The organism is Kutzneria sp. CA-103260 (genome assembly GCF_018263855.1).
Classification (GTDB): domain Bacteria; phylum Actinomycetota; class Actinomycetes; order Mycobacteriales; family Pseudonocardiaceae; genus Kutzneria.
The window spans coordinates 9,392,005-9,620,506 of record NZ_CP073318.1 but is presented as its reverse complement, the minus strand read 5'-3'; the positions used below and the strand labels follow the sequence as shown (position 1 = coordinate 9,620,506).

Annotated in this window: 228 protein-coding genes, 3 tRNA genes, 1 pseudogene and 2 riboswitches (2 of these 234 running past the window's edge); of the genes and pseudogenes, 79 read left to right on the top strand and 153 right to left on the bottom strand. The window is 70.4% G+C overall.

The features are described from left to right. The 6 genes from JJ691_RS42965 to JJ691_RS42940 all read left to right on the top strand — a co-directional run. Positions 1-119: the end of a pentapeptide repeat-containing protein gene (locus tag JJ691_RS42965; protein WP_211765163.1), read on the top strand. It extends 1,252 nt beyond the left edge of the window; the window shows 119 of its 1,371 coding nt (coding positions 1,253-1,371); its start codon lies beyond the left edge, outside the window; its stop codon occupies positions 117-119. Beyond that, positions 116-781, top strand: coding sequence for an endonuclease V (locus JJ691_RS42960; RefSeq protein WP_211765162.1), 666 nt, complete (start codon positions 116-118; stop codon positions 779-781). The genes JJ691_RS42965 and JJ691_RS42960 overlap by 4 nt, the downstream gene beginning before the upstream one ends. Before the next feature lie 168 nt (positions 782-949). Next, positions 950-1,393, top strand: a complete 444-nt coding sequence (gene sdhC / locus JJ691_RS42955) for a succinate dehydrogenase, cytochrome b556 subunit (protein WP_211772078.1) — start codon at positions 950-952, stop codon at positions 1,391-1,393. 1 nt (position 1,394) lies between these two features. Next, entirely contained in the window at positions 1,395-1,805 is a 411-nt protein-coding gene (locus JJ691_RS42950) for a succinate dehydrogenase hydrophobic membrane anchor subunit (RefSeq protein ID WP_211765161.1), read from the top strand. A gap of 18 nt (positions 1,806-1,823) precedes the next feature. Continuing rightward, positions 1,824-3,578, top strand: coding sequence for a succinate dehydrogenase flavoprotein subunit (sdhA, locus tag JJ691_RS42945; RefSeq protein WP_211765160.1), 1,755 nt, complete (start codon positions 1,824-1,826; stop codon positions 3,576-3,578). After that, complete coding sequence (locus JJ691_RS42940) at positions 3,578-4,378, top strand: succinate dehydrogenase iron-sulfur subunit (RefSeq protein WP_211765159.1); 801 nt, start codon at positions 3,578-3,580, stop codon at positions 4,376-4,378. The genes sdhA and JJ691_RS42940 overlap by 1 nt, the downstream gene beginning before the upstream one ends. 56 nt (positions 4,379-4,434) lie before the next feature. Here JJ691_RS42940 and JJ691_RS42935 read toward each other — a convergent pair whose 3' ends face one another. Then, a complete protein-coding gene (locus tag JJ691_RS42935) occupies positions 4,435-5,670 on the bottom strand; it encodes a glycosyltransferase (protein ID WP_211765158.1) in 1,236 nt (411 codons plus the stop codon). Positions 5,671-5,787: 117 nt separating this feature from the next. On the opposite strand from JJ691_RS42935, the gene JJ691_RS42930 reads away from it, so the two are divergent. Next, positions 5,788-6,255, top strand: coding sequence for a MarR family winged helix-turn-helix transcriptional regulator (locus JJ691_RS42930; RefSeq protein ID WP_211765157.1), 468 nt, complete (start codon positions 5,788-5,790; stop codon positions 6,253-6,255). On the opposite strand, the gene JJ691_RS42925 is transcribed toward JJ691_RS42930, so the two are convergent. Further along, on the bottom strand, positions 6,243-6,659 hold the full coding sequence (locus JJ691_RS42925) for a pyridoxamine 5'-phosphate oxidase family protein (protein WP_211765156.1): 417 nt from the start codon (positions 6,657-6,659) through the stop codon (positions 6,243-6,245). The two genes, JJ691_RS42930 and JJ691_RS42925, sit on opposite strands and share 13 nt — an antisense overlap. Further along, positions 6,656-8,092: a M1 family metallopeptidase gene (locus JJ691_RS42920; RefSeq protein ID WP_211765155.1), complete on the bottom strand. Its 1,437-nt coding sequence runs from the start codon at positions 8,090-8,092 to the stop codon at positions 6,656-6,658. The genes JJ691_RS42925 and JJ691_RS42920 overlap by 4 nt, the downstream gene beginning before the upstream one ends. Before the next feature lie 144 nt (positions 8,093-8,236). On the opposite strand from JJ691_RS42920, the gene JJ691_RS42915 reads away from it, so the two are divergent. Beyond that, on the top strand, positions 8,237-9,514 hold the full coding sequence (locus tag JJ691_RS42915; protein ID WP_249227386.1) for an MFS transporter: 1,278 nt from the start codon (positions 8,237-8,239) through the stop codon (positions 9,512-9,514). On the opposite strand, the gene JJ691_RS42910 is transcribed toward JJ691_RS42915, so the two are convergent. Then, positions 9,498-9,977, bottom strand: a complete 480-nt coding sequence (locus tag JJ691_RS42910) for an Lrp/AsnC family transcriptional regulator (protein ID WP_211765154.1) — start codon at positions 9,975-9,977, stop codon at positions 9,498-9,500. The two genes, JJ691_RS42915 and JJ691_RS42910, sit on opposite strands and share 17 nt — an antisense overlap. Positions 9,978-10,028: 51 nt before the next feature. Here JJ691_RS42910 and JJ691_RS42905 point away from each other — a divergent pair, with 51 nt between their 5' ends. After that, positions 10,029-11,141 (top strand): trans-sulfuration enzyme family protein, encoded by a 1,113-nt coding sequence (locus JJ691_RS42905; protein WP_211772076.1) that lies wholly within the window; start codon positions 10,029-10,031, stop codon positions 11,139-11,141. Between the two features lies 1 nt (position 11,142). On the opposite strand, the gene JJ691_RS42900 is transcribed toward JJ691_RS42905, so the two are convergent. After that, entirely contained in the window at positions 11,143-12,183 is a 1,041-nt protein-coding gene (locus tag JJ691_RS42900) for a hypothetical protein (protein ID WP_211765153.1), read from the bottom strand. Between the two features lie 182 nt (positions 12,184-12,365). Here JJ691_RS42900 and JJ691_RS42895 point away from each other — a divergent pair, with 182 nt between their 5' ends. After that, a complete protein-coding gene (locus JJ691_RS42895; RefSeq protein ID WP_211765152.1) occupies positions 12,366-13,232 on the top strand; it encodes a helix-turn-helix domain-containing protein in 867 nt (288 codons plus the stop codon). Positions 13,233-13,247: 15 nt separating this feature from the next. Continuing rightward, complete coding sequence (locus tag JJ691_RS42890) at positions 13,248-13,433, top strand: DUF397 domain-containing protein (RefSeq protein ID WP_211765151.1); 186 nt, start codon at positions 13,248-13,250, stop codon at positions 13,431-13,433. A 49-nt stretch (positions 13,434-13,482) separates the two neighbouring features. On the opposite strand, the gene JJ691_RS42885 is transcribed toward JJ691_RS42890, so the two are convergent. Beyond that, the gene (locus JJ691_RS42885; RefSeq protein ID WP_211765150.1) at positions 13,483-14,844 is read right to left on the bottom strand and encodes a S8 family peptidase; all 1,362 of its coding nucleotides are present in this window, start codon (positions 14,842-14,844) and stop codon (positions 13,483-13,485) included. Positions 14,845-14,929: 85 nt separating this feature from the next. Continuing rightward, positions 14,930-15,181, bottom strand: a complete 252-nt coding sequence (locus JJ691_RS42880) for an SCO4848 family membrane protein (RefSeq protein WP_211765149.1) — start codon at positions 15,179-15,181, stop codon at positions 14,930-14,932. Positions 15,182-15,262: 81 nt separating this feature from the next. Between JJ691_RS42880 and JJ691_RS42875 the strand changes: the two genes are divergently transcribed. Beyond that, positions 15,263-16,600, top strand: a complete 1,338-nt coding sequence (locus tag JJ691_RS42875; protein ID WP_211765148.1) for a serine hydrolase — start codon at positions 15,263-15,265, stop codon at positions 16,598-16,600. Positions 16,601-16,731: 131 nt separating this feature from the next. Here the strand turns inward: JJ691_RS42875 and yhjD are convergent, their stop codons facing one another. From yhjD to JJ691_RS42860, 3 genes are all read right to left on the bottom strand, one after another. Next, complete coding sequence (gene yhjD, locus JJ691_RS42870; RefSeq protein ID WP_211765147.1) at positions 16,732-17,751, bottom strand: inner membrane protein YhjD; 1,020 nt, start codon at positions 17,749-17,751, stop codon at positions 16,732-16,734. Between the two features lie 142 nt (positions 17,752-17,893). Next, positions 17,894-18,223, bottom strand: a complete 330-nt coding sequence (locus JJ691_RS42865; RefSeq protein ID WP_211765146.1) for a hypothetical protein — start codon at positions 18,221-18,223, stop codon at positions 17,894-17,896. Between the two features lie 292 nt (positions 18,224-18,515). Further along, complete coding sequence (locus tag JJ691_RS42860; RefSeq protein ID WP_211765145.1) at positions 18,516-18,671, bottom strand: LPXTG cell wall anchor domain-containing protein; 156 nt, start codon at positions 18,669-18,671, stop codon at positions 18,516-18,518. On the opposite strand from JJ691_RS42860, the gene JJ691_RS42855 reads away from it, so the two are divergent. Next, positions 18,661-19,263, top strand: a complete 603-nt coding sequence (locus JJ691_RS42855; RefSeq protein WP_211765144.1) for a hypothetical protein — start codon at positions 18,661-18,663, stop codon at positions 19,261-19,263. The two genes, JJ691_RS42860 and JJ691_RS42855, sit on opposite strands and share 11 nt — an antisense overlap. 41 nt (positions 19,264-19,304) lie before the next feature. Here JJ691_RS42855 and JJ691_RS42850 read toward each other — a convergent pair whose 3' ends face one another. Then, positions 19,305-21,851 (bottom strand): bifunctional FO biosynthesis protein CofGH, encoded by a 2,547-nt coding sequence (locus JJ691_RS42850; protein ID WP_211765143.1) that lies wholly within the window; start codon positions 21,849-21,851, stop codon positions 19,305-19,307. Positions 21,852-21,931: 80 nt separating this feature from the next. After that, positions 21,932-22,726: an exodeoxyribonuclease III gene (locus tag JJ691_RS42845; protein WP_211765142.1), complete on the bottom strand. Its 795-nt coding sequence runs from the start codon at positions 22,724-22,726 to the stop codon at positions 21,932-21,934. Between the two features lie 129 nt (positions 22,727-22,855). Between JJ691_RS42845 and JJ691_RS42840 the strand changes: the two genes are divergently transcribed. After that, positions 22,856-24,775 (top strand): APC family permease, encoded by a 1,920-nt coding sequence (locus tag JJ691_RS42840; protein ID WP_249227385.1) that lies wholly within the window; start codon positions 22,856-22,858, stop codon positions 24,773-24,775. On the opposite strand, the gene JJ691_RS42835 is transcribed toward JJ691_RS42840, so the two are convergent. From JJ691_RS42835 to JJ691_RS42825, 3 genes are all read right to left on the bottom strand, one after another. Beyond that, the gene (locus JJ691_RS42835; RefSeq protein ID WP_211765141.1) at positions 24,742-25,044 is read right to left on the bottom strand and encodes an SH3 domain-containing protein; all 303 of its coding nucleotides are present in this window, start codon (positions 25,042-25,044) and stop codon (positions 24,742-24,744) included. The two genes, JJ691_RS42840 and JJ691_RS42835, sit on opposite strands and share 34 nt — an antisense overlap. Before the next feature lie 132 nt (positions 25,045-25,176). Continuing rightward, positions 25,177-25,947 (bottom strand): SGNH/GDSL hydrolase family protein, encoded by a 771-nt coding sequence (locus JJ691_RS42830; RefSeq protein WP_211765140.1) that lies wholly within the window; start codon positions 25,945-25,947, stop codon positions 25,177-25,179. A 78-nt stretch (positions 25,948-26,025) separates the two neighbouring features. Further along, complete coding sequence (locus JJ691_RS42825) at positions 26,026-27,249, bottom strand: NADP-dependent isocitrate dehydrogenase (RefSeq protein WP_211765139.1); 1,224 nt, start codon at positions 27,247-27,249, stop codon at positions 26,026-26,028. A gap of 192 nt (positions 27,250-27,441) precedes the next feature. On the opposite strand from JJ691_RS42825, the gene JJ691_RS42820 reads away from it, so the two are divergent. Genes JJ691_RS42820 through JJ691_RS42810 form a run of 3 tightly spaced genes read left to right on the top strand, consistent with a single transcriptional unit; the run spans position 27,442 to position 28,880 of the window. Then, entirely contained in the window at positions 27,442-28,275 is an 834-nt protein-coding gene (locus JJ691_RS42820; protein WP_211765138.1) for a metal-dependent hydrolase, read from the top strand. A 29-nt stretch (positions 28,276-28,304) separates the two neighbouring features. Further along, a complete protein-coding gene (locus JJ691_RS42815) occupies positions 28,305-28,625 on the top strand; it encodes an ArsR/SmtB family transcription factor (RefSeq protein ID WP_211765137.1) in 321 nt (106 codons plus the stop codon). Between the two features lie 54 nt (positions 28,626-28,679). Next, complete coding sequence (locus JJ691_RS42810; protein WP_211765136.1) at positions 28,680-28,880, top strand: hypothetical protein; 201 nt, start codon at positions 28,680-28,682, stop codon at positions 28,878-28,880. Here the strand turns inward: JJ691_RS42810 and JJ691_RS42805 are convergent. Continuing rightward, positions 28,870-29,478, bottom strand: a complete 609-nt coding sequence (locus tag JJ691_RS42805) for a DUF1707 SHOCT-like domain-containing protein (protein ID WP_211765135.1) — start codon at positions 29,476-29,478, stop codon at positions 28,870-28,872. The genes JJ691_RS42810 and JJ691_RS42805 overlap by 11 nt on opposite strands. Positions 29,479-29,566: 88 nt before the next feature. Between JJ691_RS42805 and JJ691_RS42800 the strand changes: the two genes are divergently transcribed. The 4 genes from JJ691_RS42800 to JJ691_RS42785 are packed head-to-tail and all read left to right on the top strand — an operon-like array spanning position 29,567 to position 32,485. Next, the gene (locus JJ691_RS42800; RefSeq protein ID WP_249227384.1) at positions 29,567-30,367 is read left to right on the top strand and encodes an ABC transporter permease; all 801 of its coding nucleotides are present in this window, start codon (positions 29,567-29,569) and stop codon (positions 30,365-30,367) included. Beyond that, entirely contained in the window at positions 30,360-31,160 is an 801-nt protein-coding gene (locus JJ691_RS42795) for an ABC transporter permease (RefSeq protein ID WP_249227383.1), read from the top strand. The genes JJ691_RS42800 and JJ691_RS42795 overlap by 8 nt, the downstream gene beginning before the upstream one ends. Continuing rightward, positions 31,157-32,110: an ABC transporter ATP-binding protein gene (locus JJ691_RS42790; protein WP_211765133.1), complete on the top strand. Its 954-nt coding sequence runs from the start codon at positions 31,157-31,159 to the stop codon at positions 32,108-32,110. The genes JJ691_RS42795 and JJ691_RS42790 overlap by 4 nt, the downstream gene beginning before the upstream one ends. Before the next feature lie 9 nt (positions 32,111-32,119). Beyond that, positions 32,120-32,485, top strand: coding sequence for a hypothetical protein (locus JJ691_RS42785; RefSeq protein ID WP_211765132.1), 366 nt, complete (start codon positions 32,120-32,122; stop codon positions 32,483-32,485). Positions 32,486-32,602: 117 nt separating this feature from the next. Here JJ691_RS42785 and JJ691_RS42780 read toward each other — a convergent pair whose 3' ends face one another. Beyond that, on the bottom strand, positions 32,603-33,139 hold the full coding sequence (locus JJ691_RS42780; RefSeq protein WP_211765131.1) for a DUF3455 domain-containing protein: 537 nt from the start codon (positions 33,137-33,139) through the stop codon (positions 32,603-32,605). A gap of 89 nt (positions 33,140-33,228) precedes the next feature. On the opposite strand from JJ691_RS42780, the gene JJ691_RS42775 reads away from it, so the two are divergent. From JJ691_RS42775 to JJ691_RS42765, 3 genes are read left to right on the top strand one after another with little or no spacing between them, the layout of a single operon-like run. Next, positions 33,229-33,960: a response regulator transcription factor gene (locus JJ691_RS42775; RefSeq protein ID WP_211765130.1), complete on the top strand. Its 732-nt coding sequence runs from the start codon at positions 33,229-33,231 to the stop codon at positions 33,958-33,960. An 11-nt stretch (positions 33,961-33,971) separates the two neighbouring features. Further along, complete coding sequence (locus JJ691_RS42770; protein ID WP_211765129.1) at positions 33,972-35,438, top strand: sensor histidine kinase; 1,467 nt, start codon at positions 33,972-33,974, stop codon at positions 35,436-35,438. Next, positions 35,435-36,625: a cytochrome P450 gene (locus tag JJ691_RS42765; protein ID WP_249227382.1), complete on the top strand. Its 1,191-nt coding sequence runs from the start codon at positions 35,435-35,437 to the stop codon at positions 36,623-36,625. The genes JJ691_RS42770 and JJ691_RS42765 overlap by 4 nt, the downstream gene beginning before the upstream one ends. Positions 36,626-36,680: 55 nt before the next feature. Here the strand turns inward: JJ691_RS42765 and JJ691_RS42760 are convergent, their stop codons facing one another. From JJ691_RS42760 to JJ691_RS42750, 3 genes are all read right to left on the bottom strand, one after another. Beyond that, complete coding sequence (locus tag JJ691_RS42760; protein ID WP_211765128.1) at positions 36,681-37,667, bottom strand: malate dehydrogenase; 987 nt, start codon at positions 37,665-37,667, stop codon at positions 36,681-36,683. A 285-nt stretch (positions 37,668-37,952) separates the two neighbouring features. Next, the gene (locus tag JJ691_RS42755; RefSeq protein WP_249227381.1) at positions 37,953-38,258 is read right to left on the bottom strand and encodes a DUF3017 domain-containing protein; all 306 of its coding nucleotides are present in this window, start codon (positions 38,256-38,258) and stop codon (positions 37,953-37,955) included. Continuing rightward, a complete protein-coding gene (locus JJ691_RS42750; RefSeq protein ID WP_211765127.1) occupies positions 38,255-39,115 on the bottom strand; it encodes a bifunctional methylenetetrahydrofolate dehydrogenase/methenyltetrahydrofolate cyclohydrolase in 861 nt (286 codons plus the stop codon). The genes JJ691_RS42755 and JJ691_RS42750 overlap by 4 nt, the downstream gene beginning before the upstream one ends. Before the next feature lie 261 nt (positions 39,116-39,376). On the opposite strand from JJ691_RS42750, the gene JJ691_RS42745 reads away from it, so the two are divergent. Beyond that, a complete protein-coding gene (locus JJ691_RS42745; RefSeq protein WP_249227380.1) occupies positions 39,377-41,776 on the top strand; it encodes a glycohydrolase toxin TNT-related protein in 2,400 nt (799 codons plus the stop codon). Positions 41,777-41,830: 54 nt separating this feature from the next. Here JJ691_RS42745 and JJ691_RS42740 read toward each other — a convergent pair whose 3' ends face one another. The 4 genes from JJ691_RS42740 to JJ691_RS42725 all read right to left on the bottom strand — a co-directional run bounded on the left by JJ691_RS42740 (position 41,831) and on the right by JJ691_RS42725 (position 44,112). Continuing rightward, positions 41,831-42,424 carry a pentapeptide repeat-containing protein gene (locus JJ691_RS42740; protein ID WP_211765125.1) on the bottom strand — a complete coding sequence of 198 codons (594 nt, stop codon included), beginning with the start codon at positions 42,422-42,424 and terminating at the stop codon, positions 41,831-41,833. 229 nt (positions 42,425-42,653) lie between these two features. Further along, positions 42,654-43,109: a universal stress protein gene (locus tag JJ691_RS42735; protein ID WP_249227379.1), complete on the bottom strand. Its 456-nt coding sequence runs from the start codon at positions 43,107-43,109 to the stop codon at positions 42,654-42,656. Positions 43,110-43,123: 14 nt separating this feature from the next. Further along, positions 43,124-43,483 carry an effector-associated constant component EACC1 gene (locus JJ691_RS42730; RefSeq protein ID WP_211765124.1) on the bottom strand — a complete coding sequence of 120 codons (360 nt, stop codon included), beginning with the start codon at positions 43,481-43,483 and terminating at the stop codon, positions 43,124-43,126. Next, entirely contained in the window at positions 43,480-44,112 is a 633-nt protein-coding gene (locus tag JJ691_RS42725; protein ID WP_211765123.1) for a TetR/AcrR family transcriptional regulator, read from the bottom strand. Before JJ691_RS42725 ends, JJ691_RS42730 begins: the two co-directional genes overlap by 4 nt. A 108-nt stretch (positions 44,113-44,220) precedes the next feature. On the opposite strand from JJ691_RS42725, the gene JJ691_RS42720 reads away from it, so the two are divergent. Together JJ691_RS42720 and JJ691_RS42715 are read left to right on the top strand one after the other, a co-directional pair. Next, positions 44,221-45,054 carry a serine aminopeptidase domain-containing protein gene (locus tag JJ691_RS42720; RefSeq protein ID WP_249227378.1) on the top strand — a complete coding sequence of 278 codons (834 nt, stop codon included), beginning with the start codon at positions 44,221-44,223 and terminating at the stop codon, positions 45,052-45,054. Positions 45,055-45,169: 115 nt separating this feature from the next. Beyond that, positions 45,170-47,464: a chitobiase/beta-hexosaminidase C-terminal domain-containing protein gene (locus JJ691_RS42715; RefSeq protein WP_211765121.1), complete on the top strand. Its 2,295-nt coding sequence runs from the start codon at positions 45,170-45,172 to the stop codon at positions 47,462-47,464. A 134-nt stretch (positions 47,465-47,598) separates the two neighbouring features. On the opposite strand, the gene JJ691_RS42710 is transcribed toward JJ691_RS42715, so the two are convergent. Then, positions 47,599-50,931 carry an error-prone DNA polymerase gene (locus tag JJ691_RS42710; protein ID WP_211765120.1) on the bottom strand — a complete coding sequence of 1,111 codons (3,333 nt, stop codon included), beginning with the start codon at positions 50,929-50,931 and terminating at the stop codon, positions 47,599-47,601. A 287-nt stretch (positions 50,932-51,218) separates the two neighbouring features. On the opposite strand from JJ691_RS42710, the gene JJ691_RS42705 reads away from it, so the two are divergent. After that, positions 51,219-51,560, top strand: coding sequence for a hypothetical protein (locus tag JJ691_RS42705; RefSeq protein ID WP_211765119.1), 342 nt, complete (start codon positions 51,219-51,221; stop codon positions 51,558-51,560). A 203-nt stretch (positions 51,561-51,763) separates the two neighbouring features. Here the strand turns inward: JJ691_RS42705 and JJ691_RS42700 are convergent, their stop codons facing one another. Then, entirely contained in the window at positions 51,764-52,297 is a 534-nt protein-coding gene (locus tag JJ691_RS42700; RefSeq protein ID WP_211765118.1) for an EF-hand domain-containing protein, read from the bottom strand. Between the two features lie 76 nt (positions 52,298-52,373). On the opposite strand from JJ691_RS42700, the gene JJ691_RS42695 reads away from it, so the two are divergent. Continuing rightward, a complete protein-coding gene (locus JJ691_RS42695; RefSeq protein WP_249227377.1) occupies positions 52,374-52,919 on the top strand; it encodes an HD domain-containing protein in 546 nt (181 codons plus the stop codon). Positions 52,920-53,068: 149 nt separating this feature from the next. After that, positions 53,069-53,542, top strand: coding sequence for a hypothetical protein (locus JJ691_RS42690; RefSeq protein WP_211765116.1), 474 nt, complete (start codon positions 53,069-53,071; stop codon positions 53,540-53,542). Positions 53,543-53,631: 89 nt separating this feature from the next. Here JJ691_RS42690 and JJ691_RS42685 read toward each other — a convergent pair whose 3' ends face one another. From JJ691_RS42685 to JJ691_RS42675, 3 genes are read right to left on the bottom strand one after another with little or no spacing between them, the layout of a single operon-like run. Beyond that, positions 53,632-53,793: a hypothetical protein gene (locus JJ691_RS42685; RefSeq protein WP_211765115.1), complete on the bottom strand. Its 162-nt coding sequence runs from the start codon at positions 53,791-53,793 to the stop codon at positions 53,632-53,634. Then, a complete protein-coding gene (locus JJ691_RS42680; RefSeq protein WP_211765114.1) occupies positions 53,794-55,368 on the bottom strand; it encodes a DNA polymerase Y family protein in 1,575 nt (524 codons plus the stop codon). Next, on the bottom strand, positions 55,365-56,081 hold the full coding sequence (locus tag JJ691_RS42675; protein WP_249227376.1) for a hypothetical protein: 717 nt from the start codon (positions 56,079-56,081) through the stop codon (positions 55,365-55,367). Before JJ691_RS42675 ends, JJ691_RS42680 begins: the two co-directional genes overlap by 4 nt. A gap of 292 nt (positions 56,082-56,373) precedes the next feature. Between JJ691_RS42675 and JJ691_RS42670 the strand changes: the two genes are divergently transcribed. Then, positions 56,374-56,541, top strand: coding sequence for a hypothetical protein (locus JJ691_RS42670; RefSeq protein ID WP_211765113.1), 168 nt, complete (start codon positions 56,374-56,376; stop codon positions 56,539-56,541). A 51-nt stretch (positions 56,542-56,592) separates the two neighbouring features. Here the strand turns inward: JJ691_RS42670 and purH are convergent, their stop codons facing one another. The 7 genes from purH to JJ691_RS42635 form a co-directional block, all read right to left on the bottom strand. Then, positions 56,593-58,167 (bottom strand): bifunctional phosphoribosylaminoimidazolecarboxamide formyltransferase/IMP cyclohydrolase, encoded by a 1,575-nt coding sequence (gene purH / locus JJ691_RS42665; RefSeq protein ID WP_211765112.1) that lies wholly within the window; start codon positions 58,165-58,167, stop codon positions 56,593-56,595. Further along, positions 58,164-58,787: a phosphoribosylglycinamide formyltransferase gene (gene purN, locus JJ691_RS42660; RefSeq protein WP_249227375.1), complete on the bottom strand. Its 624-nt coding sequence runs from the start codon at positions 58,785-58,787 to the stop codon at positions 58,164-58,166. Before purN ends, purH begins: the two co-directional genes overlap by 4 nt. Positions 58,788-58,858: 71 nt before the next feature. After that, a complete protein-coding gene (locus JJ691_RS42655) occupies positions 58,859-60,475 on the bottom strand; it encodes a cell division protein PerM (protein ID WP_211765111.1) in 1,617 nt (538 codons plus the stop codon). A 192-nt stretch (positions 60,476-60,667) separates the two neighbouring features. Continuing rightward, on the bottom strand, positions 60,668-61,483 hold the full coding sequence (locus JJ691_RS42650) for a DUF5336 domain-containing protein (RefSeq protein ID WP_211765110.1): 816 nt from the start codon (positions 61,481-61,483) through the stop codon (positions 60,668-60,670). Between the two features lie 158 nt (positions 61,484-61,641). After that, the gene (sucD, locus tag JJ691_RS42645; protein ID WP_211765109.1) at positions 61,642-62,529 is read right to left on the bottom strand and encodes a succinate--CoA ligase subunit alpha; all 888 of its coding nucleotides are present in this window, start codon (positions 62,527-62,529) and stop codon (positions 61,642-61,644) included. Positions 62,530-62,532: 3 nt separating this feature from the next. Next, entirely contained in the window at positions 62,533-63,702 is a 1,170-nt protein-coding gene (sucC, locus tag JJ691_RS42640; protein ID WP_211765108.1) for an ADP-forming succinate--CoA ligase subunit beta, read from the bottom strand. Positions 63,703-63,887: 185 nt separating this feature from the next. After that, positions 63,888-65,630: a hypothetical protein gene (locus JJ691_RS42635; RefSeq protein ID WP_211765107.1), complete on the bottom strand. Its 1,743-nt coding sequence runs from the start codon at positions 65,628-65,630 to the stop codon at positions 63,888-63,890. A gap of 109 nt (positions 65,631-65,739) precedes the next feature. Between JJ691_RS42635 and JJ691_RS42630 the strand changes: the two genes are divergently transcribed. Together JJ691_RS42630 and JJ691_RS42625 are read left to right on the top strand one after the other, a co-directional pair. Next, positions 65,740-66,639, top strand: a complete 900-nt coding sequence (locus JJ691_RS42630) for an esterase/lipase family protein (RefSeq protein ID WP_211765106.1) — start codon at positions 65,740-65,742, stop codon at positions 66,637-66,639. 153 nt (positions 66,640-66,792) lie between these two features. Then, complete coding sequence (locus JJ691_RS42625) at positions 66,793-67,644, top strand: M23 family metallopeptidase (RefSeq protein ID WP_249227374.1); 852 nt, start codon at positions 66,793-66,795, stop codon at positions 67,642-67,644. Between the two features lie 42 nt (positions 67,645-67,686). On the opposite strand, the gene JJ691_RS42620 is transcribed toward JJ691_RS42625, so the two are convergent. Continuing rightward, positions 67,687-68,289, bottom strand: coding sequence for a LysE family transporter (locus JJ691_RS42620; RefSeq protein ID WP_211772069.1), 603 nt, complete (start codon positions 68,287-68,289; stop codon positions 67,687-67,689). 167 nt (positions 68,290-68,456) lie between these two features. Here JJ691_RS42620 and JJ691_RS42615 point away from each other — a divergent pair, with 167 nt between their 5' ends. Further along, positions 68,457-69,305 (top strand): MerR family transcriptional regulator, encoded by an 849-nt coding sequence (locus tag JJ691_RS42615; RefSeq protein WP_211765104.1) that lies wholly within the window; start codon positions 68,457-68,459, stop codon positions 69,303-69,305. Positions 69,306-69,359: 54 nt separating this feature from the next. On the opposite strand, the gene JJ691_RS42610 is transcribed toward JJ691_RS42615, so the two are convergent. Together JJ691_RS42610 and JJ691_RS42605 are read right to left on the bottom strand one after the other, a co-directional pair. Then, a complete protein-coding gene (locus JJ691_RS42610; protein WP_211765103.1) occupies positions 69,360-72,092 on the bottom strand; it encodes an AfsR/SARP family transcriptional regulator in 2,733 nt (910 codons plus the stop codon). Between the two features lie 103 nt (positions 72,093-72,195). Continuing rightward, positions 72,196-72,864: a hypothetical protein gene (locus JJ691_RS42605; protein WP_211765102.1), complete on the bottom strand. Its 669-nt coding sequence runs from the start codon at positions 72,862-72,864 to the stop codon at positions 72,196-72,198. Positions 72,865-73,133: 269 nt separating this feature from the next. On the opposite strand from JJ691_RS42605, the gene JJ691_RS42600 reads away from it, so the two are divergent. The 6 genes from JJ691_RS42600 (at position 73,134) to JJ691_RS42575 (ending at position 80,562) form a co-directional block, all read left to right on the top strand. Beyond that, positions 73,134-73,757 (top strand): helix-turn-helix transcriptional regulator, encoded by a 624-nt coding sequence (locus JJ691_RS42600; protein ID WP_211765101.1) that lies wholly within the window; start codon positions 73,134-73,136, stop codon positions 73,755-73,757. Between the two features lie 76 nt (positions 73,758-73,833). Further along, positions 73,834-73,928, top strand: a riboswitch (glycine riboswitch). 1 nt (position 73,929) lies between these two features. Then, positions 73,930-74,020, top strand: a riboswitch (glycine riboswitch). A 30-nt stretch (positions 74,021-74,050) separates the two neighbouring features. After that, positions 74,051-75,151: a glycine cleavage system aminomethyltransferase GcvT gene (gcvT, locus tag JJ691_RS42595; RefSeq protein WP_211765100.1), complete on the top strand. Its 1,101-nt coding sequence runs from the start codon at positions 74,051-74,053 to the stop codon at positions 75,149-75,151. A gap of 13 nt (positions 75,152-75,164) precedes the next feature. Then, positions 75,165-75,548 (top strand): glycine cleavage system protein GcvH, encoded by a 384-nt coding sequence (gene gcvH, locus JJ691_RS42590; RefSeq protein WP_211765099.1) that lies wholly within the window; start codon positions 75,165-75,167, stop codon positions 75,546-75,548. Continuing rightward, positions 75,545-76,813: a serine hydroxymethyltransferase gene (gene glyA / locus JJ691_RS42585; protein WP_305874429.1), complete on the top strand. Its 1,269-nt coding sequence runs from the start codon at positions 75,545-75,547 to the stop codon at positions 76,811-76,813. The genes gcvH and glyA overlap by 4 nt, the downstream gene beginning before the upstream one ends. A gap of 302 nt (positions 76,814-77,115) precedes the next feature. Further along, positions 77,116-79,938, top strand: coding sequence for an AfsR/SARP family transcriptional regulator (locus JJ691_RS42580; protein WP_211765098.1), 2,823 nt, complete (start codon positions 77,116-77,118; stop codon positions 79,936-79,938). A 234-nt stretch (positions 79,939-80,172) separates the two neighbouring features. Next, positions 80,173-80,562, top strand: a complete 390-nt coding sequence (locus JJ691_RS42575; protein ID WP_211765097.1) for a hypothetical protein — start codon at positions 80,173-80,175, stop codon at positions 80,560-80,562. Here the strand turns inward: JJ691_RS42575 and JJ691_RS42570 are convergent. Further along, positions 80,543-81,094, bottom strand: coding sequence for a TetR family transcriptional regulator (locus tag JJ691_RS42570; RefSeq protein ID WP_211765096.1), 552 nt, complete (start codon positions 81,092-81,094; stop codon positions 80,543-80,545). The genes JJ691_RS42575 and JJ691_RS42570 overlap by 20 nt on opposite strands. A 79-nt stretch (positions 81,095-81,173) precedes the next feature. Between JJ691_RS42570 and JJ691_RS42565 the strand changes: the two genes are divergently transcribed. Further along, positions 81,174-82,292, top strand: coding sequence for an FAD-dependent oxidoreductase (locus tag JJ691_RS42565; protein WP_249227373.1), 1,119 nt, complete (start codon positions 81,174-81,176; stop codon positions 82,290-82,292). Here the strand turns inward: JJ691_RS42565 and JJ691_RS42560 are convergent. The 3 genes from JJ691_RS42560 to JJ691_RS42550 form a co-directional block, all read right to left on the bottom strand. Continuing rightward, the gene (locus JJ691_RS42560) at positions 82,275-84,632 is read right to left on the bottom strand and encodes a hypothetical protein (RefSeq protein ID WP_211765095.1); all 2,358 of its coding nucleotides are present in this window, start codon (positions 84,630-84,632) and stop codon (positions 82,275-82,277) included. The genes JJ691_RS42565 and JJ691_RS42560 overlap by 18 nt on opposite strands. A 40-nt stretch (positions 84,633-84,672) precedes the next feature. Further along, the gene (locus JJ691_RS42555) at positions 84,673-87,666 is read right to left on the bottom strand and encodes an AfsR/SARP family transcriptional regulator (protein WP_211765094.1); all 2,994 of its coding nucleotides are present in this window, start codon (positions 87,664-87,666) and stop codon (positions 84,673-84,675) included. 77 nt (positions 87,667-87,743) lie between these two features. Beyond that, positions 87,744-88,367: a helix-turn-helix transcriptional regulator gene (locus JJ691_RS42550; protein WP_249227372.1), complete on the bottom strand. Its 624-nt coding sequence runs from the start codon at positions 88,365-88,367 to the stop codon at positions 87,744-87,746. Positions 88,368-88,682: 315 nt separating this feature from the next. Between JJ691_RS42550 and JJ691_RS42545 the strand changes: the two genes are divergently transcribed. The 6 genes from JJ691_RS42545 to JJ691_RS42520 are packed head-to-tail and all read left to right on the top strand — an operon-like array spanning position 88,683 to position 95,061. Further along, the gene (locus tag JJ691_RS42545) at positions 88,683-89,408 is read left to right on the top strand and encodes a GntR family transcriptional regulator (RefSeq protein WP_211765092.1); all 726 of its coding nucleotides are present in this window, start codon (positions 88,683-88,685) and stop codon (positions 89,406-89,408) included. A 14-nt stretch (positions 89,409-89,422) separates the two neighbouring features. After that, complete coding sequence (locus tag JJ691_RS42540; protein ID WP_211765091.1) at positions 89,423-89,650, top strand: 4Fe-4S dicluster domain-containing protein; 228 nt, start codon at positions 89,423-89,425, stop codon at positions 89,648-89,650. Continuing rightward, positions 89,647-90,960 carry an ABC transporter substrate-binding protein gene (locus JJ691_RS42535; RefSeq protein WP_211765090.1) on the top strand — a complete coding sequence of 438 codons (1,314 nt, stop codon included), beginning with the start codon at positions 89,647-89,649 and terminating at the stop codon, positions 90,958-90,960. Before JJ691_RS42540 ends, JJ691_RS42535 begins: the two co-directional genes overlap by 4 nt. Then, positions 90,957-91,730 (top strand): ABC transporter permease, encoded by a 774-nt coding sequence (locus JJ691_RS42530; protein ID WP_211765089.1) that lies wholly within the window; start codon positions 90,957-90,959, stop codon positions 91,728-91,730. The genes JJ691_RS42535 and JJ691_RS42530 overlap by 4 nt, the downstream gene beginning before the upstream one ends. After that, positions 91,727-92,446 (top strand): ABC transporter ATP-binding protein, encoded by a 720-nt coding sequence (locus tag JJ691_RS42525; RefSeq protein WP_211765088.1) that lies wholly within the window; start codon positions 91,727-91,729, stop codon positions 92,444-92,446. The genes JJ691_RS42530 and JJ691_RS42525 overlap by 4 nt, the downstream gene beginning before the upstream one ends. Further along, on the top strand, positions 92,443-95,061 hold the full coding sequence (locus tag JJ691_RS42520; RefSeq protein ID WP_211765087.1) for a fumarate reductase/succinate dehydrogenase flavoprotein subunit: 2,619 nt from the start codon (positions 92,443-92,445) through the stop codon (positions 95,059-95,061). The genes JJ691_RS42525 and JJ691_RS42520 overlap by 4 nt, the downstream gene beginning before the upstream one ends. On the opposite strand, the gene JJ691_RS42515 is transcribed toward JJ691_RS42520, so the two are convergent. After that, positions 95,058-96,206 carry a Fic family protein gene (locus JJ691_RS42515; protein WP_211765086.1) on the bottom strand — a complete coding sequence of 383 codons (1,149 nt, stop codon included), beginning with the start codon at positions 96,204-96,206 and terminating at the stop codon, positions 95,058-95,060. The genes JJ691_RS42520 and JJ691_RS42515 overlap by 4 nt on opposite strands. A gap of 162 nt (positions 96,207-96,368) precedes the next feature. Next, positions 96,369-98,693, bottom strand: a complete 2,325-nt coding sequence (gene pcrA / locus JJ691_RS42510) for a DNA helicase PcrA (protein ID WP_211765085.1) — start codon at positions 98,691-98,693, stop codon at positions 96,369-96,371. 240 nt (positions 98,694-98,933) lie between these two features. Between pcrA and JJ691_RS42505 the strand changes: the two genes are divergently transcribed. The 6 genes from JJ691_RS42505 (at position 98,934) to JJ691_RS42480 (ending at position 104,959) form a co-directional block, all read left to right on the top strand. Next, positions 98,934-99,221: a chorismate mutase gene (locus tag JJ691_RS42505; RefSeq protein ID WP_211765084.1), complete on the top strand. Its 288-nt coding sequence runs from the start codon at positions 98,934-98,936 to the stop codon at positions 99,219-99,221. Between the two features lie 204 nt (positions 99,222-99,425). Further along, positions 99,426-99,734: a hypothetical protein gene (locus JJ691_RS42500; protein WP_211765083.1), complete on the top strand. Its 309-nt coding sequence runs from the start codon at positions 99,426-99,428 to the stop codon at positions 99,732-99,734. 166 nt (positions 99,735-99,900) lie between these two features. After that, on the top strand, positions 99,901-100,806 hold the full coding sequence (locus JJ691_RS42495; RefSeq protein WP_211765082.1) for a hypothetical protein: 906 nt from the start codon (positions 99,901-99,903) through the stop codon (positions 100,804-100,806). A 165-nt stretch (positions 100,807-100,971) separates the two neighbouring features. Then, entirely contained in the window at positions 100,972-101,757 is a 786-nt protein-coding gene (locus JJ691_RS42490; protein ID WP_211765081.1) for a hypothetical protein, read from the top strand. A gap of 232 nt (positions 101,758-101,989) precedes the next feature. Continuing rightward, the gene (locus JJ691_RS42485; RefSeq protein ID WP_211765080.1) at positions 101,990-103,093 is read left to right on the top strand and encodes a hypothetical protein; all 1,104 of its coding nucleotides are present in this window, start codon (positions 101,990-101,992) and stop codon (positions 103,091-103,093) included. A 201-nt stretch (positions 103,094-103,294) separates the two neighbouring features. Then, a complete protein-coding gene (locus JJ691_RS42480; RefSeq protein ID WP_211765079.1) occupies positions 103,295-104,959 on the top strand; it encodes a serine/threonine-protein kinase in 1,665 nt (554 codons plus the stop codon). A 52-nt stretch (positions 104,960-105,011) separates the two neighbouring features. Here JJ691_RS42480 and JJ691_RS42475 read toward each other — a convergent pair whose 3' ends face one another. After that, positions 105,012-105,926: a LysR family transcriptional regulator gene (locus JJ691_RS42475; RefSeq protein ID WP_211765078.1), complete on the bottom strand. Its 915-nt coding sequence runs from the start codon at positions 105,924-105,926 to the stop codon at positions 105,012-105,014. An 81-nt stretch (positions 105,927-106,007) separates the two neighbouring features. Here JJ691_RS42475 and JJ691_RS42470 point away from each other — a divergent pair, with 81 nt between their 5' ends. Then, complete coding sequence (locus JJ691_RS42470; RefSeq protein ID WP_249227371.1) at positions 106,008-106,925, top strand: DMT family transporter; 918 nt, start codon at positions 106,008-106,010, stop codon at positions 106,923-106,925. 57 nt (positions 106,926-106,982) lie between these two features. Next, positions 106,983-107,198, top strand: a complete 216-nt coding sequence (locus JJ691_RS42465) for a hypothetical protein (protein WP_211765077.1) — start codon at positions 106,983-106,985, stop codon at positions 107,196-107,198. On the opposite strand, the gene JJ691_RS42460 is transcribed toward JJ691_RS42465, so the two are convergent. Together JJ691_RS42460 and JJ691_RS42455 are read right to left on the bottom strand one after the other, a co-directional pair. Continuing rightward, a complete protein-coding gene (locus JJ691_RS42460; RefSeq protein ID WP_211765076.1) occupies positions 107,141-107,818 on the bottom strand; it encodes a response regulator in 678 nt (225 codons plus the stop codon). The two genes, JJ691_RS42465 and JJ691_RS42460, sit on opposite strands and share 58 nt — an antisense overlap. Beyond that, complete coding sequence (locus JJ691_RS42455) at positions 107,815-109,116, bottom strand: ATP-binding protein (RefSeq protein WP_249227370.1); 1,302 nt, start codon at positions 109,114-109,116, stop codon at positions 107,815-107,817. The genes JJ691_RS42460 and JJ691_RS42455 overlap by 4 nt, the downstream gene beginning before the upstream one ends. A 111-nt stretch (positions 109,117-109,227) precedes the next feature. On the opposite strand from JJ691_RS42455, the gene JJ691_RS42450 reads away from it, so the two are divergent. After that, positions 109,228-110,457, top strand: coding sequence for a PspC domain-containing protein (locus JJ691_RS42450; protein ID WP_211765074.1), 1,230 nt, complete (start codon positions 109,228-109,230; stop codon positions 110,455-110,457). Then, the gene (locus JJ691_RS42445; RefSeq protein ID WP_211765073.1) at positions 110,450-110,653 is read left to right on the top strand and encodes a hypothetical protein; all 204 of its coding nucleotides are present in this window, start codon (positions 110,450-110,452) and stop codon (positions 110,651-110,653) included. Before JJ691_RS42450 ends, JJ691_RS42445 begins: the two co-directional genes overlap by 8 nt. Before the next feature lie 49 nt (positions 110,654-110,702). On the opposite strand, the gene guaA is transcribed toward JJ691_RS42445, so the two are convergent. Next, complete coding sequence (gene guaA, locus JJ691_RS42440; protein WP_211772065.1) at positions 110,703-112,247, bottom strand: glutamine-hydrolyzing GMP synthase; 1,545 nt, start codon at positions 112,245-112,247, stop codon at positions 110,703-110,705. A gap of 68 nt (positions 112,248-112,315) precedes the next feature. Here guaA and JJ691_RS42435 point away from each other — a divergent pair, with 68 nt between their 5' ends. Next, positions 112,316-113,020: a phosphotransferase gene (locus JJ691_RS42435; protein WP_211765072.1), complete on the top strand. Its 705-nt coding sequence runs from the start codon at positions 112,316-112,318 to the stop codon at positions 113,018-113,020. Positions 113,021-113,082: 62 nt separating this feature from the next. After that, the gene (locus JJ691_RS42430; RefSeq protein ID WP_211765071.1) at positions 113,083-114,540 is read left to right on the top strand and encodes an aldehyde dehydrogenase family protein; all 1,458 of its coding nucleotides are present in this window, start codon (positions 113,083-113,085) and stop codon (positions 114,538-114,540) included. A gap of 62 nt (positions 114,541-114,602) precedes the next feature. Here the strand turns inward: JJ691_RS42430 and JJ691_RS42425 are convergent, their stop codons facing one another. The 5 genes from JJ691_RS42425 to guaB form a co-directional block, all read right to left on the bottom strand. Continuing rightward, positions 114,603-116,126 carry an FAD-binding oxidoreductase gene (locus tag JJ691_RS42425; RefSeq protein ID WP_211765070.1) on the bottom strand — a complete coding sequence of 508 codons (1,524 nt, stop codon included), beginning with the start codon at positions 116,124-116,126 and terminating at the stop codon, positions 114,603-114,605. 78 nt (positions 116,127-116,204) lie between these two features. Then, entirely contained in the window at positions 116,205-117,899 is a 1,695-nt protein-coding gene (locus tag JJ691_RS42420; RefSeq protein ID WP_211765069.1) for a GMC family oxidoreductase, read from the bottom strand. A 9-nt stretch (positions 117,900-117,908) separates the two neighbouring features. Next, positions 117,909-118,427 carry a GNAT family N-acetyltransferase gene (locus JJ691_RS42415; RefSeq protein WP_211765068.1) on the bottom strand — a complete coding sequence of 173 codons (519 nt, stop codon included), beginning with the start codon at positions 118,425-118,427 and terminating at the stop codon, positions 117,909-117,911. Beyond that, positions 118,424-119,554, bottom strand: coding sequence for a GuaB3 family IMP dehydrogenase-related protein (locus JJ691_RS42410; RefSeq protein WP_211765067.1), 1,131 nt, complete (start codon positions 119,552-119,554; stop codon positions 118,424-118,426). The genes JJ691_RS42415 and JJ691_RS42410 overlap by 4 nt, the downstream gene beginning before the upstream one ends. Positions 119,555-119,729: 175 nt before the next feature. Then, entirely contained in the window at positions 119,730-121,238 is a 1,509-nt protein-coding gene (gene guaB / locus JJ691_RS42405; protein WP_211765066.1) for an IMP dehydrogenase, read from the bottom strand. A gap of 116 nt (positions 121,239-121,354) precedes the next feature. Between guaB and JJ691_RS42400 the strand changes: the two genes are divergently transcribed. Then, positions 121,355-121,744: a DUF5319 domain-containing protein gene (locus JJ691_RS42400; protein ID WP_211765065.1), complete on the top strand. Its 390-nt coding sequence runs from the start codon at positions 121,355-121,357 to the stop codon at positions 121,742-121,744. A 99-nt stretch (positions 121,745-121,843) separates the two neighbouring features. On the opposite strand, the gene JJ691_RS42395 is transcribed toward JJ691_RS42400, so the two are convergent. From JJ691_RS42395 to JJ691_RS42375, 5 genes are all read right to left on the bottom strand, one after another. After that, positions 121,844-122,848 carry an anti-sigma-D factor RsdA gene (locus JJ691_RS42395; protein ID WP_211765064.1) on the bottom strand — a complete coding sequence of 335 codons (1,005 nt, stop codon included), beginning with the start codon at positions 122,846-122,848 and terminating at the stop codon, positions 121,844-121,846. Next, positions 122,849-123,421, bottom strand: a complete 573-nt coding sequence (locus JJ691_RS42390; RefSeq protein WP_184864544.1) for a sigma-70 family RNA polymerase sigma factor — start codon at positions 123,419-123,421, stop codon at positions 122,849-122,851. A 316-nt stretch (positions 123,422-123,737) separates the two neighbouring features. After that, complete coding sequence (locus tag JJ691_RS42385; RefSeq protein WP_015805222.1) at positions 123,738-124,334, bottom strand: response regulator transcription factor; 597 nt, start codon at positions 124,332-124,334, stop codon at positions 123,738-123,740. Positions 124,335-124,480: 146 nt separating this feature from the next. After that, complete coding sequence (locus JJ691_RS42380; RefSeq protein WP_211765063.1) at positions 124,481-125,341, bottom strand: hypothetical protein; 861 nt, start codon at positions 125,339-125,341, stop codon at positions 124,481-124,483. Continuing rightward, positions 125,334-126,353: a MerR family transcriptional regulator gene (locus tag JJ691_RS42375; RefSeq protein WP_249227369.1), complete on the bottom strand. Its 1,020-nt coding sequence runs from the start codon at positions 126,351-126,353 to the stop codon at positions 125,334-125,336. Before JJ691_RS42375 ends, JJ691_RS42380 begins: the two co-directional genes overlap by 8 nt. Before the next feature lie 210 nt (positions 126,354-126,563). Between JJ691_RS42375 and JJ691_RS42370 the strand changes: the two genes are divergently transcribed. Next, entirely contained in the window at positions 126,564-126,863 is a 300-nt protein-coding gene (locus JJ691_RS42370; RefSeq protein WP_211765062.1) for a WhiB family transcriptional regulator, read from the top strand. Positions 126,864-126,951: 88 nt separating this feature from the next. Then, complete coding sequence (locus JJ691_RS42365) at positions 126,952-127,212, top strand: PLD nuclease N-terminal domain-containing protein (RefSeq protein WP_211765061.1); 261 nt, start codon at positions 126,952-126,954, stop codon at positions 127,210-127,212. A gap of 214 nt (positions 127,213-127,426) precedes the next feature. Here the strand turns inward: JJ691_RS42365 and groL are convergent, their stop codons facing one another. The 5 genes from groL to tsaB all read right to left on the bottom strand — a co-directional run bounded on the left by groL (position 127,427) and on the right by tsaB (position 131,795). Further along, a complete protein-coding gene (gene groL / locus JJ691_RS42360) occupies positions 127,427-129,049 on the bottom strand; it encodes a chaperonin GroEL (RefSeq protein WP_211765060.1) in 1,623 nt (540 codons plus the stop codon). Between the two features lie 86 nt (positions 129,050-129,135). Then, positions 129,136-129,429, bottom strand: a complete 294-nt coding sequence (groES, locus tag JJ691_RS42355) for a co-chaperone GroES (protein ID WP_211765059.1) — start codon at positions 129,427-129,429, stop codon at positions 129,136-129,138. Positions 129,430-129,583: 154 nt separating this feature from the next. Next, positions 129,584-130,639, bottom strand: coding sequence for a tRNA (adenosine(37)-N6)-threonylcarbamoyltransferase complex transferase subunit TsaD (tsaD, locus tag JJ691_RS42350; protein WP_211765058.1), 1,056 nt, complete (start codon positions 130,637-130,639; stop codon positions 129,584-129,586). Further along, positions 130,636-131,118, bottom strand: coding sequence for a ribosomal protein S18-alanine N-acetyltransferase (rimI, locus tag JJ691_RS42345; RefSeq protein ID WP_211765057.1), 483 nt, complete (start codon positions 131,116-131,118; stop codon positions 130,636-130,638). Before rimI ends, tsaD begins: the two co-directional genes overlap by 4 nt. Next, complete coding sequence (gene tsaB, locus JJ691_RS42340; protein ID WP_211765056.1) at positions 131,115-131,795, bottom strand: tRNA (adenosine(37)-N6)-threonylcarbamoyltransferase complex dimerization subunit type 1 TsaB; 681 nt, start codon at positions 131,793-131,795, stop codon at positions 131,115-131,117. Before tsaB ends, rimI begins: the two co-directional genes overlap by 4 nt. 56 nt (positions 131,796-131,851) lie before the next feature. Here tsaB and JJ691_RS42335 point away from each other — a divergent pair, with 56 nt between their 5' ends. After that, on the top strand, positions 131,852-133,270 hold the full coding sequence (locus tag JJ691_RS42335; protein WP_211765055.1) for an acyl-CoA synthetase: 1,419 nt from the start codon (positions 131,852-131,854) through the stop codon (positions 133,268-133,270). A 103-nt stretch (positions 133,271-133,373) separates the two neighbouring features. Here the strand turns inward: JJ691_RS42335 and tsaE are convergent, their stop codons facing one another. The 7 genes from tsaE to glmS all read right to left on the bottom strand — a co-directional run bounded on the left by tsaE (position 133,374) and on the right by glmS (position 140,095). Beyond that, complete coding sequence (tsaE, locus tag JJ691_RS42330; RefSeq protein ID WP_211765054.1) at positions 133,374-133,841, bottom strand: tRNA (adenosine(37)-N6)-threonylcarbamoyltransferase complex ATPase subunit type 1 TsaE; 468 nt, start codon at positions 133,839-133,841, stop codon at positions 133,374-133,376. Next, positions 133,823-134,914: an alpha/beta fold hydrolase gene (locus JJ691_RS42325; RefSeq protein WP_211765053.1), complete on the bottom strand. Its 1,092-nt coding sequence runs from the start codon at positions 134,912-134,914 to the stop codon at positions 133,823-133,825. Before JJ691_RS42325 ends, tsaE begins: the two co-directional genes overlap by 19 nt. Positions 134,915-134,922: 8 nt before the next feature. After that, positions 134,923-136,065, bottom strand: a complete 1,143-nt coding sequence (gene alr / locus JJ691_RS42320; protein ID WP_211765052.1) for an alanine racemase — start codon at positions 136,063-136,065, stop codon at positions 134,923-134,925. A 68-nt stretch (positions 136,066-136,133) separates the two neighbouring features. Further along, positions 136,134-136,556, bottom strand: a complete 423-nt coding sequence (locus JJ691_RS42315; RefSeq protein WP_211765051.1) for a PIN domain nuclease — start codon at positions 136,554-136,556, stop codon at positions 136,134-136,136. Further along, complete coding sequence (locus JJ691_RS42310) at positions 136,547-136,753, bottom strand: type II toxin-antitoxin system VapB family antitoxin (protein WP_211765050.1); 207 nt, start codon at positions 136,751-136,753, stop codon at positions 136,547-136,549. Before JJ691_RS42310 ends, JJ691_RS42315 begins: the two co-directional genes overlap by 10 nt. A gap of 56 nt (positions 136,754-136,809) precedes the next feature. Then, positions 136,810-138,234, bottom strand: coding sequence for an NAD(P)H-hydrate dehydratase (locus JJ691_RS42305; protein ID WP_211765049.1), 1,425 nt, complete (start codon positions 138,232-138,234; stop codon positions 136,810-136,812). 13 nt (positions 138,235-138,247) lie between these two features. After that, positions 138,248-140,095, bottom strand: a complete 1,848-nt coding sequence (gene glmS, locus JJ691_RS42300) for a glutamine--fructose-6-phosphate transaminase (isomerizing) (RefSeq protein ID WP_211765048.1) — start codon at positions 140,093-140,095, stop codon at positions 138,248-138,250. A 269-nt stretch (positions 140,096-140,364) separates the two neighbouring features. Between glmS and JJ691_RS42295 the strand changes: the two genes are divergently transcribed. After that, entirely contained in the window at positions 140,365-141,219 is an 855-nt protein-coding gene (locus tag JJ691_RS42295; RefSeq protein ID WP_211765047.1) for a poly(ethylene terephthalate) hydrolase family protein, read from the top strand. 18 nt (positions 141,220-141,237) lie between these two features. Here the strand turns inward: JJ691_RS42295 and JJ691_RS42290 are convergent, their stop codons facing one another. From JJ691_RS42290 to eccCa, 11 genes are all read right to left on the bottom strand, one after another. Continuing rightward, positions 141,238-141,627 (bottom strand): hypothetical protein, encoded by a 390-nt coding sequence (locus JJ691_RS42290; protein WP_211765046.1) that lies wholly within the window; start codon positions 141,625-141,627, stop codon positions 141,238-141,240. Continuing rightward, on the bottom strand, positions 141,624-144,491 hold the full coding sequence (locus JJ691_RS42285; protein WP_211765045.1) for a WXG100 family type VII secretion target: 2,868 nt from the start codon (positions 144,489-144,491) through the stop codon (positions 141,624-141,626). Before JJ691_RS42285 ends, JJ691_RS42290 begins: the two co-directional genes overlap by 4 nt. Next, the gene (locus tag JJ691_RS42280; RefSeq protein WP_211765044.1) at positions 144,491-144,808 is read right to left on the bottom strand and encodes a type VII secretion target; all 318 of its coding nucleotides are present in this window, start codon (positions 144,806-144,808) and stop codon (positions 144,491-144,493) included. The genes JJ691_RS42285 and JJ691_RS42280 overlap by 1 nt, the downstream gene beginning before the upstream one ends. Positions 144,809-144,961: 153 nt before the next feature. Then, the gene (gene glmM / locus JJ691_RS42275; RefSeq protein WP_211765043.1) at positions 144,962-146,296 is read right to left on the bottom strand and encodes a phosphoglucosamine mutase; all 1,335 of its coding nucleotides are present in this window, start codon (positions 146,294-146,296) and stop codon (positions 144,962-144,964) included. 153 nt (positions 146,297-146,449) lie between these two features. Next, the gene (gene rpsI, locus JJ691_RS42270) at positions 146,450-147,040 is read right to left on the bottom strand and encodes a 30S ribosomal protein S9 (RefSeq protein ID WP_249227367.1); all 591 of its coding nucleotides are present in this window, start codon (positions 147,038-147,040) and stop codon (positions 146,450-146,452) included. A gap of 14 nt (positions 147,041-147,054) precedes the next feature. After that, positions 147,055-147,498: a 50S ribosomal protein L13 gene (gene rplM, locus JJ691_RS42265; RefSeq protein WP_211765042.1), complete on the bottom strand. Its 444-nt coding sequence runs from the start codon at positions 147,496-147,498 to the stop codon at positions 147,055-147,057. Between the two features lie 275 nt (positions 147,499-147,773). Beyond that, complete coding sequence (locus JJ691_RS42260; RefSeq protein WP_211765041.1) at positions 147,774-148,064, bottom strand: WXG100 family type VII secretion target; 291 nt, start codon at positions 148,062-148,064, stop codon at positions 147,774-147,776. A gap of 83 nt (positions 148,065-148,147) precedes the next feature. After that, positions 148,148-148,462 (bottom strand): WXG100 family type VII secretion target, encoded by a 315-nt coding sequence (locus JJ691_RS42255; protein ID WP_211765040.1) that lies wholly within the window; start codon positions 148,460-148,462, stop codon positions 148,148-148,150. A gap of 141 nt (positions 148,463-148,603) precedes the next feature. Continuing rightward, on the bottom strand, positions 148,604-148,987 hold the full coding sequence (locus JJ691_RS42250; protein WP_211765039.1) for a hypothetical protein: 384 nt from the start codon (positions 148,985-148,987) through the stop codon (positions 148,604-148,606). A 13-nt stretch (positions 148,988-149,000) separates the two neighbouring features. Further along, entirely contained in the window at positions 149,001-150,803 is a 1,803-nt protein-coding gene (locus JJ691_RS42245) for a type VII secretion-associated protein (protein ID WP_211765038.1), read from the bottom strand. 1 nt (position 150,804) lies between these two features. Continuing rightward, a complete protein-coding gene (gene eccCa, locus JJ691_RS42240; RefSeq protein ID WP_211765037.1) occupies positions 150,805-154,797 on the bottom strand; it encodes a type VII secretion protein EccCa in 3,993 nt (1,330 codons plus the stop codon). A gap of 199 nt (positions 154,798-154,996) precedes the next feature. Here eccCa and eccD point away from each other — a divergent pair, with 199 nt between their 5' ends. From eccD to JJ691_RS42225, 3 genes are all read left to right on the top strand, one after another. Then, positions 154,997-156,394, top strand: a complete 1,398-nt coding sequence (eccD, locus tag JJ691_RS42235) for a type VII secretion integral membrane protein EccD (RefSeq protein WP_211765036.1) — start codon at positions 154,997-154,999, stop codon at positions 156,392-156,394. A 6-nt stretch (positions 156,395-156,400) separates the two neighbouring features. Next, a complete protein-coding gene (gene mycP, locus JJ691_RS42230; protein WP_211765035.1) occupies positions 156,401-157,864 on the top strand; it encodes a type VII secretion-associated serine protease mycosin in 1,464 nt (487 codons plus the stop codon). A gap of 64 nt (positions 157,865-157,928) precedes the next feature. Further along, positions 157,929-158,339, top strand: a complete 411-nt coding sequence (locus JJ691_RS42225) for a hypothetical protein (protein ID WP_211765034.1) — start codon at positions 157,929-157,931, stop codon at positions 158,337-158,339. Between the two features lie 3 nt (positions 158,340-158,342). On the opposite strand, the gene JJ691_RS42220 is transcribed toward JJ691_RS42225, so the two are convergent. From JJ691_RS42220 to eccB, 3 genes are all read right to left on the bottom strand, one after another. Next, positions 158,343-159,410 (bottom strand): WXG100 family type VII secretion target, encoded by a 1,068-nt coding sequence (locus JJ691_RS42220; protein WP_211765033.1) that lies wholly within the window; start codon positions 159,408-159,410, stop codon positions 158,343-158,345. Beyond that, on the bottom strand, positions 159,407-159,712 hold the full coding sequence (locus JJ691_RS42215) for a hypothetical protein (RefSeq protein WP_211765032.1): 306 nt from the start codon (positions 159,710-159,712) through the stop codon (positions 159,407-159,409). Before JJ691_RS42215 ends, JJ691_RS42220 begins: the two co-directional genes overlap by 4 nt. A gap of 61 nt (positions 159,713-159,773) precedes the next feature. Beyond that, on the bottom strand, positions 159,774-161,402 hold the full coding sequence (gene eccB, locus JJ691_RS42210; RefSeq protein WP_211765031.1) for a type VII secretion protein EccB: 1,629 nt from the start codon (positions 161,400-161,402) through the stop codon (positions 159,774-159,776). 134 nt (positions 161,403-161,536) lie between these two features. Here eccB and eccE point away from each other — a divergent pair, with 134 nt between their 5' ends. The 3 genes from eccE (at position 161,537) to JJ691_RS42195 (ending at position 164,765) form a co-directional block, all read left to right on the top strand. Next, positions 161,537-162,853, top strand: coding sequence for a type VII secretion protein EccE (eccE, locus tag JJ691_RS42205; protein WP_211765030.1), 1,317 nt, complete (start codon positions 161,537-161,539; stop codon positions 162,851-162,853). After that, positions 162,850-163,584: a hypothetical protein gene (locus tag JJ691_RS42200; RefSeq protein ID WP_211765029.1), complete on the top strand. Its 735-nt coding sequence runs from the start codon at positions 162,850-162,852 to the stop codon at positions 163,582-163,584. Before eccE ends, JJ691_RS42200 begins: the two co-directional genes overlap by 4 nt. A 74-nt stretch (positions 163,585-163,658) precedes the next feature. After that, complete coding sequence (locus JJ691_RS42195; protein ID WP_211765028.1) at positions 163,659-164,765, top strand: WD40/YVTN/BNR-like repeat-containing protein; 1,107 nt, start codon at positions 163,659-163,661, stop codon at positions 164,763-164,765. A 1-nt stretch (position 164,766) separates the two neighbouring features. Here the strand turns inward: JJ691_RS42195 and truA are convergent, their stop codons facing one another. The 9 genes from truA to JJ691_RS53505 all read right to left on the bottom strand — a co-directional run bounded on the left by truA (position 164,767) and on the right by JJ691_RS53505 (position 170,310). Next, complete coding sequence (gene truA, locus JJ691_RS42190) at positions 164,767-165,615, bottom strand: tRNA pseudouridine(38-40) synthase TruA (protein WP_211765027.1); 849 nt, start codon at positions 165,613-165,615, stop codon at positions 164,767-164,769. Beyond that, positions 165,612-166,154 (bottom strand): 50S ribosomal protein L17, encoded by a 543-nt coding sequence (rplQ, locus tag JJ691_RS42185; RefSeq protein ID WP_211765026.1) that lies wholly within the window; start codon positions 166,152-166,154, stop codon positions 165,612-165,614. The genes truA and rplQ overlap by 4 nt, the downstream gene beginning before the upstream one ends. A 32-nt stretch (positions 166,155-166,186) precedes the next feature. Continuing rightward, positions 166,187-167,242 carry a DNA-directed RNA polymerase subunit alpha gene (locus tag JJ691_RS42180; protein ID WP_184864473.1) on the bottom strand — a complete coding sequence of 352 codons (1,056 nt, stop codon included), beginning with the start codon at positions 167,240-167,242 and terminating at the stop codon, positions 166,187-166,189. An 86-nt stretch (positions 167,243-167,328) separates the two neighbouring features. After that, positions 167,329-167,934 carry a 30S ribosomal protein S4 gene (gene rpsD, locus JJ691_RS42175; RefSeq protein ID WP_211765025.1) on the bottom strand — a complete coding sequence of 202 codons (606 nt, stop codon included), beginning with the start codon at positions 167,932-167,934 and terminating at the stop codon, positions 167,329-167,331. Between the two features lie 23 nt (positions 167,935-167,957). Further along, positions 167,958-168,365 (bottom strand): 30S ribosomal protein S11, encoded by a 408-nt coding sequence (rpsK, locus tag JJ691_RS42170; protein ID WP_025361358.1) that lies wholly within the window; start codon positions 168,363-168,365, stop codon positions 167,958-167,960. 29 nt (positions 168,366-168,394) lie between these two features. Then, positions 168,395-168,775 (bottom strand): 30S ribosomal protein S13, encoded by a 381-nt coding sequence (rpsM, locus tag JJ691_RS42165; protein WP_184864470.1) that lies wholly within the window; start codon positions 168,773-168,775, stop codon positions 168,395-168,397. A 224-nt stretch (positions 168,776-168,999) separates the two neighbouring features. Then, a complete protein-coding gene (gene rpmJ, locus JJ691_RS42160) occupies positions 169,000-169,113 on the bottom strand; it encodes a 50S ribosomal protein L36 (RefSeq protein ID WP_022925314.1) in 114 nt (37 codons plus the stop codon). Positions 169,114-169,273: 160 nt separating this feature from the next. Then, positions 169,274-169,495 (bottom strand): translation initiation factor IF-1, encoded by a 222-nt coding sequence (gene infA / locus JJ691_RS42155; RefSeq protein ID WP_005166804.1) that lies wholly within the window; start codon positions 169,493-169,495, stop codon positions 169,274-169,276. 254 nt (positions 169,496-169,749) lie between these two features. After that, positions 169,750-170,310 carry a DUF1707 domain-containing protein gene (locus tag JJ691_RS53505; RefSeq protein WP_211765024.1) on the bottom strand — a complete coding sequence of 187 codons (561 nt, stop codon included), beginning with the start codon at positions 170,308-170,310 and terminating at the stop codon, positions 169,750-169,752. Between JJ691_RS53505 and JJ691_RS53500 the strand changes: the two are divergent. Next, positions 170,299-170,481: pseudogene (locus JJ691_RS53500) on the top strand (AfsR/SARP family transcriptional regulator); the annotation flags it as partial. The gene JJ691_RS53505 and the pseudogene JJ691_RS53500 sit on opposite strands and share 12 nt — an antisense overlap. Before the next feature lie 286 nt (positions 170,482-170,767). Beyond that, positions 170,768-170,956 (top strand): hypothetical protein, encoded by a 189-nt coding sequence (locus JJ691_RS42145; protein WP_211772280.1) that lies wholly within the window; start codon positions 170,768-170,770, stop codon positions 170,954-170,956. Here JJ691_RS42145 and map read toward each other — a convergent pair. From map to rpsL, 28 genes are all read right to left on the bottom strand, one after another. After that, the gene (map, locus tag JJ691_RS42140; protein WP_249228340.1) at positions 170,937-171,674 is read right to left on the bottom strand and encodes a type I methionyl aminopeptidase; all 738 of its coding nucleotides are present in this window, start codon (positions 171,672-171,674) and stop codon (positions 170,937-170,939) included. The two genes, JJ691_RS42145 and map, sit on opposite strands and share 20 nt — an antisense overlap. 55 nt (positions 171,675-171,729) lie before the next feature. Beyond that, entirely contained in the window at positions 171,730-172,281 is a 552-nt protein-coding gene (locus JJ691_RS42135; RefSeq protein WP_211765022.1) for an adenylate kinase, read from the bottom strand. Next, entirely contained in the window at positions 172,281-173,597 is a 1,317-nt protein-coding gene (gene secY / locus JJ691_RS42130) for a preprotein translocase subunit SecY (RefSeq protein WP_211765021.1), read from the bottom strand. Before secY ends, JJ691_RS42135 begins: the two co-directional genes overlap by 1 nt. 511 nt (positions 173,598-174,108) lie before the next feature. Then, a complete protein-coding gene (gene rplO / locus JJ691_RS42125) occupies positions 174,109-174,552 on the bottom strand; it encodes a 50S ribosomal protein L15 (protein WP_211765020.1) in 444 nt (147 codons plus the stop codon). Then, entirely contained in the window at positions 174,549-174,734 is a 186-nt protein-coding gene (rpmD, locus tag JJ691_RS42120) for a 50S ribosomal protein L30 (protein WP_211765019.1), read from the bottom strand. The genes rplO and rpmD overlap by 4 nt, the downstream gene beginning before the upstream one ends. 1 nt (position 174,735) lies before the next feature. Then, positions 174,736-175,341: a 30S ribosomal protein S5 gene (gene rpsE / locus JJ691_RS42115; RefSeq protein WP_116172416.1), complete on the bottom strand. Its 606-nt coding sequence runs from the start codon at positions 175,339-175,341 to the stop codon at positions 174,736-174,738. Positions 175,342-175,375: 34 nt separating this feature from the next. After that, complete coding sequence (gene rplR, locus JJ691_RS42110; RefSeq protein ID WP_211765018.1) at positions 175,376-175,777, bottom strand: 50S ribosomal protein L18; 402 nt, start codon at positions 175,775-175,777, stop codon at positions 175,376-175,378. A gap of 2 nt (positions 175,778-175,779) precedes the next feature. Beyond that, positions 175,780-176,319 (bottom strand): 50S ribosomal protein L6, encoded by a 540-nt coding sequence (rplF, locus tag JJ691_RS42105; RefSeq protein ID WP_116172414.1) that lies wholly within the window; start codon positions 176,317-176,319, stop codon positions 175,780-175,782. Positions 176,320-176,335: 16 nt separating this feature from the next. After that, positions 176,336-176,734: a 30S ribosomal protein S8 gene (gene rpsH / locus JJ691_RS42100; protein ID WP_211765017.1), complete on the bottom strand. Its 399-nt coding sequence runs from the start codon at positions 176,732-176,734 to the stop codon at positions 176,336-176,338. Positions 176,735-176,810: 76 nt separating this feature from the next. Then, positions 176,811-176,996, bottom strand: coding sequence for a type Z 30S ribosomal protein S14 (locus JJ691_RS42095; RefSeq protein WP_043721535.1), 186 nt, complete (start codon positions 176,994-176,996; stop codon positions 176,811-176,813). A gap of 4 nt (positions 176,997-177,000) precedes the next feature. Beyond that, positions 177,001-177,564 carry a 50S ribosomal protein L5 gene (gene rplE, locus JJ691_RS42090; RefSeq protein WP_116172412.1) on the bottom strand — a complete coding sequence of 188 codons (564 nt, stop codon included), beginning with the start codon at positions 177,562-177,564 and terminating at the stop codon, positions 177,001-177,003. A 2-nt stretch (positions 177,565-177,566) separates the two neighbouring features. Next, positions 177,567-177,881, bottom strand: coding sequence for a 50S ribosomal protein L24 (gene rplX / locus JJ691_RS42085; RefSeq protein WP_184864452.1), 315 nt, complete (start codon positions 177,879-177,881; stop codon positions 177,567-177,569). After that, positions 177,881-178,249 carry a 50S ribosomal protein L14 gene (rplN, locus tag JJ691_RS42080; RefSeq protein ID WP_116172410.1) on the bottom strand — a complete coding sequence of 123 codons (369 nt, stop codon included), beginning with the start codon at positions 178,247-178,249 and terminating at the stop codon, positions 177,881-177,883. Before rplN ends, rplX begins: the two co-directional genes overlap by 1 nt. 62 nt (positions 178,250-178,311) lie before the next feature. Then, positions 178,312-178,590: a 30S ribosomal protein S17 gene (gene rpsQ / locus JJ691_RS42075; protein ID WP_211765016.1), complete on the bottom strand. Its 279-nt coding sequence runs from the start codon at positions 178,588-178,590 to the stop codon at positions 178,312-178,314. Next, positions 178,587-178,835 carry a 50S ribosomal protein L29 gene (rpmC, locus tag JJ691_RS42070; protein ID WP_116172408.1) on the bottom strand — a complete coding sequence of 83 codons (249 nt, stop codon included), beginning with the start codon at positions 178,833-178,835 and terminating at the stop codon, positions 178,587-178,589. The genes rpsQ and rpmC overlap by 4 nt, the downstream gene beginning before the upstream one ends. Next, positions 178,835-179,254 (bottom strand): 50S ribosomal protein L16, encoded by a 420-nt coding sequence (gene rplP / locus JJ691_RS42065; RefSeq protein WP_043721520.1) that lies wholly within the window; start codon positions 179,252-179,254, stop codon positions 178,835-178,837. Before rplP ends, rpmC begins: the two co-directional genes overlap by 1 nt. A gap of 3 nt (positions 179,255-179,257) precedes the next feature. Then, a complete protein-coding gene (rpsC, locus tag JJ691_RS42060) occupies positions 179,258-180,100 on the bottom strand; it encodes a 30S ribosomal protein S3 (RefSeq protein ID WP_211765015.1) in 843 nt (280 codons plus the stop codon). Continuing rightward, on the bottom strand, positions 180,100-180,513 hold the full coding sequence (gene rplV, locus JJ691_RS42055) for a 50S ribosomal protein L22 (protein ID WP_211765014.1): 414 nt from the start codon (positions 180,511-180,513) through the stop codon (positions 180,100-180,102). Before rplV ends, rpsC begins: the two co-directional genes overlap by 1 nt. 32 nt (positions 180,514-180,545) lie before the next feature. Then, positions 180,546-180,827 carry a 30S ribosomal protein S19 gene (gene rpsS, locus JJ691_RS42050; RefSeq protein ID WP_033384221.1) on the bottom strand — a complete coding sequence of 94 codons (282 nt, stop codon included), beginning with the start codon at positions 180,825-180,827 and terminating at the stop codon, positions 180,546-180,548. A gap of 19 nt (positions 180,828-180,846) precedes the next feature. Further along, positions 180,847-181,680 (bottom strand): 50S ribosomal protein L2, encoded by an 834-nt coding sequence (gene rplB / locus JJ691_RS42045; RefSeq protein ID WP_043721517.1) that lies wholly within the window; start codon positions 181,678-181,680, stop codon positions 180,847-180,849. Positions 181,681-181,703: 23 nt separating this feature from the next. Then, a complete protein-coding gene (gene rplW / locus JJ691_RS42040) occupies positions 181,704-182,003 on the bottom strand; it encodes a 50S ribosomal protein L23 (RefSeq protein WP_043721514.1) in 300 nt (99 codons plus the stop codon). 3 nt (positions 182,004-182,006) lie between these two features. After that, entirely contained in the window at positions 182,007-182,687 is a 681-nt protein-coding gene (gene rplD, locus JJ691_RS42035) for a 50S ribosomal protein L4 (RefSeq protein ID WP_211765013.1), read from the bottom strand. Position 182,688: 1 nt separating this feature from the next. After that, positions 182,689-183,339 carry a 50S ribosomal protein L3 gene (gene rplC, locus JJ691_RS42030; RefSeq protein WP_211765012.1) on the bottom strand — a complete coding sequence of 217 codons (651 nt, stop codon included), beginning with the start codon at positions 183,337-183,339 and terminating at the stop codon, positions 182,689-182,691. Positions 183,340-183,367: 28 nt separating this feature from the next. Beyond that, on the bottom strand, positions 183,368-183,673 hold the full coding sequence (rpsJ, locus tag JJ691_RS42025; protein WP_003938093.1) for a 30S ribosomal protein S10: 306 nt from the start codon (positions 183,671-183,673) through the stop codon (positions 183,368-183,370). A 406-nt stretch (positions 183,674-184,079) separates the two neighbouring features. Further along, positions 184,080-185,273: an elongation factor Tu gene (gene tuf, locus JJ691_RS42020; protein ID WP_211765011.1), complete on the bottom strand. Its 1,194-nt coding sequence runs from the start codon at positions 185,271-185,273 to the stop codon at positions 184,080-184,082. Between the two features lie 135 nt (positions 185,274-185,408). After that, positions 185,409-187,508 (bottom strand): elongation factor G, encoded by a 2,100-nt coding sequence (gene fusA, locus JJ691_RS42015; RefSeq protein ID WP_211765010.1) that lies wholly within the window; start codon positions 187,506-187,508, stop codon positions 185,409-185,411. A gap of 87 nt (positions 187,509-187,595) precedes the next feature. Further along, a complete protein-coding gene (rpsG, locus tag JJ691_RS42010; protein ID WP_211765009.1) occupies positions 187,596-188,066 on the bottom strand; it encodes a 30S ribosomal protein S7 in 471 nt (156 codons plus the stop codon). Further along, on the bottom strand, positions 188,066-188,440 hold the full coding sequence (rpsL, locus tag JJ691_RS42005; protein WP_025361387.1) for a 30S ribosomal protein S12: 375 nt from the start codon (positions 188,438-188,440) through the stop codon (positions 188,066-188,068). The genes rpsG and rpsL overlap by 1 nt, the downstream gene beginning before the upstream one ends. Before the next feature lie 482 nt (positions 188,441-188,922). Here rpsL and JJ691_RS42000 point away from each other — a divergent pair, with 482 nt between their 5' ends. Genes JJ691_RS42000 through JJ691_RS41990 form a run of 3 tightly spaced genes read left to right on the top strand, consistent with a single transcriptional unit; the run spans position 188,923 to position 191,536 of the window. After that, positions 188,923-189,459 carry a YbaB/EbfC family nucleoid-associated protein gene (locus JJ691_RS42000; protein WP_211765008.1) on the top strand — a complete coding sequence of 179 codons (537 nt, stop codon included), beginning with the start codon at positions 188,923-188,925 and terminating at the stop codon, positions 189,457-189,459. Then, complete coding sequence (locus tag JJ691_RS41995; RefSeq protein WP_211765007.1) at positions 189,459-190,292, top strand: WXG100 family type VII secretion target; 834 nt, start codon at positions 189,459-189,461, stop codon at positions 190,290-190,292. The genes JJ691_RS42000 and JJ691_RS41995 overlap by 1 nt, the downstream gene beginning before the upstream one ends. Then, complete coding sequence (locus tag JJ691_RS41990) at positions 190,289-191,536, top strand: WXG100 family type VII secretion target (RefSeq protein ID WP_211765006.1); 1,248 nt, start codon at positions 190,289-190,291, stop codon at positions 191,534-191,536. Before JJ691_RS41995 ends, JJ691_RS41990 begins: the two co-directional genes overlap by 4 nt. A 107-nt stretch (positions 191,537-191,643) precedes the next feature. Here the strand turns inward: JJ691_RS41990 and JJ691_RS41985 are convergent, their stop codons facing one another. From JJ691_RS41985 to rplJ, 17 genes are all read right to left on the bottom strand, one after another. Further along, complete coding sequence (locus JJ691_RS41985) at positions 191,644-195,543, bottom strand: DNA-directed RNA polymerase subunit beta' (RefSeq protein WP_211765005.1); 3,900 nt, start codon at positions 195,541-195,543, stop codon at positions 191,644-191,646. 96 nt (positions 195,544-195,639) lie between these two features. Then, positions 195,640-199,119 (bottom strand): DNA-directed RNA polymerase subunit beta, encoded by a 3,480-nt coding sequence (gene rpoB, locus JJ691_RS41980; protein ID WP_211765004.1) that lies wholly within the window; start codon positions 199,117-199,119, stop codon positions 195,640-195,642. Positions 199,120-199,345: 226 nt separating this feature from the next. Then, positions 199,346-200,065, bottom strand: coding sequence for a hypothetical protein (locus JJ691_RS41975; protein ID WP_211765003.1), 720 nt, complete (start codon positions 200,063-200,065; stop codon positions 199,346-199,348). A 637-nt stretch (positions 200,066-200,702) separates the two neighbouring features. After that, entirely contained in the window at positions 200,703-201,254 is a 552-nt protein-coding gene (locus tag JJ691_RS41970) for a DUF2017 family protein (protein ID WP_184864429.1), read from the bottom strand. Between the two features lie 134 nt (positions 201,255-201,388). Beyond that, positions 201,389-202,264, bottom strand: coding sequence for a hypothetical protein (locus tag JJ691_RS41965; RefSeq protein ID WP_211765002.1), 876 nt, complete (start codon positions 202,262-202,264; stop codon positions 201,389-201,391). Positions 202,265-202,286: 22 nt separating this feature from the next. After that, positions 202,287-202,823: a hypothetical protein gene (locus tag JJ691_RS41960; protein WP_211765001.1), complete on the bottom strand. Its 537-nt coding sequence runs from the start codon at positions 202,821-202,823 to the stop codon at positions 202,287-202,289. A gap of 48 nt (positions 202,824-202,871) precedes the next feature. Further along, positions 202,872-204,134 (bottom strand): MCE family protein, encoded by a 1,263-nt coding sequence (locus JJ691_RS41955; RefSeq protein ID WP_211765000.1) that lies wholly within the window; start codon positions 204,132-204,134, stop codon positions 202,872-202,874. Next, positions 204,134-205,309 (bottom strand): MCE family protein, encoded by a 1,176-nt coding sequence (locus tag JJ691_RS41950; protein ID WP_211764999.1) that lies wholly within the window; start codon positions 205,307-205,309, stop codon positions 204,134-204,136. The genes JJ691_RS41955 and JJ691_RS41950 overlap by 1 nt, the downstream gene beginning before the upstream one ends. Next, positions 205,306-206,493, bottom strand: coding sequence for an MCE family protein (locus JJ691_RS41945; protein WP_442912532.1), 1,188 nt, complete (start codon positions 206,491-206,493; stop codon positions 205,306-205,308). Before JJ691_RS41945 ends, JJ691_RS41950 begins: the two co-directional genes overlap by 4 nt. Beyond that, positions 206,490-207,473 carry an MCE family protein gene (locus JJ691_RS41940; RefSeq protein WP_211764998.1) on the bottom strand — a complete coding sequence of 328 codons (984 nt, stop codon included), beginning with the start codon at positions 207,471-207,473 and terminating at the stop codon, positions 206,490-206,492. Before JJ691_RS41940 ends, JJ691_RS41945 begins: the two co-directional genes overlap by 4 nt. After that, on the bottom strand, positions 207,470-208,495 hold the full coding sequence (locus tag JJ691_RS41935; RefSeq protein ID WP_211764997.1) for an MCE family protein: 1,026 nt from the start codon (positions 208,493-208,495) through the stop codon (positions 207,470-207,472). The genes JJ691_RS41940 and JJ691_RS41935 overlap by 4 nt, the downstream gene beginning before the upstream one ends. Then, positions 208,492-209,814 carry an MCE family protein gene (locus tag JJ691_RS41930; protein WP_211764996.1) on the bottom strand — a complete coding sequence of 441 codons (1,323 nt, stop codon included), beginning with the start codon at positions 209,812-209,814 and terminating at the stop codon, positions 208,492-208,494. The genes JJ691_RS41935 and JJ691_RS41930 overlap by 4 nt, the downstream gene beginning before the upstream one ends. Further along, a complete protein-coding gene (locus JJ691_RS41925; RefSeq protein ID WP_211764995.1) occupies positions 209,811-210,629 on the bottom strand; it encodes an ABC transporter permease in 819 nt (272 codons plus the stop codon). Before JJ691_RS41925 ends, JJ691_RS41930 begins: the two co-directional genes overlap by 4 nt. Before the next feature lie 10 nt (positions 210,630-210,639). Beyond that, complete coding sequence (locus tag JJ691_RS41920; RefSeq protein WP_211764994.1) at positions 210,640-211,428, bottom strand: MlaE family ABC transporter permease; 789 nt, start codon at positions 211,426-211,428, stop codon at positions 210,640-210,642. Further along, positions 211,425-212,651, bottom strand: a complete 1,227-nt coding sequence (locus tag JJ691_RS41915; RefSeq protein WP_211764993.1) for an ABC transporter ATP-binding protein — start codon at positions 212,649-212,651, stop codon at positions 211,425-211,427. The genes JJ691_RS41920 and JJ691_RS41915 overlap by 4 nt, the downstream gene beginning before the upstream one ends. Before the next feature lie 230 nt (positions 212,652-212,881). Next, complete coding sequence (gene rplL, locus JJ691_RS41910; RefSeq protein WP_211764992.1) at positions 212,882-213,271, bottom strand: 50S ribosomal protein L7/L12; 390 nt, start codon at positions 213,269-213,271, stop codon at positions 212,882-212,884. A 60-nt stretch (positions 213,272-213,331) separates the two neighbouring features. Beyond that, a complete protein-coding gene (gene rplJ, locus JJ691_RS41905) occupies positions 213,332-213,865 on the bottom strand; it encodes a 50S ribosomal protein L10 (protein ID WP_211764991.1) in 534 nt (177 codons plus the stop codon). A gap of 280 nt (positions 213,866-214,145) precedes the next feature. Between rplJ and JJ691_RS41900 the strand changes: the two genes are divergently transcribed. Continuing rightward, a complete protein-coding gene (locus tag JJ691_RS41900) occupies positions 214,146-214,700 on the top strand; it encodes a hypothetical protein (RefSeq protein ID WP_211764990.1) in 555 nt (184 codons plus the stop codon). A 193-nt stretch (positions 214,701-214,893) separates the two neighbouring features. Here the strand turns inward: JJ691_RS41900 and rplA are convergent, their stop codons facing one another. The 5 genes from rplA to JJ691_RS41875 form a co-directional block, all read right to left on the bottom strand. After that, positions 214,894-215,613: a 50S ribosomal protein L1 gene (rplA, locus tag JJ691_RS41895; protein ID WP_211772061.1), complete on the bottom strand. Its 720-nt coding sequence runs from the start codon at positions 215,611-215,613 to the stop codon at positions 214,894-214,896. Positions 215,614-215,682: 69 nt separating this feature from the next. After that, positions 215,683-216,117, bottom strand: coding sequence for a 50S ribosomal protein L11 (gene rplK, locus JJ691_RS41890; protein ID WP_211764989.1), 435 nt, complete (start codon positions 216,115-216,117; stop codon positions 215,683-215,685). An 82-nt stretch (positions 216,118-216,199) separates the two neighbouring features. Beyond that, entirely contained in the window at positions 216,200-217,012 is an 813-nt protein-coding gene (gene nusG / locus JJ691_RS41885) for a transcription termination/antitermination protein NusG (RefSeq protein WP_211764988.1), read from the bottom strand. A 79-nt stretch (positions 217,013-217,091) separates the two neighbouring features. Next, entirely contained in the window at positions 217,092-217,529 is a 438-nt protein-coding gene (secE, locus tag JJ691_RS41880) for a preprotein translocase subunit SecE (RefSeq protein WP_211764987.1), read from the bottom strand. Positions 217,530-217,558: 29 nt separating this feature from the next. Beyond that, a tRNA-Trp gene (locus tag JJ691_RS41875) sits at positions 217,559-217,631 on the bottom strand. Between the two features lie 172 nt (positions 217,632-217,803). On the opposite strand from JJ691_RS41875, the gene JJ691_RS41870 reads away from it, so the two are divergent. Further along, positions 217,804-219,045, top strand: a complete 1,242-nt coding sequence (locus JJ691_RS41870; protein ID WP_211764986.1) for a pyridoxal phosphate-dependent aminotransferase — start codon at positions 217,804-217,806, stop codon at positions 219,043-219,045. A 73-nt stretch (positions 219,046-219,118) separates the two neighbouring features. On the opposite strand, the gene JJ691_RS41865 is transcribed toward JJ691_RS41870, so the two are convergent. The 7 genes from JJ691_RS41865 to JJ691_RS41835 all read right to left on the bottom strand — a co-directional run bounded on the left by JJ691_RS41865 (position 219,119) and on the right by JJ691_RS41835 (position 224,576). Further along, positions 219,119-220,273, bottom strand: a complete 1,155-nt coding sequence (locus JJ691_RS41865; protein WP_442912793.1) for an IS30 family transposase — start codon at positions 220,271-220,273, stop codon at positions 219,119-219,121. 165 nt (positions 220,274-220,438) lie between these two features. Next, a complete protein-coding gene (locus JJ691_RS41860; protein WP_211764985.1) occupies positions 220,439-220,864 on the bottom strand; it encodes a MaoC family dehydratase in 426 nt (141 codons plus the stop codon). Continuing rightward, on the bottom strand, positions 220,864-221,313 hold the full coding sequence (locus JJ691_RS41855; protein WP_211764984.1) for a MaoC family dehydratase N-terminal domain-containing protein: 450 nt from the start codon (positions 221,311-221,313) through the stop codon (positions 220,864-220,866). The genes JJ691_RS41860 and JJ691_RS41855 overlap by 1 nt, the downstream gene beginning before the upstream one ends. Before the next feature lie 72 nt (positions 221,314-221,385). Next, a complete protein-coding gene (gene rpmG, locus JJ691_RS41850) occupies positions 221,386-221,550 on the bottom strand; it encodes a 50S ribosomal protein L33 (protein ID WP_015105301.1) in 165 nt (54 codons plus the stop codon). 141 nt (positions 221,551-221,691) lie between these two features. Beyond that, positions 221,692-221,764 (bottom strand) — tRNA-Met (locus JJ691_RS41845). Positions 221,765-221,815: 51 nt separating this feature from the next. Further along, positions 221,816-221,891, bottom strand: a tRNA-Thr gene (locus JJ691_RS41840). 78 nt (positions 221,892-221,969) lie between these two features. Next, positions 221,970-224,576: a putative bifunctional diguanylate cyclase/phosphodiesterase gene (locus JJ691_RS41835; protein ID WP_211764983.1), complete on the bottom strand. Its 2,607-nt coding sequence runs from the start codon at positions 224,574-224,576 to the stop codon at positions 221,970-221,972. Positions 224,577-224,923: 347 nt separating this feature from the next. On the opposite strand from JJ691_RS41835, the gene JJ691_RS41830 reads away from it, so the two are divergent. Then, the gene (locus JJ691_RS41830; protein ID WP_211764982.1) at positions 224,924-225,838 is read left to right on the top strand and encodes a GNAT family N-acetyltransferase; all 915 of its coding nucleotides are present in this window, start codon (positions 224,924-224,926) and stop codon (positions 225,836-225,838) included. A 9-nt stretch (positions 225,839-225,847) separates the two neighbouring features. Here the strand turns inward: JJ691_RS41830 and JJ691_RS41825 are convergent, their stop codons facing one another. Further along, positions 225,848-226,780 carry a TIGR03621 family F420-dependent LLM class oxidoreductase gene (locus JJ691_RS41825; protein ID WP_211764981.1) on the bottom strand — a complete coding sequence of 311 codons (933 nt, stop codon included), beginning with the start codon at positions 226,778-226,780 and terminating at the stop codon, positions 225,848-225,850. A gap of 172 nt (positions 226,781-226,952) precedes the next feature. On the opposite strand from JJ691_RS41825, the gene JJ691_RS41820 reads away from it, so the two are divergent. Continuing rightward, the gene (locus JJ691_RS41820; protein WP_211764980.1) at positions 226,953-227,408 is read left to right on the top strand and encodes a hypothetical protein; all 456 of its coding nucleotides are present in this window, start codon (positions 226,953-226,955) and stop codon (positions 227,406-227,408) included. A 911-nt stretch (positions 227,409-228,319) separates the two neighbouring features. Here the strand turns inward: JJ691_RS41820 and JJ691_RS41815 are convergent. Then, positions 228,320-228,502, bottom strand: partial view of a GntR family transcriptional regulator gene (locus JJ691_RS41815; protein ID WP_249227363.1) — the final stretch only. It continues 582 nt past the right edge of the window; 183 of the gene's 765 nt are visible here — the last part of the coding sequence; its start codon lies off the right edge, out of view; the stop codon is at positions 228,320-228,322.

Genomic DNA, 228,502 nt, shown 5'->3' with positions numbered 1-228,502 from the left:
CGGTCCGCCGTGGCGTGATCACCGGTCCGGCCCGGGACTGGCATCCGGACGGCCGGCTGGCCCGCGAGCGGATCTTCGACGAGCGCGGCAACCTGGCCGCGGAGAGGCACTTCCCGTGATCGAGGACTGGCCGTCGACGCCGGAGCAGGCGGTCGAGCTGCAGATCAGGCTGGCGCCGCTGGTGGATCCGCACCCGCCGGCCGGCTTCCGGCCGCGCACCGCCGCCGGCCTGGACGTGGCCTACGACGAGCGGTCCGACCGGCTGTTCGCGGCGGTGGTGGTGCTGGACCTCGCGTCACTCGAAACGGTGGATCAGGCGGTTGTGCCGGGGGTCACAGATTTCCCTTACGTGCCAGGCTTGTTCGCATTCCGTGAACTGCCGGCGCTGCTGGCCGCGCTCGAACGGCTGACGGTGTCCCCCGATCTGTTGGTCTGTGACGGCCAGGGCGTGGCTCATCCGCGCCGGTTCGGCCTGGCCAGCCACCTCGGCGTGGTCACCGGGCTGCCGTCGATCGGCGTGGCCAAGACTCCGATGGGGCACTACGAAGCGCCCGGCCCCGACCGTGGCGACTGGACGCCGATGACGGACGGAACCGACGTGGTGGGGCGGGCTTTGCGTACCCAGCGGGAGATCAAGCCGCTGTTCGTCTCGATCGGACACCGGACCGACCTGGACAGGGCCTGCGCCCAGGTGCTCAAGCTCGCCCCGCACTACCGCCAGCCGGAGACCACCCGTCGCGCCGACCACCTGTGCCGGGAGGCGCTGAAAAGTGGTTCTTGATCGTTAAAGCGGCCTGGACCACACCACTGCGTGTCTCATCGATCACAGACGGCCCGTCGCCGTTGGGCCGGGAACAGACCGCCGGTCTAGCATCCGGAGGGTCAAGGCCCCGTGCTGCCGCACGCCTTGGGGCCGTGCCCACCACTGACGCTGGAGGCCACCCGCACCATGGCCAGTACCACCGCCCCGCCGACGGGCGCAGCAGAGGGAACAGGGGGCAGCAGCCGGCGCGGTAGCACCGTCTACCGCGGCGATCTGGGCATGTGGTCCTGGGTGGCCCACCGGATCACCGGGGTGCTGACCTTCTTCTTCCTGTTCGCGCACGTGTTGGACACCGCGGTCGTTCGGGTCTCGCCGAACGCCTACGACAAGGTGATCGAGCTCTACAAGAACCCGCTCGTCAACCTGTTGGAGCTCGGCCTGGTCGCGGCGGTGCTCTACCACGCGCTCAACGGCATCCGCATCATGCTGGTCGACTTCTGGGCCAAGGGCCCGCGCTTCCAGCGCCCGATGCTGTGGGCGATCATCGTGATCTGGGTGGTCGTGATGATCCCCGGCGCGTACTTCATGCTCCAGCGCAGCTTCATCACGGTCTTCGGCGGTGGCAACTGACATGAGCACCCTCGACCTCGCCGCGCCGCGCAGCCCGCGCCGCCGCTCGGCCCGCCGCAGCAACTTCGAGCTCTACAGCTGGCTGTTCATGCGGCTGTCCGGCCTCGCGCTGATCGTGCTGGTGCTCGGGCACCTGTTCATCATGAACATCCTCGACGGCGGCGTGCACCGGATCAACTTCGCCTTCGTGGCCGGCCGCTGGTCCTCGCCGTTCTGGCAGTTCTGGGACCTGTCCATGCTGTGGCTGGCCGAGCTGCACGGCGGCAACGGCCTGCGCACCGTGATCAACGACTACGCGCGCAAGGACGCCACCCGGTTCTGGCTGAAGATCCTGCTGTACGTGTCCATGGCGCTGATCCTGGCGCTGGGCAGCTTCGTGATCTTCACCTTCGACCCGAACATCAGCGGCTGACCGCGGGAGACGCCGGACATGCAGGTACACAAGTACGACGTGGTCATCGTCGGCGCCGGCGGCGCCGGGATGCGCGCGGCCATCGAGGCCGGACAGCGCGTGCGGACCGCGGTGCTCACCAAGCTCTACCCCACCCGCTCCCACACCGGCGCGGCCCAGGGCGGCATGTGCGCTGCGCTGGCCAACGTCGAGGAGGACAACTGGGAGTGGCACACCTTCGACACGATCAAGGGCGGTGACTACCTCACCGACCAGGACGCCGCCGAGATCATGTGCAAGGAGGCGATCGACGCCGTCCTCGACCTGGAGAAGATGGGCCTGCCGTTCAACCGGACCCCCGAGGGCCGGATCGACCAGCGGCGCTTCGGCGGGCACACCCGCGACCACGGCAAGGCCGCCGTGCGGCGCGCGTGCTACGCGGCCGACCGCACCGGGCACATGATTCTCCAGACGCTGTACCAGAACTGCGTCAAGCACGGCATCGAGTTCTTCAACGAGTTCTACGTGCTCGACGTCTGCATGACCGAGACGGCCAACGGCCCGGTGTGCACCGGCGCGGTCGCGCTGGAGCTGGCCACCGGCGAGATCCACGTGTTCCAGGCCAAGGCGGTCGTGTTCGCCACCGGCGGCTTCGGCAAGGTCTTCAAGACCACCTCCAACGCGCACACCCTGACCGGCGACGGCATGGGCATCATCTTCCGCAAGGGCCTGCCGCTGGAGGACATGGAGTTCTACCAGTTCCACCCGACCGGCCTGGCCGGCCTGGGCATCCTGCTCACCGAGGGAGCCCGCGGCGAGGGCGCGATCCTGCGCAACGCCGACGGCGAGCGGTTCATGGAGCGCTACGCCCCCACCATCAAGGACCTGGCGCCGCGCGACATCGTGGCCCGCTCCATGGTGCTGGAGGTGCTGGAGGGCCGCGGCGCCGGTCCGCACAAGGACTACGTGCTGCTGGACTGCACGCACCTCGGGGCCGAGGTGCTGGAGACAAAGCTGCCCGACATCACCGAGTTCGCCCGCACCTACCTGGGTGTGGACCCGGTGACCGAGCCGGTGCCGGTGTACCCGACCGCGCACTACGCGATGGGCGGCATTCCGACCAACGTGCACGCCGAGGTGTTGCGGGACAACGAGAACGTCGTCCCCGGCCTGTACGCCGCCGGCGAGTGCGCCTGCGTCTCGGTGCACGGCGCGAACCGGCTGGGCACCAACTCGCTGCTGGACATCAACGTGTTCGGCCGCCGGGCCGGCATCGCCGCCGCCGAGTACGCCGCCACCGTGCACGACCACGTGGACCTGCCGGAGACCCCGGCCACCCTGGTCGAGAACATGGTCGAGGGGCTGCGTTCCTCCAGCGGCTCCGAGCGGGTGGCCGACCTGCGGATCGCGCTGCAGAACACGATGGACGCCAACGCCGCCGTGTACCGCACCGAGGACACCCTCAAGCAGGCGCTGCACGACGTGCAGCAGCTCAAGGAGCGGTACGGCAACGTTTCCGTGCAGGACAAGGGCAAGCGGTTCAACACCGACCTGCTGGAGGCCGTCGAGCTCGGCTTCCTGCTGGAGCTGGCCGAGATCCTGGTGGTCGGCGCGATCGCCCGCAAGGAGTCCCGCGGCGGGCACGCCCGGGAGGACTACCCGACGCGTGACGACACGAACTTCATGCGCCACACCATGGCGTACAAGCAGGGCGACAGCCTGTCCGCCGACATCCGCCTTGACTACAAGCCGGTGACCTTCACCCGGTACAAGCCGATGGAGCGCAAGTACTGATGACCGCGACCACCGAAACCGCGCCCTCGGGTTCCCGCGGCTCGCAGCCGCCGGTGCCGCCCGGCGCGGTCACCATCACCGTGCAGATCCGCCGGTTCAACCCGGAGTTCGACACGGAGTCCGATCCTGCTGGGCCGCGCTGGCAGTCGTTCGAGGTGCCGGCGCTGCCCAGCGACCGGGTCCTCAACGTGCTGCACTACATCAAGTGGTACGTCGACGGGTCGCTGACCTTCCGCCGCTCCTGCGCCCACGGCGTCTGCGGCTCCGACGCCATGCGCATCAACGGCGTCAACCGGCTGGCCTGCAAGGTGCTGGTGAAGGATCTGTTGGCCGGCAACGGAAAGCCGACCACCATCACCATGGAGCCGATCAAGGGCCTGCCGGTGCACAAGGACCTGCTGGTCGACATGGAGCCCTTCTTCGAGGCGTTCCGCGCCGTCAAGCCGTACCTGATGACGACGGGCCACGAGCCGACCCGCGAGCGCATCCAGTCGGCCGCCGACCGGGCCCGGTTCGACGACACCACCAAGTGCATCCTGTGCGCCTGCTGCACCACGTCGTGCCCGGTGTACTGGACCGAGGGCTCCTACTTCGGCCCGGCGGCGATCGTCAACGCGCACCGCTTCATCTTCGACAGCCGGGACGACGGCGCCGAGGAGCGCCTGGACATCCTCAACGACGTCGACGGCGTGTGGCGCTGCCGCACCACCTTCAACTGCACCGACGCCTGCCCCCGTGGCATCCAGGTCACCAAGGCCATCCAGGAGGTCAAGCGCGCCCTGCTGTTCAAGCGCGTCTGACCGGCACGACACCGTCGAGGCCCCGCCGCCCCCTGGTCGGCGGGGCTTCGTCACGTTCAGGCCGGGACGAGGCGGTCGATGGCGGCTAGAACCGGGGCGACGCCGTCCTCCTCGGCGATGCGCCCGGCGATCGCCGTCGCGGCCCGCGCGAAGCGGGATTCGGTGGCAGCGCTGGTGATCGCGGCGGCCAGGCGGTGCGCGGACAGCCGCTCGGCCGGGATCGCGTCGGGCGCCGTGCCGAGGTCGACCAGCCGGCGGGCCCAGAACCGCTGGTCGTACAGGAACGGCACCGGCACCGACGGGATGCCGGCCCGCAGCGCGGCGGCCGTGGTGCCCGCGCCGGCATGGTGGACCGCGGCGGCAACCCGCTCGAACAGCCAGTCGTGCGGGACGTCGTCGATGGTGAAGACGTTGTCGCCGTTGACATCCAGGCCCATCCATCCGCGCTGCACCACCACCCGAAGGCCGGTACGGTCGATGGCCTCGCGCACCGTGCGGCCAATCGCTTCGGCCTTGCCGACGTCGACGCTGCCGAAGCCTAGGTACACCGGCGGCGGCCCGGCGGCGAGGAACCGCTCCAGGTCCGCGGCCGGCCGCCAGCCGCTCGGCCGGGGCAGCCACCAGTAGCCGGCCACGCGGATGTTGTCGGGCCAGTCCGCCGGCTGACGCACCACCGTGGGCGAGACCCCGTACAGGAGGGGCAGCGTGCCCGGGCGGTAGCCGGGGGCCGCCTCGGGCGGCAGTCCGAGTTCGGCGCGCAGCTCACGGGTGAACCCGGCGAAGAGTCGATACCCCAGCCGGCCGGCCAGCTTCGGGACCGCCCGGTTCAGCCAGGGGCCGAGATCGCGGCCGCCAAGAAAGGCCGGCCCGAACTCCCGGGTCGGGTCGGCAATCTGGAGCGGAACCACCAGGCAGGGCACCGCGTTGGCCTCGGCGATGGGGATCGCCATGGGCACGGTCCCGAACGTGCACAGCACGATGTCGGCATCGCGGGCGGCGGCGCGCATCGCCGGCACCTGCCGCCCCATCTCCTGGGCGGCCAGCCGGAACAACGACGCGGTCCCCCGCGCGCCCGGCCGCTGGGCCGCCCGGGCCCGCTCGGTGCCCTGGAGGTCGGTCGGATCGGTGTCGAGCCGGTGGAAATCCAGGCCGGCGTCCGCCGCTAGGCCGGCGAGGCGTTCGGTGACGGTCACCCGGACCTGGTGCCCGGCGGCCTGGAGCGCCGCGCCCAGCCCGATCAGGGGCGCCACGTCACCACGAGTGCCGACCGTCAGGATCACTATCCGCGCCATCGTCTTCCCCCTTGCCGTCCGCGTGGTTCGCGGCCTCCTCCACCGTGACACGTTGACACTCAGAGTGTCAAGATGACACTAGAAGTGTCATCTTGCCGTCATGGCACCATGACTGCCATGTCCGGGGCCGACCACCTCCACGCAGTGCTGTTCACGCTGCGCCCGCTGCAGACGTCCACCGCGAAGGTGCTGGGCGAGGTGACGGCGGAGATCGGCCTGTCGCTGCCGGAACGCGCGATCATGGAGGTGTTGAACGCCACCGGCGAGAGCACGGTGCCGCAGATCGGCCGGTCGCTGCTGCTGCCCCGCCAGGTCGTGCAACGGCTCGCCGACGCGGTGCACGAGCGAGGACTGATCGAGTTCGTGCCCAACCCGGCGCACCGCCGATCACGCCTGCTCCGGCTCAGCGCGGCCGGCCGGGAGCTGTTCGACCGAATCCTGGCCGAGGAGACGAAGTTGCTGGCGCCGGTTGCCGAAACGCTCGACCCACGGGACATCGAGGCCTGCGCGCGTGTGATGGCGGCGCTCAACGCCGCCATGCACACGATGGCGCAACAACTCGGCGACGCGGATCAGACCGAGTAGCTCAAATCGTTGGCCTGCAATGACTCCGGCACCAGGCGGAGCCAGACCGTGCCGACGTCGTCGTGCAGGTAACGGCGGAAACGGTTGTCCCACAAGGACTCGTCGGGGCCGAGGTAGCGGGTGAGCTTGCGGCGGCCCCGAGCGACGTCGAACGGTTCCACGGTGGCCTTGCCGCGGGCGATGACCTGGCGGGTGAGGCCGGTGGTCACGTCACAGACGTCGATGACCAGCGCGACCCGAGGATCCTCGCGCACCCGGGACAACAGCTTGGCCCAAGGACCGCTGAGCAGCCAGAAAACTCCGTCTTCCCAGAGGTACCAAACCGGACGCACAGTCGGCCCGTTGGTGGCGATGCGAGCGGTGAGCGGCTGCGCGAGGAACTCGTCGACGTCGAGGTCGGTCATGCCTTCCAGTCTGGATGACCGGGCATGGCCGGCGTGGCCGTTCCGTACAGCCAGGCCGTCAGGAACGACGTGAGGTCGCGGCCGGCGACCCGGTTGGCGACGTCGATGTAGTCCTGGGTGTGCGCGGAGCGGCCGTGGAACTGGGTGTAGAAGGTCTGCTCGATGCGCTGGAAGGTCTGCTCGCCGACCAGCTCGTGCAGGGCGAACAGGGTGAGGGCGCCGGCGGCGTCGGAGCCGACGAGGGTGGCGCCGGCGTTGCGCATGTGGGCCGGCGGGCCCCAGGTGGAGCGCTGGTCGGCGTCCTCGGCGTAGAGGCTCTTCATGTTGTCGGCGAAGGTGATGTTCCGTTGCTGGGCGGAGAAGAGCATCTGGTAGTAGGTGGCATGCCCCTCGCTGAGCCACATGTCGTCCCAGCTGCCCACGGAGACGGAGTCGCCGAAGTACTGGTGGGTCAGCTCATGCACCATCACCGGCGTGACCTGGTCGGCCGGCTGGACGAAGGTGGCGGCGGCGAAGGTCGACATGGTGGCGGTCTCCAGCGCCACGCCGTCGTAGTCGCTGTCCAGGCCGAGCACCCCGTAGCGCTGGAACGGGAACGGCAGGCCGAGGGTCTTCTCCAACCAGGCGATCTGGGCCGGCGTCTGCCGCACGAGATCGTCGCCGCCGGTCAGCGACGCGGGCAGGAAGCTCTGCACGGGCAGCCCGTGCGGGCCGGTCTGGTCGATCTCGCGGAACTTGCCCACGGCGACCTGGGTGATGTCGGTCGGGATGTCGGAGGCGGTGCGCCACACGTAGGTGGTCCGGTCGCCGGATAGGTCCTTCGACACCAGCGAGCCGTTGGCGACCGCGGTCAGGTCGCTGGGAGTGGTGACACGGAAGGTGAATCGGGCCTTGTCGCCGGGATAGTCGTTGGCGGGGAAGAACAAGTGGGCCCGGTCCGGCTGGCCCATGAAGCCGAAGCCGTCGGGGGTGTTGATCCACGCCTTGATCGGCCAGTCCATGCCCGGTGGCACGCGCACTGTGGGCGAGGGCGGGTCGAGCTTGCGGTCCGAGGTGTACTCGATCCGCACGTCGAACAGGGCGTGGTCGCGAACCGGGGCAGCCGGCGTGACGAAGAGCTTCTCGCCCGCGGTGCGGAAGGCCGCCGGCCGGCCGTCGACGGTGACGGAGCCGATCTTCGCCACCAGCGCGTCGAGGCTGAACGAGGACAGCGCCTGGGTGGCCCGCGCCCGCATCACGACCGAGGAGTCCATGGTCGTCACGCCAGGCCGGTAGTCGTAGCTGACGTCGTAGGACTGGGCGTCGTAGCCGCCGTTGCCGAGGTCCGGGAACAGCCGGTCCCCCAGGTTCGGGGCGCCGGTGGTCGGCGGGGCGGCCGCCGCGGTGCCGGCCACACCCAACATCACTGCCGCTGCGATGAGCAAAACCCTCATGTGGCCCGAAGTTAGGGCCGGCGATGATCAGCGTGCGTCACTCTCAGGTCCGACCGGCGGGTCAACCGGAAGTGGTAGGCGGCGGCCCGCCTTCCCACCGTCCGACTGGACCTCCAGCCCGCTGGAGGTTCGACAATGGCCGCCATGGCGAACGAGAGCCAGCCCTGGTCGTACTGGCGGGTGCTGCGGGACTTCAAGGTCAGCGCGCTGCTCACCGGTGACGTCGTGTCCAACGTGGGCGACGGAATGATCATTACGGCGCTGCCGTTGCTGACCCTGCGCATCCATGGCGGAGTGCCCGCGCCGCTGGCCATCTCGGCGGTCGAGGCCTCGCCGTACGTGCTGGCGACCGCGCTGGCCTTCGCCATCGGCCTGACCAGGCTGCGCATCCCGCCACGCGCGCTGATCATCGCGGACTGCCTGCTGCGCGGCGGCATGCTGGCCGCACTGGGGCTGCTCGCCATGGCGGACGCGCTCACACTGCCGGTGCTGATCTGCGGGCTGCTGATCGGCTCGGTGTTCCGGATGGTCGGCATGAGCGCCCGCCGGCTGATGGTGACCGCGATCGTGCCGGCGGAGGGCCGACTGGCCGCCAACGGCCTGCTCGGCACCAGCGCCAGCCTGGCGATCTACGCGATCGGCCCGTTGGTCGGCGGGGTGCTCGCCGCCGTGCGCAATCCCGGGATCGCGCTGCTCGTGGACGGGGCCAGCCTGGTGCTCCTGCTGGCCGCGGCGGTGTTCGTCACGCCGTCCACGACCGACTCGGTGAGCGGCGAGAGCCTGCCCGCATCCGGCTTGCGTGTCCTGCGCCGCGTCCCGGTCGCCGCACGGCTGCTGGTGGTGGTGTTCGGCTTCAACCTGTTCTACATGCCGGTGGAGATCGCGTTGCCGCTGCTGGTCCGCGGGCCGCTGCAGGGCGACGGCGTGTCGCTCGGCCTGATCTGGACCGCGTTCGGTGTCGGTGCGTTGATCGGCGCGGCGCTGACGACCACGCTGCGGCGGCTGCCCGAGCATAGGCTGCTGATTTCGATCATCGCCGCCTGGTCGGCCGTCGTGGTGCTGCTGACCTTCGCGCTTTCGGTGCCGTACGCGGCGGTCGTGTTCTTCGTCGGCGGTCTGGTCTACGCGCCGTTCACCCCGGTGGTCTACACGTTCGTACAGAGGATGCTCGCACCGGACGAGCAGCAACCGGTGATCACGTTGTGGACCGCGGGCTCCGTGCTGGCCGCGCCGGTCGGCCTCGCCCTGTCCGGCCCGCTCGTGCAGGGCGTCGGGCCGCGAGGGGGCTTGGTGGTCTCGGCCGTGCTGACCATCGCACTCGTGCCGCTGGCAGCCGCCGGACTGCGTGCTCGTCGCCGGGACGGCGAGCGATCGACGCGCATTGCTCCCCGGTCCGACCGGCGAGTCAGCCGGAAGTCATAGGCGGCAGCAGCGGCCCGCCCTCCCACTGCTGGAAGATCAGCGTGGTGTGCACCAGCGCGACCTCGGGCCGGGCGGTGAACTCGTCGAGCACCAGCCGTTGCAGGTCGGCGGCGCCGGCCGCGGCGACGTGCACCATGAAGTCGTCAGCCCCGGTGATATGGAAGACAGCCCGGGTCTCGGGCTGGGCCAGGGCGTGGTTGACGAACGGCTCCAGCACGCGGCGGTGGGGCTGCACGCGGATGAACAGCAGCGCCTGCAACGGCCGGCCGAGCGCGGTGGCGTCGACCCGCAGCATGGTGCCGGTGATGACGCCGGTCGAGCGCAGCCGGGCCACCCGGTCCAGGCAGGTGGACGGCGCGACGCCGACGGCGGCGGCGAGCTCCTTGTTGGTGATCCGGGCGTCGTTCTGCAACTCTCGCAGAATGGCAAGATCAACCGGATCGAGACGCACGGAATCGGCCATGTGCCGAATCTAGTACGGGATTTCCACCAATACTCCGTGCCTGACCCAAGGATGACGGCCATGGAGCTGACCACCAGGGCCGTGCACGCCGGCCGCGAGGACCTGACCGACCTGGGCCTGCACGCGGCCCCGATCGACCTCTCCACCACCTACCCGTCCCGCGACAGCCACGCCGAGGCGGTCCGCCTCGACCTCGCCGGCACCGGCGTGGACCTGGGCGAGAGCCCGATCTACGGCCGGGTCGGCAATCCGACGGTCGGCCGGTTCGAGACGGCCCTGGCCAATCTGGAAGGCGCCGAGTCGGCGGTGGCCTTCGCGACCGGCATGGCCGCTCTGTCGGCCTGCCTGCTCACCGTGGCCGCGCAAGGGAAACGGCACGTCGTCGCGGTACGGCCGCTGTACGGCACCACCGACCACGTGCTGGCCACCGGCCTGCTCGGCACCGAGGTCACCTGGTCCAGCGTGGACTCGCTCAAACGGGACATCCGCGAGGACACCGGCCTGGTCCTGGTCGAGAGCCCGGCCAACCCGACACTGTCCGAAGTGGACATTCGGGCCATCGACGTGGACGTGCCGGTCCTGGTGGACAACACGTTCGCCACGCCGGTCCTGCAACGCCCGATCGAGCAGGGCGCGGACATCGTGCTGCACAGCGCGACCAAGTTCCTCGGCGGGCACGGCGACGTGCTCGGCGGCGTGGTGGCCTGCGGCGAGGACTTCGCCCGCCAGCTCCGGCAGGTCCGCATGGCCACCGGCGGCCTGCTGCACCCGTTGGCCGGCTATCTGTTGCTGCGCGGCCTGTCCACGCTCCCGGTCCGCGTCGCGCACGCCGCGGCGACGGCCGGTGAGCTGGCCCGCCGGCTGGCCGGCCACCCCGGCGTCACCAAGGTCTACCGGCCCTCGATCGGCGGCCCGATGGTGTCCTTCGACGTGGCCGGCGATCCGCACGCGGTGATCGGCGCGGTCCGACTGGTCACGCCGGCGGTGAGCCTCGGCAGCGTCGACACGCTGATCCAGCACCCCGGCACGCTGAGCCACCACATCGTGCCGGAGCAGGACCGCGAAAGCGGCGGCATCGGCGACCGGCTGCTGCGCCTGTCGGTCGGCCTGGAGGACGTCGAGGACCTGTGGGCCGACCTCGACCAAGCCTTGAGCAAGAGCTAGCTCAGTTCCGCGTGGCGGCCGCGGGACCACGGCGCTGCTCCGGCACGTCCGGCATGAACGGAGCCAGCGTCCTGGTCCCGTGCGCCTCCTCGCGGCACACGGACGCCTCGTGCGTGACGAGTTCCAGCCGGGCCATGGCCAGCGCCATGAACGTGAGGTCGGGCAGCGCGCGCGTCACCGGCATGCGGTCGGCGTACTCGTCGCCGGCCAGCGACCGCGCCAGCAGAATGTCCTGCTGCGGACGCAGGTAACTCCGCTCGATCAGATACTGGAGCCGTTCACTGGCGCGCTCAAGCCGCGCCGTGAGCCGCCCGAGTGCGGCGATCTTTCGGTCCACGGCGCGCAGCAGCCGGCGTCGTTCGCGGTCCGCGGCGAGCACCACCCGGCTGAGTTCGGCGGCGCGGCGGCCGGCGACGGACCGCGCGAAGGCCTCCTGCTGCACCACGATCCATGGCGCGGCCAACACCATCGCACCGAGCAGCGGCGTCGTCGAGACCGCCATCAGCGAACTGACCACGAGCAGCGTGGACACCAACAGCACCAGCACCGGCGACTGCCATCCGGCCCGTTCCCCGGACTGGCGCAGCAGCCACAACTGCCGGCCGAGTCCCAGCGCGAGTCCGGCCTGCACACCGACACCGAGCACGAACAGCGCCGCCGCCGACCACGGGAAGACGGTGAGCAGCACCGCGGCCTCGGCCACCAGCAACAGATAGGCGAGCCGACTGCCGACGGGCGGGACGACCGCCGGCGTCCGGTCGTGCTGGCGCCGAGCCTGGGCCGCGGTCAGCACCTGCGAGCCGACCCGGCGCGGCCGAGAGTCGGCTTCCATGGCCCGCCGGCACTGCCGCTCGACGGCATAGCCGAGGCGCATGCCGCGATCGACCCGCCGGGCGGTGCGGCGGTGCCACCGCCCGGTGATCCGGGTGGCCGCGCGCAGGCCGCGGAACTCCTGCGCCATCTCACTCTCGATGGTGATTCTGGCGGCGCGCGCGGGGTGCAGCAGGCGGAAGATAAGAGGTAGCCGCTCGAAGGTGCTCATCTCAGCTCATCCTCTCGGAAGTTGGCCGGGACTCAGGGGTAGGATGCGGCAGGAAAGTCCACAACGCAATGCCACCGTGCAATTGCATCCGTGGATTGCTTGCCACGGTCGCCCCGATGGCCTAACGTGGCGCCACGCGCCTCCAACGGCTTCACGGGCAGGGTGGTTCAGGAGGTGTGAGGATGCCCCCTTCGCAGGGACCGTTGATTCCGCGCCGCCGCCTCGGCCATGAGCTGCGCAAGCTCCGTGAGTCCGCCGGACTGCAGCTGGTCGACGCCGCGAAGCGGCTGGAGTGCTCCCCGTCCAAGGTCAGCCGGCTGGAGAACGGCCAGGGCCTGCCCAAGCTGCGCGACGTGCGCGATCTGCTGGACCTCTACGACGTCCGCGACCATCGGCTGCGCACCCGGCTGCAGAACCTGGCCACCGCGAGCCAGGACGAGGGCTGGTGGTCGGACCACCCCGAGGCCTGGCCGCCCAACCTGGGCAGCTACATCTCACTGGAATCGGCGGCCAGCGAGATGCTCTCCTTCAGCGGATTCGGGATCTACGGCCCGGCCCAGATACCGGAATACTGCTGGGAAGTTTTCAGGAACAATTTCCCGGAGGCCCCCGACAGTGAAATCGACCAACTGGTCGAAATTCGGGGCCGCAGGCAGCGTTACGTCATCGACCGACTGGGCGAGCTACAGATCACCGCGGTGATCGATGAATGCGCTCTGCATCGAGTGATTCACTCCCCGAACACGATGCGCAAGCAGCTGGACAACCTGATCGACTTCGCTGAACACGATGGGGTGGATCTAAGGATTTTCCCATACACCAGCGGCTACAGTCTCGGTATCCAGTGCAACTATGTGATCTTCACCTTTGACAACGACACCGATCAGGACACCGTCTACCAGGAACTGAGCGGTGGCGACCGGTTCTCGGCCCAGGAGACCGAGGTGAAGAAGTACCAGAACATCTTCACAACTCTGTTGTCGCGGTGTCCGGACCAAAAGTCCTCACTCGACCTGATTGGGAAGGTGAAAAGAACCAACTATGAGTGAAAGATAACACCATCCATGGAAATCACTTTCAAGAAGAGCAGCTTCTGCCAGGACGGTAGTTGCGTCGAGGTCGCTGCTCTACCGTCGGGCGAGATCGCGTTGCGTGACGCCAAGGACCCGAGCCTGCCGGCTCACATTTTCACCCGGGCCGAGTGGACGGCCTTCGTGGCCGGCGTCCGCAACGGTGAGTTCGACTACTAAAAAGCTTGCGTGAGGCACGGGAAGACGGGGACTTCCCGTGCCTCACGATTTATCGGGTGACCGCGGCCAGGGCGTTGACCAGGCCGTGCCCGTAGTAGCTGTTGTCCCCGGCCAGCCCGGTGCAGGTCGGCGTGGCGGCCGGGCAGGCGATCGGCGTCGCCTCGGACCGGAGCAGACCCCGCAGCTGCGCGGGCGAGGCCCACGGATGCGTGCTGGCCAGCAGCGCGACCACGCCGACCACGTGCGGCGTCGCCATCGAAGTGCCGCACATGCTGCCGTAGCCGCCGGCCGGCAGCGTGGACAGCGGGCACGCCGGGCCGGAGCCGGCCGGCGGGATCTGGGCCCGGTCGCCGCCGGGGGCGGTCACGTCGACCTTGCCCCAGTCGCTGTAGCTCGACTTCGTGCCGGCGTAGCCGACGGCCGACACCGAGACCACGTCCGGCAGCCCGGCCGGCAGCGTCGCGCAGTTCCGGTCCACCGGATGCGTCCGCACGGTGTCCTTGGTGGGGTTGGCGATGTCCATCGCCTCGTTGCCGGCGGCGGCCACGTTGAGCACGCCCCGCCCGGTCGAGTACGCCACCGCGCGCCGGACCGCCTCGTAGGCCGCCGAGTCGCCCGGCTGGTTTCGGCAGAAGTAGAAGCCCGGGTCCACGAAGTAGCTGCTGTTGGTGACCGCGAAGTGGTGCTTGGCCGCCCACATGAAGCCGCAGACCGCGGCCTCCGGGAAGATGAAGCCGTCGTCGCTGACCACCTTCACCGCGGCCAGCCGGACGTTCGGCGCGATGCCGGTGATCCCGCTGCCGTCGTCGGCGGCGGCGATCGTGCCGGCCACGTGCGTGCCGTGCGGGCTGGTCGTCGGCTTCCAGGCGTCGGCCGACGGATCGGCCTTGCCGGTCAGGCAGCCGGCCGAGTCGGCCGGGTCCATGGCCTTGGCGAACTCGGGGTGGGTCGCGTCCACACCGGAGTCGAGCACCCCGACCACCACGCGGTGGCTGCCCTCGTTGACCTTGTTGGCCTGCTTGGCCTTGATCAGGTCCATGTCCCACTGCTCGGCGCCGCGGTCGTCTGCGGGGGCCACCGATTCCTGCGAGCGGGAGCGTGACGTTGCCCCGGGCACGTCTTTGCGGCCGCTGTAGGCCCGGTTCGGGCCGAGCCGGTCGGCGAAGTCAGGCGCGGCCGAGGTCGCCACCGCGACCCCGATCTCGGGGTAGTACTCGACCAGGGAGCCGCAGTCGAACTTGAGCTCGGTGTCGGCGACGAACCGGGGCAGGCCCGGCGCGTAGAGCACCACGTACGTGTAGGACGTGCCGGTGGTGTCGCAGGAGTACTGGTCCGGGGCGGCAGACGCGACCGGCGCCAGCCCAACGAGGGCGGCGCCGGCGGCGGTCAGCAGCGTCAGCAGACGTCTCATCGGCGGAACGTAGCAATCCGGACATCCCCGGGCCAGACGTGCGAACGTTCACAATTGCCAGCGCGCGGGCAACCCTTCGGCCGGTTCACCCAGGGTGAGCGACCTCCGTCGGCCGCCGCGCGCCGAGCAGGCCACGCAGCCCGAACCAGCCGATCACGGTGCCGAAAGCGACGGAGATGATCGCCAGCGTGAGGTGCACGTAGAAGAAAGCCGTGGCCGACCCGGCGGTGAACGCCCTCGGGTCCTGTGCCACGTTGATCACCAGCGTCACCCAGATGAACCAGCTCCACACCCCGAACAGGAGCAGAAACACGGACTTGCCACGGGTCAGCGTCACACTCGCAGTATCCGCCCGGGCCACCGGTGGTGAAGACGTGGGGCCAACCGGTCACACCGCGTAAGGCACTAGCCTGCGAGGGTGCCCTTCCCAGCTCGACGGCCCGCAGCCGCCCTGCTCACGGCCGTGGCCTGCGTGGTCACCGCCGTGTTCGTCACGACGGGCAGCGCCGCTGCGGTGATCACGACCACCACCAGCACGTCCGCCACCTCCCAGGGTGCCTCTGGGACGTCGACCAGCGGCGCGCCGAACGAGTGCCCGAACAAGCAGTCGCCGCCGGCCGCCGAGGACGACGCCGAGCAGCCCGCGGCCGGCTCGGCCGCGCCGAAGCCACTGCCGGTGCCGGCCGACCCGGTGGGCGGCGACCAGCTCGGCAAGTGCGGCTTCGTGCTGCCGCCGGACGCGGCCACCGCACCGCCGTCCGAGGTGAACGCCTCCTCGTGGGTGCTGGCCGACCTGGACACCGGCGCGGTGCTCGCGGCCAAGGATCCGCACGCCCGCCAGCGCCCGGCCGCGCTGATCAAGGTGCTGCTGGCCGTGGTGGCGCTCAACGACCTCAAGCCGAACACGCCCGTGCTGATCACGCAGGAGGACGTGGACGCGGCCAAGGGCTACTCCGCGGTCGGCGTGCCGGCCGGCGGCAAGTACACCGTCACCCAGCTGGTCGAGGCCATGCTGCTCAAGCCCGGCAACGACGTGCCCAACGCACTGGCCCGGGCGCTCGGCGGCGTGCCCAAGACGCTGGACCTGATGAACGCCGCGGCCCAGCAGATGGGCGCGCTGGACACCCGGGTGGCCACGCCCGGCGGCCTGGACGGGCCGGGCATGAGCACCTCCGCGTACGACCTCGCGGTCATCTACCGGCACGCCATGCAGCTGCCGGCGTTCGCCGACGCGGCCGCGGTCAAATCGGTGACGCTGGGCGGCGTCTACGTGCACAACACCGACTCGCTGCTGACCAGCTACACCGGCGCGATCACCGGCATCAGCAGCAACACCACCGACGCGCACTCGACCAACCTGTCCTCGGCCGGCAAGAACGGGCACCGGTTGGTGACCGTGCTGCTGCGCGGCGAGACGACCAAGTACCCGATGTACCTGCAGAGCTCCAAGCTGCTGGACTACGGCTTCGCGCTGACCGCGGCCGGCGCGCACCAGGTCGGCACGCTGGTGGACCAGGCCCCGCCGGTGAAGCCGTCGGTGTCGGCGACCTCGTCCGCGTCGACCTCGACCGACGCCGCCAACGTGACCAACGCCGCCGACAACAGCCCGATGTACCAGGCGTTCGGCAACGTCGGCATGCCGCTGACCATCGTGGCCGGGCTAGGCGTGCTGGTGGTGCTGGCGATGTACGTGCGCAAGCGCCGCGCCCGGGCCGCCCGCGCCCGCCGCCTGGCCGCCCAGGCCAACAACGTCTGAGTGTCTCCAAGACCTACGAACCAGGCCTGAGCACACCTCTGACTGCCACAAACCCCACCTCGCACAAGGTGGGGTTTGTGGCAGTTGGAGACCTCTTCCGGTGACGTTTGCGGGTCTTGGAGACGCACGAACTAGCGGCGGCGGAGTAGGCGGGTCAGGGTCACGCCGACCAGGGCACCGGCGCTGAGCAGGCCCGCCGTCACGGTGGCGTCGGGCCGGCCGGCCAGGTGCACCGTCGGCCGGATCACCACCGGCTCCGGCAGCACCACCGGGTCGGCCGAGCGGTGCATGTTCTCCCGGGCAGTCGCGGTCCAGGCGGTGATGAACACCAGGAACCGCGACACCAGGTTGACGAACACCAGCAGGCCCAGCAGCGTGCCGAAGACCGAGCCAGACGGCGAGTTCTTGATCAGCTGTAGGTAGATGTTGCCGACCTGCTTGAGCACCTCGAAGCCGACGGCGCCGGTGATCGCGCCGCGCACGGCGCTGCGCCACCCCACGTGGAAGCGCGGCAGGCTGGCCAGCACCCAGAGGAACACCAGCCAGTTGGCCAGCAGGCCCAGCACGATGGTTCCCGCCGACAGCAGGAACTCGGCCCAGCCGGTCTGCCGCAGCCCCAGCAGCTCCAGCAGCAGGCCGCCGAGGCCGGTGCCGGCCGCGGTGATGCCGAACGAGACCACCAGCGCCAGGCCGAGCCCGATCAGCGTGAGCAGGTCCTTGACCGCGGTCAGCAGGAACGGCAGTTGCGGGCGCTCACGCGTCCACTGGGCCGTCAAGGCGTCGCGCAGGCTGGTCATCCAGCCGAGGCCGGAGTAGAGCGCCGCCAGCAGACCGAAGATCCCCACCGAGCCGCGGGACTCGATCAGCTTGCCGACGATGGCGTTGACCTGATCGCCGAGCGCGCCGGGCACCGCGGTCGCGATGCTGGTGCGGATCTGGTCCAGCAGCTGCTCGTTGCCGGCCAGCACGAAGCCGGCGACCGAGAAGCCCAGCATGAGCATCGGTATCAGCGACAGCACGCTGTAGTAGGTGATCGCGGCGGCGTAGTGGTCGCCGTACCGGTCGACATAGCGCTCCCCGGCGCGCAGCAGGTGGTCGAGCCACGAGTGACGCTTGCGCAGCCGGGTGAGCAGGGATTCCTTGTCCGCCACCCGTCAACGGTAACGGTGCGTGCCCACGGTCGCAGAGCGTCGAACTACTCACGCCACATGTGGCGCACATTCGACTCTCAACGCCACATGTGGACCACATGTGGCGAAAATCAGCGGGGCTGGGGCGCGGGGGTGGGGCGGGTCAGAGCTGGCTGGGGGTGGGGAGCGGGGCCGGCTTGGTGGCGGCCGCGGCGGCGGCGCTCTCCTCGACGACCGCCTTGGCGGCCTGGGCGGCGGCCTTGGCCTCGCGGGCCAGGCGGTGGCGGTGGCGCAGCAGGCCGGCGATCAACCCGCCGAAGCCCACCAGGATGGCCAGCAGGGCGAAACCGTCCAGGGTGACCGGGACCCGGCTCTCGACGTTGGGGTCGGTGTCAGCGGCGGCGGCGACGCCAGCCGTGAGCAGCGCTGTGACCGGCAGCAGGCAGGCAGCGGTCAGGGTGAAACGCGTCAGGTGCCGAACTTGGTTACGCAAAGCAGCGTCTCCCGGCAGTGAGGTCGCCCCAGAAGAGTGAATTGAGTGGCGGCTGTCGTTCGGAAAACTACCGAACGTGTCAACCCCACCCGTTCCGGGGACTGTGCGGTCCATCACGAGGAGCGAGAATAACGGCGGTCGTTATCGACCCCCGCGCCGGGTCCCACAAGATCAGGACCAGCGCCGATGCACCCGTGGGACCCGCTCCCAGGCGGTCATCGTGTCCGTTCGGGCAGATGTGACGTGCCGTACTTCGCGGGGCGCCCCGGGCGGGCGGGGCGCCCCGCACGGCTCACTTGCGCGGCGACGGGGTCCGGCGGACCAGCAGCATCAGGCCGCCGCCCACTACCAGCAGCAGGCCGAAGCCGATGAGCATGCCGGTGTCGGCGGTGGTGCCGGTGTAGGCCAGCGTCTGCGTGCCCGACGGGGTGGTCGCGGTGGTCGACACCGGCGGGGCAGTCGTCGTCGTGGTCGTCGACGACGGCGGCGTGGTGGACGACTGCGACGGGCTCGTGGTCGTGGTCGAGCCGGTGGTCGTCGACCCGGTGGTGGTCGACTCAGTCGTGGTGGTCGTCGACCCGGTCGTCGTCGACTCCGTGGTGGTCGTCGTCGACTCGGTCGTCGTGGTGGTCGACCCGGTGGTCGTCGATGGAGTCGTGGTCGACTCGGTCGTCGTGGTCGTGCTGGTCGGCGGCGTAGTTGTCGTCGTGCACGGGGTGGTCGTGGTGGTGCGGCCGGTTGTGGTCGTCGGCGGCGTGGTCGACGTGCACGGCGGCAGGCCGCGGCCATGGCCCGCGGGCTCGCAGGTGGGCGGCGGCGTGGTCGACTCGCAGGTCGGCGGGTTGCCCCGGCCGGTCCGCTCGCACGGCGGGTTGCCCCGCTGCTGGGCGGCCGCCGAGTGGGCGGCCGGGGCGGTGCTGTCCGCTGTCGCGGCCATGGCCGCCCCGGCACCGGCAATGATCGTCCCGGCCACCATGACGGCCAGGGGGAACGCGAGCGCTCTTCTGTTGCGCACGGGAGTGTCCTTCCGAGGCGGTTAACTGCATGACGCAACCTCGGAAGGTACCCATTAGACGTAACGTTAATGACCCGAAAGGCTCACTCGAACGGGTTCTTTTGGCGCAACCACACCGTAAGTCGTGGTTCGCTGGCGTGCCGGACGACCGGCCAGCGCCGCCATCGACTCCAGCTGCTCGATGGTGCGGGCCGAGCCGTGCTCGGAACCGGCCATCCGGCTGATCGTCTCCTCCATCAGCGTGCCGCCGAAGTCGTTGGCGCCGCCGCGAAGCACCTCGGCCGTGCCCTCGTCGCCGAGCTTCACCCAGGAGCACTGGATGTTGTGGATCCGGCCGTGCAGCGCCAGCCGGGCCATCGCGTGCACCGCGCGATTGTCCCTTCGGGACGGTCCCGGGCGGGCCACGCCGGCCAGGTAGATCGGCGCGTTGCGGTGCACGAAGGGCAGCAGCACGAACTCGGTGAAGCCGCCAGTGTCGTCCTGCAGACGGGCCAGCGTGCGCAGGTGGCCCAGCCAGTGACCGGGGTGGTCGACGTGGCCGTACATCATGGTGGACGAGGAGCGGATGCCCAGCCGGTGCGCGGTGCCCACGACCTCCAGCCAGGTCTTGGTCGGCAGCTTGCCCTTGGTCAGCACCCAGCGCACGTCGTCGTCGAGGATCTCCGCCGCCGTGCCGGGAATCGTGTCCAGGCCGGCGTCGCGCAGCTCGGTCAGCCACTCCTGCACGCTCACGCCGGCCTTGGTGGCGCCGCTGACGATCTCCATGGGGCTGAAGGCGTGCACGTGCATGCCGGGCACCCGGGTCTTGATCGCCCGCACCATGTCGGCGTAGAAGCTGGTCGGCAGCTTGGGGTCGATGCCGCCCTGGATGCAGACCTCGGTCGCGCCCACGTCCCACGCCTCCTGGGCGCGGTCGGCGACGTCGTCCACGGTCAGCCGATAGGCGTCGGCGTCGCGTTCCCGTTGCGCGAAGGCACAGAACCGGCAGCCGACGTAGCAGACGTTGGAGAAGTTGATGTTCCGGTTCACCACGTAGGTGACGTCGTCGCCGTTGACCTCGGCCCGCAGCTGGTCGGCCAGCCGGGTCATGGTCTCCAGCGCCTCGCCGTCGGCGGTGAGCAGCGCCAGCGCCGCGTCCGCGTTCTTCTCCTCCAGCAACGCGCCCGGGTTCTCGGCGGCGATCTTCAGTCCATTGCGGACATCGCTGGGCAGTTTGCTGAAGGTGGGGCTGGTGTCCAGCTGGCGGCGCAGCGACTCCCAGTCGCCGTAGACGCTGTCGAAGTCGCCACGGCGGTCGCCGGTCCGGCCGGTGGTGTCGATGGTCTCGTGCAGATCGGTGCGGCCCTGCGACTCCAGGGCGTAGTCCGGCTCCTGCCACGTCCGTCCACTCAGGACGGCGTCCGGGTTGGCCAGGCCGGTTTCCTTGTCCGCCAGGGCATCCACGTGCGCGCCGATGCGGGTGTCGATCCACGGCTGGCCCGCCTTGACGAAACGCGGGTAGGCCGTGAGCCGCTCACGCAGCTGGAAGCCCGACTTGGCCGTGACGTCGGTCAGCTCGTCGATGGCCGGCCACGGGCGCTCGGGGTTGACATGGTCCGGGGTCACCGGCGAGACGCCGCCCCAGTCGTCGATGCCGGCCCGCAGCATCAGTTCGAACTCGTCGCCGACCAGGTTCGGCGGGGCCTGCACGCTCACGGTGGACGGCAGCAGCAGCCGGGCCACCGCGATGGTCGCCGCCAGCTCGTGCAGGTCGGCGTCCGGCATGCCACGCATGGCGGTGTCCGGCTTGGCCCGGAAGTTCTGGACGATGATCTCCTGGATGTTGCCGTACTGGCGGGCCACGCCCCGGATGGCCAGCAGCGAGTCGGCCCGCTCGTCCAGGTTCTCGCCGATGCCGATCAGGATGCCGGTGGTGAACGGCACGCCCACCCGGCCGGCGTCGGTCAGCACCCGCATCCGGACCGCCGGCTCCTTGTCCGGGCTGCCGAAGTGCGGGCCGCCCGGCTCGCTCCACAGGCGGGTCGCGGTGGTCTCCAGCATCATGCCCATGCTGGCCGCCACCGGCTTGAGCCGCTGGAACTCCTCCCAGCTCAGCACGCCCGGGTTGAGGTGGGGCAGCATGCCCGTCTCCTCCAGGACCGCGATGGCCACCGAGCGCAGGTAGTCCAGGGTCGAGCCGTAGCCGCGGGCCTCCAGCCACTCCCGGGCCGCCGGCCACCGCTCCTCCGGCCGGTCGCCCAACGTGAACAGGGCCTCCTTGCAGCCCTGGGCCGCCGCCTGGCGGGCGATGTCCAGCACCTCGTCGCGCTCCAGGTACGCCGCCGGCAGGCGGTGCGGCACCGTCGCGAACGTGCAGTAGTGGCAGCGGTCCCGGCACAGCCGGGTCAGCGGGATGAAGGCGTTCTTGCTGTAGGTGATGACACCCTCGCGGCCCTCGGCCCTCAGGTGCGCGTTGCGGACCCGGCCCGCGATCGCCAACAGCTCGTCCAGGTGATCGCCTCGGGCGTGCAGCAGCACCGCCGCCTCGGTGGCGTCCAGCGTCGAACCGTCTGCTGCGCGGCGAAGTGCCCGGCGGAGGGCCGATTCGCTCGGGCGCGGGGTGTCGTTGACCACCGGCCGAGCGTAAGTCGGTTTTCTCGCCGCACCGTCGCTGAGCGTAGGGAGACCACTCTCACAGGAGGAGCGGGAATATTTCAGACGTCGTAGCGGACGGTCACGGGGGCGTGGTCGGACCACCGCTCGGCGTAGGTGGCGGCCCGCTCGGTCACCGCGGAGACGGCCTTGCCGGCCAGGCCTTCGGTGGCGACGTGCAGGTCGATCCGCCAGCCGGAGTCGTTGTCGAAGGCCTTGCCCCGGTAGGACCACCAGCTGTACGGGCCGGCGGTGTCGGGGTGCAGGGAGCGCACGACGTCGGTGTAGCCGGCGGCGTAGAGCTGGTCCAGCCAGGCCCGCTCCTCGGGCAGGAAGCCGGCCGACTTCTGGTTGGTCTTCCAGCTCTTGAGGTCCTCGGGGCGGTGCGCGATGTTCCAGTCGCCGCAGACCAGGACCTCGCGGCCGTCGGCCTCGGCCTTGGCCCGCAGCTCGACGAGATGGGCGAAGAAGGCGTCGAGGAAGCGGTACTTCTCGTCCTGCTTGGGGGTGCCGGCGTCACCGCTGGGCAGGTAGAGGCTGGCCACGACCACGTCGGCCAGCTCGTACTCGACGTAGCGGCCGCTGCGGTCGAACTCGGCCGAGCCGAAACCGACGCGGACGGCCTCGGGGGCGGTGCGGGACAGCAGGGCGACGCCGGCCCGGCCCTTGAGCTCGGACTCGGCCAGCGTGGTGTGCCAGCCGGCCGGCTCCAGCAGCTCGGCCGGCAGCTGATCGGGCTCGGCCCGCGTCTCCTGCAGGCACACGACATCCGCCTCGGTGGCGGCCAGCCACTCGACGAAGCCCTTCTTGGCGGCGGCACGGAGCCCGTTGACGTTGACGGTGGAGACGGTCAGCACACCCCGAGCCTAGCGGCATCAGGAACGCGTAAACGCGGGGCTCGCCGCCGTTAAGAACGCATCAGGGCCGGCGATGCGGGCGTAAAGGCCCCGGACGCTTCAGACGAGAGATCCGGGGAGAGGGAGAGCGTGTTCGACGTCGTGAAACGGCTGCTGGTCGGCCGCCCGCTGCGCAGTGAGCGGTTGGGCGACACGCTGTTGCCGAAATGGTTGGCGTTGCCCGTTTTCTGCAGCGACCCGATCTCGTCGGTGGCCTACGCGACCGAGCAGATCCTGCTCACGCTGGCGGTCGGCGGCGCGGGCGCGCTGTCACTGTCCGCGCCGGTCGCGGCGGCGGTGGCGATCGTGCTGATCGTGGTGGTCGCCTCCTACCGCCAGACCTGCTACGCCTACCCGAGTGGCGGCGGCGCGTTTGTCGTCTCCAAGCAGAACCTGGGCGAGTCGGCGGCGTTGACCGCGGCGGCGGCGCTGCTGGTGGACTACGTGATGACGGTGGCGGTGTCGGTGGTCTCCGGCGTCGTGGCCATCACGTCGGCGTTCCCGGAGCTGGCCCCGCACGCGGTGGGCATCTCGGTCGGCTTCGTGGCGCTCATCGCGGTGGTGAACCTGCGCGGCGTCAAGGAATCCGGCAAGTCGTTCGCCATCCCGACCTACGCGTTCATCGTGCTGACCTTCCTGATGTTCGCGGTGGCGGCGATCCGCGGCCTGGCCGGCGACCTGCCGCAGGCGTCCACCGCGAGCCTGCCGTTCCACCAGACCGAGAGCACGGCCGGCTTCGGCGCGGTTTTCCTGTCACTGCGGGCTTTCGCGTCCGGCTGCACGGCGCTGACCGGCGTGGAGGCGATCAGCAACGGTGTGCCGGCCTTCCGCAAACCCAAGTCCCACAACGCCGCCCTGACGCTAGTGATGATGGGCGTCATCGCGGTGACGATGTTCGGCGGCATCACCGCGTTGGCCGTGCACCTCAACGCGCACGCCGAGCCGGACGGCAACCCGTCGGTGATCTCCCAGGTGGCGGCCAGCGTGTTCGGCGGCAGCTCCCCGCTGTTCTACCTGTTCCAGGCGGCCACCGCGGGCATCCTGATCCTGGCCGCCAACACGGCGTTCAACGGATTCCCGGGCCTGGCCTCGATCCTGGCCCGCGAGCGCTACCTGCCCCGCCAGCTGCACAACCGCGGCGACCGGCTGGTGTTCAGCAACGGCATCCTGCTGCTGGCGGCGGCCGCGATCGTGCTGATCATCGGCTTCGACGCCAACATCGACGCCCTGATCCAGCTGTACATCATCGGCGTGTTCACCAGCTTCACGCTCAGCCAGGCCGGCATGGTCGTACACTGGAAACGGGAACTGGCCAAGGAAACCGACCCCGGCAAGCGAGCCAGGATGCGCGGCTCGCAGGCGATCAACGCCTTCGGCGCCGGGCTGACCGCGGTGGTGCTGGTCGTCGTGTTCGCCACCAAGGTGGTGCACGGCGCGTGGCTGGCGGTGCTGGCCATGGTGGTGCTGTTCTTCCTGATGCGGGCGATCAACCGCTACTACCGACGGTTCGAGCGCGAGGTCGAGACCACCAAGCCGACCACCACGCTGCCGCCGCGGGTGCACGCCCTGGTGCTGGTCTCCCGGCTGCACCAGCCGGCGTTGCAGGCGCTGGCCTTCGCCAAGGCGACCCGGCCGGATCGGCTGGAGGCGGTCACGGTCGCCACCGACGACGAGGAAACCCGTGGCCTGCAACGGGAATGGGAGCGTCGCGGGATCAAGGTGCCGCTGGTGGTGCTGTCCTCGCCGTACCGGGACGTGAGCAAGCCGATCGTGGAGCACGTGGCCCGCATCCACGGCCGGGACAAGCGGGGCGTGGTCAGCGTGTTCATCCCCGAGTACGTGGTGCGGCGCTGGTGGCAGCACCTGCTGCACAACCAGAGCGCCTTGCGTCTCAAGGCAAGGCTGCTGTTCACGCCGGGAGTGGTGGTGGTCAACGTGCCGTACCACGTCGGCCTGGCCGACCAGGGCTGGATGACTCAGCAGGTGTTGCCGGAGGCGGCCACCAGGTAGTCGACCGACGCCCACCGCGTGCCGTCCAGCTGGCGGAAACCGTTCTGCACCAACGGCTGCGCGGTCACGGGCTGGCTCTGCACCAGCCGTCCGACGATCCGGTCGGCGGTGCTGGGCCCGGTCCGCACGTTGAGCACGTCGGCGTTGACCGTGAAGGCGCACTGCGGATTGCCCTGCGACGCGCCGGCGTTCTGGTGCGCCAGCAGGGCGAACGCCGCGAAGCCGACCCCGCCGATCACGGCCAGTTTCATCACCGGAATGCCGAACACCCCGTCCTCCCCTCGCCGGAGACGTCATGAACCAGACATCTCAGCAATACCGGAGGACGGGGCGCCGCAGAACCACCCGACCCGGAATCCACCCGGCCGGGGCTCCCTACCGGGCTAGCCCATCACCAACCGTCACAGCAGGGGCTGAAGGAGATTCGCGAATCCCACGTGGCCGTCGCGGTTGGGGTGATAGGACTCGGACACCGGGTTGGACAGGCCGTTGAGCCATTCCACCTTGTCGCACACCGCGTGCCCGGTGAACGCCGTCCGCGGGTCGGCGAAGGTGAAGCCGTGCGCGGTGGCCCGGCCCTTGATGGCGTTGTCCAGCGTGTCGGCGGCCGCGTTGAGCTGGCCCTCCTCGGTCGGGCTGATCCGGGCCAGCGCGTTGCAGGCCACACCGTTGAACAGCCGCGGATAGCCGACGACCACGACCTTGGCGCTCGGGGCCCGGGTGTGGATCTGGGTGTACACGGTGTCCAGCGCGCCGGTCAGGGTGCTGGCGATCAGCCCCACCGCCTTGTTGATGTCGCCGGTGCAGTCGTACAGCGGCAGCGCGCACTTCTCGATCACGCTGGAGAAGCCGATGTCGTTGCCGCCGACCGAGACCGTCACGTACTTGGTCGACGTGGACAGCGCGCCGACCTGCTTGGCGAGCACGTCCGCGGTCTTGGCGCCGCTACAGGCCTGAAGGTTGAGGGCCAGGCCGAGCCGGCTGGCCAGCAGTTCGGAGTAGGCGTACACGGAGCGGTCGCACGTCGTGTCGAAGTACGTCCTGGTGCCCACGCCGGAGGCGTAGGAGTCGCCGAGGGCGACGTAGCCGGGTTGCGCGGCCGCGGAAGCCGTGCCGGCGAGCGTGAGACCGAGCATCGCGGTCAAGGCCGCGAGCAGGAGCTTCTTCCCCATGGGCCGGACGGTAAGCCGTGACCGGCACACAAAAGGGCCCCGTCGCGAGACGGGGCCCTTTTGGTCACGCTTTCAAGCTCAGGCGGACGCCATGCGCTTCTGCAGGTTCTCGTCGAGGGTGTTCAGGAACTCCTCGGTGGTCTGCCACGCCTGGTCCTTGCTGATCAGCAGGGCCAGGTCCTTGGTCATGGCGCCGGCCTCGACCGAGGAGATGACGACCTCCTCCAGGGCCGTGGCGAACTGGGTGACGGCCGGGGTGCCGTCCAGCTTGCCGCGGTGCTGCAGGCCACGGGTCCACGCGAAGATCGAGGCGATCGGGTTGGTGGAGGTGGGCTTGCCCTGCTGGTGCTGGCGGTAGTGCCGGGTCACGGTGCCGTGCGCGGCCTCGGCCTCGACGGTGCGGCCGTCCGGCGTCATCAGCACGGAGGTCATCAGGCCGAGCGAGCCGAAGCCCTGGGCCACGGTGTCGGACTGGACGTCACCGTCGTAGTTCTTGCAGGCCCAGACGTAGCCGCCCTCCCACTTCATGGCGGCGGCGACCATGTCGTCGATCAGGCGGTGCTCGTAGGTCAGGCCCTTGGCGTCGAAGTCCGCCTTGAACTCGGCCTCGAAGATCTCCTGGAACACGTCCTTGAACATGCCGTCGTAGGCCTTGAGGATCGTGTTCTTGGTCGACATGTACACCGGGTACTCGCGCTGCAGGCCGTAGGACAGCGAGGCCCGCGCGAAGTCCTCGATGGACTTGCGGAAGTTGAACATGCCCATGGCGACGCCGCCGCCCTCGGGGTAGTTCGCCACCACGTGCTGGATCGGCTCGGAGCCGTCGGCCGGGGTGAAGGTGATGGTCAGCTCGCCCGGGCCGGCCACCTTGAAGTTGGTGGCCTTGTACTGGTCGCCGTGGGCGTGACGGCCGATGATGATCGGCTTGGTCCAGCCCGGCACCAGGCGCGGGATGTTGGAGATGACGATCGGCTCGCGGAAGATGACGCCGCCGAGGATGTTGCGGATGGTGCCGTTGGGCGACAGCCACATCTTCTTCAGACCGAACTCCTCGACCCGGGCCTCGTCCGGCGTGATGGTGGCGCACTTCACACCGACGCCGTGCTTCTTGATGGCGTTGGCGGAGTCGATGGTGACCTGGTCGTCGGTCGCGTCCCGGTGCTCGATGCCCAGGTCGTAGTAGTCCAGGTTGACGTCCAGGTACGGGTGGATCAGCTTGTCCTTGATGAACTGCCAGATGATGCGGGTCATCTCGTCGCCGTCGAGCTCGACGACGGTGCCTTCGACCTTGATCTTGCCCACGCCGGGCTCTCCTCTCGCGACAATGCAAGCAGTACGAGTGTACTGCTAACCCTTCGTGATCGCTTCAGGGGCGTGGCCAACGACACTTGCCCAAAGACACTGCACAGTCGACCCGTCGTGTCGCCGCCCCGTCGACGCCACCGATGGGTAGCCTGCCTCGCCGGGGAAACTGATCTTGAAGCAGGGGGCGTTGTGTCGACCGGACCTACCCATGCGATGAGCGGGCTGATGATGTGGGGCGGGGTGTCCATCGTGGCCATCGCCAACCACCTGCCGATGACTCCGCAGACCTGGGTCGTCGGGGCTGCCCTGTGCAGCGGCGCGGCCCTGCTGCCCGACCTGGACCACCCCGAAGCCACCGTCGCGCACACGTTCGGCAAGGTCACGTGGGTGCTGTCCAAGGGCGTGCACTGGCTCAGCCACGTCGTCTACCGCGGCACCCGGCTGCGCAGCGACGCCAACCGGCACGGCGGCCACCGCGGCGTGACCCACACGCTGCTGTTCGCCTTACTGGCCGGAGCCGGCACGTACGCCGCGGTGGAGTGGGCCCACAAGATCGCCTTGCTGCCGCTGCTGTTCCTGTTCTGTGCCCTGGCCGTGCGCGGACTGCTGCACGAGTGGACACCGAAGGGCCATGTGCTCGGCGTGACGGTGCTGTCGCTCGGCCTGACGGTCCTGTGCTGGCACTGGATCGACGTCGGCCCGGCGGAGCAGGCGATGTGGTGCGCGGTGGCGGTGGCCGCCGGCTGCCTGGCCCACTGCCTCGGCGACGCGATCACCGAGCAGGGCTGCCCGATCTTCTGGCCGATCCCGTTCAACGGCAAGACCTGGTACCCGGTGGCGCTGCCCAAGCCGATGCGGATGCGCACCGGCGGCCGGGTCGAGCTGGGCATGGTGCTGCCGGTGCTGACCGTGCTCGGGGTGTGGCTGTCGCTGGCCTCGCTGCAACGCACCGGCGTCGCCACCTGGGTCCCGTTCGACCTGCTGACCCTGCACCAGATGCCGGCCGTGGTCGCGGGCCACTAGCCGGTCGACGAAGTTCGTACACTGGGGGCATGGGCACCACGCTTGAGCACCCGCTCCGGGAGAGCATCCGGATCGAGGCCGTGCTCCAGGCCCTGGCCGATCCGGTGCGACTGCGCATCGTGCAGGCCATCGCCGAGCGCGGCGAGATGGCCTGCGGTGTGCTGGAGCTGCCGGTCAGCAAGTCCACCCTGACCCACCACTGGCGGGTGCTGCGCGACGCCGGCGTCATCCACCAGCAGCCGGTCGGCACGTCCAAGGTCAACACCCTGCGCCGGGACGACCTGGACGCGCTGTTCCCCGGCCTGCTCGACGGCGTGCTGGCCGGTCTGCTGTCCGCCGCGCGTGTCTGAGGGTTTTCACCGGTTGTAACCGGCTCGTCAAAACCGGTCGCGACCATTGGCCACATGCCCGCCGCTACCTGGTGGCCCTCGGTCGTGCAGGGTCACGTCATGCATCTGCCGGAGACGGTCGCCGGTCGGCCGCGCACGATCCGCCACGCCGGCGGCGAGGCCGTCGTCGCCGTGTGTCGGTCCTGGGTGCGGCCGCCGAGCGGCGACGCCGCCGGGGAGCACTGCCCCGACTGCGTCGAGGTGGCTACCGCTTAGGGCCCTTGATGGTCAGGGCGGCCATGTTCAGGTAGCCGCTGATCACGATGTGCGGCGTGCCCTGGTGGCCCTGATAGCCGACGCGGTCGTTGACCGAGCTCATCTTGGTGTTCAGGTCGGCCACGCTCACCGCTCCGCCGGCCGGCACCCGCAGCGTCACGGCGCCGCCGACGACCTCCAGCCGCAGGTCCAGCCGCTCGTGCTCGAACACGGCCTCGCCGAAGTCCAGGTTGACGCCGGCGCCCCACTTGGACCGGATCACCATCGACCGCGGCACCGGCCACTGGCCGCTGCGGTTGATGCTGGAGCCGACGCCGCTGGTCAGCACCATCGGCTCGCCGGGCAGCGGCGGCCGGTCGGCGGCCGGCCGGCCCCAGCCGCCGCGGACCCGCATCTCCGGGTGCGTCATGCCGGGCAGGTCGGCCAGCACCACGTTCAGCTCGGCGCGGGTCCGCGAGGACAGCGCCACGTCGGTGCGGTCGGTGAACTCCTCCAGCGTGAGCAGTCCCATGCCGATCGCCTTCTGCAGCAACCCGATCACGTGTTCCCGCTCCGCGTCCGAGACGCGGAGTTCCCTGCTGCTCACCCCGTTCACCATGGTCTCGATGCTAGGCGCGGCCCACCCCGGCCGGGATCGGGGAATTACCCGGATAAATGAGTTGCCCCGGCCCCTAGCGTGGACAGACGTGTCCGCTGTGATCGGCTGTTATCTCCGCATCACGCTCGCCGGATTCCACAGGTACTCCACCTACCGCCAAGCCGTGCTCGCCGGGACCGCGACCAATGTCGTCTTCGGACTGATCAAGGTCGGGATCCTGACAGCGGTGTACCTGGCGCGCGATGGGGCCTCGATCGGCGGCTATGACCTGACCACCTCCATCACCTACGTCTGGCTCGGCCAAGGGCTGCTCGGCGTCGTCGACTTCTGGAGTTTCGACGACCTGTCCGACCGGATCCGGACGGGCGACGTCGTCGTCGACCTGTCCCGGCCGTGGGACCTACAGGCCGCCCTGCTGGCCACCGACCTGGGCCGCGCCGGTTTCAGCGCGATCGCCCGCTTCGTCCCGCAGGTCCTGCTGGGGGCGCTGCTGTTCCCGTTCCGCTGGCCGACCGACCCGCTGGTCGCACCGGCCTTCCTGGTCAGCACCGTGCTCGCGGTGCTGGTCAGCTTCCACATCCGGTTCCTGTTGAGCATGACCACGTTCTGGCTGCTGGACTCGCGCGGCGTGCGCGCCCTGTACGGGGTCCTCTCCGGCACCCTGGCCGGGCTGGAGATCCCGCTGTCCTACTTCCCGGACTGGGCCCAGCACGCGCTCGCGCTCACCCCGTTCCCGTCCATGCTGCAGTATCCGATCAACGTGTTCGTGCAGGACGGTTCGGCGCCGGCCACACTGGGCCAGCAGCTGCTGTGGTTGCTCCTGCTGGCCGCCGCCGGCCGGCTGGTGCTGGCCCGGGCCATGCACAAGGTGGTGGTGCAGGGTGGCTGACCTGGCCGTGTTCGCCCGGCTGGCGCGGGCCCAGGTCCGCAGCCAGCTCAGCTACCGCAGCTCCTTCGTGATGAACTGCTTCGGGCAGGCCCTGGCCCAGGCCAACGACCTGGTCGTGATCCTGATCGTGTTCGGCCGGGTGGCCAGCCTCGGCGGCTTCGACATCAGCGCCGTGCTGCTGTTCTACGCGTTGTCCGGGATGTCGTTCGGGCTGGCCGACATGGCCGTGGGCAGCATCGAGCGGCTACCGACCTACATCCGCGCCGGCACCTTCGACGTGGTGCTGATGCGTCCACTCGGGACACTGCTCCAGCTGTTCGCCAGCGACTTCCAGCTGCGCCGGATCGGCCGTGTGCTCACGGCTTTCGGCGTGCTGGTCTACGTTCTGTCCACTTCGGACATCCACTGGTCGCCGGCCAAGGTCCTGCTGCTGGTGCTGACACCGGTGGCCGGGGCTGCCATCTTCGGCGCGATCTTCGTGGCCGCCAACTCGGTGTCGTTCTGGTTCATCGACGCCCGCGAGCTGGCCAACACCGTCACCTACGGCGGCAGCTACCTGACCTCGTACCCGATCTCCATCTACACCGGCTGGATGCGTGTCCTGCTGGCCTATCTGGTGCCCGGGGCGTTCGTCGCCTACTACCCCGCGCTCACCCTGCTCGACCACGCCGACCCGCTGGGCGCGCCGAGCTGGCTCGGCTGGCTCGGCGCTCCGGTCGCCGTGCTCGCCGCCGTGGTCGCCGGCCTGATCTGGCGCTCCGCCGTCCGCCACTACCGAGGAACAGGATCATGATCGAGGTCAGCGAGCTGGGCCGGACGTTCACCGTCACCCGCAAGGCCGGCCGGTTCCGGCGGACCCGCGAAGAGGTGGTGGCCGTCGGCGGCGTGTCGTTCACCGTCGAGGCCGGCGAGACCGTCGGCTACATCGGGCCGAACGGGGCCGGCAAGTCCACCACCATCAAGATGCTCACCGGCATTCTCGTGCCGACCACCGGACGGGTCCGGGTGTGCGGGCTCGATCCGTCCCGACAGCGTGCGGAGCTGGCCCGGCGCATCGGCGTGGTGTTCGGGCAGCGCAGCCAGCTGTGGTGGGACCTGCCGCTGCTGGAGAGCTTCGAGCTGCTGCGGCACATCTACCGGGTGCCGGCCGGCGAGCACGCCAAGCGGTTGCAGGAGTGCACCGAACTGCTTGGGCTACAGGCGTTTCTGGACACGCCGGTACGGCAGTTGTCGCTGGGCCAACGGATGCGGGGCGAGGTTACGGCCGCGCTGCTGCACGGACCGGAGCTGCTGGTGCTCGACGAGCCGACGATCGGGCTGGACCTGGATTCCAAGGAGCGGCTGCGGGAGTTCCTGGCCGACCTGAACGCCAACCGTGGCACGACACTGCTGCTGACCACGCACGATCTGGACGACATCGAGCGGCTGTGCCGGCGGATGATGGTGATCGACCGCGGCCGGGTGCTGGCCGACGGCCCGCTCGCCGAGCTGCGGGACGAGGTGACGCCCGAACGCGTGCTGGTGGTGGACTTCGAGCGGCCGTGCGAGGAGCTGACCGGGCTGCCGGGGGTGCGGGAGGTCAAGGTCGAGGCCAACGGACTGCGGCAGCAGCTGTCGTTCCGCCGGGACGCGACCACCGCGGCGGCGCTGATCACCATGATCGCCGAGCGCTCGCCGGTGCACGACGTGGCCGTGATCGAACCGGACATCGACGACGTCGTCCGGTCCCTGTATCACCGGTAATGTGGTGTGATGAGGGCGAAATTGGTCGTAACGGTGGCGGTGTCGTCGATGTTCGCGTTGACGGCCTGCGGGGCTTCGGCGTCGGGCACGCCGAGCACGAAGTCGGAGATCTGCGCCCAGGCGCTGGGTTCGACGATGCTGGGCCAGCTCAGCGACGCCGCGCGGAGCAGCGCCGACCACGCCAAGCAGTTGGCCGACCAGTTACAGCAGCTGTCGACTCAGGCCCAGGACCAGAAGCTGGCCCAGGCCCTGGCCGACGCCGCCCAGACCGCCGGTGAAGCCACGCTGAAGCACCTCACCGACGGTGACCTGGCCAAGTGGGCCCAGAACGAGGCGGCCAAGTTCGACGCCGTCCGCCAGGCCTGCTCCAGCTGATCAGACCAATCCCCGCCTCATCAACGTTTGGAAAGGACCATTCCTCCACTCCAACGAGAGGAATGGTCCTTTCCCAGCATCAAAACGGGGGTGCCGACTGGACCAATGTCGGTCTGGTCAGCGGGCGGCGGCCCAGAAGACGTAGGTGGCGGAGTACGGCGTCGACACCTGGGCCCCGTCGGTGCACGGGCCGGCGGGTGCGAGGCCGCCTCGGGTGGCCAGCCGCTGCACGTAGGTGACGTCGGAGAACTGCCCCTTGCCGTGGTTCTCCGTCGCCTTCAACAACAGCTCCGGCACGGCGCCGGGGCGCGGCGCGGACGCGCCGGGCACGGCGGCGGCGCCGACCTCGCTGCCGTCGACGGTCGACACCCAGATCGGGCCCTTGAAGTGCAGTGCGACCGGTTTGCCGTGGTCGGACAGGGTGGCGGCCGGTTCGAGCAGGGTCCACGCCGCGTTGGCGCACGTGTAGATCTGGACACCCCGGCCGTCGAACGTGGCGATCATTCGGTTGCCAGCCGGCACTTTCACCGCGACCGGCGCTGGAACCTCTTGCTGGGCAACGGGCTTCACCTCGGGTTGGGGCGCGGAGTTGGCGGCGACGCCGACAGTGGCGAGCGCGGACACGAGGGCGAGTGCCGTCGTCACGCGGTTCATGGTGTTGTCTCCCAGGGCCGGTAGCCGATCCGATCGACCACAAAACGGGGGATCCTCAGCACGGGTTCGACAATGTGACCCAGGTCACCATGGAACGCGGACTCGGCCCGGTTCGTTCAGCCGAGGTGGAACCGCCGCTGGTGTACGGGCAGGGCCAGCAGCTGCTGGTCGTCGACGACGAGCCGGGCATCACCGAGATGCTGGCCACCACCCTGGGCCTGGCCGGCTACCAGGTCCGCACCGCGGGGACCGGCCGGGAGGCGCTCAAGCGGGTCGCCGCCGACCCGCCGGACCTGGTCATCCTGGACGTGATGCTGCCGGACGTGGACGGCTTCGAGGTGTGCCGCCGGGTCTCCGAACTGCCAGACTCGCCGCCGGTGCTGCTGCTGACCGCCCGGGACTCGGTGCTGGACAAGGTGACCGGCCTGACCACCGGCGCCGACGACTACCTGACCAAGCCGTTCAGCATCCCGGAGGTGCTGGCCCGGGTGCAGGTGCTGCTGCGCCGGGCCCGCCGCGACGCTCCCGACCCGGTGCTGAGCGTGGGCGGCGTGGTGATGGACGAGGGCTCGCGCCGGGTGACGCGGGACGGCCGGCTGGTCGAACTGTCCCCGACCGAGTACCGGCTGCTGCGCTATCTGATGGTCAACGCCGGCCGGGTGGTGTCCAAGGCCCAGGTGCTGGAACAGGTGTGGCGGCACGACTTCGGCGACGGCGTGGTGGAGAAGGTGGTGTCCCGGCTGCGGCAGAAGCTGGACGCCACCGGCGCGCCGCTGATCCACACCGTCCGCGGCTTCGGCTACAGCCTTCGGGAGGGCTGACGGTGCGGCGCGTGACGTCGCTGCGCGGCCGGCTGGTCTGCGCGGTGATCGCGCTGGCCGCGCTGGGCATGGTGATCGTCGACGCCGCCTCCATCGTCGCGCTCCAGGTGTACTTCCAGGACCGCGCGGACGCCTGGCTCTCCGATGCCACCGCCCGGGTGACCAGGGCGATCGAGACCGCACCGGTAGTGGTCACCAAGGACAGCCTGGCCGTGCTGCTGCAACCGGGCTACGTCGTCGTATTGGTCGGCGACGACGGCCGGATCCTGGACCAGACGCCGGCGCTGGAGTCGTCGGGCCGGCCGACCTCGCCGCCGACGCTGCCCGCGACGCTGGGCCAGGACTTCGCGGCCAAGCCGGTGACGCTGTCCTCCGACGGCGGCCCGCAGTACCGGGCGCAGATGTTCAGCGTGGGCCACAACATCCGCTTCACGTACCCGGACGGCCGGCAGGAACCGATCGCGAGCGCGCTGCTGGCCGAGAGCCTCGATCCGACGCAGCAGGCGCTGGACCGGCTGGTGCTGTTCGAGCTGATCGCGACGGCGGCAGCGTTGGCCGGCATCGGGCTGCTCAGTTTCGCGGTGCTCAAGGTCGGCCTGCATCCGTTGCGGGACATGGCGCGCACCGCGCGCCGGATCGCCGCCGGCGAACTGCACCAGCGGATCGAGGCGCCGAACGAGGGCACCGAGATCGGTCAGGTTGTCGTGGCGCTGAACGAGGCGTTCGACGCGCGCCAGCGGTCGGAGGAGCGGCTGCGCCGGTTCGTCGCCGATGCCTCGCACGAGCTGCGCACGCCGCTGACCACCATCCGCGGCTGGGCCGAGATGCACCAACACGGCCTGGCCGGCGAGGAGCTGACCGCGCTGTCGCTGTCGCGGATCCAGCAGGAGTCGGCTCGTATGCAGGACCTCGTGGGCGACCTCCTGCTGCTGGCTCAACTGGACCAGCAACACGAGCCGGTCGCCGAGACGGTTGATCTGGGCGCCTTGGCGGCCGACGCCGTGGCCGACGCCCAGGTCACCGCCCCGCAGCGGCGGATCCGACTGCTGGTGCGCGGCCGGACCGTGGTGTCCGGCGACGAGAACCGGCTACGCGAGGTGCTCCAGAACCTGATCAGCAATGCCCTGGTGCACACCCCTTCGGGCACGGAAGTCGAGGTTCGCGTGACCGGCGACTGTGCCAGGGTGGAATTGGTTGTGGCCGATGACGGACCGGGTATGGACGAGGCGACCGCCGGCCGGGTGTTCGAGCGGTTCTTCCGCGCCGACCAGGCCCGGAGCCCGGGCACCGGCGGCACGGGGCTCGGGCTGAGCATCGTGCGCTCGATCGTGCTGGCCCACGGCGGCGCCGTCGACCTCGTGACCCGACCGGGTGAAGGCAGTGTCTTCACTGTCAGCCTTTCGTCAGGTTCATGGGAGTCGGCGGTCAGCCCGACCGGGTTGGCTGGGGACAGCGAACATGAGGGGAGAGTGCAGTGACCATCGAGGCAGCGCCGTTGCCCATCGAGCGGCCGACGCCGTTCGACCCGCCGGAGGAGTACCGCAAGCTGCGGGAGGACCAGCCGATCAGCCGGCTGGCCATGCCCGACGGCTCGCTGGGCTGGCTCGTGACCAGCTACGAGCACGTCCGCTTCGTGATGGCGGACCCGCGGTTCAGCTCGCGGCCGGAGAACATCACCGATCCGATGCGGGTGATCCCCCCGGACCAGAAGTTCGAGGTCCCCAAGGGCATGTTCATCTCGATGGACCCGCCGGACCACGGCCGCTACCGCAAGCTGCTGACCGGGCAGTTCACCGTGCGGCGGATGCGGGCGCTGGAGCCGCGCATCCACCAGATGGTGGTCGACCACCTGGACGCCATGCAGGAGGCCGGCGACTCCGGCGACCTGGTGGCCGAGTTCGCGCTGCCGATCCCGTCGCTGGTGATCTGCGAGCTGCTGGGCGTGCCCTACGAGGACCGCGAGGAGTTCCAGCACCGCTCGCACCGGCTGCTGCGGGTGGACCTGCCGATCGACGAGATCCGCAAGGCCGCCGACGGTATCCGCGAGTTCATGGGCCGGCTGGTCGCGGGCAAGCGGGCCGAGCCCGGCGACGACATGCTCAGCGGCCTGTTCGAGTCGGACCCGACGCTGACCGACGACGAGGTCGCGGAGATGGGCCTGCTGTTGCTCATCGCCGGCCACGAGACCACCGCCAACATGCTCGGCCTCGGCACGTTCCTGCTGCTGCAGAACCCGGACCAGCTGGCCAAGCTGCGCGAGGACCCGAGCCTGCTCAACGGAGCCGTCGAGGAGTTGCTGCGCTACCTGTCGGTGGTTCAGTTCGGCACCCGGCGCGGCGTGCTCGAGGACGTCGAGGTCGGCGGGCACCAGTTCCGCAAGGGCGAGACCGTGATCTGCTCGCTGGCCGCGGCCAACCGGGACCCGGCGCGCTTCGACAACCCCGAGATCCTGGACATCACCCGCACGCACAGCACGCACGTGGCGTTCGGGCACGGCGTGCACCAGTGCCTCGGCCAGCAGCTGTCCCGGGTGGAGATGCAGATCGCGTTCCGGGAGCTGTTCGACCGGTTCCCGAACCTGCGGCTGGCGGTGGAGCCGGACCAGGTGAAGCTGCGCAAGATGTCCGTGGTGTACGGCGCGGACTCGCTGCCCGTCGCCTGGTGACGTGGTCCACGAAGAAGGCCCCCGCCGCGGCGGGGGCCTTCTTGTCACTCATGCCTCAGATCAGGCCCAGCTTGCGGACCGCGTCGCGCTCCTCTTCCAGCTCCGCCACGGTGTGCGCGATCTTGGCCCGGGAGAAGGCGTCGATCTGCAGGCCCTGCACGATCTCGTACTTGCCGTCCTTGCAGACGACCGGGAACGAGGAGATCAGGCCCTCCGGCACGCCGTAGGAGCCGTCCGACGGCACGCCCATGGACACCCAGTCGCCCTCGGCGGTGCCGTTCACCCAGTCGTAGACGTGGTCGATGGCGGCGTTCGCGGCCGAGGCGGCCGAGGAGGCGCCGCGCGCCTCGATGATCGCCGCGCCGCGCTTGGCCACGGTCGGGATGAAGGTGTTCTCGATCCACTCCTGGTCGTCCACCGTCTCGGCCGCGTTGCGGCCGCCGACCTCGGCGTGGAACAGGTCGGGGTACTGGGTGGCGGAGTGGTTGCCCCAGATGGCCAGCCGCTTGATCTCGGTGACCGGCACCTGCAGCTTGTTGGCCAGCTGCGAGATGGCGCGGTTCTGGTCGAGGCGGGTCATCGCCGTGAAGCGCTCGGCCGGCACGTCCGGCGCGTGCTGCTGGGCGATCAGCGCGTTGGTGTTGGCCGGGTTGCCGACCACCAGGACGCGCACGTCGTCGGCCGCGCCGGCGTTGATGGCCTCACCCTGCGGCTTGAAGATGCCGCCGTTGGCCTCCAGCAGGTCGCCGCGCTCCATGCCCTTGGTGCGGGGGCGGGCGCCGACCAGCAGGGCCACGTTCACGCCGTCGAACGCCGTCTTCGCGTCGTCGGTGATGTCGATGCCGTCCAGCAGCGGGAACGCGCAGTCCTCCAGCTCCATGGCGGTGCCCTCGGCCGCCTTGACCGCCTGGGGGATCTCCAGCAGGCGCAGCCGGACCTTGGTGTCCTGGCCGAGCAGTTGACCCGAGGCGATCCGGAACAGCAGTGCGTAGCCGATCTGGCCAGCCGCACCGGTGACGGTCACGTTGACGGAGCGTGCCACAGGGAAGATCCTCCCGATCCGCAGTCTGCATCACGTCCACGGGTGCGACCACCATGGCAGGAGTCCTGTCCGGCGGCCTCAGCACCGGGACCGCGCACCGGGCGCGTCGCCCGGTTGCCGCAGATTACCAAGGTGCGGAGATCCCCGACTGTCGGCCGTGAGCAGGGTCGCAAGGTGGCCACGGACACCCCCGCGAGTCCCGCTCTCAGGCAGCCGTGTGTCGACTTCGGGGCACGTCCCAAACCTGTGTCTCAGTTGCCCGAGCGCGGGACTCGCGCATACGGGTCAGTGGTCGAAGGGGCCGCCGGTGATGGTGGCGGCGACCAGGACGATCAGGACGCCGAAGCCGCCGTACAGGAGCACGTCGGTGAACCGGCGGCGCAGGGCGATCAGGCCCAGCTGCTTGTCCGGCAGCAGGGCCCGCAGCCCGGCCGCCACCAGCAGGGAGCCGCCGATCAGGCCGGAACCGATCCGCCAGTGGTACAGGAAGATCAGCAGCACGCCGGCCGCCGCGATGGCCAACACCAGCACGAACGGCGTGTACCGGCTGATCTCCTCGGTCCACCGGCGGCGGCCGGTCACCGTGATCACGACCGAGCCGCGAGCTCGCGCTCCGCGGCCTCCACCACGTTGGCCAGCAGCATCGCCCGGGTCATCGGGCCGACGCCGCCCGGCATCGGCGCGAGGTAGCCGGCCACCTCGCGGACGCCCGCGTGCACGTCGCCGCGCAGCCCTTCGTCCGTACGGGTGATGCCGACGTCCAGCACGGCCGCGCCGGGCTTGACCATGTCGGCGGTGATCAGGCCGGCCACGCCGGCCGCGGCGACCACGATGTCGGCCCTGCGCACCTCGGCGGCCAGGTCCTTGGTGCCGGTGTGGCAAAGAGTCACAGTGGCGTTCTCGCTGCGCCGGGTCAGCAGCAGGCCCAGCGGCCGGCCGACCGTCACGCCGCGGCCGACCACGCACACCTGCGCGCCGGCGATCGGCACGTCGTAGCGGCGCAGCAGCGCCACGATGCCGCTCGGCGTGCACGGCAGCGGGCCGGGCTCGCCCAGCACCAGCTTGCCCAGGCTGACCGGGTGCAGGCCGTCCGCGTCCTTGGCCGGCGCGATCCGCTCCAGCAGCGCGCCGGTGTCCAGCTGCTTGGGCACCGGCAGCTGCACGATGTAGCCGGTGCAGGCCGGGTCGGCGTTCAGGTCGTCCAGCACGGCCTCGACGTCGGCCTGGGAGATGTCGGCCGGCAGGTCGCGGCGGATCGAGGTGATGCCCACCTTGGCGCAGTCCGCGTGCTTGCCGCGCACGTAGGCGTGCGAGCCGGGGTCGTCACCGACGAGCACGGTGGCCAGGCCCGGAGTCACCCCCCGCTCGCTGAGCGCGGCGACCCGGACCCGCAGGTCGTCGAAGATCGCGTCGCGGGTGGCCTTGCCGTCGAGGATCGTGGCGGTCACGTCGCCCATTCTGCCCTGGCGGCCACGCGGCGTCCGCGCGGGGCGAGGCCGGGAACACTCGAAACCACCCCATCGGCCAGGTAACGGACGCGACGTCTACCGATCTCATAACTCACGGTCGCCCGATTGCGGCATTCGCCCCCCGTTGGCCAAGCCGGGGGTCAATCATCAATGCTGGTCGTGACGAGGAGCAGGGAGGTCTGGGCCACACCCGGTGTGAGGCGGGTGTCAGATCGCAACGGAACGCGAGAGGATGGGCGTGTGTCACAGCCGACCCCGCTGAACCCAGTCGAACAGGACGCGTTGGTCAAGCAGATCGGGTTGGCCCTGATGAAGGCGGCTCCCCAGGACTGGGAGCAGGTCAGGGCCTACTACCGGGCTGCCGGGCGCTACTTCGAGCTGTCTGCCGAGGTGACCGACCAGGACGGGCAGAGCCGGGCCTGGACCGCGCCAGCGGACACCGCGTCCCTGTTCGCGCGCCTACGGGCCGGCATGTACCGCGAGGGCCGCGGCACCTGGTTCAACGCCCGCTACCAGCTCGACCGCCCGTCCAGCTACAACCTGGACTTCGACCGGGACGAGCCGCAGTGGCAGAACCCGCCGCCGCCGATGGCCTACACCGACGAGATGCGCTTCTTCCCGCGCACCGACGAGAACGTGCCCGAGTGGCTGGCCGGCCGGCTGCAGGCGCCGGCCCCGGCCCGGCCGCCGATGCCCCCGCAGAACCAGGGCCCCGGCCGGCTGCGCACGGCGCGGATCTTCGACGGCCCCGGGCCCGACGGACGGCCGACGGTGAACCGGCCGCCGCTGGACCCGGCCGAGGTCGGCAAGGTGCTGGACTACCTGGAGACGGCTCCGGTCGTCATGACCGCCCAGGGCATGGACAGCGACCGGCTGGCCCACGAGAACCCGGAGTCCATCCCGTTCGCCTTCCACACCGACGGCACCTGGATCTGGCCGGCCGCGGTGATCTTCTACCTGGCCCGCTACGGCGTGCCGCCCGAGCCCGACTTGGTGCAGCACATCCGCTCGGTCAACTTCCACGCGCCCGAGGTGGACGAGCCGACCCGGGGCCAGGCCGTGGCGCTGCTCAGCACCATGGTCCCCAACGGCCGGCCGGTGCCCGCCCAGCAGCCCCCGGGCCAGCAGCCGCCGGCCACGCAGATGATGCCGGTGCCCGAGCCGCCGCAGGTCGCGCCCGAGCCCGAGCCGGAACCCCAGCCGGAGCCCGAGCCCGAGCCGCTGGTCGTGGACCAGTTCACGGAGCCGGAACCCGAGCCGGTGGCCGAGCCGGAACCGCCGGCCGGCTCACCCGAGCCAGTGGGCGGGGTCAGCATCGAGCTGCTGCGTGAGCTGCTCGACGAGCTGAACGTGCCGTCGTCGGTGTACCGGATCGGCGAGCCGTCGCCCAACACCTGGTACCTGGAGCGGGTCGAGGACGGCTGGCAGGTCGGCTGGTACGAGCACGGCTTCAGCACACCGATGCTGTTCGACGACGACAACGACGCCGCCGCGTTCCTGCTGGGCAAGCTGCTGCTCAACCGGCCCGTGCCGGCCGACGAGCCGGCCGCGGACCAACAGTCCGCCAACCAGCACGCCGAGCCCCAGCACAGCGAGAACCAGCACTTCGACCGGCACGCCGAGAACCAGCACTTCGAGCCGGAACCCGAGCCCGAGCCGGTGGACATCGCGCCGACGCCGGTGCCGCTCCCGCCGCTCGCGCAGCCGGACCTGCCGCCGCTCGACCTGCCTTCACGGGCGGCCCACCAGGACCAGCCCCTGGATCTGCCGTCCCGGGCCGCGCACCAAGAGCAGCCCCTGGACCTGCCGTCTCGCGCAGCCCACCAGGACCAGCCGCTGGACCTGCCCTCGCGGGCCGGCCACCAGGAGCAGCAGCCGTTCGACCTGGCGTCCCGCGCGCACCAGGAGCAGCAGCCGTTCGACCTGGCGTCACGGGCCGCCCAGCCGGACCTGCCGCCGATGGACCTTCCCTCGCGGGCCACGCACCAAGAGCAGCAGCCGGACCTGCCGCCGCTCGACCTGCCGCAGCGGGGCGAACCGGCGACCCGGATGGAGCCGCGGCCCGAGCCCGGCCTGCCGCCGCTGACCCCGCCCCGGCCCATGCCGGCCCAACCGCCCGTGGGCCAGCCGGCCATGGGCGGCGGGCCGGCCCCGATGGGCGACCGCCCGCCGATGGGCCAGCCGATGGCCGGACAGGGTCAGCCGCCCCTGGGTCAACAGCAGAACGGCCAGCCGCAGGGTGGTCAACAGCAGCAGGGCGGCCAGCCGCCCCGCGCCGACGAGTGGCCCATCCAGCCGCTGCGGGGCGAGCCGCCGTTGACGCTGTTCCGCGGCAAGCGGGTCATCGAGCTGCCCCAGGGCGTCGAGATCGACCGCTTCGGCCAGCCCGACGGCAACCTCACCTACGCCGGCGGCACGCCCTTCCCGCTGCGCTCGCTCGTGCCCGAGTGGATCACCCGGCCGTACCACGTGTACCGCCTGCAGCAGCCGGTCCAGGCGCTGGCCGGTGTGGCCGTGCCGTGGTTCGGCCAGCCCGGCGGCGGCACCGCGTACCTGCTGCCGAAGTCCATCGACGAGCTGGTGTCCGACGGCACGCTGGTGGAGGTCCGTCAGGGCACTCCCCCGCCGACCGGACAGTGACAACGGAAACGGGCCATGCACTCCAGGTGCATGGCCCGTTTCCGTTGTCAGCCCTCAGCCCTCGACCACCAGCCCGTGTGCCGCGGCGAACCGCACCGCCTGGTCCAGGTCGATCTTCGCCCCGGTCAGCTGGGCCTGCCGCAGGCCGTCCGGGTCGAGGCGGGCGCCGCGCAGGTCGGTGTCCTCCAGGCGGGTCCGCAGCAGCCGCGCCCCGGTGAAGTCGGCGTCCCGCAGATCGGCTTCCCGCAAGTCGGCCTCGACGAGGTTGGCCTCCCGCAGCCGCAGCCCGGACAGGTCCATCTTGCGCAGGTCGACGCGGCCGAGGCCGGCCAGGCTCAGGTCGGTGTCGCGAATGACGCAACCTCGCAGCCGGCAGTCGGTGAAGGTGGAGCCGAGCAGCGTGCAGCCCTCGAACCGGGACGAGGCGAACACGGTCCGGTTGAAGGTGCAGCCCCGGAACGCGGTGCCGGTGTGCCTGGTGTCGCCGAGGTCGGCCCGGGTGAAGTCGCAGTTGGTGAAGGTGCACGCCTTGGTCACCAGGTCGCGCAGATCGGCGTCGGTGAAGTCGCAGCGTTCGAACGAGCGGCGCTCCCAGCTCTGCCCGGTGAGCACGGCGTCGGCGTAGTCCTCGCCGGTCTCGACGCTCACTGCGGCACCTCGCTAGCGCTCGGTGTCCGCGTTCGCGGACGCTCTGTGCTGGATGACTCGCTCGCAAGCTCGCTCATGCGCGGCACCTCGCCAGCGCTCGGTGTCCGCGTTCGCGGACGCTCTGTGCTGGATGACTCGCTCGCAAGCTCGCTCATGCGCGGCACCTCGCCAGCGCTCGGTGTCCGCGTTCGCGGACGCTCTGCGTTGAATGGTTCGCTCGCAAGCTCGCTCACGGGACCACCACCACGGGCCGCTTCGCCCGCGTGACCAGGGTCTTGGGCACGGAGCCGAGCAGGTGGCCGCTGTGCCGGGACCGGCCGACGACGATGCAGTCGGCCCGCAGCTCCTCGGCGATCTGCTCCAGGGCGGTGGCTGGATCGCCACGATGGTGCAGCAGGTCCCACTCGATGCCGTACTGGTCGAGGAACTTGGCGGCCTCGCGCCGCACCTCGGCCACGTAGTCGTTGGCCGTCTCGGCGGCGTTGATCATGCCGATGGACGTCCAGTAGGCGGCGCTGGCCAGTGGCTCGACGTACACCAGCACCAGCCGGGCCCGCTCGCGGCGGGCCAGCCCGGCGGCCCAGGCGGCTGCGTTCACGGCCGGCGGCGAGCCGTCGACGCCGACGACGATGCTGCCGACCCCGTCCTTGCCGATCTCGAACCCCGGTACGGCGTCTTCGTGCACGCCACGGATCGTAGTCAGTCCCTCGGCTCGTGCCGGAAGAACGCCTCGATGGCCGCCTGGTTGTCGGCGCTGGTGGTGTTGGTGAGCACGATGGAGCGCTCGCCGTCGCGCACCTCGATCTTGCGGTGCTGGCCGCGGGTGACCCAGTCGCGCAGCACCCGGCCGAGCTGGATGAGCACCGGCGAGGTGCTCAGCGCGACGATGATGGTGCTGACGGTGTCGGCGTCGGCCCCTTTGCTGGCCGCCGGCGGCGGTCCGCCGGGCGCGAAGTCCACCCGGTCCACGTCCAGGTCGAGCAGCTCCGTGCGCAGCTGCCGGGCCTGACTGTCGACGTCCTCGGGATCACCGTGCAGGGTCAGCGACACTGTTGTCACCGGTCGGACGATACACCGTCCACAGTGGACTCAAGGCCCGCTCGGACGATCCGGTTGTACGCCGTCAGCCGGGCGATCAGCACATCGGATTCCTCGGCTCCGTCGAACAGCCAGTCGGCGATCAGCTCGAACAGCCCGCCGATGGTGGCGATGGCGATCGGCCGCACATCCTGGTCGGGTCCGATCACGCCGTACTGCCGCCACACACCCTCGACAAACCCGGCGGCCCAGCGCCGGTTCTCCCGGCGACGCCGCTCGACCGCCGGTGACACCCCCGCCGACTGGCCAAACAGCACCTGCGGCACCCGGAGGTCAGCGACCAGCACCTGGGCCAGCGTCTCCAGCAGGCCGTCGATGCTGTCGACCTCGCCCAGCGCCGCCTGCATCCGTGCCGACAGGTCGGCCGTGAGCTGCTCGAACAGGGCCAGGTAGCAGGCTTCCTTGCTGTCGAACAGCTCGTAGAAGCTCTTGGTGCCGACGTAGGCCGTCTGGCAGATCTCCTCGATCGGCACCGCGCCGAAACCCTTGCGGCCGAACAGGGTCAGCGCTGCCGCCAACAGGTCCGCCCGCCGTTGCGCCCGACGCTGCTCGGCGTCGAGTCCACGGACGGTGCGGCCGCTGCGGGTCATGCCGAAATGCTACGGAACCGATTCTGGAAAATCTGTCTTGTTCGAAACAAGGCAGCGTGTTGTACTCGACGTGAGCCAGGTCATAGCCGCCCTGCTTCGGAGGTCTCCTTGCGCAAGCTCCTCGTCCCCCTGCTGGCCACACTCGGCCTGCTGGCCGGCACAGTCACCGCGAACGCCGCGCCGTCATCGGGCGTCAACGACTTCTCCTGTGCCCCCAGCACACAGCACCCGGAACCCGTCGTGCTGGTGCACGGTCTCGGCGCGAACGGCCCGGTCAACTTCGCAACCCTCGCCCCGACACTGGCCGCCAACGGCTACTGCGTCTTCTTCCTGACCTATGGCACCGGCATCCTGGGCCCGACCGTGGGCGGCCTGCGCCCGATGGAGGACAGCGCCGCGCAGCTGGACGCCTTCGTGGACGAGGTCCAGGCGGCCACGCACGCCGCCAAGGTCGACATCGTCGGCCACTCCGAGGGCAGCACCGTGCCGGCCTACTACCTGAAGTTCCTCGGTGGCGCGGCCAAGGTGACCCACTTCGTGGGCTTCGGCGCCAACTACGCCGGCACGTCGCTGGACGGTCTGGCCACGCTGGCCAATCTGCTGCACCTCGGCCCGGCGCTGACCGGCGTCGGCTGCGCGGCCTGCGCCGAGTACCTGCCCGGCTCAGCCTTCCTGACCAAGCTCGGCGCCGGCGGCGTGGCCGTGCCCGGGCCGACGTACACCAACATCGTCTCCAAGTACGACACCGTGGTGACCCCGTACACCAGCGGCGTGTTCACCGCGCCCAACGCCACCCACATCGTGATCCAGGACGGCTGCCCGGTGGACTTCACCGGCCACCTCGGCCAGGCCGTCGACCCGAACGTTGCGTCACTCGTGCTCAACGCCCTTGACCCGAGCAGCCCCGTCCACTGCCAGCCGTTTTTTGACGCAGGGGCCTGAATTTCGCCGTTCGCTCTTCCGTAGCACGGGGCCGGCGGTCTATCGTCACGACGCTTGAGAGCGCTCTCACAGTGTCGTGTTCCGGCAGACCCTGCCCCTGCTCGGAGGTGCTCAGATGAGGATCCCGCTGCTACGCGCCTTAATCGGTGCAGTAGCCCTGACCACGGCGATTACCCTGCCCGCCGCCGCGGCCACCGACTACACCCAGTCCGTCACCCAGGTCAGCGCCAGCTCGGCGCGGATCGACTTCACGCCGACCACGGCCTCGCTCTATGTGGACGTGCACTACACCGGCGTGCCCGGCATCGGCCAGCAGAACGTCCGGATGACCAACAACGCCGGCACCTGGCAGTGGACCGTCAACGGCCTGTCCAACGGCACCGCCCTGGACTACTGGTTCACCTACGAGAAGAGCGGGCCCCAGTACGACACCCCGCACTTCAGCTACACCCAGGGCGGCAGCAGCACGCCGGCCGCCGCCGCCCCGACCTTCAGCCCGCCCGGCGGCAGCTACACCACCGCCCAGACGGTGACCATCGCCACGGCCACCGCCGGCGCCACCATTCGGTACACAGTGGACGGTTCGACGCCGACGGCGAGCTCGCCGCAGTACACGAGCCCGATCACCGTGTCGTCCAGCCAGACCGTGAACGCCATCGCCGTCGGCTCCGGCCTGGCCAACTCGCCGGTGGCCAGCGCGGCGTACAGCATCGGCGCCACGTCGGCGACCTGCCCGACCCAGTCCGACACGCCGAACTTCGGGCCGAACGTGCACATCTTCGACCCGAGCATGTCGGCCGCGACCATCCAGTCGCAGCTCGACGCCGACTTCAACGCGCAGAAGGACACCCAGACCGCGCAGTTCGCCGAGCGGCGGGTGGCCGAGCTGTTCAAGCCCGGCACCTACGGCGTGAACGACAACGTCGGCTTCTACACCTCGGTCGCCGGCCTCGGCCAGAACCCCGACGACGTCACCATCAACGGGCACGTCACGGTCGACGCCTTCAACGCCTCCGACGCCGGCAACGCCACCCAGAACTTCTGGCGCTCGGCCGAGAACATGGCCGTCAACGCCACCGGCGGCGACCGCTGGGCCGTCGCGCAGGCGGCGCCGTTCCGGCGCATGGACGTCCGCGGCGACCTCCAGCTCTACCCGGCCAGCTACGGCTGGGCCAGCGGCGGCTACGTCGCCGACACCAAGGTGTCCGGCCAGACCGCGTCGATCTCCCAGCAACAGTGGTACACCCGCGACTCCAGCTTCGGCAGTTGGTCCGGCGGCGTGTGGAACATGGTGTTCTCCGGCGTGAACGGCGCGCCCGCCAACACCTTCCCGACCCCGCCGGAGACGACCCTGGGCACCACCCCGGTGTCGCGGGACGTGCCGTACCTGTACCTCGACGGCACCGGCAAGTACCGGGTGTTCCTGCCTTCCCTGCGCACCAACGCCTCCGGCCCGAGCTGGGCCAGCGGCAGCACGCCCGGCAGCTCGCTGCCGATGAGCCAGTTCTACGTGGTCAAGGCCGGTGACACGGCGTCGACCATCAACGCGGCGCTGAACTCCGGCTGCAACCTGTTCTTCACGCCCGGCGTCTACCACCTCAACCAGACGCTGAACGTCACCAAGGCCAACACCGTGGTGCTGGGCATCGGCTACCCGACCCTCGTGCCGGACAACGGGGTCAACGCCATGCAGGTGTCCGATGTGGACGGCGTGCGGCTCAAGGGCCTGCTGTTCGACGCCGGCACCACCAACTCGGCCGCGCTGCTCACCGTCGGCCAGTCCGGCTCCTCGGCCGGTCACGCGTCCAACCCGACCTCGATCCAGGACGTGTTCTTCCGGGTCGGCGGCGAGGTCGCCGGCAAGGCCACCGCGAGCCTGATCGTCAACAGCGCCAACACGCTGATCGACCACATCTGGGCGTGGCGGGCCGACCACGGCAACGGCGGCACCGTCGGCTGGACCACCAACACCGCCGACAACGGCGTGATCGTCAACGGCGACAACGTGCTGGCGACCGGGCTTTTCGTGGAGCACTACCAGAAGTACGAGGTGACCTGGAACGGCCAGGGCGGCCGGACCATCTTCTTCCAGAACGAGATGCCCTACGACGTGCCCAACCAGGCCGCCTGGATGGCACCGAGCGGGGTGAACGGCTACGCCGCCTACAAGGTCGGCGCGAACGTCACCTCGCATGAGGCCTGGGGTCTGGGCAGCTACAACTACTTCAACGTCAACCCGGCCGTGAACGCCTACCACGCCTTCGAAGTCCCCAACAACGCCGGCGTGAAGTTCCATGACCTGCTCACGGTTTCCCTGAACTACCAGGGCACCATCACCCACATCATCAACGACACCGGCGCGGTGACCCCCTCCGGCACCACGCCAAGCAACCTGGTCAGCTACCCCTGACAGAGCTTGTGGGTCTCCAAGACCCACAAACCCCCTCCGCAGTGGTCGCTAACCGCCACAAACCCCGCGAGGTTTGTGGCGGTTAGCGGTGTCGATCGCCCAGGTTTGCAGGTCTTGGAGACACTCAAACCTGGTCAGCGGAAGTCGCGGGAGGTGGAGGGCACGCGGATGTCCAGGTGCCGCAACTGGTCAGCCTGCAGGCTGAGCACGCCCTCCACCTTCTCCAGCACACCCCGCACCACCACGGCCGAGCTGGTGCGGGCGATCCGGCGGTAGCGCCGCCACAGTCCCTCGGTGCACACCACGTTCACCATGCCGGTCTCGTCCTCCACGTTGAGGAACGTGACGCCGCCGGCGGTCGCCGGCCGCTGCCGGTGGGTGATCGCCCCGCCGACCAGCACCCGGGTCTTGTCGTCCACTTTGGACAGATCCGCTACCGGGATCGCCCCCATCCGGCGCAGGTGCTCGCGGACGAACTGGATCGGGAAGCTGTCCGGCGAGACTCCGGTGGCCCACACGTCGGCGGCGGCGATCTCGATCTCGTCCATGCCGGGCAGCATCGGGGCGTCGGTGCCGACCACGGTTCCGGGCAGCCGGCCTGCTCGTTCCCGTGCCGCCGCGCCGGCGGCCCACAGCGCCGCACGGCGTTCCAACCCCAGGCTCTTGAACGCGCCCGCGGTGGCCAGCGCCTCCAGTTGCGGCGTGGTCAGCCCGGTCCGACCGGCCAGGTCGACCATGCCGCGATACAGCCCGTTGTTCTCCCGCTCCTCGACGATCCGTTCGGCCAGCTTGTCGCCGATAGTGCGGATCGTGCCGAGGCCGAGCCGCACAGCCGGCCCGGGATGCTCCAGGTTGGCGTGCGGCAGGCTGACGTTGATGTCCGGCCCGTGCACGGTGACGCCGTGCCGGCGAGCGTCCGCGACCAGCGACTGCGGCGAGTAGAAGCCCATCGGCTGGGCCCGCAGCAGCGCCGCGCAGAACGCCGCCGGGTGGTTCAGCTTCAGGTACGCCGAGGCGAACACCAGGTGCGCGAAGCTGAGCGCGTGACTCTCCGGGAAGCCGAAGTTGGCGAACGCCAACAGCTTCCGGAAGATGTCGTCGGCCAGCTCGCCGGTGATGCCGTTGACCGCCGCACCGGCGTAGAAGCGCTCCCGCAGCCGTTCCATCCGCTGTGTGGACCGCTTGGCCCCCATCGCCCGGCGCAGCTCGTCGGCCTCGGCCGGGGTGAAGTCGGCGACGTCCACCGCCATCTGCATCAGCTGCTCCTGGAACAGCGGCACGCCAAGGGTCCGCTCCAGCGCGGGTTCCAGCAGCTTGTGGTCGATCTTGACCGGTTCCAGCCCATTGCGCCGCCGGATATAGGGATGCACGGAGCCGCCCTGGATCGGGCCGGGCCGGATCAGCGCCACCTCCACCACCAGGTCGTAGAACTTGCGCGGCTTCAACCGGGGCAGGGTCGCCATCTGCGCGCGGCTCTCCACCTGGAACACGCCCACGGTGTCGGCCTTGCACAGCATGTCGTAGACCTTCTGGTCCTTCAGGTCCAGTGTGGACAGATCGACCTTCTTGTTCTCGAACTCCCACACCAGGTCCACGGCGTAGTGCAGCGCGGACAGCATTCCGAGTCCGAGCAGGTCGAACTTGACCAGACCGGCCAGCGCGCAGTCGTCCTTGTCCCACTGCAGCACCGACCGGTTCTCCATGCGGGCCCACTCCACCGGGCAGACCTCGCTCACCGGCCGGTCGCAGATCACCATGCCGCCGGAGTGGATGCCCAGGTGCCGCGGGAAACCCTCCAGCTGGTTGGCCAGCTCCACCACCAGGTCCGGGATGTCGTGCTCCCGATCCGCTTCGGCCTCCTTCTGGTCCGCCGATTTCCGCAGGGGACCCCAGCGGTCGATCTGCTTGGTCCACGCGTCCTGCTGCCCCGAGGAGTAGCCGAGCGCGCGGGCCATGTCGCGGACGGCGAACTTGGCCCGGTAGGAGATCACGTTGGCCACCTGCGCGGCGCAGGTCCGGCCGTACTCGCCGTAGACGTACTGGATGACCTCCTCGCGGCGGTCGGACTCGATGTCCAGGTCGATGTCCGGCGGCCCGTCCCGGGCCGGCGCGAGGAACCGTTCGAACAGCAGGTTGTTCTCGACGGCGTCGACATTGGTGATGCCCAGCGCGTAGCAGACCGCCGAGTTGGCCGCCGATCCCCGGCCCTGGCAGAGGATGTCGCTGCGGCGGCAGAACTCCACGATGTTCCAGACGATCAGGAAGTACCCCGGGAACCCCAGGTCGCTGATCACCTTCAGCTCGTGCTCGATCTGTTCGTACGCCTTCGGTTTGGCGCTGCGCGGACCGTACTTCCCACGTGCGCCACGCATCGCGAGCAGGCGCAGGTAGCTGTTCTCGCTGTGGCCCGGCGGCACCGGGAACGGCGGCAGCTTCGGGGCCCTCGGCTTGAGCTCCAGGTCGAAGGCACACTGCACGCCCAGGATGGCCGCGTTGTGCACGGCCTCGGGGTAGCGGTGGAAGCGGGCCATCATCTCCTCGCCGGTGCGCAGGTGCGCGGCGCTGGAGGCCGGCAGCCAGCCGGCCATCTCGTCCAGGCTGCGCCGCGCCCGCACCGCCGCCAGCGCGTTGGCCAGCCGCCGTCGGTCCGTGGTGGCGAAGTGCACGTTGTTCGTCGCCACGTACTTCACGCCGCACTTGCGGGCCAGCTCCACCAGTGTGTCGTTGCGGTCGGTGTCCTCCGGCATCCCGTGGTCGGTCAGCTCCACGAACACGTTTCGCTGGCCGAACAGGGAAATCAGCCTGCGCAGCTCGCGTTCCGCTCCCTCCGGGCCCTCACGGTCGAGCGCCGTGCGCACGGTTCCCTTGCGGCAGCCCGTGAGCACCGCCCAGTTGTCTTTCGCCTCGGCCGCCAGCATGTCCAGGTCGTAGTCCGGGCGACCCTTCTCGCCTCCCTTGAGCTGGGCGTGCGTGATGCACCGGCACAACGCCGCGTAGCCGTCGGGGTTTCGGGCCAGCACCAGCAGGTGGTTGCCCTCCGGATCGGGAACCCCGTTCTGCGGCACGGAAAGGCCGAGGCTCAGCTCCGAGCCGAAGATGGTCCGGATGCCCACTTCCTTGGCCGCCTCGGCGAACCTGATCACCCCGTACATGCCGTCGTGGTCGGTGAGCGCGATCGCGTCCAGCCGCATCCGGCCCGCCGCCTCGATCAGCTCGTCGGGATGACTGGCCCCGTCCAGGAAGCTGAAGTTGGAGTGGCAGTGCAGCTCCGCGTACGGCACCCGCTTGCGCTCGCCGTACACCGTCGTCTCCGGCGACACCTGCGCCGGCATGTCCCCCGGCTTCTCATAGCCGTCCCGCTTGCGGCTGTACCCCGGCGCGTCACCCCCGTCCGGAATCTCCCCCGGCCGCCCCGACAGGGTCCGCTCAAGGTCGCGCCAGCGGATCGGCGGATTGTTCCAGCCCACGCGACACACCTCCCGAACTCACGTTCGACTATGCGTCCCTGAGCTTGAGGTGTCAAGCCGGCCGACAGCAGAAACCGCAGGTAGCGACGCTGCGACAGCAGGTCACCGCCCCGCCCGGCCGCCCACTCGCGTCCCCTGGTTCCCTGTCCTGCTCCCCACTCCCACGCCGTTGCGGCCCCCTGTTCACCGTCTCTCGTTCCCTCCCCCTGCCCCCATGATCACCGCAGGTCAGCGCCTTTTTGCCGGGATCCTGCCGATTTCCCCAGCGCGGCTGGGAAAATGAACCGGTGGAACTCGTGAACGACCCCCTGCCGATCACCGTGGCCACCGAGGACGGAGCCCTGCTGTCCGGCCCGACCGAGCCGACCCTGCGTGCCCTGCTGGACCGGCTCGGCGGCGTCGGCGACCGGTTCGCGGTGGCCGAGCGTGAAAACGGCGCATATCTGCAAACCTGGCGCGAGGCCGACAGCCCGTTCCTGGTCGAGCGGCGCGACGGCGAGGAGCTGTGGACCGAACTGGACGAGCCGGCCGAGGTAGCAGAACTGTTTGTGGCCTGGGCCCGCGGCGAGGCCTGGCCGCGGGACTACAGCTGGCAGTCGGCCACGCTGCCCGAAGGGGCAGATTCGTAGCAAACCGTTGTGTCCCAGCACATATTCGTTGAATGGGGCACACCAGAGTGTGGGTGGTCGCCGGCGTGCTGGCCTTGCTGGCCGCCGGCCCCCCGAAATCGGCCTGGTCATTGGCGGTTTCCTTTTCGCCCCAACGAGTTGTAATCCGGCCATCACGGTCGGTCTGGCCGAGACCTCGGTGCGGCTGCCGGCGGCCCGCTGACTCACACCCTCCCGAACACCAGACTCCCGGGCGCATCCGGGTTGTCGCCGGCCCAGAACTCCGTCCACAGCTCGGCGAACTCCTCCCGGGACAGGTGGCCGTCGCCGTTCAGGTCCAGGATCGGGAAGATGCCGTCGATATCCGTGGCCCTGCCGGTCCACGCCTCGATCGCCTGGCGGTACTCCGCCGCCGATATCTGACCGTCGGCGTTCTCGTCGACGGCGTCGAACATCGCGTCCGCGGTGCCGATGACGGCCGCGGGCTGCGCGCTCAGGCCGTCCACCACCAGCAGCACCTCGTCCAGACTGACTTTGTGGTCACGATTGCGGTCAGACACGGCCAACAGCGTCTGCCACCAGCCCATCATGACCGCGCTCAACTGCTCGTGTCCCGCGGTTCCCGAGGCCCAGCCCCGGATCCCGGTCCACCGGTCGGTGAGCGCGCGGAAGTCCTGTTCGGTCAGAAAGCCGTCCCCGTCGACGTCCATCGCGGTGAAGACGCCGGCGACCTTTCGGCGTTGGAAGTCGCTCGACATGGCGTCCAGGCTGACATTCGGCCCAGTTGCCGACAATCAGCCGAAAGCCTGGTGCAAACGGGTTACCTTCGAGGGTGTGCTGAGTCGAGCCCTGACCGAGTCCGACCTCCGACCGCTGCCGTCCCGGGCTGTGGATCTGCTGGTCAGCCTGGACGCCCCACCTCGGCTCGCCGCCCACCTGCGCGCCGTGCACGACGTCGCCTGGCAGCTCGCCGACTGGTTCGCCGATCGGCTACCCCTCGACCGCGCCGCTGTCCTGTTCGGCGCGGCCACCCACGACATCGGCAAAGTCGTTCACGTCGAGGAGCTGTCCGGCCCCGGGCGCCGGCACGAAGCCGCTGGCAGGGATCTGCTGCTCGCCCACGGCGTCGAGCCGGAGCTGGCCCGCTTCGCCGCCAGCCATGCCTCGTGGACCGCGCCGGGCATCAGCGCCGAGGAGCTCGTGGTGAGCCTGGCCGACAAGATCTGGAAAGCCAAACGAGTTCCGGATCTTGAGCAGCTGGTCGTCGCACGGCTTGGTGGTGAGCCCTGGGAAGCGTTCATGGCCCTGGACGACGAGCTCGACCGTATCGCCGGCGGCGCGGACCAACGTCTGGCCTTCCAGTCCTCATACCCGATCTGAGGGATGCACAGTTCCCGATCGATCGTCGGGTTTCCCGGTTTGCCCGGGAAAAACGCCCGGACGACGTGGGGGCTCGCTCCGATGATTCCCGCCGTTCCCCGCGGATAGCTTGATGCCGCTCGGTCTTACTGGGGAAAGGGAAGAGAGAAATGACTGCTCGTAACAAGATTGCCGCCGCGGTTGCCGCCCTCGGCCTGATCACGTGCGCGACGCTCACCTCCGCCGGCACGGCCGGCGCGGCTCCGGCGGGGCCGGGCGCGGTGCTGACGAAGGCGACCGTCTTCTTCCACACCAACAACGAGGACAAGGACGACGACACTCACGTCACGCTGTGGGTGCGGGACAAGAACAACACCACCGCGGCCTTCATCTCCAACGACTTCGCCCACTTCGACGACAACTCGGACAACGGGCCGTACTCGCTGCAGATCACCAACCAGAGCAGCTGGGACCTGCTGAACCAGGGCACGTCCACGATCCGCATCGACCCCAACGGCCATGACACGTGGCGCTTCGACATCCACGTCGACCTGATGTTCTCGGACGGCTCGCACCTGAGCACGGACGGCTTCGGCGCCTCCCTCAGCCAGGACCGCCGCCAGCAGACCTGGGGCATCGCGTAGTCGCGAAGTGAACGAGGGCGGGGAAGGAAACGCCTTCCCCGCCCTCGTTTCCGTCCGGCCACAAAGGACACCTGCCCGGCCGGCCTTCGTCACTCCATGGACGCGCGGGGCGCCGGGATCAGGATCTGCTGCCCGAACTCGCGGGCCGACCACGCCGGCAGGGCGGGCTGCCGGGTCGGCCAGGCCGGCTCGGTGAACCACGGGTCCGGCCTGGTCTCCCAGGACGCCGTCTCCCACTGGTCGTCGCTCATCTAGTCGTACACCCCTTCCACCGCCCATCCCCGGCCCTCGCGGACCAGTAGCAGCGCGGTCTGTTCGACTCCGTCCAGCAGCACCTGGAGCCGGGCCCGGCGACGCCCGCCGGACGGCTCCCACCACGACTCCTCGGCCGCCCACGGCCCGGCCCACGCCACCACCGGCCGTGCGGGCCCTCCGGCCACGGACACCGCCGACGGCCGGGCGGTGAGCCGCTGCCGGGCGCTGACGCCGACCGGGGCCGCCGAGGCGTCGAGCACCTCGGCGGCCACCGGTGCGGCCGGCACGGTCGCCGGGGACGGCGCGGGCAGCCGGCCCGGCCACGGTGCATCCGGATCGGCGCCGGGCAGGCGTTCCTCGCCCCACGGCACCAGCCGGACCCGGTCCGATGGCCCGCGTCCGCCACCGAGCACGCCGGTGACCACGCCATCGGGACCGAGCAGCCCCTGCACCCTGACCAGGGCCCGACTGGCGCGTTCCGCCCCGGTTCCCGGATCCTCCCGACCCCCGTGCCACAGCCCCAGCTGCAGCGCGGTGGCGTCGACCACCTCGACGGGGTCCAGCCACAGCTTGGTGATGCCGGAACTGGGCCGGGCCGAGGGCGCGGCCCGCAGCCACCCGTCCAGCTGCCAGCGCACCCGGTCCGCGATGCCGGTCGGGGTGAGCGGCTCGGCGCAACGCCACACCCTGCCCAGCTCCTCACCGTTTCCCGTGCTCGCGTGGACGCCGAGCCGGGTGCAGGCCAGCCCCCGGGCCGCGAGCTTCTCGTGCAGCAGCTCCGCCAGCGCACGCGCCGCGAACGCGGCCGCGTCCACGCGGTCTAGCGGTGGATCGGGCGAATGCGTTACCGAAAGCTCGGGTGGTGTTCGTCTCCTGGCCGGCGGCCGTTCCTCCAGGCCACGGGCCAGCCGGTGGGTCGCCACCGCGTCCGCGCCGAACCTGGAGGCCACGTCCCGCTCGCCCAGCGCCGCGTACGCCCCGAGCGTGCGCAGCCCGAGCCGCTTGAGCAGGTCCACGAAGTCGGCGCGGTCCGGGCCGCCGGGCGGGCTCAGCTCCAGGGTGCTCAGCGGGGCCAGGAACGCCGCGCTGCCCCCGGCCGGCACCAGCATTCCGCGCCGGGCCGCCAGCGTCGCCGCGAACAGGCCGTCAGCCACGCCGATCTGGCACTCCAGGTCGCACTCCGCCGCCACCTGGTCGATCAGCCGCTCCGCGACCGCCTCCTCCGAGCCGTAGTAGCGGACCGGTCCGCGCACCGGCAGCGCCACGATGCCCGGGCGCACCACCTCGATGCCCGTCGCCAGCTTCTCCACCGCCGCCGCCACCGGCTCGAACACCCGGGCGTCGCGCGCCGGATCCTCCTCGAACACCGCCAGCTCCGGGCAGCGCCCCTGGGCGCTGCGCTTGCGGTCCCCGCGCCGGATGCCCTCCGCCCGGGCCACCGCCGAGCAGGCGATGACCCGGTTGTTGGCCAGCACCGCCGCCGGCACGTCCGACGCCAGGCCGGCTGCCTTGGTCGCGGCCAGCACCGGCCAGTCCGGGCACCACACCACCAGCGTGCGCACCGCCGTCACGAGACCACCTGCCGCAGCCGGGGCTGGTCGGTGGGCCGGGGCTCGGGCTTGTTCGAAGCCACCGTCAGGTCGGGTCGATCCGTGGGCAGGTCGACCATGTCGCCGCCGGGCAGGGTGAGCCGGACCTGGTTGCCCCGGGCCGCGGAGCCACGGCCACGGGACCTCACGGTCAGCTCCCGCGCGCGAAGACGGCCGTGGCCATCGGACAGGCCGTGCCAACGGCCGCTGCCTTCGAGTTCGAGGTCGGCGCCGGGCCAGTCGCCGACGGGGAGGAGCACGGAGCCGCGGTGACGGGCCCGGGCGGAGAGCCTGCGGGCGTCGGCGGCGCGGGGCTGCTCGGCCACGGCCACCAGGTCGAGGCCGTCGAGCAGGGCGGCGGTGACGGAGACCAGCTCGGGACCGGGAGCGGGCACGAGGGCCAGCCGGTGCACGACCACGCCGAGTTCGGCCGCGGCCACCAGGCCGAGATCGGGCAGGCCCACCACGGCCGCCCAGGAACCTTCGGCCGTGGCAGCGGCCAGCAGCGCGAGCAACAGCGTGGTGGACCCGCGCACCACCACGGTGCTCCCGCGCCGCAGGCCGCCCCACGGCAACAGGCCGGCCAGTCCTTCCAGGACCGGCAAAGCCTTCCCCATCGTTGGCGCCTGGGCCAGCTCGCTGGCTGCGCTCACCCCGTTGAGCGCGGTCAACGACGCCGTTGCCGACCCGGACACCAAGCCACCTCCTCACCCACTGCCGAGACCGCGTGCGCACCCCTGCACCAGCGGCCCGCCGTGGGGAAGACGGCGGTTGTCGAGTTGACCGGACCCCGATCCGACCACCTCCCGGTTCGAACTGACGTTCGAACCGATGGGCTAAGTACACACCACCGCGACAGTGGCCGTCAAGCGCTGGAGACACGCCTATGGAGTGATCATCCAGACACCCGTGAGTGATCGGGAGCACACTGGCTACAGCTCACCCGAGTGGGAGGTCGTGATGGCGATGGAGCCCACACCGAACGCGATGACAAACGCCTGGAACGACTCGCTGGCGCGCTATCGGCGCCACGCGGCCGAGGTGCTCACGACGCACCAGTGCATGGACACCAGCTGCGCCGTCTGCGGCCAGCAGTGGCCGTGCAAGGCGGCGTGCGCGGCGGAGTTCGTGCTGGAGCTGAGAGACATGCAGTGAAGGGGTCCTTCCTGGCGTTGAACGCCAGGAAGGACCCCTTCACGACACCGACTAATGGGCGAAGTGCCTCGTGCCCGTGAGGTAGAGGGCGACGCCGGCCGCTTCGGCGGCGGCGATGACCTCGGCGTCACGGACCGAGCCGCCGGGCTGGACGACGGCCTTCACGCCGGCGTCCAGCAGCACCTGCAGGCCGTCCGGGAACGGGAAGAAGGCGTCCGAGGCGGCGACCGAGCCCTGGGCGCGGTCGCCGGCCCGGGCGACGGCCAGGCGGGCGGCGTCGACCCGGTTGACCTGTCCCATGCCGGCGCCGACGGTGGCCCCGGCGTGCGCGAGCAGGATGGCGTTGGACTTCACGGCCCGGCAGGCCCGCCAGGCGAAGTGCAGGTCGGCGAGGGTCTCGTCGTCCACGGCGGCGCCGGTGGCCAGGGTCCACTTGGCCGGGTCGTCGCCGTCGGCCTCGATGGTGTCCACGGTCTGCATCAGCAGCCCGCCGGACACGGCCCGGAACTCGGCCCCGCCGCGCACCGGCGGCTGGGCGACCAGGATCCGCACGTTCTTCTTGCGCGCCAGCACGTCCACCGCACCGTCCGCATAGGACGGAGCGACCACGACCTCGGTGAAGATCTCCGCGACCTGCTCGGCCATCTCCACGGTGACCTCGCGGTTGGCCGCGATCACGCCGCCGAAGGCGCTGACCGGGTCGCAGGCGTGGGCCTTGCGGTGGGCGTCGGCGATGTCCTCAGCGACGGCGATGCCGCACGGGTTGGCGTGCTTGATGATGGCCACGCACGCGGCGGTGTGGTCGTGGGCGGCACGCCACGCGGCGTCGGCGTCCACGTAGTTGTTGTACGACATCTCCTTGCCGTGCAGCTGCTGCGCGGTGGCCAGCCCGCCACGGCCGTCGCCGGAGACGTACAGCGCGGCCTTCTGGTGCGGGTTCTCGCCGTAGCGCAGCACGGCGGACCGCTCCCAGGTGGCGCCGGCCCAGCCGGGGAAGCCCGAGCCATCGTCGTCGGGGGCGAGCACACTGCCCATCCACGACGCCACGGCCACGTCGTACGACGCGGTGTGCCGGTACGCGGCGGCGGCGAGCCGCTGCCGGTCGGCGAGCGTGAAGCCGCCGGCCCGCACGCTGTCCAGCACCCACTCGTAGCGGGCGGGGTCGACCACCACGGCGACACTGGGGTGGTTCTTGGCGGCGGCCCGCACCATCGCCGGCCCGCCGATGTCGATCTGCTCGACGCACTCGTCCGGGGCCGCGCCGGAGGCGACGGTCTGGGTGAACGGGTACAGGTTCACCACGAGCAGGTCGAACGGGGCGATGCCGAGCTCGTCGAGCTGCCGGAGGTGGTCGGGCTTGCGGGTGTCGGCCAGCAGGCCGGCGTGCACGCTCGGGTGCAGCGTCTTGACCCGGCCCTCCAGCGACTCCGGGAAGCCGGTCACCTGCTCGACCGGCACCACCGGCACGCCCGCGTCGGCGATCGCCTTGGCGGTGCCGCCGGTGGAGACGATCTCCACGCCGGCCTCGTGCAACCCGGTGGCCAGCTCCAGCAGTCCGGCCTTGTCCGAAACGCCGATCAGCGCGCGGCGCACGGGACGGCGCTGCGCGGTTCCTGCCTCGGTCACGGGATGCTCACCTTTCGTCCGTGAAGGGTCCAGCCCTCGCGGGCCAGCCGGGCGACCACGTCGACCAGCAGTCGCCGCTCCACCCTTTTGATGCGTTCGTGCAGCACGGCCTCGTCGTCGCCGACGTCGACCGGCACGGCTTCCTGAACCAGGATCGGCCCGGTGTCCACGCCCCGGTCCACCAGGAACACCGTGCAGCCGGTGACCCGCACGCCGTAGGCCAGCGCGTCCCGCACCGCGTGCGCGCCGGGGAAGGCGGGCGACAGCGCGGGATGCGAGTTGATGACGCGGTCGCCGAAGCGGTCCATGAACGGATCGCCGAGCAGCTTCATGAAGCCGGCGAGCACGATCAGGTCCGGGCGCAGCGTGTCAACCAGGTCGGCGAGCGCCCGGTCCCAGACGGCCCGGTCGGCGTGGTCGCGCAGCTTCACGACATGCGTGGCCACGCCGGCGCGCTCGGCGCGGGCCAGCCCCTCGATGCCGTCCCGGTCGGCGACGACGGCGACGATGTCCGCCGGGTAGTCGTCGGTCGCGGCGGCGTCCAGCAGGGCCTGCAACAGGGTGCCGGAACCGGAGACGAACACGACGACGCGGGCGCGGTGCAGAGTGCTCAGGGTCAACTCCTGGCGAGCCGGGTCACGGTCAGGGCCAGCGTAAGTGGTCGGGTTCGGGGGCTCACGCCCAGGTCCGGCTACTTGTCGCCGGGCCGGGCCGGCGAGTGATCCTCATCGCCGTCGGCCTCGGCGGCGGCGTCCTCGGCGGCCAGTTCGGCGTCCGCCTCGGCCTCCAGCTCGGCGATGATGTCGTCCTCGGCGGCGGCGTCGGCTTCGCTGTCGTTCTCGGGAACGGCGTGGCGGTCGGGCTCCCCAGCGTCGAGGTCGGTGTCGGGTTCGAGGTCGTCCTCAGGCTCAGAATCGGACTCGGCCTCAGGGGCGGCCTCGGTGTCGACATCGGGCTCGGGCTCGTCGACGTCTTCCTGGTCGGTGTCGGGTTCTTCCGCGAGGGCTTCCGTCGCGGCCTCGGGCTCGGTCGGGGACTCGGCTTCGGCACTGGCGTCGAGCTCGGGTTCCGGCTCCGGTTCGGCGACTGGCTTGGGTGAGGCAGCGACGGGAACCGGGCGCACGTTCCGTGCCGGCTTCGGGCCCGCGAGACACGCCACCAGCGCGGCCGGCACCAGCACCCAGCCCAGGGCCACCGCGCCGACCAGGCCGGCCGGCACCGTGACGGGGCTGAAGGCACCGCCGCCGAGCCGTCCACCGGTCAGGGCGGCCAGCAGGAACACGGTCGCGCCGACTATCGCCGCCGCGACGGCGACGGCGCGCAGCCGGCCCAGCGGCCGCGGTGCGATCCGCCGGGACGCCCAGCCCAGGAACACGCCGACCGCGAGCGGGACGATCATCAGGCCGAGCAGCGCCCGGCTCTGGTGCTCGGGCAGCGCGGCGAACAGCGGCACCGCCGGCGCCTTGGCGATGGTCAGGTGCAGCGGGGCGACCGAGAACGTGCCCATGGTGAAGCCGGGACCCATGGCGAAGGCCAGCGCGGCGACGATGGCGTTGGGCAGGTACGCGATGGTCAGCAGCAGCATGCCGAACTCGCTGCCCAGCTCGGACCCGCTCTGCTCGAAGATCGCGGTCGCCGTCGTCCAGTGCGCGACCAGGCCGAAGGCCAGCACCAGCGCGCCGGCCGCGGACATCGCCGCCACGCCGATCACGCCGGCCCGCAGGCCGCGGACCACCACCGGGTCCACCCGCGACAGCGCCGCGTCCAGCAGGCAGCACCGCCGCGCCACGCCGACCGTCGCGGCCAGCGCGGACAGCGCCCCGCAGCCGAAGAACGCCGCCGGCGGACTGGCCGTCACCGGCCCGGTCCGCAGCACCAGAGCGATGGTCACGCCGACGATCGCGTGCGCCGCGGCGATCGGGAGCACCACCAGCCGGGCCTGCGTCGGCTCGTGCAGGTGCAGCCGGGCCGCCGCCCGGTTCGCCGAGCGGGCGACCATGAGCATCAGCAGCGCCGTCGGCAGCAGCGGCAGCACCGCGAACGAATGCGTGCCCAGTCCCAGCGGCACGTGGTGGGCCGCCAGCCAGCCCGGGACGGCGGCCAGCAGCACGCCGGACACCGACAGCTGGATGTTGGAGGCCGAGGCGATGACCACCGCGAGCACCGTGGCGACCGCCGCGTAGCCGCCGACGATCGGCGCGACGGCGGCGTAGGCCAGCACCCGCACCCGGCTGTGGTTCTGACGGGACCGGGCCGGACGCCGCTCGGGCGCGGCGGGCCGGGCCTGGCTGGACTGGATGACCGGCACGGTCCCACTCTCGCATCCACGTTGCGACGTCAAGTGAGCGCCACGCCGAACACAGCCGGAACACCCCGGCTTCACGCGGAGTGACTGCCTCGGATGCAGTGAAGGGACCATTCCTGACGTTGAACGAGAGGAATGGTCCCTTCCAAACACATCAGCCTTGCCCATGGAGCGGGGTGGGCCGATGCTCGTTGGTTAGCCCTGGGGCGGGGTGGTGAAGCCGCTGGGCGGGGTGCCGGGCTGCTGACCTGGTTGCTGGCCGGGCTGCTGGCCGGGCTGCTGACCGGGCTGACCGCCGGGCGGGGTGCCCGGGGTGGACGGCGGCATCGGCGCGCTGAACTGGCCCGGGTGGGACATGAACTGCGTGGGCTGCGGCGCGGGGGCCTGCTGCTGCGGCGCCCCGAACTGGCCGGGCTGCACGACCTGGGTCGGCTGACCGGGCTGGCCCTGCTGGCCCGGCTGGGGCACGGCCTGGGTGGGCTGGCCGAAGCCAGCGAACGGGCCGCCGGGCTGCTGGCCGGGCTGGGGCTGCGGGAAGCCGCCGGTCTGCGGGCTCCACTGGCCGGGCTGCTGCGGCGGCTGGTACGGCTTGGGCGCGGGCGGCGAGACCAGGCCGGCCTCGACCAGGTAGCCGCCGACGGCCGCGACGGCGGTCAGCACGCCGAGGATCAGCAGCACGTAGGCGCCCCACGCGGTGGCGCCGGCGGTGAACACCGTGAACAGCAGCGGCAGCGTCACCGCGACGGCGACGAGGCCGGGCAGGATGCCGGGCTTGACCGGCTTGGGCAGCAGCACCTGGGCCGACAGGCCGCCGGCCAGCAGGTAGAGCGCCGGGATCCAGCCGAGGCCGGCGGCGTAGCTGGACACCGAGGGCGCGAAGGCGAAGAAGCCGGCCACGAGGACGAGCACGGACAGTCCCGCGGCGGCCATGTGTAGCAGCTTGTCGAGTTCCTGGGTCGCCGCCGCCGGCTTGGCCGGGGTCGGGGCCGGACCACCGGGTGGGAAGGTCATGGGTGTGCTCTCCCTAGGTCTGGACGGCGCGTTGTGAAAACGCTATCGGATTCACCCCGTAGGACGTATGCCGACCACGGAGGGTTCTCCCGATCGCCTGAGAAACAGCTGTGGGGCGGCCCGCACTCGCGGACCGCCCCAGCAGACGTGAAGAAAACTCAGAGCGCGGCGATGATCTCCCGCATGAGCTGGGCGGTCTCGCTCGGCGTCTTGCCGACCTTGACGCCGGCGGCCTCGAGGGCCTCCTTCTTGGCGGCCGCGGTGCCGGCCGAGCCGGACACGATCGCGCCCGCGTGGCCCATGGTCTTGCCCTCGGGCGCGGTGAAGCCGGCCACGTAGCCGACGACCGGCTTGGTGACGTGCTCCTTGATGTAGGCCGCGGCCCGCTCCTCAGCGTCGCCGCCGATCTCGCCGATCATCACGATCGCCGCGGTCTCGGGGTCGTTCTGGAACGCCTCGAGCGCGTCGATGTGGGTGGTGCCGATGATCGGGTCGCCGCCGATGCCGACCGCGCTGGAGAAGCCGATCTCCCGCAGCTCGTACATCATCTGGTAGGTCAGCGTGCCCGACTTGGACACCAGGCCGATCTTGCCCGGGCCGGCGATGTTGGCCGGGATGATGCCCGCGTTGGACTTGCCGGGGCTGATCACGCCGGGGCAGTTCGGGCCGATGATGCGGGTCTTGTTGCCGGTGGCCACGGCGTGCGCCCAGAAGGCGGCGCTGTCGTGCACCGGGATGCCCTCGGTGATCACCACGGCCAGGCCGATGCCGGCGTCGATGGCCTCGATCACGGCGGCCTTGCTGAAGGCCGGCGGCACGAACACGACGGTGACGTCGGCGCCGGTGGCCTCGATGGCCTCCGCGACGGTGCCGAACACCGGCACCACCTGGCCGTCGAAGTCGACCTTCTCGCCGGCCTTGCGCGGGTTCACGCCGCCGACGATGTTGGTGCCCGAGGCGAGCATGCGCTTGGTGTGCTTCATGCCCTCGGAGCCGGTCATGCCCTGGACGATGACCTTGCTGTCCGCGGTGAGGAAGATAGCCACCGGTCACACCCCCGCAGCTGCGAGCTCGGCGGCCTTGTCGGCCGCGTTGTCCATCGTGTCCACCAGGGTCACCAGCGGGTGGTTCGCCTCGGCGAGGATGCGACGACCCTCGTCCACGTTGTTGCCGTCCAGGCGGACGACCAGCGGCTTGGTGGCCTCGTCGCCGAGGATCTCCAGCGCCTTCACGATGCCGTTGGCCACCGCGTCGCACGCGGTGATGCCGCCGAAGACGTTCACGAAGACCGACCGCACGTCCGGGTCGCCGAGGATGATCTCCAGGCCGTTGGCCATGACCTCGGCCGACGCGCCGCCGCCGATGTCCAGGAAGTTGGCCGGCTTGACGCCCTTGTGCTTCTCGCCGGCGTAGGCGACGACGTCCAGGGTGGACATGACCAGACCGGCGCCGTTGCCGATGATGCCGACCTGGCCGTCCAGCTTCACGTAGTTGAGGTGCTTGGCCTTGGCCTTGGCCTCCAGCGGGTCCTCGGCCTCGTGGTCGACCAGCTCGGCGTGGGTGCCGTGGCGGAACCCGGCGTTCTCGTCGAGGGTGACCTTGCCGTCGAGGGCGACGATCTTGCCCTCGGGGTCGCGCACCAGCGGGTTGACCTCGACCAGCGTGGCGTCCTCACCGACGAAGGTCGCCCACAGCTGCACCAGCACGTCGGCCACCTGGTCGGCGACCTCGGCCGGGAACTTGCCGGCGGCGACGATCTCCTCGGCCTTGGCCTTGTCGACACCCTTGATGGCGTCCACCGGGATCTTGGCCAGCGCCTCGGGGCGCTCCACGGCCAGCTGCTCGATCTCCATGCCGCCCTCGGCGGAGGCCATCGCCAGGAAGGTGCGGTTGGCCCGGTCGAGCAGGAAGGAGACGTAGTACTCCTCGGCGATGTCCGAGGCGGGGGTCACCAGCACCTTGCGGGTGATGTGGCCCTTGATGTCCAGCCCGAGGATGGCCTCGGCCTTGGCCTGCGCGTCGTCGGGGTTGTCGGCCAGCTTGACGCCGCCGGCCTTGCCCCGGCCGCCGGTCTTGACCTGCGCCTTGACGACGACGGTCTGGCCGAGCTGCTCGGCGATGGCGCGGGCTTCCGCGGGGGTGGCGGCCACGGAGCCCGGCAGCACCGGTACTCCGTGGGCGGCGAAGAGGTCCTTCGCCTGGTACTCGTACAGGTCCACTCGGGTCTCCTGCGACGTCGGTGTCGGACACGGCCGCGCGCGAGGTCAATGGGGCGATCATCACCCGAGGAAACCACTGGACAACGGCCGTGTCCGACCCTATCGGCCTGCGGAACGACCCGCGCACGGGGGAGCGGTGAGGTGCCTTACAACCGCCGTGAGGTCGATCACGACTGGCGTAATCACTAAACCTGCGAATCCCGCTCGCCGGCCGACGATTCACTCTTTCCGGACACCGCCAGCACGCCGCCGACGAGAAGCACGACGGCGCAGCCGACGGCCAGCCAGGTGCCGAGGGCCGGCCCGGCGCCGGTGACGCGGCCGCCGGTGAACACGAACTCCAGCGCCCGCACGACGGCCAGCCCGGCCGCGCCGAACAGCAGGGCCGCCCCACGGGACGGCCGGGAGCGTGCGGCGAGCGCGGCGGCGACGATCACCGCGAGCAGCGCGACGACGGAGCCGGTGGAACCGATCCGGAACGTCCACAGGCCGGTGGACTCGTAGCCCGGGCCGGCGACCGCCGGGAAGCCGAACGCGCCGACGGCCAGCAGCCCGGCCAGGCCGGCGACCCAGCCGAGGACCGGCCGGACCGCCAGCTCGGACAGGTCGACGTCCTCGCGCTCCAGGGCGCCGGCCAGAGTCGCGATGATGACGGCGACCAGCGCCAACAGCACGGCCAGCGCACCGAACCAGACGCCGGCGCCGGGCGTCGCCTTGCTCGTGATCACGCCGGTCGCGGACAGCACGGTGTCGAAGCCGCTGGCCACGGTGAGCGCGATGCCGGCGCAGGCGACCACGAACGCGGGCCGCACCCGCGCCGCCCAGGCCGGCACCAGCAGACCGACGGCGAGCAGGCCGACCAGCACGCTGGCCGGCGTCAGCAGGCGGATGGCGTAGTTCTCGGGCACGGCCGCGCCGTCCGGCACGGACAGCAGCGGCAGCGCCACCGCGACGAGCCCGGCCACGGCCGCGAGCAGGCCGACGATGCCGGCCCCCAGATGCAGGTTGCCCCGCCCCGGCAGGTCGACGTCCTGGTCCAGGTTCCGCTCCTGCCGGCCGAGCGAGACGAACGCGAACGGCACCAGCAGCGCGACGCCGACCAGGGTGATCCACGGCCCGGCCGACGGGTGCAACTCCGGGAGGACGAGGCCGGCGACGGCCGGCGGCAACTCGACCACCAGCGCCGCCAGCCCAACGCCGACGATGCCGCCGCGGACCGTGTCGGAGTCGCCGGCGCTGGCCGCGACGGCCGCGCCGACCGGCATCACCAGGGCCACCAGCAGGCCGCCGATCAGGGCCAGGGCCGGCGCGTCGAACACGCCGTCGGCCGGCAGCAGCGGGTTGCTGGACGAGAACGGGGCCATCACCAGGCCGATCGCCACCAGCAGGCCAAGCCCGGCAGCGCCGACGACCAGGCCGCGGCGCGGCTCCTCGTCGGCGGCCTGGCCGCGGTCGCGGGCCAGCACGCCGGCCACCACCGTGACGACAAAACCCAGGATGAGCAGCCACAACCCAACGGTCGGGCTCGGCGGCACGGTGCCGGACACGGCGACGAGGTCGGGCCGGGAAACCCGGCCGGCGTCCACGGCCAGCTGCACGGCGTCGATGACGCGGCCCACGGAGACGGCGGCGAACACCATCAGCAGCGCGCCGGCGGCAGCCGGCCGGCGGCTGCCGACAAAAATCGCGGCGGCGATCGGCGGCAGCACCGCGAGCACGGCCGCCAGCGGCCAGGAGGTGTAGCCGGCGGGGGCGTCCACCACGCCGAGAATCAGGCCGACGACCTGGAGAACAGCGCCGACCGCGGCGACAGCGATCGCTGGCCGCAGGCCCGTGTCCAGCGGCTCCAGCTCCGGTTCCGGCTCATAACCACGCGCGGCCCGCCGATCGGCGAGACGTGGGTGTGGGGACCTCGGCCGCTCACTCACGGGGGCGACCGTACAACACCGCACGGACGGGCAGTGTGCAGCGAGGAGATGACTAATCGTGAACTGGTATGTATCGCGAAAGTTGCACAGTTAATTTACCGTCACACTTATGGGTCACGGTGTGCTCGGTCGACTGGCCAGCACCCTACGGGGTGTTGCCGTCGAATCGGCATGGCTGGCCGCGCACGCCGCACTCTACCCCTGGGGCGCGACCGCGGAACGCCTCCACCCGGACGGGCCCTACGTCCACTACCGGACCGACGCCATGTCCCCGCGGGCCCGTGGACTGCTGGTTTCGGCGATGGACGCGGCGGGTACTCCGATCCTGCTGCTGCACGGAATAGGTGACAACCGGTCCGTGTTCACGGTTTTGGGAGCCGCGCTGCGCCGACGGGGATTCGGGGTGGTGCACGCGGTGAATTACAGCGTGCTGACCGCCGTGACCGGGGATGTGCGGACGGCCGCGTCGATGTTCGGGGAGCAGGTCGAGCAGGTCTGCGAGCTGACCGGGTCGGACCGGGTGCACGTGGTGGGGCACTCGCTCGGCGGCCTGATCGCCCGCTACTACGTGCAGCGGCGCGGCGGCGACGAGCGGATCCACACGCTGGTCACGCTGGGCACGCCGCATCGGGGCACGGTGGCGGCGTACCTGCTGCCGACCGGGCTGGCGCGCCAGCTGCGACCGGGGTCGCAACTGCTGGCCGAGCTGGACGAGCCGGCCCCGGGCTGCCGGACCCGGTTCGTGTCGGTGTGGACGCCGGCCGACCAGATCGTGCTGCCCCAGTCCAACGCCCGGCTCAGCCACCCGGACCTGGACATCGAGGAGCACTGCCTGCGTGATGTCGGTCACTGGGCCCTGCCCGTGGACTCGCGCGCGTCACGCCTGGTCGCCGACTGCCTCGTTCGTGTGCACGACCGTCCGTCCGAACGGGCTACCAGCGGGTACAAGCCTCTCCGCACATTGCCGTACACGCACAGTGATAGCGCCTCGTCCGAGCTTTCCAGTTGAGACCCGTTCGAGCGAGGGCCCGCGCCAGGGCTTGCCCCTAGGGGATCGACTTCGTTACCTTCTCGCGGTCCGTTGTCACGGTCTGATCACGTACGCGACACGCGGCCGCCACCCCGAATGCGGCCGTCCGGGAACCCCCGCCCGGCTCGCCGCGTGACCGGGCTCCCCGAGGCGGAAGGGCAGGCTTTGACGCAGTACCGCTCCCCCGGCGGCTCGAAACGCTCCACCACGCCGACCCCGAGGCGTGTCGAGCACAACGAGGTCCCCCGGGTGCCGACCCCGCGCACCCGCGGCTCCCACCGGCTCCCCGCTCCCCCCGCCGCGCTCCGCGGCCGAGTCGCTGTCGCCGCCGTCGCGCTCGGCGCGTTCACGGCGGCCGCCTATGGCGGCACCCTCACCCCCTCGCACACCACCGACGGTGTCCGGCCGCTGGCCGACACCCGCGACGCCAGCGCCGCGTTCGGCATCGGCGGCGACGCCGTCGGCGCGCCCGAGGTGCTGCCCATCGAGCGGGGCGGCACCGACGCCGCCAGCGAGGCCCAGAAGCTCACCGCCAGCGAGAAGGTCACCTCGGACCTGGCCGCCGCCGCGGCCGCCAAGTACGCCGAGGAGCACCGCCCGCTGTTCGTGAAGCCCGCCGAGGGCACCTTCACCTCCGGCTTCGGCGGCCGCTGGGGCGCGTTCCACTACGGCATCGACATCGCCAACGTGATGGACACCGCCATCGTCGCCGCCGCCGACGGCGTGGTCATCGACGCCGGCCCGGCCAGCGGCTTCGGCCTGTGGGTGCGGGTCCGGCTGGCCGACGGCACCATCAACGTGTACGGCCACATGGACACCTTCTCCGTGCACGTCGGCCAGCACGTGCAGGCCGGCGAGCAGATCGCCAGGATGGGCGACCGCGGCGAGTCCACCGGCGTGCACCTGCACTTCGAGGTCTGGGACCCGAGCGGCAAGAAGATCAACCCCGTCCCGTGGCTGAACGCCCGCGGTATCACGCTGTGACATGCCGCGCGGGGCGAGGTCGCGGCTCTCCTTCGTTCGCGGTCAGGAGATGACCAGACCAACGGCGAGCCCCACGATCACCGCGCTGGAGGCCAGGGCGGTGACCAGGCGGCCCCGCGGACCGGTCAGCAGCCGGCCCAGCAGCGCGCCGCCGGCGGCCAGCAGGAGTTGCCAGCTGGCCGAGGCGGCGAAGGCGGCCAGCACGAACACGGCGCCGTCGCCGGTGGTCGGGCCGCCGAGCACGAGCGCGGTGAAGTAGATCAGCGTCATCGGGTTGAGCATCGTGATGCCCAGCAGGACGGCGTAGGCCCGGAACGGGTCAGCCAGGTCTCGGTCCACGGTGGCCGGTCGGCGGTAGCTGCTGAACGCCTTCAGAGCTCCACGGACGGCCAGCGTGACCAGGACCGCGGCGGAGACCCAGCGCAGCGGGCCGGTGACGGGCTGGATCAGCGGAGCCAGCACGGAGCCGCCCAGCGTGGAGATCAGGGCGTAGAGGCCGTCGGCGGTGGCGACGCCCAAGGCGGCCGCGACGCCGATGCGCAGCGAGGTTCGGGCGGTGAGGGCCAGCAGATAAGCGCCGACCGCGCCAACCGGGATGGCGATGCCATAGCCGGCGACGAGCCCGGCGACCAGCGCCGCGCTCACGTGCGGGGCGGAGTCGATCCTCCCGGACAGCAGCGCTGCTGCTGGCCCCGCCCCGCGGTGGCGGAGGGGCACATCGACAGCGTGGCGAGAGTGGTCATGGCCCTATTGTCAGCGGACATGGCAAACGGATTTGACCCTCACGCGACGTGAGGCCGCACAGTGGTGCCATGAGCGAGCACACAGTCAGCGCGGCGGCCGAACTGGCCGGGGTGTCGGTGCGGACCCTGCACCACTACGACCAGATCGGCCTGGTCCGCCCGAACAGCCGCAGCCCGGCCGGCTATCGGCTCTACTCCGACGAGGACCTGCGCCTGTTGCACCGGGTGGTGTTCTACCGGGAGTTGGGCCTGGATCTCGCGGAAATCGGTGACATAGTGGCGGATCCGGACCACACGGACGCCGATCACCTGCACCGGCAACGAGAACTGCTCACCGAGCGGATCGCCCGGTTCACCGCGATGCTGGCGGTGATCGACGAGGAGTTGGCGGCCCGCAAGGCCGGCATCGGACTCACTCCGCAGCAGCGGCGAGAAGTGTTCGGGGACAACAACTTCGTCGCCCACGCCGAGGACGCACGCCAGACTTGGGGCGACACCAAGGAATTCACCCAACGCCAGGAACGCACCGCCCGATACACCCAACAGGACTGGGAAAAGCTCCGCGCCGAGCTGGCGGAGATCAACCGGGGGCTGGCCGAGGCGATGCTCGCCGGCGTCCCGGCGACCGACCCGGTGGCGATGGATCTGGCCGAGCAGCACCGAAAGCACACCGACCGCTGGTTCCACGACTGCGACCACGCCACCCACCGCGGCCTCGCCGAGCACTACCGCGTCAACGACCGCCGTGGCAAGAACTACGACGACATGATGCCTGGCCTGTCCCAGTACGTGCACGACGCCATCGTGGCCAACGCCGATCGATCCACAGTGGACACTACCCGGAGTTTGAGCGTCTCCAAGAACCACAAACCCACCCTTGGAGGGTCTTCAACCACCCCAAACCCGGCGGAGGTTTGAGTCGGTTGAAGACCTCCACAGCGGGGTTTGTAGGTCTTGGAGACACACAAACTGTTAGCTGGCCTCGGCCTTGGCGGCGGCCAAGCCTTGCAGGCCTTGGTCGACGGCGTGCCGGTGCCCGATACGACGGGCGATCGCCACCGCGTCGGCGAAGGAGCCGACGGACTCGTCGTGCCGGCCCAACGCCAACAGCGTGCCGCCGAGGTTCTGCAGCACGCTGTTCTGCGCGTACAGGTCCCCGAGCTGGCGGAAGATCGTCAGCGCCGAGCGGCAGCAGTCCAGGGCGTGCTGGAGCTCGCCCAGTTCCAGGTAGGTCTCGCCCAGCCCGCGCAGCAGATCGCCCTCGTGCCAACGACTTCCGGCGATGCGGGCCAGCCCCAGGGCCTTGCGGTAGTGGGCCAGCGCGTCGCCTACCAGGCCGCTGGCCCGGTGGGCCTCGGCCAGGTTGGACAGGGTGCTCATCTCCCGGTGCGTGTCCTGCGCCCCGTACTCGACGGCTGGCATCCGCTTGACCGCGGCCAGCGCGTCGGCGTGCCGGCCGAGGTGCGCGCTGGAGGCGGCGATGCAGCTCTGGGCCAGGGCCTCGCCGATGGGGTCCCGCAGGGCCCGCGCGGCGGCGGCCGACAGCCGGGAATAGGTGATGAGCTGCTCGAAGTCCCGACGCAGCCGGTGGTACTCCCACACCACCACGCCCAGCCGCCACGCGGCCAGGTGCCGGCCGGTGTCGCCGGCCAGCCGGTCCAGCGCCGCGAGGTTCTCGTTCTCGGCGTCGAACCACTGCAACGCCTGGAGATAGCCGCCGAACGGCAGCGGCGCGCACTCGCGGGGCGGGTCGCCGATGGGCATGTCGTTGGCCTGCCCGCGCAGCCCGTTGTCGGCGTTGCTGGCGGTGTAGAGGTACCAGTCGACCATGCGCTGCACGGCCAGCGTCCGGTCCCGCTCGTCCTCGCCCGCCTCGACCTCCTCGGCGGCGTACACCCGCAGCAGGTCGTGCAGCCGGTACCGGTCGCGGTCCACCTCGCCGAGCAGGTGCCGGTCGGTCAGGTCGGTGAGCAGCCGCCGGGTCATCGGCACCGGCAGGCCGGTCAGCGCGGCGGCGGCGGTCGTGCTGAACTCCGCGCCGGGATGCAGCCCCAGCAGCCGGAACGCGCGGGCGGAATCGGGCTTGAGCGCGTGGTAGGACCACGAGAACACGGCCCGGACCGCGGTCGACTCGTCGTCGTCGGGGGCGAGCACGTCCAGCCGGTCCCGCTCGTTGGACAGGTCGCCGGCCAGGTCGGACATCATCAGGTGCGGGTGGGTGGCCGCCCGGTCGCCGGCGATGCGCAGCGCCAGCGGCAGGTGCCCGCACAGCCGGACCAGCTCGGTGACGGCCTGCGGCTCGGCCTCGACCCGCTTGTCGCCGAGCATGCCGGCCATCAGCCGCACCGAGTCGTCGGTGCTGAGCACGTCCAGGGTGATCCGGCGGGCCCCGTCCCGGGCCACCAGCCCGCTCAGCCGGTTGCGGCTGGTCACGATCACCGCGCAGGACGGTGAGCCGGGCAGCAGCGGCCGCACCTGGTCGGTGCTGGCCGCGTTGTCCAATACGACCAGAATGCGCTTTCCGGCCACCATGCTGCGGTACATGCCGGCCTGGTCGTCGAGGTCGGCCGGCACCTGGCGGGCCGGCACGCCCAGCCCACGCAACAGCGAGCCCAGCGCGTCCACCGGCATCAGCGGCGGCAGCTTGGGGTCGAAGCCACGCAGGTTGACGTAGAGCTGCCCGTCCGGGAAGCGGTCGGTGATGCGGTGCGCGTAGTGCACGGCCAGCGCGGTCTTGCCGATGCCGCCGGCACCGTCGATGGCCGAGATCAGCACCGAGTTGGACGTCTCGTCCAGGAACCGGTCCAGCTCGGCGATCTCGGCCGCACGGCCGGTGAAGCCGGGCACGTCGTGCGGCAGCTGCGCGGGCACCGGGCCGCCGGCCGGCTCGGCGGCCGGGCGGGCCGGCTGCGGCGCGGCCAGCTCCGGGTCGTTGCGCAGGATCTTGCCGTGCAGCCGGCGCAGCTCCGGGGATGGCTCGATGGCCAACTCCTCGGCCAGCACCCGGCGGGCCTCCTGGTAGGCCTCCAGCGCGTCGGCCTGCCGGCCGCAGCGGTAGAGGGTGACCATCAGCAGCCCGCGCAGCCGCTCCCACAGCGGGTGCTCGCGGACCAGCGCGGGCAGCTCGGCGGCCAGGTCGTGGTGCCGGCCCAGCTCCAGCATCAGGCTGGCCCGCTCCTCGATCACCAGCAGCCGCAACTCGGCCAGGCGCGGCCGCTCCTGCTCGACGTACGGGCAGGACAGGCCGTCGAAGGGGGTGCCGCGGAACAGGGCCAGCGCCGCGTCCAGCTCGGCGGCGGCCTGCTCGCGCCGACCCTCGCCGCGCAGCAGCCGGGACCGCTCGCGATGGGTGTTGAGCCGGTTGACGTCCAGGTCCTCGGGCTCCATCCGGAGCAGGTAGCCCGGGCCGGCGTTGACCAGCATCGTGGACGGCGCCCGATGCGTCCGGTTCGGCTCCAGGGCGCGGCGCAGACCCGCCACATAGGTGTGCACGCTGCCCTCGGCGCTGGCCGGGGCCGCCTCACCCCACAGCGCCGTGATCAGCTCCGACCGGGCGACCATCCGGTTGGGGCTGAGAGCGAGCAGGCCGAACAGCGCCCGCTGCATCGGCGCGCCCAGCTCCAACTCGCGGTCCCCCGCCCAGCCCCGCACCGGGCCCAGCAGGGCGACCCGGAGAACAGCGCCGCGGACACCGTCGTCGGACATCCAGCTTCCTCCCCAGCCCGGCCGGACTCGTGGTCTGGCCGGGGTCGTACCCCCGCCCGCCATTCTTCCTGGTACATGCACAAGAGGGAACAAGGGCGGCACGTCAAGATGTGATTTGGTCCACATTTGTCGTCTGACAGGTCCACAGCAGCAGGCCGTTGCGGCGGACGGTCAACTGGTAGGCGGCCAGCCGCGAGCCGACCGCGTACGCCTCGACCTGCGGGGCGGGCTCGCCCGCGGCGGCCAGCGACTGCTGGGTCCGGGCGGTCACCGCGACCACGTCCACCTGCTCGCCGGCCTGCACCAGATAGACCCGCTTGGGGGCCGGCCAGGGCGAGCCGTCCAGCGGCATCCGCCAGGCCCGCCAGATGCCGTGCACGCCGGGATAGCCGGCCACGGCGGCGACCGCGGCCTCGTCCGTCCGGTCGTCGCCGGACCAGCCGCCGTCCACGAAGGTGAACGGCAGCGCCGGCGGCCAGCGCGCCGGCTCCACGCCACGGACTGCGACAGGATCGTGACCGCCCGTCACCAGTGCGTCGACCAACGTGCGGTGGTGCTGCGCAGTCACCGGAACGTGTAGATGGACAACGGCGAAGGAGACGGCCCGGGCCACGTCCAGGAAGCGGCCCTCGGCCAGCCAGAACCGGGCGGCGGTGAGCAGCTCGTCGGACAGATGGCCGGCACAGGCGGCGAGAACATCGGCCAGTTCGGGCAGTCGTGCCCGTTCGGCGGTGGTCCGGGAGACACTGGCGGCGGCATCCTCGACGACCAACAGGCTCCTCCTGCTCGCGCGGGGGACTGCCGGCAGCCTACTTGAGACGGTCCCCCGTCAACCAGGAACGTCAAGGGCCAACAGACCGAGAATGTGCCCGATCGTGGCGTCTGGATGCCCTTTTCTCCCTTGAGCCAGTAGTCCGTTCGAGTGGACTTCGACAAAACCGCTGGTCAGGACTTTCTCTACGACATGGAGGCGTCGTGAAGATCCTCTGAAGAAGGTCGTTGCAGAGTGTGTTCCTGGGGGTACACAGCGAGGAGGACACCATGGACAGAGTGTGGGTAGCCGTCCACGCGGGCGATCCGATCACCCTGGCCGGCGCGATCAGCTGCCTGCGGGCGCGGGCTGAGCTCCAGGTGGTGCCGGAACGCAGACTGTCCGAGGCCCAGGTGTTCGTGGTGTGCGCGGACGCGGTCAACGCTGATGTGATGGGGTTGCTGCGGCGCACCGCCGAGGCGACGCCGGTGAAGATCGTGCTGGTCACCGACCGGTTCCACGACGCGGATCTGCTCGCGGCGGTGGAGTGCGGCGTGGTCGCGGTGCTGCCCAAGGCGGCGGCCAGCGGCGAGCGCCTGGTGCACGCGGTGCTGGCGGCGAAGCGGGGTATGGGGGACATGCCGCCCACGCTGCTGGGTTCGCTGCTCGCGCAGGTGGAGCGGCTGCACAAGGAGGTGCTGCGGCCCAACGGCCTCACCGCCTCCGGCCTGGCGCCGCGGGAGATCGACGTGCTGCGGCTGATGGCCGAGGGCTGGGACACCGCCCAGATCGCCACCAAGCTCTCCTACTCGGAGCGCACCGTGAAGAACGTGGTCTACGCGGTGATGAACCGGCTGGGCCTGCGCAACCGCCCGCACGCGGTCGCGTACGCCATGCGGTCGGGTGTGATCTGAAGGGGTAAGACTCTGGAATCTTGACCGTGGCGGCCACTAGCTCATACCGTGGCCGCCACAAGTACATTCTCGCTGTTCAGACCGAGCGGGAGAGACCTGTCGATGTCGGGCAGGCGCCGAAGGAGCAAATCCTCCCCGGAATCTCTCAGGCCCCCCTACCGCTCGGGACAGGCGACTCTGAAAAGCAGGCGTGCCCATCGCGCCTCGCCCAAGGGGAAAGCCGGCTCGCCCGGTGAAACTCTCAGGCCCATGACAGAGGGGGAGGCTCACTCCACCACACGAGGGGTCTCCTGATGGGCACCGACACACGCCGTACGCCGCTGCACGACGTGCACGAGCGACTCGGCGCCAAGTTCACCGACTTCGCCGGCTGGCAGATGCCGCTGCGCTACACCGGTGACGTGGCCGAGCACACCGCCGTGCGCACCGGCGCGGGCCTGTTCGACCTGACGCACATGGGCGAGATCCTGCTGTCCGGGCCGCAGGCCGGCCAGGCCCTGGACTACGCCCTGGTCGGGCACGCCTCGGCGATCGGCGTGGGCCGCGCCCGCTACACCATGATCTGCGCCGACGACGGCGGCATCCTGGACGACCTGATCGTCTACCGCACCGGCGAGCAGGACTACCTGGTGGTGGCCAACGCCAGCAACGCCGCCCTGGTGGCGGGCGAGCTAGTCGACCGGGCCGAGGACTTCGACACCGAGGTGCGCGACGCGTCCACCGAGTACGCGCTGATCGCGGTGCAGGGCCCGCGCGCGGTGTCGCTGCTGGCCCCGCTGACGCCGACCGACCTGGCGACGGTCAAGTACTACGCCTCCTACCCGACCACGGTCGCCGGCCGGCCCGCGCTGCTGGCCCGCACCGGCTACACCGGCGAGGACGGCTTCGAGCTGTTCGTGGCCCCGGACGACGCCGAGGCGGTGTGGACGGCGGTGGCGCAGGCCGGCGAGGTCCTCCCGTGTGGACTGTCGTGCCGCGACACGCTGCGCCTGGAGGCCGGCATGCCGCTGTACGGCAACGAGCTGAGCACTGCCCTGACGCCGTACGCGGCGGGCCTGGGCCGGGTGGTCAAGCTGGACAAGCCCAACGACTTCGTCGGCCGCGCGGCGCTGGCCAAGGCCTCGGCCGAGACGCCCGCGCGCAAGCTGGTCGGCCTGGTCACCGAGAGCCGCCGCGCGCCGCGGCACGGGTACCCGGTGGTGGATCCGGCCGACGGTGCGAGGATCGGCGAGATCACCAGCGGCGCGCCGTCGCCGACGCTGGGCCATCCGGTGGCGATGGCCTACGTCGACGCCGACCGCGCCGTGCCCGGTTCCGCGCTCGCCGTCGACATCCGGGGCACGATCACCCCCGTCGACGTCGTCGAGCTGCCATTCTACCGTCGTTCTTCCTGAGAGGCCTGCGCGCATGAGCACCGTCCCTGACCACCTGAGCTACACGGCCGAGCACGAGTGGGTGTCGGTCTCCGACGGCATCGCCCGTGTCGGCATCACCGAGTACGCCGCCGAGCAGCTCGGCGACATCGTCTACGTCCAGCTGCCGGAGGCCGGCGCCTCGATCACCGGCGGCGAGCCGTGCGGCGAGCTGGAGTCCACCAAGTCGGTCAGTGACCTGTTCGCGCCGGTCACCGGCGAGGTCGTGGACGTCAACCAGGCCGTGGCCGACGACCCGGCCGTGGTCAACAACGACCCGTTCGGCGAGGGCTGGCTGTTCACCGTGCGGCTGGACGGCCCGGCCGACGAGCTGCTGGACTCCGACGAGTACACCGCGCTGATCCAGGAGGGCGAGTGACGCCGGTCGAGCTGACCGCCCCGCTGGCCGAGCTGGACCCGGAGGTCGCCGCGGCGGTCGACGCCGAGCTGGCCCGCCAGCGCGGCACCCTGGAGATGATCGCCAGTGAGAACTTCGCGCCGCTGGCGGTGCTGCAGGCCCAGGGGTCGGTGCTGACCAACAAGTACGCCGAGGGCTATCCGGGCCGGCGCTACTACGGCGGCTGCGAGCACGTGGACGTGATCGAGCAGCTGGCCATCGACCGGGTCAAGGCGCTGTTCGGCGCGGACCACGCCAACGTGCAGCCGCACTCGGGGGCGCAGGCCAACGCGGCGGCCATGATGGCGCTGCTGAACCCGGGCGACACCATCCTGGGGCTGGACCTGGCCCACGGCGGGCACCTGACGCACGGCATGCGGATCAACTTCTCCGGCAAGCTGTACAACGTCGTGGCCTACCACGTCAGTGAGTCCGACTACCACGTGGACATGGCCGAGGTGGCGCGGCTGGCGCAGGAGCACCGGCCGAAGCTGATCATCGCCGGCTGGTCGGCGTACCCGCGGCAGCTGGACTTCGCCGAGTTCCGGCGGATCGCCGACTCGGTGGGCGCGTACCTGATGGTGGACATGGCCCACTTCGCCGGGCTGGTGGCGGCCGGGCTGCACCCGAGTCCGGTGCCGCACGCCCACGTGGTCACCACCACCACGCACAAGACACTGGGCGGCCCGCGCGGCGGCGTGATCCTGTGCGAGCAGGACCTGGCCAAGAAGATCAACTCGGCGGTGTTCCCCGGCCAGCAGGGCGGTCCGCTGGAGCACGTGATCGCAGCCAAGGCGGTGGCGTTCAAGGTGGCGGCCGGCGAGTCGTTCCGGGAGCGGCAGCTGCGCACCCTGACCGGCGCGCGGATCCTGGCCGAGCGGCTGCTGGGCGACGACGTGGTGGCCGCGGGCGCGACCGTGCTCACCGGCGGCACCCAGGTCCACCTGGTGCTGGTCGACCTGCGCAAGTCCGAACTGGACGGGCAACAGGCCGAGGACCGCTTGCACGACATCGGGATCACGGTCAACCGCAACGCGGTGCCGTTCGACCCGCGGCCGCCGATGGTGACCTCGGGCCTGCGCATCGGCACGCCGGCGCTGGCCGCGCGGGGCTTCGACGACGAGGCCTTCCGCGAGGTCGCCGACATCATCGCCAACGCGCTCACGCCGGATTTCGACGCGGCCGCGCTGCGGGCCCGCGTCGTCGCGCTGACCGAGCGTTTCCCGTTGTACCCCAGCATTGCCTGAGCGCCGCCTCAGAGTTTGATGGGAAGGGGGCTTTCCTGGCGTTCAACGCCAGGAAAGCCCCCTTCCTCGCGTTCGGCGGTGCGAATCTTCTTCATCTTTCCTTGTGTGGCAGCGCTTTCAGTTGTGTGGATCGCGTGGTCACTACGATCGAACCGTTCCCCCGGACGGCCCGGTGTGATACGACGAGCGGGTTGACGCCTCGACGAGCGGGAACAACCTGCCACGTTCGACGCGTTGTGCGCTCCGGGACCGGCCGCCCGGGGCGGCCGACCGCAACACTGGTGGCGCGAACTGGAGGCGAGATGCCCGTCCCCCCGACCGACCCCGGCTCGGCCATCAGGGTCGAAGTGCTCGGGCCGGTGCGCGCGTGGCGCGGGGACGTGGAGATCGACCTGGGCGCGCCCCGCCAGCGGGCCGTGCTGGCCGTGCTGGCCAGCAACGCGGGCCGAGCCGTGTCGCGCACCGAGCTGATCGACTCGCTGTGGGGCGAGCACGCGCCGGCCAGCGCCGAGGGCAGCGTGCACACCTACATCGCCGGCCTGCGGCGGGCGCTGGAGCCCGACCGCACCCACCGCGCGCCGTCCCAGGTGCTGGCCAGCGCCGGCTCCGGCTACCTGCTGCGGCTGCCCGAGGACCAGGTCGACCTGACGGCGTTCGAGTCGCACCTGGCCGCTATGCGCCAGACCGGCACCGATCCGCAGTCCGCCCTTGAGCACGTGGACAGCGCCATCGCGTTGTGGCGTGGGGCCCCGCTTTCCGGGATTCCCGGGCCGTTCTCCGAACTGGAGCGCACCCGGCTGGCCGAGCTGTACCTGAGCGCCGTCGAGCACCGAGCCACTCTCATGTTGCAGACCGGCCGAGCCACCGACGTGGTCGCCGAGCTGTCCCGCGTGGTGCACGAGCATCCGCTGCGGGAGAAGCTGCGCGGGCTGCTGATGAGCGGCCTGTACCAGTGTGGGCGGCAGGCCGAGGCCCTAGAGGTGTACGCGGAGACGCGGCGGCTGCTGGCCGCCGAACTCGGCGTCGAGCCCGGGCCGGAGCTGCGCCAGCTGCACGAGCAGATCCTGGCCAACGATCCCGTGCTGGCCGGCCGAGCGCCCGGTCGGGCTCCCGCGCCGACGCCGGCCGGCCGCGTCGTGCCGGCCCAACTTCCCCACGACATCAACACTTTCACCGGCCGCGAGACGGAACTGGCGCTGCTGCGCCAACATCTGGACAACACCGAGCGCGGCGTGCTGATCGCCGCCATCGACGGCATAGCGGGCATCGGCAAGACGGCGCTGGCGGTGCACTTCGCGCACCACATCGCCGAGCGCTTCCCGGACGGCCAGCTGTACGTGAACCTGCGGGGCTTCCATCCCAACCAGTCGCCGCTGTCCTCGGTCGACGCGCTCGGCCAACTGCTGCGCGGGCTCGGTGTGGAGCCGCACCAGGTGCCGTCGGCGGCCGAGGAGCAGGCCAGCATGTACCGCAGCCTGCTCTCCGGAAAGCGCATTCTCGTGGTGCTGGACAACGCCGCGAGCACCGACCAGCTGCGTTCGCTGCTGCCCGGCTCGCACACCTGCATGGTGCTGGTGACCAGTCGCAACCGGCTCGGCGGGCTGGTCGCCCGGGACGGGGCGTACCGGATCACGCTGGGTGTGCTGTCCGCCGGCGAGTCCCGCGAGCTGCTGGTGCGCAGCGTCGGGGCGGAGCGGCTGACCGGCTGCCCGGACGCGCTGGCCACGCTGACCAACCGCTGCGGGCACCTGCCGCTGGCGCTGCGGATCATCGCCGCCAACCTGGCCGCCCGGCCGCACATGACCGTGAACGACCTGGCCGACGCCCTGTGCCACGAGCAGGACCGGCTGGACGTGCTGGCCTCCCCCGACGACGAGACCACCGCCGTGCGGGCGGTGTTCTCGTGGTCGTATCACGCGCTCAAGCCCGAGGCGGCCCGGATTTTCCGGCTGCTGGGCCTGCATCCCGGGCCGGAGATCGGCACCGCGGCCGCCGCCGCGCTGGCCGACGCGCCGCTGGTGGCCACCCGGCGGCTGCTGGACGGCCTGAGCAGCTGTCACCTCGTGGAGGCGATCGGCCGCGACCGGTACCGGCTGCACGACCTGCTCCGGGTGTACGCAGCCGAGCGGGCGCTGGCCGAAGAACCGCCGTCAGAGCAGGCCGCCGCGAACGGCCGGCTGATGTCCTGGTGCCTGCACACCGCGGCCGCCGCCGACCGGGTGCTGATGCCGCAGAACCGGCCCGTGCCGCTGGAGCCGGTGCTCGAACACTGCGAGCCGCTCACCTTCGGCACGTACCACCAGGCCCTGGCCTGGCTGGAGCAGGAGCGGGTCAACCTGGTCGCCGCCTGTCTGGAGGCCGGCCGGCTCGGCGATCACGAGACCGGCTGGAAGCTGCCGACCGCGCTGGTGTACTTCCTGGAGCTGCGGTCGTACTGGGAGGACTGGATCGCCACCCAGCAGGTCGCCGTGAACACCGCGCGGGCGCTGGGCGTGCCCGAGATCGAGGCGCTCGCGCTGCGCAGCCTGGGCAACGCCTACTGGCGGCGCAATCGATACGACGAGGCGCTGGACTGCTTCCAGGAAGGGCTGCGCATCACCCAGCGGCTCGGCGACCAGCAAGGCACCGCCACGCTGCTGTACGACATCGGCGCGGCCAGCCGGCTCGGCGACGAGTCGCTGCGCCACCTGCGGCAGGCCCTGGAGATCTTCAGCGAACTCGGCGACCGGCGGTACGAGGGCATGACCCTGTGCAAGTTGGCCCGGACCCATCGCAACCGGGGCGAGGTCGAGCAGGCCGTCGAGCACCTGCACAAGTCCATGGACATCGTGCACGAGCTCGGTGACCGCCGCTGCGAGGCGTTCGGCCGCCTGGAGCTCGCCAAGATCCACTTCGATCTGGGCAACCACACCGGGGCGCTGGACAACGCCGGCTGGGCCTGCGAGGTGTTCCGCGAACTCGGCGACCGCCACGGCGAGGCCTCCGCCCTGCACGCCTCCGGCACCGTCCTGCGAGCCATCGGCGACCTCTCCCAAGCCCGCGAGACCTTCCTCGCCGCCGCCACCATCTTCACCCAGCTGGGCGATCCGCGAGCGGACGAGATAGCAGCATTGCTGGCGGCCTGACCCCGCGAGTCCCGCTCTCAGACAACCATGTGTCGAGTTCCGGCACTCGACATTCAGTTGCCCCAGAGCGGGACTCGCCGAGAAGTGGGTCTGAACCTGTTGGGGCCCATGAGCGTCGTGGTTGTCGGGCGGTGGCAATCCACCGCCGGTACGACGGCCGGGTGGTGCGACTCCTCCACGCCCCCCACCGTGCTGCCCGGCCCTCGTACCGCCTCGGCGGAAGGACACATCCCCATGACAGTGCTCGACTGGTCGGCGCCGGTGTTGACCGTGGGAGATCCGATCGAGGCGATCGGGATGCGGGCCGGGTTGGGCGCCGAGGTCAACTCGATGCTGTCGATGGCGATGCTGGCCGGGCCGGTGTTGGCCTATCGGGGCACGCCGGAGCGCTGGATCTTCCTGACCGGGCCGGCCACCTCGACCTCGAACGCGGTGCTCGCGGACCTGGTCCGGCTGGGGGTCGGACTGTTTCCGATGGGATCGCTGATCGCCTTGCCCTGCGCGGAAAATCTCGAAACCGCACGGTGGATCAACCGGCCGATGCCGGGGCGGCCGCTGCCGCCGTGGCAGGCGGTGGTGGCGGCGGTGCGCCGTACGTCCTCGGTCAGTTCCGGCTGGCTGTGACGCCGGCGATGATCAGGTCGAGGCCGGCCTGGAAAGTCTTGTCCCGCCAGGCTCTCTGCGCCGGCGCGGCCGGGAAGCCGTCGCGCGCCTGCTCTTCGATGGCGAATCCGTTGACGTAGGCGAAAACCGTGTCCACGGCGACCATCGCGTCGGACTCCGGGATGCCGCCGGCGACGAGACTGTCGATCAGGCGGCGCCAGAGCAGCTGCGCGGTCTCGTCGGCCGGCACCAGGTAGGTGGCCATCAGACGGGCCCCGTCGCGCCGGGTCAGCATGGTGGCCCGGGCGCCCACAGCGGCGTAGCGGAGCAGATCGGCCCAGTTCTCGGGCAGCTCGCCGACGGTGTCGCCGTCGAGGGTCAGCCGGGCGACCATGGCGTTGAGCAGCGAGCGCTTGCTGTCGAAGTGCCGGTAGAGCGCGCCGGGCTGCACGCCGAGCTTCTCGGCCAGCTTGCGCGTGGTCAGCGCGTCCAGGCCCACCTCGTCCAGCAGGTCCAGCGCGGCCGCCAGCACCTCGTCCCGTCGCGATGTCACGGGGCACAGCTTGCCACCCCGAGCGATGTGAACTAAGTTCACGTGAACTTAGTTCACACTGGTTCGAGGGGGACCTGTCATGAAGATTGTGGTCATCGGCGCCGGACTCGGAGGCCTGGCGCTGGCCCAGCGCCTGGTCAAGGCCGACATCGACGTCGACGTGTACGAGCGGGACAGCGCCGTCGAGGCGCGGTTCCAGGGCTACCGCATCGGCTTCGGCGGACCCGGCCTGAAGGCGCTGGAGGGCGCGGTACCGGCTCGCCTGCACCCGCTGCTGGACGCGGTCAGCGGCCTGATCGAACAGCCCGGGCGGCTGGTCGACGCCCAGCTCAGCGTGCTCGGCGAGCAGGGGCAGATCGACAACGAGGGCCGCATGTTCGACCGGAACGTGCTGCGCCATCTACTGATCACCGGCCTCGGCGAGCGGCTGCGCTTCGACCTGAAGCTGGACCGCTACGAGGAACTGGCCGATGGCGCCGTCCGCGCGCACTTCGCCGACGGCAGCACCGTGGACGCCGACGTGCTGGTCGGGGCGGACGGCATGGGTTCCACCGTCCGCCGGCAGCTGCTGCCGCAGATCGGCGTGCACGATCTCCCGGTCTACGGCGCGATCGGCCGCACCGAGCTGGCCGGCTTCGAGCACATCATTCCGGGCTGGAGCACGATGGTCAGCACCAAGAACGTGCAGCTGATGCTGGGTCGGATGAAGTTCCAGCGCCCGCCGGTGGAGGCGGCCGCCGAGCTCGCCCCGGACGTCACACTGCCGGACACCCCGAGCTACATCCGCTGGGTGCTGATGCTGCCGGGCGCACCGAAAACCCTTGACCTGCAGCCGGTTCTGGACCTCATGCACGACTGGCACCCGGACCTCAGGGCGCTGATCGCCCAGGCCGACGTCAACAACAGCGGCGTCTCACCGATCAAGGAGGGCGACCCGATCGAGCCCTGGCCGACCCGCGCCGTCACGCTGCTCGGCGACTCCGGACACCCGGCGCCGCCCGGCGGCCTCGGCGCCAACCTGGCCATGGTCGACGCGGAGCTGTTGGCGGACAAGCTGATCGCCGTCCGCGACGGCCGACGCGAGAAGATCCCGGCGCTGGCCGACTACGAGCGGCAGATGTGCGAGAACGCCAAGATCGGCCGGGAGAGCGCCGCCCAGGCGTTCAAGAACTTCGCCAAGCTACGCGCCGAAGCCTAGCGGCCACTCCAGCGACTGGACGCCGGGATACTCCACTGTGGACATACTCTCCCGGTCCGCGACCGCGCGCTCCAGCCGGCCAAGCGACTGCTCGGCGACGTCGTCCTCGACCAGCAGCAGCCGGGTCTTGCTGGCGTACACGACCCGGAATCTGGTGTCCGGCAGGAAAACCACGCGGTCGACGGCGTCGCCGATGCCGTCCACCTTGCGGCCGTTCACCGACCACACCACGTACTCCACCGGGCCGGGCAGCTCAGTGTCCAATTGGGACGCTGTGTTGAGGAAAGCCTTCTCCGTGAAGACATCCCCGATGTCCAGGGTCTCCTTGCCGTAGCAGAGCACCGCGCCCTCGAACGGGGGCATCCGCCGCAGCCCGGAGACCACGCAGCGGACGAACGGCATGAGCTGCCCCAGTTCGCCGGCGCGCAGGGCCGAGTTGACCATCTGCTCGCTGGCCATCAGGTACATCTGCGCCGCGACGAGATCGGTGACCACCGCCTCCAGCGTGGCGTCCTCGGGGGTGCGCAGGCCGGGGTGCTTGGCGATCAGCCGGAGCACCGCGGCCGCGTGCCCCTCGTAGTTCTCGCCCAGCGTGTGCCGCACCCAGTCCCGCTCGGCCTGGGTGCTGCGCTGGTGCCAGATCGGCTCCGGTTCCGGCTCGGGCTCGGGTTCCGGCTCGGGCACCGGCTCCGGCGCACCCAGATCGACGTCCGGGTCGACCTCCTCGAAGCGCTCCTCATCGACGAAGTGCTCCTCGATGACCGCGGTCGTCTCCTCCGCCGGCGGCTCCTCTTCGCGCGGCACGGCCGACTGCACGAGATGCTGCGGCACGATGGCGGTCGGCCCGTCGTCGGAGTGCTTGCCGTGCGCGAAGTCGTCGTCCTCGGGCTCGACCTCGGGTTCGGGCTCGGGCTCGTCGACCAAGGGCTCCAGCTCGACATCGGTCACCGGCTCCAGCTCGACGTCGGTGTCCTCGATGGTCGGCGGCGGCACGGTCTTGGCCGAGGCCACCACGGCCAGCGGCCGCGGCGACGGGGCCGGCTCGGCCGGCTTGTCCTCCACCAGCTGCGAGGCGTCGCTGAACACGAACCGGACGGCCCGCTGGGTGTCCGGGTCCAGGCGGGAGTACAGCTCCGTGGCCGCCGCGAACAGCTCCGGCGAGGTCGGCAGACCCGGCACGCCGACCGTGATGCGGGCCCACAGCGGGTCCATCGGCAGCGTGCGCACGTTGGTGTCCAGCGGCGGGTCCGCCGGGTCGCGGATCCACAGGCCGCTGTTGACCAGCTCCACCACCGCGCCCTCGCCGAGCTGGTAGACGCCCGGCCGCAGCGCCACCAGGCCGCCGACCGGGGGCCGGTGCTCGATGATGCTGGGCGGCATGGCGTTGGGCGTGGTCCGAGGCCAGTAGCCCAGCTCGGTGGTGAACGGCCGCCAGGACGGCTGTCCCTGCGCGTCGTAGGCGACGACGTCGACACCGTCGGCGCCGAGCACCGGCAGCCCGGAGTAGACGGCGATCCGTTCACCGACCAGGTCGGCGATGATCTGTCCGATCGGCTCGCTGGCGTAGGCCGTGCCCAGCGGCGTGACGCCGTACGGGGCGATCCGCACCTTGGTCCGCGCCGGCATCGGCAGCGCGGTCAGCAGCGCCCGGATCTCCTCCGGCGGCACCGGCCGCTCGTCCGGCCCGCCGAGCACGATGGTCAGCACCTCGGGCCGACACGGCAGTGCGAACACCGGCCGGGCGTGCTCCCGGCTCGGGCCGTCGGTGACCGACGGCATGGCGTGCATCCACAGCCCGGCCGGGATCGGCTCCGCGACACCGACCCGGCCGGAAGCCCACGGCTTGCCCGGGGTCATCGGCTCCCACTCCGGGGCCGGGAACCGGCTGCCCATCGGGTCCGGCGGATGTCCCGGCCGGAAGCGGTACCAGCAGCCGGCGCCGTGCGAGTCGATCACGAAGGCGGAGCCGCCGGGCACCGGCAGCAGCACCCCGTCCGGCGCCACGACCTCGACCTTGAGTTGATCGGCCAGCCACTGTGCGGGGGAGCCCAGGTCGCCGCTGCCGGCCCGGGACACCGCCAGCCGGATCGGTCCGCGCTTGCGCAGCGCGGCCACCAGCGCGGTCCACACCTCGGGGCCGGAGTCAGGCGGGAAGTCGGCGACGACAACGGTGTGGTCGGGGTCGGCCGGCAGGGCGTTGGCCAGCACCCGCGCCGCTTTGCTGGCCCCGTTCGGGGAGCACACGACCAGCGCGTGGCCTACCTGACGGCAGTCGAACTCGATGACCTCGTCCCCCGCATCGGGCCCGTCGCTGATCGGCACACCGTCACACTGCCGCATCCGAAGGAATCTGGCACCCCATTGGGTGGCTTGCGGTACGTCACTTCTTGTTCAGGAGGGCAGAAACCGCCGCGGCCTGTGGCGAGTTCAACTCCGTCAGCAGGGTCTGCGCGCTGTGCAGGTGCTCGTCGCCGAGCTCGTGCTTGCCCAGCGCGTGCAGGGCTTTGCCCAGTTCGGCCACGGCCATCGCGTGCATGTGGGCGTCGCCGATGGCCTCGCCGAGCTCGCGGGCCCGGGACGCGGCGGCCGCGGCCTGCTCGGCCCGCCCGTCAGCCAGATAGCCCCTGGACAGCATGACCAGGTTGTGGCCCTCGCCGAAGTTCTGGCCAATGCCCAGGCAGACCGCCAGCGACTCCTCCAGCGGGTCGATCGACTCCACCAGCCGGCGGAACCGCTGGTAGACCAGGCCCATCATGAACAGCGTGCGGGCCAGGCCGGTCTCGTTGCCCAGCTGCTCGTGCAGCCCACGGCTCTGCTCGCAGGCAGCCACGGCCAGCTCGAACTCGCCGCGTTCGGACTGGGTGCGGCCGATCGTGCCCAGCACGTATGCCTCGCGCACCACGTCGCCGGCGTCGTGAGCCACCGCAAGGGCCTGCTCCAGATGGGCCAAGGACTGCTCGGGGTTGCCCATCCGGAACTCCACGCTGCCCAACAGATCCATCGCCGTGGCCAGCGCGCCGGTGTCGCCGGCCTTTTCGGCCGCGGCGATCGACCTGGTCAGCTGGTCCTGCGCGGCCGGGTACTCGAACCGCCGCAGGTGCGCCTCGCCGACTTTACGTCGACCCCAGGCCTCCACCCGCGCGTCGCCGGTCCGCTCCGCGTCCCGCACGGCCAGCTCGCCGATCTGCCCGATCTCGCCGAAGTGCGTGCCGTTGGCCAGGAACAGCTCCAGGAACGTGATCAGGTCGACGACGTAGTCCGACGGCAGGTCCGGGTCGGTGAGGAACTGCCGGGCCGAGGCCAGCAACGCCGGCTGCTGGTCGTCGAACCAGGCGAAGGCGGACTTCAGGTCGGGCAGGTCGACGCCGCCGAGGTAGGGCCGCTGCCAGAACCGCTCCCGCGACCACGACGGGGCCTGGATCAGCCAGCCCGCGACGGCCGCGGTGCCCAGGTAGTGGTCGCCGAGCCGGACCATGGCGTCGATCCGGTCCTGCTTGCTGTCGCTCTGCGCGGCCCGCTGCCGGGCGAACAGCCGCAGCAGGTCGTGGTACGCGTAGCGCTCGGGGGCGGGGCTGGCCACCATGTTCAGGTCCACCAAGTGCTCCACCACCGGCTCCGCGCTCGGCTCGGGCTCGCCGACCAGTGCGGCGGCCGCCGGCAGCGACAGGCCGGGGCCATCCGGCAGCGACATCAGCCGGAAGGTGCGGGCCGAGGCGGCGTCGAGCTGTCCGTAGCCCAGGTGAAACGTGGCCTCGACCTCGAGGCTGCCCACCCGTAACTCCGACAGCCGTCCCCTCTCCCTGGCGAGCTTGTCGGCCAGCGAGCGGACCGTCCACTGGGGGCGGTCGACCAGCTTGGCCGCGGTGATGCGCAGGGCCAGCGGCAGCCGGCCGCAGGCGTCCACCACCTCGGCCACGGCCTCGGGTTCCTTGCCCGAGCGCTCCGCGCCGATGGTGCGGGTGAACAGGGTCAGGGCCTCTTCACGGGACATGCCCTCCAGCTCGGCCTGCTCGTCCCACTGCATCTCGGGCAGCCGGCGGCGGCTGGTGACCAGCACCGCACAGGTCGCCGAGCCGGGCAGCAGCGGCTGGATCTGGGCCGCGTCGGCGGCGTCGTCCAGCACCACCAGCACACGTCGCGAGGCCAGCACGGAGCGGTACATCGCGGCCCGCTCGTCCAGGTCGGCCGGCGTGGAGTTCGGGGACACGCCGAAGGCGCGCAGGAACGCGCTGAGCACGTTGAGCGGGTCGGCGGCGTCCGGGCCGGCGCCGCGCAGGTCCACGTAGAGCTGGCCGTCGGGGTAGTGCTGGCGCACCTGGTGCGCCGCGTGCACGGCCAGCGCCGTCTTCCCCACGCCGCCGATGCCGGCCACCAACGCCCGTGGCGGCGCGGTGCGGTGCGTACGCGGCGTCAGCATCGCCGTGAGCCTCTTCACGAGCGCGGTGCGGCCCGTGAAGTCGGCGACGTCGGCCGGCAGCTGCGCGGGCGACACGGGGGCCGGCAGCGGCTCGTCCATGAAGGGCACGATCGGCCGCCGGCTCGGCTGCACCGGCGGCGGTGGCGCGGTCGGCTGGGCCTGCGGCGCCGGCGGCGGCTCGTCCACGGCCAGCAGTCGGTGGTGCAGGTCCCGCAGCTCGGAGCCGGGCTCGATGCCCAGCTCGTCCACCATCACCCGGCGGGTGTCGGTGTAGACCTGGAGCGCGTCGGCCCGGCGGCCGGAGCGGGAAAGCGCCTTCATGTGCAGCGCCCGCAAACGTTCGCGGACCGGGTAGGCCGAGGTCAGCGCGGCTAACTCGGTCACGGCGGCGGTGTGCCGGCCCAGCGCCACCATCAGCTCCAGGCGCTCCTCCTGCACCCCCAGCAGGATCTCGCCCAGCCGGGCCCGCTCGATGACCGCGCCCGGGCCCGGGATGGCCGACAGCGGCTCGCCCTGCCACATGGCCAGCGCCTTGGCGTACCACTCGACCGCGTCTCGGGCGTTGCCCTCCTCGCGGTGCTGCCGGGCCTGCTCCAGCGTCTTCTCGAACTCACGCAGGTCGTAGCCGGCGGCGCCGACGGCCAGCGAGTAGCCGTTGCCGACCGAGCGCAGCACGCTGGCCTGGCCGCGGCGGGGCCGCTCCGGTTCCAGCACGCTCCTGAGCATCGACACGTGCGTCTGCACGACCCCATGCACACTCGCCGGGGCCGTGTCGCCCCAGACCGCGTCGACCAGTTCGGACGCCGTGACCACCTGGTCGGCCCGCAACAGCAGGGTCGCCAGGATGGCCTTGCGCTGCGGTGGCCCCAGGGTCAGCTCACGCTCACCACGCCACACCCGGACCGGTCCGAGCAGGGTGAACCGCAGGGGCTCGCTCGTGGTCGAGGTACTCGGCACGGTGCGATTGTGGCCGCCGCACCGGCCGAGGGCCAAACATCGTGATCAGGTGCCCACGATCGGCCCAAGCCGCGCCCCTAGATAACCCCAGCTCGCAGGGCGTAGGCGACCGCGTGCGGACGGTTGCGCAGGCCGAGCCGGCTCATCACCGCATACACGACATTCTTCACGGTGCGCTCCGAGTAGGACAGCTTCTCCGCGATCTCCGCGGTGTCCCAGCCCTCGGCCATCAGCCGCAGCACGTCCACCTCGCGCGGGGCCAGCCCCGACGTGGTCAGGCCGCGCGGGCCGAGCACGTCCCGCTGCAACCGCTCCACCTGCGAGAGCAGCTCGCCCAGCAGGTCCGGCGGGAGGTCGCCGCGGCCCCTCGCCGCGGCGACCACCGCGCTGGCCAGACGGTCGCCCGTGGCGTCCGCCCGCGGCAGCACACTCACCACCCGACACTCCACAGCGGCGAGCAGATCGGCCTGGCGCAGCTCGTTGGTCACCAGCACGCACCGGGCCGCGGAATTCTCGGTGAACCTCCGCAGCGCCGACATCACCTCCGACGTGACGACGTCGGCGCACACCACGAGCACGGCCGCCTCTCCGAACTGGCGCTCCCCCACCAGCTGGAACTCGGGACGTGCGCGCAGGTGACTGGCCACCCCGGCCAGGGTGATCGGGTCGCCCGCATGGACCCCTACCCGAACTCGCTCCACCGTTGCTCCTCCTTGGGATAACCCCCGTGATCCCTCCTGTAGCCGAGTGTGTCCGGCCCCACTTCTCGAACTCTTCACGGTGACTCCATGCCATGAAGAGCTGCCCGATGCCCCCTTGTCAGCGGCCGAATCGGCGTGTACGCGCCATTGCCTCGGACCCCGACAGGAAAATCCCAGCATCTGAACCGGGGTCCGTGGGGCCTCGGTGGCGAAACCGGCCTTCGCGCTGGGCCAGGGGCCCTGACCAGGTGGCGTAACACCGGGGAAACATGGCCGTCATCGCGCGGAAATGGCTCGTCCGGACCGTTCGTCGCCATGGACCCGCAACCGCGACGGCCCCGGGCGGACCGGGCGAGGCAGATCGCCGACGCGCTGCGCCGGCAGGTGCTCGACGGCGACTTCACGGACGGCGTGCTGCCCGACGAGCGACTTCTCGGCCGGGAGTTCGACGCCACCCGCAACGCCGTGCGGGAGGCGCTGGAGCTGCTGCGGGCCGACGGGCTGATCGAGCGGTCGCCGGGCATCGGCACGGTGGTGGTGGCCCGCAAGTACCCGCACGGGCTGAACCGGCTGATGGGGCTGGCCGAGACGCTGCACGAGCACGGCGAGGTCAGCAACGAGGTGCGGACCTCGGGAGTGCTGGCCGCCACCGGCGTGATCGCCGACCGGCTGGGTCTGAAGGCCGGGGCCGCAATCGTTTGCGTCGAGCGGCTGCGCCGGCTCAACGGCCTGCCGCTGTCGCTGGACCTCACCTATCTGCCGGCCGACGTGGGCGAGCCGCTGCTGGCCGAGGACCTCGTCCACAACGACGTCTTCACGCTGCTGGAGCGCATCTGCGGACAGCCGCTGGGCCGGGCCGAGATCGGCATGGAGGCCGTCAACGCCGACCCGCACGTGGCCGCCGTGCTGGACCTGCCGCGCGGCGGGGCGCTGTTGCTCGTGGAGCGGCTGACCCGGCTGGCCGACGGCCGCCCGGTCGATCTGGAGTTCATCCGGTTCCGCGGGGACCGGCTCACCATGCGCGCCGTCCTGGACCGATAGAGGGGCTGTTTCCGATGGCTTTGGTGCCCAACCGGGTGGACGTCCCGGTCGTGATCGATGAGTCACTGTGCGTGAAAGGTTGCCGACTCTGCGTCGACGTGTGCCCGCTGGACTCGCTGGCCATCGACCCGGAGACCGACGTGGCCTACATGCATGTGGACGAGTGCTGGTACTGCGGCCCGTGCGCGGCGCGCTGCCCCACCGGCGCGGTCACCGTCAACATGCCGTACCTGATCCGATGAGACGGGCCTGGCCGGCGCTGCTGCTGGCTCTTCTCACCGGCTGCTCGGCGGCTTCCGGGGCGACGTCGAACGTGGTCACGGTGGTCGTCGGCTACCAGTCCAAGACCATCAACACCGTCACCGCCGGGACGCTGCTGCGGGCCCAGGGCTATCTGGAGCAGCGGCTGGCCGCCCTCGGTCGTCGAACCGGCAAGACGTACCGGGTCGACTGGCAGGACTACTCCACCGGCGCGCCGATCACCGCCCAGATGGTCGCCGGGAAGATCGACATCGGCTCCATGGGCGATTTTCCGCTTTTGATCAACGCCTCCCGGACCCAGGAGTTCGGCGACGGGCGGACCGCGTTGATCTCGGCCACCGGCTACAACCTGCGCGGGGCCCTGAACATGGTCGTCGTCCCGCCGTCGTCGCCGGCCAGGTCGTTGTCCGACCTGCGCGGCAAACGGATCTCGTCCAGCATCGGGTCGGCCGGCAACGGCACGACAGTGCGAGCCCTTTCGGCCTTGGGCATCGATCCCGACAGCGACGTGCAGATGGTCAACCAGGATCCGGCGGTCGGGGCGTCGGCGCTGCGGGCCGGGGCGGTGGACGCGCTGGGGCAGTTCGTGGCGTGGCCGGGGCAGCTGGTGTTCGCCGGCCAGGCGCGGCTGCTGTACGACGGGGCCGCGCTGAATCTGCCGACCTGGCACGGAGTTGTGGTGCGGCAGAAGTTCGCCGCGGCGGATCCCGATGTGGTGCAGGCGTTTCTACAGGCCCAGTTGGACGCCACGGCGTTCTTGAACGCACATCCCATGGAGGCGGCGTGGAAGGTCGCCGCCGCGACCGGGCTCGCACCGGAGGTCGTGTACCTCTACAACGGGCCCAACGGTCTGGTCACCTTCGATCCCACCCTACGGCCGGATCTCCTGTCAGCACTACAGAAGGACATTCCCTACCTGCGTTCGATCGGCGGCATCAAGGGGCTCGATCTGTCCTCCTTCGTGGACACCAAGCCGCTGTCCGCGTTGCCGGTTTCCGAGGTGCACCGGCCGTCCAACGCCGGCGAGGTGTGGTTCGCCGGCGCCTCGGCCACTGTCACCGCGCCGTCGCCGGATGCCTTGCTGCGGTTGGTCCGTGACAGCGGCAAGCAGGTCCGCGCCGCCTACGTGGATGACGCCGACACCGGCACACGCTGGTTCGCCGACAAGTCGTATTGGGTGTATGGCAACGGACTTCATCCGTTCGACGTCGAGTCCGAGGCCCGGTCCTACGTCAGTTCGCATCCCGGCTCCCGAATCGTCGACTACCCCACCGCACTGAGGCTGGCATGAGAAAACACCTGCTGCGCGGCGGTTCCCTGGTCGCCGCCCTGCTGTTATGGCAACTGCTGACCAGTCTGCACGTGGACTTCTGGCTGCACTTCGACCGGCTGCCGACGGTCGTGGACGTGGCCCGGGATCTCGGCTACCAGTTGCAGACCTCCTTGTACTACCAGGATCTGGGCGACAGCCTGGCCCGGATCCTGATCGGCTTCGCGCTCGCGGCGCTGGCCGGCGTGGCCATCGGCGTCGCCGTCGGCCGGTCGGCATTGGCCGGCGACCTGGTGTCGCCGCCGCTGGAGGTGCTGCGTCCGATCCCGGCCATCGCCATGGTGCCGATCGCCATCCTTCTGTTCCCCAGCAACGAACAAGGCATCGTGTTCATCACCTTTCTGGCCGCGTTCTTCCCGATCCTGGTGTCCACCCGGCACGCCGTCACCGCGCTGCCGGTGGTGTGGGAGGAGGCCGTGCGCACCATGGGCGGCAACGGCCGGCGGGTGCTCTGGAACGTGGTCCTGCCGGGGGCGCTGCCCGGTGTCTTCTCCGGGTTGTCGGTCGGCATGGGCGTCGCCTGGATCTGCGTGATATCCGCCGAGATGATCTCCGGCCAGTACGGCGTCGGCTACCGGACCTGGCAGGCCTACACGGTGGTGGACTATCCCGGCGTGATCGTCGGCATGCTGACCATCGGGCTGCTCGGCTTCGGCAGCGCGGCGGCGGTGGAACTGGTCGGCCGGCGGGTCACCCGCTGGCTGCCGCGGGAAGCGGAGGTCGCGCGATGATGCTGATCGATGATCTGTCCGTCGGCTACCGGGAAACCCCGGTGCTGCAAGGAATCGACCTCAAGATCGAAGCCGGCGAGATCCTGGTGCTGGTCGGCGGCTCCGGTTGCGGCAAGTCGACCGTGCTGCGCACCCTGGCCGGCCTGCACCGGCCTGCCGGCGGCACGATCACCCTGGACGGCCGGCCGATCGCCCGAACCTCGGCCGAGCGCGCCCTGGTGTTCCAGGAGGACGGGCTGCTGCCGTGGCGCACCGTTCGGCGCAACGTCGAGCTGCCGCTGGCGATTCGCGGCGTGCCCCGGGATTCCCGCCGCTCACAGGCACTTTCCTGGATCGGCCGGGTCGGCCTGGACGGCTACGCCGATCACCTGCCGCGGGAGCTGTCCGGCGGCATGCGGCAGCGGGTGCAGCTGGCCCGGACTCTGGCCAGCGGGCCACGGGTGATCCTCGCCGACGAACCCTTTGGCGCACTGGACACCCAGACCCGGCGGGCCATGCAACTGCTGCTGGTCGACGTCTGGTCGCAGCAGCCGACCACCATCGTTTTTGTCACCCACGACGTCGACGAGGCCGTGTTCCTCGGCGACCGGGTCGCCGTGCTCGGCGGCCGGCCCACCCGCGTCATGTCCATTGTGGATGTTCCTTGTCCGCGCGGCGACAGCGACAACTCCGCCGCCCGCGCCGAGATCCTGGCCGCCCTGGGGAGCAAGTCGTGACCGAACGCCGTGAGCTGAGCTGTGACGTGCTGGTGATCGGCGGCGGCACCGCCGGCACCATGGCCGCCATCTCCGCCGCCGAGCAGGGCGCTTCCGTGCTGCTGCTGGAAAAGGCCCACGTGCGGCACTCCGGGGCGCTGGCCATGGGCATGGACGGCGTCAACAACGCCGTGATCCCGGGCAAGGCCACTCCCGAGGACTACGTCGCCGAGATCACCCGGGCCAACGACGGGATCGTCAATCAGCGCACCATCATGCAGACCGCCACCCGCGGCTACGACATGGTGCGGCGGCTGGAGGGCTACGGCGTCAAGTTCGAGAAGGACTCCTACGGCGAGTACGCCGTGCGGCGGGTGCACCGGTCCGGCAGCTACGTGTTGCCGATGCCCGAGGGCAAGGACGTCAAGAAGGTCCTGTACCGGGTGCTGCGTGAGCGGCGGATGCGTGCGCTGGTAACGATCACCAACCGCGTCATGCCGGTTCGCGTGCTCACCTCTGACGGCCGGGCCGTCGGGGCCGTCGGCTTCGACACCCGCTCCGGCGACTTCGTCACTGTGTCAGCCAAGGCTGTTGTGCTCGCGACCGGCCCCTGTGGACGGTTGGGCCTACCGGCCAGCGGTTATCTCTATGGCACGTACGAGAATCCCACCAACGCCGGTGACGGCTACTCCATGGCCTACCACGCCGGGGCCGAGCTGTCCGGGATCGAGTGCTTCCAGATCAACCCGTTGATCAAGGACTACAACGGCCCCGCCTGCGCCTACGTCGCCAATCCCTTCGGCGGCTACCAGGCCAACGCCGCCGGTGACCGCTTCGTCGACTGCGACTACTGGTCCGGCCAGATGATGGCCGAGGTGGCGCGGGAGATCCACTCCGAGCGGGGTCCCATCTACCTTCGGCTGTCCCACCTGCCCGAGGAGTCCGTGCGGGCACTGGAAGGCATCCTGCACACCACCGAACGGCCCACCCGCGGCACCTTCCACTCCGGTCGGGGCCACGACTACCGCACGCACGACGTCGAGATGCACATCTCCGAGATCGGCCTGTGCGGCGGCCATTCCGCCTCCGGTGTCTGGGTCGACGAGCACGGTCAGACCACCGTCCCCGGCCTCTACGCCGCCGGCGACCTCGCCTGCGTGCCGCACAACTACATGATCGGCGCCTTCGTCTTCGGCGACCTCGCCGGCACCCGCGCCGCCTCGCGGGAGGTTCCTCTCGTTCCGCTGCCCGAGGACCAGATCTCCGCCGCCCACGAGCTCATCTACCGTCCACTGTCCAATCCGGACGGTCCGCCCCAGCCTCAGGTCGAGTACAAGCTTCGCCGTCTCGTCAACGACTACGTCGCCCCGCCCAAGAGCTCCAACCGTCTTGAGATCGCCATCGAACACTTCTCCCGCATGCGCACCGAGATCGCCGCCATGGGCGCTCGCACCCCTCATGAGCTCATGCGCTGCGCCGAGGTCACCTTCATCCGCGACTGCGCCGAGATGGCCGCCCGGTCCTCCCTCGTCCGCACCGAGTCCCGTTGGGGCCTCTACCACGACCGCCTCGACCACCCCACCCGCGACGACGATTCCTGGTTCGCCCACCTCAATCTGCGTAAGGGTCCCGACGGCGCCATGGAGTTCCTCCGCCGCCCCGTCTCCCCCTACCTCGTCCCCGTCCCCGAGTTCCCTGTCCCTGTCGGCGGTCCCGCCACCCTCATCGCCCGCCACCTCCCCGCGTCCTTGACGCTGAACTCCGCTTCCCCCAAGGCTTCCCGCTCCGCTGCCGCTTCCTCCGACCTCGTAGCGCTGCTAGCCCTGGCCGACGCCTCCCCCTCCCTGGCCGACCTCCGCCCCTACCTCGCCAGCCCCATCGAGGAAGTCCGCGTCACCGCCGTCACCACCCTGACCGAGACCACCCCCTCCGGCTTCGCCCTGGCTTTGGCGGAGGCCTTCGACGACCCCGCCCCCACCGTCCGCCACGCCGCCGCCGCGGGCTTGCGAGAGCTGGTGGAGGTTGTGGAAGCCGCCGAGCAACTGGCCCCGCGCCTGCTCCGCGCCACCCACAACGCCGAACCCGCCGTCCGCGCCACCGCGCTCTACCTCTTGCGCTCTCTTCGCCTGGGCTCCCAGCCCACCTTCGCCGACGCCCTCACCGACACCGAGCCCGAGGTCCGCATCGAGGCCGTCCACGGCCTCGTCTCCCGCTCCGCCTCCACCCCACTAGCTTCCGCCGCCGCCGACTCCTCCCGTGAAGTCCGCATCGCGGTGGCGCAAGGCCTGGGTTCCATCGCCGATGACCCAGCCAAGGCCGCCCTCATGCCACTGGCCACCGACCCCGACCCCTTGGTCCGCGCCGCCGCCCTCGCCTCCGGCTCCGACAGCCTCACCGACCTCGCCACCACCGCCCTACTCGACGAGGCGTGGCAAGTCCGAGAGGCAGCAACGGCCGTCGCCGCCACCAACCAACTGCTGTCCGCCGTCGCCGACCCCCACCCCAACGTCCGCCGCGCCGCCGTCCGCGCCCTGGGCCAACTCCCCGCTTCCGCCGAGGCCCTCACCGTGCTCACCGAAGCCCTCGCCGACCCCGACGCCGACGTCCGCGCGTACGCCCGCCACGCCCTGCGCTAGTCCTCTCTGGACAGCACACGAAGCACGTCCTCAGCGACGAACAGCCGGGCCCGGCCGGTGCTGGGCACCTCGGTCAGCACACCGGCGTCGACCAGCCGCTCTACGTTGAGGGACGCGGCGCGATGGGTCACGTCCAGCACTTTCGCGGCCCGGCCGATGGTCATCGCCGGCGTCTCGAAAAGCGCGTCGACCAGGCGCGGGGCCAGGCTTGACGACCTGATGCCGGTCACGCGGCCACGCAAATCCTCGCGCAGGCTCTGCAACTCCTGCGCGCGGCACAAGGCGTCGCTGGCCTGGTTCGCCACCACATCGAGAAAAAAGGAGATCCATCCGGTCCAGTCACCGTCGATCGTCACGGCCAACAGCCGCGCGTAGTACTCGTCCCGACGCGGCTCCAGATACGCGGAGAGATCGAGCAGTGGAGCGGGCAGCAGCCCCCAATCGACGAGCAGAAGCGCCACCAGCAGCCGGCCGACCCGCCCGTTGCCGTCAATGAAGGGATGGATGGCCTCGAACTGGTAGTGCAGACACGCGATGGTCACCAACGGCGGCAACTCGTGCTCGGCATGCAGGTGCTTCTCGAACGCGTCGAGGCACTCCCACATCCGCTCCGGAGGCGGCGGCACATAGGTCGCCGTGTCCAGCACGCATCCCGCCGACCCGATCCAGTTCTGGGTGCGCCGGAACTCACCGGGCGTGGCGTAGCCGCCCCGCACGCCGGTCAGCAGAATCTCGTGGGCTTCGCGCAGCAGCGACAGGCTCAACGGCAGTCGCCGGTCCGGGTCAAGCACATGTTCGACGGCAGCGACATAGTTGTAGACCTCGGCGACATCACCCGTCTGTGCCGCGGCGGGGGCGACCTCATAGCGGACAAGGTCGGACAACGTCGCCTCAGTGCCCTCGATACGGCTGGACAGCACCGCCTCGCGCCGGACCATGATGTGCGCCAACAGGTGCGGGTTCGGCAGCGTGCGACCGACCCCCGCGAGCTGACCGAGCGCCCGGTCCGCGGCCGAGAGCCGGCGTACGAGCGCGATGTCGAAGTCCACCTCGGGTGGCAGCCTGGGCGGCACGAAGGCCAGGTAACCGCGCTCGCTACGCACCACATGCTCGCGCTGCCGACCGCTGAACGCCTCAGCCAGCACTGCTACTCAAACCCAGTTCCATATCACAATGATACCTAAAGCAAGTTAGGTATCACACCACTCGATGAAGTGATACTTACGGAGCACTCGCCCCAGCCGGTCGATACCAGAAAACCTTTTCCGTATCACTCGGGGCGGCGAGTGCTACACGTGTAGCAGTGGTCAGAGCTTCACCAGGGGGACGCCGCCGATGAGCATGAGGCGGACGGTCCCGGCGGAGCCGAAGTCGATGGTGGCGGTAGCGCGGGGGCCAGAGCCGTCGGTGGCGACGACGGTGCCCAGGCCGTACTTGTCGTGGTTGACGCGGTCGCCGACCTCGAGTTCGAGGGAGGGGGCGTTCTGCCAGCCCTTGGCGAAGGCGGGGGTGCCACGGGAGGAGGAGCTGTCGCCGAAGGAGGAGCGGCGGCCCCAGGTGGTGGTGACGGTGGGGGCAGCGCGCTCGGGCTCGACGCGACGCCACTCGACGAGGTCGGAGGGAATCTCGCCGAGGAAGCGGGACTCGGGGTTGGCGGCGGGCTGACCCCAGGCGGACCGGATGAGGGCCCGGGACAGGTAGAGGCGCTCACGGGCCCGGGTGATGCCGACGTAGGCGAGCCGGCGTTCCTCGGCCAGTTCGGCGGGATCGCCGAGGGCCCGGGAATGCGGGAAGACGCCGTCCTCCCAGCCGGTGGAGAACACGACGGGGAACTCCAGGCCCTTGGCGGTGTGCAAGGTCATCAGCGTGACCACACCGTCGTCGGAGTCGGGCACGGAGTCGGAGTCGGCGACCAGCGACACCCGCTCCAGGAAGGCATCGAGGCTGTTGGCCGGCTCGGGGTCGTCCTCGTCGGTCTCGGGCAGGTTGAACTGGGTGAACTCCCGGGCCACGGTGATGAGCTCGGTGAGGTTGTCCAGGCGGGAGGCGTCCTGGGGGTCGTCGCTGGCCTCGAGCTCGGCCCGGTAGCCGGTGACGTCGAGCACCTGGTCGAGGATGTCGCCGACGTCGTCCCCGCGCTCCACGGCCTGGTGCAGCTCGTCGAGCATCGCGACAAAGCCGGAAATGGCGTTGCGGGAGCGGGGGTTGAGCAGCGAGACCTTGCCGGCGGCGGCCTCCCGCAGCGCGGTGGCGAAGCCGATGCGCTGCTGCTCGGCGTGCGCGGACACGCAGGCCTCGGCCCGATCCCCGATGCCCCGCTTGGGCACGTTGAGAATGCGCCGCAGGCTGACGGCGTCGTCGGGATTGGCCAGCACCCGCAGGTAGGCCAGCGCGTCCCGGACCTCGCGCCGCTCGTAGAAGCGGACGCCGCCGACAACCTTGTAGGGCAGCCCGAGCCGGATGAAGATCTCTTCAAAGACCCGGGACTGATTGTTGGTCCGGTAGAACACGGCGATGTCGCCGTTGGTGTAGTCACCGGCGTCGACCAGCCGGTCGATCTCGCCGGCCACGAAGCCGGCCTCGTCGTGCTCGTTGTCGCCGACGTAGCCGACGATCTTCTCGCCGTCCCCGGAGTCGGTCCACAGCCGCTTGTCCCGGCGGTTGGGGTTGCGCGCGATGACGGCGTTGGCGGCGCTCAGGATGGTCTGCGTGGAGCGGTAGTTCTGCTCCAACAGAATGGTGCGCGCCTGCGGGTAGTCCCGCTCGAACTCGACGATGTTGCGGATGGTCGCGCCGCGGAAGGCGTAGATGGACTGGTCGGCGTCGCCGACCACGCACAGCTCGCCCGGGGCGACGCCACCCTCGCCGGTGCCGACCAGCTCGCGCACCAGGGTGTACTGCGCGTGGTTGGTGTCCTGGTACTCGTCGACCATCACGTGCCGGAACCGCCGCCGGTAGTGCTCGGCCACGTCCGGGAACCGCTGCAGCAGCTCGACCGAGCGCATGATGAGGTCGTCGAAGTCCATGGCGTTGGCCAGCCCCAGCCGCTGCTGGTACGACTCGTACACCTCGGCGACCCGGCGCTCCAGGTCGTTGGCCGCCCGGTCCTTGGCGGTCTCGGCGTCCACCAGCTCGTTCTTGAGGTTGGAGATGTGCACGGCCAGCGTGCGCGCCGGATAACGCTTGGGGTCCAGGTCCAGGTCGCGGGCCACCAGGGTGACCAGCCGGCGGGAGTCGTCGCTGTCGTAGATGGTGAAGTTGGACGACATGCCCAGGGTCTTGGCCTCGCGACGCAGCAGCCGCACGCACATGGAGTGGAAGGTCGACACCCACATCGCGTTGGCACGCCGGCCGACCAGCCCGGAGACCCGCTCCTTCATCTCGGCCGCGGCCTTGTTGGTGAAGGTGATGGCCATGATCTCGCCGGGGTGCACGCCGTGCGCCGCCAACAGATAGGCGATGCGGCTGGTCAGCACCTTGGTCTTGCCGGAGCCGGCGCCGGCCACCACGAGCAGGGGGGAGCCGGCGTGCACGACCGCGTCGCGCTGCTGCGGGTTGAGACCCTCCAGCAACGCGTCCGGACCGGTCGCCCGCGCCGGGGGATTCGTGGGCCGATCGAACAGAGCGCTCATCGCCCCCAACGCTACCCGGCCGCACTGACAGTCCCGCCACGACGGGTCGACGCGGCGCCGCCCGCTGTGTAAGACTCCTTGCATGTGCGCTCGCCAGTACGAGTTTTTCTACGGGAACCGGACTCCGGCTCCCGTGGTCGCGTAGCGCCGAAACGACCACCGCAGAAGCCCCGGAGTCCTCGGACCCGGGGCTTTCGTGTGCCGGGTCCGAGTCTTTCGAACCAGCACGGAGGACACAACGTGAGCACGCCAGTCAGCGACCAGCCCACTCCCGACGCCGCCACCCCGGACATCCCCTCGCTGCGCGACGAGATCGACCACCTGGACGCCGAGATCATCCGGCTGATCAAGCGCCGGGCCGAGGTGTCGGGCATCGTCGGCAAGGTCCGGATGGCCAACGGGGGCACCAAGATCGTGCACAACCGGGAGATCGACATCCTGGCCCGCTACCGGGACGGGCTCGGCCCGGAGGGCAACGAGATCGCGCTCATCCTCCTCCGACTGGGCCGGGGCCCCCTCGGCCGATGACCAAGGTTTGGGTGTCTCCAAGACCCACGTACCCCGACCCCGGTCGTCTTCAACAGCCACGAACGTCGGGAGAACCGCCGAGGGTTTGTGGCGGTCGGCAGTAGCCAGGCGGTGGGTTTGCAGGTCTTGGAGACGGACAGACCCGGGTGGGGGTTCAGGGATGTCACCGATGCCGCGCGGCCGAGAACCGCGCACACTGGGGGCATGGAGTTCATCGCCGTCATCATCGCCCTGGCCAGCCTCGTGGCCGCGGTCGGCTACGACGGATACCTGTTCGTGCTCGGGTCGGCGGCCAGCCGCCGGGCGGGCGGCGCGCCGATCGCCCAGTGGGTGCGGTCGCGCTGGCCGCAGGCCGGCATCACCACGGTGGCGTCGCTGCTGGCGCTGCTGATGGCCACCGGCAACGTGTTCTTCGAGATCATCGCCATCATCGTGGCGGTCGGCGCGGGCGGCACGGCGCTGCGTGGGCTGCAGGACGCCCGCAAGCAGCTGGGCAGCGGAAGCGACCAGTAGTCACCACTCTCACTCGACCGGGTGTAACCCGGCGCGCGAGTGGGACCAGGGCCGCTCGGCCCGCCCGCACGCCCTACCCTGAGGTCTTCTGACGGGTGATGCCCCACTGGAGCGGTCCAGATCGGAATTCCGCGTCAGGTGGGGCACCCGGGAGGGTCTTAGAAGCATGAGCGGCGAGGCGGAGCGGGCGGATCACGGGCGTCACCGGCGGCTGTCGTCCGTGCCGCCGCCCCTGGCGTCCCGTATCGGCCTGCGTTCGGCCCACGCCAAGCCGGTGCTGGTGCGCCCGAGCGACGAGCCGACGATCCCGCTGCCGGCGGTGCCGCCCATCGACATCGACCCGGTGCTGGACACGGATCCGGTCGGGCTGCGCAAGTTCGACATAGGCACGGTGCCGGCCTCGGTCACGCCGCCGCGCACCTGGCGCCGGGCGGCGTGGTTCACGGTGGGTTCCTCGGCCGCGGCGCTGATCGCCCTGGTGGTGGTGGGCACGCTGCTGGTCGGCCCGTCCCGGATGCGCACGCAGATCGAGTCGTTCCCGGGCAATCCGTTCCAGGTGCCGCTGCCGACGACCACGGACGTGCCGACACGGTTGCTGCCGCCGGGGGCGCCGAGCGAGGTCGCGGCCACCGGCACGTCCCCGGCCTTGACGCCGGCGGCCGGCGGCGGCTCGCCGACCGCGACCTCGGGTCCGCACGGCGGCCCGACGCACACCACCCCGCAGCCGACGATCACGACCGTGACCGGCGCGACCAGTCCGGTCGTCGACCCGGGCAAGATCGCCCAGCAGACCCAGCACTTCTTCGCCGCGGTGACCTCCAACGTCGGCGAGGCCTACCAGTTGACCTCGGGCGCGCTCAAGGCGAACGGCGAGGCGGCGCTGCAGCAGCGCTACCAGGACGTGGCCTCGGTGCAGGTGCAGGGCATCACCATCGACCCGGGCAAGGGCATCACCATCAACACGGTGCTGGTCACCCGCAAGGACGGCAGCACCAACTCGGAGCAGCACGTGCTGGCCTTCACCCCGGGCACGTTGCCACTGATCAGCGAGGACACCCCGGTCGGCGGCTGACGGAATGAAAACCGCTACCGCCTCGGTTCATTCCTTCGAGTGAAGGTGTCTAGCCACGACCCTCCCGAAGCGGTGAACTCTGCGCCAGAACTGGCCCGTACCGGGTCGAGGCCGGTACGAGTGCACCTGTCCCATCTCGGCATCGGTTCCTACGAGGAGACGCCTGTGGAGCGCCCTGCTGGCGGCAGGCGGCACAGCCGCGGCGGTTCGGTCAGCGTGGCCGACCTGATCCGGCGGCAGCCGGGCTCGGTGCGCATCATGTCCCCGGACGAGGCCGCCACCGACGGCCTGCTCGGCGATCTGCTCGGCGGCAAGGGTCTGCCCGACGACGGCGAGCCGCGCACCAGCGCCGCGCTGAAGCTGTTGGGCGTGCTGGTCGGGGCGATCACGCTGGCCGGCACCATCACGGCGGCGTCCATGATCACCAATGACACCCGGCCGGCCCGGGCGGCGCTGATGCCCGCGCCGCGGCCGCAGGCGCTGTCCGGGACGGGCGCCCTGCTGCCGGACGTGCTGGCCACCGAGGTGGCCGGCAAGACCGCCCAGGCCGCGCCGATGATCGCCGGCCCGACCTCCGCCTCGGCACCGGCGGCCATCTCGACGAGCGTGGCCGTCAGCCCGCGGGCGCTGGCGCCGACCCCGGCGCCGACCGCGGTGGACGTGGTCCGCGACTTCTACCAGACAGTGGCCGAGAATCCGCGGGACGCGCTGGCCATGGTCGGCGGCTCGCTGGCCGGCCTGGACCCGACCGGCTTCATCCGATCCTGGTCCTCGGTGCGGGCGGTGCGGACCGAGCGGGTCGAGGCCATGCCGGACGGCACGGTGCTCGGCGTGGTCGGCATCCAGCAGGCCGATGGCGACTGGCTGCATGTGGAGCAGCTGTTCCGGGTGGACGGCGGCAGCCAGCCCAAGATCATCGACGCGCAGGTGCTCACGGCCCAGCAGGGCTGAGCCGGCCAGCGGTCGATCTTGGTCCGGAGGCCGCATTCCCGGGCGTTGCGGCCCCCAGGTCACAGGTGGGCATCGAAACGACAACTAGCGGCACACCGCTGGGCCGTTTGGCCGATCAAGGCTGCACTAAGTAGCTCAATTCCACACACCTTCTACCCCAAACTGGTGACGCCCCTCTTCTGATCCGGTATCAAAACCACGGTCAGTGATCCGACGGAGAGGTGACGCGACGGTGTACGAGGACTCGACGAGGGTGGGCACGACCACGGCCACCCGGCAGATCCCCGTGTCCGAGCTGCTCGCTCGCCATCGCGGCGAGCAGGCGCCCTCCCACCCGGAGTGGACGGCCCCGGCCCCCACCGCGTGCGAGACGACGGACGTCATCCCGGTCGTCCAGGACGACTACTACTCGGCCGAACCGTACGCCGCCACCGGTTATTCCGAGGGCTACGGCTACGAGTACGCGCAGGAGGAGCCGGCCGACGCGGTGCGCCCCTTCGTCGGGGTGAGCGCGGACACCGACCAGTTCCCGATGCCGGCGCTGCACGAGGTCGAGGGCGAGCAGACCCTGCTCGCGCCGCTCGACGTCGAGGCCATGGACGCCGAGCGGGCCGCGGCCAAGGCCGCCGCGCGGGCTGAGGAGCCGGAGCGCACCCAGCTGGTCGAGGCCGAGACCATGCAGACGCCGTCCTGTGACGACACGCCCAGCCGTGAGATCTACATCCGCGAGCTGCTGCGCCGCGAGGGCCGGCTGCCCCGCGAGCAGCGCCGCAAGCAGGTCCCGAAGATCGCGGCCGCGGCCGCGGGCGTCGCGGCCCTGTGCGGCGCGGTGGCGGCCAGCATCGTGCACGTCCAGAACGCCGACGACCACCAGAACACGGCCAACGGCAACGGCGTGCCGCTGACCGTCGTCGACGGTGGCGGCCCGCGCGGCCAGGCCCTCGACGCGCCGCTGACGCCCCGCGGCACCGAGCAGGTCACGCCGGACAACAGCACCGCCGGCGGCTCGACGGCGACCGACAAGCACGCGTCCCCGCCGCGGGTGGCCCCGTACGTGACGGCCAGCCAGCAGGCGCAGAACAACGGCGGCGCGGCCGCGACGACGACCACCACCACGCCGCCCCCGTCGACCACTTCGCCGTCGTCGCCCCCGCCGAGCTCCACGAGTCCGTCGTCGACGCCGAACAACGGCGGCAACAACACCACGCCGCCGACGAGCGCGAACAACGCCGGCACCAGCAACTCGGGCAACAGCACGCCGCCGGCGTCCACCACCAAGGACACCGGTCTGCTCGGCGGCCTGCTCAACCCGATCACCGGGGCGCTTGGCCTCTGACCTGCGGTAAGTCCTCCAAACGGGTGACGCTCAGCAAGGCGTGGAATACTGGCTGGCGAGTTGAGTGGCGTGTCACAACGCACGGTCGGATTGACCGGGGACTGACAGGGTGACCCCCTAACCTGGGTACCTGTCCTGCCGGATGGACGGCGGGCCGCGCACGCCAGCCGCCGACCAGCGCACCGAGGAGAGACTGCACCCGTGACTGACGACGGTCGTCTGGTCGCTGGCCGGTACCGGTTGACCAACCGGATCGGCAGCGGCGCGATGGGCGTGGTGTGGACCGCACGTGACGAGCGGCTGCACCGCACGGTCGCGGTCAAGCAGCTGCTGCTCAACAGCAGCATGAGCGCGGCCGAGTCGCACGAGGCCAAGCAGCGCGCGATGCGCGAGGGCCGGATCGCCGCCCGGTTGCAGCACCCGCACGCGATCGCCGTCTACGACGTGGCCGAAGAAGACGGCAATCCCTGGCTGATCATGGAGTACCTGCCGTCCCGGAGCCTGTCGGCGATCCTGGCCGAGCGGGGCACCATGCCGCCGCAGGAGACCGCCCGGGTGCTGGCCCAGGCCGCGATGGCGCTGGACGCCGCGCACGCCGCCGGCATCGTGCACCGGGACATCAAGCCCGGCAACATCCTGATCGGCAACGACGGCACGGTGAAGATCACCGACTTCGGCATCTCCCGGGCCACCGGCGACGTCACCGTGACCGCCACCGGCATGCTCGCCGGCACCCCCGCCTATCTCGCACCCGAGGTGGCCAAGGGCTACGACCCCGGGCCGCCCTCGGACGTCTTCTCGCTCGGCTCCACCGTGTACGCCGCGGTCGAGGGCGAGCCGCCGTTCGGCCTGAACGAGAACACCCTGGCCCTGCTGCACCTGGTGGCCGCCGGCGTGGTCAACCCGCCGCGGCAGGCCGGCCCGCTGCACGCGCTGCTGATGCGCCTGCTGGCCGCCGACCCCAAGGAGCGCCCGACCATGCGGCAGGCCCACGAGGGCCTGTCCGCGGTCGCCGCCGGTCGCCCCGTGCCGCAGGCCCTGCTGGCCTCGCCGTCCGCGCCGACCTGGCGGGTCAACCCGCCGCCGGCCCCGGGCACCACCCGCCAGATCGCGCCGCCCCCGCCGGTCGGCCCCGGGCCGACCCGCCTGGACGCGCGGCCCTTCGACCGGCAGCCGCAGCCGACCAGGGTCGGCGCCGGCCCGATGGGCACCGGGATGATGGGCTCCGGCCCGAACACCCGGCCGCCGGGGCTCAGACCAGGCGAGCAGTCCATCCCGCCCGCGGCCCGCAAGTCGAGCAAGCGCCCGGTCGTGCTGGCCGCGCTGGCTGTCGTCGCCGCCGCGGTCGTCGGCATCCTGGTGGCCAGTGCCCTGTCCAACAACAGCAGTCGGGCCGACGCCGGGCAGAACACCGCCGCGCCGCCCACGCAGACCGTGGACAACACCCAGCCGCAGGCCACCACCGCGCCCACGCAGCCGCAGAAGACCACCAGCAGCACCACCACGACCACGACAACAACCACTACGACGACGACCACCCCGGACGGGCCCACCCCGGCCGATCTGGTGCACGCCGTCCAGGGCTACTTCCAGCTGCTGCCGGACAACTCGGCCGAAGCCTTCCAGCACCTCACGCCCACCATGCAGGCCAGCTCCGGCGGCCCGGACACCTACCGCCAGTTCTGGGCCGGCGTCGACGACGTCAAGGCGACCAAAGTGACCCCGGCCGGCAAGGGCAAGGTCAGCGCCGTGGTGACGTACAAGAACAAGGACGGCTCCACCAGCAGGGAAGCCGACGTCTTCACGCTGGTGCAGCAGGACGACACCCTGCTGATCGACAGCCAGTCCCGCCAACCGCTGCCATGACATGGCGCCGCCTTCGGCGTCGCAGCTCGGCCCCCGGGTAGCCTCGCGAACCCTAAGCAACACCTTCGGCGGCCGCGCGTAGGCAGCGGAGAAGGGTCGCGGTGGCCGGCTGGTCGGCGGTGAACTCGGCCACGGCGGCGTAGATGCGGCGGACCGGCTCGGGGTGGCGGACCGGTCGGATCACGATGCCGGGCACCACCGTGCCGAGTCCGAGCCGGGGGATCATGCTGATACCCAGGCCGGCCGCGACGAAGCCCTGCGCGGTCTGATAGTCGTTGCACTGCACGGAAAAGCTCGGGCTGAAGCCGGCCGACGCGCAGGCGTCCAGCAGGATCTGCCGGCAGGTCCAACTCGACGCCGCGTAGTACTCGTTGTCCACCCACGGTTCGCCGGCCAGGTCGGACAAGTTGAGAATGTCCTTGTCGGCCAACGGATGCCCCTCCGGCAGCACCGCCGAGTACGGGTCGTCCAGCAGGTGCACGAGCTGGATTCCACGCAACGGCGGGGTTTTTCCTTCGGCAGCGACCACAATGGACACATCGGACCGGCCGGCCTCGGCCTCGTGGATGGGATCCAGCGGCTCCACGTTGGCCAGGTCCAACTGCACGTCGGGATGGAGCTTGCGGAAGTCGGCGACCGCGTGCGGCACCAAGGCCGCGCCGGCGGTGTAGAAGTAGCGCACCCGCAGCGTGCCGGTGCGGCCCTCGCGCAGGTCGACCAGCGCCCGCTCGGCCTCGGCCAGGTTGTCGGCGATGACGCCGGCGTGCTCGGTGAGCAGCTTGCCGGCAGCGGTCGGCTGCACGCCGCGGCCGACCTTCGCCAGCAGTGGCAGCCCGGCTTCCTTCTCCAGCACGGAGATCTGCTGGCTGATGGCGGACGGCGTGTAGCCCAGATTGGTCGCCGCCGCCGTGATGGATCCGCTGGTCACCACGGCCCGCAGCACCTGCATCCTGCGCACGTCGAGCATGCCCAGATCGTACAGCCAAGCTTAAGTGTTCTGAAGTTTATTTCACTTGTTCTGATACTTTACCTGCCGCAAGCTGTTCGCGTGACAACTCCGGGAAGCCTCTTACGACTGGTTTCGCTCGCCCTGATCTGGGGCTCGAGCTTCCTGTGGATCAAGCTCGGCCTGGCCGCGCTCTCGCCGTCCCAGATGGTGTTCGCGCGGGTCGCCCTCGGCGCGCTGGTGCTCTGCACCATCGCGTTGGCCCGCCGCACACCGCTGCCGCGCGGCGGCCGAATGTGGGGCCACCTGGTCGTCTACGTGTTCTTCGCCAACGTCCTGCCGTTCACCCTGTTCGCGATCGGGGAGCAGACCGTCGACTCCGGGCTCACCGGCGTCATCAACTCGACCACGCCGCTGTGGGCAGTGCCGTGCACGCTGCTGTTCGGCGGCGTCCGCCGGCTCAGCCTGAACACGGTTCTCGGCGTGGTGGTCGGCTTCGCCGGCGTGCTGCTGATCTTCTCGCCGTGGGAGGCCACCGGCGTCAACCTCGGCGGCGCGGCGGTCTGCCTGGTCGCCGCGGCCAGCTACGGCGTCGGCGTGGTCTACGCCGGCCGCTTCCTGGCCAACAAGGGCGTCGCGCCGGGGGCGCTGGCCGCCGCCCAGATGCTCACCGCCACCGCCATGAGCGCGCTGGTGCTGCCGTTCAACGGCCTGCAGGCGATCAACTTCGACGTGCCGGCGCTGCTCGCGGTGGTTGTGCTGGGCGTGTTCGGCACCGGCTTCGCCTTCCTGCTCCAGCACGCGCAGATCGCCAAGGAGGGCCCGACCGCCGCGTCCATGGTGGCCTACCTGCTGCCGGTGGTCTCGGTGCTGCTCGGGGTGCTCTTCCTGCACGAGGCGCTGACCCTGCGCGAGGTCGCCGGCATGGCGGTCGTGCTGGTCGGTGTGGGCCTGACCAGGCTCAAGACCCGCAAGCCGGCTCCTGCATCGGTTGAGGAACTCCAGCCCGAGACCGTTTGAACCGGGCGCTCCCCGGATCCGTTGGCTGGGTTGGGACCGGAAACGGGGAGCGTGGGCATGTTGTGGGCACTGGTCATCGGGTCATCGGTCGTCGCCGGGCTGGCGGTCTTCTGGCACCCGCGCAAGGGCGTGCACAGCGGTGGCGGACCGGAGGGCACGCACACCGTGGCGCACGTGATCGACACGCTGGAGCTGGAACTGGAGTCCTACGGCCGTCACACCAAACGGCGGTCGGTGGCCCAGCGGGACAGCTCGTACCTGTTGGACAGCTGAGTCTTGCGCAGCACGCTGGACACGTGCGTCTCCACCGTCTTCACGGAGATGAACAGCTCGGAGGCGATCTCCTTGTACGCGTAGCCACGGGCCAGCAAGCGCAGCACCTCGCGCTCGCGTGGGGTCAGCAGGTCCAGCTCGGGGTCGGCGATCGGGGCGGCGCCGGGTCGCTCGGAGAAGGCGTCCAGCACGAAGCCGGCCAGCCGCGGCGAGAACACGGCGTCGCCCTCGGCCACCCGGCGCACCGACTGGGCCAGCTCCTGGCTGGAGATGGTCTTGGTGACGTAGCCGCGGGCCCCGCCGCGGATGACCGCGATGACGTCCTCGGCGGCGTCGGACACCGACAGGGCCAGGAACACCACCGACGGGTTGGCCGGCCGGACCCGGCGCAGCACCTCGGCCCCGCCGCCGTCGGGCATGTGCACGTCCAGCAGCACGACGTCGGGGTGGTGGTGCGCGATGCCGGCGACGGCCTCGCCGACCGATCCGGCCTCGCCGACCACCTCGACGTCCTCGCCGTGCGCGGCCAACTCGGCCCGCACCCCGGCGCGGAACAGCGCGTGGTCGTCGACCAGGAACACCCGCACCGGCTTGCGCTGCTCGTCCTGCGGAGTCGTCACGCCTTGGCCTCCTTCTTGCGGGGCATCTCCAGCTGCACCTCGGCGCCCTCCCCCGGTGACGTGCGGAGGCGGACCTTGCCGCCGTGCCGGTCCATTCTGCCCCGGATCGAGTCGGCGAGCCCGTGCCGGTCGGACGGCACCTGTTCCGGATCGAAGCCCTTGCCGCGGTCCCGCACGAACACGGTCACCGTGTCCGGCTCGATCTCGGCGTACACGCTGACCTCGCCGACCCCGGAGTGCTTGGCCGAGTTGACGATCGCCTCGCGGGCGGCCTGCACCAGCGCGGTCAGCTTCACGTCCATCGGGCAGTCGCCGACCACCACTTGCGACACCTTCACGTCGAAGGTGTCCTCGACCTCGCCGCAGGCCACGGCGATCGCCTCGTGCAGGGTGCCGCCGCTGACCACGGTCTCGGGCTCGCCGGCGGCCTCGGCGGCGGCGCGCCCGCGACCGTAGCCGGTCGGGCCGTACAGCCAGGTCCGCAGCTGGCGCTCCTGGCTGCGGGCCAGTTTCACCACCTCACGCGGGCTCTCCGCCTGCTTCTGGATCAGCGCAAGCGTTTGCAGCACGGAGTCGTGCAGGTGCGCGGCGATCTCCTCGCGCTCCTGGTCACGGATGCGGGCTCGGCGCTCGTCGTCCAGGTCGCGGACCAGGCGCAGCCACCACGGCACCGTGATGACGGCCGCGCCGACCAGCGTGGCCAGCACGGCGATCAGCACGCTGGGCACCAGCGCCGGCGAGATCTGCCCGAACAGGAACAGGGTGACGCCGACGCACACCAGCAGCACGCCGGCGGCCACCCGGATGCGGGCCTGCCGGCCGTCCCCGATGACAAAGCCGGACACACCGGTGCGGGCGTCGTCCCGCCACTTGCGCCGCTGCGCCTCGTCGGCCTCCCGCCAGACCAGCGCCGCCCCGCCGATGCCGACCACGACCGGCACGATGATCCAGCCGGCGAACGAGCCGTTGAGCATGGACAGCACCAGGAACAGGCCGCCGGCGATGGCCAGCATGGCGATGCCCTGCTGGCGTTCCTTGGCGGTCATCTCGTCGGTGCGCTCGTCCGGCGGCGCCTGCGCGGCGAACATCCACAGCAGCACGTAGGAGAGCGGGCCGACGAAGCCGACGATGGTCAGGACGGCGAACGTGCCGCGCACCCAGACCACCGGCACACCCAGGTGGTCGGCCAGGCCGCCGGCCACGCCGGCGACGATCTTGTGCGACCTGCTGCGGCGCAGTCGGCGGTCGGCGTGCACCTCCGGTGCCACGGTCTGTTCCTCGGCCAGCTGCGAACTCACCCTGAAATGGTCACACGCGCGGACAGCGACAGCCATCAGGGAAGGGCCCGGGGATTGTTTCAGGGGGCTCCCGGATGCCGCCGAACCACCCGAGGCCGCATGCTCGTCACCGTGAACACGACCAAGCACTCCGGGATCAACATCGAGTCCATGGTCGCGGACTTCTGGGCCACCCGCCCGAGGCGTCTGCGGCAGGGCCGGATGGTGGCCGGTGTCGCGGCCGGCATCGGGCGGCGTTACGGCATCGACCCGGTGATCGTGCGCGTGGCACTGGTCGCGGCGACCGTCTTCGGCGGCGCCGGCGTTCTGCTCTATCTGCTGGCCTGGCTGCTGCTGGCCGAGGAGAACGACAAGGCGTCGGCCTGGGAGGCGATGATCGGCCACGGCGCGAGCTCCATGTCCCGTGGCTTCACGATCTTCCTGTCCATCGTCTGCGTTCCCGCGTTCTTCACGATGTTCGACGGCACCTTCGGCTTCGTCGGCGGCGTGTTCAGCGCCGCCGCGCTGCTCGGCGGGCTGTTCCTGCTGCACCGCCACCGCGCCGACATGGGGGTGCCGGGCGCGCCGACCACGACCTCAGGGGGATCGATGACCGCACCGAGCTACGCGCCTGGTGCCACCGCCTCAACCGAGTGGGACCCGCTGGGCGCGGCCCCGCTGCAGTGGGAGCTGCACGACCCGAACGAGCCGGTGACGGTGGCCGTCACCGAGCCGGACGAGGACAAGACCGTCGCGGTCCGGCCGCGGCGGCGGCGCTCGCCGGTCGGCGGCATCACCATGGGCGTCGCCGTGCTCACCGCCGCCGCGCTGCTGCTCAGCAGCTCCGCCAACTCGTGGCTGACCCTGCCGCACATCCTCGGCATCGTCGGCGGCGTGCTCGCTGGCGGCCTGGTGGTCGGCGCGTTCCTGCGCGGCGGCCGTGGCCTGATCGTGCCTACGGTGCTGGTCGGGCTGGCCGCGGTGGCGCTGACCAACTCGCCCAACGGCGGCGGCGCCGGCATCGGCGACCTGCGGGCCCATCCGACCGACAACCTCCAGCCCAGCTACACCCGGTCCATCGGCGACGTCCGGCTGGACCTGACCGATCTCAAGCTGGACAAGGAAAAGCCGGCTCACACCACGGTCAGCGTGGACGCCGGCGTGGCCCGGGTGATCGTGCCGGCCGACGCCAACGTGGACGTCACCTGCACCTCCAACGTGGGCCCGGTGCGCTGCCTGACCCGCAGCGCCGACTGGCACGACATCGACCTGCACGTGACCGACAACGTGGACGACGCGGCCGGCACCATCGTCCTGGACGTGCACTCCGGCGCCGGCAACATCGAGGTGACCCGTGGCTGATCTGGAACGCCGGGGCGGACCCCGGCTGGTGAGCCTGCTGTTCGGCATCGGCGGCCTGTTCGCCACCGCCTACGCCCTGTCCGACGGCAAGATGGCCGACCTGCCGTTCGGGGTGACCGGACTGGTCGCCGGCGGGGCCATCCTGATCGGACTGCTGATTCTCATGTGGACGGTCAGACCATCCGCCCGGAAATAGCGAACAGCCCCCGCCGTTGCCGAGGCGGGGGCTGTTTTCTGTCAGGGCGTCATTCCCACTCGATGGTGCCCGGCGGCTTGCTCGTCACGTCGAGCACGACCCGGTTGACCTCCGCCACCTCGTTGGTGATGCGGGTGGAGATCCGCTCCAGCACGTCGTAGGGCAGCCGGGTCCAGTCCGCGGTCATCGCGTCCTCGCTGGACACCGGCCGCAGCACCACCGGGTGGCCGTAGGTGCGGCCGTCGCCCTGCACGCCGACGCTGCGCACGTCGGCCAGCAGCACCACCGGGCACTGCCAGATGTCGCGGTCCAGGCCGGCCGAGGTGAGTTCCTCGCGGGCGATGGCGTCGGCCTGGCGCAGGATCTCCAGCCGCTCGGCCGTCACCTCGCCGATGATGCGGATGCCCAGGCCCGGGCCGGGGAACGGCTGCCGGTGCACGATCGTCTCCGGCAGGCCCAGCTCCAGGCCGACCCGCCGCACCTCGTCCTTGAACAGCGCCCGCAGCGGCTCCACCAGCGTGAACTGGAGGTCCTCGGGCAGGCCGCCGACGTTGTGGTGGCTCTTGATGTTGGCCGTGCCGGCGCCGCCGCCCGACTCCACCACGTCCGGGTAGAGCGTGCCCTGGACCAGGAAGTCGTACTGCTCCTTGTCCTGCAGATCCTGCGCGGCCTGTTCGAAGACGCGGATGAACTCGCGACCGATGATCTTGCGCTTCTGCTCCGGGTCGCTGACGCCGGCCAGCGCGCCCAGGAACCGCTCGCGGGCGTCCACCGTGACCAGGTTGACCCCGGTCGCCGCGACGAAGTCCCGCTCCACCTGCGTGCGCTCGCCCGCGCGCAACAGACCGTGGTCGACGAACACGCAGGTCAGCCGGTCGCCGATGGCCCGCTGCACCAGGGCCGCGGCCACCGCCGAGTCCACGCCGCCGGACAGGCCGCAGATGGCCCGGCCCTCGCCGACCTGCTCCCGGATCCGCGCCACCTGCTCGTCCACGATGGACGCCGTCGTCCACTGCGGACGGATGCCGGCGATGTCGTGCAGGAAGCGGCGCAGCACCTCCTGGCCGTGCGGGGAGTGGCCCACCTCGGGGTGGTACTGCACGCCCGCGAAGCGCTTGGCCACGTCCTCGAAGCCCGCGACCGGCGCGCCCTCGCTGCTCGCCGTCACCGTGAAGCCCTCCGGGGCCTTGGTGACGCTGTCGCCATGGCTCATCCACACCGGGTGGTGGGCCGGCAGGTCCTCGTGCAGCACGCCGCCGTCGGCCGTCAGCTCGGTGCGGCCGTACTCGCGGGCTCCCGTGTGGGCCACGACGCCGCCGAGGGCCTGGGCCATCGCCTGGAAGCCGTAGCAGATGCCGAACACCGGGATGCCCGTGTCGAACAGCGCCGGGTCGATCTGCGGGGCGTTGTCCGCGTAGACGCTGGACGGGCCGCCCGACAGCACGATGGCCGCCGGGTTCTTGGCAACGAGTTCGTCGACGGTCGCGGTGTGCGGGACAACCTCGGAGTACACCTGGGCCTCGCGCACCCGGCGCGCGATCAGCTGGGCGTACTGCGCGCCGAAGTCGACGACGAGCACGGGTCGGCTCACGATCAGCGGACCTCCTGGTCGGGGGGATATTCACTATCTTCCCAGTTCGCCGCCTCGCTAGCGTGCACCGGGTGGAGCTGCGGGGCGGGTTGAACACGGTGTGGTTGATCGACGGCCGCGTGCACCGGCCGGCCGGCCCGTGGTCGTCCCGCGTGCATGCCTTGCTGCGCCACGTTTCCGACGCCGGATTCACCGGCGCACCGGTCCCCTACGGCTTCGACCCGGAGGGCCGCGAAGTCCTCTCTTTCGTCCCTGGTGAAGTTGGTCACCACTTCCCGGTCAGCGAGGAAGCGGTGGTCAGCGCGGCCCGGCTGCTGCGCCGGTATCACGACGCCACGCTCGGCTTCGAGCCCGGCGACGGCTGGCAGTGCCCGGCCATCGAACCGGTCGAAGTGCTCTGCCACGGCGACTTCGCCCAGTACAACCTGGCCTTCGACGGCGACACCGCGGTCGGCCTGATCGACTTCGACTGGGCCCGGCCCGGGCCGCGCTGGTACGACGTCGCTTACGGGGTGTACCGGTTCGCGCCGCTGTACCCCGAGATCGGGCTTGATCAACAGCTTCGGGGCGCTGCCCTGTTCTGCGACGCCTACGGCGCCTCGCCGGCCACTCGGCGCGGCGTCGCGGACAACCTGGCGTCCTATCTGATCTGGATGGCCGAGCTGGTTGAGCGGGATCCTCGGTTCGTGACGCAGCGTGCCGAGGAGCACAACCTGATGTACCGGGAACACGCGGCCCGGCTGCCCGACCTGCACAGGACACTTTGTACCGATTGACCTGGCCGGTTATACCCAATGGCCACCGGCATGACCGGGTGTGGTGGTCCTATCGTGAGGGCATGGACGACGCGATCGAGGCCAAGCCCCGCCCGAGCTGGATCGCCGGTCAGCCCGAGCAGGGCGCGACCGAGCTGTTGGTGCACCACCCGTACGACGGCACCGAGGTCGCCTCCGTCGCCGTGCCCGGCCCGGATCAGGTGGAGCGGGCCGTGCAGGCCGCCGCGGACGTGGCGGGGACATTCCGGTCCTCGCCGGCCCACCTGCGGGCCTCGGCGCTGATGCACGTCTCCGAGCAGCTGGCGGTCCGGCGGGAGGAGATCGCCGAGGTCATCACCGCCGAGAACGGCAAGCCGCTGAAGTGGGCCGACGGCGAGGTGAACCGAGCAATCTCCACGTTCCGGTTCGCGGCCGAGGAGGCCCGCCGGTTCACCGGCGAGATGCAGCGCCTGGACACCGACCCGGCGGCCGAGGGCCGGCTGGCCCTGGTGCGGCGGGTCTCGCGCGGTCCGGTGCTGGGCATCGCGCCGTTCAACTTCCCGCTCAACCTGGTCGCCCACAAGGTCGCACCGGCCATCGCGGTGGGCTCGCCGATCATCGTCAAGCCGGCGCCGCGCACACCGCTGTCGGCGCTGATCCTGGGCGAGATCCTGGCCGAGACCGACCTGCCCGCGGGCGCGTTCTCGGTGCTGCCGGTGGGCAACGAGGAGACCATCGCGCTGGTCAAGGACCCGCGGCTGCCGGTGGTGTCGTTCACCGGCTCCGGTCCGGTCGGCTGGTCGATCATGGACTCGGTGCCGCGCAAGCACGTCGTGCTGGAGCTGGGCGGCAACGCGGCGGCCGTGGTCGCCGGGGACTGGAGCTCCGAGGCCGACCTGGACTTCGCGGCCAAGCGGATCGCGCTGTTCGCCAACTACCAGGCCGGGCAGTCGTGCATCGCGGTGCAGCGGGTGATCGTCGACTCGGCCGTCGCCGACGAGTTCGTGCCGCGGCTGGTGGCCAGCGTCCGTGACCTGATCACCGGCGACCCGCACGACCCGGACGTCGAGGTCGGGCCGCTGGTCGACACCGCCGCCGCCGAGCGCGTCGCCGCCTGGGTCGACGAGGCCGTCAAGGACGGGGCCGAGCTGCTGGCCGGCGGCCACCGCGCCGGCGCCACCATCGAGCCCACCGTGCTGGCCAACGTGCCCCACGACAGCAAGGTCTGGGCCGAGGAGGTCTTCGGCCCGGTGCTCGCGGTGTCCGTTGTGGACGGTGACGACGCCGCCCTCGCGGCCGTCAACGACTCCGCCTACGGCCTGCAGGCCGGCCTGTTCACCCACAACCTCCAACTGGCCTTCCGGGCCGCCGCCGAGCTGGAGGTCGGCGGCCTGATCGTCGGCGACGTGCCGTCCTACCGGGCCGACCAGATGCCCTACGGCGGCGTGAAGGGCTCCGGCGTCGGCCGTGAGGGCCTTCGCTCGGCCATGGCCGACTTCACCGAAGAGCGCGTCCTGGTCCTGACCAACGTCAAGTTCTGACAGTTTGGGTGTCTCCAAGACCCACAAACCCCCTCCGGTGGGGTCTTGGAGACACCCAAACCTCAGGCCTTGGCCACCGACTGGTCGAAGGACAGCACGCCGTCCGGGTCGTACTGCTGGGCGACCTTGCGCAGCTTGGTCACGTTCGAGCCGTAGTAGGCCGTTCCCCAGTCCTTGACGCCGGCGTCGATGTAGTTCACGTACGCGCCGGCGCCGATCAGGTCGCCGAGGTTGTCGCGGACCTCGCCGACTGCGGTGCGGACCGAGGCGGCGGTCGAGCCCTGGTAGATCTGGACGGTGGCAAGGGATCCACGGTGCGGGAAGGCGGTGTCGGTCGCGCCCACACGGGCGGCGGCGCCGCCGATGCTGTCCAGCAGGACGTCCATGCCGTTGCGGCCGGCCATCAGCTCGGCGAACTTTCCGGTGTCCGACAAGGGCTTCGCCAGCACACGGGAGGTCGCGGTGAACGATTCCCGCTTCAGCACGCCGTTTCCGTTCCAGCTGGGCGTGCACTGGGCGTTGCTGAAGCTGGCGCAGCCGCCGAAGTACCTCATGGCGTCCAAATAGGACTTCGACAGCGTGTAGCGGTCGCTCGGCTGCGTGCCGGTGGCGGCGACCAGCTTGTTCAGCAAGGGATTCAGCCCCGATTGGGAGCCGACGAAGCAGCCGTTGATCCGGCACGTCGGCGGATTCCCGCCGGAGACGCCCATCGTCGTCCACAGCTCGTCGGGCGCGTCGGCCACGAACTGCTGCCAGCCGCCGAGCACGTCGCCCACTGAGCCGCTCGGGAACTGGAGCTGGAACACGGTCAGCTGCGGCGCCGGCTCGGTCTGGAAGGTGAACGAGGTGACGATGCCGAAGTTGCCGCCGCCCCCGCCGCGCAGCGCCCAGAACAGGTCCGGCTCCTGCGACGCCGACACCGTGCGCAGCTTGCCGTCGCCGGTCACGATCTGCGCCGACACCAGCTTGTCGCAGGTCAGGCCGTACTTCGTGGTCAGCACCCCGACCCCGCCGCCCAGCGTCAGGCCGCCGATGCCGACCGTCGGGCACGACCCGGCCGGCAGGCACCGCCCCGCGTCGGCCAGCGCCGCGTAGACCTCCATCAGCCGCGCGCCGGCCCCGATCGTCGCCGTGCCGTCGGACGCCACCTGCACGTCCTTCATGCCGCCCAGGTCCACCACCAGTCCACTGTCCGGTGTGGAGTATCCGACGTAGCTGTGGCCGCCGCTGCGGGCCGCGATCGGGATCCTCGACGCGTAGGCCAGGGCCACACAGGCCTGCACGTCGCTCGGGTTCGCCACCTGCGCCACCGCCGCCGGCTGCCGGCTGTCGAACAGCGGGTTGTACGCCAGCTTCGCCGTCGCATACCCCGCGTCGCTGGGCAACACCAGCTTGCCCGCCAACTGACCGCGCAGCTTCTCCCAGTCCGCCGGCACCGCCGGCGGCCGCGTCGTCGTGGTCGGCGTCGGGCTGGCACTGGGCATCGTCTGCCCAGGCGGGGCCATCGTCGGCCCGCACGCCGTCACCGCGACCGCCGTCGCCCCCAACCCGGCCGCCTGCAGAAACGCCCGCCTGCTGATCGCCATCCTGACTACCTCCTCACCGGAGGACGCGTCGGAACAGTCCGCGTTGCCAGCAGTCTCTCAACGATCAGGGGCGACCGCTCACTGAGCCGGGGTCAGCCGCAACGCGCCCGGGGCGTCGGCGGGCACGGTCGGGTTCTTGGGGGCGACCGGGGCCATCCGCCGGTAGCCCTCGGCCGGCCGCTGGTCCGGCTCGCCCTTGTTTGGCCACAGGGCGAAGGCCCGCTCGGCCTGGGCGGTGATGGTCAGCGACGGGTTGACGCCGAGGTTGGCCGAGATCGCCGCACCGTCCACAACGGACAGACCGGGGTGGCCGAAGACCCGGTGGTACGGGTCGATGACGCCGTGCTCGGCGTCGGAACCGATGGCGCAGCCGCCGATGAAGTGCGCGGTCAGGGGGATGTTGGCCAGTTCGCCCCAGGTTCCGCCGGCGAAGCCGCCGATGTGCTTGGCCGCCAACTGGTTGGCCAGGTGCCCGGCGGGGATGAAGGCGGGGTTGGGCTCGCCGTGCCCCTGCTTGGAGGTGAGCTTGCCGCGGCGGGTGTAGGTGGTGATGGAGTTGTCCAGGCTCTGCATCACCAGCAGGATCACGGTCCGCTCGCTCCACCGGTGCACGGACAGCAGCCGAGCGGTGATCAGGGGGTGCCGCACGGCGTAGCGCAGGAACTGGACCCAGCGGGCGGTGGACAGGGAGCCGTCGGTGGCGATGGTCTGCAGCAGACCCATGGCGTTGCTGCCCTTGCCGTACCGGACGGGCTCGATGTGGGTGGTGGCGTCGGGGTGGATGGACGACGTGATGGCCACGCCCCGGCTGAAGTCCTGGGACGGGTCGAAGCTGAGCCGGCCGGCCCCGATGATGGCCTCGGAGTTGGTCCGGGTGAGCTCACCCAGCCGCCGGGACAGCCGCGGCAGGGCGCCGGTGTCCCGCATCTTGTGCAGCAGGTTCTGGGTGCCCCAGGTGCCGGCGGCGAGCACGACCCGGCCGGCGGTGAGGGAGGACCGGCCGCCGAAACGGGCCCCGGTGCGCCGGGTGTCGATCCGCCACGTGCCGTCGGACTGCTCGCGCAGCCCGGTCACGGTGGTCATCGGCAGCACCTTCGCGCCGGCCTGTTCGGCCAGGTACAGGTAGTTCTTGACCAGGGTGTTCTTGGCCCCGACCCGACAGCCGGTCATGCACGAGCCGCACTCGGTGCAGCCGGTGCGCGACGGCCCGGCCCCGCCGAAGAACGGGTCGGCGACGGTCCGCCCCGGCTCGCCGAAGTACACGCCGACCGGCGTCGGGTGGTACGAGTCGGAGATGCCCATGTCCGCGGCGACCTGCTGCATCACCCGGTCCGACGGCGTGGTCGTCGGGTTGGTGACGACGCCGAGCATGCGGCTGGCCTGGTCGTAGAACGGGGAGAGCTCGGCCTCCCAGTCGGTGATGTGGGCCCACTGCGGGTCGGCGAAGAACGGCTTGAGCGGCCGGTACAGGGTGTTGGCGTACACCAGCGACCCGCCGCCGACGCCGGCGCCGGCCAGCACCATGACGTTGCGCAGGGTGTGGATGCGCTGGATGCCGTAGCAGCCGAGCCCCGGGGCCCACAGGAATCGCCGCAGGTCCCACGAGGTCTTGGCGAACTCGTCGTCGCTGAACCGGCGCCCCGCCTCCAGCACGGCGACCCGGTAGCCCTTCTCGGTCAGCCGCAGCGCGGCGACGCTGCCGCCGAAGCCGGAACCAACCACCACGACGTCGTAATCGACGGAAGCACCGTTGCTACTCGTCAGTAGGCCCATGTACCGAGACTAAGCGGAACCGCCCGGTTCCACCAGATCAGTGCGCAGGATGCCGAACAGGACCATGTCCCGGCGCACGCCGCCCCGGGTGTGGGCACCGCGGATCACACCCTCGCGGCGCAGGCCGGCCTTGGCCAGCGCCTTCTGCTCGGCGATGTTCTCGACGTCGGTGTCGGCCTCGATCCGGTCGTACGAGGTCGTGGCGAACAGGTGCTCGACCAGCAGCCGCTGCGCCAGCGAGCCGACGCCCCGCCCGCGCGCGGACGGCAGCAGCCCGATGCCGATGTTCCAGGCCAGGCAGCCGATGGTCGGCCCGTACATCTCCGGATGCCAGCTGACCAGGCCCAACCGCTCGCCGGTGGCGGTGTCCACCACCAGCAGCCGGTGGATCGGCACCTTGATCAGGTCGCCGATCGGGTCGCCGGGGTCGGGCTCGAAATCGCCCCGGCCCTCGGCGGCCTTCACATGGTCGATGTCCTCCTGGGTCGGCTCGACCAGCCCGACCCCGTCCCGCTCGACGACGGTCACCCGCGCACCGTGAGGCCGACCTTCTGGAACTCCTTGAGGTCGGAGTAGCCGGTCTTGGCCATGGCCCGCTTCAGCGCGCCGAACAGGTTGACCGCGCCGTCCGGGTCCGAGGACGGCCCGAACAGCAGCGTGCGCAGGTCCACCTCGGCCTCGGCGCCGACAGTCACCCGCGAGCGCGGCACCGACGGGTGCGCGGCGGCCGAGGTCCAGTACAGGCCCTGGCCGGGCGCCTCGGTGGCGGCCGACAGCGGCTCGCCCAGCATCACCGCGTCGGCGCCGCAGGCGATGGACTTGGCGATGTCCCCGCTGGAGTGCACGCCGCCGTCGGCGATCACGTGCACGTAGCGGCCGCCGGTCTCGTCCAGGTAGTCCCGGCGGGCCGCCGCCGCGTCGGCGATGGCGGTGGCCATCGGCACGCCGATGCCCAGCACCTGGTCGGTGGTGGTGACGCCGCTGGAGTGCCCGTAGCCGACGATCACGCCGGCCGCGCCGGTGCGCATCAGGTGCATGGCCGTCCGGTAGTCGCCGACGCCGCCGGCGATCACCGGCACGTCCAGGTCGGCGATGAACTGCTTGAGGTTGATCGGCTCGCCGTCGCGGGCCACGTGCTCGGCCGACACGATCGTGCCCTGCAGCACCAGGACCTCGACGCCCGCGGCCAGCAGGTCCGGGGTCAGCTCGGCGGCCCGCTGCGGGCTGACCCGCACCGCCACCGTGACGCCCGAGTCCCGCACCTGCTTGATCGCCTCGGCCAGCAGGTCGGCCTGGATCGGCGCGGAGTGCAGCTCCTGCAGCAGCCGGGTGACGGCCAGCGGGTCGTCCTCCTCGGCGGCCCGGGTGAGCCGGAACATGGCGTCCTCGACGTCGCTGTGCCGGGCCCACAGGCCCTCGGCGTTGAGCACGCCCAGCCCGCCCAGCTCGCCGACCGCCACCGCGGTGCGCGGCGAGACCACCGCGTCCGTCGGGTGCGTGATCAGCGGGATGTCGAAGCGGTAGGCGTCGATCTGCCAGGACGTCGACACGTCCTTGGACGACCGCGTCCGCCGCGACGGGATGATCTCGATGTCATCCAGCTCGTATGCCCGCCGCGCGGAGCGACCCATCCCGATTTCGACCAGATCCCGCACGGCCATCCCCTTTTCCACACAGTGCCCATGCCGCCCGTTCCGGGCGGGTCGAGGTCGCTCTAAGCCGGTGCCTTCCCTTGCCTTGTGTCGATCGATGGACAGACTCGATCGACACAAGGCCGCGGTCCAGGCACCGGCGCGACCTCGCACGCAAACCTGACGAGACTAGACCAACTCAGCGAGTGGTGTAGTTGGGTGCCTCCACGGTCATGGTGATGTCGTGCGGGTGGGACTCCTTCAGGCCGGCCGCGGTGATGCGCACCAACTGCTTGTCCTGGAGCTCGGCGATGGTGCTGGAGCCGGTGTAGCCCATGCCGGCCCGCAGGCCGCCGATCAGCTGGTGGGTGACCTGGGACAGCGGGCCGCGGAACGGCACCCGGCCCTCGATGCCCTCCGGCACCAGCTTGTCCTCGTTGAGCACGTCGTCCTGGAAGTAGCGGTCCTTGGAGTAGGACTTGGCCTGACCCCGGGACTGCATCGCGCCCAGCGAGCCCATCCCGCGGTAGATCTTGAACTGCTTGCCGTTGACCAGGATCAGGTCGCCGGGGGCCTCGGCGGTGCCGCCGAGCAGGCCGCCCATCATCACCGCGCTGGCGCCGGCGGCGATGGCCTTGGCGATGTCGCCGGAGTACTGGATGCCGCCGTCGCCGATGACCGGCACGCCGGCCGGGCGGCAGGCCTGGTCGGCCTCGTAGATGGCGCTGATCTGCGGCACGCCGACGCCGGCGACCACCCGGGTGGTGCAGATCGAGCCGGGGCCGACGCCGACCTTCACGCCGTCCGCGCCCGCGTCCACCATGGCCTGCGCGCCGACCCGGGTGGCCACGTTGCCGCCGACGATGTCGACGCTGTCGCCCAGGTCCTTCTTCAGCCGGGCCACCATCTCCAGCACGCTGCGGGAGTGGCCGTGCGCGGTGTCCACCATCAGCACGTCCACACCGGCCTCGGCCAGGCTCATCGCCCGGGCGTAGGCGTCCTCGCCGACGCCGACCGCGGCGCCGCAGATCAGCCGGCCGTCCGGGTCCTTGGTGGCCATCGGGTACTGCTCGGTCTTGACGAAGTCCTTCACGGTGATCAGGCCACGCAGCTTGCCGTCGCCGTCCACGATCGGCAGCTTCTCGATCTTGTGCCGGCGCAGTAGCCCCAGCGCGGCCTCGGCCGACACGCCCACCTGGGCGGTGACCAGCGGGCCCTGGGTCATCACCTCGCGCACCGGGCGGCTGTGGTCGACCTCGAAGCGCATGTCCCGGTTGGTGATGATGCCGATCAGCTTGCCGTCCGGCTCGGTCACTGGCACGCCGGAGATGCGGAACTTCCCGCACAACGCGTCCACCTCGGCCAGGGTGGCGTCCGGCGAGCAGGTCACCGGGTCGGTCACCATGCCGGCCTCGGACCGCTTGACCACCTCGGCCTGCGCGGTCTGCTCCTCGATGGACAGGTTGCGGTGCAGCACGCCGATGCCGCCCTGGCGGGCCATGGCGATGGCCATCCGGGCCTCGGTCACGGTGTCCATCGCGGCGGAGACCAGCGGGATGCGCAGCGTCACGTTGCGGGAAAGCTTGGTCGAGGTGTCGACCTGGCTCGGGATGACGTCGGACTCGGCGGGCAGCAACAACACATCGTCGAAGGTCAGTCCGACCATGGCGAACTTCGACGGCGTGGCGTGAGCGGTGAGCTCGGTCATGATTCGGGCCTCTGGCCTTCCTGCACTGACTACAAAGGGTGGATTTTCGCAGGCGGAGCGCCTGAGTCCATGGTATCCGGAGCCATCTCTGGACTGGCGCGGTACCGTGCGGGGTCGTGCCGCACGACGCGTTGCCTCCAGACCCCTTCGCGGGCGACCCCGACGACCCCGCTCGGGCGCTGCGCGATGCCGACGACGACCACGAGCACGGCCCGATCGGCGAGGAGGAGCGGGCCGAGCTGATCAACGACCTCAGCGATCTCGCCGTCTACCAGGCGCTGCTGGAGCCGCGCGGGGTACGCGGCGTGGTGGTGGACTGCGGCGACTGCGACGAGCCGCACTACCACGACTGGGCCCTGCTGCGGGCCAGCCTGGAGCAGCTGCTGCACGACGGCCACATGCGGCCGCACGAGCCGGCCTTCGACCCGGACCCGGCCGACTACGTGAGCTGGGAGTACTGCCGGGGCTACGCGGACGGCGTCAACGAGCGCGAAAGCGCCCGCTGAACTGCGATCAAGCTCACACTGTGACGCCCCACCCTTAATGCCCGGAAGGGGGCATTCCTGGCGCTCAACGCCAGGAATGCCCCCTTCCCAACATCTGGGTCAGCTCGTGGGCGGTGTGTTGCCGCTGGGCGCGTTGCCGCTGGAGCCACTGCTGCTGGAGCCGCCGGCCGGCGGGGTGCCGCTGCCCGGGTCCGGCACACCGTTCTTGGGGCTGCCGCCGCTCTCCGAGGACGCGCTGGTCGACGGGGGCGGCGAGCTGGACGACGGCGGCGTGGACGACGTGGTCGTGGTGGTGGTCGGCGCGGTCGTGGTGGTGCTCGACGGCGGCGTGCTGGTGGTGCCCGGGTCGGAGGTCAGCGTCGGCGAGGACGGCTTCGACGGCGACGTGGGCTGCGACGTGGTGGTGTTGAGCTCGTTGACCAGGCTCTGGTGGGTCTTGGACAGGTCCGAGCGGCCGTCCTCGGTGGACACCAGCGGCAGCGAGCTCTGGGCGTTGGCCAGGGCCGAGCGGGCGTCGCCGATGCGGCCCTGGTTCAGGGCCGAGCGGGCGGCGTTCAGGTCGGACTCGACGGCCACCGCGGCCTCGATGGAGTGCGCGTGGTCGGTGTAGAGCATCTGGGTAAGCCCCCAGAGGGCGTCACCGGGCCTGGCGTCGCGGGCGGCGAGGCTCACGCCGGTGAAGGCGATGGCCAGCACGGCGGCCGCGGTGGCCAGCGGGACCAGAAGTCGGGGTCGGCGGCGGGCGGCGCGCCGGGCGTCCAGCACGGTCTGGGCCGCCGTCTCGGTGTCGACGAGCTCGCCGAAGGGCTCGCTGTCCACGTCTCGCCGCCAGGACAGCAGCAGCGCGCTCAGCTCGTGGCCGGCGAGCGCGGAGTTCAGATCGGGATTGCCCCCGCCGAGGGCGTCCAGCAGGGCGTCGTCGGCCCGGACCGCCCCCAGGTCCACCGGCATGTCACCGCCGAGGTCGAACCCGTTCACCGCGTCCAGCGGGTCGTCGCCGGTCAACACCGGTCTGCTGACGCCCAGGTCTCCCACCAGACGGCCGCTGAACGGCCAGTCTCTCTTGGCGGCATCCTCATCGCCGGGCCCGTGCTGCTCGGCCACTCAGACCACCTCCTCCGCTGCCAACGTCTTGCGTAGTCGTGCCAGTGCCCGGTGCTGCGCCACGCGGACCGCGCCCGGGGTCGAGCCCACCGCGTCCGCGGTCTCCTCGGCCGACAGCCCGACGACCACGCGGAGCAACAGGATCTCCCGCTGCTTGGCGGGCAGGATGCGCAGCAGCTGCGCCATGCGCTCGGACAGCTCGCCGTGCATGGCGCGCTGTTCCGGCCCGGCGTCGGTCTCCGGGGCGTCCGGCACCTCGGGAACGGGCTCGGCGCGGTTGCGGGCGGCCGCGCGGTGCGCGTCAGCGACCTTGTGCGCGGCGATGCCGTACACGAAGGCGAGAAACGGCCGGCCCTGATCGCGGTAACCGGGCAGCGCCGTGAGCACCGCGAGACACACCTCCTGGGCGACGTCGTCCGCCGAGGCGAAAGACCTCTCCTGCCTGCCGACACGGGCGCGGCAGTACCGCACCACCAGAGGGCGGATCGACGCCAGGACACGCTCGATGGCCTGGCGGTCGCCATCAACGGCCGCGCCCACTGCGGCGTCCAGTCCGTCCCCCGTAGTGCTCATCGCAGACAACAGCCCTGGTGTTACTTCTGGGCACGCCGAGGAGTCGGCGCGCGAGACGTTGGTCGCTCAAACCCGGTCGGACTCACCGTACCGGGCGACCCCGGCAATGTAACGCCGCGGCGGGTAACCCTTCGTCACCGAGTGTGGCATCGGGAGGCAGACCAGGCCAGTCCAGCTCAGGATTCGCTGAGCCGGACCAGTGCGGTTGCGACACCGGTGACAAGGCGGTAGCGGGGAACCGATGTCCCCGCCCTCCGCTCGGGGGACGCCCAGGGAGAATGTGGCGTCCCCGACACTCCTACGAGTGGGACGTGCTTCAGGACACCAGGCCGCGACGGAAGCCGTGCGCGACGGCCTGGGCGCGGTCCCGGACGCCGAGCTTGCGGAACAAGCGGCGGGCGTGCGTCTTGACGGTGTCCTCGGACAGGTACAGCTCGCGGCCGATCTGCCCGTTGCTCTTGCCCTGACTCATGCCCCGCAGCACCTGCAGCTCGCGCTCGGTGAGCTGCACGCCCGGGTCGGACGGCTGGCGGGGCGCCGGCACCGAGGTGCTGGCCAGCGTGTGCGCGAGCGCGGCGACCAACTCCGGCCGGGACGCGTCCCAGCGCAGGTAGCCGCGGGCCCCGCCGGCGATCGCGGCGGCGATACTGCCCGCATCGTCCGGCGCGCCGAACACGATGACGTTGGCCTGAGGGTTGGCCGAGACGAGCCGCCGGGTCGCTTCGACACCGGTCGGCACGGCGCGCTGGGTTCCCACCAGTACGACATCCACGGGCTGCCGGGAGAACCGCGCCAACAACTCGTCACCGTGTGCCACGCAGTCGATGCGACTGACCCCAGGGACTGCCGACATGACACGCGTCAGCCCCTCCCGCACGCTGCGGCGGTCGTCGCAGATCAAGACCGTCGTCACGGGGACTCCTTTCCGACAGCCGAGTGACGTTCCTCTTCCCCTATCGGACGCGGGGCGGGAAACCTTGACACGATCCGGTGCTTAATCCGTCAAGTAGTTCGCCCGGATGCCGTCCCGGCCGGGTTCCCCGGAACGGAGCAGCGTCGTCACGGCACCCAGACGGAGGCCGCCGCGAGCGATCGGGCGGTCGGATCGGCACGAAGCAACACGCAGCTCAGAACCCCTTTAGCCCGTTCGTGCCAGGCATGCGCCCCATCGGGTCGCAGGCCCCCCAACAGCAGTGCGCAGGGCCACACGAGGGGGTGTAGCCCCAGGGCCTCGTTGTGATGCACATCACACTCCAACAGGGCTTCAGCTCGCCCTTTCGAGACCGCGTCGTGCAGGTTCGCGAGGGTGGCGGCGAGCACCATCCGGGACTTGACGCGGTGCCGGACGGCCCCCGCGGCGGTCGCCGTGGCCACCGCCCGCTCGGCCGGCTCCAGAGCCTCTGCCGGCCGGCCGGCAGCCAAGTCGATCTCCGCGCGGACCCAGTCCAGCCGCACCCGCGACCGCCAGCGGTGACGCTCGGTGCCACCCAGCCGCTCGACCGTGTCGGCCGCCACCACCAGCAGGCGACGGGACGGCCCGCCGGCACCGATCGCGTCCGCCGCCAGACCGGTCAGGGCGTCGGCCAGAGCTCCCGCCGCGTCAACGCAGTCGGGGTCGTCGGCCACGGGCGCCACGCCGGCCAGGCGGGCCAGCGCCTCCCCGTCGAGCCGTCGCGCGGCGGCATGGCCCCCCACCTGGCGGCGCTGAGACGCCAAGGTGCTCGCGGCCAGTGACGCCAACACCGGATCGGGTGTGTGCCGCAGCTCGGTCAGCAGCGCCGTGGCGGCGGCGTAGCGGCCCTGCCCGCCGAGCACCACAGCGGCCAGCCAGCGCTGCCTCGGCGTGCCGTACGCCGCCGCCCTGGACACGTCAGCGCCGGGACTCCCGCCGAAGGCGGCGTCCCGCAGGAACTCATCCATCGGCGCCCAGCAGCACGTAGGAGATGCGGTCCAGCGCCGAGGACAGCGAGTCCAGCGGCTCCGCGTGCGGCGGCAGCTTGCTCTGCTGCCAGCCCGGGCCGCCGACGAACAGCCGGATCCGCTGCCGAGTGCGCGGCAGCTCCGTCAACAGGGTGCAGTGGGCGTACCGGGGCAACTGGGCCCAGAGGAACACCGCCGCCGGCGCGATCCGCCGAATAGCCGCTCCCAGTGCATCCGCCGGCAGCGCTGCGCCGAGCAGCATCGTGCCGACGCCCTTCTGGGCCAGCGCGGCGGCCAGCGCCTGCAGCGGCAGGCTGTGCTGCTCCTCCGGCACGCAGGCAAGCAGCACCGGCCGGGGATTCACTGGCACCGGCGCGCCGATCTGCGCTGCCGCCAGCGCGGCCGTCACGCACTGCGTGAACAGGTGCTCGACCTCGACGCCCTCGCCCGAGTGCCGCCAGCGCTGGGCGATACCGGTCAGCACCGGCCGGATCATGGAGTTCCAGGTGTCCAGCACGCCCAACTCGGCCACCGCGTCGCGCAGCAGCTGCTGCACTGCCAGGGCGTCCATGGCCATCGCCGCCCGGCCCAGACCCCGGGCCTGCCGGCTCACGCCCGGCAGCCGCAGCACCCGGCCGCCAGTGCTGACCTGCTCGCCGTCGTCCGCGTCGCCGCCGACGATCAGCTCCGCCGGGTCGGCCGGCGGCGGGGACAGGGTCAGCCGCTGCGCCGGCAGCGAGCTGCGCAGCGCGTAGCTCGCCGCCTCGGCCGGTGACGCTCCGCGCAGCAGCGCCCGCTGCATGAGTTCCAACCGGGCGATGTCCTGGTCCCCGTAGCGACGGTGCCGACCGGTCGTGTGGTCGGTCGGCCCGAGGCCGTAGCGGCGGTCCCAGGTGCGCAGTGTCGCGGGCGCGACACCGAGCCGTCTGGCAACTGCCGCAACGGAGAGCATCGGTTCGCCGGCTGCGCGCTCCGCTGGGGCGGGCTCCGGCTGAGTCGTCACGGAGGACATGGTCCGGGCACCTTCTCACGGCGGCAACTCACGTCACGCCGTGTGATCTGGACCACCAGAGGTGGAGGACCTTGATCACCCGTGAGCAGGAATGAACAACTTCCCACCCGAACACTCTTGAACAAGTTTTGGCGCGGTTCTACCGTGATCACAGTTAAGCCATACGGAGCAACCACGATGGGCACCGACCCGGCGAGGAGGCGGTTCTCGATGGCCGACACCCGGAGGCTTCCCGGCCCGAACGCGGACGTCTGGGACTGGCAACTGGAAGGCAACTGCCGGGGCATGGACAGCGCCTTCTTCTTCCATCCGGACGGTGAGCGCGGCCCCGCGCGGTCCCGGCGCGAGGCCCGGGCCAAGGCCGTCTGCCAGAGCTGCCCGGTGCTGGACATGTGCCGGCGGCACGCCCTCGCGGTGCAGGAGCCGTACGGCATCTGGGGTGGCATGTCCGAGTCGGAGCGGGACACCATCCTGAAGTCGAGGCGTCGTCAGCTCGTCCTCACGTCGTAGGCCTCAGGTATGACGCGATGACCATCTCCGCGGTGGACGCCCGATGACGACCACCGGCCATAACTTCGTCGTATCGACGGGGAAGGGGATGGTTCAGGTGCACGTGGCGGCGATCCAGTTCGCACAGGTCTTCGCCGGGGTGGCGGCGGTCGGGCTGCTCGCCCTGGCCATCGCGCACGTGCTGATCGCCGTGGTCGCGGTGCTCAGCGTGATCGGCTCCCAGCAGACGCTGGGCATGAAGGTGGTGTGGTTCCTGCTGATCTGGGTCATGCCCCTGGTCGGCAGCGTGCTGTGGTTCCTGGTCGGCCGCCGCGAACAGCGCGCCCGCTGGAACCCCGCTGTGTCATAGCCGCGCGTTCCGCGCGGGGCGGGTTCGCCTCTAAGCCGGTGCCTCGCCCTTGCCACATTTTCAAGCGCCGCATCGGGCTCTGTGGTGGGGCGCGCAGGGGGCGCTCGAAAATGTGCCAACCGTGCGAAGCACCGGCGCGAACCCGCATCTCTCTAGGCAACGACGAAGGGGCCCTTCCCCAACCAGGAGGGCCCCTTCTTTGTGCCGTCAGACCTCAGTGGCCGTGGCCATGGCCGTGGCCGTGACCGGCGTCGGCCGGCTCCTCTTCCTTCTTCTCCACGACGGCGCTCTCCGTGGTGAGCACCATGCGGGCGATGGAAGCGGCGTTGGCGACCGCGGAACGGGTGACCTTCACCGGGTCGATGACGCCGGCGCCGACCAGGTCGCCGTACTCCAGGGTGGCGGCGTTGAAGCCCGCGCCCCACTCCAGGTCCGAGACCTTGGACACCACGACGGCGCCCTCGAGGCCGGCGTTGGCGGCGATCCAGAACAGCGGCGCGGACAGGGCGTCACGCACGATGCGCACGCCGGTGGCCTCGTCGCCGGTCAGGCCCAGGTTGTCGGCCAGTTCCTTGGCCGCGTGCACCAGGGCGGAACCGCCGCCGGGCACGATGCCCTCCTCGACCGCGGCCTTGGTGGCGGCGACCGCGTCCTCGATGCGGTGCTTGCGCTCCTTCATCTCGGTCTCGGTGGCCGCGCCGACCTTGATCACCGCGACGCCGCCGGAGAGCTTCGCCAGCCGCTCCTGCAGCTTCTCGCGGTCCCAGTCGGAGTCGGTGGCCTCGATCTCCTTGCGGAGCTGCTCGACGCGGGCGGCGACCTCTTCGGACTTGCCGGCGCCGTCGACGATGGTCGTGTTGTCCTTGGTGACGTGCACGCGGCGGACGCCGCCCAGCACCTCCAGACCCACCTCGGACAACTTCAGGCCGACCTCGGCCGCGACGACCTGCGCGCCGGTGACGGTGGCCAGGTCGTCCAGGAACGCCTTGCGGCGGTCGCCGAAGTACGGGGCCTTCACCGCGACGACCTTGACGGTCTTGCGGATCGAGTTGACCACCAGCGTGGACAGGGCCTCGCCCTCGAGGTCCTCGGCCACGATCAGCAGCGGCTTGCCGGACTGGGCGACCTTCTCCAGCACCGGGAGCAGGTCGGCCAGGGCCGAGATCTTCTCGCGGTGCAGCAGGATGTACGCGTCCTCGTAGACCGCTTCCTGCGTCTCCGGGTCGGTGGCGAAGTAGGCGGAGATGTAGCCCTTGTCGAACTGGACACCCTCGGTGATCTCCAGCTCGGTGGCCAGCGTCGAGGACTCCTCGATGGTGATGACGCCGTCCTCGCCGACCTTCTCGATGGCCTCGCCGAGCAGCGCGCCGATCGAGGAGTCGCGGGAGGAGACCGTGCCGACCTGGGCGACGTTGTCGCGGCCCTTGATCGGGGTGGCCTTGTTCTTCAGGAACTCCACCACGTGGTCGACGGCGGCCTGCATGCCGCGGCCCAGCGAGGTGGGGTTGGCGCCGGCGGCCACGTTGCGCAGGCCGACCCGGACCAGGGCCTGGGCCAGCACCGTCGCGGTGGTGGTGCCGTCACCGGCGATGTCGTTGGTCTTGGTGGCGACGCTCTTGGCCAGCTGGGCGCCGAGGTTCTCGTACGAGTCCTCCAGCTCCACCTCGCGGGCCACCGTCACGCCGTCCAGGGTGACCGTCGGGCCGCCGAACTTCTTGTCCAGCACCACGTGCCGGCCACGCGGGCCGAGGGTCACCTTGACGGCGTCGGCCAGCTTGTTGACGCCGCGCTCCAGGGCCCGACGAGCGTCCTCGTCGAAGCTGATCTGCTTGGGCATTGCGAGCCTTTCTCAGGTTCCTTGAACACACAAGAGCCCCGGCGGCCCGGTGTGGGCCGCCGGGGCGCCTGAGCGGAACAGCGACGTCAGTTGATGACGGCCAGCACGTCGCGCGCGGAGAGGATGAGGTACTCCTCGCCGTTGTGCTTGAGCTCCGTGCCGCCGTACTTCGAGTAGACGACGACGTCGCCGACCGCGACGTCCAGCGGGATCCGGTTGCCCTTGTCGTCGATGCGACCCGGGCCGATGGCCAGGACCTTGCCCTCCTGGGGCTTCTCCTTGGCGGTGTCCGGGATGACAAGACCGGAAGCGGTCGTCGTCTCGGCCTCGTTGGCCTGGACGAGGATCTTGTCCTCGAGCGGCTTGATGTTCACGCTCACCGGGGTGACCTCCACGGTCGTCGAAAGCGTTGGCAGGTACCGACGGCGCCTGCCACCCCGCCGTCGCGGGGGCCGGGGCGGTAGTTGGTGCCGTGCGACTAGCACTCTACCCAGGCGAGTGCCAACGCATCAACCAACCCCACCCAGCCGCCCGTCAGAGGATCTGCACCTGCGACACCGGCAGGCCCGGGTCGGTGGCCAGGTTCAGGCCGGAGGGCTCGGCGTCCGCCGCCACCAGGTGCGCGCCGACGGCGGCGATCATGGCCCCGTTGTCGGTGCACAGCCGGGGTCGGGGCACCCGCAGGGTGATGCCGGCGGCGGCGCAGCGCTCGGCGGCCAGGCCGGACAGCCGGGAGTTGGCGGCCACGCCGCCGGAGATGACCAGGGTGTCCAGGCCGAGGTCCTTGACGGCCCGCACGGCCTTGCCGGTGAGCACGTCGGCGACGGCCTCCTGGAACGAGGCGGCGACGTCGGCCAGCGGCACCTCGAGGCCGTCCCGCTCGCGGTTCTCCACCCAGCGGGCGACGGCGGTCTTGAGGCCCGAGAAGGAGAAGTCGTACTTGGCGTCCCGGGGGCCGGTCAGGCCGCGGGGGAAGGCAATGGCGCAGCCGTTGCCGGTCTTGGCCAGCTTGTCGATCGGCGGCCCACCGGGATAGGGCAGGTCGAGCACCCGGGCGACCTTGTCGTAGGCCTCGCCGGCGGCGTCGTCGATGGTGGAGCCGATCTCGGTGATCTTGCCGGCCAGGTCCTCGACCAGCAGCAGCTGCGAGTGCCCGCCGGAGACCAGCAGCGCGACGCAGGGCGAGGGCAGCGGCCCGTGCTCCAGGGTGTCGGCGGCAACGTGCCCGGCCAGGTGGTTCACGCCGTAGAGCGGCTTGTCCAGCGCGGCGGCGTAGGCCTTGGCGGCGGACACGCCGACCAGCAGCGCGCCCGCCAGCCCGGGGCCGGCGGTGACGGCGATGGAGTCGACGTCGTCCAAGGTCAGGCCGGACTTCTCCAGCGCCCGGGACATGGTCGGGACCATGGCCTCCAGGTGCGCCCGGCTGGCGACCTCGGGCACCACGCCGCCGAAGCGGGCGTGCTGCTCCACGCTGGAGGCCACCTCATCGGCCAGCAGCTCAAGGGTGCCGTCCGCGCCGAGTCGGACGATGCCCACCCCGGTCTCGTCGCACGAGGACTCGATGCCCAGCACGATCCGGTCGCCGGTCACGAATTCTCCTCCTGTCGGACCGCCGCGGGGCGGCCCATGGTGTACGCGTCCGCCCCGGACGGCTGGTAGTACCTGCGGCGCAGCCCCAGCTGCTCGAAGCCTCGCGACTTGTACAGCGTGATGGCGCGCTCGTTGTCGGTGCGGACCTCCAGGAACACCGGCGCCGCGACCTCGTCGGCCCGGGCCAGCAGCGCCTCGAGCAGGGCCTTGCCCACGCCCCGGCCCTGCCAGTCGCTGTCCACGGCGATGGTCTGCACACTGCCCTCGAAGTCGGGCGCACGGCCGTTGAGCGCGAGGCCGGCGTAGCCGACGAGCTGTCCCTCCGCGTCGTACGCCCCGAGGTAGTAGTGCCCGTTGTCCAGTTCGGACCGGAACGCGCGCTCCCGCCAGGGGTCGTCGCCGGAGAACAGCCGGCGCTCCAGCTCCGCGCAGCGTGCGGCGTCGCGGTGGCGCAGCGCGGCCAGGGTGAAGCCGGTCACGGCTGGGTCACCCGCTTGCGGCCGGTGGGCACGACGGCGTCGGGGCGGCGCAGGTAGAGCGGGGTCATCGGGCCGGGCTCGGCCCCGGCCAGCAACTCGGCGGCCGCGACGGCGACCAGGCCGCGCGGCGACGGGAACGGCGCCAGCGCGATCGGCCGGTCCAGCACGTCGGCGTACATCTCGGCGCCCTGGCCGGCGGCACTGGCCACGTCCAGCGACGGCAGCCGCTCGGCCACGTCGGCCGGCTTGTCCACGTGCGGGCCCTCGATCCGGGCGCCGGTCTCGTCGTAGACGGCCCAGTAGACCTCACGCCGGCGGGCGTCGGTGGCGACCAGCAGCCGGTGGCCGCTGCGGGCCTCCACGGCGATGGCGTCGACCGTGGGCACCGGGTACACCGGCTTGCCCAGGGCCTGTCCGAGCGCGGCGGCTGTGACCATGCCGACACGCAGGCCGGTGAACGGTCCGGGGCCGCTGCCGCAGACGACGGCGTCCACGTCGGCCATGGTCCGGCCGGCCTCGGCCAGCGCCTCCCGCACGTGCGGGATCAGCAGCTCACCGTGGGCCTTGGCGTCGATGGTGACGCGCTGCGCCAGCGTTCGCGGCACCGCGTCGGCGTCGAGCTGGACCACTCCGGCGGTGACGGCGGGGGTCGCGGTGTCGATGGCAAGCACTAGCACGGTCGTCAAGGGTACGACCATCATCGGAACGGACTTCGACGCGAGGGGTTGATGGGATGTTGCTGCCGGCGCTGGCCGACCCGACGGACGCGGAAGCGATCGTGTTCGGCGACCGCAGACTGACCTACCGGGAGCTCGCCGGCACGGCCGCCGCGATCGCCAAACGCCTTGGTGGCGGCCGGGTAGCCGTGTGGGCGACGCCGACGATCGAGACCTGCGCGGCGGTGGTCGGGGCGCTGGCGGCCGGGGTCGCCGTGGTGCCGATCAACCCCAAGGTCGGCGAGCGTGAGCTGGAACACATCCTGACCGACAGCGCCCCGGAGGCCGTGCTGACGGCTCCCGGCGTGCAGCTGCCGGGCGGTCTGGCGGCGTTGCCGCGCCTCGATGTCGACCTGTCCGTACGCGACGAGGGCCTGCCGCCCGAGCCGGACGAGGAGGCCCCGGCGTTCATCGTCTACACCTCGGGCACGACCGGCCCGCCCAAGGGCGTGGTCATGCCGCGGCGGGCCATCGCGTCCAACCTGGACGCGCTCGCGGCGGCCTGGGAGTGGACGGCGGACGATGTCGTCACCCACGCGCTGCCGATCTTCCACGTGCACGGCCTCGTGGTCGGCGTGCTCGGACCGCTGCGGCGCGGCGGGGCCGTGCACCACCTCGGCAAGTTCGACTCGGCGGCGGCCGCGGCCGAGCTGGCCGGCCCGGCGACGATGATGTTCGGCGTCCCGACCATGTACCACCGGCTGGCCGCGGACGTGGAGGCCGATCCGGAGCTGGCCAAGCAGGTGGCCCAGGCTCGGCTGCTGGTCTCCGGCTCGGCGGCGCTGCCGGCGACCTGCCACGAGCGCATCTCCAAGGCCACCGGGCAGCGGATCGTGGAGCGCTACGGCATGACCGAGACGCTGATGAACTGCAGCGTCCGGGCCTGGGGCGAGCGGCGGCCGGGCACTGTCGGCACCCCGGTCGACGGCGTTTCGGTGCGTCTCGTCGACGATGCCGGCGAGGTGGTCTCCGTGAGCGACGACGCCACCATCGGCGAGATCGAGGTGCGCGGCCCGAACCTGTTCCTGGAGTACCTGAACCGCCCCGACGCCACGGCCGAGGCCATGCACGACGGCTGGTTCCGCACCGGCGACATGGCCACCCGGTCCGCCGACGGCTACATCCGCATCGTCGGCCGGCGGGCCACCGACATCATCAAGAGCGGCGGCTTCAAGATCGGCGCCGGCGAGATCGAGAACGCCCTGCTGGAGCACCCGGGGGTGGCCGAGGTCGCGGTCGCCGGCCGTCCTGACGACGACCTCGGCGAGCGGATCGTGGCCTGGGTGGTCGCCGCCGACCCGGCGCCGTCCGCCGACGAGCTGGTCGAGCACGTGGCGAAGCTGCTCACCCCGCACAAGCGACCGCGGGTCGTGCACTTCGTGGATTCCCTGCCCCGCAACGAGCTCGGCAAGGTCACCAAGCGCGCCCTGCCCTAACCCCACGCCCCACTCTTTTTGCCACATGTGGTCCACATGTGGCGCTGGAAGTCGAATGTGCGCCACATGTGGCGAAAAGAGGCGGGGTGGGTGGTGGGTGGGGTCAGGGGAGGTCGCGGGTGGACCAGGCGCCGTGCGGGTGTAGCTCCGCCACTCGCACGTCGTCGTCGAGGCGGGTGAGGCGGATCAGCAGGTGGTCGTCGGACAGCCGCTCGGCGGCTCCCTCGCCCCACTCCACCACCACGGCCGCGTCCACCAGCTCGGTGTCCAGGTCCAGGTCGTCCAGCTCGTCGAGACGCCCGCCCAGCCGGTAGGCGTCCACATGCACCAGCGCCACGCCCCGCGGCCCGGCCTTGTGCTCACGGGCGATCACGAACGTGGGCGAGCTGACCCGGCCCCGTACGCCAAGCCCCTCGGCGATGCCCCTGGTCAGCGCCGTCTTGCCGGCCCCCAACGGGCCGGAGAGCAGCACCAGGTCGCCGGCCCGCAGCAGACCGCCCAGCCGCCGGCCGAACTCGACCGTGTCCGCCTCCACCGGCAGCCGGAGTTCCTTCACGCCCGTTTCCACCATCGCCGTCCACTCGTCTCGCCGTCCGCACAGCTGCGCACCAGCTCCACCAGGTGACCGGTGACCAGGTCGGCCTGCTCCAGCATCACCATGTGGCCCGCGCCGTCGGCCCGGACCAGTTCGGCGTCCGGCAGCTCGGCGGCGATCGCCTCGGCGTGCCGGAACGGGGTGAGCCGGTCGGCGTCCCCGCTGAGCACCAGCACCTTGCAGTGCCGCAGCCCGGCCAGCGCGGCGTAGCGGTTGTGCGAGCCCAGGGTACGGACGAAGTCGGTGATGGCCGCCAGCGAGGTGCCGTCGATCATCGTGTCCATCAGGTCGACCAGCTTGGGGCTGACCTTGCGGTCGCCGAAGGCCAGGCCGCGGATGGCGCTCCAGGTGAGCTGCCCGCCGGCCCTGCGGGTCCACTCCACCAGGCCGGGCTGCCAGTTCGCGAGCAGGCCGAGGCCGCGGGTGGCCGGGTTGTGCCGGGACAGCAGCGGCCGGGGCAGGCCGGACGCGCCGACGTCGCCGGCCGAGGTGCCGATCAGCGCCACGCCGCGGACCCGGTCCAGGAACAGCTCGGGCCGCTGCTCGGCCAGGGCCATGATCGTCATGCCGCCCATGGAGTGCCCGGCCAGCATGATCGGGCCGTCCGGGACCAAAGCCCTGAGCACGGCGTCGAGGTCGCGACCCAGCTGCTCGATGGTGCTGGACTCGGCCGTGGCCTTGCCGGAGCGGCCGTGGCTGCGCTGGTCGTACAGCACGAGGCGAACCCTCGGGTCGATCATCTTCGCCAGGTCGCGACGCTGGAAGTGCCAGCAGCGGCGGTCCAGCACGAAGCCGTGCACCAACACCACGGTCAGAGCCGGGGAGCCGCCGTCCTCCGGGTCGACTTCCTCGCACGCGATCGGCACGCCGTCGTCGGCCGCGACCGTGCACTCCCGGCTCGGGCGTAACTGGCCCAGCGGCTCGTCCTCGTGCGGGTCGTCGGCCTCGCGGCGCTGCCGGGCGATGCGGGCGTTCTGCGCCGCCGCGCCCAGCACCAGGCCGGTCGCCGCCGCGCCGACCACGCCGCCGGTCACCCCGGCGGCCTTCATCCACGGCCTCACCGGCTGCCGCCGACGTAGCTGCGCCGCACCCTCGGCCGGTACATGCCGGTGACGATCTCGTAGTCGATCGTGCCGGTCCTGTCGGCCCACTCCCGCGCCGTCGGCTCGCCGTGCCCGCCCGGGCCGAACAGGATCACCTCGTCGCCGTCGGCGATCGGGTCGTCGCCGCAGTCCACCACGACCTGGTCCATGCAGACCCGGCCCACGACCGGTCGCCTGGCGCCGCCCAGCCAGACCTCCATCTGCCCGGACAGCGCCCGCGGCACGCCGTCCGCGTAGCCGACCGGGACCAGCGCCAGCGTCGTCTCCTGGTCCGCGGTCCAGGTGTGGCCGTAGGAGACCGACTCCCCCGCCGGCACCCGGCGGGCCAGCGACACCGAGGAGCGGAAAGTCATCACCGGCCGCAGGTCGGCGCTGCCCGGGACCGGGTTCAGGCCGTACACCGCGATGCCCGGGCGGACCAGGTCGAAGTGCAGGTCCGGGCGGGTCAGCGTGGCCGCCGAGTTGGCCAGGTGGCGCAGCGGGCGCAGGCCCGCGTCCACGACCACCTTGTACGCCTCGTCCAGCCGGGCCGCCTGCAGGTCCATCGACGGATGGCCCGGCTCGTCGGCGTTGGCCAGGTGCGACCACACCGCCGCGATCTCGATCGTGCCCTCTTCGTGCGCACTCGCGGCGGCTTCCACCAGCGCCGGCCAGTCCGCCGGCTGCGCCCCGCTCCGGGTCAGACCCGTGTCGATCTTCAGGTGCACCCGGGCCTCCTGGCCCACCGCCCGGGCCGCCGAGTTCACCGCCCACAGCTGCCGCAGCGAGGACACCGACAGATGGATCCCCGCCGCCACCGCCGGGCCGAAGTTGTCATCCACCGTGTGCAGCCAGCAGAAAATGCGCGCCTGGATACCCGCCGCGCGCAGCGCCAGCGCCTCGTCCACGGAGGCCACGCCCAGCCAGGACGCCCCCGCCGTCAGCGCCGCGTTGCCCACCGCCACCGCGCCGTGCCCGTAGCCGTCGGCCTTGACCACGGCCATCGTCTGCGCACCCGAATGGCCCGCCAGCCGCGTCAGCAGCTCGACGTTGTGCTTCACCGCGTCCAGGTCGATCCGAACCTCGGCCCGCGGGAGGGGATTGTGCTGATCAGCCATAACGCGTTCATGGTGACACAGCCCTCTGACACCCGGCCGGGTCAGAGGTGCCGAACGGGTTAACCCCCTCAGTCAGCCGTACCTGGCGGCACCACCCAACGCGTCGGCTGATCGGTGATCGCCGCGATGTTGTCGTAGTCGATGTCGTAGTGCAGCAACACGACACCGTGCCGTTCAGCGGTCGCCGCGATGAGCAGGTCGGGTAGTTTCACGCCGCGATGCGAGCCCCGCCGCGCGAGCGCCTCCTGCACCTCGACCGCGCGATTCCACACCTCGTCGGGCGAAGGCAGGCGTTCGAAGCCAGCCTCCAGCTGGGCGCGGCGGCTCTCATAGTCGCCCTTGTTCCGCGCCGAATACAGGATCTCCAGTTCGACCATCGAGCAGATCGTGACCAGACCGGCCTCGATCAGCGGTCCCAGGAACTCGTACACCACCGGCTTGTGCAGCCGGGCCAACGCACTGGTGTCCGCCAGGTAGCGGGCTACCGCCACGCCTCACCTCGAACATCCGGATCGGCGAGATCAGCGAAGGCGCCGCCCCTGGCGGCAGCCAGGAAGTTCCGTCGTGCCTGGAGCGCGACCACCTCGGCCAGGGCGGTGTTGACCGTGTCCTTCTTGGTGTCGGTGCCGAGCACCTGCTGAGCCTGGAGCAGTAAGGCGTCGTCGATGTCGATCAGGGTGCGCGTCAAGGCGAGCCTCCTTCGCTGTATATACGAGGACCATCGTAACGTATATACAGCCCAGGTCAGAGGCCCCGGATGTGGCGGATGGCGTCGGGGATGGCGGCCTGGAGGTGGGAGGCGGGGGCGGGGGCGCGGTCGGCGGCGAGGTCGGCGGCGAGCTCGTGGACGTAGGCGGCGCAGCCGGCGGCGAGCCAGGGGTCCTCGCCGGCGGCCAACAACGCGCCGAGGAGGCCGGAGAGGACGTCGCCGGAGCCGGCGGTGGCCGGCCAGGAGGAGCGGGACTGGTTGACCAGGACCCGGCCGTCGGGGGCGGCGACGACGGTGGAGTGGCCCTTGAGCAGGACGACGGCCTGGAACCGGGCGGCGGCCCGGCGGGCGGCGGCGATGCGGTCGGGGCCGACGTCACCGGCGAGACGGGCGAACTCACGGTCGTGGGGGGTGAGCACGACGGGGGTGTCGGGGTCGCGGGCATCCCACAGGGTGGGGTCGCCGGCGAGCAGGGTGATGGCGTCGGCGTCGGCGCAGACGGGCACGCCGGCGGCGAGGACCTCGGCCAGCACGCCCCGGCCGGCCTTGCCGGTGCCGAGCCCGGGCCCGACGACCCACGCCTGCACCCGGCCGGCGTCGCCGACATGGCCGGTGGCGACGACCTCGGGCCACCGGCTCCGCACGATCTCGGCGGCGCTGCCGGCGTAGCGGACCATGCCGGAGGTGGCGAGGATGGCGGCCCCGGTGGCCAGCACGGCGGCCCCGGGATAGGTCTCGGAGCCGGCGGCGACGCCGGTGACGCCCTGGGTGTACTTGTCGTCGGAAGGCCCCGGGATGGGCCAGGCGTCAGCGACGTCCTCGGTGTCGAGCAGCACGGCGTGCGGCTCGTCGAGGTCGTCACCGATGCCGATGTCGACGACGCGGACGGCGCCGGCCGCGATGGCGCCGGGACCGACCACGTGGCAAGGCTTCCGGCCGCCGAAGGTGACGGTGACGGCGGCGGTGACATGCGGTCCGTCGACGGCGCCGGTGTCGGGGTCGACGCCGCTGGGCAGGTCGACGGCGACGACGGGGGCCGTCACGGATTCGACCAGCGCGGCGGCGTCGGGGCGCAGGGATCCCTTGGCGGACAAGCCGATGATGCCGTCCACGACGACATCGGCCCCGGCCACGGAGTCGCCGATGCGGCCGCCGGCCCGGCGGAAGGCAGCCAGCCCGGCGGCGTGCGCCCGCTCCGGCGCGAGCAGCACCGCCGTGACGGAAACCGCACGCCGGCAAAGGAAAGCGCCGGCCCACAGGGCGTCGCCGCCGTTGTTGCCGGCCCCGACGAGCAGGCCGACCCGGCGGCCGGACGTGCCGCCGGTTAGCTCGGCCAGCAGCGCGAGCACCTCGTTGGCCACGGCGAACGCGGCGATCCGCATCAGCCGGCTCTCCGGCACCCTGGTGAAGACCCGCTGCTCAGCCGCCCGAACCTGGTCGGCAGTCCACACGCCCCGCATCAAACAGCCTCGATCACTCGACGGTCACGGACTTCGCGAGGTTACGCGGCTTGTCGACGTCGTACCCGCGACTACGGGCGATCTCGGCCGCCAGCACCTGCAGCGGAACACTGGAGACCAAGGGCTGCAACAGGGTCGGCACGGCCGGTACCTCGATCAGGTGGTCCGCGAACGGCTTGACCGTGTCGTCGCCCTCCTCGGCGATGACGATGGTCCGCGCGCCGCGGGCCTGGATCTCGCTGATGTTGGACAGCAGCTTGCTGTGCAGCACAGCGCGGCCCTTCGGCGAGGGCATCACGACCACGACCGGCAACTGGTCCTCGATCAGCGCGATGGGGCCGTGCTTGAGCTCGCCGGCGGCGAAGCCCTCGGCGTGCATGTAGGCCAGCTCCTTCAGCTTCAGCGCGCCCTCCAGGGCGACGGGGAAGCCGACGTGCCGGCCGAGGAACAGGATCGCCTTGGAGTCGGCCAGTTCCCGGGCCAGCTCCCGGACCTGGCCGACGGTGCCCAGCGCGTGCTGCACGGCGGCGGGCATGGCCTCCAGCTCGTGGAACTCGCGGGCCACCTCGTCCGGGTACTTGGTGCCGCGGGCCTGGGCCAGCGCCAGGCCGACGAGGTAGTTGGCGGCGATCTGGGCCAGGAAGGTCTTGGTCGCGGCGACGCCGATCTCCGGGCCCGCGTGGGTGTAGAGCACGGCGTCGGACTCGCGCGGGATCTGCGCCCCGTTGGTGTTGCAGATGGCCAGCACGCGGGCCTTCTGCTCACGGGCGTGCCGCACCGCCTCCAGGGTGTCGGCGGTCTCGCCGGACTGGGAGATGGCCACCACCAGGGTGTCGCGGTCCAGCACCGGGTCGCGGTAGCGGAACTCGCTGGCCAGCTCGCACTCCACGGGCAGCCGGGTCCAGTGCTCGATGGCGTACTTGGCGACCAGGCCGGAGTGGTAGGCGGTGCCGCAGGCGACCACGAAGACCTTGTCCACGTCCCGCAGGTCCTGGTCGGCCAGCCGCTGCTCGTCGAGCACGATGCGGCCGTCGGCGAAGTGCCCGCGCAGCGTGTTGGCCAGCGCCTCCGGCTGCTCCTCGATCTCCTTGAGCATGAAGTAGTCGTGGCCGCCCTTCTCGGCGGCCGACAGGTCCCAGTTCACCTGGAACGGCTTGGCGACGACCGGCTCCCCGTGGAAGTCGGTGACCTCGTAGCCGTCCTTGGTGATCGTGACGACCTGGTCCTGGCCCAGCTCGACGGCGTCGCGGGTGTGCTCGATGAAGGCGGCCACGTCGGAGGCCAGGAAGGTCTCGCCGACGCCGACGCCGACCACCAGCGGCGAGGAGCGCCGGGCGGCGACCACCTTGTCCGGCTCGTCGGCGTGGGTGACGACCAGCGTGAACGCGCCCTCCAGCCGCCGGCACACGGTGCGCACGGCCGCGGCCAGGTCGCCGTCGTAGATCCGGGCGACCAGGTGGGCCGCGGTCTCGCTGTCGGTGTCGCTGGCCAGCTCGACGCCGTCAGCCTCCAGCTCGGCCCGCAGCTGCGCGAAGTTCTCGATGATCCCGTTGTGCACCACGGCGGTCCGGCCGGTGGTGTCCCGGTGCGGGTGCGAGTTCCGGTCGATCGGCGCGCCGTGCGTCGCCCACCGCGTGTGGCCCATGCCGGTGCCGCCGGTCAGGGTGTCCCGACCGACCTCGTCGAGCCGCGCCTCCAGGTTGGCCAGCCGGCCCGCCTTGCGCTCGACCGCCAGGCCGCCGTCGCCGTCGAGAACGGCGACGCCCGCCGAGTCATAACCCCGGTACTCCAGTCGGCGCAGTCCGTCCAGGACGACGTCGAGCGCTGGCCGATGACCGGTGTAACCCACGATTCCGCACACGACGGTACAGGGTAGCTAGACCACCATCCGGTTGCGTCGAGCCGGGTTGCTTCCGGTCACACCTGGTCAGAGGCATGATCGGAATCGATTTGGTGTAGACCAATGCTGATCATTCAGCGCGAGGCCGCCGCCGGTGTCTGGACCGCGGGCATTTCTCGGTCGAGTCTGTCCATCGATCGAGAAATGCCAAGGGAAGGCACCGGCCTCGTGGGCGGCCGAGCCGTGCGCGGGACGCGCACCATAAACACGCCATCCGGTACGGTCCGGGTATGGCGCGACGCAAGCCGTTGACCGCGAAGCAGGCGCTCACCGAGCTCAGCCGGCCCGGTCCGCACGGCGTGCGGCGCGGCGACCTGGCGCTGGTCGGGCTGCCCGGCACCCTGTTCACCCCGCGCGGCGGCCTCGGCCTGCCGGCGGTGGCGTTCGGGCACGGCTGGCTGCAGCCGCCGCAGCGCTACCTGGGCCTGTACCGGCACCTCGCGTCGTGGGGCGTGGTCGTGGCCGCCCCGGCCACCCACCGCGGGCCGCTGGCCTCGGCCCGGCTGTTCGCCAGCGATCTGCGGACCGCGCTGGACGTGGTCTCCGGAGTACGGCTCGGCCAGGGCGACATCGGCGTGGACGCCGGCAAGCTGGCTGTCGGCGGGCACGGGGCCGGCGGCGGCGCGGCGGTGCTGGCAGCGGCCGAGGACGAGCGGGTCCGCGGCGTGTTCACCGTCGCCGCCTCGGAGACGCACCCGTCCGCGGTCGAGACGGCCCGGCGGTGCCTGATGCCGGCCGTGCACCTGGCGGCCGAGGAGGACCTGATCGCGCCGCCCGTCGGGCACGCCGAGGCGATCGCCCAGAACTGGGGCGGCCCGGTGCAGCTGCGCACCATCGCCGGCGCCAACCACCTCGGCTTCGCCGAGGGCCGGCACTGGAGCGAGCTGCTGCTGAGCGGCCGCGGCGAGGCCAAGACGCAGACCGTCGCCAAGGCCTTGATCACCGCGTTCCTGTTGCGGCAGTTGAACGGCGACCACACCTACGACGCACTGCTGTACGGCGACGTGAAGCGAGCACCCGTCGGTTACCAGCGAGCGGGTCGGACCTTCGCGGCACGCGCCGTGCGGGACGAGGCCGCCCGGTAGGCGGCCCGTCCCCCGACCTCACTCCATCCAGCTCTGGTTCGAGTAGTCGTCGTCATCGTCGTCGTAGACCGGCCGCGAAGCGCGTCGTGGCGTGGGACGCGGCGGCGGCGTGACCTCCGGCATCTGGAACGACGGCGCGGCGGGCGGGTTGTAGTCGTCCTCGGAGTCGAAGAACGTGTACTTCTCCTCCCGCACCTCCTGCACGGGACGAGGGGCGACCCGACCGCTCTCCGCGGCATCCCGCTTGGCCTTGGCCTCGGCCAGCGCCTTCTGCGTGGCTTCCTTGTTCTCCTTGATGGCGGCGGCGAACTTCTTCTCGGTCTCGGTCCGCTGCCGCTGGACGTCGTCCCGCAGCTGACGCATCTCCCGGACCGCGGTGTCCGCGGCGACGATCGCCTGATAGCTCACTGCCGCCTCCCTTCGTCCTCACCGAGCACGCCGTTGATCCGGCTCACGCCGGCCTGCCCGGCGTCGTCGAAGACCGCGCTCGGGGTCCGCCACGCCGCGTTGGTGCTGCGCTCCTGGTCCTCGGCGGCGCCCTGGCCACCACCGCCGCCGCCCATGGCACCCATCATCGGCATGCCGCCGCCGCCCATCGGCGCACCGGCCGGCTCGGCCTGCTGCGTGCCACCGATGTGGGCCAGCCCCGCGTCACCGGGCGCGCCGGCCTGGCTGGTCGAGGTCAGGTCGGCGGTGCCGGCGCTGTGCGCGGTGCCCCAGGCGCTGTGGTGCATGCTGCCCTGGTCGCCGCCGATCATGGAGTGTCCGCCGTCATTCCACGCAGACGTGCCGCCGGTGTCGGCGGTCGCGCCCGAGTTGAAGGACGCGGCAGCGATGGTGGTGGACGCCGGGGCGTCGTCGAACAGGCTGCCCGAGAAGCTGCCCTGGTCGTGCCCGCCCCCGCCGGACGGCGCGAAGTCGTACGTGCCGGTGTCGGCCGCCGGGGCCGTCCAGGCCGCCGCCGCGGGCATCGACACGTCGTCGGGCAGCGCGTGCGCCGGGCCGGTGGCCGCCGGCACGTCGCCCGGCGCCGTCCAGCCGGCGGTTCTGGTGCCGGCCGGGTCGCCGCCCAGCGGACTCTGGTCGTGCGTCAGCGGGCTCTGGTCGTGGGCCAGCGGCTGGTTGATCGAGTGCTGGCCGGTCGCGATCGGCTGCTCCGGCATCGGCTGGCCGGTGCCGGGGTGGCCGGGAGTCGCCTGGCCCGGGATGGGCTGACCGCCGCCGACACCCGGGTCCGCGCCCGCGGCGTGCGTCGGGGCGGCCGTCGGCCCGTCAGTGTTGTTGTAGTCGATGGTGTACGTGTGCGGCGGCTTGCCGGTGCCGTCGTCGATGGCCACCTGGACCTCGCCGGGCACCTTGCCCTGCTGGGCGGTGATGGTGAGGTCGCCGTCGTGGATGACGGCCTTGCCGTCCGTGCCGGCCGGGGTCGGGATGGAGCCGTCCGCGTTGGCGCCCGGCTGCCCCGGAACGCCGCTGCCCGGCTGGCCGGGAATCTGGCCGGCGGCACCGGGCTGCCCCGGCACTCCGCCTTGACCGGGAACGCCGGTCTGGCCGGGAACTCCGCCCTGGCCCGGGTACTGGCCCGCCGTTCCGGTCTCACCCGGCACACCGCCCTGGCCGGGAATCCCGCTCTGCCCGGGGATCCCGGTCTGGCCCGGCACGCCACCCTGGCCAGCCGCCCCGGGCTGGCCGGCGAGGCCGGCGACCGCCGGGTTGTTGGCGACCTTGCTGAAGTCGACGTCGTAGGTCTTGGCCGGTTTGCCGTCGCCGTTGTCCACCTTGATCTTGACGTGGCCCTGGCCGTCCGGGCTGTCGACCTCGATGGTGTTGCCGCCGTCCTGGATCTTCACCGACTCGGCGCTCTGCGGCGCGGTCGGCGTCGGGACGTGCGGGGTGGTCGGCATGGTCGGTGGCGCGGCCGCCGGCTGGGTCGGGGGCATGCCGCCGCCCCCGCCACCGGTGCCGCCACCGCCCGTGCCGCCACCGCCGGAACCACCGCCCCCGGTGCCGCCGCCACCGTTGCCGCCGCCCCGGCCCGGGGACTTGGCCGGGCCGCCCTCGGGCACCTGCGACAGCCCGGAGAACGGGCTCTGGGTGATCGACCCGGCGGCGGTGATCAGGCCCTGGAAGGCCTGCTTGATGCCGGTGTCAGCGGTCTTGGAGCCTTGCTGGAGCAGTTGCAGGTTCTGCTCGAACGGGTCCTTGAAGCCGGCGTCGAGCACCTTCTGCACCAGACCGGCGATGAACTTCAGGAACTGGTCCTCGGCCCAGCCCAGGCACCACAGCACCGCCTCCGCGATGGTGGAGCACACCCACATCGCGGCGTCCATCAGCGAGCCGCCGGGGAAGTCGAAGCCGATCAGGTCGGCCAGGCCGTCCTTGAGCTTGTTGACCAGGTCGTCGAGGCCCTTTTCCATCTTGTAGATGGCGATCAGCTCGATGATCGTGGGGATGTCGAACTGGATCTTGCCGAAGTCGATCTGGTCCAGGGTGTCGCCGTAGGCGTCGACGATCTTCTTGGCCGCCGTGGTGCTGGACGTGATGGCCTGGCCCAGCTTGTCCAGGTCGCTGTCGATGGTCTGCGACTTGCTGCTGAACTGCTGGATGTAGGAGCCGAACGCGTTGGCCGCGTCGCCCTGCCACGAGCTGCCGACAACCCCGGTGACCTTGCTGTTCATCTCGTCACGGGTGTGGACGAAGTCGGCGCCGACCTTCTCCAGCTGCTGCGCGGCCTGCGACAGCTTGCCGTAGTCGATGCCTCGCGGCTGGTCGAACGGCTTCTGGATGTCGTTGTCGAAGTTGAGGTTCTTGCCGGTGTAGAGGTTGTAGAGGTCGAGGTAGGGCTTGAAGCCGTCGCGCTTGTCGGTGTGCGCGTCGCAGACGTCGTCGGAGCGACCGGTCAGGTCGCCGTCGTCGCTGCCTTCGCCGTCGTCTCCGCCGTCACCACCAGCGCCTCCGCCGCCCCCACCTCCTCCACCGCCGCCGCCCCCGCCACCGCCGCCATCCCCACCGTCGCCGCCGTCGCCCCCATCTCCGCCGTCGCCGCCGTCGCCGCCAGAACCGCCGGCGCCCCCAGCACCGCCGGCCCCGCCACGGCCGGGCGCGCCGTCGCGACCGTCCTCGCCGTCTTTGTGCTTGTGCTTGTGGGGATCCTCGTCCTCACCGTCGCCCTTGTGCCGCGTCGGGCCGCTGGGCTCGTTGTCCTTGTGCCGGGGCGGCGGGGTGTCGGAGTGACTGCCGCGGCCGCCGGGCCGGCGCGATTTTCCCGTCATCAGGCGTCGCCCCCGGCCGACGTGATCGAGGACGCATTCGAGGAATCGGTGTCGGAGTAGTTCTTCGCGGTCGCGTTCAATCCGGCACAGATGTCCTCGGCGTGGGAACCGAAGTCCTTCATGTTGGCGCTCAAGGTCTGCACGGCCTTCGTCGCCGCGTCACCGGCCTGCGGGCACGACTTGCCCGTCATGTCACCGGTGACGTGCACCGAATCCAGTGTGCTGCGATATCCGGCGACGGTTGTCTCATCGAGATCTCGGAAGTACGAACCGAGAGTCGTGATCGCCTGGCCGTCGGCCTTGACGCTGCCCGACATGATCTTTGCCCTCCCCTGGCCCCCTGCTGTGGTGACTACTCGGACTCCGCGGGGCGTGTTTCGGTTCCACCCCGCGGCACCATGCCGATGCGTCGCACACTATTACAGAAGCCGGACAGGGCCGGGCGCTATCACCGAAGTGGTGACCGGACCTCAGCCGACGGCGGAGACGACCTCGGCCAGCCGGGTCGCGGCGCCATGGGCCTCGTCCTGGCTGGGGGCCTCGACCATCACGCGGACCAGCTGCTCGGTGCCGGACGGCCGCAGCAGCACCCGGCCGGTCTCGCCCAGCTCGGCCGACACCTCGGCGACGGCCTGACTGACGGTCTCGGCCGCCGCGACCGCCGCCTTGTCGGCGACCCGGACGTTGATCAGCACCTGCGGCAGCCGGCGCATCACGCCGGCCAGCTCGTTGAGCGGCTTGCCGGTGGCGGCGACCCGGGCCATCAGCCGCAGGGCGGTCAGCAGGCCGTCGCCGGTGGTGGCGTGCGAGGGCAGGATCACGTGGCCGGACTGCTCGCCGCCGAGCGAGTAGCCGCCGGCCCGCAGCTCCTCCACCACGTAGCGGTCGCCGACCGCGGTGGTGAGCAGCCGCACACCGTTGTCCTTCATGGCCAGGTGCAGGCCCAGGTTGCTCATCACGGTGGCGACCAGGGTGTCGTCCTTGAGCTCGCCGGCGTCCTTGAGGGCCAGTGCGAGCACCGCCATGATCTGGTCGCCGTCCACCTCAGCGCCCGTGCCGTCCACCGCGAGGCAGCGGTCGGCGTCGCCATCGTGGGCGATGCCCAGGTCGGCGCCGTGTTCGAGGACCGCGGCCTGGAGCACGTTGAGGTGGGTGGAGCCGACGCCGTCGTTGATGTTCAGGCCGGTCGGCTCGGCGTGGATGGCGATCACCTCGGCTCCGGCCCGACGGTAGGCCTGCGGCGCGGTGGTGGAGGCGGCACCGTTGGCGCAGTCCACGACGATCTTGAGTCCGTGCAGGTCGTGCGGGGTGGAGACGAGCAGGTGGTCGATGTACCGGTTGACCGCCTCGGGCACGTCGGTGACCCGGCCCACGCCCTCGCCGGTGGGTCGGCCGCCGGTCTCACCCAGCCGGGCCTCGATCTCGTCCTCCAGCTCGTCGGACAGCTTCAGGCCGCCCTTGGCGAAGAACTTGATGCCGTTGTCGGGCATCGGGTTGTGCGAGGCGGAGATCATCACGCCCAGGTCCGCGTCCAGCTCGGCGACCAGGAAGGCCACCGCCGGGGTCGGCAGCACGCCCAGCCGCAGCACGTCCGCGCCGGCCGCCGTGAGGCCGGCGGTGACCGCCGCCTCCAGCATCTCGCCGCTGGCCCTCGGGTCCCGCCCCACCACCGCGACCGGCCGGTGCGTGGTGTCGTGCTCGGCCAGCACCCGGGCCGCGGCCGCGGCCAGTGAGAGCGCCAGCTCCGGGGTCAGGTCGGCGTTGGCCATACCGCGGACACCGTCGGTGCCGAACAGACGGGACATGGACGCTGCTACCTCCGGGGCGGGGAAGGTCGGGCGGTCAGACTACGGCTAGGGCGCGCGAGGGCCACGAGGGGTTGCTCCGAGAACACCTCAGAACACGCCAAAGGCGGTGCGATCCGCGGAAACCGCAGATCGCACCGCCTTTGCGCAAAATCAGCGCTTCGAGTACTGAGGCGCCTTGCGGGCCTTCTTCAGACCGTACTTCTTGCGCTCCTTGGCCCGCGGGTCACGGGTCAGGAAGCCGGCCTTCTTCAGGGCCGGGCGGTCCTCGGACTCGAACTCGATGAGCGCACGGGCGATCGCCAGCCGCAGCGCGCCGGCCTGGCCGGAGATGCCGCCGCCGACGAGGTTGCCGATGACGTCGAACATCTCGACGCGCTCGACGGTCACCAGCGGCTCCTTGATGAGCTGCTGGTGGACCTTGTTCGGGAAGTACTGCTCCAGGCTCTTGCCGTTCAGCGTGAACTTGCCGGAACCCGGCACCAGTCGCACGCGAACGATGGCCTCCTTGCGGCGGCCGACGGTCTGGATCAGGCGGTTGGGCAGCGCGACCGGAGCGGGCACCGGCTCGGCGTCGCCCTCGTCGTCCGCCTCGACAGCGGCGTCGAACTCGGCGACGGCGTCGGCCTCGCTGGTCTCGGCGACAGCCTCGCTGGTCTCGGCGACAGCCTCGGTGGTCTCGGCAGCCTCAGCAGCGACAGCCTCGTCGGCGAGCTGCTCGGGCTCGTGGTCAGGAGTGGTCACTGAAACTTCCTCGGTCACTGGGCGATCTTGGTGATCTCGAACGGCTGCGGCTGCTGCGCCGCGTGCGGGTGCGCCGGGCCGGCGTACACCTTGAGCTTGCTGGCCATGGCGCGGCCCAGGCGGGTGTGCGGCAGCATGCCCTTGATCGCCCGCTCCACGAGACGCTCGGGCTGCTTCTCCAGCATCTCGCCGAAGGAGCGCTTGCTCAGGCCGCCCGGGTGGCCGCTGTGGCGGTACACGAACGCCTGGTCCCGCTTGTTGCCGGTGAGCGCCACCTTCTCGGCGTTCACGATGACGACGAAGTCACCGGTGTCGACATGCGGGGCGTAGATGGGCTTGTGCTTGCCACGCAGCAGCGTCGCGGCCTGGGTGGCGAGCCGGCCGAGCACCACGTCCTGGGCGTCGATGACGTGCCAGGCGCGGTTCACCTCGCCGGCCTTCGGGCTGTACGTGCGCACGGATCTACCTCGTCGTCACTCACTCTGTGGCGCGACCCTGCGCGGGTCCACGCTCATGTCATGGGGTGTCGTTGCGGCGGGGCGCGCCAGCGTGTTCACGAACTGCTGGAGCACGCGCGGCAGCAAGCCTCGCGCCGCATTACCGCACAACAAAGAAAGAAGATACCCGGCCACACCCGTGAGGGTCAAAACGGGTGGTCGGAAGACATACGTGGACCCCAGGACGGGATGTCCCGGGGTCCACGGGCGCCGCGAACGCGGGCGTGAGGAAGGTCTCAGCCCCAGAGCTTCTTGGCCGAACCCTCAGCGTCCTGGTAGCCGTCGGCGGCCTGACGCACGGCCACGCCGATCGCCTGGAGGGTCGCGTGGAAGTCGGCGGCCGCCTGGTCCCACCGGCGCTGCGCGTCCTGGTACGACTCGGACGCGTCACCGGTCCAGTCGGCGACGATCGGGGCGATCTTGCCCTTGAGGTCGCTGAGGTGCTGCTCGACGGTGTTGGCCGAGTTGGTGATGTCCTGCGACGCCTGCTGGATCTCGGCGAAGGTGACCTTGATTTCACCGCTCACGGTGTTCTCCCCTGAATGAAGTAGACAAGCCCACTGATGAAGAAACTGCTATTTACGACGACTACGGAAACGCGGAGCCAGGGTCAGCCGTTGAGCCGGCTGGCGATGTTGCTGATGCCGTGGTGCGCCGCCTCTTCCTGCTGCGAGTAGGTGTTGGACGCGGTCCGCATCGCGGTGGAGATGTCCGACAGGGCCTGGTTCAGCTTCTTGGCGTCCTCCATCAGACGCTGCTGGAGCTGCTGGAACGCCTGCGAGGCCTGACCCTTCCAGCTGGCCTCGAGCGGAGCCAGGTCGCTGTTGAGCTTGTTGACCGTGGCGTTGATCTCCTGCTCGACGTTCTCGATGTCCTTCGCGCAGCTCGCCATCTCAGCGGTCTTGGTACCGAAACTTCCGGCCATTGGGACGGGCCCCCTTCAATCCGGGTGAGTACTGCTTGCTTGGTTCGTACGTCTACTGCGACGACGACAGTGCCATGGTCGGTTCCACCCCGTCGCGACTTCTTCGCAAACAGTTGCTCTAGTAAACGCGCCCGGGTGGAACTAGCCGCGGTAGAAGATTCCCGTTTGCGAAAAGTCCTCGTCGTCGTCACTCGGACGGGGGCGTCGGGTCGCCGGTGCGGGTGGCTTGGGCGCACTGGGAGTAGTCGACCCGATCGGGGCAAGCAGCTCGGTGCCCTCCGGCAGCCGGTCCACCGGCAGTCCCTCGTCGGAACGGAACGAGGCGGCTGCCCGGCGCAGCCCCGGCGAGGTCAGGTCGGCCGGCTCCGGTCGGGTCTGCCGGGCCCGGACCTTGCCCACCAGCTCCCGGGTCTTTCCCTTGGTGGCCGCGCTGCGGGCCTTGGCCTCGGCGGCGGCCCGGCTGCCCCGGGCCACGGCGGCGTCCGTCTCGGACCGGAACTGGCTCATCGCGTCGCCGATCTGCACGGCGTCTCCCTCCTCAGGCCTGCACCGCCAGCGTGCTCACGACCTGCTCGCACGCGGCCTGCACGGCGTCCTTGCCGCCGGCCGGGTACTGGCAGCCGACGCTGACCTGCGCCTTGCCCTTGAGCACCACGTACCAGTCGACCGACGCGCCGTCCCGCTGCTCGTTGTAGTAGAGGACATCCTTGCCGCCGAAGCTGACGTTGTCCGCGAAACCGGCGTACGCGGAGCCGCCGGCCGCCACCGCCGCCCGCACCTGGCTGACCGCCAGGTCGCGCTGGGCCGTGGCGTCGTAGTTCAGGGCCCGCTCCTGCACGTCGATCAGGTTCTGGCTGGTCGAGCCGTCCGGCTTGAGCTGCACCTCGCGGTGGGACGCGTCGCCGCCGACCTGGCTCCAGCCCGGCGGGGCGGTGAAGCGGTAGTCGTACTGCGCCACCGGCTTGCCGTCCGGGCCGGCGGTGGCCAGCCGGAACACCGCCACGCCGGCGGCGATCACCAGCACCACCGAGCCGACGACGATCCACGGCAGCCACTTGCCCCGGGTCTTCACGGCAACGGGCGGCGGGCTCACCGAAGCTGGAACCGGCGTCGGGGGCAGGCTTGCCGGCACAGGACGGGTGACGTCCGCCGCCCCGGCCGGCATCGGCCCCGCCCCGCCGACCTGCACCGCCGGGTAGCCGGGGCTCGGCGTCTCCAGCGGCTGCTGCATCGGGCTCGGCGGCCGCACCCCCGGGAACGCCCCGGTCCGATGTGGATCAAGCGTGACGACGCGCAGCGCGCCGCGGGCCACGATCGTCTCCGGTTGGTCCAAAGTGGTCGGCAGCACGCCGGTCCGCTCGTGCACCAGCCGTGCCACCAACGGAATCCGGCTGGAACCGCCGACCAGGAACACGGTGCTCAGCTCGCCGGACGTTAGCCGCGCGGCCCGGACGGTGTCGGCGACGAGGTCGGCCGCCCGCCCCAGCTGGGGGCCGACGACCCGTTCCAGATCGGCCCGCGTGACATGGGCGTCCGGGAACGGCGGCGGCATCGGCACATCGGTGTAAGCGTGCCGGGACAACGTTTCCTTGGCCCCGCGCACGTCCTGCCGCAGCACCCGGCGACGTCGGCGGTCGGCCATCTCCCGGCCCTCCACCAACGCCTGCCACGCCTGCGGGTCCTGGCCCGACACCAGCGTGCCGACGTGTTCCAGCAGCGCCTGGTCGATGTCCGCGCCGCCGAAGTTCGGCTCGCCCCGAGTGGCCAGCACCTCGAACGACGCCCCGCGCCGACGCACCACGCTGGCGTCCACAGTGCCGCCGCCCAGGTCCAGCACGGCCAGCGCCGCGCCGTCGGGCATGGCCGTGGACGCCGAGTGGAACACCGCCGCGGCCACCGGTTCCGGCACCAGCGACAGCTCCGCGCCCAGCCCCTGCCCGGCCTGGCGCAGGATCCGGGTGCGGACCGCGCCCCAGTCGGCCGGGTGGGTCAGCACCAGCAGGTCGATACGCGCCCCGCCGACCAGCCGCCGCGCCTCGTTGGTGGCACGGACCAGCACGGCCCGCACCACGTCCAGCACGTTCAGCACGGTGTCGCCGAGCAGCAGCTTCCCCTCGTCGATGCGCCGCTTGGGGTTCGGCTCGTACCGCGACGGGTCGACCGCCGCCTGCCGCTCCGCCTCCTGCCCGACGAACAGCGTGCCGCCGCGGTCGGCGAAGACCGCCGACGGCATCACCGGCGTGCCGCCCTCCAGCACGACCAGCTGCGGCTCGCGGCCGTCGACGGCCACCGCGACGCACGTGCTGGACGTGCCGAAGTCGACCGCTACATGGACTGTCAACTCACTCGCCCGGCAGCCACGCGGTCTGCATGAGCTGCTGGCCCAGCTTGCGGGTCACGATCACGCCCCGGCCCGGCGGCAGGATCTGCGGCTTGTACGTGCCGATCAGCACGCCCTCGTCCTTGCTGCAGCTCATCACCATGCCCGGCGCGGCGATCTCGCGCAGCTTGCCGATCACCGGGTCGAACAGCGCCCGGCTGGCGCCGCCGGAGCGGCGGGCCAGGATCATGTGCAGGCCGACGTCCTTGGCCTGCGGCAGGAACTCGGCCAGCGGCTGCAGCGGGTTGCCGCTCTGGGTGGCGACCAGGTCATAGTCGTCGACCACGACAAACACCTCCGGCCCCTTCCACCAGGACCGGGCCTTGAGCTGCTCCTGCGTGACGTCCGGGCCGGGCAGCCGGCCCTTGAGCGAGTTGCGCACGTCGTTGACGGTGTCGCCCAGCTGGTTGGCCGACACCACGTAGCTGAGCAGGTGGTCGGTGTCGACGAAGCCGAGCATCGTGCGCCGGTAGTCGACCAGCAGGATGACCGCCTCGGCGGTGCTGTATCGGGTCATGATGCCCCGCACCACGGTCCGCAGCAGGTTCGTCTTGCCGGACTCGCCCTCGGCGAACGCGAAGAAGTGCGAGTCGTTGTCGAAGTCGAGGAACACCGGCGCCAAGCCGTCCTCGTTGACGCCGATCGGGATGAGACGCGGGTTGCGCTGCTGCTGGGGCACCGGCAGCTGCTCGTAGGGCAGCAGCTCCGGCAGCAGCCGGACCTGCGGCGCGACCGGGCCGCGCCAGGCCCCGGTGATCTTGCCGATGGCGTCCTGCACACCCGCGGCCACGTCTCCCACGTTGGACGAGGAGTCGATGCGCGGCAGCGCGGTCAGGAAGTGCAGCCGGTCCGGGGTCAGGCCGCGGCCGGGCCGGCCGACCGGCACGTTCACCGCCACCTTGCGGTCGAACTCGGACTCGCTCGGGTCGCCCAGCCGCAGCTCGAACCGGGTGCCCATGAGGTCCTTGAGCGCCGGCCGGATCTCGGCCCACCGGTTGGCCGAGATGATCACGTGGATGCCGAAGGACAGGCCCTGCGCGGCCAGGTTGAGGATGGACTGCTCCAGCGCCTCGAACTCCTGGCGGAAGTTCAGCCAGCCGTCGATGATCACGAAGACGTCGCCGTACGGGTCGTCGGCGATCTCGCCGCGCCGCTTGCGATTGCGGAACTCCACCATGCCGTCGATGCCGGCGGCGCGGAAGCGCTGCTCCCGCTCGGCGATCAGGCCGGTCAGCTCGGCCACCATGCGGCGGGCCTTGTCCGGCTCCAGCCGGCCGGCCACGCCGCCGACATGCGGCAGCGCCTCCAGCGGCGAGAGCGTGCCGCCGCCGAGGTCCAGGCAGTAGAACTGGACCTCCTCGGGGGTGTGCGTGACGGCCGTCGACATGATCAGCGTGCGCAGCAGCATGGACTTGCCGGACTGCGGGCCGCCGACGACCGCGCCGTGGCCGGCCGCGCCGGAGAAGTCGGCCCAGAACGGGTCGCGGCGCTGGTCGAACGGCTTGTCCACCAGGCCCAGCGGGATCTGCAGGTAGCCCTGGTAGCCCTGCGGGTAGATGCCCCGGTCCGGGGTTGCGGTCAGCGGCGGCAGCAGCATGTCCAGCGACTGCGGCTCGTTCAGCGGCGGCAGCCACACCTCGTGGGCCGGCGCGCCCTGGCCGACCAGCCGGCCGACGATGACCTCCAGCACGCTGGGCTCGATCTTGTCGTCGTCCTTGGGCTTCTCCTTGACGACCTCGCGCGGCTTCTCCGGCTCCTTGGGGATCTCCACGAAGTCCGGCACGAAGTACTTGGGCCGGCGGTCGCCGCTGATGCCGGCGGGCGTGGCCGGGCCGGCGATCATGCCGGCCGGCCGGTACGGGCCGGACACGTAGGCGGCCTTGAACCGGGTCATCGGCTCGCCCTGCACGGCCAGGTAGCCCGAGCCGGGGATGGGCGGCAGCTCGTAGGCGTCGGGCACGCCGAGCACCGCCCGGGACTCCGACGCGGAGAAGGTCTTCAGACCGATCCGGTAGGACAGGTAGGTGTCCAGGCCGCGCAGCTTGCCTTCCTCCAGCCGCTGCGAGGCCAGCAGCATGTGCATCTGCAGCGACCGGCCGACCCGGCCGATCTGGAGGAAGATGTCGATGAAGTCCGGCTTGGCCGTCAGCATCTCGGAGAACTCGTCGATGCAGATGAACAGGGCCGGCAGCGGGTCGAGGTCGGCGCCCTTCTCGCGGGCGCTCTCGTAGTCCCAGACGTTCTTGTAGTTGCCCTTGGCCAGCACTTCCTGGCGGCGGGACACCTCGCCGGCGATGGCGTCCTTCATGCGGTCGACCAGGGTGAGGTCGCCGGACAGGTTGGTGATGACCGCGGCCACGTGCGGCGCGTCGTCCAGGCCGAGGAAGGTCGCGCCACCCTTGAAGTCCACCAGGATCATGTTCAGCGCGGTGGACGAGTGGGTGGCCAGCAGGCCCAGCACCAGGGTGCGCAGGAACTCCGACTTGCCGGAGCCGGTGGCGCCGATGCACAGGCCGTGCGGGCCCATGCCGCCCTCGGCCGCCTCCTTGATGTCCAGGTCCACGGACTGGCCGAACTCGCCGACGCCGAACGGGATCTTGTACCGGTCCGACTTCGGCCGCGGCCGCCAGGCCTGCCCGATCTCGAAGGTCATCGGGTCGCCGGGGATGCCCAGCAGCTCCAGGATCGGCGGGTTGGCGTTGAGCAGCGGCTGGTCCTCACCGCCGGTGGCCTCCTGGCCGCCGATGCGGAACGGGGCCAGCCGCCGGGCCAGCGCCTCGGCCTCGGCCACGCTCAGGCCGTCGGGCTGGCCGAACCACTCCACGCCGGCGTTGCTGCGGGCGCCAAGCCGGTCCGGCTCCACCACCAGCCGCAGGCCGCGGCGGGCGGCCAGGTTGCCCAGCGAGTCAGACAGGTCGAGCAGGGTCACGCCGACCAGGCCCTCGTCGAGGATGATCTGCTCCTCGCGGCTGATCTCGCCGTCGTCGACGATGATCAGGATGTGCGGCTGGTCGGTCAGCGGCGGGGCGTTGCGCTGGAACCGCTGGCGGTCCTTGGTCAGGTCCTGCAGCCAGTCCTCGACCTGCTGCAGCGAGCCGGACATCAGCCGCATCTGCCCGATGCCGTCCACCGCGGTCGGGTGTTGGGCGTGCGGCAGCCACTTGCACCATTCCCACTCGTGCTTGGCCCGGCCGGCGCTGACCACGGCGACCAGTAGGTCCTCGGGCGAGTGGAAGGTGACCAGCTGGCCGACCATGGCCCGGGCCAGGGCGCGGGTCTGGTCCCGCTCGCCCAGCATCGAGATGGCCGCGAAGCCACGCATGGTGATCATGGTCGGCAGCTCGGGCACGATCGAGTGGGCGCGCACGAAGCGGCGCAGCGCCAGGGTGGCGATCGGCTCCAGCTCGTCGACCGGACCGGTCTGCGGCGGCACCAGGCGGGTGGCCAGCCGCTGCGAGCCGCGGGCGATGCGCACGTGGCCGAAGTCGGGGTCGGTCTGCCGGCGCTCCCACATCCGCCGGGTGGTGGCCATCGACCACAGCGCCTGCGGGTCTGGGTGGTTCCACTCCAGCGCGGCCCGCTGCTCGTCGGCCGCGTCCCGGGCGCGCTCCCGCATCTGGCCGAGGTAGCGCAGGTAGTCCTTGCGGTCCTCGTTCATCTCGGCCTTGCGCTGCGAACCGCCGCGGCCACCGCCGCCGCCGGCCATCATGCCGACGGTGGAGATCAGGAAGAAGCCACCCATCATGATCGTCTGCGGGTTCTTGGCGCCGGGCGCCGCGAACATGTAGCCCATCATGCCCACCGACGCCACGATCATGACGATCGGCAGCACCTTCATCACCACGTTGCCGGGGATGACCCGGGGCAGCTCGGGCGGCGGCTCCAGGTGCACCTCACCGCCGGGCGGCCGCGGGGCGGCAAGGCGCGCCTGACGCCTGAACTGGAGCGTGCTCACCGGGACACACCTCTTCGGGTCGGGGGTGGATCTAAACCCATTGGAACGTCTTCACCGGAACCGCCGTTCCCGGCCGGGCCGGTGCGGCCATACTAGGGGCGGCCACCGACAGCGCGCGGCCGGTTCGCGGAGTTCGGGTGCGGAACGGGTGCGCACGGTGGCGTGAGTCCACACGAGACCGAAAGATGAGGGGGCCCTGGTGGCAACCGGTACGACGGTGTTCAGCCGGGTGACCGTGGTCGCGCCGCAGACACGCATCGACGTCGCCTTGCCGTCCGACGTCGCGGTTGCCGACCTGATGCCGATGCTGTTGCACATGGCCAAGGAGGTCAAGCCGGACGGCGGCGCGCGGCACGGCGGCTGGTGTCTGGCCAAGCTGGGCGAGACTCCGCTGGACGCGAGCCGCACGCTGGCCTCGCTCGGCGTCGTCGACGGCGACCTGCTGCAGCTGCGGCGCCGTTCGGAGAATCCGCCGCCACCGCTGTACGACGACGTCGTGGACGCCATCGCGGAGTCCACTCCGGACAGCTTCCGGCCGTGGACCCCCGAGACGGCAAGGCGAATCGGCCACGTGGCCGGCACCGCCGCGCTGATCGGGGCGGCCGTCGCGGTGCTGCTGGCCGGTCCGCTGCTGTCCGGCGGCTACGGTCTGGTCGCCGCCATCGCCGCCGGCGTGGCGATGTTCGCCAGCGTCGCGGTCGGGGCCGTGCTGACCCGGGTCTACCAGGCGCCGACCACCGGTGTGATCGTGGCGGCCGCCGGCGGCCTGCCGATGGCCTTCGTGGCCGGCCTCTACATCATTCCCGGCGATCCCACCCGGTGGAGCCTGCTGTTGGCCTGCCTGCTGGTGATGATCGTCTCCTGGGCGTGCATCCTGCTGGTCGGCTCGGGGGTCACGGTGTTCATCGCCGCCGCCACCGCGTCCACCCTCGGCTGGCTGGCCTTCCTGGTCGGCGCGCTGCTGGACACCCAGCCGATCGCCGGCGTGGCGGCCGGCGCGGCCGCCGTGTCGCTGGTGGCGCTGTCCTGGCTGCCGCGGTTCACCATCCGGCTGGCCAAGCTGCCGCTGCCCAACGTGCCGAGCAACGCCGAGGACCTCAAGGACGACGGCGGCTTCCCCGAGTACGCCATGATCGAGAAGCGAGCCGGCCTCGCCCACGAGTACATGACCGGCATGATCATCGGCGCCGGCGTCACCACCGCCGTCGCCGCCGTGCTGGCCGCCACCTCCGGCACCGTGTGGGGCCCGGTCTTCGCCGTCGTGGTCACGCTGGTGATGCTGCTGCGCTCGCGCACCTACGCCAACGGCAGCCAGGCGGTCGCCCTGCTGGCCAGCGGCATCGTCGCCGGCGGCGGCGTGCTGGCCGGCTGGATCTGGCTGTCCGACCCGTTCGGCCGGCTGCTGTGGGTGTTCGGCACGCTGGTCGTGGTCGGCGCGGCCGCCCTGGTGCTCGGCGTCGCCTTCCCCGGCCAGAAGTTCTCGCCGGTGCTGCGCCGCTCGGTCGACGTGTTCGAGGCGATCTGCATCGTCGCGGTGGTGCCGCTGGCGCTGGCCGTGATGGACCTCTACAGCACCCTGCGCCACCTGAACCTCTGAGGGATCATGCTGATCACTAGGACATCCGCGCTCGCGGCGGCCGTCGTGGTCGGCCTGCTCGGCCCCGGCCTGGCCCCCGCGCTGGCGCAGGACGCCGCCCCGGCCGCCAGCGCCAACGCGTGGGCCCCGCCGCCGCTGAACTACACCGGCGAGCCGCATAACCTGCCGGTAGACAAGAACGCGGTGACCCCGGGCGCGACGTACACCGAGAGCCAACGGTGCGTCACGTCGACCGGCGGCGGGCAGATCAAGGAGCCACCCAACGGGCAGACCTGGCTGCGGCTGGACGAGGCGCACAAGTACTCCGAGGGCGCCACCCAGACGGTGGCCGTGATCGACAGCGGCGTGAACCAGCACAAGGAGTTCACCGGCCGGTTGCTGGACCAGCAGGACTACCTCGCCGGCGTCGCGAACGTCGACAAGACGGACTGCGACGGTCACGGCACCGAGGTCGCCGGCATCATCGGCGCGGACACCACCGGCATGGACGTCGGCTTCCAGGGCGTGGCACCGAAGGCGAAGATCCTGCCGATCCGCCAGACCAGCCCGTCGATCAAGATGAAGACGGCGGACTCGCAGAACGAGGTCGGCGCCGGCACGTCGAACACGTTGGCATACGCCATCCTGACCGCGGCCGACCACAACGCCACCGTGATCAACATTTCGCTGTCGGCCTGCCTGGTGCCAGCCCAGGGCCTCTCGCAGACCCTGCTACAGAACGCGATCCACTATGCCGTGCACGACAAGGGCGTGGTGATCGTGGCCGCCGCAGGCAACCTCGAGCAGGGGTCGACCTGCAATACCCAGAACGACCGACCGGATCCCAACAAGCCCAAGTGGATCGAGTCGCCAGCCTGGTTCACCGACGACGTGCTGTCGGTCGCCGCAATCGCCACCGACAATGCCAACCAGCAGACCCCGGGCGCACCGGCCAGCTTCTCCATGTGGGGGCCGTGGGTGAGCGTCGCCGGCCCGGGCACCGGAATCATCACCCTCGATCCGGGCACCAACAGCGGCCTGGCCAACATGGAGACCGGCAGCAACGGCCAGGCGCAGCCGTTGCAGGGCACCAGCTTCGCCGCGCCGTACGTGGCCGGGCTGGCCGCACTGGTGAAGGACAGGTTCCCGAACCTCAACGCGTATGACGTGATGCACCGGATCGAGATGACCGCGCAGCACCCGGGCACGCCGTCCGGCCGCAACAACCAGGTCGGCTACGGCATGATCGACCCGGTGGCCGCGCTGACCGCGGTGATCCCGGGCGAGCCCAACTCGCCCAAGCCCGTCGCCGGCCGGCAGCTGCCCTCCGATGTCGGCGTGGCCGAGGTGAAGAGCGTGTCGCCGATGATGTACGCCATGTACGGCACCCTGATCGGCGTGGCGCTGTTGCTGATCACGCTGTTCGTGGTGCACGCGACCAACCGCTCCCGCCGCAACCACAAGCCGGCGCAGCAACGCCTACGTATGTGAGCATCGCTCGAAAGTGAAGGGGCCTCGCGGTTGCGGGGCCCCTTTCCGTTGCCAGAATCAGTCCATGCGCACCCGATCGCTGTTCTGCGTCAGCACGCTGGCCGCCGCACTGCTGGCGATTCCGGCCACCGCCCTGGCCACGCCCGCGGCCGGATGCTCGAACCGGGACATGGCCTGGATCCACCTCTTCGCCCAGGAGAACCTCGGCAACGAGCTGGACAGCAACGCGCTGTGTCCGGGGTCGTCACATTGGGACCTGAAGAACAGCAAGGCCCACGACCACGTGCGCAGCTGGGAGGTGTCCGGTCCGATCCCACAGAACGGGGGCAAACACATGACCGTGTGCCTGCTGGACTACGTGGGCAGCCAGCGGGTCGTGCTCGGCCGGCTGAGCACCGGCGGCTGGGCCAACGCCGCCCAGCAGGGCAATCTGGGCAACAACAACGACCGGGCCGATGCCGTCGAACTGTGCTGACCGCTACTTCTCGCCGATGACCGTGGGCGCGGTCTTCTCGGGGGTGCCGAGCAGGTCCCGCAGGTCGCCGCTGAGCCGGATCTTGGACTTGTGCTCGGTGTCCTCGCCGCCCTGGCCCTTCTGACCGCCGCCCATGCCACCCATCATGCCCATGCCGCTGCCGGCCCCGCCCTGAGCGGCGCTGACCGGGGCCGCTGAAGCGGCGGCGGGTGGGGGCGTGGGGTGCTCGACTGCGGCCTGCTCGGCCACGCCGGAGACGTTGCCGGCGCTGGGAGCCTGCGTCGGGGCGGCTCCGATCCCGGCAGCGGCGGGCATCGCACCGCCTGCGCCACCGGCATGTCCGCCGGCCAAGGCGGCAGCCGCCGCAGCGGTGTCAGTGGGCGCGCTGTGGCCGGCGGCCGATGCTGTCCCAGCGGCGGTCGGCGTCCCAGCGGCCGTCGATGTTCCAGCGGCGGCCGGAACCGTGGCAGCGGGAGCCTGCGGTGGGGCGTAGTCGTAGGACCAGTTCGAGCTCGGCATCGGGTGCTGCACGGTGATCTTGGAGAAGGCGTCGCCGCCGCAGAGCTTGGTGAACGCCTCCAACACGTCCCGCACCGACTCGAACAGCTGCTTGGTCGGCTCGCGCTGGTCGTCGAGGTGCTCGGTGGCCCGCTTCTCGCCATGCACCGGCACGGACAGCGCGTCCGACACCGTGTCGGCGCTGTCGGCCAGCACGTCGCCCAACTGGTCCACGAGGTGCTCGACGTGGTCGGCGGTCTGCTGCAACGCGTCGGCCATCGCGGTCATGGCGTCGGCGAGGTCGTGCCCGGACAGGCCGTAGGACTGCATGTAGGCCATGAACGAGTCGGCGTCCTTGCCCTGCCACGAGGCGTCCAGGCCGCCCAGCGACTTGGTCAGGGTGTCGGTGACCTCGCCGGCGGCCTTGGCCGCGGTGCGCCAGCGGTCGGCCTCGTCCCGCAGCGCGGACCACTTGCCGACCAGCGGCGCGTAGTACTCCTCGACGGGATCGGTCACGCCCAGCTGGCGGCTGATCTGCGACAGGTAGTCCAGGTGGGCCGGCGACGCGCTCACTGGCCACCCGCCTTCTTCAGCAGGGCCGCGATGTCCTGGTCGTGCGAGCCGTAGTGGCCGGCGGTCTTGGCCAGGCCCTCGGCGGCCGCGGTGAGCGCGTCCACCGCTCGGCTCAGCTGGTCGGACAGGGCCTGTGCGGCCTGTGCGTACGCGGTGTCGGCCCCGGTGTTGCGCCCGAGCTGGCCGAAGGAGCCGGCCGGCAGCGGCGCGCCCTTGAGTGCGTCGCGGGCCGACCCGAGATCGGTGGCCGAGCGGGACACGGTCTTGGCATAGCTCGCGATCCAGTCCGGATCGATCCTCACGCCGCTCACGTTGTCCCCTCCCGTCGGCTGATTCGGTCCCTTCGACGCGCCCGGGCCGCGTTCAGTTCCCGCCGGTCTGCTGTTGCTGGCCCGGCAGCGAGTTCGGGTAGTTGCCGGCGGTGGCCGGCGGCTGCATCGTGTCGTAGGTGCGCAGCGCGGCCGCCGGGTCGAGCGCGGTGCCCTGCGGCAGCAGCCGGATGATCGCGTCCGGGGCCGGCGGATAGCTCGTCGGATCGCCGAGCCCGATGCCGGCCGCCACCTGGTCCGGCGTCATGCCGGTCAGGGACGAGGCGAAGCCGTACTTCACGCCCAGATCGGAGATGATGTAGATCGGCCCGGCGGCCGCGTCGGCGCTGGACGTGCTGTCCCGCACCACGGCGGCCTGGCCGGTCGGCAGGTAGAAGTTGCTGACCAGCTGCCCGGCGGTGCTCGGGTTGCTCAACTTCATCGGGGCCTTGCCGGCCGGCACCACCGGCTGGTGGTTCTGCGTGATCCGCACGGTCAGGGACGGAGCGTTGTTGGGGTAGCTCCACACCGCGCACATCGACGGGTAGTCGGCGCTGGACAGCGGCGTGCCGGAGGCGACCTGCGTGGGGTAGTCGTCCACCGGCAGGTACGAGGTGTCGTCGGGGATGCCCACCACGTCGTTCGATCCGACGTCATGCTTCGGGCTGCCGTGCACGTCCTCCACCGCCTGGGCGGCCTGCGGCGAGACCAGGTGCTTGCCGGTCGCCGTCAGCACGTAGGACTGAGTGCTGCCGTCGAGCTGCTTGGTGCGCAGGATCTCACCGATCTTGGCGCCGGCCGGCACCGAATAGGACGGAGTCTGGCCGTGGCCGATGATGTCGGGCGCCGTCATGTCGATGGTGCCCGGGATCGCGTTGAGCACCGCGCTGCTGATCGGCCGGGCGTCCTGCTTGCGCAGCTGGTAGGTGCCGGCGGCCGAGGAGCTCATGTCGACCTTGGCCTTGACCACGGCGGAGTTCTTCAGCTCTGGATTGTGGCTGTACTGCGACTTCCGGAAGATCAGGTAGTAGTCCTTGCCGGCGTTCGGCGTGACCAGGAACTGGTCGCTCGAATCGATCTCGTTGCCGATGTTGGGCACACCGCCGAGCACCGTCGTGGTGGGCGTGCCGCTGGTCGCGGTGGCGTTGTCCGGGAGCGTGTCGCAGACCGCCCAGTCATTGCTGACCCGTTGCGGGCCAACGGGAAGCAGCTGCGGACCGTCCACAATGCCCTGCTTCTTGTCGCGGGGCAGGCCCTGCAGCGCGTCGTCGTCGACCACCGAGGGCGCGGCCGCCGCGGGCGAGCTGCCGCCCTGGGCCGAGGCGCCACCGCCGCCGCTGCTGTTGGCCAACAGGATCAGCCGAGCCGACGTCACATTGAACGTGGGCACCAGCCGCGGCTTGTTGTTGGCGTCATTGATCAACGCGTACACGGCGCCGGACTGCTTGCCGATCACCACGCCGTTGGACTCCGGCACCGAGCCCGCCGGGCTCAGCACCGCGAACAGCACGAAGCCGATGGCCGCGACCATGGCCAGCAGCACACCGACCACCGCCGAGCGCATGTGCGAGCCCATCGGATCGTGCATCATGACCGAGTCCTTGCGCACCAAGGCGGACTCCATCCGCTTCAGCATGAATCGGTACGCCTGGACCTGGGACTTGCTCGTGGGTGTCGATGGCATTCGCGGCTCGCAGCTCTCCCGTTCGCGGTACGGTTTCGCAGGATAGCGGGAGGCCGTGCCGGCCGGGCGCGCTTCGGCACGAACGATCGGCCACCGTCCGATATCGCAGCGCACACGAGGGGAAGAACGAGCGGATGTCCGTGACCACGCAACGCCCGGGCCCGCCCAGCAAGGGCGCGCCCCCGCCACAGGCGAAGGCCGCCCCGGAGCCGCCACGGCGGGTGCCGCCGGCCCGCCGCCGCAAGGCCGGCGCCAGCATCGGCGGCCTGCCGGTCGCCAACCTGGTCGTGCTGGAGATCGGTGTCGCCGTCGGTCTCGGACTGCTCGCCGTCGACACCTCGCTGCTGCCGGTCGCCGGCGGCATCGTGGGCGTGGCCCTCATCCTGATGTTCATCCGGTGGAGTGGTCGTTGGTTCACCCAGTGGGTGGGCCTGACCCTGCGCTACCTGCTCCGCTCGCACACCCGCGCGACCGCGCCGGCCGAGAGCGCCGCCCCGCTGGACGAGGATGGCGAGACCAAGGTCATCGGCGCCGAGGACGCCCGGGTCGCGCTGCTCCGGCTCGCGGTGCCGGACCTCGTCGTCGCCCACACCGTGGACCACGAGCGCGCGCCGGTCGGCATGGCTTGGCAGGAGGGCGTCTGGACGGCCGTGCTGCGGGTCGAGCTGGAGCCGCAGCTCGTCGCGCCCATCGGCAAGGCGCCGAACCTGCCGATCGGGGCGCTCGCCCCGTGCCTTGAGGACCGCGGCGTGGTGCTGGACTCGATCCGCGTGCTGTGGCACTGCTACCCCGGCAGCACCATGCTGCCGCCGACCACGCCGGCCATGTCCTCCTACATGGAGGTGATCGGCGCACTGCCGACCTCGGCCCGGCGCACCACGCTGGTCGCGGTCCGGCTGGACCCGCGGCGCTGCGGCGCGGCCATCCGCGAGCGCGGCGGCGGCGTCGTCGGCGCGCACCGGGCGCTGATCGGCGCGCTGTCCCGGGTGCGCAGCGCCCTGGAGGGCCGCGGCGTGCCGACCCGCCCGCTGGCCCCCGACGAGCTGCTGTCCACCGGCATCGCCATCGGCGAGCTGACCGGCGCGGTGGGCGCCGAGGGCCGGGTCGGGCTGGTCGAGAAGTGGGGCGGCGTCACCGCCGCCGGCGTCGGCCACTCCAGCTACTCGATCACCGGCTGGCCCAGCGGCGGCGTGGCCGCCGGCTTGAATGCGTTCACCAGCATCCGGGCGCTGTCCTCGACGGTGAGCCTGGCCATCTCCCCCGGCGGCCAGGACGGCCAGGTCGGCCTGCGCGGGCTGGTCCGGATCAGCGCCCGCACCCCGGCCGAGCTGGGCCGGGCCGAGGACCGGCTGGACAAGCTGTCCGATCAGCTCGGGTTCGCCATCACCCCGCTGCGCGGCCTGCAGACGTCCGCGCTGGCCGCGACCCTGCCGTTCGGAGGATGGGCATGAGCACCGGTCAGACCCGGTCCCGCGACACCATGGGCAAGGTCGGCGGCCTGGCCCCCGAGTTCCTGGCCTCGCCCGAGCTGCTGGACGCCGTCAGTCCGTCGGCCGAGCGTGGCGGCATGCTGATCGGCAGCGACCCGCGCAACGAGCCGGCCAGCGTCTCCCTGCTGCGCCCGCTGCCCACCCGGGTGGTCGCGCTCGGCGGCCTGTACCTGGCCCGCCAGCTGGCCCTGCGGGCGCTGGCCGTGGGCGCGCTGGTGATCATCGCGACCGGTCGGCCGCAGGCCTGGCAGGCGCTGTCCCAGGCCACCATGACCGGCCCGAACGAGCGGCCGCTGCCGGTCGTGTCGATCCGCCGGCTCTCGCCGATCGAGCTGCCCGACGGCACCGAGGACAACCCGGTGCTGGTCGTGCACGACGGCGGCGCCACCCCGGTCGAGCTGCTGCCGCCGCGCACGCCGTGGCAGACCACCATGTACGTGCTGCCCTACCTGCACCCGCAGGCCGGCTCGCTGGCCGTGAACGCCGATCTGGTGCTGATCCAGCGGCTGCAGGCGGCCCAGGCCCAGCTGGCCGCCCGGATCTGGCGGCTCAACCCGGCCATGGTCAACGAGCTGGCCCAGCTGCGCGACGACCACGTGCTGGCGTTCGGCCAGGACCTGTGGATGCCGATCCGGCTGATCACCAACGAGGGCGAGAAGAAGATCCTGGGTCCGGTCCGCCGGGGCGACTGACCGCTCGGACCTCCGGACCGGCCAAAACGGCCGGCCCGGCGCAACCCGGCCCGGTGACCAACCGTCACCGGGTCATGACGCTCACTCGAAACGCGACGGTGGCGGCCGTCGCGTTGACCGCCCTGCTCGCCGTGCCCGCGACCGCGTCGGCCGCCGGCACAGTGCCGACCGGCTCGGTGCCCGCCGGCTTCGCCCCGGCGTCGAGCACCTGGCTGACCCCGCAGCACGGCTACGTGCTCGGCTACGCCGGCTCGACCGGCTACCTGCTGGAGACCACCGACGGCGGCGCTCGGTGGTCCCGGCTGACAGCTCCGCCCATCTCGCTGCCCGACAACCACAACCACGTCGCGCTGACCGTGCCCGACGCCAAGCACGCCTTCGTCTCCGACGGCGAGCACATCCAGGCCAGCACCGACGGCGGCCGGCACTGGTCGGCCGTCACCCTGGCCGGCCTGGCCTCGCCCAGCTACCTCTCCAAGATCACCATCGCCAACGGGCAGGTGCTGGCGCTGGCCAGCACGCTGAGCCGACCCGACCACAACACCACGCAGCTCTACAGCGGCAAGGTCGGCGCGCGGACCCTGCAGCCGGTGCCGGGCCTGTCCATCGACGGCGGCAGCACCTACGGCGACCTCGCGGTCGGCGGCGGCGTGCAGGTCTCCGTCGGCGCCGACTACACCACCAGCAAGTACTGGACCTCGACCGACGGCGTGCACTTCACCACGTCGCCGCTGCCCTGCGGCACCGACAAGCAGACCGAGCTCGACGGCGTGCGGCAGGGCAAGGTGCTCGCCCTCTGTCTCGGCGACCCGTCCAACCCGTCCCCCGGCCACATGCACAAGCAGCTCGTCGCCGCGGCCGCGCTGGGCGTGCGGTTCCAGCCCTCCGACGCCGAGGCCCCGCTGCCCGGCATCGACCAGGGCTTCGCCGTCGGCTCCGACCAGAACGCCGCCATCGCCGCCACCGGCGGCGGGGTCGAGTTCCTGTACAACACCACCGACGGCGGCCGGACCTGGCAGACCACCGAGCTCGACGAGGACCGCTTCGGCCTGGCCGACCTGCGGTTCGTCGACCACGCCTTCGGCACTGTGATCACCGGCGCGCCCGACGCGTTCAACGGCTCGGTCCTCTACCGCACCACCGACTCCGGCCACAGCTGGCAGCCGGTGACGTTCAAGTAGTTCAGGAGGCGCTGACCCGGACGTTGCGGGTGATCGCAGCGCGGGCGGCCAGGTCCTGGTCCGCGGGGTAGTCGACCCGGACCAGGGTCAGGCCGTGCGGCGGCGCGACGGTGACGGAGCTGGAACGCTCGGTGGAGCGCAGCAGGGAGGCGGGCCAGTCGGCGGGCTTGCGCCCCTCGCCGACGGCCAGCAGGGCCCCGACCAGGCTGCGGACCATGGAGTGGCAGAAGGCGTCGGCGGACACGGCGGCGGTCAGCACGCCGTCCTCGCCACGGGTCCACTCCAACCGCTGGAGCTCCCGGATGGTGGTGGCGCCTTCGCGTCGTTTGCAGAAGGCGCAGAAGTCGTGCTCGCCGAGCAACAGCCGGGACGCCTCGGCCATGGCCGCCAGCGACAGCGGGCGGGGCCAGGAGATCGTGTCCAGCCGGCGCAGCGGATCCGCGCCGAAGGGGGCGTCGGCCACGCGGTACTCGTAGTGCCGCCGCAGCGCGGAGAAGCGGGCGTCGAACTCCTCGGGCACCCGGGTCGCCCGGAACACCCGGACATCGGCCGGCAGGATGCGGGACAGCCGCTTGGGCAGGCCGTCCACATCGGACTCCACCGGCAGGTCGACGTGCGCCACCTGGCCGCTGGCGTGCACGCCGGCGTCGGTGCGGCCGGCCACGGTCAGCGTCAGCGGGCGGCGGAACACCTGGGACAGCGCGTCCTCCAGCACCCCGCACACCGTGCGCCGGTTCGGCTGCCGGGCCCAGCCGGAGAACTCGGTGCCGTCGTAACCCAGGTCGAGCCGAACACGGACGAGCCCGCCACCCCCGGTGGGGATGGCGGGCTCGTTGTGGACCGAAGTCACTCGGACTTCTTGTCCTCAGCCTCGGGGGTCTCCTCGACCTCGGCGACAGCCTCGGTCTCGGCGGCCTCGTCAGCGACAGCCTCCTCGGCGGCCGGGGTCTCGACGACCTCGGCGACCGGAGCGGCGGCCTCGTCCTTGGCGAACTTGGTGCCACGGGCCTTCTCGGCCTCGGTGCTGACCAGCTGCTCCGCGATCAGCTCGATCACGGCCATGGGGGCGTTGTCGCCCTTGCGGGGCATGGTCTTCACGATGCGGGTGTAGCCACCGTTGCGGTCGGCGAAGTGCGGGCCGATCTCGGCGAACAGCTTGTGCAGCACGTCCTTGTCGCGGATGGTCTTGAGGACCTCACGACGGTTGTGCAGGTCGCCGCGCTTGGCCTTGCTGATCAGCCGCTCGGCGAGCGGACGCAGCTTGCGCGCCTTGGCCTCGGTGGTCTTGATCCGCCCGTGGGTGAACAGCGCGGTGGCCAGGTTGGCCAGCAGCAGCCGCTCGTGGGCCGGAGACCCGCCAAGCCGGGCGCCCTTGGTGGGGGTCGGCATTTCCGTTGCTCCTGTGGTCTAGAACAGCTGGGTCAGAGCTGCTCAGTCTCTGCGTAGTCCTGGCCGTCGTCGTGGTGGCTGTCCACACCCGCGTCCGACCAGCCGGCGTCGGCCGGGAAGTCGGTCGCGGCGACCGACGGGTCGAATCCGGGCGGGCTGTCCTTCAGCGCGAGGCCGAGGCCGACGAGCTTGAGCTTGACCTCGTCGATCGACTTGGCGCCGAAGTTGCGGATGTCGAGCAGGTCGGCCTCGCTGCGCGAGACCAGCTCCCCGACGGTGTGGATGCCCTCACGCTTGAGGCAGTTGTAGGACCGGACGGTGAGGTCCAGGTCCTCGATCGGCATCGCGAACGCGGCGATGGTGTCCGCCTCGGCCGGCGACGGGCCGATCTCGATGCCCTCAGCGTCGACGTTGAGCTCACGGGCCAGCCCGAAGAGCTCCACCAGCGTCTTGCCCGCGGAGGCGACGGCGTCCCGGGGCGTGATCGACGGCTTGGTCTCCACGTCCAGGATCAGCTTGTCGAAGTCGGTGCGCTGCTCGACACGGGTCGCCTCGACCTTGTAGGTCACCTTCAGCACCGGCGAGTAGATCGAGTCGACCGGGATCCGGCCGATCTCGGCGCCGGCCTGCTTGTTCTGCACCGCCGGGACGTAGCCGCGACCGCGCTCGACGACGAGCTCGATCTCCAGCTTGCCCTTGGCGTTGAGAGTGGCGATGTGCAGGTCGGGGTTGTGCACGGTGACACCCGCCGGAGGCACGATGTCGCCCGCGGTCACCGCGCCGGGCCCCTGCTTGCGCAGGTACATGGTCACCGGCTCGTCCTCCTCGGAGGACACGACCAGCTCCTTGAGGTTCAGGATGATGTCGGTGACATCCTCCTTCACCCCGGGAACCGTGGTGAACTCGTGCAGCACGCCGTCGATCCGGATGCTGGTCACGGCCGCGCCCGGGATGGACGACAGCAGCGTGCGCCGGATCGAGTTGCCCAACGTGTAGCCGAACCCGGGCTCCAGCGGCTCGATGACGAACCGGGACCGGGTGTCGTTGATGGGCTCCTCGGCGAGCGTGGGTCGCTGAGAGATGAGCACTGCTTACCTTCTTTCGTACGACGCCCGCTATTTGACGTCGACCGAGTCCCGGCGCGGCCACCCGAAGGCGGCCGCGCCGGAAGGGATCACTTCGAGTACAGCTCGACGATCAGCTGCTCCGACACCGGCGTGTCGATCTGGGCCCGCTCGGGGAGCTGGTGCACCAGAACACGCAGGGAGGACGGAACCACCTGGAGCCAAGCCGGGACCGGGCGGTCGCCGAACGTCGCCTTGGCCACCTCGAAGGGCAGCGTCGGCAGCGACTTCGGCTTCACGTCGATGATGTCCCACTTGGACACCCGGTAGCTGGGGATGTTCACCTTGTGGCCGTTCACGATGAAGTGACCGTGGCTGACCAGCTGGCGGGCCTGGCGGCGGGTGCGGGCCAGACCGGCGCGGTAGATGACGTTGTCCAGCCGCGACTCGAGGATCTGCAGCAGGTTCTCACCGGTCTTGCCGGACTTGCGAACCGCTTCCTCGTAGTAGCGGCGGAACTGACGCTCCAGCACGCCGTAGGTGTAGCGAGCCTTCTGCTTCTCCTGCATCTGCAGGAGGTACTCGGACTCCTTGATGCGGCCGCGGCCGTGCTGGCCGGGCGGGTACGGACGGCGCTCGAAAGCCTGGTCGCCGCCGACGAGGTCAACCTTGAGACGACGCGAGATGCGCGTCGCGGGGCCGGTGTAACGAGCCATCTGTGCTTACTCCTCCCCGTGCCCTAGACCCGGCGCCGCTTGGGCGGGCGGCAGCCGTTGTGGGGCTGCGGGGTCACGTCCTGGATGGTTCCGACCTCGAGGCCCGCCGCCTGCAGCGAACGGATCGCGGTCTCCCGGCCGGAGCCGGGGCCCTTCACGAACACGTCGACCTTGCGCATGCCGTGCTCGGCCGCCTTGCGGGCGGCGTTCTCGGCGGCCATCTGCGCGGCGAACGGCGTGGACTTACGCGAGCCCTTGAAGCCGACGTGGCCGGCCGAGGCCCACGCGATGACCGCGCCGGTCGGGTCCGTGATGGAGACGATCGTGTTGTTGAACGTGCTCTTGATGTGGGCGTGCCCGTGCGAGACGTTCTTCTTCTCCTTGCGCCGGACCTTCTTGACCCCGGCGCCGGAGCGAGTCTTGGGTGGCATTTCTTCGGAGATCTCCTAGCTAGCGGGGGTTACTTCTTACCGGCCTTCTTCTTGCCGGCCACCGTCTTCTTCGGGCCCTTGCGGGTGCGGGCGTTGGTCTTCGTCCGCTGACCGCGCACGGGAAGCCCACGACGGTGCCGAAGCCCCTCGTAGCAGCCGATCTCCATCTTGCGACGGATGTCGGCCTGGACCTCGCGGCGGAGGTCACCCTCGACCTTGTAGTTGGCCTCGATGTGCTCACGCAGCTTGGCGAGGTCGTCGTCGCCCAGGTCCTTGGCCCGCAGGTCCGGGCTGATGCCCGTCGCGGCCAGGAGCTCCTTCGAGCGAGTCCGGCCAATGCCGAAGATGTAGGTCAGCGCGATCTCCATCCGCTTCTCGCGGGGGAGGTCGACGCCAGCGAGTCGTGCCATGCGGCGTACTGCTCCTCACTTGTTCGTCGCTCCAGGTCTGCTCCTCGTCCGTTCCGGGACCGACTCGCTGTGCCGATACGCCCGCTCGCGCGGGCGCTGTCCCAGCCCCGGCCTGGAGTCCGGGGGTGAGCCGAGTGCCGTGGGCACCCAGCAGGGTCGAGGAGGTGTGTGTACTTGTGGTCGCGTCCACTGAGTGGATCAGCGACGAGTACAGGGTTCGGTGATCAGCCCTGGCGCTGCTTGTGGCGCAGGTTGTCGCAGATCACCATGACCCGGCCGTGGCGGCGGATCACCTTGCACTTGTCGCAGATCTTCTTGACGCTCGGCTGGACCTTCACGGTCGTGCACTCCTGCTTTGCGTGGTGTATGGGGCCCGGCGTCCGGTCCCCGGAGTGGGGGTCCGGGGGCTTGCCCCCGGTGTGGGGGTCTGGGGGCCAGGCCCCCAGTGAGCGCCGTTAGGGGTGCTCAGGCGAAGCATGCGCCCCCACATCCCTAACCTCACTTGTAGCGGTAGACGATTCGGCCGCGGGACAGGTCGTAGGGCGACAGCTCCACGACAACCCGGTCCTCCGGCAGGATACGGATGTAGTGCTGCCGCATCTTGCCGCTGATGTGTGCGAGAACCTTGTGGCCGTTCTCCAACTCGACTCGGAACATCGCGTTGGGGAGTGGCTCGACCACGCGGCCCTCGACCTCGATGGCCCCGTCCTTCTTGCCCATGTCCTCCGCGTTTCGTGACGGTGGTATGACTGGTGTGCGGCCCGCGCGACACCCCGACTCCGATCGCCCACCGAGATCACGAACGCGGCGACCTCAAGATCACCGCAGGCACGACGGAATCGACGCGACGAGTGCGCCGTCAATCCAGTGTACGGCGGAGGTCCAACTTCCCCAAATCGAGGCGCAGGTCACGCCCCTGATGGCTGCCAGAGCCGCCGCCCTCCGGCGGCCAGGCCAGCCATCCGCAGCCGGCGTCAGCTCCGGTTGTCGCGGCCGATGCCCAGGATGTAGCCCGCCACCAGCAGCGCTCCCCAGGGGCCGGCGACCCAGATCCACCACGGGTAGACCAGGCCATCGGAGAAGACCACGATCAGCCAGATCACGAAGTTCACCAGGCTGGCCGCGAACCAGGCCCCGGTCGCGACCCGCATCACCGTCGCCCCCGGCCCACGCGGCCGCCGGACTACCTCGCTGGTCGACTCGATGGTCGGCTCGGGCACCAGCTCCGACCGCGACCAGGGCACCGGCTGACGCACGTCCGGCAGGTCCGAGGTCACCGCCGCCAGTTCGCCGAAGGTCCGCGCCTCCCACACCTTGCGGGTCCGCTCGTCGAACTCGTCCAGGTCGAGACGCCCCTCCGCGTGCGCCTTCTTGAGCTGGCCGGCCACCATCCCCCGGTCCGCGTCCGACACTCGCCTCGCGTCCTGCGGCACTGGCTGCTCCACCCCTCCATCCTGCCAGTCGCCCGCGTTCCGTAACACCGTTGCGGACGGCCTGTCGGTCCCGCCCGGCACAATCCCGGTGTGGAGTTCCATGTGCTCGGACCACTCCGTGTCGTTCGGGACGGCGTAGAAGTGCCGGTCAACGCCGCCAAACAGCGCGCCCTGCTGGCGGTCCTTGCTCTGCACACCGGGCAACTTGTCCCTGCCGGCGAGCTCATCGACCGTCTCTGGGGCTCCACCCCGCCCGCCGGCGCCCGCAACACCCTCCGCACCTATGTCATGCGCCTGCGCAAGGCCCTCGACGACCCAGCCATCATCGAAACGCAAACGCTTGCCGAGCACCGTCTCGACGTCCTTGCCCACCGTTGCGCACTGGCCGTCGACCTCGGCCGCCATGACGAGGTCATCACCAGCGCACTCCGTGTGCTGCGACAGACGACATACCGGCTGCGGATTCCCTGGATGGCCCTCACCGAGCTGGCGCTCGCCCAACTCGACCTCGGCGCGCCCTACGAGGCGGGCCGCTCCGCACGCAGGGCCTTGAAACTATGTGCGGACCAAACAGCCGATCGGCGAGGCCACCGCGACGTACGCCACCGGACTCGCGCAGTGGGCGGTGGGCAATCGCGAGGGTGGGCAGGCCGGCATGGACCGGGCCGTGAAGCTGTTCACCGACCTGGGCACGGCAGAACTGCCCGAGGCTCGGCGCCTGCTGGCGATCAGTCCTCGGGGGCGGTGAGGATCCAGGGGCCTTCGTCGGTGATGGCGACGGAGTGCTCCCAATGGGCGGCGCGGGTGCCGTCGGCGGTGATGACGGTCCAGCCGTCGTCGAGTTCCTTGGTCTGGTCACTGCCCAGGGTCAGCATCGGCTCGATGGCGATGGCCATGCCGGCCTTGAGCCGGGGGCCCTTGCCGGGCTTGCCGAAGTTGGGCAGGTAGGGCTCCATGTGCATCTGGGTGCCGATGCCGTGGCCGCCGTAGTCGGTGACGATGCCGTACTCGATGCCGTCGGCCTCGTCGGAGCGCAGCACCGAGCCCTCGATTGCGAAGGAGATGTCGGTGAGGCGGGCGCCAACGACGGCGGCCTCGATACCGGCGAGCATGGAGGCCCGGGTGGCCGCGGAGAGCTTCTGGTCGGCCTCGGAGGCCGAGCCGATCAGCACGGTGACGGCGGCGTCGCCGTGCCAGCCCTCGAGAATGGCGCCGCAGTCGATGGAGATGAGGTCTCCGTCGGCCAGCACCTGGGAGCGGCTGGGGATGCCGTGCACGACCTGCTCGTTGACCGACGCGCAGATGGACGCGGGAAAGCCGTGGTAGCCCTTGAAGGAGGGCACGGCCCCGGCGTCCCGGATGGTCTGCTCGGCCAGTTCGTCCAGCTCGGCGGTGCTGACGCCGGCGGCGGCGCGCTCGGACATCAGGGACAGGCAGCGGGCGACCACGATTCCGGCCGCCCGCATTGCCTCCAGCTCACCGCGCGTCTTGATCTCGATACCGCGACCTCGCTTGAGCAACTCAGGCTCCAGCGCGCAGCGCCTTGAGCGCCCGCTCGGTGATCTCGCTGACCTCGCCGACGGCGTCCACCGTCACCAGGATCTCCTGGTAGTAGTCCAGCAGCGGCCGGGTGGCCGACCGGTAGACCTCCTGGCGGTGCCGCACGACCTCTTCGGTGTCGTCGGCCCGGCCACGGGCCAGCAGCCGCCCGACGACAACGTCCTCGGGCACGTCCAGCTCCAGCACGGCGTCAAGTGACTCGTCGTTCTCGGCCAGGATGCCGGCCAGCACGTCGGCCTGGGCGGTGTTGCGCGGGAAGCCGTCGAGCAGGAAGCCGGCCTTGGCGTCGGAATGGGCCAGCCGGTCCTTGACCATCGCGTTGGTCACCGAGTCCGGCACCAGGGCGCCGGTGTCCAGGTACTTCTTGGCTTCCTGGCCGAGCGGGGTCTCCTCGGCGATGTTGGCCCGGAACAAGTCCCCGGTGGAGATGTGCGGGACCCCGAGCTTCTCGCTGAGCACGGTGGCCTGAGTACCCTTGCCCGCTCCGGGCGGGCCGACGAGGACGAGTCTCACTAGCGCAGGAACCCTTCGTAGTTGCGCTGCATGAGCTGGCTCTCGATCTGCTTGATCGTGTCGAGACCGACGCCAACCATGATCAGCACCGCGGTGCCGCCGAACGGGAAGTTGTTGTTCGAGCCGTTCCCGCCGCTGGTCACGCTGAGGAAGAAGGTCGGCAGCACGGCCACGAGGCCCAGGTACAGCGAGCCGGGCAGCGTGATCCGGTTCAGCACGTACGTCAGGTACTCCGAGGTCGGCCGGCCCGGGCGGATGCCCGGGATGAAGCCGCCGAACTTGCGCATCTCGTCGGCGCGCTCGTCCGGGTTGAACGTGATCGCCACGTAGAAGTACGTGAAGAAGATGATCAGACCGAAGTACAGGCCGATGTGGCCCCAGCTCTTCGGGTCGACGATGTAGCTCTGCAGCCACTGCTGCCAGCCGCCGCTGCTGCCGGTGTTGGTGGTCAGCGAGATGACCAGCTGCGGCAGGTAGAGCAGCGAGGAGGCGAAGATGACCGGGATGACGCCGGCCTGGTTGACCTTCAGCGGCAGGTAGGTCGAGGTGCCGCCGTACATCCGGCGGCCGATCATCCGCTTGGCGTACTGCACCGGGATCCGGCGCTGGGCCTGCTCCAGGAAGATGACGAAGCCGATGATCAGCAGACCGAACACGCAGATCGCGGTGAACACCAGGCCGCCACCCTGGGTCAGGATGGTCTGGCCCTCCTGCGGGATGCGGGCGGCGATCGAGGTGAACATCAGGATCGACATGCCGTTGCCGACGCCGCGCTCGGTGATGAGCTCGCCGAACCACATGATGATCGCGGTGCCCGCGGTCATCGTGACGACGATCACACTCAGCGTGAACAGGCCCTGGTCCGGAATGACCTGCGACTGGCAGTTGGTGAACAGCTGGCCGCGGGTGGCCAGCGCCACGATGCCGGTGGACTGCAGGATCGCCAGCGCGACCGTCAGGTACCGGGTGTACTGGGTCAGCTTGTTCTGGCCGGCCTGGCCTTCCTTCTTCAGCTGCTCGAAGCGGGGGATCACCACCGTCAGCAGCTGGATGATGATGCTCGCCGTGATGTACGGGAGGATGCCCAGCGAGAAGACCGACAGCTGGAGCAGCGCACCGCCGCTGAACAGGCTGATCAGCCCGTAGATGCCGCCGTTCTGGTCCACGGTCGAGATGCACTGCTGGATGTTCGCGAAGCTCACACCCGGGGACGGCATCTGCGAACCTAGCCGGTACAGCGCAATGATCCCCAGCGTGAACAGGATCTTGCGGCGCAGGTCCGGCGTCGCGAGAGCCGAGCGGAAGGCGCCAAGCACGCGTGACCTCCTCGGCGTCACCGGTCTCCGACCGGTGAACGGCTTGTCCGACCGTGGTCGGCTGACGACCTGGCGAGCAAGCCAGGAACGCTTCGTGCCGGCGGGGCCCGAAGCGTGCTCACGACTGTAACAGGCCCGAGCGGCACTACGGACCCCGCCGGGGCATAAAGCCACGGTGATCATCGGAGCCCGCCGAACGGCGGGTCCCGAAGTGGACAATCCGACCCTGCCGACGACCGTCGAGCGGCCGAGCGGGAACGCCGGATCACCACGGCCGCAACGAAGACGCCCGTGGTGTTGGCGCAGACGGACGAGCGGGTTCAGCCGCTGGTGACCCACGTCTGAGAACCACGGTCCAGCAGCAGGCAACGGACGGGGGCCTGACCGGCATCTCGCCGTTGGGCGACCTCTACGCCGGCCGCAGGCATCCGAAGGCGACCCACCAGCAGACAAAAAGAAGCGGCCGGCAGGAGAGGAGTCCCTGCCGGCCGCTTCGCGGTACTGCGTCAGTTCACAGCGTGGTGACGGTGCCACCAGCGGCGGTGATCTTCTCCACCGCGCTGCCGGAGAACTTGTGCGCGGTGATGTCCAGCTTGACGCCGGCGATGTCGCCGTCGCCCAGCACCTTGACCAGCTCGTTCTTGCGAACGAGGCCGGCGGTCACCAGGGCCGCCACGTCGACGGCGCCGCCCTGCGGGAACAGGCGGGCCACGTCGGAGACGTTCACGACCTGGTACTCGGTGCGGAACGGGTTGCGGAAGCCCTTGAGCTTCGGCAGCCGCATGTGCAGCGGCAGGTTGCCACCCTCGAAGCGAGCCGGCACGTTCTTGCGTGCGCCGGTGCCCTTGGTGCCGCGACCCGCGGTCTTGCCCTTGGAACCCTCACCGCGGCCGACCCGGGTCTTCGCCGTCTTGGCGCCGGGGGCCGGGCGGAGGTGGTGGATCTTGATGGTCATGAGTTGACCTCCTCCACGACCACCAGGTGCCGCACGGTGTGGATCAGGCCCCGGTTGACGGGGTTGTCCTCACGCACGACCGACTGGCGGATCTTGCGCAGACCCAGCGTCCGCAACGAGTCGCGGTGGTTCTGCTTGGTACCGATGCTGCTCTTGACCTGCGTCACCTTGAGCTGGGCCATGTCACACCTGCCCCGCGCGAGCGCGCAGCATGCCGGCCGGAGCAACGTCCTCCAGCGGCAGACCACGACGGGCGGCGACCTCTTCGGGGCGCTGCAGGCCCTTCAGGGCGGCCACGGTGGCGTGCACGATGTTGATGGCGTTGTCGCTACCCAGCGACTTGCTCAGCACGTCGTGCACACCCGCGCACTCCAGGACGGCGCGCACCGGGCCACCGGCGATGACACCGGTACCGGCGCTGGCCGGGCGCAGCAGCACCACGCCGGCGGCCTTCTCGCCCTGGATCGGGTGCGGGATGGTGCCGCCGATGCGAGGCACGCGGAAGAAGTTCTTCTTCGCCTCCTCGACACCCTTGGCGATGGCGGCCGGAACTTCCTTGGCCTTGCCGTAGCCCACGCCCACCATGCCGTCGCCGTCGCCGACGATCACCAGCGCGGTGAAGCTGAAGCGACGACCACCCTTGACGACCTTCGCCACCCGGTTGATGGCGACGACGCGCTCGAGGTGCGGGGTCTTCTCCTGGGCCGCCCCGCCGCGGCCACCGTCACGACGGTCGCGGCGCTCTCCGCGCTCGCCACCGCCGCCTTCGCGACGCGTGCGTCCCGGCATCAGACGGCCCTCTCAATTCCAGTGTTGTTCATGATCAGAACTCCAGCCCCGCCTCGCGGGCGGCGTCCGCCAGCGCGGCGATCCGGCCGTGGTAGTCGTAACCACCGCGGTCGAACACGACCTTGGTGATGCCGGCTTCCTTGGCGCGGGCCGCGACCAGCTGGCCCACCTTGGTGGCGCGGGCCTTCTTGTCGCCGTCCATGGCGCGCACGTCCGCCTCCAGGCTGGAGGCCGACGCCACCGTGTGGCCGGCGATGTCGTCGATGACCTGCACGACGATGTGCCGCGCGGAGCGGTTGACGACCATGCGCGGACGCTCGGGCGTGCCGCTGATCTTCTTGCGAAGCCGGAAGTGACGACGGGCCCGCGCGACACGGCGCCGGGTCGACACGTCCTTGCCGACCGGCTTCCTCTTGGTAGCAGTGGACTCAGCCATGATCACTTACCCGTCTTCCCGACCTTGCGGCGGATCTTCTCGCCCGCGTACCGCACGCCCTTGCCCTTGTACGGGTCGGGCTTGCGCAGCTTGCGGATGTTGGCGGCGACCTCGCCGACCAACTGCTTGTCGATGCCCTGGACGGAGAACTTGGTCGGGGTCTCCACCACGAAGGTGATGCCCTGCGGCGCCTTCACCGGGACCGCGTGGCTGTAGCCCAGCGCGAACTCAAGGTCAGAGCCCTTGAGCTGCACGCGGTAGCCGACGCCGGTGATCTCCATCTTCTTCTCGTAGCCCTGCGTCACGCCGATGATCAGGTTGTTGATCAGCGTGCGGGACAGGCCGTGCAGCGAGCGCGAGAGGCGCTCGTCGTCGGGCCGGGTCACCTGCAGCGTGCCGTCCTCGGCCCGCTCCACGGCGATCGGCTCGGCCACGGTGTGCGAAAGGGCGCCCTTCGGGCCCTTCACGTTCACCACCTGGCCGTCGATGTTCACGTCGACCCCGGAGGGGACGGTGATGGGCAGCCTTCCAATGCGCGACATCGTCAGTCCCCCTTCCTCACCACACGTAGGCGAGGACTTCCCCGCCCACACCCTGCTTGCCCGCCTGCCGGTCGGTCACCAGACCGCCGGAGGTGGAGATGATGGCGACACCCAGCCCACCGAGCACCTTGGGCAGGTTGGTCGACTTCGCGTAGACCCGCAGGCCCGGCTTGGAGACACGCCGGACACCGGCGATGCTCCGCTCACGGTTCGGGCCGTACTTCAGCTCGACGACGAGGTTCTTGCAGTTCTCGCCCGGCTGGTCGCGGTAGCCGGCGATGTAGCCCTCGCGCTTGAGGATCTCGGCGATGTTCGCCTTGAGCTTCGAGTGCGGCATCACGACCTCGTCGTGGTATGCCGAGTTTGCGTTTCGCAGACGCGTCAACATGTCTGCGATCGGGTCGGTCATCGTCATGGTGACCTGTCAACCTTTCTCGCCCTGGTTCCCTCGGGCCTGGGGCGAAATGGGGGTGGTGCGGGGTTTCGACGCCTTACCAGCTGGACTTGTGCACGCCGGGCAGCTCGCCGCGGTGCGCCATCTGGCGCAGGCAGATCCGGCACAGGCCGAACTTGCGGAACACGGCGTGCGGACGGCCGCACTTCTGGCAGCGGGTGTAGGCGCGGACGGCGAACTTCTGCTTGCCGGCCGCCTTGTTGATCAGCGCCTTCTTGGCCATCGGCTCAGTTCTCCTTGAACGGGAAGCCGAGGTGCTTGAGCAGCGCCCGACCCTCGTCGTCGTTGGTGGCCGTGGTCACGACGGTGATGTCCATGCCACGGGGACGGTCGATCGAGTCGGGGTCGATCTCGTGGAACATCGACTGCTCGTTCAGCCCGAACGTGTAGTTGCCGTTGCCGTCGAACTGCTTGCCCGACAGGCCGCGGAAGTCACGGATACGGGGCAGCGCGATGGTGAGCAGGCGGTCCAGGAACTCCCACATGCGGTCGCCGCGCAGGGTCACCCGCGCGCCGATCGGCATGCCCTCGCGCAGCTTGAACTGGGCGATGGACTTGCGGGCCTTGCGGACCTCGGGACGCTGGCCGGTGATCGTGGCCAGGTCGCGGACCGCGCCCTCGATCAGCTTGCCGTCACGGGCGGCGTCGCCGACGCCCATGTTCACGACGACCTTCACGACACCCGGGATCTGCATCACGTTGTCGTAGGTGAACTGCTCCTGGAGCGCCGCGACGATCTCGCTGCGGTACCGGGTCTTCAGCCGCGGCAGGACCTTCTCAGTAGTGGTCATGATCAGATGTCCTTACCGTTGCGGCGGGAGACGCGAACGCGCCGACCGTCGTCGTTCGTGCGGTAGCCGACGCGGGCCGGCTTGCCGTCGGAGTCGACGACCATCACGTTGCTCACGTGGATCGGCGCCTCCTGGGTCACGATGCCGCCGGACTGGGCCCCGCGCTGGGTCTGGGTGATCCGGGTGTGCTTCTTGATCCGGTTCACGCCCTCGACCAGCACGCGGTTCTGCTCCGGGTAGGCCTGGATGACCTTGCCCTTGGCGCCCTTGTCCTTGCCCGCGATGACCACGACCGTGTCGCCCTTGCGCACCTTCATCACAACACCTCCGGCGCGAGCGAGATGATCTTCATGAACTTCTTGTCACGCAGCTCGCGGCCGACCGGGCCGAAGATGCGGGTGCCCCGCGGCTCGTTGTCGGGCTTGATGAGCACGGCGGCGTTCTCGTCGAACCGGATGTACGAGCCGTCCGGACGGCGCCGCTCCTTGACGGTGCGCACGACGACGGCCTTGACCACGTCGCCCTTCTTCACACCGGCGCCGGGGATGGCGTCCTTCACCGTGGCGACGATGATGTCGCCGATGCCCGCGTAGCGACGCGAGGAACCGCCGAGCACCCGGATGCAAAGGATCTCCTTCGCACCGGTGTTGTCGGCGACCCGCAGTCGCGACTCCTGCTGAATCACTTACAGCTCCCTGACCATCGATGGCCTGCCAGATTTCCGACCTGACAGGCTCGGTCTTGTTGTTACTTGGCCTTCTCGAGGACCTCGACCAGCCGCCAGCGCTTGGTGGCCGACAGCGGACGGGTCTCCATCAGCAGGACGCGGTCGCCGATGCCGGCCACGTTCTCCTCGTCGTGCGCCTTGACCTTGGTCGTGGTCCGCAGCACCTTGCCGTACAGCGGGTGCTTCTTGCGGTCCTCAAGGGAGACGACGATCGTCTTCTCCATCTTGTTGGACACAACCAGGCCCTCGCGGACCTTGCGGTCGTTGCGCTTCTCGGTCGTCTCGTTGGTCTCGCTCATGCCGCACCCTCACCAGTCGTAACGTCATCGGGCGACACGGAAAGACCGAGCTCCCGCTCCCGCATCACGGTGTAGACGCGGGCGATGTCGTGACGGACCGTGCGCAGCCGGCGGTTGTTGTCCAGCTGACCCGTGGCCATCTGGAACCGGAGGTTGAACAGCTCCTCCTTGGACTCCCGAAGGCGAAGCACGAGCTCCTCGTCCGTGAGCTCACGCAGCTCTGCGGCGTTGGTACCCGCTGCCATCAGAAGTCACCACCCTCACGCGTGACGATCCGGCACTTCAGCGGCAGCTTGTGGATGGCGCGGCGAAGCGCCTCCCGAGCGACCGTCTCGTTCGGGTAGCTCATCTCGAAGAGCACCCGGCCGGGCTTGACGTTGGCCACCCAGTACTCGGGCGAGCCCTTACCGGAACCCATGCGGGTTTCCGCCGGCTTCTTCGTCAGGGGGCGGTCCGGGAAGATGTTGATCCAGACCTTGCCGCCACGACGGATGTGCCGGTTGATGGCGATACGAGCGGACTCGATCTGCCGGTTGGTGACGTAGGCCGGCTCCAGCGCCTGGATGCCGAACTCGCCGAAGGTGACACGGGTGCCACCCTTGGCCGCACCACTCCGCTTCGGGTGGTGCTGCTTGCGGTGCTTGACCCTACGCGGGATGAGCACTACTCAGCCCTCCCCATTGCCAGTGCTGGCGGCCTCGACGGCCGGAGCCTCGGTCGCGGTCGCGGTCGCGGCGTTCGCCTCGGCGGCCGCGCGGCCGGCCTCGGTGCTCGTCGCGGTGGTGCCGGCCGAGCCGGAACGACGGGCTCGGTTCGGACGCTCGCGCCGCTGCTGCGGGCGGTCGTTGCCGGCCGGGGCCGCGGTGTCGCGGGAGCGGAAGCCGCCGACCACGTCACCCTTGTAGATCCACACCTTCACGCCGATGCGGCCGAAGGTGGTGCGGGCCTCGAAGAAGCCGTAGTCGATGTCCGCGCGCAGCGTGTGCAGCGGGACGCGACCCTCGCGGTAGAACTCCGAGCGGGACATCTCGGCGCCGCCGAGACGACCGCCGCACTGGATCCGGATGCCCTTGACCTGCGGCGAGCGCATGGCCGACTGCATGGCCTTGCGCATCGCGCGCCGGAACGACACGCGGTTGGACAGCTGCTCGGCGGTCACCTGGGCCACCAGCTGCGCGTCCGACTCGGGGCTCTTGACCTCGAGGATGTTCAGCTGGACCTGCTTGGCGGTCAGCTTCTCCAGCTCGCCGCGGATGCGGTCGGCCTCGGCGCCGCGGCGGCCGATGACGATGCCCGGACGGGCGGTGTGGATGTCGACGCGGACCCGGTCCCGGGTGCGCTCGATCTCCACCTTGGAGATGCCGGCCCGCTCCATGCCCTTGCTGAGCATCTTGCGGATCTTCACGTCCTCCGCGACGTACTCCGCGTACTGCTTGTCGGCGTACCAGCGGGACTTCCAGTCGGTGGTGATACCAAGGCGGAAGCCGTGCGGGTTGATCTTCTGACCCACTACTGGGCCCCCTTCTTGGCTCGAGACTTGCCGGCCTTCTTCTCGACCGGACGGGACTCGACCTCGATCGTGATGTGGCTCGTCCGCTTGCGGATCCGGTAGGCCCGGCCCTGCGCGCGCGGACGGAACCGCTTCAACGTCGGACCCTCGTCCACGTACGCGCTGGACACCCACAGGGTGTCGCGGTCGAGGCTGAGGTTGTTCTCGGCGTTGGCCATGGCGCTGGCGAGCACCTTGGACACCGGCTCGCTGGCGGCCTGCGGCGCGAACTGAAGGACGGCCAGGGCCTCCGTGGCGTTGCGGCCACGGATGAGGTCGACCACTCGGCGTGCCTTCATGGCGGTCAGGCGGACGTAGCGGGCCCGCGCCACGGCGCGCGGCAGCTCCTCCGCGCCGGTCGCGTTGTCAGCCATTGCTTGTTACCCCTTGCTCCTGTCCAGCCCGCTCAGCGGCGGCGCGACTTCCGGTCGTCCTTGATGTGACCCTTGAAGGTCCGAGTGGGCGCGAACTCGCCCAGCTTGTGACCGACCATGGCCTCGCTGACGAACACCGGAACGTGCTTGCGGCCGTCGTGCACCGCGATGGTGTGCCCCAGCATGTCGGGGATGATCGTCGACCGGCGGGACCAGGTCTTGATCACGGTCTTCTTGCCCGACTCGTTGAGGGCGTCCACCTTCTTGAGCAGGTGGTCGTCAACGAAGGGGCCCTTCTTCAGGCTGCGTGGCATTCCTTCACTCCCTTCCTGCTCAGCGCTTCTTACCGGTGCGACGACGCCGGACGATGAGCTGGTCGCTTGCCTTGCGGCGGCGGGTACGGCCTTCGGGCTTACCAGCCGGGTTCACCGGGTGGCGACCACCGGAGGTCTTGCCCTCACCACCACCGTGCGGGTGGTCGACCGGGTTCATGGCGACACCACGCACCGTGGGCTTGCGGCCCTTCCAGCGCATGCGGCCGGCCTTGCCCCAGTTGATGTTGGCGTGCTCGGAGTTGCCGACCTCGCCGACCGTGGCGCGGCAGCGCACGTCCACGTTGCGGATCTCGCCCGAGGGCATCCGCAGCTGGGCGTACGGGCCGTCCTTGGCCACCAGCTGCACCTTGGCGCCGGCGGAGCGGGCGATCTTCGCGCCGCCACCGGGGCGGAGCTCGATCGCGTGCACCACGGTGCCGACCGGGATGTTGCGCAGCGGGAGGTTGTTGCCCGGCTTGATGTCCGCGCGCGGCCCGTTCTCGATGGTGTCGCCCTGCGACAGGCGGTTCGGCGCGATGATGTAGCGCTTCTCGCCGTCCGCGTAGTGCAGCAGCGCGATGCGCGCGGTGCGGTTGGGGTCGTACTCGATGTGCGCGACCTTGGCCGGCACGCCGTCCTTGTCGGCCCGACGGAAGTCGATCAGGCGGTAAGCCCGCTTGTGACCGCCGCCCTTGTGCCGAGTGGTGATCTTGCCGTGCGCGTTGCGACCGCCACGGCCGTGCAGCGGACGCACGAGCGACTTCTCCGGCGTCGACCGAGTGATCTCGGCGAAGTCGGACACGCTCGCACCGCGACGGCCTGGCGTCGTCGGCTTGTACTTGCGAATGCCCATGTCAGATCAGCAGTCCTCAGTCATCAGGCGGTCGGGCCGCCGAAGATCTCGATCGCCTTGCTCTCCGCGGAGAGGGTGACGATCGCGCGCTTCGTGTCCTTGCGCTTGCCGAAGCCGGACCGGGTCCGCTTCCGCTTGCCCTGGCGGTTGATCGTGTTGACGCTCAGGACCTTGACGCCGAAGACCTTCTCGACCGCGATCTTGATCTGCGTCTTGTTGGCGTCCGGGGCCACCAGGAAGGTGTACTTGTTCTCCTCGAGAAGGCCGTAGCTCTTCTCGGAGATCACCGGCGCGAGCAGGATGTCCCTGTGGTCGGGGATCATTCGTCAGACCTCCTCGGTCAGCTCGGAGGAGCGGGCCGTGGCCTTGACCGAACGACCCTTGGCCGGGCCGGCGATGAACAGCTCGTACGCGTCCTTGGTGAACACGATGTCGTCGTTGACCAGCACGTCGTAGGTGTTCAGCTGGTCCGGCGCGATCGGGTGCACGTTGGCCAGGTTGCGCACGCTCAGCCAGACCTGCTCCTCGAAGCGGCCCATCACGACCAGCGTGCGGCGCGCCTCGGTGATGGCGGCGAGCGCCACCCGAGCCGACTTGGTCGACGGCTTGTCGCCCTCGACCAGGGAGCTGACCACGTGCAACCGGCCGGCGCGAGCCCGGTCGGACAGGGCGCCACGCAGCGCGGCGGCCTTCATCTTCTTGGGCGTCCGCTGCGAGTAGTCCCGCGGCTGCGGGCCGTGCGCGGTGCCACCGCCGGCGAACTGCGGCGACCGGGTCGAACCCTGGCGGGCGCGGCCGGTGCCCTTCTGGCGGTACGGCTTCTTGCCACCGCCGCGGACGTCGCCGCGGGTCTTGGTGGCGTGCGTGCCCTGGCGGGCCGCGGCCAGCTGGGCCACGACGACCTGGTGCATCAGCGGGATGTTCGCCTGCACGTCGAAGATCTCCGCGGGCAGCTCGACGCTGCCGGCGGCCTCACCCGAGGCGTTGCGAATGTCCAGCGAGGTCATCTCAGGCACCGCCCTTCGCGGCCGTCTTGACGAACACCAGGCCGCCCTTGGGGCCGGGGATGGCGCCCTTGATGAGCAGCAGGCCGGACTCGGCCTCCACCTGGTGCACGGTCAGGTTCTGGGTGGTGACGCGGGCGTGGCCCATCCGGCCGGCCATGCGCACACCCTTGAACACACGGCCCGGGGTGGCGCAGCCACCGATGGAGCCGGGCGAGCGGTGCTTGCGCTGCACGCCGTGGCCGGCGCCCAAGCCCTTGAAGCCGTGGCGCTTCATGACACCGGCGTAGCCCTTGCCCTTGCTGGTGCCGACCACGTCGACGACGGAGCCCGCCGGGAACACCTCGGCGGTGATCTCCTGGCCGACCTCGTAGCTGTCGGCGTCGGTGGTGCGCAGCTCGGCGATGTGGCGACGCGGCGTCACACCGGCCTTGGCGAAGTGCCCGGCGCGCGGCTTGTTCACCTTGCGCGGGTCGATGGCGCCGAAGGCCAGCTGGACGGCGGTGTAGCCGTCCTTCTCGTCGGTCCGGATCTGGGTGACGACATTGGGCCCGGCCTTGACGACCGTGACCGGCACAACCCGGTTCTTGTCGTCGAAGACCTGGGTCATGCCGAGCTTGGTGCCCAGGATCCCCTTGATCTGCTTGTCAGACATGAGTTCGTTACTCTCCGCCGCCGCGCGCTTACTGGATGTTGACGTCGACGCTGGCCGGCAGGTCGATGCGCATGAGCGCGTCCACCGTCTTCGGCGTCGGGTCAAGGATGTCGATCAGGCGCTTGTGCGTGCGCATCTCGAAGTGCTCGCGCGAGTCCTTGTACTTGTGCGGCGAGCGGATGACGCAGTAGACGTTCTTCTCGGTCGGCAGCGGCACCGGCCCGACGACCCGAGCGCCGGTGCGCGTCACGGTCTCGACGATCTTGCGCGCGGACGCGTCGATCGCCTCGTGGTCGTAGGCCTTGAGCCGAATGCGGATCTTTTGTCCCGCCATGATGGCTTGCCGTTCCTCTTCTCGTACCGCTGCGGGCTGACTCGTGACGGGCCGGGGCCCAGCAGTGCCGCTCCCCTATTCACGAGTCAAATGTCATCAGGTGCCGGGGCCCTCCGGTCCACGCGGTCGGGCGTGTCGCCTTTTCAGTGACACAGCTCCGACGCGCACACCAGCCCTACTGGAGGTCGTGCTTCCCGTAGGTGGGGTCCGGTCAGACCCTTACACCCAGGCCGTTGCGGCCCGTGGTGCCGGCTTCTCGCAGCAGGGCGGCTGGTACGCGAACGAGCCAGCCGCCTCTGCAACGAGCAACCCGTTAAGGATGCCACACGTGCGTGCGACGACCAAATCGGGGCCGGCAAAGTGAGGGCCAGGTAACAAATGAATGTCACCTGGCCCTCACCGGAAATTACTTGATGATCTTCTCGACGGTGCCGGCGCCGACGGTGCGGCCACCCTCGCGGATGGCGAACCGCAGGCCCTCGTCCATGGCGATCGGCTGGATCAGCTTGACGCTCATGTGCGTGGTGTCGCCCGGCATGACCATCTCGGTGCCCTCGGGGAGGGTCACGACGCCGGTCACGTCGGTGGTGCGGAAGTAGAACTGCGGGCGGTAGTTGTTGAAGAACGGCGTGTGGCGGCCGCCCTCGTCCTTGGACAGGATGTAGACGTTGCCCTCGAACTCCGTGTGCACCGTGGTGGTGCCCGGCTTGATCACAACCATGCCGCGCTCGACGTCCTCGCGCTTGACACCGCGCAGCAGCAGCGCGGCGTTGTCACCGGCGCGACCCTCGTCGAGGAACTTCTTGAACATCTCGATGCTGGTGCAGGTCGTCTTGAAGCCCTTCTCACGAATGCCCACGACCTCCACCTCCTCGTTCACCTTGACCACGCCGCGCTCGATGCGGCCGGTGACGACGGTGCCACGACCGGTGATGGTGAAGACGTCCTCGACCGGCATGAGGAACGGCTTGTCGGTCTCACGGACCGGCTCCGGGACGTTCTCGTCCACGGCGTCCATGAGCTCCAGCACCGACTGGGCCCACTTCTCGTCGCCCTCGAGGGCCTTCAGGCCGGACACGCGCACGACCGGGGCGTCGTCGCCGGGGAACTCCTGGTCCGAGAGCAGCTCGCGGACCTCGAGCTCGACCAGCTCCAGGATCTCCTCGTCGTCCACCATGTCGGCCTTGTTCAGCGCCACCACGATGTAGGGCACGCCGACCTGACGAGCCAGCAGCACGTGCTCGCGGGTCTGCGGCATCGGGCCGTCGGTCGCGGCGACCACCAGGATCGCGCCGTCCATCTGGGCGGCACCGGTGATCATGTTCTTGATGTAGTCCGCGTGGCCGGGGGCGTCGACGTGCGCGTAGTGACGCTTCTCGGTCTGGTACTCGACGTGCGAGATGTTGATCGTGATGCCGCGCTGCTTCTCTTCCGGCGCCTTGTCGATCTGGTCGAACGCGAACGCGGCGTTCAGGTCCGGGTACTTGTCGGCCAGAACCTTGGTGATCGCCGCCGTCAGCGTGGTCTTGCCGTGGTCGACGTGACCGATGGTGCCGATGTTGACGTGCGGCTTGGTCCGCTCGAACTTCGCCTTCGCCACTGGATTGTCCTCCTGGACTTGTGTTGCTTCCGCCGGACCGTTGTGTGGTTGGTCGGGCCGGCGGTTACGTCAGGGTCGGTTGGTCGGTGGCCCGGGATCGACTCCCGGGCAACCGGTGAAGACTCGCGGGGCTGACTACTCCCCGGTCGCCTTCGCGATGATTTCCTTCGCCACGTTGGTCGGAACCTCGGCGTAGGAGTCGAACAGCATCGTGTAGTTCGCCCGACCCTGGGTCTTGGACCGCAGGTCGCCGACATACCCGAACATCTCCGACAGCGGCACCAGCGCCTTCACGACACGGGCCCCACTGCGCTCCTCCATCGCCTGGATCTGACCACGGCGGGAGTTCAAGTCGCCGATGACGTCGCCCATGTAGTCCTCGGGCGTGGTCACCTCGACAGCCATCACCGGTTCCAACAGCACCGGGTCGGCCTTCCGAGCGGCTTCCTTGAGCGCCATCGAGCCGGCGATCTTGAAGGCCATTTCGGAGGAGTCGACCTCGTGGTAGGCACCGTCCAGCAGCGTCACCTTGATGCCGACCAGCGGGTAGCCGGCCAACACGCCGTACTGCATCGCGTCCTGGGCGCCGGCGTCGACCGAGGGGATGTACTCCCGCGGGATGCGGCCACCCGTGACCTTGTTGTCGAACTCGTAGAGCGCGCCGTCGGTGCTCTCCAGCGGCTCGACGTCGATGAGCACCTTCGCGAACTGGCCGGAACCGCCGGTCTGCTTCTTGTGCGTGTAGGAGTACTTCTCCACCTTGCGGCGGATGGTCTCCCGGTAGGCCACCTGGGGCTTACCGATGTTCGCCTCGACCTTGTAGTCGGACTTCATCCGGTTGACGAGCACCTCGAGGTGCAGCTCGCCCATGCCGGCGATGATCGTCTGGCCGGTCTCCTCGTCCAGCTTGACCTGGAAGGTGGGGTCCTCCTCGGCCAGCTTCTGGATCGCGGTGCCCAGCTTCTCCTGGTCGGCCTTCGTCTTCGGCTCGATGGCCACCGAGATGACCGGGTCCGGGAAGGTCATCGACTCCAGGACGATCGGGTTCTGCGGGTCGCACAGGGTGTCACCGGTCGTGGTGTCCTTCAGACCGATGGCCGCGTAGATGTGACCAGCGCTCGCGACCTCGACCGGGTTCTCCTTGTTGGAGTGCATCTGGAAGAGCTTGCCGATGCGCTCCTTGCGGTCCTTGGTCGAGTTGATGACCTGGGAGCCGGCGTTGAGCTTGCCCGAGTAGACCCGGATGTAGGTCAGCTTGCCGAAGAACGGGTGCGCGGCGATCTTGAACGCGAGCGCCGAGAACGGCTCGTCCGCCGACGGCTTGCGGGAGGCCGGCGTCTCGCCGTCCTGCAGCGTGCCCTCGACCGGCGGCACGTCCAGCGGGGACGGCAGGTAGTCGATGACGGCGTCGAGCATGGGCTGCACGCCCTTGTTCTTGAACGCCGAGCCACACAGCACCGGGTAGGCGATGCGGTCGGTCACGATCTTGCGGATGCCCCGCTTGATCTCCTCGACCGTCAGCTCCTCGCCACCGAGGTAGCGCTCCATCAGCTCGTCGTCGGTCTCGGCGACGGCCTCGATCAGCGCCTCGCGGTACTCCGCGGCCTTCTCGGCCAGGTCGGCCGGGATCTCCTCGACGGTGTAGTCGTCGCCCTTCTGGACCTCGCCGTGCCAGGTCAGCGCGCGCATCTGCACCAGGTCGACGACGCCGGTGAAGTCGTTCTCGGCGCCGATCGGCAGCTGGATGGGCAGCGGCTTGGCGCCCAGGCGCTCCTGGATGGTGCGCACGGTGAAGTAGAAGTCGGCGCCCAGCTTGTCCATCTTGTTGACGAAGCAGATGCGCGGGACGTCGTACTTGGTCGCCTGCCGCCAGACCTGCTCGGACTGGGGCTCGACGCCCTCCTTGCCGTCGAAGACGGCCACGGCGCCGTCAAGGACCCGCAGCGAGCGCTCGACCTCGACGGTGAAGTCGACGTGCCCCGGCGTGTCGATGATGTTGATCTGGTGGTCGTTCCAGAAGCAGGTGGTCGCGGCGGACGTGATGGTGATGCCGCGCTTCTGCTCCTCCTCCATCCAGTCCATCGTCGCCGCGCCGTCGTGGACCTCACCGATCTTGTAGTTGATCCCGGTGTAGAACAGGATCCGCTCGGTGGTGGTGGTCTTTCCCGCGTCGATGTGGGCCATGATCCCGATGTTGCGGACCTTGGCCAGGTCAGTGAGCACTTCCTGTGCCACGGGTGTCTTCCTTGCTGTTCGTGCGGCTGTGGTCGGTGCGGGTGGCGCCGATCCGTTGCGGCCGGCTCAAGGCCGGCCGCGCCCGAATCACCAGCGGTAGTGCGCGAAGGCCTTGTTGGACTCGGCCATCTTGTGGGTGTCCTCACGGCGCTTGACGCTGGCGCCCAGGCCGTTGCTGGCGTCCAGCAGCTCGTTCATCAGGCGCTCGACCATGGTCTTCTCACGGCGCTGCCGGGAGAAGGTGATCAGCCAGCGCAGCGCCAGGGTGGTGGAGCGACCGGGCTTGACCTCGATCGGCACCTGGTAGGTGGCGCCACCGACGCGGCGGCTCTTCACCTCGATGGCCGGCTTCACGTTGTCCAGCGCGCGCTTGAGCGTGACGACCGGGTCGGTGCCGGTCTTCTCGCGGGCGCCCTCGAGCGCCTTGTAGACGATCGACTCGGCGACCGAGCGCTTGCCGTCCACCAGCACCTTGTTGATGAGCTGAGTCACCAGCGGGGAGCTGTAGACCGGGTCAGAGATCAGCGGCCGCTTCGGGGCCGGGCCCTTGCGGGGCATCAGCTCTTCTCCTTCTTCGCGCCGTAGCGGCTGCGAGCCTGCTTGCGGTTCTTGACGCCCTGCGTGTCCAGCGAGCCGCGGATGATCTTGTAGCGCACACCCGGCAGGTCCTTAACACGGCCACCGCGGACGAGCACCATCGAGTGCTCCTGCAGGTTGTGGCCCTCACCCGGGATGTAGGCCGTGACCTCGATGCCGCTGGTCAGCTTCACGCGGGCGACCTTGCGCAGCGCCGAGTTCGGCTTCTTGGGCGTAGTGGTGTAGACGCGGGTGCACACGCCGCGCCGCTGCGGGCTCCCCTTGAGAGCCGCGGTCTTGGTCTTCGCGACCTTGTCCTGGCGGCCCTTGCGGACCAGCTGCTGGATCGTGGGCATAGACCGGCTGCTTCTTCCGTTCGCGTCTTGGCGTCCTCGCGGGCGCCGTGGACTCTGTGTACTTGGCCCCTCCGTCCCCCGAGGTCGGGCGTGTCGCCCGCTCACGGGACCCGCGAGAGACCAACTAGCTGTCCCAACGGTTTCCGGAGGACTTCCGTCGCCCTGAGGTCGACGCAGCCAGAGACTGCCATCCACAGGCACGCGGAGCGGCCCGACATGGGTCGGGCACGGATAACAAAGATACCTTCCCCGTGCCCCGAGGGTCAAAACGGGGGTCGGGTACGCACCGGACACGCGTGTCGCGCGTGGCGTGTCGCACTTGCCTCAAGATCGGGATGTCGGCTCGGCGACCCCGCGGGCATTCATCGCGGTCAGCATAGTCGACCGCGTGTTCGACCCCGTTCCGGGGCATTTCGCGCACGGTGACCACGTCGATGCGGTAAGTGTTATCAGAGGGTCGTCGACATGGGGAGAACCGGGGTATGAATCAGGACACCGCCGCGCGCCTGGCGGCGTTTCAGCGCAATGTCGCACAGGCGGAAAACGACGTCGACCGCTTCACGCTGATGCAGCAGGAGATCGTCGCGATCGAAACGACGGAGACGTCGCGGGACGGCGGGGTCACCGTGGTCGCCGGCCCGGCCGGCGCGGTCCGGTCGATCACCATCAGCCCGTCCGCGATGGGCATGTCCGCGCAGGCCCTGTCCCGGCTCGTCACCACCACGTTCCAGCAGGCCGTGGCCAAGGCCGCCCGGCAGCAGGCCGAGATCGTGCAGCGCTACGCCGGTGACCGCACCGACATCGCCGCCCGGGTGAACAAGGTGCAGGAAGAGCTGGCCAACCCGCCGCAGCCGCCGGCCGACGCCTGGCACGACGCCCCGCCACACCCCGAGCCCCAGGTCCAGCCCCCAGTCCAGCCGCAACACGCCGCGCCGGCGCCGCGGCCGGCCGCGCCGGCCCGGCCCCCGCGGTCCGATGACGACGAGGAGTTCCGCTTCGGCTCGGAGGACTCGTTCTGATGGGCGAGGGATTCAGCGTCGTCACCGACGAACTGGCCCAATGCGGCAAGCGCGTGTCGTCGATGTCCGGCCAGGCCGAGTCGCTGCACGGAAGGGCCACCGCCGCGCAGGTTCCGTCCCGCTCTTGGGGACTGCTCGGTGAATTGACGACCCACGGCAAGTACGTGGATTTGCAGAACCAGCTCACCGAGCATCTGTCCACGATGACCACCGGGCTGGACAACGCCGGGCAGCGCATTTCCAACACCGCGGATCTGTACCGGGAGACCGACGAGCGGCACAAGAAGGAGATCGAGGACGCCGGCGGCGACCAGGGCAAGAACGGCACCGGCGAGGTCGACCCGGGCAGCTCCGGCGGCCCGCGCCAGGGCACGCCGGTCGACGGCGGCGGCCCGCGCGGCCGCGCCCCCGAGATCCCCGACCTGCACGGCGGCGACAGCCGGGGCCCGGCCAGTGCCGGCGGGCCCGTGGCCGGCGGCCCGGTCGGCACCGGCCCCAAGACCGGCGGGACTCCGTCGTACCCGCCGGTCGAGCACGGCGGCCTGCCGCCGCGGCAGCCCCTGAAGCCGGTCGACCCGAGCCAGTCCAGCCTGCACGGCCAGATCACCGTCGAGGTCGAGGGCGGCGGACCCGTCACGGTCGAGGTGACCGGCGACGCCCAGGAGGCCGTCGAGGTCAAGGGCGACATCCAGCAGGCCGACGGGCACACCGAGCACGTCGACGTGCACGCCCAGACCGACGCCGCCGGCCACGCCAAGGTGGCTCTGAAAGATCCCTCTTACGAGCACATGAGCGGCACGCTGCTCCCGGACACCGCCGAGGAGCAGGCATGACCACGCTGCCCATCCGCCAGACCGCCGTGCTCGACGAGATCTACGGCACCGGCACCGACGTGCACGCCACCGTCACCGAGATCGAGCAGTACTCCTCGGAGGCCGACGACTCCGGCGGCGGCGACCCGCTGAACACCCTGATCAGCAAGGGCCTCGGCTTTGTCATCGACTACATCGAGCCGGTCAAGGAGGCCCTGGAGCTGGTCACCGGCAGCCCGGACGCGCTCAACGCGGCCGCCGACTCCTATTCGCAGCTCTCGGCCGACATCGACCAGCTCGGCCAGCAGCTGCACGACGAGCTGACCACCGGCCTCGCCAACTGGAAGGGTGACGCGTCCGACACGGCCCACCAGGAAATGGCCCAGTTCCTGGACGGCATCCACGGCACCGCCACCCTGGCCGGCTACATCGTGCAGCTGCTCAAGGCCAGCGCGTCGATGATGCAGGCGGCCAAGGACATCATCATCGGCATCCTGGCCGACTTCGTGGAGCAGATGCTGATCACCTGGGCCGTCGGGCTGGCCGGCACGATCTTCACCTTCGGTCTGTCGGACGCGGCCGCCACCGCGGCCACCGTCACCGAGGCCGGCGTCGCCGTCGGCAAGGCCGGGACCGAGGTCACCAAGGTCGGCAAGCTGATCGAAAAGGTCGGCAAGCTGATCGAGAAGATCATGCAGATGATCCGCAAGATCGCGGAGCTGCTGAAGAAGTTCGCCGCGAAGATCCAGTCGATGGGCGGCAAGCTCACCAAGATCGGCGAGGACATGGCCGAGGGCGCCGGCAAGGTGGGCAAGCTCGTCGGCAAGGGCATCGGCAAGGCCGGCGACAAGGTGACCGAGATCGGCTCGAACGTCGGCAAGGTCGGCTCCCGGGTCAACGAGGCCGGCACCACCGTCGGTCGCATCGGCGAGCACGTCGTCGCCCGCGACGGCAAGGGCCTGGTCGACGACGTCGGTCAGCTCTGCGAGGACTGGGACCACATCACCGGCACCGCCAAGAAGGTCTTCGGCAGCAGCGAGAAGGCCGCCGAGGCCGGGTCGTCGGGTGACTCCGACGACGAGGGATTCGACTGGAAGGGCGAGGTCAAGGACGGGGCCAAGGAGCTGTACGGCAAGGTCAAGGACACCATGGAGAACCTGCCCGAGCCCGAACAGTCCAGTCAGGACATCGACGACAAGCTGACCGTGGGCAGCGGCAAGTCCAACTACGAGCGCGAGGCCGCCGAGCACCGCCCGCTCTACTGAGGCTGCCGGAAACCTACATTCGGTGTGCCGCTGAGCGTGACTCGCGAAAGACGGAAGGGCCGGGATGCTCGCGCATCCCGGCCCTTCCGTTTCAGCTAACTACGCACTCAACGGTAGTCGCGACCGAAGTCGTAGTCGTCCAGCGGAACCGCCGCACCCGTGCCGGTGCCGAAGACGTCCGGCGTGTAGTAGCCGTCGTCGTAGGACGGGATCGCGTAGGCCGCGGCCCGCGCCTCCTCCGTCGGCTGCACCTGGATGTTGCGGTAGCGGTTGATGCCCGTGCCAGCCGGGATCAACTTACCGATGATGACGTTCTCCTTCAGGCCGATGAGCTTGTCGCTCTTGCCGTTGATGGCGGCGTCGGTGAGCACCCGGGTGGTCTCCTGGAAGGAGGCCGCCGAGAGCCACGACTCCGTCGCCAGCGAGGCCTTGGTGATACCCATCAGCACCGGACGACCCGAGGCCGGCTCGCCGCCCTCGGCCACCACGCGGCGGTTCGACTGCTCGAACTCGCTGCGCTCGATCGGCGCGCCCGGCAGGAACTCCGTGGCGCCCGAGTCGATGATGATCACGCGGCGGAGCATCTGCCGCACGATCACCTCGATGTGCTTGTCGTGGATGGACACACCCTGCGACCGGTACACCTTCTGCACCTCGTTGACCAGGTGCAGCTGGGCCTCGCGGGGACCCATCACGCGCAGCACCTCGTGCGGGTCCGGGGTGCCCTCCAGCAGCTGCTGGCCGACGGACACGTGGTCGCCGTCCTGCAGCGGGCCGTCCGGGGTGATCGCCAGGCGCTGACGCTTGGACAGCTTGTCGAAGATGATCTCCTCGCTGCCGTCGTCCGGCACCAGGGTGATCTTCCAGAACCGGTCGCCGTCCTCGATCCGCACGCGGCCGTCGACGTCGGCGATCGGTGCCTTGCCCTTGGGCACGCGGGCCTCGAAGAGCTCCTGGACACGCGGCAGACCCTGGGTGATGTCGTCCGCGCCGGTGGCGCCACCCTGGTGGAAGGTACGCATGGTCAGCTGGGTGCCCGGCTCACCGATCGACTGGGCGGCCACGATGCCCACCGCCTCGCCGACGTCCACCAGCTTGCCGGTGGCCATCGAGCGGCCGTAGCAGCTGGCGCACACACCGACGGCCGACTCACAGGTCAGCACCGAGCGGACCTTGACCCGGATGGTGCCCACCCGGATCAGCGTGTCCAGGGCGGGGTCGCCCAGGTCGGCGCCGCGGTTGAGCACCACGTTGCCGTCCGCGTCGGTGATGTCCTCGGCCAGCGAGCGCGCGTACACGCTGGTGCGCGCGTACTCGTGCATCACGACCTTGTCGCCGACCTTCTCGCCGACGGTCATCGTGACGCCGCGGTTGGTGCCGCAGTCGATCTCACGGATGATCACGTCCTGCGAGACGTCCACCAGACGACGGGTCAGGTAACCCGAGTCGGCGGTCTTCAGCGCGGTGTCGGCCAGACCCTTGCGGGCGCCGTGCGTGGCGATGAAGTACTCCAGAACCGACAGGCCCTCGCGGAACGAGTTCTTGATCGGCCGCGGGATGTACTCACCCTTCGGGTTGGTCACCAGACCACGCATGCCGGCCAGCGACCGGACCTGCGTCATGTTGCCGGCCGCGCCGGACTTGACGATGACCCGGATGGAGTTGTCCTCGGGGAACGCGGTCTCCATCAGCTTGGCGACCTCGTCGGTCGCCGACTGCCACACCTTGACCAGCTCGTTGTTGCGCTCGGCGTGGGAGAGCTGACCACGCTGGTAGCGCTTCTCCACGGCCTCGGCCTTGCCCTCGTACTCGTTGAGGATGGCCTTCTTCTCCTCGGGCACGAGCACGTCGGAGATGGCGACCGTGACACCCGAGCGGGTGGCCCAGTAGAAGCCGGCGTCCTTGAGCTTGTCCAGCGTCCGCGCCACGGTGACCATCGGGTACCGCTCGGCGAGGTCGTTGACGATCTCACCCTGCCGCTTCTTCGGCATCTCCTCGTTCATGAACGGGTAGTCCGCCGGCAGCAGCTCGTTGAACAGCACCCGGCCCAGGGTGGTCTCGGCCAGCCACGGCTGGCCGGGCTCCCACTCCTCGGGCTCCTGGCCCCGCGGCGGCACCTGGTCGTTGAGCCGCACCTTGATCGGCGCCTGCAGCCCGATCACCTTGCGGTCGAACGCCATGATCGCCTCGGCCACCGAGGAGAAGGCGCGGCCCGCGCCCTCGGCCTCCGGCTTGATCCGGGTCAGGTGGAACAGACCCGTGACCATGTCCAGACGCGGCATCGCCAGCGGCCGCCCGGAGGCGGGCGAGAGGATGTTGTTGCTGGACAGCATCAGGATCCGGGCCTCGGCCTGGGCCTCGGCCGACAGCGGCAGGTGCACCGCCATCTGGTCGCCGTCGAAGTCGGCGTTGAAGGCCTCACAGACCAGCGGGTGCAGCTGGATGGCCTTGCCCTCGACCAGCTGCGGCTCGAAGGCCTGGATGCCGAGGCGGTGCAGCGTGGGCGCGCGGTTGAGCATCACCGGGTGCTCGGTGATGACCTCTTCCAGCACGTCCCACACGGCCGGCCGGGCCCGCTCCACCATGCGCTTGGCCGACTTGATGTTCTGCGCGTGGTTGAGGTCGACCAGCCGCTTCATCACGAACGGCTTGAACAGCTCCAGGGCCATCGCCTTGGGCAGACCGCACTGGTGCAGCTTGAGCTGCGGGCCGACCACGATGACCGAACGGCCGGAGTAGTCGACGCGCTTGCCGAGCAGGTTCTGGCGGAACCGGCCCTGCTTGCCCTTGAGCAGGTCGGACAGCGACTTGAGCGGGCGGTTGCCCGGGCCGGTGACCGGCCGGCCGCGGCGGCCGTTGTCGAACAGCGCGTCGACGGCCTCCTGCAGCATCCGCTTCTCGTTGTTGACGATGATCTCGGGCGCGCCGAGGTCGATCAGTCGCTTCAACCGGTTGTTGCGGTTGATCACCCGGCGGTACAGGTCGTTCAGGTCGGAGGTGGCGAACCGGCCACCGTCGAGCTGGACCATCGGCCGCAGGTCCGGCGGGATCACCGGGATGCAGTCGAGCACCATGCCCATGGGCGAGTTGCGGGTCTGCTGGAACGCCGCCACGACCTTGAGCCGCTTGAGCGCGCGCAGCTTCTTCTGGCCCTTGCCGCTGCGGATGGTCTCCCGCAGGATGTCGGCCTCGGCGTCGACGTCGAAGTCCTTGGCCAGCTGCTGGATGGACTCGGCGCCCATCGAGCCGGTGAAGTAGTCGCCGTAGCGGTCGATCAGCTCGCGGTAGAGCAGCTCGTCGGCGATCAGCTGCTTGATGTCGAGCTTGGTGAAGGTGCTCCAGATCTCGTCGAGCCGGTCCAGCTCACGCTGGGCCCGGTCGCGGAGCTGGCGCATCTCCCGCTCGCCGCCCTCCTTGACCTTGCGGCGCACGTCGCTCTTGGCGCCCTCGGCCTCGAGCTCGGCCAGGTCGGCCTCGAGCTTCTGGGCCCGGGCCTCGACGTCGGCGTCGCGGCGGTTCTCCACGCGCTTGCGCTCGACCTGCATCTCGCTCTCGAGCGTGGGCAGGTCGTTGTGGCGCAGCTCGGTGTTCACCGCGGTGATCACGTAGGCGGCGAAGTAGATGATCTTCTCGAGGTCCTTGGGGGCCAGGTCGAGCAGGTAGCCCAACCGGCTGGGGACGCCCTTGAAGTACCAGATGTGGGTGACGGGTGCGGCCAGTTCGATGTGGCCCATCCGCTCGCGGCGCACCTCGGCGCGGGTCACCTCGACGCCGCAGCGCTCACAGATGATGCCCTTGAAGCGGACGCGCTTGTACTTGCCGCAGTAGCACTCCCAGTCCCGGGTCGGACCGAAGATCTTCTCGCAGAAGAGTCCGTCCTTCTCGGGCTTGAGGGTGCGGTAGTTGATGGTCTCGGGCTTCTTGACCTCGCCGTAGGACCACTGGCGGATGTCGTCGGCCGTGGCGAGGCCGATGCGGAGCTCATCGAAGAAGTTGACGTCGAGCACGTCGGCTCTTCTCCCCTTCGGGTTGATTTGCTGCCTGGGGTACGTGCGCTGACTGCGGGCTTTCGGGGAGCTCCGCAGTCAGCGCGGCGAGGTCAGTTAGTTGACGACGTCGTCGACGGACGGCGACTCGTTCCGGGAGAGGTTGATGCCGAGGTTGGCGGCCGCCCTCTCCAGGTCCTCGTCGTCGCCGTCGCGCATCTCGATCGCGGCGCCGTCGCTGGAGAGCACCTCCACGTTGAGGCAGAGGGACTGCAGCTCCTTGAGCAGCACCTTGAACGACTCCGGCACCCCGGGCTCGGGGACGTTCTGGCCCTTGACGATGGCCTCGTACACCTTGACGCGGCCCAACTTGTCGTCGGACTTGATGGTGAGCAGCTCCTGCAGGGTGTAGGCGGCGCCGTAGGCCTGCATGGCCCAGCACTCCATCTCACCGAAGCGCTGGCCACCGAACTGCGCCTTACCACCCAGCGGCTGCTGCGTGATCATCGAGTACGGGCCGGTCGACCGGGCGTGGATCTTGTCGTCGACCAGGTGGAGCAGCTTGAGGATGTACATGTAGCCGACCGCGACCGGGAACGGGTACGGCTCGCCGCTGCGACCGTCGAGCAGCGTGGCCTTGCCGTTCTGGCCGACCATGCGCTCGCCGTCGCGGTTCGGGGTCGTCGACCCGAGCAGGCCGATGATCTCGTCCTCGCGGGCGCCGTCGAACACCGGCGTGGCGGTGTTCGTGTTCGGCGGCACGTGGAACAGCTCCTCGGGCAGCTTGGACGCCCAGTCCGGCTCGCCGTCGATGCTCCAGCCCTGCTTGGCGATCCACCCGAGGTGGGTCTCCAGCACCTGGCCGATGTTCATACGGCGGGGCACACCGTGGGTGTTCAGCACGATGTCGACCGGCGTGCCGTCCGGCATGAACGGCATGTCCTCGACCGGCAGGATCTTGCCGATGACGCCCTTGTTGCCGTGGCGGCCGGCGAGCTTGTCGCCGTCCTGGATCCGGCGCTTCTGGGCAACGTAGACGCGGACCAGCTCGTTCACGCCCGGGGGCAGCTCGTCGTCGTCCTCCCGGCTGAACACCCGGATGCCGATGACCTTGCCGGTCTCGCCGTGCGGCACCTTCAGCGAGGTGTCGCGGACCTCGCGGGCCTTCTCACCGAAGATCGCGCGCAGCAGCCGCTCCTCCGGGGTCAGCTCGGTCTCGCCCTTGGGCGTGACCTTGCCGACCAGGATGTCGCCGTCGCGGACCTCGGCGCCGATCCGGATGATGCCGCGCTCGTCGAGGTCGGCCAGGACCTCCTCGGAGACGTTCGGGATGTCCCGGGTGATCTCCTCGGCGCCGAGCTTGGTGTCGCGGGCGTCGATCTCGTGCTCTTCGATGTGGATCGAGGTGAGCACGTCGTCCTGCACCAGGCGCTGGCTCAGGATGATCGCGTCCTCGTAGTTGTGCCCCTCCCACGGCATGATCGCGACGAGCAGGTTCTTGCCCAGCGCCATCTCGCCGTTCTGGGTGCACGGGCCGTCGGCGATGACCTGGCCGTGCTCAACCCGGTCGCCCTCGTTCACGATGGGCTTCTGGTTGATGCAGGTGCCCTGGTTGGACCGGCGGAACTTGTGCATCGCGTAGGTCTGGCGGCTGCCGTCGTCGGCCATCACCGTGATGAAGTCGGCCGACAGCTCCTCGACCACGCCGGACTTCTTGGCGATCACCACGTCGCCCGCGTCCACCGCGGCGCGCAGCTCCATGCCGGTGCCGACCAGCGGGGACTCGCTGCGCAGCAGCGGCACCGCCTGGCGCTGCATGTTGGCGCCCATCAGCGCGCGGTTGGCGTCGTCGTGCTCCAGGAACGGCACCATCGCGGTCGCGACCGACACCATCTGGCGCGGCGAGACGTCCATGTAGTCGACGTCGGACACGTCGGCGAGGTCGGTCTCACCGCCCTTGCGTCGCACCATCACGCGGGGCTCGAGGAAGTTGCCGTCGTCGTCGATCGGCGTGTTGGCCTGCGCCTTGACGTAGCGGTCCTCCTCGTCCGCGGTCAGGTAGTCGATCTGGTCGGTGACCCGGCCGTCGACGACCTTGCGGTACGGGGACTCGATGAAGCCGAACGGGTTGACCCGCGCGAACGAGGACAGCGAGCCGATCAGGCCGATGTTCGGGCCTTCCGGCGTCTCGATCGGGCACATCCGGCCGTAGTGGGACGGGTGCACGTCGCGCACGTCCATGCTGGCGCGCTCACGGGAGATACCGCCCGGGCCGAGCGCGGACAGCCGGCGCTTGTGGGTCAGACCGGCCAGCGGGTTGGTCTGGTCCATGAACTGCGACAGCTGCGAGGTGCCGAAGAACTCCTTGATCGCGGCCACCACCGGCCGGATGTTGATCAGGGTCTGCGGCGTGATCGCCTCGACGTCCTGGGTGGTCATGCGCTCGCGCACGACCCGCTCCATGCGGGACAGGCCGACCCGGATCTGGTTCTGGATCAGCTCGCCGACGGTGCGCAGGCGGCGGTTGCCGAAGTGGTCGATGTCGTCGACCTCGACCGGCACCGTGGTCTCGTTGACCGTCATCTCGGTCTCGCCCGCGTGCAGGCGCACCAGGTACTCGATCGTGGTGACGATGTCGTCCTCGGTCAGCACGCCGGTGGACACCGGGAAGTCCAGGCCCAGCTTCTTGTTGACCTTGTACCGGCCGACCTTGGCCAGGTCGTAGCGCTTCTCCTTGAAGAACAGGTTCTCCAGCAGCGCCTGCGCGCTCTCCTTGGTCGGCGGCTCGCCCGGGCGCAGCTTGCGGTAGATGTCCAGCAGCGCCTCGTCCGGCCCGGCGGTGTGGTCCTTCTCCAGCGTGGCCAGCAGCGTCTCGCTGAAGTGGAACCGCTCGCGGATCTGCTCCGTGGTCCAGCCGAGGGCCTTGAGCAGCACGGTGACCGGCTGGCGGCGCTTGCGGTCGATGCGCACGCCGACGGTGTCGCGCTTGTCGACGTCGAACTCCAGCCAGGCGCCCCGGCTCGGGATGATCTTGACGTTGAAGACGTCCTTGTCGGTCGTCTTGTCGATCGCGGTGTCGTAGTAGACGCCGGGCGAACGCACGAGCTGGGAGACCACCACCCGCTCGGTGCCGTTGATGATGAACGTGCCCTTGTCCGTCATCATCGGGAAGTCACCCATGAACACCGTCTGGCTCTTGATCTCGCCGGTGGTGTGGTTGGTGAACTCCGCGGTGACGAACAGCGGGGCCGCGTACGTCATGTCCTTGTCCTTGCAGTCCTCGACGGAGGCCTTGACCTCGTCGAAGCGCGGGTCGGAGAAGGACAACGACATGGAGCCCGAGAAGTCCTCGATCGGGGAGATCTCGTTGAGGACCTCTTCGAGACCACCGGTCGGCGCCTCGTCACCGGCGTCCACCCGGCGCTGGAACCACGCCTCATTGCCGGTGAGCCACTCGAACGAGTGAGTCTGAAGTTCGAGGAGGTTGGGAGCGGCCAGCGGCTCGCGGATCTTCGCGAACGAGACACGCCGGGGTGCTCCGGGAATTCCGGTGGAGTTGGTCGCAGCAGTGGCCTTGGTCGCGCGGGAGACTGCCAAGATGCGTCCTTCCAGGGACTGATGTACTGGCGGCAGCCGCGTCAGCAGGGACTAACGCGTCTGTCAAGGGTGCGTGGCTCCCCGAATCCCGTGCTCTCGGCGAAGGGCATACGGACAGAGGGCAGCGCAAAGGGGCAGTCTAGCCCGGAGAATGGCGACTGTCGAGGGGTCCCTGGAAGGCCCACGGCGGTGCTCACCGACAGAGTGACCCCGCCCAGCCTCGCAGTCAAGGTGTCACCGGCCGATCACTCCAGTGGCGGACACCAATTCCACCCGCCTGGACGGCGCTGACCAGCGACGACGATCGAGCCGACGGATGATCACACTCGATAGAGGTTGGCACACCCTGGCGAGTCGCCAGACCCACCACCGCCGAAACAGTGTGGCGAACATCACTCCCAAAGGGGGTGGTGAAGATCCGCTGCGGGGGTACCGCGAGCCGGTCGAGCACCTCCCTCAGCGCCCGGTCGTACAGCCGCTCCCCGTACCCGGCCGGGGCGGCCGGGCGCACGTGCAGCACCGCCGCGTAGCCGGCCGCCGCGCCCGCCGCCGGGCCCTCCAGCCAGCCGCGGATCGACGCGTCGCAGTCCTCGCGGCGCAGCGTCAGGCCGACCCGGTAGCGCGCCAGCGCCCGCAGGGCGGCCCCGCTCACCAGCAGCACGCCCGTCGCCACCCGCGTGCGGGCGTGCCGCTCGCGGTCGCACGCCCCCAGCACGGTGTCGAACGCGGTCACCCAGTCCGCCCGGCGGAGCTGGGCCACGGTCGGGCTCCGGCCCGCCGTCGCGGCGCCGGGGCCCGGGTCGGCAAGCACCGGGTCGTCCGGCACCGGGACCGGGCGCAGTCCCGCGGCTGCGAGCCCGGCCGCCAGGATGCGCAGTGCCGCGGTGCGCTCGGTGGGGCGCACGCCGAGCACCGCGATGGTCTTCGTGGGCGAGATGTCGGTCATGGGACAAGCCTGGCGCTGGAAGCCGCCGCTCGACCCCGTATGGATCCCCAATCTTTTCTTGGCTCGCTCCAACCACCGTGAGCTGCGGATTTGTCCCAAAAACGGGTCAGAAGTTCGGGTCGAACGCCGGGTTTCCTTGGCCGGGAGGGCGAATTGTCGGGGTGCGGGGCTAGCTTCGGATCGGAAAGGGGGTGTGTGCGCGGCGGTCCCGGAGAAGGGGAACGTGGATGGTGAGCAAGGCGGAGCGGGACGAGGTGCGGGCGTGCATGCTCGAACTCGGCTGCCCGGTCGAACGGATCGCCACCGAGATGGCCCAGCGCTTCGGCGCCCGGCCCCGGCTGGCCTGGCGGTACGCGCTCGGCTGGACGCAGGTGCAGCTCGCGCACCGGTACAACCGGGCCAATCCCGGCCGGGCGGTCAGCGCCGAGCGGGTCAGCGAGTGCGAGAACTGGCCCGCCTCCCGCGGCCGGCCCAGCCTGCAGTACCTGCTCGGGCTCGCGCGGGCGTACGGCAACGGGTGCAGCGCGCTCAAGCTCGCCGATCTCGCCGACCTGCGGGCCATGCCCGAGCACGAGCGTGAGCTGCTGCTGGCCGGGCCTGCGGGCGCGACGCCGCGGCGGCCTCCGCTGCCGCTCGGTCAGCCCCTGGACGCGCCCAGTCCGGTGAACTCGCCGAGCGTGTCCACCACCGCGCGCAGCCAGCAGGCCCGGTCGTACCGGCGGCGCTGGTCGGCGGGGGCGTCCTCGGGCAGTGGCGCGGACAGCGCCTCGGGCACCCAGGTGGCCAGGTAGGCGATGCGCAGGCTGAGCAACACCCGGGTCCAGGCCCGCAGCCGCTGCGGGTCGTCGGCCAGCCGCACCACGCCGCCCTCGGTCGGCAGGTTGCGCCAGGCGTCGGCCACCGCGGCGCGCAGCCCGCCGATCAGCTCCGGCTCCCACCACAGGCGGACCTCGGCCGGCTCGCTGTCCGGCACGTGCATGCGCAGCACGGCCTGCAGCGGCGGGTGATCGGTCGGCTCGGTGGGCAGCGCGATGCCGAGCACCTCGCCGAGCGGGTAGTCCGTCGTGTACTGGCTCAGCCGCCAGTCGAGCAGCGCGTGGAACTCCGCCAGCCTGCTGCGCAGCCAAGCCACGCGCTCGGGCTCCAGGGTGCCGACCACGACGCCGTCATCCCGATGCCACTTGATCACGGACCCGACCTCCCCAGCCACCCGAACGGTTGATCAATATTTACCAGCTCACCGAGTGTGCGGGTGTGAAAGGGAGGAGTAATGGCGACCCGCCGGCCGTACTCGTGGCATTTGCGAACACGCCACCCGCCCCGTCACCTTGGCGTGAGCTTGCTGATCAGCCATTTTCCACCCGACCGGGTGGCGTCGACCGTGTAGACCAGGCCGACCGAGTTGGACTGGTTGTTGTCCGCGCGTGTCGTGGTCTGGGTCAGGAACACCAGCAGCTCGGCGTTGTCACCCTGCAGCTGCCGGACGCCGATCTTGGCGACCTGGCCGGTCACCACCGCCTTCTGGGCCGGGGCCTGGGACTTCACCTGCTCGAACAGTTTGTTGTAGTCGCCGAGGAAGCCGCCGGTGCTCACCGCCTGGCCGGCCTTCTGGGCCCCGGCCAGGTCGGTGTACTTGTACGAGGACACCGTCTCCATGTCCCGGGTGACCTGGGTGATCACGTCCGTGGTGGCCCCGGTGTCGGTCAGCGCGGTGTTGGCCGCCGACCCGCCGTCGAGCACCAGGCCGGCCTGGCCGCGGAACAGGAAGCCAGCCGCCGTCAGCACCGCGGCGACCAGGATCATCACGATCGGGCCAAGAATGGTCCGGGGCCGCAGCCGGGCCAGCGCCCGGCCGGCCGGGGCCAGCCGCTCGCCGAGCGGCCGACGCCGCTTGGTCGGCTCCTGCTCCGGTTCGGCCTCGGGCTCGGGATCCGGGAACACCTTCGCGAACTCGCGCCGGGTCGGCTCGGCACCGATCACCTCGGGCGCGACGACCTCGGTCTCGACGCCGTCGTCGGCCGCGGCGGGTTCGGTGCCGAGCGGGCGGCTGTCGACCGGGTCGGCCGTCACCGGCAACTGGCCGGACACCCGCTCCTGCTCGGACGGCGGCGTGGTGGGGGCCGGCGGCCGGCGCAGGCCGGCGACCCGGGGCCGGCGGACCGGCTGCTGGGCGTTGGCGTTACGACGGGGAGGTGGCACCTGCTGGTCCTTCCGCGGCCGGCTACTGCGAGCCCAGGACGATGGAGCCGGCCTGGCTGAGCTTCCAGCCCTGGTCGGTCCTGGACAGCTGGATCTGCATGGGCAGCCGGTTGGCCGGCTTGCCGTTGTCGGGCGTGACGTCGACCTCGACGATGGCCACCACCGTGGCGGTGCCGGCGCGGTCGTCCAGCTCGGTCACCGCGGCGTCCAGGACCTTCGCGGTCGAGCTGGATTTCTGGTCGGTCAGCTGCTTCTTCCAGGTGGCCTCACCCTGCTTGATCGCGGTGGCCAGGTCACCCGTCGAGGACTGCACGAGCCGGTCGAACGACGCGTCCGGGTTCTTGTAGTCCAGGGTGTAGAAGTTGATCAGCTCCTGCTTGCCGACCCGCAGCACGTCGTCCCGGGTGCCGGCGAACTGCACCGACTCGTCGCCCGACGCGCCGAGCCAGCCCACCAGCGACACCCCGCAGAAGATCAGCGCCGCGAGCAGCAGCACCGCCGCCACCGCGGACAGCGCGCCCTGCCATCGGCTCGTTCCGGTTGTCTGCTGGTTCGCCATGCCTCTCCAGGTTCGGCTTCTCGGTCAGGGTAGGCCCACGTCGGTCGGTCAGCTCGGCAGCCCGAGCAGCTGGGCCAAGCCCGCCGGCCCCAGGTTCGCGCTGCCCAGGCCGGGCAGCAGCCCCGCGAGCGGGGCCAGGCCCGGGACCGCCGACTGCTGGCCCTGCCCGCTGCCGCCGGTGCCGGCGGCCGGCGTCGCCGGCTTGCCGCCGTACGGGGCGTTCTGCGCGCCGCGCACGTCGATCGGGCTGCCCGTCGGCTCGGCACAGTACGCCTTCGTGTTCGGCGTGACCGGGGTGGTCACGTCGCCGGCCCGCTTCTGCGTGCCCTCGTAGCCCTTGGTGCACGGCGGCGGGTCGAACAGGTTCACCGCCAGGCCGAAGTGGGCCGTGCCGTCGCCGGGGATCACCGTGTACGAGCCGCCGATCACCGCCGGGTAGGTGACCAGGATCTGCTCCAGGCCGTCCTTGCGGGGCAGCAGGATCTGCGAGGTGGTCAGCAGGTTGGCGGTCAGGTTGCCCAGCGACACGCCGCTGTCGCGGAGCACGCCGTCGATCTGGTCGGCGGCCGGCGGCGCGTTGGCGATCAGCTTGCGCAGGTCGCCGTCCGAGCTCTTCAGCTGGGCCGCGAGCTGGGCCAGGCTGTGGCTGAACGACAGGATGTCCGAGGACTTGTCCAGCTGGGTCTGCAGCACGGTGTTGCCGTCGGCCAGCAGCTTCGTGGTCTGCGGCAGGTTCTGGGCCGCGGCCTGGGTGAAGCTGCTGGTGGTGTCGAGCAACGTCTGCAGGTTCGGGCCCGTGCCCTGGAAGGCCGTGTCCAGCTCGTCGACGACGGTCTGCAGCGACTGCGTCGGCACCGAACCGGCCAGGTCGTCCAGGTTGGTCAGCAGCCCCTGCACCGGCGGCGGGGTGGCGGTGCGGGCCTGCGGGATGGTCGCGCCGGCGGCCAGGTACGGGCCGCTGTCCTTGCTGGGCCGCAGGTCCATGTACTGCTCGCCGACCGCGGACCGGTCGGCCACCACGGCCTGGGAGTCGGCCGGGATCTGGGTGTCGTTGGAGTCGATGTCCAGCTCGACCCGGACACCGTCCTTGGTCAGCGTGAGCGGCCCGACCCGGCCGACCGTCACGCCGCGGTAGGTCACCTCGGCGCCGGTGAAGATGCCGCCGGAGTCGGCCAGGGCCACGTTGATCGCGTAGCCACGGGGGCCGAACATCCGGTCCAGGCCGGCGTAGCGGAAGCCGGCGTAGCTCACGCCGACCAGGGCGATCACCACGAACGCGATGATCTGCAGTCGAACCCTGCGGGTCAGCATCAGTGCCCACCCCCGCCCAGGAGTCCGCCGAGCAGCCCGCCGAGGCCGCCGGAGTTGGTGCCGGAACCGGACGAGGAGCCGCCGGGCAGCGTCGGCAGCGGCAGCGGCACGCCGTTGCCGGACCCGCCGGTCAGGCCGGGAATGGTGGGCAGGATGCTCTGCCGGGACCGGCCCAGGTTGGACACCACGTCGCCGAGGTTGAGGTCCAGGTCGGCGTACAGGTTGGTGTAGTCGCCCTTCACGCCGGCCACCGTCGAGTCCGGGAACGGGAAGGTCAGCAGCAGCTGCAGCGACTTGGGCAGGTTCTGCCCGGTCGCGGCCAGCTGGGTCAGCGTGGGCTGCAGGTCCTTGAGGTCGGCGATCAGGTCGGCCTGGCTCTTGTTCACGGTGTCCACGGCCACGCCGGACAGCGTGCTCAGCGAGTTCAGCATGGTCACCAGCTGGTCGCGCTGCTGGGTCAGCACGGCCAGGCCCGGGCCGAGGTTGTCGATCGCCCCGGCCAGCTCGTCGCGCTGGGTGTTCAGCGTGCCGGACAGGCGGTTGAGACCGTCCAGCGCGGAGGTGATGTCGTTGCGGTGCGCGTCCAGGTTGGACACCAGCGTGTTGACGTTGGTCAGCAGCTGGCGGATCTGCGGCTCGTTGCCGGACAGCGCGCTGTTGAGCTCCTTGGAGATGTCCTGGAGCTGGCCGACGCCACCGCCGTTGAGCAGCAGCGACAGCGCCCCGAACACCTCTTCGACCTCGGGGTTGCGGTTGGTGCGGTCCAGCGGGATGGTCGCCCCGTTGGCCAGCTGCCCGTTGGGGTTGGACGGCGCGACCAGCTCCACGTACTTCTCGCCGAGCAGGCTGGACTGGCGCAGCTGGGCGGAGGCGTTGGCCGGCAGCTTCACGTCGCCGTTGACCTCGACGGTCACGTCGGCGGTCCAGCCGTCCGGGCCCAGGCCGACCTTGGCCACCTTGCCGATGGCCACGTCGTTGACCTTCACGCCGGCCTGCGGCACCAGGTCCAGCACATCCTTGAACTCGACGTGCACCTCGTACGGGTGACTGCCGAGATCGGCGCCGCCGGGCAGCGGCAGGTCGTACACACCGCCGAACTCACCGCCGCTGCACCCACCGAGCACGGTCGCGGCGGTTACGGCGAGCACCGCCAGCGCGGGGACACGACGCCTCATTTCTCACCCCCGACGATGGTCTGGCCCAGCAGCGGCACCGGCAGCGGCGGCAGCTTGCCCTGTTGCAGCGAGGAGATCACCTGCGCCACCGACGGCAGCGGCAGCGTCTGGTTGAGCACGCCGGCCAGCTGCCCGCACGCGGCGGTCAGCGCCGGCGGGATGTTCTTCGGGGCCAGCTGCTTGACCAGGTTGCACACCATGGTCAGCGGCGGCTGGGTCAGCTCGTTGATGTCGGCCCGGGTGTCCAGCGTGCCGGAGGCGGCGTTGTAGCTGTTCTGCAGGTTGCCCAGGGCCAGCGGCGCGACGTCGAGCGACTCGGCCAGGGCGTTGCGCTGGTCGACGAGCACCTTGGTCACGTCCGCGAGTTTGTCCACATTGGACTTGATCTCGTCCCGGTTGTCCTTGATGAAGCCCTGCACCTGGCCGAGCGCGGTGGCCAGCTGGCTGAGCGCGTCGGCCAGGTCGGTCCGCTCACTGGCCAGGTAGCCCGACACCTGGGACAGCTGGTCGTTGAAGGTCCGCACCTGCTGGTCGCTCTGGGCCAGCGTGGTGACGAACTTCTGCAGGTTGTCCACGGTGCCGAACAGGTCGTCCTTGGAGCCGGCCAGGGTCTGGGTGGCCTGCCCGAGCTGCTTGATGGTGTCGTTGATGTTCTGCCCGTTGCCGTCCAGGTTGGCCGCGGCCGTGTTGAGCAGGTCCGACAGCGCCCCGTTCTTGTTGGCCCCGTTGGGTCCCAGCGTCGTGGTCAGCTTGTCCAGGCTCTGGTACAGCTGGTCCAGCTCGACCGGGGTGGCCGTGCGCGCACGGGGAATGCTGGCGTTGTCGGCCATCTTCGCGCCGCCGGTGTAGACCGGGGTCAGCTGCACGTACCGGTCGCTGACCACGCTGGGCGAGACCACGACCGCCTGCGCGTTGGCCGGCACCGACACCGACTTGTCCACGGACATGTCCACCTTCACGGTGGTCCCCTGCGGCGTCACGGCGTCGATGCTGCCGACCCGCACGCCGAGCACCCGCACGTCGGACCCCGGGTAGAGGCCGACCGCGGCGGAGAAGTACGCGGTGATCTTGTTCTGGTTGGTGGCCGACAGCAGCCACCACGCGGCGGTCGCGACGACCAGAGCCAGCACGCACACGATGGCGACCGCCTGCGCCAGGCCGAGTCGAGTCCTGGTGGCCATCATGGCGAGCACCCCTCGGGGTTGACGGGGCCGATGGACGGCGGCAGCAGGCCGCAGATGTAGGTGTCGAACCAGCGGCCGCTGCCCAGGGTGTTGGCGAACACCCGGTAGAACGGAGCCAGGTCGGCGATGCTCTTGGAGAGGTTGGCCTGGTTGCGTTGCAGCACCGTGGTGACCTTGTCCAGCTGCTGCAGCGCCGGCTGCAGCTGCGACTGGTTGTCGTTGACCAGGCCGGACAGCTGGGTGGACAGGCTCTTGGTCCCGGTGAGCAGCTGGCTGATCGCGCTCTCCCGGCTCCTGAGCTCGCCCAGCAGCAGGTTGCCGTCCGAGAGCAGGGTCTGGAACTGCTGGTCGCGGTCGGAGATGGTCTTGCTGATCTGGTTGGTGTTGTTGAGCAGCTGGGCCAGCTGCTGGTCCCGGGACGAGATCGTCTTGGACAGCGAGGACAGGCCGTCCAGCGCGGTCTTCACGTCCTGCGGCGTGTTGGCGAAGGTCTTCGAGAGCACCTCGAAGCTCTGCGCCAGCTGGTTGGTGTCCACCTGGTCGACGGTGGTGGCCAGGCCGTTGAACGCCTCGTTCACGTCGTAGGGGGCCAGCGTGTGGTTGCGCGGGATGGCGGTGCCCGGGTCGAGCGCCTTGGCGCCCTGCGGGTCCAGCGACAGGTACTTCTGGCCCAGCAAGGTCTTGATCTTGATGGCGGCCGTGGTCTGGTCGCCGATCCAGGCGTTGTCCACCCGGAAGTCGACCTTCACGTGGTCGCCGTCCAGGCCGACCGAGGAGACCTTGCCCACCTTCACGCCGGCGATGCGCACCTCGTTGCCCGGCGCCAGCCCGGCGGCCTCGCTGAAGTCGGCCGAGTAGGTGGTGCCGCCGCCGATGATCGGCAGATCGTCGGAGAAGAAGGCGGCCAGCATCAGCAGCGCGATGACGGTCAGGCCGACCGCGCCGATGACGATCGGGTTGCGCTCACGGAACGGCTTCACGCCTTGCACCTCGCCTGGGTCACCGGCTCGACGGGCAGCGTCACCGGGGAGATGATCGGCGGCACCGCGACCGTCCCGCTGGCGCTGCACAGGAAGAAGTTGAACCAGGAGCCGTAGGTGGCGGTCCTGGTGATCGTCTCCACCTTGCCGGGCAGCGTCTGCAGGAACTGGTTGAGCAGGTCGTTGTCGCCCAGGTTCTTCGACAGCGTGCCCAGCTGCGCGATGTCGTCCTTGAGCGGGGCGCGGCCCTGCTGGAGCAGGCCCGCGGTGCTGTCGGCCAGGTCGCCCAGCGCGCTGATCGAGTCGCCGATGGGCTTGCGCTCGGCGGCGAAGCCGCTGACCAGCTGCTGCAGCTGGGTGATCAGCGTGGACAGCTGGTCGCCGTGCGCGTTGACGGTGGTCAGCACCGAGTTCAGGTTGTCGATGACCTGCCCGATCACCTTGTCCTTGTCGGCAATGGTCGAGGTCAGCGAGGCGGTGTGCACGAGCAGGCTGTCGATGGTGCCGCCCTCGCCCTGCAACACCTGGATGATCTCGTAGGACAGCTTGTTCACGTCGTCCGGGGACAGCGCCTGGAACAGCGGCTTGAAGCCGTTGAACAGCACGGTCAGGTCCAGCGCCGGCTTGGTGTGGTCCAGCGGGATGGTGCCGCCCTGGGCCAGCACCGCGTTCGGGTCGCCGGCGCCGGGCTCCAGCGCGATGTAGCGCTGGCCGACCAGGTTGCGGTACTTGATCGTGGCGGTCACCGAGGCCGGCAGCTTGCGCTGCCCGTCCATCGAGAAGGACACCTGGGCCTGCCGGCGGTCGACCACCTGGATGCTCTCCACCGAGCCGACCCGCACACCGGCGATGCGCACGTCGTCGCCCACGTTGAGCGAGGTGACGTCGCTGAACCGGGCCGAGTAGTCGCTGGCCGAGCGCAGGTCGACGTTGGCGATGGTGAGCGCGAGCAGGCTGGTGGCCAGCACGGTGATCACCATGAAGATGATCAGTTTGGTCAGCGGTCCGGCGAGGCCCCTCACTTGAGCGTCACCTCCGCCCCCCGGTAGAGCGGGCCGACCAGCAGGCCGCTGGCGCCGGGCACGTCGTTGGGGGGCAGCCCCATCGACGGTCCGAGCAGCAGGGAGAGCATGTCCAGCTCCTGGGGCGAGTTGGGCAGGCCGAGCGCGGCCGACTGGGTGAGGGTGGACGTCGCCGTGCCGGCCGGCAGGATGCCGTCATTGGTGCTGCGGGCCGCCGTCGGCGGCTTGGAGCCGTCCTTGATCGGACCGTCCGGCGGGTACTGCGGGAACGGGTTGGGCGAGGGCACCAGGTCGTAGCAGCGCGGGCCGCGGGTGTCGGAGTAGCGCGGCTCGTCCTGGTTGGGCACGTACTTGCCGCGGTTGGCGGTGATCTCCAACGTGATGTGCAGGCCCGGGTTGTTGGTGCCCTTGCCGAAGGCCTGGTCGACCCGCGGCACGAAGCCGGCGAGCTGCTTGAACAGGCACTGGTACTCGGGCGCGTACTTGGCCAGCACGTCCAGCGTCGGCTTGGCCGTGGCGGCCAGGTTGATCAGGTTGTTCTTGTTGGCGTACAAGAAGTTCGTCAGGTCGCCGCTGGCCGTGGTCACCGAGGAGTACAGGTTGGCCAGGTTCTGCTTCTGGTCGACCAGGGTCTTGCTGGTGGTGGTCAGATCGGACAGCGCGTTGACCAGGTCCGGCGCGGCCTTGGTGTACGTGTCCGAAAGCGAGGCCAGCTTCTTGATGTCGGCGTCCAAATTGGGCAGTGACGGATTCAGCTGGCCCAGATAGGAATCCAGCTGCACCAGCGTCTGCCCCAGCTGCTGACCCCGCCCGGACAGGGCCTGGTCGATCGCGGTCAGCGTGGTCGCCAGCTTCTCCGGCTGCACCGCCTGCAACACCGGCATCAGGTCGTCGAGCACCCGCTCCAGCTCGATCGCCGAACTGCTGCGGTCCTGCGGGATCACGTCGCCGGCGGCGATCGGCCGCGACGAGGGATCGTTGGGCAGCACCAGATCCACGTAGCGCTCGCCGAACAGCGTCTTGGGCAGCAGCTGTGCCGAGACGTTGGACGGGATCAGGTTCACCTTGTCCGGCTGCAGCGCCAGCGCGAGCTGCGCACCGTCCCCTGTGGACGTGATCGAGGAGACCTCGCCGACGATCAGCCCGCGCACCTTCACATCCGACTGGGTCATCAGCTGGTTGCCGATGTGGTCGGTGCGCAGCAGCACGGTGACCGAACGGGTGAACGCACCGGCGTACGTGGCGATGCAGAACCACACGATCAACGCGATGACCGCGATGAACGCGACGCCCATGAGCCTGCGCCTGGCGACCCTCATCCGGCGATCCTCACCGTCGTCGTGGTGCCCCAGATGGCCAGGCTCAGGAAGAAGTCCAGCAGGCTGGTGGTGACGATCGCGGTCCGCACCGCGCGGCCGACCGCCACCCCGACGCCGGCCGGGCCGCCACTGGCCCGGTAGCCGTAGAAGCAGTGCACCAGAATGATCACCACGCTGAAGACGAGCACCTTGCCGAACGACCACAGCACGTCGACCGGTGGCAGGAACAGGTTGAAGTAGTGGTCGTAGGTGCCGGCGGACTGCCCGTACACCTCGACGGTGATGGTCCGCGCGGCCACGTACGAGGTCAGCAGGCCGATCACGTACAGCGGGATGACCGCGATGAAGCCGGCGATGATCCGAGTGGTGACCAGGAACGGCAGGCTGGGCACGCCCATCACCTCGAGGGCGTCGATCTCCTCGGAGATGCGCATCGCGCCCAGCTGCGCGGTGAAACCGGAGCCGACGGTGGCCGACAGCGCCAGGCCGGCGACCAGCGGCGCGATCTCGCGGGTGTTGAAGTACGCGGAGACGAAGCCGGCGAAGGCCGAGGTGCCGATCTGGTTCAGCGCGGCGTAACCCTGAAGGCCGACAACGGTTCCGGTGAACACCGACAGGCCGACCATGACGCCGATGGTGCCGCCGATGACCGCGAGCGCGCCGCTGCCGAAGCTCACCTCGGCCAGCAGCCGCAGCAGTTCCCGTAGGTAGCGGGTCAGCGTGCGCGGCGTCCAGGCCAAAGCCTTGATGTAGAAGGCCAACTGGTCGCCGAAGTTGTCGAGTATCTCAAGTGGACGGTTGACCGCCCTGCGCATCGAGGCCACGTCACATCCCCTTCGCCGGAACCAGCTGGAGATAGATCGTGGTGAGCACGAAGTTCACGAAGAACAGCAGCAGGAACGTAATGACCACGGACTGGTTCACCGCGTCGCCGACGCCCTTGGGGCCGCTGCCCGGGTTCAGCCCGCGGTAGGCGGCGACGATGCCGGCCAGGAAACCGAAGATGACCGCCTTGATCTCGCTGATCCACAGGTCCGGCAGCTGGGCCAGCGCGGAGAAGCTGGCCAGGTAGGCGCCGGGCGTGCCGCCCTGCAGGATCACGTTGAAGAAGTAGCCGCCGAGCACGCCGACCACGCTGACCATTCCGTTGAGCAGCAAGGAGATCAGCATCGAGGCGAGCACCCGCGGCACCACCAGCCGCTGGATCGGGGAGACGCCGAGCACCTCCATCGCGTCGATCTCGTCGCGGATCTTGCGGGAACCGAGGTCGGCGCAGATGGCCGAGCCGCCGGCCCCGGCGATCAGCAGCGCCGTCACGATCGGGCTGGCCTGCTGGATGATCGCCAGCACGGACGCGGCGCCGGTGAACGACTGCGCGCCGATCTGCCGGGTCAGTGAGCCGAGCTGCAGCGCGATCACCGCGCCGAACGGGATGGACACCAGCGCCGTGGGCAGGATGGTGACGCTGGCGATGAACCAGCACTGCTGGATGAACTCACGCAGCTGGAACGGACGGCGGAACACCATGCGGACGGTGTCCAGCCCGAGCGCGAACAGCTTGCCGGTCTCCCGCAGCGCCCCGGCGCCCGGGAAGTTGGCGGTTGGTGCGGTCACTTCTCACCGCCCCGGCGCAGCCAGCCCCGCTTGCGCCCCGGTTCGGGGGCGGGGGCCGACGCGTCGTCGGAGGTCAGCGCGCCGGACTGGGGCTGCCACTCGGTCTGCGGCAGGTCAGCGGTGCGCGGGTACGGGGTGGGCCGCGGCATGGTGTTCGCCGTGGAGGTCTGCACCGGCGGCTGGACCTGGGTGGCCCCGGCGCCGGCGAACACGCCGTAGTGCTGCTGTTCCTCGCGGGTCAGGCTGTTGACGATCGCGTCCTGCGCCGAAGGCGGCAGCGTGTGCAGGATCTGCATCACGCGGTCCTTGCGGCGCTCCACGGCCCGGCGGATCGGCAGGCCCGGGGTCGGCTCCAGCTGCGGCACGATGCCGGTGCCGCCACCGCCCTTCGGACCGCCGAGCGGGCCGGAGGTGCCGCCGGCCCGCAGCGCGGCCAGCTCGGCCGCGGCCTGGCCGGCGTCCTTCTCCTCGCTCATGCCGATCGGGCCCTCGCGGCGGCCGAGCAGGAACTGCTCGACGGCCGGCTCGGTCGAGGTGAGCAGCACCTCGCGGGGGCCGAACATGACCAGCTCGCGGCGGAACAGCATGCCGATGTTGTCCGGCACGGTGCGGGCGGTGCCGATGTCGTGCGTGACGATCAGGAAGGTCGCGTCGATCTGCGCGTTCAGGTCGACGATGAGCTGGTTGAGGTAGGCCACCCGGACCGGGTCGAGGCCGGAGTCCGGCTCGTCGAACAGGATGATCTCCGGGTCCAGCACCAGCGCCCGGGCCAGGCCCGCCCGCTTGCGCATACCGCCGGAGATCTCGCCGGGCAGCTTCTTCTCGGCCCCGATGAGGCCGACCATCTCCATCTTCTCCAGCACGATGCGCCGGATCTCCGCTTCACCCTTTTTGGTGTGCTCGCGCAGCGGGAAGGCGATGTTGTCGAACAGGTCCATCGAGCCGAACAGCGCGCCGTCCTGGAACAGCACACCGAACAGCTTCCGGATGTCGTAGAGCTTGTGCTCCGAGCAGCGCACGATGTCAGTGCCGGTGATGACGATCCGGCCGTGTTCCGGTTTCAGCAGTCCGACCAGCGACTTCAGGAAGACCGACTTGCCGGTGCCCGACGGACCGAGCAGGACGCTGATCTCGCCGGGAGGCAGGGTCAGCGTGACGTCCCGCCAGATGGTCTGCTTGCCGAAGGACTTCGACAGCCCGTCGACGACCACCTCGACGCCCATCCGCACCTCCTCGTGACCCGGGTTTACTCCGAGTGCGAATTGTGCACCCCACCGTGCTGTGACGCCGTGGGACGCCGTCTCCCTGATGCAACGACCACGGACGGCGAAGGTTACTGGCGAGTTTCCTCCGAACGGGAACCCGTTGCCGAGCCGTTATCCTCCGGATGCAGCAGAGGCGGCCACCCTAACGGGTGACCGCCTCTGCGGGGAACAGCTATGGAGCTACGAGATCACTTGAGGGTGATCTTGGCGCCAGCGGCCTCGAGCTTCTCCTTGGCGGCCTCGGCAGCCTCCTTGGCGACCTTCTCCAGGACCGGCTTCGGAGCGGACTCGACCAGCTCCTTGGCCTCCTTCAGGCCCAGGCCCGAGACGACCTCGCGGACGACCTTGATGACCTGGATCTTCTTGTCGCCGGCCGACTCCAGCACGACGTCGAACTCGTCCTGCTCCTCGGCGGCCTCGGCCGGGGCAGCGCCCGGGCCGGCGACGGCGACAGCGGCGACCGGAGCGGCCGCGGTGACCTCGAAGGTCTCCTCGAACTGCTTCACGAACGCGGACAGCTCCAGGAGGGTCATCTCCTTGAAGGCGTCGAGCAGCTCGTCGGTGGTGAGCTTAGCCATGATGGCGTTCCTTCCTCATGAATAACGTGGCCGCCATGCAGGCGGGGATGTGGCTTGTGGTCAGCCCTCGGCCGGAGCCTCGGCTGCCTTCTTCTCCTGCAGGGCGGCGGCCAGCCGGGCGACCTGCGAGGCAGGCGCCTGGAACAGGCCGGCGGCCTTGGCCAGGTTGCCCTTCATGGCGCCGGCGAGCTTGGCCAGCAGCACCTCGCGGCTCTCGAGGTCAGCGATCTTGCTGACCTCGTCGACCGAGAGCGGCTTGCCGTCCATGTAGCCGCCCTTGACGACAAGGGCCTTGTTGTCCTTCGCGAAGTCACGCAGCGCCTTGGCCGCGTCGACCGGCTCGCCCTCGATGAACGCGATGGCGGTCGGGCCGACCAGCAAGCTCTCGAGACCCTCGACGCCAGCGTCCTCGGCGGCCCGCTTGACCAGGGTGTTCTTCGCGACGGTGTACGTGGTGCCCTTGCCGAGAGCGCGCCGCAGCACGGTGAGCTGCGTCATGGTGAGCCCGCGGTACTCGGTGACAACCGCGGCCGAGCTGGCCCGGAACTTCTCCGAGATCTCAGCAACGGCGGTGACCTTGCTTGGCTTCGCCATGGTCGCCTCCTCTCTGCTTGGTAGCGGGGAACCCGCGAACACGTCGCGGGCGACCGCTGGAGGAGGTACTGCAAAAGAGAACGCCCCGGCGCAGAGCGGCACGGGGCGTACAAGAGTCGACGCGCGGCGACCGCGCGGATCTACTGCCTCGTCCTCCTGCGCGGGCCGCCCGCTCTCGCGGGACCTTCGTCTGGACACGCCAGACACCAGCGGTCTTCGGTGGAACTGCGACAAGGGTAGCAACCCGGTGCCGCGAACTCCAAAACGATAGCCTGGGGCGGTGGCGAAGGAGCGGCGGCGGCGCGCGTACCTCCCGGCGGGCATCGTGGTTCTGGCGGTGCTCGGTGGCGGTCAGTACTACCTGTCCAACATCTTCGCCCCCGCCGACACCGGCACGGGCGGCAGCGGCGGCTCGGGTGGCGGCGGCGCTCCCGGCGCGGGCATCCCGCTGGCCGGGGCGGCCAATCCCTCGATCGCGGTGAGCTCGGTGTACGCGGCGGTCGGCAACGACGACCCGGCCAAGGTCTGCCCGGCCTTCTTCAGCGCGCACGGCGAGTTGAACTTCGCGGCCGCCTTCACCGCGTCCAGCTGCGAGGACGCGGTGCACAAGGCGCACACCAAGGTCACCGACGCGCAGGCGTACGCCGGCCTGACCGTGCCGACCACCGCTGTGCACCTGCAGGGCACCAGCTCGGCGACCGTCAACTCGTGCGCGATGTCGGTCAGCGGCGGCGACTCGCTCGGCATGTTCGTGCTCAGCCACACGGCCAACGGCTGGGTCGTGGACGACCTCAAGCCCGACCCGACCCCCTGCCCACCAGCCCCGACCAACTGAACTCGGCCAACGACAAGGGCCGCACCCCTCGCGGGATGCGGCCCTTGTCGTTCAGCTGGTTCGCACTCAGGCTGTGAGGCCGCGCCGATGCCTGGACCGCAGGCTGATTCGAGCGCATCTTTCCAGCGGTCGAATCAGCCAAGGGAAGGCATCGGCTTAGGAGCGGCCTCACCGTCGAGCGAAGCTCGACAAATCAGACACCGACCTCGTCGGTCAGCAGGTTGCGGGTGCGGTTCGGGTCGACCGGGATGCCCGGGCCCATGGTGGTGGAGAAGGTGACCTTCTTCAGGTACCGGCCCTTGGCGGCGGACGGCTTGGCCCGCAGCACCTCGTCCAGCGCGGCCGCGTAGTTCTCCACCAGCTTGTCGGTGTCGAACGAGGCCTTGCCGATCACCAGGTGCAGGTTGGCCTGCTTGTCCACCCGGAAGTTGATCTTGCCGCCCTTGATCTCGGTGATCGCCTTGGCGACGGCCGGGGTCACGGTGCCGGTCTTGGGGTTCGGCATCAGGCCACGGGGGCCCAGGATGCGGGCGATGCGACCGACCTTGGCCATCTGGTCGGGCGTCGCGATCGCGGCGTCGAAATCGAGCCAGCCACCCTGGATGCGCTCGATCAGGTCGTCGCTGCCGACGGCGTCCGCACCGGCGGCCTCGGCCTCAGCGGCCTTGTCGCCGGTCGCGAACACGATCACCCGCGCGGTCTTGCCGGTGCCGTGGGGCAGGTTGACGGTGCCACGAACCATCTGGTCGGCCTTGCGGGGGTCGACACCGAGACGGATCGCAACCTCGACGGTGGCGTCCAGCTTGACCTTGGAGGTCTCCTTCGCCAGGTTGGCGGCCTCGAGCGGCGAGTACAGCCGCTCCCGGTCCACCAGCTCGGCGGCCTGGCGGTATGCCTTGCTGCGCTGCATGATTCTGTCCTTCGTGGATCAGTAGTGGTTATGAGCTGCGCCCAGCTCTCCCACGCCTTCGGAAAGTGTGTGTCAGCCTTCGACCGTGATGCCCATGGAGCGGGCGGTGCCGGCGATGATCTTCGCCGCCTGGTCCACGTCGTCCGCGTTGAGGTCGGCCATCTTGGTCTGGGCGATCTCGCGCACCTGGTCCCAGCTGACCTTGGCGACCTTGGTCTTGTGCGGCTCGCCGCTGCCCTTCTCCACACCGGCGGCCTTGAGCAGCAGCTTCGCGGCCGGCGGGGTCTTGAGCTTGAAGTCGAACGAGCGGTCTTCGTACACGGAGATCTCGACCGGCACGACCGTGCCACGCTGCGACTCGGTCGCGGCGTTGTAGGCCTTGCAGAACTCCATGATGTTGACGCCGTGCTGGCCGAGCGCCGGGCCGACGGGCGGCGCCGGGTTGGCGAGACCGGCCTTGATCTGCAGCTTGATGATCGCTGCGAGCTTCTTCTTCTTGGGTGGCATTTCGGTTTTCCTGTTTCGTGTGGTTCCGCGCGGGGGCCCTGCCCGCCACCGCGTGGCTGCGCGGCTCCCTTCCGGGAACCGGTCAGATCTTGGAGACCTGGGTGAACGACAGCTCGACCGGAGTCTCGCGACCGAAGATCGACACGAGCACCTTCAGCTTCTGGCCGTCCGCGTTGACCTCGCTGATGGTAGCCGGCAGCGTCGCGAACGGTCCGTCCATGACGGTGACGGACTCGCCGACCTCGAAGTCGACCTCGACGGTCGGCTTGGCCACGGCGGTGGCGGCCTTCTTGCCGCCCTCCTGCTTGGCCGCGTCCTGCTCAACCTGCGGGAGCAGGAACTTGAGCACGTCGTCCAGGCTGAGCGGGGACGGCTTGGAGGTGGCGCCCACGAACCCGGTGACCCCGGGGGTGTTGCGCACGGCGCTCCAGGACGAGTCGTTCAGTTCCATCCGGACCAGGATGTAGCCGGGCAGCACCTTGCGCTGCACCTGCTTGCGCTGGCCGTTCTTGATCTCGGTGACTTCCTCGGTCGGCACCTCGACCTGGAAGATGAAGTCCTCCATGTCCAGGGTCTGGATGCGCGTCTCGAGGTTGGTCTTGACCTTGTTCTCGTAACCGGCGTACGAGTGCACGACGTACCAGTCGCCGGGGGCGTGCCGCAGCGCGGCCCGCATCTCCTCGGCGGGGTCCAGGTCCTCGTCGACAGCCGCGTCGGCCGGCTCGTCCTCGGCGGCACTGTCCTCGTCGGCGTCGTCGCCGTCCTCGGACTCGACCTGCTCGACCTCAGTGTCCTCGGCCACGTCCAGGTCGGCGTCGGACTCGACCTCGACGAGGTCCTGCTCGTCGGCGTCCGTCAGCTCCCGGTCGGCGGCGGCGCCGTTCTCGGAGGTCACAGCTGGGTCTCGCTTCCTCTCGTGCGTCAGTGTCCGGTCGCTCACGCCGGCGACCGGTGGCCCTGCGCCCTGTGCTCGGCTACTTACCGAACACGAAGGACACGCCCTGGAGGAAGGCGTAGTCCAGACCGAAGACCAACGCCACCATCACGGCCACGAACACCAGCACGACGATCGTGTACGTCACCAGCATCTTGCGCGTCGGCCAGATGACCTTGCGCAGTTCGGCGACGACCTCGCGGAGGAAGCGGACCAGGCGCTTGAAGACGTTGGGTCGCTTGGCCTTGCGGTCACGCGACGCCGTCTCCACGCCCTGCTCGCGCTTGGACTGCGTGGTCCTGCCGTTGCTGCTGACAACCTTGGCCGAGTCGGCCTTGGCCGACTCAGTCTGGTCGCTGCCACTCTCCGGCGCGACCTGGCGGGCGGAGGCGCGACGCTCGCGTCGCGCAGCGGCGGTGACCGGGCGGGCGGCGCTCTCGCGCTTCTCCGTCGGCTCCTGCTCGCGGTCCTCGCTCACGCCATCCTCCGCTCACCAAAGCTTCGATGCAGGGGCGACAGGACTTGAACCTGCAACCTGCGGTTTTGGAGACCGCTGCTCTGCCAATTGAGCTACACCCCTTTGAGGCCGTCCTCCGCCGTCCCACGGACTCCGTGGGAACAGGCTTCATCACGACCCGGCTCGCCAGAGTCTACGGCACGAACGGGTGGTCACTGCAACCGCACAGGTCAACAGCGGTGTTCGGGGCCCCCGGACGCGAATTCGGTGGGTGGCGTCTGCCACCATGAAGGCCATGGCAGCCCCCGAAGCTCCCCCTGTCCACAGCCCCGCGCAACGCCGCCGGGTCTCCGCCCGCATCGGCGGCATCGCCGAGTCGGCCACCCTCGCGGTCGACGCCAAGGCGAAGGCGCTCAAGGCGGCGGGCCGGCCGGTGATCGGATTCGGCGCCGGCGAACCCGACTTCCCCACCCCCGAGGCGATCGTGGAGGTGGCCGCGGCCGCCGCCCGCGACCCGCGCAACCACCGCTACACGCCCGCGGCCGGCCTGCCCGAGCTGCGCGAGGCGGTGGCGGCCAAGACCGCCCGTGACTCCGGCTACCAGGTCCAGGCCAGCCAGGTGCTGATCACCAACGGCGGCAAGCAGGCCGTGTACCAGGCCTTCGCGACCCTGCTCGACCCGGGCGACGAGGTCCTGCTGCCGGCGCCGTACTGGACCACCTACCCGGAGGCGATCACGCTCGCCGGCGGCGTTCCGGTGCAGGTCACCGCGGACGAGTCGGCCGACTACCTGGTCACCGTCGAGCAGCTAGAGGCGGCGCGCACGCCGCGCACCAAGGTGCTGCTGTTCGTGTCGCCGTCCAACCCGACCGGCGCCGTCTACGACCGCGAGCAGACCGAGGCGATCGGCCGCTGGGCGCTGGAGCACGGCATCTGGGTGGTCACCGACGAGATCTACGAGCACCTGGTCTACGACGGCGCGCAGGCGCACTCGCTGCCGGTGCTGGTGCCCGAGCTGGCCGACACCACCGTCGTGCTCAACGGCGTGGCCAAGACGTACGCGATGACCGGCTGGCGGGTGGGCTGGATGATCTCCCCGGCCGACGTCACCAAGGCCGCGGCCAACCTCCAGTCGCACCTGACCTCGAACGTGGCCAACGTGTCGCAGCGCGCCGCGCTGGAGGCCGTGTCCGGCTCGCTGGACGCCGTCTACGCGATGCGCACCGCGTTCGACCGCCGCCGCCGGACCATGGTCGAGCTGCTGTCGGCCATCCCGGGCGTGCAGTGCCCGACGCCGAAGGGCGCGTTCTACTGCTACCCGTCGGTGAAGGGCCTGCTGGGCAAGGAGATCCGCGGCCAGCGTCCGCAGACCAGCGTCGAGCTGGCCGCCCTGGTGCTGGAGCACGCCGAGGTGGCCGTGGTGCCGGGCGAGGCGTTCGGCACCCCCGGCTACTTCCGGCTGTCCTACGCGCTGGGCGACGAGGACCTGGTCACCGGCGTCAACCGGATGGGCGACCTGCTCCGCGAGGCCAAGTAGCCGTCTTCTGCCATGAAGGGCCCCTTCCTCACGTTCAACGGGCGGATTCCAGGGGTCGTTGCAACACAGGTGATCAACTGGCGTCGGTCAGGAGCTTAGCCAGACGCTCGGCTGGGGTGTCCCAGCCGAGCGTTTTGCGTGGCCGGCGGTTGAGCTGGGCGGCGACCGCGGTCAGGTCCTCGGGCGTGTGCACGGACAGGTCGCTGCCTTTGGGGAAGTACTGGCGCAGCAGACCGTTGGTGTTCTCGTTGGAGCCGCGCTGCCACGGGGAGTGCGGGTCGCAGAAGTAGACCGGCATGCCGGTGGCCATGCTGAACTCGTGATGCCGCGCCATTTCCACGCCCTGGTCCCAGGTCAACGACCGGCGCAGGTGGGCGGGCAGGGTGGCCATGGTGGCGATCAACCCGTCGCGGACGGTCTGGGCGTCCCGTCGTCCGGGCAGGTGGACCAGCATCACGTAGCGGGTCGCGCGCTCGACCAGGGTGCCGATCGCGGACGCGTTGCCCAGGCCGATGATCAGATCGCCTTCCCAGTGCCCGGGATAAGCGCGGTCGCAGGCCTCGGCCGGGCGTTCGCTGATCATGACCATCGGCGTGGTGAACCGGGCCTGGCGCTGATCGGACTGGCGGCGGGGTGCGCGCACCGCGCGTCCGGTGCGCAGAGCGCGAGTGAGCTCGCGGCGCAGCTCGCCGCGTCCTTGGACGTAGAGGGCCTGGTAGATGGTCTCGTGGGTCACGTGCAGCTCCGGCCGGTCGGGGTGATCGCGGCGCAGCCGGTGGGCGATCTGCTCCGGGCTGCACCGCTCGACCAGCATGCCTTGCACCCGCTCCCGCAACTCGGGGCAGGCCGCGAGTTTGCCGGTCTTCGGGCGTGGCCGGCGGCTCTCGGCGCGGGCCTGGGCCGCGTGCGGCCGGTAGTCCCCGCTGCCGGGGTGGCTGTTGCGGGCAAGCTCGCGGCTGATCGTGGACGGGCTGCGGCCCAGCTCGGCCGCGATGGCCCGGACCCCGGTCCCGGCCCGGCGCAGGTCAGCGATCACGATCCGCTCGTCGACCGACAGGAACCGTGAGGACACCTCCGGTCGGGCAGGAGGCCGACAGCCCGGCGGGGCGAACGACGCGCTGGTCGTCCGCCCCGCCGTGCTGGCCCGGCCGAACCGCCACCGGTGCCCGGTGCGGCGGTTGATCCCGACGATTCGGCATGCCTCGATGGTGCCTACTCCGTGCGCCACAAGATCACGGTAGTGCTGGCGCTCGGCGAGCAACTTCTTACGGCCCTGGGGGACCCGGTCCTTGCGGATCTCGAACACTGCAACCCCTGCACAGGTCAGGTGTTGCAACCACCACTAGAACCCAAGACGACAGGAAGGGGCCCTTCATGAAATCACTCGAACGGACTAGCCGAGCTGGACCACGGCGGTGGGGCGGCCGAGCACGGTCTGCCCCTCGAAGGTCACGGTGATCGCCACCTTGGCCCGGCCGTCCTCGGTGACCTCGGTGACCTTGCCGGTGATCTCCAGCTGCGCGCCGTCGCCGTCGTTGGGCACCGGCACCGGCCGGGTGAACTTGGTGGTGGTCTCGACGACCGCGCCCGGGTCGCCGGCCCAGTCGCTGACCAGCTCGTTGGCCAGCGCCATGGTCAGCATGCCGTGGGCGATGACGCCGGGCAGGCCGACCTCGGCGGCGAACTTCTCGTTCCAGTGGATCGGGTTGAAGTCCAGCGAGGCGCCCGCGTAGCGGACCAGTGTGTCTCGGGTCACTCGGACCTGCTTGACGGGCAGCTCGTCGCCCTTGGTGACCTTCGAAGCGGGCAGGCGGCCCATCAGGCGTCCTCTCCCCGGGCTACCAGCAGCCCCGTCGACGTGCACACGGCCTCGCCGGCCTCGGTCTCGATCTCGGCGCGGACGGTGAGGAAGTCGTTGCCCATCCGGGTCTGCACGTCGTCCACGTGCACCGCGGTGACCAGTCGGTCGCCGGCGACCATCGGCCGGTGGTGGACGAAGGTCTGCGCGCCGTGCACCACCCGGCTGTAGTCCAGGCCCAGCTCGGGGTCATCGACCACGATCGAGATGGACGTCATGGAGATGATCGTGGCGAAGGTCGGCGGCGCGATCACGTCCGCGTAGCCGGCGGCCCGCGCGGCCTGCGGGTCGCGGTGCAGCGGGCTGACCGCGCCCACCGCGTCGGCGAACTCGCGGATCTTCGCGCGGCCTACCTCGTACACGTCACCCGGTGGGTAGCTGCGTCCTGTGAACGACTTGTCCAGTGGCACCGGGCCAGGTTAGAACGCCGAGAGCCCGCCTCCGACACGCGGGGCGGGCTCTCGTGGTGCTGCGGGGAAACGTCAGCGGGTTTCCTTGTGCGCACGGTGCGTCTTGCAGTTCGGGCAGAACTTCTTGATCTCCAGGCGGTCGGGGTCGTTCCGACGGTTCTTCCTGGTGATGTAGTTGCGGTGCTTGCACTCCTCGCACGCGAGGGTGATCTTCGGCCTGACGTCGGTAGCAGCCACGGGGCACCTCTCCTGATCTCTAGTCCCCCGTGCCGGGGGTCAAGGGGGCGGAGCCCCCTTGCTTGGGGTCTGGGGCGAGAGCCCCAGTGTAATGGCGGAGCGATCAGGCCCGGCGAAGCTGGGCACACGACCACCATCGAGTAGCGATGGCCGGACTTGAACCGGCGACACAGCGATTATGAGTCGCTTGCTCTACCAACTGAGCTACACCGCCTTACACGCAGAGCAGCCGCGATGCCATCTAGCTGAGCACCGCGGCGATCTCTGGAGCCCCAATACGGAATCGAACCGTAGACCTTCTCCTTACCATGGAGACGCTCTGCCGACTGAGCTATTGGGGCCTTGCTCTTGCGGAGCGATTAGAACTCTAGCGCACGTACCCCACGATCACGAAATCGGGGGGTACCCCTTCACCTGCGTCAACTGACCAACGTGAGGACCGTCTCATCGCGCAGGCCGCGCGCGCGGATCGTGCGGGCCCGCAGCCAGGCCTCGAAGCGCTCCTCGGACAGCGGCCGGGAGATCAGATAGCCCTGGGCCACGTCGCAGCCCATGCTCACCAGCTGCTCGCGGGCCGAGTCCTCCTCCACGCCCTCGGCCACCACGGTCAGCCCGAGCGAGTGCCCCAGCTCGACGATGGCCCGCACCACGGCCATGTCCGACAGGTCGGTGCCCATGCCGAGCACGAACGACTTGTCGATCTTCACCTCGTCCACCGGCAGCTGCCGCAGGTAGGCCAGCGAGGAGTAGCCGGTGCCGAAGTCGTCCACAGCCAGCGTCACGCCCATCGCGTGCAGCCGGCGCAGCACCGGCAGCGCCCGCTCCGGGTCGGACATCACGCCGGACTCGGTGAGCTCGAAGGTGAGCAGCTGCGGCGGCACGTCGTAGCGGCGCAGCGCCTCCGCGACCAGGTCGGGGAAGTTGGCGTCGGCCAGGTTGCGCACCGACAGGTTGACCGCGGTGGACATCCGCAGCCCGCGGTCCAGCCACTGCCGCACCCGCTGCAGGCCCTGCTCCATCACGAACGACGTGAGCGCGTCGACCAGACCGGTGGCCTCCACGGCCGGCACGAACTCGTCCGGGTCCAACGGCCCGAACTCGGGGTGCCGCCACCGCACCAGCGCCTCCACGCCGACCACCTGCCGGCTCGGCAGCGCGATCTTGGGCTGGTAGTGCACGGTGACCTGGCCGGTCTCCAGCGCCGAGCGGAACTGGGTGACCAGCTGGAAGCGCCGCAGGAAGATCTGCCCCATGCTCGGCGCGTAGCCGCGCACCGGGTCGCTGCCGCTGTGCGCGGCCTGCACGGCCACGTCGGCGCGCTGCAGCAGCGTGTCGACGTCGATCGTGTCGTCGCCGTCCTCGGTGGTGTTGGACACGTAGCCGATCAGCGCGCTGGCCTCCACGGTCAGCTTGTCCACCGGGTACGGCATGGACAGCCCGGCCCGCAGCTTCTCGCCGATCTCCTGGGCCTGCTCGTGGGTGCGGTCGACCAGCAGCGCCGCGAACGAGCCGCCCTCCAGCCGGGCCAGCGGCACCTCGCCGCCGAGGGCGTCACGCAGCCGGCGGCTGGCCGCCAGCACCATGCGGTCGCCCCACGCGTAGCCGAGGGCGTCCGCGACGCCGGACATCACGTCCAGGTCGATACGCATGACCACGCAGGCGTCCTCGCCGCGCACGGGGTCGCCCGCGACCTCACGGAAGCCGGTGCGGTTGAGCAGCCCGGTCAGCGGGTCGTGGTAGGCGTGGTGGCGCAGCCGGCCGACCAGCCGGCGGTTGTCCATGGCGGTGGCGAGGTGGCTGGACAGCGTGCGCAGCAGCCGCACGTCGGCGCTGCCGAAGCCACGCCAGCGGCTGAGCCGGTCGTGCACCTCCATGGCGCCGAGCGGCTGGCTCGCGCCGCGCAGCGGCACCACCAGCACCTCGTACACGCCGCGGCGGCGCAGCGCCTCCTGCACGTCGTCGGCGGCGTCGGAGAGCTTGAAGTAGCGCACGTGGTTGCCGGCGAGCTGGAGGATCGGGTCGTCCCGGTCCGGCTCGTCACCGTCGGGCAACGGCACGCCCGCGACCAGCCGGCGCACGTCGTCGGTGTCCATCTTCAGGTGCAGCACCACGCGCTTGGCGTTGAGCTGGTCGCGGATGCGCTCGACGATCGCCTGCCAGTCGGCGGGGTCCTCCGGCGGCAGCACGTTGGTCAGCACCGACGCCTTGTTCATCACGTCCTGGCCGGAGCGGGCCACGTTGAGGCTGACGTCGGACAGCGTCTCCAGGTCCCGCTGCTCGCGCAGCAGCCCGGAGTACGCGCGGTACAGCGCGACCATCGAGGCGGCGAGCAGGCCGGCCAGCAGCCAGCCCCACGGCGCGTTGGTGACCAGCACGAACGCCACCAGGCCGACTGTGACGTTGAGCAGGCAGACGACCAGCGAGCGCAGGCCCAGCCGGGCCGCCGCCGGTAGCCGCAGCTCGCCGCCGAGCACGTTCATGGCGCCCAGGCCGAGCGCCGTGCTGACCAGCGGAGACGTGAGCACGCCGAGCGCGGCCGCGGCCCACACCGGCATCGCCGGGAAGTCGTTGCGCAGCACGTAGAAGACGAAGTAGGGGATCGCCACCTCGAGGCACATGATGCCGGCGTGGTAGCTGAGGTGGCGCAGCTTGTGGCGGTAGATCTGCACGCCGAGGCCGGCCACCAGGTAGGCGGCCAGCACCACCTCGAAGGGCACAGTGACCAGGCCGAGCACGAGCGGGATCTCGGCGAAGGAGATGGTCCAGCTGATCTGGCGGACGTCGAAGTCGATGGACAGCTGCTCGGACAGGAGGAAGCCGACGGCCAGCAGCGGACCGGCGATCAGCAGTTGCCCGGGTTCGAGGCGGTCGGCGTGGCCGAGCAGCACGGCCGTCGCGACACCGAGGCCGGCCAGCAGGACCGCCGCGGAGAACAGGCGGTAGCGCCGGGTACGCTGCGGATCAAGATGCGCGCGGACCGGCGGGCGGGACACCTCGGGATGGACGGCACGGCGGTGGTCGGTCATCCACCCTCCTCGTCGGGCCACGCAGACAGGGACGTCTTCCCCCCTGTCGACACTCCTGCCGGTGGTGTCCTTGGCACGACCAAGGGGTCCCGAGTGCGCCGGAACCCCTCAGATCGCAGTTTACCCCGGTTGAGCGAGTGTGGCCCGTCCAGTTGACGAAGGCAACACTCCCAGTGAACAGTTTGGCGTCAGAAAGAGCAATTTGCAGGCCCGACCGGCCTCTTGAAACGATTAAGCGGACAAAACGCCGGCAAATCGGACACTCGAACGCGTAGGTCACCCCCAGTATCGGTCACCCAAAGTAATGGCCGCGACTTCGCCGAGTCGTCAGTGTTGGATGACTCGACGTGGACATCGATGTCGAGCGCCAACACGCGGCCCGCCTGGCTCTGCTCGATCCCCTGCTGCCGACCGAGCCACCGCTGTCCGGCGCCTTGATCGCCACTGTCGGTGCCCTCGGCGCGCCCGCGTTCCAGGAGGTCGACCCGGCATCCCTGGACGCCACCTGGTCCGCCCTGCGCCGCCACTCGCTGTCCGTCCGCCTGGCCGGCGCCGACCTCGATCCCCTGCTCGAACTCTGGGAGTCGCACCTGGCCCGGGCCGTCGTCCCCGGCGACCTCGACTGCACCGCCCACATCACCTGGCCCAGCCGCGACACCGCCGCCGTGCCCGCCCTCGTCCACCACGGCTTCGCCCCGCTGATCGTCACCGCCGTACGCCGCGCCGGCGTCTTCGGCCCGACCGCACCCCAACCCGGTGCCGGCCCCACCCCAGGCCTCACCATCCGGGTCGCCACGAAGGCGGACTTGGATGCGTGTGTGGCACTCAATCTGGAAGTCGTTCGCTACGACACCCAGTTCGGCGTGATCACCGAGCGCCCGTCCACCGAGGCCGGACTCCGCCAGAACACAGCCGAGATGCTCGACCGCGACCGACCCTGCATCTGGCTGGCCGAGGTCGGCGGCCGGCCCGTCGGCATCGTCACCGTCGAACTGCCGCCGCACTCCGACTGGATCGCCGGCCGCGTCGCCACGGGCCCCGTTGCCTACCTCGGCCTCGGCGGCGTCCGCGCCGACCTGCGCGGCGGCGGCGTCGGCAGCGCCCTCGTCGACCACGTCCACCGCGAGCTCGACGAGGCCGGCATCGCCGCCACCCTGCTGCACTACGCCCTGCCCAACCCGCGGTCGGCGCCGTTCTGGTCCATGCAGGGCTACCGTCCACTCTGGACCAGCTGGTACCGCCGCCCGGCCCTGCGCTCCTGACCGCGATCGCTACCGGCCCGACAACGCCCGCACCAGCGGCGCGGCCGCCTCCAGTTCCCGGTCCGACACGACCAGATAGGACAGTCCGAGGCATTCGCGCCGACGGTGGGCCAGCTCCACGATGTGGTCGAGCGGGCCGAGGAACTTCGCCGGCATGTCCTCGACCAGGTCCGCCGCGCCGGCGCCCCAGCCGCGCTCGACGGCGTACCGCTCGGCCGCGGCGCGCGGGTCGTCGGCCAGGTCCACCGACACCACCGAGCTGATCTCCACGTTTCGGCCCTCGGCGCGAACCAAGTCCGCCTTCGTTGCGAATGCGCTACTAAGTCGCTCCTCCATGGCGTCGGAGATGGTGCCGCCAGGCAACGTCTTGGCGAGGATGCCGACCGTGTCCGCTTCCCGCCCGGCCAGCCGCAGCATCCGCGGACTGCCGGCCCCGATCAACACCGCCGGCGCCAGGTCCACGGCCGGATAGTTGGTCACGCCGTCGATCCGATAGTGCTCGCCCTCGAACCGGACTTCCTTGCCCGCGAACAGTTCCTTCACCAGCCGCACCGACTCCTCGAGCCGTCCCACCCGCACGCCCGCCCGGTCGAAGGCCATACCCGCGGCCTCGTACTCGACCCGCAGCCAGCCCGCGCCCAAGCCCAGCTCGAACCGCCCGCCGGACAGCTGCTGCAGCGTCGCGGCCTCCTTCGCCAGCATCACCGGGTGCCGGTAGTCGTTGTCCAGCACCAGGGTTCCCACCCTCAGCCGGCTCGTCGCGGCGGCCGCCGCCGCGAGCCCGATCAGCGGCGCCACCTGGTCCCCGAACGGCTCCGGCACGAAGTGGTCGCGCAGCAACACCGTGTCGTAGCCCAGCTCCTCGGCCCGCCGCGCGGTCGCCGCCACTTCTTCGACGCTGCCCGCCGTCTCCGCCAACACCCCGAATCGAAATGCGCCCATGACCCGATCCTGACGTCCCCGCCCCGCACCCGCTGGCGGCTTTCCGCCGTCGCGTTCCGACCCCGACTTGACACGCTCCCACCTGCGCAAACACCGCTAATCAAGATCGCCAGAAACGCGCTCGGAGCGACCATGCGCCCGGTCGTCCTAGCGTGGCGGCCGGAGGTCACGTATGCGCACAAGCGTCCAAATCAGGGGCGAGGAAGAGATCGGCGACCGCAGTTACGCCGTCCACGTCCAGATGGACACCGAGGTGTCCGTCACCGTCGAACTCGAGGCCCAACTGCCCAACGGGGCCGTTGTCGCCGAGGGCAGCTTCATCCTGCCGGTCACCGATCTGATCGCCGCCGGGCAACTCATCGAGGCCACCCTGCGGGGTCTGGCCACCGTTCGCGACGGCGGCCGCATGTCGTCGAAGTCACGTCCCGCCCCGGCCAACGCCGGCACGCCCTGGAGTCCCGAGCAGGACGACGAGCTCCGTCGCCTGTGGACGGAGGGCCGCAAGCCCATCCCCCAGCTCGCCCTGGACTTCGCCCGCAGCCGCGCCGCGATCAAGGCCCGGCTGAGCCATCTCGGCCTCAACCCCGACACCCCCGAACAGCCTCGCCCGGAGATCACAAACCCATGACAACACTCGAACTCATGTTCGAACGCGTGCTATGGTTGCTCTCGTGGCCGGCGTCATTGGGAGGGGAAGCCCCAGGCGCCGGCCATCTCACATCTCCCCATCTGACGCCCACCCTTCCCCCACCCCGGCGCGCCCCACACACCGCGCCACCCCTCAGCTCCCACGCCGCCAACCACGCATGGCAGCCGCTTGCCTGCGACCGCGGAAGCTGACCCACCACCGCGCGGGCTAACCCAAAACCGCCGCCGTGCCGCACGGTCAGCCCCATCGAGCCGTGCCAGCCGCACCCTCGCTCATCCATAGTCCGAAGTGGACCAGGCACAGTCGCCGGCGCCGTTGCCACTACCCCATCGCTGACAACAGAGCCCTGATCCACCACGCCAGGGCGCACAGCCCGAAGCCGGATCCCTCAACCCGCCCCAGCACACAAAGAGACCGCCGCGAAGCCAGCGGCTAACAACCCACCTCAACACACCTCTGGCGCGAGAGCGAGGCCCAACCCGAGTCCTCCCACCCACCTCACGGCACCATCAGAGCGAGGGCGAAGCCCGAAGCCGAACCCCATCACCCACTCACCCGCACGAAGGCGAGAGCCAAGCCGGAGGCCGACTTCCCCTCACTCCCGCACCGTCAACTCACACGACCCTAAAAGCCGGAACGGGGGTGCAGGGGGCGGAGCCCTCCTGCCTCGGGGTCTGGGGCGGGAGCCCCAGAAAAACGACGAGCGGGCTATGTCTGTGCTTTACAACAGACATAGCCCGCTCATCCCGCACGTGCCAGGTGAAGGATTTGAACCTCCGAAGCTTTCGCGGCTGATTTACAGACCGCCATCCAGACCCGCCCTGAGCTGCGGTTTTCCTCTCTCAGTGGCCAACCTGGGCAGCCATTTGGCACAACGGGCGTACGGGCGGCTAGCGCGCAGGGATCTCGTAGCCCAGCTCGTAGCGGTCAGCAGCGAGGATCATGTCGTTGACCTCCAACGCCACGCCGTCGGTGTTGCGGGCGATGCGGGTCACGTGCAGGACCGGCACGCCTTCGGCCAGTTGCAGCGTGCTGGCTTCCTCGGGCGAGGGCATCCGGGCGCGAACGATCTC

Coding starts and splice junctions, on each gene's coding strand:
- JJ691_RS42775 (WP_211765130.1), top strand. CDS start 33,229: ATGGAACGCGGACTCGGCCCGGTTCGTTCAGCCGAGGTGGAACCGCCG.
- rplL (WP_211764992.1), bottom strand. CDS start 213,271: ATGGCTAAGCTCACCACCGACGAGCTGCTCGACGCCTTCAAGGAGATG.
- JJ691_RS41950 (WP_211764999.1), bottom strand. CDS start 205,309: ATGAGGCGTCGTGTCCCCGCGCTGGCGGTGCTCGCCGTAACCGCCGCG.
- JJ691_RS42225 (WP_211765034.1), top strand. CDS start 157,929: ATGCGCACCCGATCGCTGTTCTGCGTCAGCACGCTGGCCGCCGCACTG.
- JJ691_RS42375 (WP_249227369.1), bottom strand. CDS start 126,353: ATGTCCTCCGTGACGACTCAGCCGGAGCCCGCCCCAGCGGAGCGCGCA.
- JJ691_RS42715 (WP_211765121.1), top strand. CDS start 45,170: ATGAGGATCCCGCTGCTACGCGCCTTAATCGGTGCAGTAGCCCTGACC.
- JJ691_RS42685 (WP_211765115.1), bottom strand. CDS start 53,793: ATGAGCGACGACCAGTGGGAGACGGCGTCCTGGGAGACCAGGCCGGAC.
- JJ691_RS42905 (WP_211772076.1), top strand. CDS start 10,029: ATGACGGCCATGGAGCTGACCACCAGGGCCGTGCACGCCGGCCGCGAG.
- rpsE (WP_116172416.1), bottom strand. CDS start 175,341: ATGCCGGGACGCACGCGTCGCGAAGGCGGCGGTGGCGAGCGCGGAGAG.
- JJ691_RS41960 (WP_211765001.1), bottom strand. CDS start 202,823: ATGGCGAACCAGCAGACAACCGGAACGAGCCGATGGCAGGGCGCGCTG.
- JJ691_RS42500 (WP_211765083.1), top strand. CDS start 99,426: ATGGAGTTCATCGCCGTCATCATCGCCCTGGCCAGCCTCGTGGCCGCG.
- rplJ (WP_211764991.1), bottom strand. CDS start 213,865: ATGGCGAAGCCAAGCAAGGTCACCGCCGTTGCTGAGATCTCGGAGAAG.
- JJ691_RS42650 (WP_211765110.1), bottom strand. CDS start 61,483: ATGACCTTCCCACCCGGTGGTCCGGCCCCGACCCCGGCCAAGCCGGCG.
- JJ691_RS41995 (WP_211765007.1), top strand. CDS start 189,459: ATGGGCGAGGGATTCAGCGTCGTCACCGACGAACTGGCCCAATGCGGC.
- JJ691_RS42925 (WP_211765156.1), bottom strand. CDS start 6,659: ATGACCGACCTCGACGTCGACGAGTTCCTCGCGCAGCCGCTCACCGCT.
- rplF (WP_116172414.1), bottom strand. CDS start 176,319: ATGTCGCGCATTGGAAGGCTGCCCATCACCGTCCCCTCCGGGGTCGAC.
- rplK (WP_211764989.1), bottom strand. CDS start 216,117: ATGCCACCCAAGAAGAAGAAGCTCGCAGCGATCATCAAGCTGCAGATC.
- gcvT (WP_211765100.1), top strand. CDS start 74,051: ATGGGCACCGACACACGCCGTACGCCGCTGCACGACGTGCACGAGCGA.
- JJ691_RS42255 (WP_211765040.1), bottom strand. CDS start 148,462: ATGGCCGGAAGTTTCGGTACCAAGACCGCTGAGATGGCGAGCTGCGCG.
- JJ691_RS42530 (WP_211765089.1), top strand. CDS start 90,957: ATGAGAAAACACCTGCTGCGCGGCGGTTCCCTGGTCGCCGCCCTGCTG.
- JJ691_RS41990 (WP_211765006.1), top strand. CDS start 190,289: ATGACCACGCTGCCCATCCGCCAGACCGCCGTGCTCGACGAGATCTAC.
- JJ691_RS41915 (WP_211764993.1), bottom strand. CDS start 212,651: ATGGGCGTCGAGGTGGTCGTCGACGGGCTGTCGAAGTCCTTCGGCAAG.
- mycP (WP_211765035.1), top strand. CDS start 156,401: ATGCTGATCACTAGGACATCCGCGCTCGCGGCGGCCGTCGTGGTCGGC.
- JJ691_RS42610 (WP_211765103.1), bottom strand. CDS start 72,092: ATGTCCGACGACGGTGTCCGCGGCGCTGTTCTCCGGGTCGCCCTGCTG.
- JJ691_RS42630 (WP_211765106.1), top strand. CDS start 65,740: ATGGGTCACGGTGTGCTCGGTCGACTGGCCAGCACCCTACGGGGTGTT.
- JJ691_RS42365 (WP_211765061.1), top strand. CDS start 126,952: ATGGTTCAGGTGCACGTGGCGGCGATCCAGTTCGCACAGGTCTTCGCC.
- rplC (WP_211765012.1), bottom strand. CDS start 183,339: ATGTCTGACAAGCAGATCAAGGGGATCCTGGGCACCAAGCTCGGCATG.
- JJ691_RS42575 (WP_211765097.1), top strand. CDS start 80,173: ATGACAGTGCTCGACTGGTCGGCGCCGGTGTTGACCGTGGGAGATCCG.
- JJ691_RS42805 (WP_211765135.1), bottom strand. CDS start 29,478: ATGGTGAACGGGGTGAGCAGCAGGGAACTCCGCGTCTCGGACGCGGAG.
- JJ691_RS41835 (WP_211764983.1), bottom strand. CDS start 224,576: ATGACCGACCACCGCCGTGCCGTCCATCCCGAGGTGTCCCGCCCGCCG.
- rpsD (WP_211765025.1), bottom strand. CDS start 167,934: ATGGCTCGTTACACCGGCCCCGCGACGCGCATCTCGCGTCGTCTCAAG.
- rplV (WP_211765014.1), bottom strand. CDS start 180,513: ATGGCTGACAACGCGACCGGCGCGGAGGAGCTGCCGCGCGCCGTGGCG.
- rplQ (WP_211765026.1), bottom strand. CDS start 166,154: ATGCCGACCCCCACCAAGGGCGCCCGGCTTGGCGGGTCTCCGGCCCAC.
- rplO (WP_211765020.1), bottom strand. CDS start 174,552: ATGACCATCAAGATCCACCACCTCCGCCCGGCCCCCGGCGCCAAGACG.
- JJ691_RS41955 (WP_211765000.1), bottom strand. CDS start 204,134: ATGCTGACCCGCAGGGTTCGACTGCAGATCATCGCGTTCGTGGTGATC.
- JJ691_RS42790 (WP_211765133.1), top strand. CDS start 31,157: ATGATCGAGGTCAGCGAGCTGGGCCGGACGTTCACCGTCACCCGCAAG.
- JJ691_RS41925 (WP_211764995.1), bottom strand. CDS start 210,629: ATGCGCAGGGCGGTCAACCGTCCACTTGAGATACTCGACAACTTCGGC.
- rpmC (WP_116172408.1), bottom strand. CDS start 178,835: ATGGCAGCGGGTACCAACGCCGCAGAGCTGCGTGAGCTCACGGACGAG.
- tsaE (WP_211765054.1), bottom strand. CDS start 133,841: ATGGTGGAAACGGGCGTGAAGGAACTCCGGCTGCCGGTGGAGGCGGAC.
- JJ691_RS42700 (WP_211765118.1), bottom strand. CDS start 52,297: ATGTCGAGCGACTTCCAACGCCGAAAGGTCGCCGGCGTCTTCACCGCG.
- JJ691_RS42940 (WP_211765159.1), top strand. CDS start 3,578: ATGACCGCGACCACCGAAACCGCGCCCTCGGGTTCCCGCGGCTCGCAG.
- JJ691_RS42475 (WP_211765078.1), bottom strand. CDS start 105,926: ATGCTCGACGTGCGCAGGATGCAGGTGCTGCGGGCCGTGGTGACCAGC.
- sdhA (WP_211765160.1), top strand. CDS start 1,824: ATGCAGGTACACAAGTACGACGTGGTCATCGTCGGCGCCGGCGGCGCC.
- infA (WP_005166804.1), bottom strand. CDS start 169,495: ATGGGCAAGAAGGACGGGGCCATCGAGGTCGAGGGCCGCGTGGTCGAG.
- JJ691_RS42000 (WP_211765008.1), top strand. CDS start 188,923: ATGAATCAGGACACCGCCGCGCGCCTGGCGGCGTTTCAGCGCAATGTC.
- JJ691_RS41860 (WP_211764985.1), bottom strand. CDS start 220,864: ATGGGCCGCCTGCCCGCTTCGAAGGTCACCAAGGGCGACGAGCTGCCC.
- JJ691_RS42580 (WP_211765098.1), top strand. CDS start 77,116: ATGCCCGTCCCCCCGACCGACCCCGGCTCGGCCATCAGGGTCGAAGTG.
- JJ691_RS42495 (WP_211765082.1), top strand. CDS start 99,901: ATGAGCGGCGAGGCGGAGCGGGCGGATCACGGGCGTCACCGGCGGCTG.
- JJ691_RS42285 (WP_211765045.1), bottom strand. CDS start 144,491: ATGACGGGAAAATCGCGCCGGCCCGGCGGCCGCGGCAGTCACTCCGAC.
- rpsJ (WP_003938093.1), bottom strand. CDS start 183,673: ATGGCGGGACAAAAGATCCGCATTCGGCTCAAGGCCTACGACCACGAG.
- JJ691_RS42565 (WP_249227373.1), top strand. CDS start 81,174: ATGAAGATTGTGGTCATCGGCGCCGGACTCGGAGGCCTGGCGCTGGCC.
- JJ691_RS42785 (WP_211765132.1), top strand. CDS start 32,120: ATGAGGGCGAAATTGGTCGTAACGGTGGCGGTGTCGTCGATGTTCGCG.
- JJ691_RS42615 (WP_211765104.1), top strand. CDS start 68,457: ATGAGCGAGCACACAGTCAGCGCGGCGGCCGAACTGGCCGGGGTGTCG.
- JJ691_RS41945 (WP_442912532.1), bottom strand. CDS start 206,493: ATGATGGCCACCAGGACTCGACTCGGCCTGGCGCAGGCGGTCGCCATC.
- JJ691_RS42830 (WP_211765140.1), bottom strand. CDS start 25,947: ATGGGGAAGAAGCTCCTGCTCGCGGCCTTGACCGCGATGCTCGGTCTC.
- rplE (WP_116172412.1), bottom strand. CDS start 177,564: ATGACCACTACTGAGAAGGTCCTGCCGCGGCTGAAGACCCGGTACCGC.
- rpsM (WP_184864470.1), bottom strand. CDS start 168,775: ATGGCACGACTCGCTGGCGTCGACCTCCCCCGCGAGAAGCGGATGGAG.
- JJ691_RS42690 (WP_211765116.1), top strand. CDS start 53,069: ATGACTGCTCGTAACAAGATTGCCGCCGCGGTTGCCGCCCTCGGCCTG.
- rpmD (WP_211765019.1), bottom strand. CDS start 174,734: ATGGCCCAGCTCAAGGTGACGCAGGTCAAGAGCAGCATCGGTACCAAG.
- gcvH (WP_211765099.1), top strand. CDS start 75,165: ATGAGCACCGTCCCTGACCACCTGAGCTACACGGCCGAGCACGAGTGG.
- JJ691_RS42430 (WP_211765071.1), top strand. CDS start 113,083: ATGGACGACGCGATCGAGGCCAAGCCCCGCCCGAGCTGGATCGCCGGT.
- eccE (WP_211765030.1), top strand. CDS start 161,537: ATGTCCGTGACCACGCAACGCCCGGGCCCGCCCAGCAAGGGCGCGCCC.
- rplB (WP_043721517.1), bottom strand. CDS start 181,680: ATGGGCATTCGCAAGTACAAGCCGACGACGCCAGGCCGTCGCGGTGCG.
- JJ691_RS41825 (WP_211764981.1), bottom strand. CDS start 226,780: ATGGGCGCATTTCGATTCGGGGTGTTGGCGGAGACGGCGGGCAGCGTC.
- JJ691_RS42890 (WP_211765151.1), top strand. CDS start 13,248: ATGGAAATCACTTTCAAGAAGAGCAGCTTCTGCCAGGACGGTAGTTGC.
- alr (WP_211765052.1), bottom strand. CDS start 136,065: ATGGCTGATCAGCACAATCCCCTCCCGCGGGCCGAGGTTCGGATCGAC.
- glmM (WP_211765043.1), bottom strand. CDS start 146,296: ATGTCCCGTCTGTTCGGCACCGACGGTGTCCGCGGTATGGCCAACGCC.
- JJ691_RS42325 (WP_211765053.1), bottom strand. CDS start 134,914: ATGAAGGCCGCCGGGGTGACCGGCGGCGTGGTCGGCGCGGCGGCGACC.
- JJ691_RS42095 (WP_043721535.1), bottom strand. CDS start 176,996: ATGGCCAAGAAGGCGCTGATCAACAAGGCGGCCGGCAAGCAGAAGTTC.
- JJ691_RS42280 (WP_211765044.1), bottom strand. CDS start 144,808: ATGTCGGGCAGCGTCAAGGCCGACGGCCAGGCGATCACGACTCTCGGT.
- rpsS (WP_033384221.1), bottom strand. CDS start 180,827: ATGCCACGCAGCCTGAAGAAGGGCCCCTTCGTTGACGACCACCTGCTC.
- groL (WP_211765060.1), bottom strand. CDS start 129,049: ATGCCCAAGCAGATCAGCTTCGACGAGGACGCTCGTCGGGCCCTGGAG.
- rpsH (WP_211765017.1), bottom strand. CDS start 176,734: ATGACGATGACCGACCCGATCGCAGACATGTTGACGCGTCTGCGAAAC.
- JJ691_RS42370 (WP_211765062.1), top strand. CDS start 126,564: ATGGCCGACACCCGGAGGCTTCCCGGCCCGAACGCGGACGTCTGGGAC.
- JJ691_RS42910 (WP_211765154.1), bottom strand. CDS start 9,977: ATGGCCGATTCCGTGCGTCTCGATCCGGTTGATCTTGCCATTCTGCGA.
- JJ691_RS42930 (WP_211765157.1), top strand. CDS start 5,788: ATGTCCGGGGCCGACCACCTCCACGCAGTGCTGTTCACGCTGCGCCCG.
- JJ691_RS42195 (WP_211765028.1), top strand. CDS start 163,659: ATGACGCTCACTCGAAACGCGACGGTGGCGGCCGTCGCGTTGACCGCC.
- JJ691_RS42900 (WP_211765153.1), bottom strand. CDS start 12,183: ATGAGCACCTTCGAGCGGCTACCTCTTATCTTCCGCCTGCTGCACCCC.
- JJ691_RS42525 (WP_211765088.1), top strand. CDS start 91,727: ATGATGCTGATCGATGATCTGTCCGTCGGCTACCGGGAAACCCCGGTG.
- JJ691_RS42540 (WP_211765091.1), top strand. CDS start 89,423: ATGGCTTTGGTGCCCAACCGGGTGGACGTCCCGGTCGTGATCGATGAG.
- rpsK (WP_025361358.1), bottom strand. CDS start 168,365: ATGCCACCCAAGACTCGCTCCGGCGCCGGGGTCAAGAAGGTCCGGCGC.
- JJ691_RS42600 (WP_211765101.1), top strand. CDS start 73,134: ATGGACAGAGTGTGGGTAGCCGTCCACGCGGGCGATCCGATCACCCTG.
- map (WP_249228340.1), bottom strand. CDS start 171,674: ATGCGGGCGGCCGGAATCGTGGTCGCCCGCTGCCTGTCCCTGATGTCC.
- JJ691_RS42950 (WP_211765161.1), top strand. CDS start 1,395: ATGAGCACCCTCGACCTCGCCGCGCCGCGCAGCCCGCGCCGCCGCTCG.
- pcrA (WP_211765085.1), bottom strand. CDS start 98,693: ATGAGCGCTCTGTTCGATCGGCCCACGAATCCCCCGGCGCGGGCGACC.
- JJ691_RS42200 (WP_211765029.1), top strand. CDS start 162,850: ATGAGCACCGGTCAGACCCGGTCCCGCGACACCATGGGCAAGGTCGGC.
- sdhC (WP_211772078.1), top strand. CDS start 950: ATGGCCAGTACCACCGCCCCGCCGACGGGCGCAGCAGAGGGAACAGGG.
- JJ691_RS42305 (WP_211765049.1), bottom strand. CDS start 138,234: ATGCGGGGCGTGTGGACTGCCGACCAGGTTCGGGCGGCTGAGCAGCGG.
- JJ691_RS42465 (WP_211765077.1), top strand. CDS start 106,983: ATGTTGTGGGCACTGGTCATCGGGTCATCGGTCGTCGCCGGGCTGGCG.
- JJ691_RS42915 (WP_249227386.1), top strand. CDS start 8,237: ATGGCGAACGAGAGCCAGCCCTGGTCGTACTGGCGGGTGCTGCGGGAC.
- JJ691_RS42545 (WP_211765092.1), top strand. CDS start 88,683: ATGGACCCGCAACCGCGACGGCCCCGGGCGGACCGGGCGAGGCAGATC.
- JJ691_RS42810 (WP_211765136.1), top strand. CDS start 28,680: ATGCCCGCCGCTACCTGGTGGCCCTCGGTCGTGCAGGGTCACGTCATG.
- rpsQ (WP_211765016.1), bottom strand. CDS start 178,590: ATGAGCGAGACCAACGAGACGACCGAGAAGCGCAACGACCGCAAGGTC.
- rplD (WP_211765013.1), bottom strand. CDS start 182,687: ATGACCTCGCTGGACATTCGCAACGCCTCGGGTGAGGCCGCCGGCAGC.
- JJ691_RS42670 (WP_211765113.1), top strand. CDS start 56,374: ATGACAAACGCCTGGAACGACTCGCTGGCGCGCTATCGGCGCCACGCG.
- guaB (WP_211765066.1), bottom strand. CDS start 121,238: ATGACCGAGCTCACCGCTCACGCCACGCCGTCGAAGTTCGCCATGGTC.
- JJ691_RS42780 (WP_211765131.1), bottom strand. CDS start 33,139: ATGAACCGCGTGACGACGGCACTCGCCCTCGTGTCCGCGCTCGCCACT.
- rplW (WP_043721514.1), bottom strand. CDS start 182,003: ATGATCCCCGACCACAGGGACATCCTGCTCGCGCCGGTGATCTCCGAG.
- JJ691_RS41975 (WP_211765003.1), bottom strand. CDS start 200,065: ATGACCGACATCTCGCCCACGAAGACCATCGCGGTGCTCGGCGTGCGC.
- JJ691_RS42815 (WP_211765137.1), top strand. CDS start 28,305: ATGGGCACCACGCTTGAGCACCCGCTCCGGGAGAGCATCCGGATCGAG.
- JJ691_RS42535 (WP_211765090.1), top strand. CDS start 89,647: ATGAGACGGGCCTGGCCGGCGCTGCTGCTGGCTCTTCTCACCGGCTGC.
- JJ691_RS42380 (WP_211765063.1), bottom strand. CDS start 125,341: ATGGATGAGTTCCTGCGGGACGCCGCCTTCGGCGGGAGTCCCGGCGCT.
- JJ691_RS42420 (WP_211765069.1), bottom strand. CDS start 117,899: ATGGGCCTACTGACGAGTAGCAACGGTGCTTCCGTCGATTACGACGTC.
- JJ691_RS53505 (WP_211765024.1), bottom strand. CDS start 170,310: ATGGAACTCCACACCGGGATTGTGCCGGGCGGGACCGACAGGCCGTCC.
- JJ691_RS42560 (WP_211765095.1), bottom strand. CDS start 84,632: ATGCGGCAGTGTGACGGTGTGCCGATCAGCGACGGGCCCGATGCGGGG.
- JJ691_RS42895 (WP_211765152.1), top strand. CDS start 12,366: ATGCCCCCTTCGCAGGGACCGTTGATTCCGCGCCGCCGCCTCGGCCAT.
- rplX (WP_184864452.1), bottom strand. CDS start 177,881: ATGAAGGTGCGCAAGGGCGACACGGTCGTGGTCATCGCGGGCAAGGAC.
- JJ691_RS42725 (WP_211765123.1), bottom strand. CDS start 44,112: ATGACCCGCAGCGGCCGCACCGTCCGTGGACTCGACGCCGAGCAGCGT.
- JJ691_RS42425 (WP_211765070.1), bottom strand. CDS start 116,126: ATGGCGATCAGCAGGCGGGCGTTTCTGCAGGCGGCCGGGTTGGGGGCG.
- JJ691_RS42295 (WP_211765047.1), top strand. CDS start 140,365: ATGGCGCGACGCAAGCCGTTGACCGCGAAGCAGGCGCTCACCGAGCTC.
- JJ691_RS42935 (WP_211765158.1), bottom strand. CDS start 5,670: ATGGCGCGGATAGTGATCCTGACGGTCGGCACTCGTGGTGACGTGGCG.
- JJ691_RS42335 (WP_211765055.1), top strand. CDS start 131,852: ATGTTGCTGCCGGCGCTGGCCGACCCGACGGACGCGGAAGCGATCGTG.
- eccB (WP_211765031.1), bottom strand. CDS start 161,402: ATGCCATCGACACCCACGAGCAAGTCCCAGGTCCAGGCGTACCGATTC.
- JJ691_RS42920 (WP_211765155.1), bottom strand. CDS start 8,092: ATGAGGGTTTTGCTCATCGCAGCGGCAGTGATGTTGGGTGTGGCCGGC.
- JJ691_RS41930 (WP_211764996.1), bottom strand. CDS start 209,814: ATGAGGGTCGCCAGGCGCAGGCTCATGGGCGTCGCGTTCATCGCGGTC.
- rplR (WP_211765018.1), bottom strand. CDS start 175,777: ATGGCTGAGTCCACTGCTACCAAGAGGAAGCCGGTCGGCAAGGACGTG.
- JJ691_RS42885 (WP_211765150.1), bottom strand. CDS start 14,844: ATGAGACGTCTGCTGACGCTGCTGACCGCCGCCGGCGCCGCCCTCGTT.
- JJ691_RS41820 (WP_211764980.1), top strand. CDS start 226,953: ATGCGCACAAGCGTCCAAATCAGGGGCGAGGAAGAGATCGGCGACCGC.
- JJ691_RS41870 (WP_211764986.1), top strand. CDS start 217,804: ATGGCAGCCCCCGAAGCTCCCCCTGTCCACAGCCCCGCGCAACGCCGC.
- rpsL (WP_025361387.1), bottom strand. CDS start 188,440: ATGCCCACGATCCAGCAGCTGGTCCGCAAGGGCCGCCAGGACAAGGTC.
- rpsG (WP_211765009.1), bottom strand. CDS start 188,066: ATGCCCCGCAAGGGCCCGGCCCCGAAGCGGCCGCTGATCTCTGACCCG.
- JJ691_RS42390 (WP_184864544.1), bottom strand. CDS start 123,421: ATGAGCACTACGGGGGACGGACTGGACGCCGCAGTGGGCGCGGCCGTT.